Annotated in this window: 207 protein-coding genes, 4 tRNA genes, 3 rRNA genes, 6 pseudogenes and 1 riboswitch (2 of these 221 only partly in view); of the genes and pseudogenes, 107 read left to right on the top strand and 113 right to left on the bottom strand. The window is 62.2% G+C overall.

Features of this window, described 5'->3' with window-relative positions; genetic code table 11:
• From NRG23_RS23955 to dksA, 16 genes are all read right to left on the bottom strand, one after another.
• Nucleotides 1–1,665 carry the 5' portion of a DUF748 domain-containing protein gene (locus NRG23_RS23955; RefSeq protein ID WP_257372460.1) on the bottom strand. The gene continues 1,254 nt to the left of window position 1, outside the view, so 1,665 of the gene's 2,919 nt are visible here — the first part of the coding sequence; its start codon is at nt 1,663–1,665; its stop codon lies beyond the left edge, outside the window.
• A 113-nt stretch (nt 1,666–1,778) separates the two neighbouring features.
• Complete coding sequence (locus tag NRG23_RS23960) at nt 1,779–2,795, bottom strand: class I SAM-dependent rRNA methyltransferase (RefSeq protein WP_016703669.1); 1,017 nt, start codon at nt 2,793–2,795, stop codon at nt 1,779–1,781.
• A gap of 96 nt (nt 2,796–2,891) precedes the next feature.
• Nucleotides 2,892–4,070, bottom strand: coding sequence for an acetyl-CoA C-acetyltransferase (locus NRG23_RS23965; RefSeq protein ID WP_257372461.1), 1,179 nt, complete (start codon nt 4,068–4,070; stop codon nt 2,892–2,894).
• Nucleotides 4,071–4,221: 151 nt separating this feature from the next.
• Complete coding sequence (locus tag NRG23_RS23970) at nt 4,222–5,088, bottom strand: oxygenase MpaB family protein (RefSeq protein WP_257372463.1); 867 nt, start codon at nt 5,086–5,088, stop codon at nt 4,222–4,224.
• Nucleotides 5,089–5,127: 39 nt separating this feature from the next.
• Nucleotides 5,128–7,065: an acetate--CoA ligase gene (gene acs / locus NRG23_RS23975; protein ID WP_124302165.1), complete on the bottom strand. Its 1,938-nt coding sequence runs from the start codon at nt 7,063–7,065 to the stop codon at nt 5,128–5,130.
• A gap of 171 nt (nt 7,066–7,236) precedes the next feature.
• Complete coding sequence (gene pgi, locus NRG23_RS23980; protein WP_009050900.1) at nt 7,237–8,901, bottom strand: glucose-6-phosphate isomerase; 1,665 nt, start codon at nt 8,899–8,901, stop codon at nt 7,237–7,239.
• 239 nt (nt 8,902–9,140) lie between these two features.
• Nucleotides 9,141–9,521, bottom strand: coding sequence for an aspartate 1-decarboxylase (gene panD / locus NRG23_RS23985; protein ID WP_007924662.1), 381 nt, complete (start codon nt 9,519–9,521; stop codon nt 9,141–9,143).
• A gap of 109 nt (nt 9,522–9,630) precedes the next feature.
• Entirely contained in the window at nt 9,631–10,485 is an 855-nt protein-coding gene (panC, locus tag NRG23_RS23990) for a pantoate--beta-alanine ligase (RefSeq protein ID WP_009050899.1), read from the bottom strand.
• Nucleotides 10,482–11,282, bottom strand: coding sequence for a 3-methyl-2-oxobutanoate hydroxymethyltransferase (gene panB / locus NRG23_RS23995; RefSeq protein ID WP_009050898.1), 801 nt, complete (start codon nt 11,280–11,282; stop codon nt 10,482–10,484). Before panB (NRG23_RS23995) ends, panC begins: the two co-directional genes overlap by 4 nt.
• Nucleotides 11,283–11,518: 236 nt before the next feature.
• Complete coding sequence (folK, locus tag NRG23_RS24000) at nt 11,519–11,998, bottom strand: 2-amino-4-hydroxy-6-hydroxymethyldihydropteridine diphosphokinase (RefSeq protein WP_016703665.1); 480 nt, start codon at nt 11,996–11,998, stop codon at nt 11,519–11,521.
• Between the two features lie 4 nt (nt 11,999–12,002).
• Nucleotides 12,003–13,406 carry a polynucleotide adenylyltransferase PcnB gene (locus NRG23_RS24005; RefSeq protein ID WP_009050896.1) on the bottom strand — a complete coding sequence of 468 codons (1,404 nt, stop codon included), beginning with the start codon at nt 13,404–13,406 and terminating at the stop codon, nt 12,003–12,005.
• A gap of 734 nt (nt 13,407–14,140) precedes the next feature.
• Complete coding sequence (locus NRG23_RS24010; protein ID WP_257372466.1) at nt 14,141–15,577, bottom strand: sigma-54 dependent transcriptional regulator; 1,437 nt, start codon at nt 15,575–15,577, stop codon at nt 14,141–14,143.
• Nucleotides 15,578–15,599: 22 nt separating this feature from the next.
• Nucleotides 15,600–18,554, bottom strand: a complete 2,955-nt coding sequence (locus NRG23_RS24015; RefSeq protein ID WP_009050894.1) for a sensor histidine kinase — start codon at nt 18,552–18,554, stop codon at nt 15,600–15,602.
• Nucleotides 18,538–18,714, bottom strand: coding sequence for a hypothetical protein (locus NRG23_RS24020; RefSeq protein ID WP_003176118.1), 177 nt, complete (start codon nt 18,712–18,714; stop codon nt 18,538–18,540). Before NRG23_RS24020 ends, NRG23_RS24015 begins: the two co-directional genes overlap by 17 nt.
• Before the next feature lie 77 nt (nt 18,715–18,791).
• A complete protein-coding gene (gene gluQRS / locus NRG23_RS24025) occupies nt 18,792–19,688 on the bottom strand; it encodes a tRNA glutamyl-Q(34) synthetase GluQRS (protein ID WP_009050893.1) in 897 nt (298 codons plus the stop codon).
• 144 nt (nt 19,689–19,832) lie between these two features.
• Nucleotides 19,833–20,273 (bottom strand): RNA polymerase-binding protein DksA, encoded by a 441-nt coding sequence (gene dksA, locus NRG23_RS24030; RefSeq protein WP_007924645.1) that lies wholly within the window; start codon nt 20,271–20,273, stop codon nt 19,833–19,835.
• Nucleotides 20,274–20,609: 336 nt separating this feature from the next.
• Here dksA and NRG23_RS24035 point away from each other — a divergent pair, with 336 nt between their 5' ends.
• Together NRG23_RS24035 and sfsA are read left to right on the top strand one after the other, a co-directional pair.
• Nucleotides 20,610–21,782 (top strand): pyridoxal phosphate-dependent aminotransferase, encoded by a 1,173-nt coding sequence (locus NRG23_RS24035; protein ID WP_101283581.1) that lies wholly within the window; start codon nt 20,610–20,612, stop codon nt 21,780–21,782.
• On the top strand, nt 21,782–22,495 hold the full coding sequence (gene sfsA, locus NRG23_RS24040) for a DNA/RNA nuclease SfsA (RefSeq protein WP_009050891.1): 714 nt from the start codon (nt 21,782–21,784) through the stop codon (nt 22,493–22,495). The genes NRG23_RS24035 and sfsA overlap by 1 nt, the downstream gene beginning before the upstream one ends.
• Here the strand turns inward: sfsA and NRG23_RS24045 are convergent.
• Nucleotides 22,492–22,809, bottom strand: a complete 318-nt coding sequence (locus NRG23_RS24045; protein ID WP_016703663.1) for a Rieske (2Fe-2S) protein — start codon at nt 22,807–22,809, stop codon at nt 22,492–22,494. The two genes, sfsA and NRG23_RS24045, sit on opposite strands and share 4 nt — an antisense overlap.
• A gap of 213 nt (nt 22,810–23,022) precedes the next feature.
• Between NRG23_RS24045 and NRG23_RS24050 the strand changes: the two genes are divergently transcribed.
• Genes NRG23_RS24050 through NRG23_RS24065 form a run of 4 tightly spaced genes read left to right on the top strand, consistent with a single transcriptional unit; the run spans nt 23,023 to nt 26,596 of the window.
• On the top strand, nt 23,023–23,910 hold the full coding sequence (locus NRG23_RS24050) for a hemin ABC transporter substrate-binding protein (RefSeq protein ID WP_110177031.1): 888 nt from the start codon (nt 23,023–23,025) through the stop codon (nt 23,908–23,910).
• Between the two features lie 50 nt (nt 23,911–23,960).
• A complete protein-coding gene (locus tag NRG23_RS24055) occupies nt 23,961–24,944 on the top strand; it encodes an iron ABC transporter permease (RefSeq protein ID WP_164485215.1) in 984 nt (327 codons plus the stop codon).
• Entirely contained in the window at nt 24,944–25,711 is a 768-nt protein-coding gene (locus tag NRG23_RS24060) for a heme ABC transporter ATP-binding protein (protein WP_016703660.1), read from the top strand. The genes NRG23_RS24055 and NRG23_RS24060 overlap by 1 nt, the downstream gene beginning before the upstream one ends.
• Nucleotides 25,712–25,732: 21 nt before the next feature.
• Entirely contained in the window at nt 25,733–26,596 is an 864-nt protein-coding gene (locus NRG23_RS24065; protein ID WP_257372485.1) for a ChaN family lipoprotein, read from the top strand.
• Between the two features lie 235 nt (nt 26,597–26,831).
• Here the strand turns inward: NRG23_RS24065 and NRG23_RS24070 are convergent, their stop codons facing one another.
• The 4 genes from NRG23_RS24070 to NRG23_RS24085 form a co-directional block, all read right to left on the bottom strand.
• A complete protein-coding gene (locus NRG23_RS24070) occupies nt 26,832–27,632 on the bottom strand; it encodes a Crp/Fnr family transcriptional regulator (RefSeq protein WP_009050885.1) in 801 nt (266 codons plus the stop codon).
• Between the two features lie 15 nt (nt 27,633–27,647).
• On the bottom strand, nt 27,648–27,920 hold the full coding sequence (locus NRG23_RS24075; protein WP_009050884.1) for a TfoX/Sxy family protein: 273 nt from the start codon (nt 27,918–27,920) through the stop codon (nt 27,648–27,650).
• 212 nt (nt 27,921–28,132) lie between these two features.
• Nucleotides 28,133–28,477, bottom strand: coding sequence for a pentapeptide repeat-containing protein (locus NRG23_RS24080; RefSeq protein ID WP_009050883.1), 345 nt, complete (start codon nt 28,475–28,477; stop codon nt 28,133–28,135).
• A gap of 90 nt (nt 28,478–28,567) precedes the next feature.
• Nucleotides 28,568–30,124 carry a bifunctional aminoglycoside phosphotransferase/ATP-binding protein gene (locus NRG23_RS24085; protein ID WP_053269940.1) on the bottom strand — a complete coding sequence of 519 codons (1,557 nt, stop codon included), beginning with the start codon at nt 30,122–30,124 and terminating at the stop codon, nt 28,568–28,570.
• 116 nt (nt 30,125–30,240) lie between these two features.
• Between NRG23_RS24085 and mrcB the strand changes: the two genes are divergently transcribed.
• The 3 genes from mrcB to NRG23_RS24100 are packed head-to-tail and all read left to right on the top strand — an operon-like array spanning nt 30,241 to nt 33,648.
• Nucleotides 30,241–32,565: a penicillin-binding protein 1B gene (gene mrcB / locus NRG23_RS24090; protein WP_009050881.1), complete on the top strand. Its 2,325-nt coding sequence runs from the start codon at nt 30,241–30,243 to the stop codon at nt 32,563–32,565.
• 16 nt (nt 32,566–32,581) lie between these two features.
• Nucleotides 32,582–33,313 carry a M48 family metallopeptidase gene (locus tag NRG23_RS24095; RefSeq protein ID WP_009050880.1) on the top strand — a complete coding sequence of 244 codons (732 nt, stop codon included), beginning with the start codon at nt 32,582–32,584 and terminating at the stop codon, nt 33,311–33,313.
• Nucleotides 33,313–33,648, top strand: coding sequence for a YqcC family protein (locus NRG23_RS24100; RefSeq protein WP_009050879.1), 336 nt, complete (start codon nt 33,313–33,315; stop codon nt 33,646–33,648). Before NRG23_RS24095 ends, NRG23_RS24100 begins: the two co-directional genes overlap by 1 nt.
• 18 nt (nt 33,649–33,666) lie before the next feature.
• Here NRG23_RS24100 and NRG23_RS24105 read toward each other — a convergent pair whose 3' ends face one another.
• A complete protein-coding gene (locus NRG23_RS24105) occupies nt 33,667–34,089 on the bottom strand; it encodes a DUF4124 domain-containing protein (protein ID WP_257372493.1) in 423 nt (140 codons plus the stop codon).
• A 403-nt stretch (nt 34,090–34,492) separates the two neighbouring features.
• Between NRG23_RS24105 and NRG23_RS24110 the strand changes: the two genes are divergently transcribed.
• From NRG23_RS24110 to NRG23_RS24175, 14 genes are all read left to right on the top strand, one after another.
• Entirely contained in the window at nt 34,493–36,217 is a 1,725-nt protein-coding gene (locus tag NRG23_RS24110) for an acetolactate synthase 3 large subunit (RefSeq protein ID WP_007924621.1), read from the top strand.
• Between the two features lie 2 nt (nt 36,218–36,219).
• The gene (gene ilvN, locus NRG23_RS24115; RefSeq protein WP_007924620.1) at nt 36,220–36,711 is read left to right on the top strand and encodes an acetolactate synthase small subunit; all 492 of its coding nucleotides are present in this window, start codon (nt 36,220–36,222) and stop codon (nt 36,709–36,711) included.
• 45 nt (nt 36,712–36,756) lie between these two features.
• A complete protein-coding gene (gene ilvC, locus NRG23_RS24120; RefSeq protein WP_007959661.1) occupies nt 36,757–37,773 on the top strand; it encodes a ketol-acid reductoisomerase in 1,017 nt (338 codons plus the stop codon).
• A gap of 145 nt (nt 37,774–37,918) precedes the next feature.
• Entirely contained in the window at nt 37,919–38,776 is an 858-nt protein-coding gene (gene pssA, locus NRG23_RS24125) for a CDP-diacylglycerol--serine O-phosphatidyltransferase (protein ID WP_009050877.1), read from the top strand.
• A gap of 63 nt (nt 38,777–38,839) precedes the next feature.
• Nucleotides 38,840–39,853: a protein-methionine-sulfoxide reductase catalytic subunit MsrP gene (msrP, locus tag NRG23_RS24130; protein WP_028683401.1), complete on the top strand. Its 1,014-nt coding sequence runs from the start codon at nt 38,840–38,842 to the stop codon at nt 39,851–39,853.
• Nucleotides 39,853–40,473, top strand: coding sequence for a protein-methionine-sulfoxide reductase heme-binding subunit MsrQ (gene msrQ / locus NRG23_RS24135; protein ID WP_009050874.1), 621 nt, complete (start codon nt 39,853–39,855; stop codon nt 40,471–40,473). Before msrP ends, msrQ begins: the two co-directional genes overlap by 1 nt.
• Before the next feature lie 543 nt (nt 40,474–41,016).
• Nucleotides 41,017–42,553: ribosomal RNA gene (locus tag NRG23_RS24140) — 16S ribosomal RNA — on the top strand.
• Nucleotides 42,554–42,618: 65 nt separating this feature from the next.
• Nucleotides 42,619–42,695, top strand: a tRNA-Ile gene (locus NRG23_RS24145).
• Nucleotides 42,696–42,721: 26 nt separating this feature from the next.
• Nucleotides 42,722–42,797, top strand: a tRNA-Ala gene (locus tag NRG23_RS24150).
• A 239-nt stretch (nt 42,798–43,036) separates the two neighbouring features.
• Nucleotides 43,037–45,928, top strand: a 23S ribosomal RNA gene (locus NRG23_RS24155).
• A 147-nt stretch (nt 45,929–46,075) separates the two neighbouring features.
• Nucleotides 46,076–46,191 (top strand): 5S ribosomal RNA (gene rrf / locus NRG23_RS24160).
• Together the 16S, 23S and 5S rRNA genes with 2 tRNA genes alongside form the textbook arrangement of a ribosomal RNA operon.
• Nucleotides 46,192–46,340: 149 nt before the next feature.
• Nucleotides 46,341–47,000, top strand: a complete 660-nt coding sequence (locus NRG23_RS24165; RefSeq protein WP_257372504.1) for a paraquat-inducible protein A — start codon at nt 46,341–46,343, stop codon at nt 46,998–47,000.
• Entirely contained in the window at nt 46,987–47,610 is a 624-nt protein-coding gene (locus NRG23_RS24170; RefSeq protein ID WP_007930128.1) for a paraquat-inducible protein A, read from the top strand. Before NRG23_RS24165 ends, NRG23_RS24170 begins: the two co-directional genes overlap by 14 nt.
• Nucleotides 47,603–49,906, top strand: coding sequence for a PqiB family protein (locus NRG23_RS24175; RefSeq protein ID WP_081359751.1), 2,304 nt, complete (start codon nt 47,603–47,605; stop codon nt 49,904–49,906). Before NRG23_RS24170 ends, NRG23_RS24175 begins: the two co-directional genes overlap by 8 nt.
• 151 nt (nt 49,907–50,057) lie before the next feature.
• Here NRG23_RS24175 and mksF read toward each other — a convergent pair whose 3' ends face one another.
• Genes mksF through mksB form a run of 3 tightly spaced genes read right to left on the bottom strand, consistent with a single transcriptional unit; the run spans nt 50,058 to nt 54,875 of the window.
• Nucleotides 50,058–52,901 (bottom strand): Mks condensin complex protein MksF, encoded by a 2,844-nt coding sequence (mksF, locus tag NRG23_RS24180; protein ID WP_009050871.1) that lies wholly within the window; start codon nt 52,899–52,901, stop codon nt 50,058–50,060.
• The gene (mksE, locus tag NRG23_RS24185) at nt 52,898–53,605 is read right to left on the bottom strand and encodes an Mks condensin complex protein MksE (RefSeq protein WP_016703649.1); all 708 of its coding nucleotides are present in this window, start codon (nt 53,603–53,605) and stop codon (nt 52,898–52,900) included. The genes mksF and mksE overlap by 4 nt, the downstream gene beginning before the upstream one ends.
• Entirely contained in the window at nt 53,595–54,875 is a 1,281-nt protein-coding gene (mksB, locus tag NRG23_RS24190; protein WP_038636868.1) for an Mks condensin complex protein MksB, read from the bottom strand. The genes mksE and mksB overlap by 11 nt, the downstream gene beginning before the upstream one ends.
• 181 nt (nt 54,876–55,056) lie before the next feature.
• Between mksB and NRG23_RS24195 the strand changes: the two genes are divergently transcribed.
• Together NRG23_RS24195 and rimI are read left to right on the top strand one after the other, a co-directional pair.
• Nucleotides 55,057–55,842, top strand: a complete 786-nt coding sequence (locus NRG23_RS24195; protein ID WP_028684162.1) for a hypothetical protein — start codon at nt 55,057–55,059, stop codon at nt 55,840–55,842.
• The gene (gene rimI / locus NRG23_RS24200) at nt 55,835–56,287 is read left to right on the top strand and encodes a ribosomal protein S18-alanine N-acetyltransferase (protein ID WP_007930137.1); all 453 of its coding nucleotides are present in this window, start codon (nt 55,835–55,837) and stop codon (nt 56,285–56,287) included. The genes NRG23_RS24195 and rimI overlap by 8 nt, the downstream gene beginning before the upstream one ends.
• Before the next feature lie 33 nt (nt 56,288–56,320).
• Here rimI and NRG23_RS24205 read toward each other — a convergent pair whose 3' ends face one another.
• Nucleotides 56,321–56,716 carry a hypothetical protein gene (locus NRG23_RS24205; RefSeq protein ID WP_016703647.1) on the bottom strand — a complete coding sequence of 132 codons (396 nt, stop codon included), beginning with the start codon at nt 56,714–56,716 and terminating at the stop codon, nt 56,321–56,323.
• A gap of 150 nt (nt 56,717–56,866) precedes the next feature.
• Here NRG23_RS24205 and can point away from each other — a divergent pair, with 150 nt between their 5' ends.
• Nucleotides 56,867–57,511 carry a carbonate dehydratase gene (gene can / locus NRG23_RS24210; RefSeq protein WP_009050866.1) on the top strand — a complete coding sequence of 215 codons (645 nt, stop codon included), beginning with the start codon at nt 56,867–56,869 and terminating at the stop codon, nt 57,509–57,511.
• 104 nt (nt 57,512–57,615) lie between these two features.
• Here the strand turns inward: can and NRG23_RS24215 are convergent, their stop codons facing one another.
• The 3 genes from NRG23_RS24215 to NRG23_RS24225 all read right to left on the bottom strand — a co-directional run bounded on the left by NRG23_RS24215 (nt 57,616) and on the right by NRG23_RS24225 (nt 62,373).
• Nucleotides 57,616–58,818, bottom strand: coding sequence for a hypothetical protein (locus NRG23_RS24215; protein WP_103331734.1), 1,203 nt, complete (start codon nt 58,816–58,818; stop codon nt 57,616–57,618).
• 141 nt (nt 58,819–58,959) lie between these two features.
• A complete protein-coding gene (locus NRG23_RS24220) occupies nt 58,960–60,660 on the bottom strand; it encodes an acid phosphatase (RefSeq protein ID WP_028684163.1) in 1,701 nt (566 codons plus the stop codon).
• 294 nt (nt 60,661–60,954) lie between these two features.
• A complete protein-coding gene (locus NRG23_RS24225) occupies nt 60,955–62,373 on the bottom strand; it encodes a short-chain fatty acid transporter (protein ID WP_009050863.1) in 1,419 nt (472 codons plus the stop codon).
• 114 nt (nt 62,374–62,487) lie between these two features.
• Between NRG23_RS24225 and NRG23_RS24230 the strand changes: the two genes are divergently transcribed.
• Both NRG23_RS24230 and NRG23_RS24235 read left to right on the top strand, forming a co-directional pair.
• Nucleotides 62,488–62,721 (top strand): hypothetical protein, encoded by a 234-nt coding sequence (locus NRG23_RS24230; protein WP_009050862.1) that lies wholly within the window; start codon nt 62,488–62,490, stop codon nt 62,719–62,721.
• A gap of 4 nt (nt 62,722–62,725) precedes the next feature.
• Nucleotides 62,726–64,108 carry a PLP-dependent aminotransferase family protein gene (locus tag NRG23_RS24235; protein WP_028684165.1) on the top strand — a complete coding sequence of 461 codons (1,383 nt, stop codon included), beginning with the start codon at nt 62,726–62,728 and terminating at the stop codon, nt 64,106–64,108.
• Here the strand turns inward: NRG23_RS24235 and panB (NRG23_RS24240) are convergent.
• On the bottom strand, nt 64,096–64,911 hold the full coding sequence (gene panB / locus NRG23_RS24240) for a 3-methyl-2-oxobutanoate hydroxymethyltransferase (protein WP_009050860.1): 816 nt from the start codon (nt 64,909–64,911) through the stop codon (nt 64,096–64,098). The two genes, NRG23_RS24235 and panB (NRG23_RS24240), sit on opposite strands and share 13 nt — an antisense overlap.
• Nucleotides 64,912–65,081: 170 nt before the next feature.
• Here panB (NRG23_RS24240) and NRG23_RS24245 point away from each other — a divergent pair, with 170 nt between their 5' ends.
• The 4 genes from NRG23_RS24245 (at nt 65,082) to NRG23_RS24260 (ending at nt 68,776) form a co-directional block, all read left to right on the top strand.
• On the top strand, nt 65,082–66,404 hold the full coding sequence (locus NRG23_RS24245; protein WP_257372506.1) for an MFS transporter: 1,323 nt from the start codon (nt 65,082–65,084) through the stop codon (nt 66,402–66,404).
• A 285-nt stretch (nt 66,405–66,689) separates the two neighbouring features.
• Complete coding sequence (locus NRG23_RS24250) at nt 66,690–67,142, top strand: hypothetical protein (protein ID WP_257372508.1); 453 nt, start codon at nt 66,690–66,692, stop codon at nt 67,140–67,142.
• A gap of 62 nt (nt 67,143–67,204) precedes the next feature.
• Complete coding sequence (gene pseH, locus NRG23_RS24255; protein WP_041984141.1) at nt 67,205–67,753, top strand: UDP-4-amino-4,6-dideoxy-N-acetyl-beta-L-altrosamine N-acetyltransferase; 549 nt, start codon at nt 67,205–67,207, stop codon at nt 67,751–67,753.
• Nucleotides 67,754–67,870: 117 nt separating this feature from the next.
• Entirely contained in the window at nt 67,871–68,776 is a 906-nt protein-coding gene (locus tag NRG23_RS24260; RefSeq protein ID WP_028684166.1) for a cation diffusion facilitator family transporter, read from the top strand.
• A 310-nt stretch (nt 68,777–69,086) separates the two neighbouring features.
• Here NRG23_RS24260 and NRG23_RS24265 read toward each other — a convergent pair whose 3' ends face one another.
• Nucleotides 69,087–69,761: a heavy metal response regulator transcription factor gene (locus NRG23_RS24265; protein WP_009050855.1), complete on the bottom strand. Its 675-nt coding sequence runs from the start codon at nt 69,759–69,761 to the stop codon at nt 69,087–69,089.
• Between the two features lie 402 nt (nt 69,762–70,163).
• Here NRG23_RS24265 and NRG23_RS24270 point away from each other — a divergent pair, with 402 nt between their 5' ends.
• The 4 genes from NRG23_RS24270 to NRG23_RS24285 all read left to right on the top strand — a co-directional run bounded on the left by NRG23_RS24270 (nt 70,164) and on the right by NRG23_RS24285 (nt 77,101).
• On the top strand, nt 70,164–71,429 hold the full coding sequence (locus NRG23_RS24270) for a TolC family protein (protein ID WP_257372512.1): 1,266 nt from the start codon (nt 70,164–70,166) through the stop codon (nt 71,427–71,429).
• A gap of 205 nt (nt 71,430–71,634) precedes the next feature.
• Nucleotides 71,635–72,867 (top strand): efflux RND transporter periplasmic adaptor subunit, encoded by a 1,233-nt coding sequence (locus NRG23_RS24275; protein ID WP_257372513.1) that lies wholly within the window; start codon nt 71,635–71,637, stop codon nt 72,865–72,867.
• 38 nt (nt 72,868–72,905) lie between these two features.
• Nucleotides 72,906–76,070: an efflux RND transporter permease subunit gene (locus NRG23_RS24280; protein ID WP_257372515.1), complete on the top strand. Its 3,165-nt coding sequence runs from the start codon at nt 72,906–72,908 to the stop codon at nt 76,068–76,070.
• Between the two features lie 569 nt (nt 76,071–76,639).
• Nucleotides 76,640–77,101 carry a transposase gene (locus NRG23_RS24285; RefSeq protein ID WP_257372516.1) on the top strand — a complete coding sequence of 154 codons (462 nt, stop codon included), beginning with the start codon at nt 76,640–76,642 and terminating at the stop codon, nt 77,099–77,101.
• 850 nt (nt 77,102–77,951) lie between these two features.
• Here the strand turns inward: NRG23_RS24285 and NRG23_RS24290 are convergent.
• Both NRG23_RS24290 and NRG23_RS24295 read right to left on the bottom strand, forming a co-directional pair.
• Complete coding sequence (locus NRG23_RS24290) at nt 77,952–78,182, bottom strand: hypothetical protein (RefSeq protein WP_124309557.1); 231 nt, start codon at nt 78,180–78,182, stop codon at nt 77,952–77,954.
• A gap of 178 nt (nt 78,183–78,360) precedes the next feature.
• Nucleotides 78,361–79,689, bottom strand: coding sequence for an OprD family porin (locus NRG23_RS24295; protein ID WP_257372517.1), 1,329 nt, complete (start codon nt 79,687–79,689; stop codon nt 78,361–78,363).
• Between the two features lie 333 nt (nt 79,690–80,022).
• Here NRG23_RS24295 and NRG23_RS24300 point away from each other — a divergent pair, with 333 nt between their 5' ends.
• Nucleotides 80,023–80,355 carry a DUF2790 domain-containing protein gene (locus NRG23_RS24300; protein ID WP_007928829.1) on the top strand — a complete coding sequence of 111 codons (333 nt, stop codon included), beginning with the start codon at nt 80,023–80,025 and terminating at the stop codon, nt 80,353–80,355.
• Nucleotides 80,356–80,586: 231 nt separating this feature from the next.
• Here NRG23_RS24300 and NRG23_RS24305 read toward each other — a convergent pair whose 3' ends face one another.
• The gene (locus tag NRG23_RS24305; protein ID WP_016703631.1) at nt 80,587–81,096 is read right to left on the bottom strand and encodes a RidA family protein; all 510 of its coding nucleotides are present in this window, start codon (nt 81,094–81,096) and stop codon (nt 80,587–80,589) included.
• Nucleotides 81,097–81,400: 304 nt separating this feature from the next.
• Here NRG23_RS24305 and NRG23_RS32895 point away from each other — a divergent pair.
• The 4 pseudogenes from NRG23_RS32895 to NRG23_RS32910 all read left to right on the top strand — a co-directional run.
• Nucleotides 81,401–82,039, top strand: a pseudogene (locus NRG23_RS32895) (PAS domain-containing protein); the annotation flags it as partial.
• Between the two features lie 156 nt (nt 82,040–82,195).
• A pseudogene (locus NRG23_RS32900) lies at nt 82,196–82,627 on the top strand (methyl-accepting chemotaxis protein); the annotation flags it as partial.
• Between the two features lie 240 nt (nt 82,628–82,867).
• Nucleotides 82,868–83,593 (top strand): annotated as a pseudogene (locus NRG23_RS32905) (PAS domain-containing protein); the annotation flags it as partial.
• 156 nt (nt 83,594–83,749) lie between these two features.
• Nucleotides 83,750–84,184, top strand: a pseudogene (locus tag NRG23_RS32910) (methyl-accepting chemotaxis protein); the annotation flags it as partial.
• A gap of 51 nt (nt 84,185–84,235) precedes the next feature.
• Here the strand turns inward: NRG23_RS32910 and NRG23_RS24325 are convergent.
• Both NRG23_RS24325 and NRG23_RS24330 read right to left on the bottom strand, forming a co-directional pair.
• Entirely contained in the window at nt 84,236–85,153 is a 918-nt protein-coding gene (locus tag NRG23_RS24325; protein ID WP_257372519.1) for a LysR family transcriptional regulator, read from the bottom strand.
• Between the two features lie 214 nt (nt 85,154–85,367).
• Entirely contained in the window at nt 85,368–86,141 is a 774-nt protein-coding gene (locus tag NRG23_RS24330; protein ID WP_257372521.1) for an SDR family oxidoreductase, read from the bottom strand.
• Nucleotides 86,142–86,308: 167 nt separating this feature from the next.
• Between NRG23_RS24330 and NRG23_RS24335 the strand changes: the two genes are divergently transcribed.
• Nucleotides 86,309–86,923: a flavin reductase family protein gene (locus NRG23_RS24335; protein WP_110175659.1), complete on the top strand. Its 615-nt coding sequence runs from the start codon at nt 86,309–86,311 to the stop codon at nt 86,921–86,923.
• A gap of 756 nt (nt 86,924–87,679) precedes the next feature.
• Here the strand turns inward: NRG23_RS24335 and NRG23_RS24340 are convergent.
• On the bottom strand, nt 87,680–88,564 hold the full coding sequence (locus NRG23_RS24340; RefSeq protein WP_016703623.1) for a LysR family transcriptional regulator: 885 nt from the start codon (nt 88,562–88,564) through the stop codon (nt 87,680–87,682).
• A gap of 96 nt (nt 88,565–88,660) precedes the next feature.
• On the opposite strand from NRG23_RS24340, the gene NRG23_RS24345 reads away from it, so the two are divergent.
• Nucleotides 88,661–90,070, top strand: a complete 1,410-nt coding sequence (locus NRG23_RS24345) for an MFS transporter (RefSeq protein ID WP_257372524.1) — start codon at nt 88,661–88,663, stop codon at nt 90,068–90,070.
• 193 nt (nt 90,071–90,263) lie between these two features.
• On the opposite strand, the gene NRG23_RS24350 is transcribed toward NRG23_RS24345, so the two are convergent.
• The 3 genes from NRG23_RS24350 to NRG23_RS24360 form a co-directional block, all read right to left on the bottom strand.
• The gene (locus tag NRG23_RS24350; protein ID WP_009050842.1) at nt 90,264–90,653 is read right to left on the bottom strand and encodes a cupin domain-containing protein; all 390 of its coding nucleotides are present in this window, start codon (nt 90,651–90,653) and stop codon (nt 90,264–90,266) included.
• An 88-nt stretch (nt 90,654–90,741) separates the two neighbouring features.
• Nucleotides 90,742–91,551 carry an AraC family transcriptional regulator gene (locus NRG23_RS24355; protein ID WP_009050841.1) on the bottom strand — a complete coding sequence of 270 codons (810 nt, stop codon included), beginning with the start codon at nt 91,549–91,551 and terminating at the stop codon, nt 90,742–90,744.
• 67 nt (nt 91,552–91,618) lie between these two features.
• Nucleotides 91,619–91,960, bottom strand: a complete 342-nt coding sequence (locus NRG23_RS24360; protein ID WP_009050840.1) for a DUF190 domain-containing protein — start codon at nt 91,958–91,960, stop codon at nt 91,619–91,621.
• Nucleotides 91,961–92,114: 154 nt separating this feature from the next.
• Between NRG23_RS24360 and NRG23_RS24365 the strand changes: the two genes are divergently transcribed.
• The 6 genes from NRG23_RS24365 to NRG23_RS24390 are packed head-to-tail and all read left to right on the top strand — an operon-like array spanning nt 92,115 to nt 95,610.
• Nucleotides 92,115–92,672, top strand: coding sequence for a DUF2975 domain-containing protein (locus NRG23_RS24365; protein WP_009050839.1), 558 nt, complete (start codon nt 92,115–92,117; stop codon nt 92,670–92,672).
• A gap of 7 nt (nt 92,673–92,679) precedes the next feature.
• Nucleotides 92,680–92,892, top strand: coding sequence for a helix-turn-helix transcriptional regulator (locus tag NRG23_RS24370; protein WP_009050838.1), 213 nt, complete (start codon nt 92,680–92,682; stop codon nt 92,890–92,892).
• Between the two features lie 38 nt (nt 92,893–92,930).
• Nucleotides 92,931–93,572, top strand: coding sequence for a LysE family transporter (locus tag NRG23_RS24375; RefSeq protein ID WP_009050837.1), 642 nt, complete (start codon nt 92,931–92,933; stop codon nt 93,570–93,572).
• A 49-nt stretch (nt 93,573–93,621) separates the two neighbouring features.
• Nucleotides 93,622–94,101, top strand: a complete 480-nt coding sequence (locus NRG23_RS24380) for a GNAT family N-acetyltransferase (protein WP_257372527.1) — start codon at nt 93,622–93,624, stop codon at nt 94,099–94,101.
• 45 nt (nt 94,102–94,146) lie between these two features.
• Nucleotides 94,147–95,241 carry a D-alanine--D-alanine ligase gene (ddlA, locus tag NRG23_RS24385; protein ID WP_016703618.1) on the top strand — a complete coding sequence of 365 codons (1,095 nt, stop codon included), beginning with the start codon at nt 94,147–94,149 and terminating at the stop codon, nt 95,239–95,241.
• 15 nt (nt 95,242–95,256) lie between these two features.
• On the top strand, nt 95,257–95,610 hold the full coding sequence (locus NRG23_RS24390) for a gamma-glutamylcyclotransferase family protein (protein WP_038575834.1): 354 nt from the start codon (nt 95,257–95,259) through the stop codon (nt 95,608–95,610).
• Nucleotides 95,611–95,620: 10 nt separating this feature from the next.
• On the opposite strand, the gene NRG23_RS24395 is transcribed toward NRG23_RS24390, so the two are convergent.
• A complete protein-coding gene (locus tag NRG23_RS24395; RefSeq protein WP_306674794.1) occupies nt 95,621–96,337 on the bottom strand; it encodes a polyphenol oxidase family protein in 717 nt (238 codons plus the stop codon).
• Nucleotides 96,338–96,445: 108 nt separating this feature from the next.
• Nucleotides 96,446–97,258, bottom strand: coding sequence for a GyrI-like domain-containing protein (locus NRG23_RS24400; RefSeq protein ID WP_257372529.1), 813 nt, complete (start codon nt 97,256–97,258; stop codon nt 96,446–96,448).
• 213 nt (nt 97,259–97,471) lie between these two features.
• Here NRG23_RS24400 and NRG23_RS24405 point away from each other — a divergent pair, with 213 nt between their 5' ends.
• Nucleotides 97,472–97,954 (top strand): hypothetical protein, encoded by a 483-nt coding sequence (locus NRG23_RS24405; protein ID WP_257372530.1) that lies wholly within the window; start codon nt 97,472–97,474, stop codon nt 97,952–97,954.
• A 6-nt stretch (nt 97,955–97,960) separates the two neighbouring features.
• On the opposite strand, the gene NRG23_RS24410 is transcribed toward NRG23_RS24405, so the two are convergent.
• The 13 genes from NRG23_RS24410 to NRG23_RS24470 form a co-directional block, all read right to left on the bottom strand.
• Nucleotides 97,961–98,332, bottom strand: a complete 372-nt coding sequence (locus NRG23_RS24410) for a type II toxin-antitoxin system HigA family antitoxin (RefSeq protein WP_016703614.1) — start codon at nt 98,330–98,332, stop codon at nt 97,961–97,963.
• A 5-nt stretch (nt 98,333–98,337) separates the two neighbouring features.
• Nucleotides 98,338–98,640 (bottom strand): type II toxin-antitoxin system HigB family toxin, encoded by a 303-nt coding sequence (locus NRG23_RS24415; protein ID WP_041984164.1) that lies wholly within the window; start codon nt 98,638–98,640, stop codon nt 98,338–98,340.
• A 100-nt stretch (nt 98,641–98,740) separates the two neighbouring features.
• Nucleotides 98,741–99,046, bottom strand: coding sequence for a DUF3077 domain-containing protein (locus NRG23_RS24420; RefSeq protein ID WP_373922265.1), 306 nt, complete (start codon nt 99,044–99,046; stop codon nt 98,741–98,743).
• Nucleotides 99,047–99,485: 439 nt separating this feature from the next.
• Nucleotides 99,486–99,983: a GNAT family N-acetyltransferase gene (locus NRG23_RS24425; RefSeq protein WP_009050827.1), complete on the bottom strand. Its 498-nt coding sequence runs from the start codon at nt 99,981–99,983 to the stop codon at nt 99,486–99,488.
• 174 nt (nt 99,984–100,157) lie between these two features.
• A complete protein-coding gene (gene ggt, locus NRG23_RS24430) occupies nt 100,158–101,996 on the bottom strand; it encodes a gamma-glutamyltransferase (RefSeq protein WP_257372532.1) in 1,839 nt (612 codons plus the stop codon).
• Nucleotides 101,997–102,463: 467 nt separating this feature from the next.
• Entirely contained in the window at nt 102,464–103,939 is a 1,476-nt protein-coding gene (locus NRG23_RS24435) for a 4-hydroxyphenylacetate 3-hydroxylase N-terminal domain-containing protein (protein ID WP_009050825.1), read from the bottom strand.
• 280 nt (nt 103,940–104,219) lie between these two features.
• Nucleotides 104,220–104,888: a phenazine biosynthesis FMN-dependent oxidase PhzG gene (gene phzG, locus NRG23_RS24440; RefSeq protein WP_016703607.1), complete on the bottom strand. Its 669-nt coding sequence runs from the start codon at nt 104,886–104,888 to the stop codon at nt 104,220–104,222.
• Nucleotides 104,885–105,721, bottom strand: a complete 837-nt coding sequence (locus NRG23_RS24445) for a PhzF family phenazine biosynthesis protein (RefSeq protein ID WP_016703606.1) — start codon at nt 105,719–105,721, stop codon at nt 104,885–104,887. The genes phzG and NRG23_RS24445 overlap by 4 nt, the downstream gene beginning before the upstream one ends.
• A 2-nt stretch (nt 105,722–105,723) precedes the next feature.
• Nucleotides 105,724–107,634, bottom strand: a complete 1,911-nt coding sequence (locus tag NRG23_RS24450) for a phenazine-specific anthranilate synthase component I (RefSeq protein WP_009050822.1) — start codon at nt 107,632–107,634, stop codon at nt 105,724–105,726.
• Nucleotides 107,631–108,254 (bottom strand): isochorismatase family protein, encoded by a 624-nt coding sequence (locus NRG23_RS24455; RefSeq protein ID WP_009050821.1) that lies wholly within the window; start codon nt 108,252–108,254, stop codon nt 107,631–107,633. The genes NRG23_RS24450 and NRG23_RS24455 overlap by 4 nt, the downstream gene beginning before the upstream one ends.
• 15 nt (nt 108,255–108,269) lie before the next feature.
• Nucleotides 108,270–109,472, bottom strand: coding sequence for a 3-deoxy-7-phosphoheptulonate synthase (locus NRG23_RS24460; protein ID WP_257372537.1), 1,203 nt, complete (start codon nt 109,470–109,472; stop codon nt 108,270–108,272).
• 23 nt (nt 109,473–109,495) lie between these two features.
• A complete protein-coding gene (locus NRG23_RS24465) occupies nt 109,496–109,987 on the bottom strand; it encodes a PhzA/PhzB family protein (protein ID WP_009050819.1) in 492 nt (163 codons plus the stop codon).
• A 29-nt stretch (nt 109,988–110,016) separates the two neighbouring features.
• The gene (locus NRG23_RS24470) at nt 110,017–110,508 is read right to left on the bottom strand and encodes a PhzA/PhzB family protein (RefSeq protein WP_009050818.1); all 492 of its coding nucleotides are present in this window, start codon (nt 110,506–110,508) and stop codon (nt 110,017–110,019) included.
• A 428-nt stretch (nt 110,509–110,936) separates the two neighbouring features.
• Here NRG23_RS24470 and NRG23_RS24475 point away from each other — a divergent pair, with 428 nt between their 5' ends.
• Nucleotides 110,937–111,662 carry an autoinducer binding domain-containing protein gene (locus NRG23_RS24475; RefSeq protein WP_038635113.1) on the top strand — a complete coding sequence of 242 codons (726 nt, stop codon included), beginning with the start codon at nt 110,937–110,939 and terminating at the stop codon, nt 111,660–111,662.
• Nucleotides 111,663–111,693: 31 nt separating this feature from the next.
• Here the strand turns inward: NRG23_RS24475 and NRG23_RS24480 are convergent, their stop codons facing one another.
• From NRG23_RS24480 to NRG23_RS24510, 7 genes are all read right to left on the bottom strand, one after another.
• Nucleotides 111,694–112,284: an acyl-homoserine-lactone synthase gene (locus tag NRG23_RS24480; RefSeq protein WP_257372540.1), complete on the bottom strand. Its 591-nt coding sequence runs from the start codon at nt 112,282–112,284 to the stop codon at nt 111,694–111,696.
• Between the two features lie 317 nt (nt 112,285–112,601).
• Nucleotides 112,602–112,678 (bottom strand) — tRNA-Met (locus tag NRG23_RS24485).
• Nucleotides 112,679–112,756: 78 nt separating this feature from the next.
• A complete protein-coding gene (locus NRG23_RS24490) occupies nt 112,757–114,220 on the bottom strand; it encodes an amidase (protein WP_257372542.1) in 1,464 nt (487 codons plus the stop codon).
• Between the two features lie 61 nt (nt 114,221–114,281).
• The gene (locus NRG23_RS24495; protein ID WP_257372544.1) at nt 114,282–115,316 is read right to left on the bottom strand and encodes an extracellular solute-binding protein; all 1,035 of its coding nucleotides are present in this window, start codon (nt 115,314–115,316) and stop codon (nt 114,282–114,284) included.
• 27 nt (nt 115,317–115,343) lie between these two features.
• Nucleotides 115,344–116,153 (bottom strand): ABC transporter permease, encoded by an 810-nt coding sequence (locus NRG23_RS24500; protein ID WP_162096075.1) that lies wholly within the window; start codon nt 116,151–116,153, stop codon nt 115,344–115,346.
• Nucleotides 116,150–117,070, bottom strand: coding sequence for an ABC transporter permease (locus NRG23_RS24505; protein ID WP_124300489.1), 921 nt, complete (start codon nt 117,068–117,070; stop codon nt 116,150–116,152). Before NRG23_RS24505 ends, NRG23_RS24500 begins: the two co-directional genes overlap by 4 nt.
• Nucleotides 117,071–117,085: 15 nt before the next feature.
• Complete coding sequence (locus NRG23_RS24510) at nt 117,086–118,204, bottom strand: ABC transporter ATP-binding protein (RefSeq protein WP_124309536.1); 1,119 nt, start codon at nt 118,202–118,204, stop codon at nt 117,086–117,088.
• 238 nt (nt 118,205–118,442) lie between these two features.
• On the opposite strand from NRG23_RS24510, the gene NRG23_RS24515 reads away from it, so the two are divergent.
• From NRG23_RS24515 to NRG23_RS24525, 3 genes are all read left to right on the top strand, one after another.
• Nucleotides 118,443–119,348: a LysR substrate-binding domain-containing protein gene (locus NRG23_RS24515; RefSeq protein ID WP_081359803.1), complete on the top strand. Its 906-nt coding sequence runs from the start codon at nt 118,443–118,445 to the stop codon at nt 119,346–119,348.
• A gap of 145 nt (nt 119,349–119,493) precedes the next feature.
• The gene (locus tag NRG23_RS24520; protein WP_257372549.1) at nt 119,494–120,546 is read left to right on the top strand and encodes a hypothetical protein; all 1,053 of its coding nucleotides are present in this window, start codon (nt 119,494–119,496) and stop codon (nt 120,544–120,546) included.
• Nucleotides 120,547–120,669: 123 nt separating this feature from the next.
• On the top strand, nt 120,670–121,887 hold the full coding sequence (locus tag NRG23_RS24525) for an MFS transporter (RefSeq protein ID WP_257372551.1): 1,218 nt from the start codon (nt 120,670–120,672) through the stop codon (nt 121,885–121,887).
• Nucleotides 121,888–121,962: 75 nt separating this feature from the next.
• On the opposite strand, the gene NRG23_RS24530 is transcribed toward NRG23_RS24525, so the two are convergent.
• From NRG23_RS24530 to NRG23_RS24540, 3 genes are all read right to left on the bottom strand, one after another.
• Nucleotides 121,963–122,241: a Rho-binding antiterminator gene (locus NRG23_RS24530; RefSeq protein WP_041984178.1), complete on the bottom strand. Its 279-nt coding sequence runs from the start codon at nt 122,239–122,241 to the stop codon at nt 121,963–121,965.
• Nucleotides 122,238–122,534: a DUF2024 family protein gene (locus NRG23_RS24535; protein ID WP_257372553.1), complete on the bottom strand. Its 297-nt coding sequence runs from the start codon at nt 122,532–122,534 to the stop codon at nt 122,238–122,240. Before NRG23_RS24535 ends, NRG23_RS24530 begins: the two co-directional genes overlap by 4 nt.
• 65 nt (nt 122,535–122,599) lie before the next feature.
• Nucleotides 122,600–122,830 (bottom strand): thioredoxin, encoded by a 231-nt coding sequence (locus tag NRG23_RS24540; protein WP_009050812.1) that lies wholly within the window; start codon nt 122,828–122,830, stop codon nt 122,600–122,602.
• 125 nt (nt 122,831–122,955) lie between these two features.
• Between NRG23_RS24540 and NRG23_RS24545 the strand changes: the two genes are divergently transcribed.
• Nucleotides 122,956–123,516, top strand: a complete 561-nt coding sequence (locus NRG23_RS24545; protein ID WP_016703597.1) for a MarR family winged helix-turn-helix transcriptional regulator — start codon at nt 122,956–122,958, stop codon at nt 123,514–123,516.
• A 3-nt stretch (nt 123,517–123,519) separates the two neighbouring features.
• Entirely contained in the window at nt 123,520–124,236 is a 717-nt protein-coding gene (locus tag NRG23_RS24550; protein WP_257372554.1) for an MOSC domain-containing protein, read from the top strand.
• Between the two features lie 13 nt (nt 124,237–124,249).
• Here NRG23_RS24550 and NRG23_RS24555 read toward each other — a convergent pair whose 3' ends face one another.
• From NRG23_RS24555 to NRG23_RS24665, 23 genes are all read right to left on the bottom strand, one after another.
• On the bottom strand, nt 124,250–124,720 hold the full coding sequence (locus NRG23_RS24555; protein ID WP_257372555.1) for a type II secretion system protein M: 471 nt from the start codon (nt 124,718–124,720) through the stop codon (nt 124,250–124,252).
• Between the two features lie 3 nt (nt 124,721–124,723).
• Nucleotides 124,724–125,806 carry a type II secretion system protein GspL gene (gspL, locus tag NRG23_RS24560; RefSeq protein WP_257372557.1) on the bottom strand — a complete coding sequence of 361 codons (1,083 nt, stop codon included), beginning with the start codon at nt 125,804–125,806 and terminating at the stop codon, nt 124,724–124,726.
• Nucleotides 125,807–125,811: 5 nt separating this feature from the next.
• Entirely contained in the window at nt 125,812–126,684 is an 873-nt protein-coding gene (gene gspK, locus NRG23_RS24565) for a type II secretion system minor pseudopilin GspK (RefSeq protein ID WP_028683393.1), read from the bottom strand.
• Nucleotides 126,677–127,279 carry a type II secretion system minor pseudopilin GspJ gene (gene gspJ, locus NRG23_RS24570; protein ID WP_257372559.1) on the bottom strand — a complete coding sequence of 201 codons (603 nt, stop codon included), beginning with the start codon at nt 127,277–127,279 and terminating at the stop codon, nt 126,677–126,679. Before gspJ ends, gspK begins: the two co-directional genes overlap by 8 nt.
• Nucleotides 127,276–127,650, bottom strand: coding sequence for a type II secretion system minor pseudopilin GspI (gene gspI / locus NRG23_RS24575; RefSeq protein WP_103331107.1), 375 nt, complete (start codon nt 127,648–127,650; stop codon nt 127,276–127,278). Before gspI ends, gspJ begins: the two co-directional genes overlap by 4 nt.
• Nucleotides 127,634–128,098 carry a type II secretion system minor pseudopilin GspH gene (gene gspH / locus NRG23_RS24580; RefSeq protein WP_009050804.1) on the bottom strand — a complete coding sequence of 155 codons (465 nt, stop codon included), beginning with the start codon at nt 128,096–128,098 and terminating at the stop codon, nt 127,634–127,636. Before gspH ends, gspI begins: the two co-directional genes overlap by 17 nt.
• Nucleotide 128,099: 1 nt before the next feature.
• On the bottom strand, nt 128,100–128,534 hold the full coding sequence (gspG, locus tag NRG23_RS24585) for a type II secretion system major pseudopilin GspG (protein ID WP_009050803.1): 435 nt from the start codon (nt 128,532–128,534) through the stop codon (nt 128,100–128,102).
• A gap of 12 nt (nt 128,535–128,546) precedes the next feature.
• The gene (gene gspF / locus NRG23_RS24590) at nt 128,547–129,761 is read right to left on the bottom strand and encodes a type II secretion system inner membrane protein GspF (protein ID WP_016703589.1); all 1,215 of its coding nucleotides are present in this window, start codon (nt 129,759–129,761) and stop codon (nt 128,547–128,549) included.
• A gap of 2 nt (nt 129,762–129,763) precedes the next feature.
• Nucleotides 129,764–131,248, bottom strand: a complete 1,485-nt coding sequence (gene gspE / locus NRG23_RS24595) for a type II secretion system ATPase GspE (protein ID WP_028683389.1) — start codon at nt 131,246–131,248, stop codon at nt 129,764–129,766.
• Entirely contained in the window at nt 131,245–133,146 is a 1,902-nt protein-coding gene (gene gspD, locus NRG23_RS24600) for a type II secretion system secretin GspD (RefSeq protein WP_257372578.1), read from the bottom strand. The genes gspE and gspD overlap by 4 nt, the downstream gene beginning before the upstream one ends.
• Nucleotides 133,143–133,694 (bottom strand): type II secretion system protein N, encoded by a 552-nt coding sequence (locus NRG23_RS24605; RefSeq protein WP_257372580.1) that lies wholly within the window; start codon nt 133,692–133,694, stop codon nt 133,143–133,145. Before NRG23_RS24605 ends, gspD begins: the two co-directional genes overlap by 4 nt.
• Complete coding sequence (locus tag NRG23_RS24610; protein ID WP_257372581.1) at nt 133,691–134,212, bottom strand: cytochrome b; 522 nt, start codon at nt 134,210–134,212, stop codon at nt 133,691–133,693. Before NRG23_RS24610 ends, NRG23_RS24605 begins: the two co-directional genes overlap by 4 nt.
• Nucleotides 134,213–134,275: 63 nt before the next feature.
• Complete coding sequence (gene gbpA / locus NRG23_RS24615; protein WP_257372582.1) at nt 134,276–135,769, bottom strand: N-acetylglucosamine-binding protein GbpA; 1,494 nt, start codon at nt 135,767–135,769, stop codon at nt 134,276–134,278.
• A gap of 256 nt (nt 135,770–136,025) precedes the next feature.
• Entirely contained in the window at nt 136,026–139,619 is a 3,594-nt protein-coding gene (locus NRG23_RS24620; RefSeq protein ID WP_257372583.1) for an ATP-binding protein, read from the bottom strand.
• Between the two features lie 4 nt (nt 139,620–139,623).
• The gene (locus NRG23_RS24625) at nt 139,624–140,250 is read right to left on the bottom strand and encodes a response regulator (protein ID WP_009050795.1); all 627 of its coding nucleotides are present in this window, start codon (nt 140,248–140,250) and stop codon (nt 139,624–139,626) included.
• A 309-nt stretch (nt 140,251–140,559) separates the two neighbouring features.
• Nucleotides 140,560–141,660 carry a redox-regulated ATPase YchF gene (gene ychF, locus NRG23_RS24630; protein ID WP_007928338.1) on the bottom strand — a complete coding sequence of 367 codons (1,101 nt, stop codon included), beginning with the start codon at nt 141,658–141,660 and terminating at the stop codon, nt 140,560–140,562.
• 22 nt (nt 141,661–141,682) lie between these two features.
• On the bottom strand, nt 141,683–142,267 hold the full coding sequence (pth, locus tag NRG23_RS24635; protein ID WP_009050793.1) for an aminoacyl-tRNA hydrolase: 585 nt from the start codon (nt 142,265–142,267) through the stop codon (nt 141,683–141,685).
• Nucleotides 142,268–142,435: 168 nt separating this feature from the next.
• Entirely contained in the window at nt 142,436–143,035 is a 600-nt protein-coding gene (locus NRG23_RS24640) for a 50S ribosomal protein L25/general stress protein Ctc (RefSeq protein WP_009050792.1), read from the bottom strand.
• Nucleotides 143,036–143,175: 140 nt separating this feature from the next.
• The gene (locus NRG23_RS24645) at nt 143,176–144,117 is read right to left on the bottom strand and encodes a ribose-phosphate pyrophosphokinase (RefSeq protein ID WP_003171603.1); all 942 of its coding nucleotides are present in this window, start codon (nt 144,115–144,117) and stop codon (nt 143,176–143,178) included.
• 48 nt (nt 144,118–144,165) lie between these two features.
• Nucleotides 144,166–144,240: transfer RNA gene (locus tag NRG23_RS24650), tRNA-Gln, on the bottom strand.
• A gap of 37 nt (nt 144,241–144,277) precedes the next feature.
• The gene (gene ispE, locus NRG23_RS24655) at nt 144,278–145,129 is read right to left on the bottom strand and encodes a 4-(cytidine 5'-diphospho)-2-C-methyl-D-erythritol kinase (RefSeq protein WP_053269893.1); all 852 of its coding nucleotides are present in this window, start codon (nt 145,127–145,129) and stop codon (nt 144,278–144,280) included.
• Nucleotides 145,130–145,131: 2 nt separating this feature from the next.
• Nucleotides 145,132–145,749 (bottom strand): lipoprotein insertase outer membrane protein LolB, encoded by a 618-nt coding sequence (gene lolB / locus NRG23_RS24660; protein WP_009050790.1) that lies wholly within the window; start codon nt 145,747–145,749, stop codon nt 145,132–145,134.
• Between the two features lie 4 nt (nt 145,750–145,753).
• The gene (locus tag NRG23_RS24665) at nt 145,754–147,478 is read right to left on the bottom strand and encodes a tetratricopeptide repeat protein (protein WP_053269892.1); all 1,725 of its coding nucleotides are present in this window, start codon (nt 147,476–147,478) and stop codon (nt 145,754–145,756) included.
• Nucleotides 147,479–147,659: 181 nt separating this feature from the next.
• On the opposite strand from NRG23_RS24665, the gene hemA reads away from it, so the two are divergent.
• The 6 genes from hemA (at nt 147,660) to NRG23_RS24695 (ending at nt 153,030) form a co-directional block, all read left to right on the top strand.
• Nucleotides 147,660–148,946 carry a glutamyl-tRNA reductase gene (gene hemA / locus NRG23_RS24670; protein ID WP_009050788.1) on the top strand — a complete coding sequence of 429 codons (1,287 nt, stop codon included), beginning with the start codon at nt 147,660–147,662 and terminating at the stop codon, nt 148,944–148,946.
• Nucleotides 148,943–150,025, top strand: coding sequence for a peptide chain release factor 1 (prfA, locus tag NRG23_RS24675; RefSeq protein WP_007928353.1), 1,083 nt, complete (start codon nt 148,943–148,945; stop codon nt 150,023–150,025). Before hemA ends, prfA begins: the two co-directional genes overlap by 4 nt.
• Before the next feature lie 6 nt (nt 150,026–150,031).
• Nucleotides 150,032–150,862: a peptide chain release factor N(5)-glutamine methyltransferase gene (gene prmC / locus NRG23_RS24680; protein ID WP_028683382.1), complete on the top strand. Its 831-nt coding sequence runs from the start codon at nt 150,032–150,034 to the stop codon at nt 150,860–150,862.
• Nucleotides 150,856–151,611, top strand: coding sequence for a molybdopterin-synthase adenylyltransferase MoeB (locus NRG23_RS24685; protein WP_023967387.1), 756 nt, complete (start codon nt 150,856–150,858; stop codon nt 151,609–151,611). The genes prmC and NRG23_RS24685 overlap by 7 nt, the downstream gene beginning before the upstream one ends.
• Complete coding sequence (gene murI, locus NRG23_RS24690; protein ID WP_009050785.1) at nt 151,604–152,395, top strand: glutamate racemase; 792 nt, start codon at nt 151,604–151,606, stop codon at nt 152,393–152,395. Before NRG23_RS24685 ends, murI begins: the two co-directional genes overlap by 8 nt.
• Before the next feature lie 116 nt (nt 152,396–152,511).
• On the top strand, nt 152,512–153,030 hold the full coding sequence (locus tag NRG23_RS24695) for an acyloxyacyl hydrolase (RefSeq protein ID WP_009050784.1): 519 nt from the start codon (nt 152,512–152,514) through the stop codon (nt 153,028–153,030).
• A gap of 8 nt (nt 153,031–153,038) precedes the next feature.
• On the opposite strand, the gene NRG23_RS24700 is transcribed toward NRG23_RS24695, so the two are convergent.
• The 5 genes from NRG23_RS24700 to NRG23_RS24720 form a co-directional block, all read right to left on the bottom strand.
• Nucleotides 153,039–153,344 carry a YkgJ family cysteine cluster protein gene (locus tag NRG23_RS24700; protein ID WP_009050783.1) on the bottom strand — a complete coding sequence of 102 codons (306 nt, stop codon included), beginning with the start codon at nt 153,342–153,344 and terminating at the stop codon, nt 153,039–153,041.
• Nucleotides 153,345–153,409: 65 nt separating this feature from the next.
• Nucleotides 153,410–154,855: a deoxyribodipyrimidine photo-lyase gene (gene phrB, locus NRG23_RS24705; RefSeq protein ID WP_257372594.1), complete on the bottom strand. Its 1,446-nt coding sequence runs from the start codon at nt 154,853–154,855 to the stop codon at nt 153,410–153,412.
• A gap of 14 nt (nt 154,856–154,869) precedes the next feature.
• Nucleotides 154,870–155,808, bottom strand: coding sequence for a MerR family transcriptional regulator (locus NRG23_RS24710; protein WP_009050781.1), 939 nt, complete (start codon nt 155,806–155,808; stop codon nt 154,870–154,872).
• 3 nt (nt 155,809–155,811) lie between these two features.
• A complete protein-coding gene (locus NRG23_RS24715) occupies nt 155,812–156,780 on the bottom strand; it encodes a DUF523 and DUF1722 domain-containing protein (RefSeq protein ID WP_016703575.1) in 969 nt (322 codons plus the stop codon).
• A gap of 312 nt (nt 156,781–157,092) precedes the next feature.
• Nucleotides 157,093–158,076 carry an NAD(P)/FAD-dependent oxidoreductase gene (locus NRG23_RS24720; RefSeq protein ID WP_009050779.1) on the bottom strand — a complete coding sequence of 328 codons (984 nt, stop codon included), beginning with the start codon at nt 158,074–158,076 and terminating at the stop codon, nt 157,093–157,095.
• A 193-nt stretch (nt 158,077–158,269) separates the two neighbouring features.
• Between NRG23_RS24720 and NRG23_RS24725 the strand changes: the two genes are divergently transcribed.
• Both NRG23_RS24725 and hemH read left to right on the top strand, forming a co-directional pair.
• Nucleotides 158,270–159,172, top strand: a complete 903-nt coding sequence (locus NRG23_RS24725; RefSeq protein ID WP_028683377.1) for a TIGR01777 family oxidoreductase — start codon at nt 158,270–158,272, stop codon at nt 159,170–159,172.
• A 13-nt stretch (nt 159,173–159,185) separates the two neighbouring features.
• Nucleotides 159,186–160,202: a ferrochelatase gene (hemH, locus tag NRG23_RS24730; protein ID WP_016703574.1), complete on the top strand. Its 1,017-nt coding sequence runs from the start codon at nt 159,186–159,188 to the stop codon at nt 160,200–160,202.
• An 89-nt stretch (nt 160,203–160,291) separates the two neighbouring features.
• Here hemH and NRG23_RS24735 read toward each other — a convergent pair whose 3' ends face one another.
• Complete coding sequence (locus NRG23_RS24735) at nt 160,292–161,566, bottom strand: uracil-xanthine permease family protein (RefSeq protein WP_041984212.1); 1,275 nt, start codon at nt 161,564–161,566, stop codon at nt 160,292–160,294.
• Between the two features lie 2 nt (nt 161,567–161,568).
• Nucleotides 161,569–162,207 carry a uracil phosphoribosyltransferase gene (gene upp / locus NRG23_RS24740; protein ID WP_007928379.1) on the bottom strand — a complete coding sequence of 213 codons (639 nt, stop codon included), beginning with the start codon at nt 162,205–162,207 and terminating at the stop codon, nt 161,569–161,571.
• A 166-nt stretch (nt 162,208–162,373) separates the two neighbouring features.
• Here upp and NRG23_RS24745 point away from each other — a divergent pair, with 166 nt between their 5' ends.
• The 4 genes from NRG23_RS24745 (at nt 162,374) to NRG23_RS24760 (ending at nt 164,415) form a co-directional block, all read left to right on the top strand.
• Complete coding sequence (locus tag NRG23_RS24745) at nt 162,374–162,931, top strand: hypoxanthine-guanine phosphoribosyltransferase (protein WP_007928381.1); 558 nt, start codon at nt 162,374–162,376, stop codon at nt 162,929–162,931.
• A gap of 3 nt (nt 162,932–162,934) precedes the next feature.
• A complete protein-coding gene (locus NRG23_RS24750; protein WP_009050775.1) occupies nt 162,935–163,408 on the top strand; it encodes a WbuC family cupin fold metalloprotein in 474 nt (157 codons plus the stop codon).
• A 170-nt stretch (nt 163,409–163,578) separates the two neighbouring features.
• Entirely contained in the window at nt 163,579–164,064 is a 486-nt protein-coding gene (locus tag NRG23_RS24755; protein WP_038635049.1) for a hypothetical protein, read from the top strand.
• A 63-nt stretch (nt 164,065–164,127) separates the two neighbouring features.
• Entirely contained in the window at nt 164,128–164,415 is a 288-nt protein-coding gene (locus tag NRG23_RS24760; RefSeq protein WP_007928384.1) for a PA4642 family protein, read from the top strand.
• Nucleotides 164,416–164,505: 90 nt separating this feature from the next.
• On the opposite strand, the gene mqo is transcribed toward NRG23_RS24760, so the two are convergent.
• Together mqo and NRG23_RS24770 are read right to left on the bottom strand one after the other, a co-directional pair.
• On the bottom strand, nt 164,506–166,017 hold the full coding sequence (gene mqo, locus NRG23_RS24765) for a malate dehydrogenase (quinone) (protein ID WP_009050773.1): 1,512 nt from the start codon (nt 166,015–166,017) through the stop codon (nt 164,506–164,508).
• A 732-nt stretch (nt 166,018–166,749) separates the two neighbouring features.
• Entirely contained in the window at nt 166,750–166,983 is a 234-nt protein-coding gene (locus NRG23_RS24770; RefSeq protein ID WP_025806225.1) for a hypothetical protein, read from the bottom strand.
• Between the two features lie 206 nt (nt 166,984–167,189).
• Between NRG23_RS24770 and NRG23_RS24775 the strand changes: the two genes are divergently transcribed.
• Nucleotides 167,190–167,774, top strand: a complete 585-nt coding sequence (locus tag NRG23_RS24775) for a YajG family lipoprotein (RefSeq protein ID WP_009045547.1) — start codon at nt 167,190–167,192, stop codon at nt 167,772–167,774.
• Nucleotides 167,775–167,914: 140 nt separating this feature from the next.
• Here the strand turns inward: NRG23_RS24775 and NRG23_RS24780 are convergent, their stop codons facing one another.
• The gene (locus tag NRG23_RS24780) at nt 167,915–168,121 is read right to left on the bottom strand and encodes a hypothetical protein (RefSeq protein ID WP_009050770.1); all 207 of its coding nucleotides are present in this window, start codon (nt 168,119–168,121) and stop codon (nt 167,915–167,917) included.
• Between the two features lie 187 nt (nt 168,122–168,308).
• Here NRG23_RS24780 and NRG23_RS24785 point away from each other — a divergent pair, with 187 nt between their 5' ends.
• A complete protein-coding gene (locus tag NRG23_RS24785; protein WP_009050769.1) occupies nt 168,309–168,599 on the top strand; it encodes a hypothetical protein in 291 nt (96 codons plus the stop codon).
• Nucleotides 168,600–168,715: 116 nt separating this feature from the next.
• Here NRG23_RS24785 and NRG23_RS24790 read toward each other — a convergent pair whose 3' ends face one another.
• Complete coding sequence (locus tag NRG23_RS24790; RefSeq protein WP_036985434.1) at nt 168,716–169,885, bottom strand: 1-acyl-sn-glycerol-3-phosphate acyltransferase; 1,170 nt, start codon at nt 169,883–169,885, stop codon at nt 168,716–168,718.
• A gap of 139 nt (nt 169,886–170,024) precedes the next feature.
• Here NRG23_RS24790 and NRG23_RS24795 point away from each other — a divergent pair, with 139 nt between their 5' ends.
• The 3 genes from NRG23_RS24795 to NRG23_RS24805 are packed head-to-tail and all read left to right on the top strand — an operon-like array spanning nt 170,025 to nt 171,132.
• Entirely contained in the window at nt 170,025–170,207 is a 183-nt protein-coding gene (locus NRG23_RS24795) for a CPXCG motif-containing cysteine-rich protein (protein WP_009050767.1), read from the top strand.
• A gap of 9 nt (nt 170,208–170,216) precedes the next feature.
• Nucleotides 170,217–170,477, top strand: a complete 261-nt coding sequence (locus tag NRG23_RS24800; protein WP_009050766.1) for a putative signal transducing protein — start codon at nt 170,217–170,219, stop codon at nt 170,475–170,477.
• Between the two features lie 34 nt (nt 170,478–170,511).
• Complete coding sequence (locus tag NRG23_RS24805; protein ID WP_016703569.1) at nt 170,512–171,132, top strand: SOS response-associated peptidase; 621 nt, start codon at nt 170,512–170,514, stop codon at nt 171,130–171,132.
• Between the two features lie 159 nt (nt 171,133–171,291).
• On the opposite strand, the gene NRG23_RS32915 is transcribed toward NRG23_RS24805, so the two are convergent.
• Entirely contained in the window at nt 171,292–172,134 is an 843-nt protein-coding gene (locus NRG23_RS32915) for a methyl-accepting chemotaxis protein (RefSeq protein WP_371356879.1), read from the bottom strand.
• Between the two features lie 60 nt (nt 172,135–172,194).
• Nucleotides 172,195–173,535 (bottom strand): annotated as a pseudogene (locus NRG23_RS32920) (methyl-accepting chemotaxis protein); the annotation flags it as partial.
• Nucleotides 173,536–173,703: 168 nt separating this feature from the next.
• Between NRG23_RS32920 and NRG23_RS24815 the strand changes: the two are divergent.
• Nucleotides 173,704–174,519, top strand: coding sequence for a M48 family metallopeptidase (locus NRG23_RS24815; protein WP_009050763.1), 816 nt, complete (start codon nt 173,704–173,706; stop codon nt 174,517–174,519).
• Between the two features lie 125 nt (nt 174,520–174,644).
• Here the strand turns inward: NRG23_RS24815 and NRG23_RS24820 are convergent, their stop codons facing one another.
• From NRG23_RS24820 to NRG23_RS24830, 3 genes are all read right to left on the bottom strand, one after another.
• Nucleotides 174,645–175,229: a TMEM165/GDT1 family protein gene (locus NRG23_RS24820; RefSeq protein ID WP_009045541.1), complete on the bottom strand. Its 585-nt coding sequence runs from the start codon at nt 175,227–175,229 to the stop codon at nt 174,645–174,647.
• 89 nt (nt 175,230–175,318) lie between these two features.
• Nucleotides 175,319–175,440, bottom strand: a riboswitch (yybP-ykoY riboswitch).
• 52 nt (nt 175,441–175,492) lie between these two features.
• Entirely contained in the window at nt 175,493–176,491 is a 999-nt protein-coding gene (locus NRG23_RS24825; RefSeq protein WP_103331094.1) for a class I SAM-dependent methyltransferase, read from the bottom strand.
• Nucleotides 176,492–176,524: 33 nt separating this feature from the next.
• The gene (locus NRG23_RS24830; protein ID WP_257372618.1) at nt 176,525–177,490 is read right to left on the bottom strand and encodes a 2-hydroxyacid dehydrogenase; all 966 of its coding nucleotides are present in this window, start codon (nt 177,488–177,490) and stop codon (nt 176,525–176,527) included.
• A gap of 82 nt (nt 177,491–177,572) precedes the next feature.
• On the opposite strand from NRG23_RS24830, the gene NRG23_RS24835 reads away from it, so the two are divergent.
• Both NRG23_RS24835 and NRG23_RS24840 read left to right on the top strand, forming a co-directional pair.
• Nucleotides 177,573–178,202 carry a LysE family translocator gene (locus NRG23_RS24835; RefSeq protein WP_257372620.1) on the top strand — a complete coding sequence of 210 codons (630 nt, stop codon included), beginning with the start codon at nt 177,573–177,575 and terminating at the stop codon, nt 178,200–178,202.
• 138 nt (nt 178,203–178,340) lie between these two features.
• Complete coding sequence (locus NRG23_RS24840; RefSeq protein WP_016703565.1) at nt 178,341–179,441, top strand: hypothetical protein; 1,101 nt, start codon at nt 178,341–178,343, stop codon at nt 179,439–179,441.
• On the opposite strand, the gene NRG23_RS24845 is transcribed toward NRG23_RS24840, so the two are convergent.
• Nucleotides 179,434–180,207, bottom strand: coding sequence for a helix-turn-helix domain-containing protein (locus NRG23_RS24845; RefSeq protein ID WP_009050758.1), 774 nt, complete (start codon nt 180,205–180,207; stop codon nt 179,434–179,436). The genes NRG23_RS24840 and NRG23_RS24845 overlap by 8 nt on opposite strands.
• Before the next feature lie 86 nt (nt 180,208–180,293).
• Between NRG23_RS24845 and NRG23_RS24850 the strand changes: the two genes are divergently transcribed.
• The 5 genes from NRG23_RS24850 to NRG23_RS24870 all read left to right on the top strand — a co-directional run bounded on the left by NRG23_RS24850 (nt 180,294) and on the right by NRG23_RS24870 (nt 190,014).
• Complete coding sequence (locus NRG23_RS24850; protein WP_257372625.1) at nt 180,294–181,478, top strand: MFS transporter; 1,185 nt, start codon at nt 180,294–180,296, stop codon at nt 181,476–181,478.
• 169 nt (nt 181,479–181,647) lie between these two features.
• Nucleotides 181,648–183,330 (top strand): fatty acid--CoA ligase, encoded by a 1,683-nt coding sequence (locus NRG23_RS24855; protein WP_257372627.1) that lies wholly within the window; start codon nt 181,648–181,650, stop codon nt 183,328–183,330.
• A 337-nt stretch (nt 183,331–183,667) separates the two neighbouring features.
• Entirely contained in the window at nt 183,668–185,557 is a 1,890-nt protein-coding gene (locus NRG23_RS24860) for a DUF1302 domain-containing protein (protein WP_081359840.1), read from the top strand.
• Between the two features lie 28 nt (nt 185,558–185,585).
• Nucleotides 185,586–186,950, top strand: coding sequence for a DUF1329 domain-containing protein (locus NRG23_RS24865; protein ID WP_009050754.1), 1,365 nt, complete (start codon nt 185,586–185,588; stop codon nt 186,948–186,950).
• A 328-nt stretch (nt 186,951–187,278) separates the two neighbouring features.
• Nucleotides 187,279–190,014, top strand: coding sequence for a LuxR C-terminal-related transcriptional regulator (locus tag NRG23_RS24870; RefSeq protein WP_257372631.1), 2,736 nt, complete (start codon nt 187,279–187,281; stop codon nt 190,012–190,014).
• Nucleotides 190,015–190,022: 8 nt separating this feature from the next.
• Here NRG23_RS24870 and NRG23_RS24875 read toward each other — a convergent pair whose 3' ends face one another.
• Complete coding sequence (locus NRG23_RS24875) at nt 190,023–191,363, bottom strand: HAMP domain-containing sensor histidine kinase (RefSeq protein ID WP_028683365.1); 1,341 nt, start codon at nt 191,361–191,363, stop codon at nt 190,023–190,025.
• Nucleotides 191,348–192,031: a response regulator transcription factor gene (locus NRG23_RS24880; protein WP_009050751.1), complete on the bottom strand. Its 684-nt coding sequence runs from the start codon at nt 192,029–192,031 to the stop codon at nt 191,348–191,350. The genes NRG23_RS24875 and NRG23_RS24880 overlap by 16 nt, the downstream gene beginning before the upstream one ends.
• Before the next feature lie 134 nt (nt 192,032–192,165).
• On the opposite strand from NRG23_RS24880, the gene NRG23_RS24885 reads away from it, so the two are divergent.
• The 4 genes from NRG23_RS24885 (at nt 192,166) to NRG23_RS24900 (ending at nt 194,338) form a co-directional block, all read left to right on the top strand.
• The gene (locus tag NRG23_RS24885; protein ID WP_009050750.1) at nt 192,166–192,351 is read left to right on the top strand and encodes a hypothetical protein; all 186 of its coding nucleotides are present in this window, start codon (nt 192,166–192,168) and stop codon (nt 192,349–192,351) included.
• On the top strand, nt 192,341–192,586 hold the full coding sequence (locus tag NRG23_RS24890; protein WP_009050749.1) for a hypothetical protein: 246 nt from the start codon (nt 192,341–192,343) through the stop codon (nt 192,584–192,586). The genes NRG23_RS24885 and NRG23_RS24890 overlap by 11 nt, the downstream gene beginning before the upstream one ends.
• A gap of 149 nt (nt 192,587–192,735) precedes the next feature.
• On the top strand, nt 192,736–193,236 hold the full coding sequence (locus NRG23_RS24895) for a methylated-DNA--[protein]-cysteine S-methyltransferase (RefSeq protein WP_028683364.1): 501 nt from the start codon (nt 192,736–192,738) through the stop codon (nt 193,234–193,236).
• Nucleotides 193,237–193,609: 373 nt separating this feature from the next.
• Entirely contained in the window at nt 193,610–194,338 is a 729-nt protein-coding gene (locus tag NRG23_RS24900; RefSeq protein ID WP_080684215.1) for a LuxR family transcriptional regulator, read from the top strand.
• Between the two features lies 1 nt (nt 194,339).
• On the opposite strand, the gene NRG23_RS24905 is transcribed toward NRG23_RS24900, so the two are convergent.
• Entirely contained in the window at nt 194,340–195,020 is a 681-nt protein-coding gene (locus NRG23_RS24905) for an acyl-homoserine-lactone synthase (protein WP_009050746.1), read from the bottom strand.
• A 448-nt stretch (nt 195,021–195,468) separates the two neighbouring features.
• Between NRG23_RS24905 and NRG23_RS24910 the strand changes: the two genes are divergently transcribed.
• The 13 genes and pseudogenes from NRG23_RS24910 (at nt 195,469) to NRG23_RS24970 (ending at nt 207,877) form a co-directional block, all read left to right on the top strand.
• A complete protein-coding gene (locus NRG23_RS24910; RefSeq protein ID WP_028683363.1) occupies nt 195,469–196,737 on the top strand; it encodes a beta-ketoacyl-[acyl-carrier-protein] synthase family protein in 1,269 nt (422 codons plus the stop codon).
• A gap of 2 nt (nt 196,738–196,739) precedes the next feature.
• Nucleotides 196,740–197,546, top strand: coding sequence for a MaoC family dehydratase (locus NRG23_RS24915; protein WP_257372637.1), 807 nt, complete (start codon nt 196,740–196,742; stop codon nt 197,544–197,546).
• Entirely contained in the window at nt 197,543–197,809 is a 267-nt protein-coding gene (locus tag NRG23_RS24920; RefSeq protein ID WP_016703554.1) for an acyl carrier protein, read from the top strand. The genes NRG23_RS24915 and NRG23_RS24920 overlap by 4 nt, the downstream gene beginning before the upstream one ends.
• Nucleotides 197,810–197,844: 35 nt before the next feature.
• Nucleotides 197,845–198,744: a diiron oxygenase gene (locus NRG23_RS24925; RefSeq protein WP_009050742.1), complete on the top strand. Its 900-nt coding sequence runs from the start codon at nt 197,845–197,847 to the stop codon at nt 198,742–198,744.
• Entirely contained in the window at nt 198,741–200,264 is a 1,524-nt protein-coding gene (locus tag NRG23_RS24930) for an NAD(P)/FAD-dependent oxidoreductase (RefSeq protein WP_009050741.1), read from the top strand. Before NRG23_RS24925 ends, NRG23_RS24930 begins: the two co-directional genes overlap by 4 nt.
• Nucleotides 200,261–201,100 (top strand): alpha/beta hydrolase, encoded by an 840-nt coding sequence (locus NRG23_RS24935; protein ID WP_016703553.1) that lies wholly within the window; start codon nt 200,261–200,263, stop codon nt 201,098–201,100. Before NRG23_RS24930 ends, NRG23_RS24935 begins: the two co-directional genes overlap by 4 nt.
• Nucleotides 201,101–201,136: 36 nt before the next feature.
• Nucleotides 201,137–201,892: an SDR family NAD(P)-dependent oxidoreductase gene (locus NRG23_RS24940; protein ID WP_053269877.1), complete on the top strand. Its 756-nt coding sequence runs from the start codon at nt 201,137–201,139 to the stop codon at nt 201,890–201,892.
• A gap of 38 nt (nt 201,893–201,930) precedes the next feature.
• Nucleotides 201,931–203,436, top strand: coding sequence for an NAD(P)/FAD-dependent oxidoreductase (locus tag NRG23_RS24945; RefSeq protein WP_009050738.1), 1,506 nt, complete (start codon nt 201,931–201,933; stop codon nt 203,434–203,436).
• Nucleotides 203,437–203,478: 42 nt separating this feature from the next.
• Nucleotides 203,479–203,850 (top strand): ferredoxin FdxA, encoded by a 372-nt coding sequence (gene fdxA / locus NRG23_RS24950; protein WP_009050737.1) that lies wholly within the window; start codon nt 203,479–203,481, stop codon nt 203,848–203,850.
• A gap of 22 nt (nt 203,851–203,872) precedes the next feature.
• Complete coding sequence (locus tag NRG23_RS24955; RefSeq protein WP_135006903.1) at nt 203,873–205,510, top strand: NAD(P)/FAD-dependent oxidoreductase; 1,638 nt, start codon at nt 203,873–203,875, stop codon at nt 205,508–205,510.
• 103 nt (nt 205,511–205,613) lie between these two features.
• Complete coding sequence (locus tag NRG23_RS24960; RefSeq protein WP_009050735.1) at nt 205,614–206,045, top strand: hypothetical protein; 432 nt, start codon at nt 205,614–205,616, stop codon at nt 206,043–206,045.
• A 93-nt stretch (nt 206,046–206,138) separates the two neighbouring features.
• Nucleotides 206,139–206,207: pseudogene (locus NRG23_RS24965) on the top strand (MBL fold metallo-hydrolase); the annotation flags it as partial.
• A gap of 377 nt (nt 206,208–206,584) precedes the next feature.
• Nucleotides 206,585–207,877, top strand: coding sequence for a hypothetical protein (locus NRG23_RS24970; RefSeq protein WP_257372638.1), 1,293 nt, complete (start codon nt 206,585–206,587; stop codon nt 207,875–207,877).
• Nucleotides 207,878–208,127: 250 nt separating this feature from the next.
• Here the strand turns inward: NRG23_RS24970 and NRG23_RS24975 are convergent, their stop codons facing one another.
• The 3 genes from NRG23_RS24975 to NRG23_RS24985 all read right to left on the bottom strand — a co-directional run bounded on the left by NRG23_RS24975 (nt 208,128) and on the right by NRG23_RS24985 (nt 211,847).
• Nucleotides 208,128–209,348, bottom strand: a complete 1,221-nt coding sequence (locus NRG23_RS24975) for a DUF3422 domain-containing protein (protein WP_257372639.1) — start codon at nt 209,346–209,348, stop codon at nt 208,128–208,130.
• 87 nt (nt 209,349–209,435) lie between these two features.
• Complete coding sequence (locus NRG23_RS24980) at nt 209,436–211,079, bottom strand: acetolactate synthase large subunit (protein WP_257372640.1); 1,644 nt, start codon at nt 211,077–211,079, stop codon at nt 209,436–209,438.
• Between the two features lie 174 nt (nt 211,080–211,253).
• Nucleotides 211,254–211,847 carry a TetR/AcrR family transcriptional regulator gene (locus NRG23_RS24985; RefSeq protein WP_257372641.1) on the bottom strand — a complete coding sequence of 198 codons (594 nt, stop codon included), beginning with the start codon at nt 211,845–211,847 and terminating at the stop codon, nt 211,254–211,256.
• 100 nt (nt 211,848–211,947) lie between these two features.
• On the opposite strand from NRG23_RS24985, the gene NRG23_RS24990 reads away from it, so the two are divergent.
• The 9 genes from NRG23_RS24990 (at nt 211,948) to NRG23_RS25030 (ending at nt 223,940) form a co-directional block, all read left to right on the top strand.
• Complete coding sequence (locus tag NRG23_RS24990) at nt 211,948–212,697, top strand: SDR family NAD(P)-dependent oxidoreductase (protein ID WP_257372643.1); 750 nt, start codon at nt 211,948–211,950, stop codon at nt 212,695–212,697.
• Nucleotides 212,690–213,445, top strand: a complete 756-nt coding sequence (locus tag NRG23_RS24995; RefSeq protein WP_257372644.1) for an SDR family oxidoreductase — start codon at nt 212,690–212,692, stop codon at nt 213,443–213,445. The genes NRG23_RS24990 and NRG23_RS24995 overlap by 8 nt, the downstream gene beginning before the upstream one ends.
• 237 nt (nt 213,446–213,682) lie before the next feature.
• Nucleotides 213,683–215,764, top strand: a complete 2,082-nt coding sequence (locus tag NRG23_RS25000; protein WP_257372645.1) for a hydantoinase/oxoprolinase family protein — start codon at nt 213,683–213,685, stop codon at nt 215,762–215,764.
• Between the two features lie 24 nt (nt 215,765–215,788).
• Nucleotides 215,789–217,453, top strand: coding sequence for a hydantoinase B/oxoprolinase family protein (locus tag NRG23_RS25005; protein ID WP_257372646.1), 1,665 nt, complete (start codon nt 215,789–215,791; stop codon nt 217,451–217,453).
• A 3-nt stretch (nt 217,454–217,456) separates the two neighbouring features.
• Nucleotides 217,457–218,659 carry a pyridoxal phosphate-dependent aminotransferase gene (locus NRG23_RS25010; protein ID WP_257372647.1) on the top strand — a complete coding sequence of 401 codons (1,203 nt, stop codon included), beginning with the start codon at nt 217,457–217,459 and terminating at the stop codon, nt 218,657–218,659.
• A gap of 25 nt (nt 218,660–218,684) precedes the next feature.
• Nucleotides 218,685–219,497 carry an NAD(P)-dependent oxidoreductase gene (locus NRG23_RS25015; RefSeq protein WP_257372648.1) on the top strand — a complete coding sequence of 271 codons (813 nt, stop codon included), beginning with the start codon at nt 218,685–218,687 and terminating at the stop codon, nt 219,495–219,497.
• Between the two features lie 26 nt (nt 219,498–219,523).
• Nucleotides 219,524–220,720, top strand: coding sequence for an FAD-binding oxidoreductase (locus tag NRG23_RS25020; RefSeq protein WP_257372650.1), 1,197 nt, complete (start codon nt 219,524–219,526; stop codon nt 220,718–220,720).
• A gap of 25 nt (nt 220,721–220,745) precedes the next feature.
• The gene (locus NRG23_RS25025) at nt 220,746–222,431 is read left to right on the top strand and encodes a thiamine pyrophosphate-binding protein (protein ID WP_257372651.1); all 1,686 of its coding nucleotides are present in this window, start codon (nt 220,746–220,748) and stop codon (nt 222,429–222,431) included.
• A 60-nt stretch (nt 222,432–222,491) separates the two neighbouring features.
• Nucleotides 222,492–223,940, top strand: coding sequence for an NAD-dependent succinate-semialdehyde dehydrogenase (locus NRG23_RS25030; protein ID WP_257372652.1), 1,449 nt, complete (start codon nt 222,492–222,494; stop codon nt 223,938–223,940).
• 100 nt (nt 223,941–224,040) lie between these two features.
• Here the strand turns inward: NRG23_RS25030 and NRG23_RS25035 are convergent, their stop codons facing one another.
• A complete protein-coding gene (locus NRG23_RS25035; protein WP_257372653.1) occupies nt 224,041–224,766 on the bottom strand; it encodes a FadR/GntR family transcriptional regulator in 726 nt (241 codons plus the stop codon).
• A gap of 369 nt (nt 224,767–225,135) precedes the next feature.
• Nucleotides 225,136–225,834 carry the 3' portion of a FadR/GntR family transcriptional regulator gene (locus NRG23_RS25040; protein WP_257372660.1) on the bottom strand. Its footprint extends 27 nt past the window's final position, so only the last 699 of its 726 coding nucleotides appear in the window; the start codon falls outside the window, past its right edge; its stop codon occupies nt 225,136–225,138.

Raw genomic sequence — 225,834 nt, forward strand, 5'->3', positions numbered from 1 at the left:
CGGTTGCGGGATCAGCAAGTCATCGATGTTGGTGGTGCGGTCATCGTTGATCATGAAGCGCGCATAGGGCTGCAGCAGGTTGACCTTGTTGATCGTCAGGCTGTCGCCGTGCTGATAGTTCAGGCCTTCGAGCACCAGTTGCTGCCATTTCACGAAGTCGCGGGTTTTCAGGGTGTCCAGGGTGTGCAACTGGTCGACCTGGGCGCGGCCGGTCACGCTGAATGTCAGGGGATCGATGTTTTTCAGGTCCACCGCCAGGTCGCTGCCGAGCATGCCGCTGCGCAGCTCCAGGCGAATGAACGGGCTGATGTAGGACTGCGCGACCCGCAGGTCGATGTCTTTGGTCTGCACCGCCAGTTTGGCGGTGACCGGTTGCAGGTTGACCACACCGCTGGCGAGGATCTTGCCCTGCTTGCCCACCCCGGTGTCGAGCTTGAGGTTGAAGGGCGACTGGTTGAGGCTGTCGAAGTTCTGCACGTCGACGTTCAGCGGCCCGACCTCCAGCGCCACCGCCGGCTTGGCCTGGCGGTCCGCCAGGTGCACCTGGTAATTGCGCAGTTGCACGTCCTTGAGCAGCACCTGCCAGGGTTTGCCTGGCGCCGGGGGCGCTGGCTGCGGGCTATCGGCGGCGGCCGGAGCGGGCTTGGCCGCCGGTTTGGCCGGCTGGCTGGCGAACAGTTTCTGCCAGTCCAGTTGGCCATCGGCTTCCAGGGCTGCCCAGGTTTCCAGTTTCTGGCTGCGGATCTTGCCGACCACCACTTGCTGCTTGGCCAGGTCGACCGTGGTCTCACTGACGTCCAGGCGCTCCAGGCGGGCCAGTGGTTGACCGTCCGGGGCCTTGATGGCAAAGGGCGCGATGCTTACCGAAGCATCGCTGAGCAGCAATTCGGTTTCCTTGGACAGGTTCAGCTTGTAGCGGGTGTTGAGGTTCAGCACGCCGTCTTCGAGGACCAGGGGCAAGGCATCGCGGACATAGGGCCACCAGGCTTTCATCTGGCCGTCGGTGACTTTCAGGGTGCCTTCGGAGGCGATCGGGGTCAGGCTGAAATTACCGCTCCAATCGATCTGACCGCCCGCGGGGCCCGCGGCGACCAGAGTCATGTCGGCACTGTCATCGGGCAGGGTGCTGAGGTTCTTCAGCTCGAGATCGAGTTTGTCGTAGAGGAAATCGATGGGCTCGCTGGGCCGCGTGTCCTGGAAGTGCACATAACCGCCCGCCAGTTTGATGCGCTCGATACGCAGCGGGAACGGCTTGGCCTCGGGGTCGTCCGGAGTCGGTTCGCTGGCGGGCAGGTTGAACAGGCCCAGCAGGTTGAGCTTGCCGTCTTTGGCGAACAGGATCTCGCTCTTGGGTTTGTCCAGCTCGATATCGGCCAGGTGCAGCGCGCGGGTCCAGAGGCTGTCCAGTTGCAGGTTGGCGTAGAGACGCTCGAAGGCCACCTGCTCCTTGCCCGGCTCACCGATGTTCAGGCCCCAGAGCGTCAGTTCGAGGCTGAACGGGTTGAGTTCGATGCGCTGGATCTTTGCCGGTACCGTCGCGTAGTTGGCCAACTGTTGATTGGCCACCCGCAGGGCGATGCCCGGCAAAATCAGAAAGCCCAGCAGGCTGTACAGGGCGAGAGCGGTCAACAAGGCGCCGATAGCGCGGATCAATCCTTTGGACATGCGAGGCTTCATCTATCTGAATCGGAAGTGCGTTGGAGTATGGCATGCGTTTCCGGTTCCGAAACAATCCCATGACTGTCGCAAACAGGATTGTTCAGATTCCTCGCGGGAGATCAGAGATGCAGGATCAGGGTCTTGAGCGGCGGTTGCTGGTCCATGGAGGGGAAGTCGCGACCGGGTGTCAGCACCTGCCATTCGCGTACCGGGCGCCCGGCTTTTTCGGCGCAGCGCAGCACCTGTTCGCGCCAGTCGTCCAGGGTGACTTTCGCCAGGTTGTTGCAGCAGATCAGCACGCCATTGTCGGCGGTAGCCAGCAGGGCCGGCTTGAGCAGGCTCTGATAGTCACGCAGCAGGTCGACGGTGCCGAATGCACTCTTGGCCCAGGCCGGCGGGTCGAGCAGTACCAGGTCGTACTGGCGCTGTTCCAGGCGTGGGTAGCCGGGCAGCTTTTGCCCACGGCGCTGGGTGATAGGCAGGCCGGCCAGTTGCCGGATCGCCGGGAAGTAATCCGATTGCACGAACTGCATGGCCGGCAATTGCGGATTGAGCTGGCCGTTCTCGCGGCCGACCGCCAGGTTGCCCTCGGCGAAGTCCAGGTTGCACACCTCGCGGGCGCCACCTGCCGCGGCACTCAGGCCGACGCCGCAGGTATAGGCGAACAGGTTCAGCACACTCTTGCCGGCGCTGTGGGCCTTGACCCAGCCACGGGCGTTGCGCAGGTCGAGAAACAGCAGCGGGTCCTGGCCGGCATGGCGACCGCGTACCCGATAGTTCAAACCCCATTCGTGGCCGACCAGGTCTTGCAGCGCCTGTTCTTCGGCGCGGTAAACCGGGTCTTCGCGGTCGATGCGTGAATTGCCCCGGGAGCGGTCGTTGTAGACCAGCAGGGTGTCCAGGCCCAGCTGCTTCTGGACGGTCTCGTGCAATTGCAGCAAGGCCTCGCGTTCCAGCGTCTGGTGAAAACTCTGCACCAGCAGCTGTGGGCCGTAACGGTCGATGGTCAGGCCCCCGGCGCCTTCCTGGCTGCCATGGAACAGCCGATAGCAGTCGGTGCCTTGCTGATGCAGCTCGGCGAGCAGGTCCTGGCGATGATCGAGGGCGGCGCGCAGCGCCTGATTCAAGGAAGACATGCGGGCGCCTTGCGGATGATTGGGCGGGGCAGTCTACCAGCTTCGCCCTTCCCTGTAGGAGCGTCGACCGGCCGCTCCTACAGAAAGGGCGTGGGGTTAGCGTTCGATGGCCAATGCCACGCCCTGGCCGCCACCGATGCACAGGGTCGCCAGGCCTTTCCTGGCATCGCGCTTGAGCATTTCGTGCAGGAGGGTCACCAGCACCCGGCAGCCCGAGGCGCCGATCGGGTGGCCGAGGGCGATGGCGCCGCCGTTGACGTTGACCTTGCTCGCATCCCAACCCAGTTCCTTGCCCACCGACAGCGACTGGGCGGCGAAGGCTTCGTTGGCTTCGATCAGGTCCAGTTGCTCCAGGGACCAGCCGGCCTTGTCCAGGCAGCGACGGGTGGCCGACACCGGGCCGATGCCCATGATCGCCGGGTCGACGCCAGCGTTGGCGTAGGCGGCGATCTTCGCCAGCACCGGCAGGCCCAGGGCCTTGGCCTTGGCGGCGCTCATCAGGATCACCGCGGCGGCGCCGTCGTTCAGCGACGAAGCGTTGCCGGCGGTGACCGTGCCGTCTTTCTTGAAGGCTGGCTTGAGCTTGCCCAGGGATTCGGCGGTGGTGCCGGCGCGCGGCTGCTCGTCGGTGGCGAAGGCCACGGGGTCGCCCTTGCGCTGGGGAATCAGGATCGGGGTGATCTCATCGACAAAACGCCCGCCCTCGATGGCGGCCACGGCCTTCTGCTGCGAGGCGGCGGCAAAGGCGTCCTGGGCTTCGCGGCTGATGCCGTATTTGTCCACCAGGTTCTCGGCGGTGATGCCCATGTGGTAGTCGTTGAAGGCGTCCCACAGGCCGTCGCTGATCATGGTGTCGACGATCTGGCTATGGCCCATGCGCAGGCCGGTGCGGGCGCCGGGCAGCACGTAGTTGGCCAGGCTCATGTTCTCCTGGCCGCCGGCGATGATCACCTCGGCGTCGCCGCAGCGGATCGCCTGGGCGCCCAGGTGCAGGGCCTTGAGGCCGGAGCCGCAGACCTTGTTCAGGGTCAGCGCCGGCACGGCGTGGGGCAGGCCGGCCTTGATCGCGGCCTGGCGCGCGGGGTTCTGCCCGGCGCCGGCGGTGAGCACCTGGCCCATGATCACTTCATCGACCTGGGCGCCGTCCAGGCCGGTCTGGGCCAGCAGCTGGCGGATCACCGCGGCGCCGAGGTCGACCGCGGAAATGTTCGCCAGCGAACCCTGGAAACTGCCAACCGCGGTGCGGGTGGCGGCAACGATTACGACGTCTTGCATGGCGCGAATCCTCATTGCTATGGGCGGCATCGGTCGGTGGCTATGGACAGGGGACCGATGCGCGAGAACTTGGAAAATCATGGTTGCATAGAAGGTCGCGACGCCGCCAATCGCGAACCGATGGGTCGCGTTCTGTTCGCCCGGTCGGGTATTACAGGCCCATGCGCCGGCGTGCGCGATGTATCGAGCCATTGCGCACCGCCCAGCGCAGCATCGGCGCACTGCGGTTGACGCTGGCGCGGATCAGCTGGCGTTGCAGCAGACCCTGGTTGACGCCCAGCATGTCGCTGGCCCAGTCGGGCAGCAGGTCGATGCCGGCCTGCATCATCAACGAGCCGAATGGCTTGGCCAGGCGGCTTGGGGCCGGTGCCGCGAGTAGCAGGCGTAGCACTTCGCGGCTGCGTTCATCGCAAAGCAACTGAGGGCGCATCCCGGCCAGGTACGCCGCCACGGCCCGGTGCGAGCGCGGCACATCGCTGGCGCCAAGACGCTCGGCGATCAGCGCGACTTCCCCGTAGTAACGGTCCTGGTTGGCAGGCGACAGCTGCGGATTGCGATAGCGCAGATGCGCCGCCAGAAAGCTGCTGACTTCGGCCACATGCACCCAGGTCAGCAACTGCGGATCGCTGGCGGCATAGGGCCGGCCGTCTGGCGCGTGGCCGACGATCTGCAGGTGAATGGTGCGCACCTTGTCGATCAGCCATTCGGCATCCTGCCGCGAGCCGAAGGTGGTGCCGGAAATGAACTGCGCGGTACGCCGCAGGCGCCCGATCATGTCTTCCCGGAAATTCGAGTGATCCCAGACCCCGGCCAGGGCCAGCGGGTGCAGGGCCTGCATCAACAAGGCGCTGATGCCGCCGATCAGCATGCTGCTGAAATCGCCATGCACCTGCCAGCAGATAGCGTCCGGGCCGAACAGGCCCGGGTCGCCCTTGGGGTTGTCCAGGTCGAGCTGACCCAGTGACAGGCCACCCAGGCTCATCACCTGGGTTTCGATACGACTGCGAATGAATTCCATACCGCTTGGCTGTTCCTTGGTTGAGGCCCGAGGCCTCGCTCAGAGGTTCAGGCGTTTATCGATCAGGCCCTCGACCACGCTCGGGTCGGCCAGGGTCGAGGTATCGCCCAGGCTGTCGAGTTCGTTGCAGGCGATCTTGCGCAGGATACGCCGCATGATCTTGCCCGAGCGGGTTTTCGGCAAGGCCGGTGCCCACTGGATCAACTCCGGCTTGGCGAAACTGCCGATCTCGCGGCTGACCAGGCTCAACAGCTCCTTCTTCAACTCGTCGCTGGGCTCGACGCCATTCATCGGGGTGACAAAGGCATAGATGCCCTGGCCCTTGAGGTCATGGGGATAACCGACCACCGCGGCCTCGGCGATGCTGTCATGCAGGACCAGGGCGCTCTCGACCTCGGCGGTACCGATGCGATGCCCGGAGACGTTGATCACGTCGTCGATGCGCCCGGTGATCCAGTAATCGCCGTCTTCATCGCGCCGCGCGCCGTCGCCGGTGAAGTAGTAGCCCGGGTAGGGTTTGAAATAGGTCTCGACCATGCGCTGCGGGTCGCCGTAGACACTGCGGATCTGCGCCGGCCAACTGGCCTTGATCGCCAGGATGCCGCTGCCGGCGCCGCTGATTTCCTTGCCGTGCTCGTCCAGCAGCACCGGCTGCACACCGAACATCGGGCGGGTGGCGCAGCCCGGCTTGATGTGGCTGGCGCTGACCAGCGGGCTGAGCATGATGCCGCCGGTTTCGGTCTGCCACCAGGTATCGACAATCGGGCAGCGCTGCTCGCCGACGCTATTGAAATACCACTCCCAGGCTTCCGGGTTGATCGGCTCGCCGACACTGCCCAGCAGGCGCAGGCTGCTGCGCGAGGTGTGCTGCAGCGGCTCGGGGCCTTCGCGCATCAGTGCGCGCAAGGCGGTGGGGGCGGTGTAGAAGATGTTCACCCGGTGCTTGTCGATGACTTCCCAGAAGCGCGAGCTGCTTGGGTAGCTGGGCACGCCCTCGAAGATCAGGCTGGTCGCGCCATTGGCCAGCGGGCCGTAGACGATGTAACTGTGGCCGGTGACCCAGCCGACATCGGCGGTGCACCAGAAGACTTCGCCTTCGCGGTAGTCCAGTACGTATTTGAAGGTCATCGCCGCTTGCAGCAAGTAGCCGCCGGTGGTGTGCAGCACGCCTTTGGGTTTGCCGGTGCTGCCGGAGGTGTAGAGGATGAACAGCGGGTCTTCGGCGTCCATCGGTTGCGGCGGGCAGTCGTCTTCGACACCGCGCAGGGCCTGGTGATACCAGAGGTCGCGGCCTTCGACCCAGTTCACCGGGTTCTGGGTGCGCTCGACCACCACCACCGTGCTGACGTTCGGGCAGCTTTGCAGGGCCTTGTCGACGTTGTTTTTCAAGGGCACGAACTTGCCGCCGCGTACCCCTTCGTCAGCGGTGATCACGGTGCGGCAGTCGGCATCGAGAATGCGGTCGCGCAGCGCGTCCGGAGAGAATCCGCCAAAGACCACCGAGTGCACCGCGCCGATACGGGTGCAGGCGAGCATGGCGTAGGCCGCCTCGGGAATCATCGGCATGTAGATGCAGACCCGGTCGCCTTTTTTCACGCCGCGGCTTTTCAGGACGTTGGCCAGGCGGCAGACGTAGTGATGGAGTTTTTTGTAGGTGATTTGCAGCGACTCGGCGGGGTCGTCGCCTTCCCAGATGATCGCCACCTGATCGCCGCGTTTTTCCAGGTGGCGGTCGATGCAGTTGTAGCTGACGTTCAACTGGCCGCCGGCGAACCAGCTGGCGGCGCCGGTTTTCAGGTCATAGCGCTGCACGGTTTGCCAGGGGGCGCTCCAGTCGAGAAAGCGGGTGGCCTGTTCGGCCCAGAAGGTGCTGGGGTGCTCGATGGATTCGCGGTACAGCCGCTGGTAGTCGTCCTGACTCAATTGCGCAGCCCGGCGGACGGCATCGGCTTGGGGGAACATGCTGATATCGAACATGACGGTTCCTTATTCTTGTTTTAGCGACAAGCGATAAAGATGCGCCTTGATCGGAAGGGGTTCAAGGGGAGGGCGGTCTTGGGCGACCGATCGTGAATCGGCCCGCTGCTGCGCAATGGAAGGGTTTGCGTAGCAGCGGGCCGGTTCGCGAGGGGATGTTCCAGCGGGCTATCAGCCGCGGTGGCGACCGCGGAAGTAGTTGATCAGGCCCTGGGTCGAAGCATCCTCGGCCGGGGTTTCTTCGCTGCCGACCAGGCGGTTGTAGACGCCCTTGCCCAGCTCTTTGCCCAGCTCCACGCCCCATTGGTCGAAGGCGTTGATGCCCCAGATCACGCTCTGCACGAAAACCTTGTGTTCGTACATCGCCACCAGCGCGCCCAGGCGGCGCGGACTGATGCGTTCGACCACCAGGGTGTTGCTCGGACGGTTGCCCGGGATCACCTTGTGCGGTGCCAGCTTCTGGACTTCGGCCTCGCTCATGCCTTTTTCACGCAACTCGGCTTCGGCCTCGGCGCGGGTCTTGCCGAGCATCAGCGCCTGGCTTTGCGACAGGCAGTTGGCGTACAGCCACTGGTGATGGTCGGCGACCGGGTTGAAGCTGACGATAGGCACGATGAAGTCGGCCGGGATCAACTGGGTGCCCTGGTGCAACAGCTGGTGGTACGCGTGCTGACCGTTGCAGCCCACGCCACCCCAGATCACCGGGCCGGTGTCGGTGGAAACCGGCGTGCCGTCCTGGCGCACGCTCTTGCCGTTGGATTCCATGTCCAGCTGCTGCAAGTGCTTGGTGATGTTGCGCAGATAGTGGTCGTACGGCAGGATCGCGTGGCTTTGCGCGCCCCAGAAATTGCCGTACCACACGCCCAGCAGGGCCAGGAGGACCGGCATGTTCTGCTCGAACGGCGCGGTCTGGAAATGCTGGTCCATGGTGTAGGCGCCGGACAGCAGTTCCTTGAAGTTGGACATGCCGATGGCCAGGGCGATCGGCAGGCCGATGGCCGACCACAGCGAGTAACGCCCGCCGACCCAGTCCCACATCGGGAAGATGTTCTCTTCGCGGATGCCGAAGGCCACGGCGGCGGCGTTGTTGCTCGACACCGCGATGAAGTGGCGATACAGCTCGGCCTCGGAACCGCCCTGAGCCAGGTACCAGGCGCGTGCGGCCTGGGCGTTCTTCAGGGTTTCCAGGGTGTTGAAGGATTTCGACGAGACGATGAACAGCGTGGTTTCGGCGCGGATCTTCGACGACAGTTCGTGGAATTCGCTGCCGTCGATATTGGCCAGGTAATGGCAACGCACGCCTTTCTGGGCGTAGGACAACAGGGCTTCGGACACCAGCTCGGGGCCGAGGAACGAACCGCCGATGCCGATGTTGACCACGTCGGTGATCGGCTTCTCGGTGTAGCCGCGCCACAGGCCGTCATGGATGCGCCCGACCAGTTCGGTGATCTGGTTCAGCACCTTGTGCACTTCCGGCATCACGTTGACGCCGTTGACCGACAGCTTGTCGCCCACTGGACGGCGCAGGGCGGTGTGCAGGGCCGGACGGCCTTCGGAAGAGTTGACCAGCTCACCGGCGAACAGCGCCTTGATCGCATCCTGCAGACCGGCTTCATTGGCCAGGCCCACCAGCAGGTTGCGGGTTTCGGGGGTGATCAGGTTCTTCGAGTAATCGAGAAAAAGCCCACAGCCGCTGAGGCTGAATTGATGAAAGCGCTGCGGGTCGGCATTGAAGGCCTCGCGCATGCTGAAATCCTGCATGGCTTGGCGGTGGTCATTCAACGCTTGCCAGGCGGGCAGAGCGGTAACGTCGTGAGGAGTGCGGTAGTACGCCATCGCTGCGGTTTTCCTTTTACTTGAACTGCCTGTTGGACACTGAAAAGCCCGGAACGTCCTGCTTGAAGAATAACGTTCGGTCAAACCTGCGCTGACACGATTAAGCACGCAGGGCGATTACAGTAACTCTCGCGTGCTGATCTGTCTTGGCTTTGTCTGACCTGCGGCCGGTACTTTTTTATACCGGCGCCTCAGAGCCGCGCAACGAGCAGGATTTCAGGGGTGAGAATGACTGGGGCTCAGGCGACCTGAACCGGAATGGCATGGCTGGTGTGGCTCAGCTCGTTGCCCGGCGCCATATAGAGCATGCGCGGCTTGAAGTTGAGCAGTTCGGCTTCGCTGTAGTGAGCGTAAGCGCAGATGATCACCCGGTCGCCAACCTTGGCCTTGTGCGCGGCGGCGCCGTTGACCGAGATCATGCGCGAGCCTTCCTCGCCACGAATGGCGTAGGTGGTGAAGCGTTCGCCATTGTCGACGTTGTAGATCTGGATCTGTTCGTACTCACGGATACCGGACAAGTCCAGCCATTCGCCGTCGATGGCGCAGGAGCCTTCGTAGTCGAGCACAGCGTGGGTGACTTCGGCGCGATGCAGCTTGGCCTTGAGCATGATGGCGTGCATGAGTGGTTCTCTCGGTCGGATCCTCGAACAGGGCCCGCAGCATCGCTGCAGGCCCCGGGCGGCGGCAGTTTGCCCGAAGGTCGGGCTTCGGGCAATCGGCCTTTGGGACCTAGGCGTCGAGGTCCAGATGCAGGTTGTCGATCAGGCGGGTAGCGCCCAGATAGGCCGCCGCCAGAATCACCAGGTCGCGGTCTTGCGCGGTGGCCGGGCGCAGGGTCCGGGCGTGGCGGATTTCCAGGTAATCCGGGCGGAAGCCGGCGGCTTCGAGCACCTGTTTTTGCTCGTCCAGCAGCTTTGGATAGTCCCGCTGACCCTGGCTGATGGCCTGGGCGATCTGGGTCAGGCCACGATAGATCGCCGGGGCGATGGCACGTTGTTCTTCGCTCAGGTAGCCGTTGCGCGACGACAGCGCGAGGCCGTCGGCGGCGCGCACGGTGGGCTCGCCGATGATCTGGATCGGCATGTTCAGGTCATGCACCAGGGCACGGATTACCGCCAGTTGCTGGAAGTCCTTCTGGCCGAAGACCGCAAGGTCCGGCTGCACCATGTTGAACAGCTTGCTGACCACCGTGGCCACCCCTTCGAAATGCCCGGGACGGCTGGCGCCGCACAGGCCTTCGGAGAGTTGCGGCACGCTGACCCGGGTCTGGCCGTCCATGCCGTCGGGGTACATCTCTTCGACGCTAGGGGCGAACAGCAGATGGCAACCGGCTTGCAAGAGCTTTTCCTGGTCGGCGGCCAGGGTTCGCGGGTACTTGTCGAGGTCTTCGCCAGCGCCGAATTGCAGCGGGTTGACGAAGATGCTCGCCACCACGAAATCCACTCGCTGGGCCGCCTTGGTCACCAGGGCGGCATGACCGCTGTGCAGGTTGCCCATGGTCGGCACGAAGCCGATGCGCTTGCCCTCGCTGCGGGCACGGGCCACGGCGGCACGCAGTTCACGTACGGTTTTTACAGTATTCATGCAGAAAACCCGTGTTCGGCGCCTGGGAAGGTCACGGCCTTGACCTCACTGACATAGGCGCTCAGGGCGGCCTGGATGCTTTCCTGGCCGGCCATGAAGTTCTTCACGAACTTCGGTGCGCGACCGCTCAGGGACAGGCCCAGCATGTCGTGCAGAACCAGCACCTGACCGTCGGTGGCGCTGCCGGCACCGATGCCGATTACCGGAATATTCACCGCCTGGGTGATTTCCGCCGCCAGTTCGCTCGGCACGCATTCGAGCAGCAGCATCGCCGCGCCGGCCGCTTCCAGGGCGATGGCGTCGGCACGCATCTGCCGGGCCTGGTTTTCGTTACGTCCCTGAACCTTGTAGCCGCCGAGGATGTTCACCGATTGCGGGGTCAGGCCCATGTGGGCGCAGACCGGGATACCGCGCTCGGCCAGCAGGCGGATGGATTCGGCCAGCCACAACGCGCCTTCGACCTTGATCATGTGCGCACCGGCCTGCATCAACTGGGCGCTGTTGTTCAGGGCCTGTTCGGTGGTGGCGTAGGCCATGAACGGCAGGTCGGCGAGGATCAGGGCGCCACTGTTGCCGCGTTTGACTGCGGCGACGTGGTAGGCCATCTCGGCGGTAGTGACTGGCAGTGTGCTGTCGTGCCCTTGCAAGACCATGCCGAGGGAGTCGCCCACCAGCAGTACTTCAACGCCGGCCTGGCAACAGGTGTGGGCGAAGGTCGCGTCATAGCAGGTCAGCATGGTGATTTTCTCACCTTTCTGCTTGAGGCCTTGCAGGGTGGTCAGGGTGATGTCTGGCATGAAAAAGGGTCCTCATTCAGGCGCTCTGGAAACTGCTGCGAGTAACGCGCGTGATTCTTATCTATACAGGCGCACGGTCTGTTGTCGTGCTTATAAGGCCTGGATTGCGCCCTGTAACGCCGTGTTGGCGGCAACGGGACGCCTATAGTCGTGAGGAGAACTCGGGAAGTCAATTGCATGTGTTACCGCATTGTTACGGCGTGAGTGTTACCGCCGTAACTGATGCGTTTCAGCAGTCAGGCCAGACGTTCCAGGCCGACAAATGGGCAGGCGGCGAGCAGATCGTGCAGGTGACGACCGTCGGCCAGTTGCAGGTCGGCGGGGGCCAGTTCGGCCAGGGGATAGAGGACAAAGGCCCGGGCCTGCATGTGGTAATGCGGGACCTTGAGCCGCGGTTCGTCGATCAGGCGATCGCCGAACAGCAGGATGTCCAGGTCCAGGGTGCGCGGCCCCCAGCGCTCGAGGCGCTCGCGGCCCTGGCCGTTTTCGATGGCTTGCAGCGCGTCCAGCAGTTCGAGAGGCGCGAGGCTGCTGTCCAGGGCGGCCACGGCGTTGGTGTAGCGCGGTTGGCCGGGCAGCAGGGAGTCGCTTTGATAGAAGGCCGAGACGCCTGCCAGTTGGCTGTGTGGCAACTGCGCCAGCGCGTCGATCGCACTGCGCAATTGCTCTGCCGGGGCAGCCAGGTTGCTGCCCATGCCGATGTAGATGCGTTCCATCGGGTTATTCGCCGGAAGCGCTCGGTGCGCCGGCGGTGGCGCGCTTGCGTTTGGCGCCACTGCTGCGACGACGCTTGCGTGGACCTGTGCCGGCTTCGTCCTTGCCGCTCAAGTCGCGAATCATGTCGCGGCGACCGGCATCGTTGGCGTCCTGATAGTCGGTCCACCATTCGCCCAGGCCATCGGTCTGCTCGCCAGCGCTTTCGCGCAGCAGCAGGAAATCATAACCGGCGCGGAACCGCGGGTTGTCCAGCAACTGGTCGGCGCGCTTGCCGCTGCGACGTGGCAGGCGTTCCTGCATGTCCCAGATTTCGCGGATCGGCATGGTGAAGCGTTTTGGAATGGCGATGCGCTGGCACTGTTCGCTGATCAATTCGTGAGCAGCTTCCTGCATCGCCGGAATCGGCGGCATGCCGCGTTCCTGGAGGCGCAGCACGCGAGCCGGCAGGGCAGGCCACAGCAGCGCGGCGAACAGGAAAGCCGGGGTGACCGGCTTGTTCTGCTTGATGCGCAGGTCGGTATTGATCAGGGCTTCGCTGATCAGGGTATGGGTGTAGGTCGGGTTGTACTCCAGTGCCTCGGCGCTGGCCGGGAACAGCGGATCGAACAGCTGCAGGTCGACCAGCATCTCGAAGGTGTCGGCGGCATGGCCGGACAGGAACAGCTTGAGCACTTCCTCGAACAGGCGTGCCGAAGGGATTTCCCGCAGCATGGGCGCCAGGTCGCGGATCGGCGTGGCGGTGTGTTTCTCGATGCCGAAATCCAGCTTGGCGGCGAAGCGCACGGCCCGCAGCATGCGTACCGGATCTTCCTGGTAGCGCTGGCGCGGATCGCCGATCAGGCGGACCAGGTGATTGCGGATGTCGTGTACGCCGTTGGCGTAGTCGAGGATGCGCTCGCTGACCGGATCGTAATACAGGGCATTGATGGTGAAGTCGCGGCGCTGGGCGTCCTCTTCGAGGGTGCCGTACACGTTGTCGCGCAGGATGCGCCCGCTTTCGTTGCGCGAGGACTGGTTGCTGTCTTCCTCTTCATCGTTTTGCGGGTGATTGGCGCGGAAGGTCGCGACCTCGATGATTTCGCGGCCGAAGTGGATATGCACCAGCTTGAACCGACGACCGATGATCCGGGCGTTACGGAATTCGGCCCGCACCTGTTCCGGTGTGGCGCTGGTGGCGACGTCGAAATCCTTGGGGGTGATATTGAGCAGCATGTCGCGCACGCAGCCGCCGACCAGGTAGGCCTGGTAGCCGGCGTTCTGCAGGCGTTCGACGATGTTCACCGCATAACGGCTGAACTGGGCGCGTTGCAGCGAGTGTTGGCTGCTGTTGAGCACTTCAGGCGTGCTGCGTTTGTGTTGCGTACGACGCAAGGGAGAACGGAATGACTGGAACAACTTCTTCAGCATGGGATGCACTGTTTGAAGGAATGTTCGGCCATAACGAAGAATGACCGCATGATGGGCGGGGATTCTAGCATTTAGTCGGGGGATGGTGTAGGAAGCTGCGGCGAGTCGTGCGCGGCGCTTGGGAACGCGGGTTGGCGGGGCTTTGCGTGAGTAAAACCGTAATCGCGGAAACCACAAGGGGAGCCGAAGCTCCCCCAGAAGTGTTTGCGTGCTCTATTTTTATTATTGGTTTCGGGCTTCTTGTTTTTGTTTAACGCCCTTGTCACCTGGTTAACCCAGAGTGACCCTCCCAATCGGGAGCCAAGAGCAAACGGATTGCTTTGGTCGCTGTGTTGCAATGATCAGTGATCCAACCAGTTCAGGCTCTGCCTTAGGGCAGTTTTTGTTGTTCTCGGCCTGGTTGTGGGGCAAGCCCCAATGACAACGCCTCTCCAAAAGAATCAGTTAGCTGCGCCTCCGCCGTGTTGTTTTTATTGTGCGTGAGTCGATTCGTCTTATTTTTATTGTCTTATGCATTGCTTGTTATTGTTCTTGTACCAAACATATAGCAGGTGCCGTGCCAACTTTTGCGAGGCCCAGTAAAACAAGGGGTTAGGCGCGGTTATGAGGTTTCTCCAGGCGAAAAAAAGCCGGGGCTTCGTTACCGTAAGCCCCGGCTTTTGTTACGTGAAATGACTGAGGTAACAGTTTTTTCACAAGATCGCGTGTTACCCGCCACCCGTTACCGCCGGACTTCAGCTTTCGCTGGCGACCCCGGTCTTGCGTCGTGGGATACCCAGGCGCTGGCGACGTTCCCACAGGCATTTACGGCTGACGCCCAGTTTGCGGGCCAGCTCGGTCTCGGTCATGTGGTCCTGGTGCTCGAGAACGAAATGCTGGAAGTAGTCTTCCAGCGACAGGTCTTCGGTCGGCTCATGGCTGCTGTTGTTGGCGTTGGCGGCCTGGGGCGCCAGGCCGATGAATTCGTCGTCTTCCAGGTCGCTCAGTTCGATATCGATCCCCAGCAGCTCCGCAGAGATTTCCGGGCTTTCGCACAGGATGACCGAGCGCTCGACGGCGTTTTCCAGTTCGCGAACGTTACCTGGCCAAGAGTAATGGCGAATGGCTTGCTCGGCGTCCGGGGCGAACTTCAGGTCCGTGCGGCCCACGCGCGCGCTCTGGCGGGCGAGGAAGGCATTGGCGATTTCGTTGACGTCGGCGCCGCGTTCGCGCAGGGCTGGCAGTTTCAGGGCAATCACGTGCAGGCGGTAATACAGGTCTTCACGGAACTGGCCGATCTTGGCCAGGCTCTTGAGGTCGCGGTGGGTCGCGGCGATCAGGCGCACATCGACCTTCTGCGACTGCACCGAGCCGACCCGGCGGATCTCGCCTTCCTGCAGCACGCGCAACAGGCGGGCCTGGGCTTCGAGTGGCAATTCGCCGATTTCGTCGAGGAACAAGGTGCCGCCGTCCGCCGCTTCCACCAGGCCGGCGCGCCCGGCGCTGGCTCCGGTGAAGGCGCCTTTTTCGTGACCGAACAGCTCGGACTCGATCAGGGTTTCCGGAATGGCCGCGCAGTTCACCGAAATCATCGGCGCCTTGGCGCGCTTGGACAGGTTGTGCAGGGCGCGGGCCACCAGTTCCTTGCCGGTCCCGGATTCACCCTGGATCAGTACATTGGAGTCTGTCGGGGCGACCTTGCGGATCTTGCTGTACAGGTCCTGCATCGGTGGGCAGGAGCCGATGATGCCGATTTCGCCGTTGCTGGCGTTGGCACCGGCCTTGTCCGCGCTGTTGCCCGACTTGGCGGCCGGACGCTCGTTGGGGCTGCTCTGCGCGGTCTGGCGGTCGCGCAGGATGCGCGCCACGGCCTGGAGCATTTCGTCGTGATCGAAAGGCTTGGCGATGTAGTCCACCGCGCCCATCTTCATCGAATCGACCGCCGAGCGCAGGCTGGCGTAGCTGGTCATGATCAGCACCGGGGTGCCCTGGCCGAGCTTGATCAGTTCGGTGCCGGGGGCGCCTGGCAGGCGCAGGTCGCTGACGATCAGGTCGAACGTGGGAATGCTGAAACGCTCTTGTGCTTCCTGCACGGAACCGGCTTCGCTGACCTGGTACTGGTTGCGTTCCAGCAGGCGGCGCAAGGCGGAGCGGATAATTGTTTCGTCTTCGACGATCAAAATGTGCGGCATTGATTCGATTCTCTCGACGGTCTCAGTTCACAGCGGACGTCGCTTCGACATGACGCGGTAAGGTCACCCGGATACGGGTGCCGCGTTGGCTTTCGGTGTCAGCCGGGCTGTCGATGGTGATTTGTCCATAATGCTCTTCAACGATGGAATAGACCAGTGCAAGGCCCAGTCCGGTGCCCTCGCCAGGATCCTTGGTGGTGAAGAAGGGTTCGAACAGTCGATCCATGATGCTCGACGGGATACCGCTGCCTTCGTCTTCGACGATCAGGTCGATCGTGTGTTCGCCGGCCTCGCTCTTGACCCGTACCGCGCTGCCCGCCGGTGAGGCGTCGCGGGCATTGGATAGCAGGTTGATCAGTACCTGGGCGAGCCGCTGCGGGTCGCCGTCGACCCAGTGGTCCGGATCGCACAGGTTAAAGAACTGCACCTCGAAATTGCGTCGATTCAGCGCCAGCAGACCAATGGCATCCTGCGCCACCTCGGCCAGGCACACGGCTTCGTCGTTGTGCTGGTGGCTGCCGGCGTGGGCGAAGCTCATCAGCGACTGGACGATGCGTGACACGCGTTTGGTCTGTTCGAGGATCTGGCCGCTGATTTCGGTGAGTTCGCCGTCTTCTTCGCGCTCTTCGCGCAGGTTCTGCGCCAGGCAGGCGATACCGGTGATCGGGTTGCCGATTTCGTGGGCCACGCCGGCGGCCAGGCGGCCGATGCTGGCCAGCCGCTCGGAATGCACCAGCTTGTCTTCGAGCATCTGGGTTTCGGTCAGGTCTTCCACCAGCAGCACCAGGCCGCTGTTGCCCGGGGCCAGGGGTTCGTCGATGGCGGCCTTGTGCAGGTTCAGCCAGCGGGTCTGGCCGTCGAGGGCCAGGTGCTGTTTATGCAGATGTTCATCGGGGACGTTGATGAAACCTTGCAGCAGCTCCCTCCAGGGATCGGCGATGGTGCTCAGGCGCGAACCGACCACATGCTGCGCCGGAATGCTGGTCAGCTCTTCCATGGCCTTGTTCCACATGAGGATTTCCTGGTCCTTGGCCAGGGAGCAGACGCCCATCGGCAGTTCCTGCAAGGTCTGGCGGTGGTAGCGGCGCAAGGCATCGAGCTCGGCGGCCAGGCCGGTCAGGCGCGAGTGGTAGTCCTCGAGCCGGCTTTCGATGAAGTGAATGTCTTCGGTCACGTAGTTTTCGCCGCCGGCCTTGTAGGGCAGGAAGGTTTCCACCATGTCCTGGGCCACGCTGGGGCCCATCAGGCCGGACAGGTTGGCTTCGATGCGGTCGCGCAAGCGGCGCAGGGCATAGGGGCGGCGCTCGTCGAAGGGCAGGTACAGGTCGCGCAGCGCCTGCTCGACTTCCTTCTGCGCGGCTTTGGCGCCCAGGGGCTTGGCCAGTTGGGTGGCGAACTCCTGGGGCGAGGCGGCATGCAGTTCGCGACGTTGCGGCCGGCGCACGTTGTCCACCGCACAGGCTTCGGCGGCGCTGGCTTCTTCGGAACTGGCGTTGGTGAACAGCGAAATCAGGGTGAACATCAGGACGTTGGCGGCCAGCGAGGCGATGGCCGCCATGTGCCAGCTGGTATCGTCCAGCACGTAGATCATGTTCAGCAGCGGTATATAGAAGCCCTGCAGGTTGCCGATCAGCGGCAGCAGCATGGTCACCAGCCACACCAGTGTCCCGGCCATCAGCCCGGCGATGAAGCCGCGCCGGTTGGCGGTCGGCCAGTACAGCACCGAGAGCACGCCGGGGAGGAACTGCAGGGTCGCGACAAAGGCCACGATGCCGAGGTTGGCCAGGTCCTGCTCGGCCCCCAGCAGCAGGTAAAAGGCATAGCCGGCCATGATGATGGCCACGATCAGCGCGCGGCGGGTCCATTTCAGCCAGCGGTAGATGTTGCCTTCGGCTGGTGGCTGATACAGCGGCAGCACCAGATGGTTGAGGGCCATCCCCGACAGCGCCAGGGTGGTGACGATGATCAGGCCGCTGGCGGCGGAAAGCCCACCAATGTAGGCCATCAAGGCCAATGCCGGTTTGTTGGCGGCGATACCAATGCCGAGGGTGAAGTACTCGGGGTTGGTGGTGGCGCCCAGTTTCAGGCCGGCCCAGAGGATCAGCGGCACCGCCAGGCTCATCAGCAACAGGAACAGCGGCAAGCCCCAGCTGGCACTGACCAGCGAGCGCGGGTTGAGGTTCTCGGTGAAGGTCATGTGGTACATGTGCGGCATCACGATCGCCGAGGCGAAGAACACCAGCAGCAGGGTGCGCCACGGCCCTTCCTGCAGCGGTGTATGCAGGGCGGCGAGGGCGGTCTGGTTCTGCAGCAGCCAGAGTTCCAGCTGTTGTGGCCCATCGAACACGCCGTACAGGGCATAGAGGCCGACACCGCCGATGGCGATCAGCTTGATCACCGATTCGAAGGCGATGGCGAACACCAGGCCTTCGTGTTTTTCCCGGGTGGCAATGTGCCGGGAGCCGAAGAAGATGGTGAACAGAGTGATCAGCGCACAGAAGCTCAGGGCAACCCGGTGCTGCACCGGTTCGCGGGTGAGGATGCCGATGGAGTCCGCGACCGCCTGGATCTGCAAGGCCAGCAGGGGCAATACGCCGACCAGCATGATCACCGTGGTCAGCGCACCGGCCCAGGTGCTGCGAAAACGGAAGGCGAACAGGTCGGCCAGCGACGACAGTTGATAGGTGCGGGTGATTTTCAGGATCGGGTAAAGCAGCACCGGCGCCAGCAGGAAGGCGCCGGAAACCCCGAGATAGCTGGAAAGAAAACCGTAGCCGTACTGATAGGCCAGGCCAACCGTGCCGTAAAAGGCCCAGGCGCTGGCGTAGACCCCCAGAGACAGGGTGTAGGTCAGCGGGTGGCGGATGATCGAGCGCGGGATCATGCCGCGTTCGCTGATCCAGGCCACCCCGAACAGCACCAGCAGGTACGCGGCGCTGATCAGGATCATCTGGGTCAGGCTAAAGCTCATCGGCATCTTTTTGGCTCTGCAGGATGAAGGTCACGACGATCAGGATCAGCCAGAGCAGATACGGGCGATACCAGGCGCCCGTAGCATCGATCCACCAATCCATGATGGCGGGGGAGAACAGATAGATCCCCACTACCAGCAGCAGGACCAAGCGATAGATGTACATCTCGGCCTCTCTTTATTGTGTGCGTGCCCGAAAACGTGCGGCGATGGTAACGGATGGGCGCCAACCTGCAAGGGGCGTCAGCGTATTTGCGCTTCGGGCACACTCAGTGTGCGTGGGATCAGTAAAGCATCCCAGTGTTCGATGCCCCAGCTCAGCACTTCCCGAGGGCTGGCATGGACCATTTCGCTGTCGGTTTTCTGCCCCAGGGCGCGCAAGGCGCGCAGCAGCAGTGGTGTGGCCTGGTCCTCGGCCAGCGGCGGGGAGCGGTAGGATTTGCCCAGTTTATGCCCATCCGGCTGGGTGATCAGCGGCACATGCAGGTAACGCGGCTGCGGCAGGCCGAGCAGTTCCTGCAGGTACAGCTGGCGGGGGGTGGAGTCCAGCAGGTCGGCGCCGCGCACGATATCGGTCACCCCTTGCCAGGCGTCGTCGAGCACCACCGCCAGTTGATAGGCGTAGAGGCCGTCGCGGCGGCGGATCACGAAGTCGCCGACATCCCGCCCCAGGTGCTGGCGGAATTCGCCCTGGACCCGGTCGGTGAAGCGATATTCCAGCTCCGGCACGCGCAAACGGATGGCGGCATCTTCCTGGCTGTGTCCGGCATTGCGGCACAGGCCCGGATAAATGCCGTGGTAGGGCTCCAGTTGCTTGCGCGAGCAGGTGCAGGCGTAAGCCAGGCCCTGGTTGAACAGGCGGTCGAGGACTTCGGCGTAGGCCGCGTGCCGCTCGCTCTGGCGGACCATTTCGCCGTCCCACTCGAAGCCGTAGCTTTCCAGGGCCTTGAGAATGGCTGCCTGGGCGCCGGGCTCTTCCCGAGGCGGATCGAGGTCTTCCATGCGCAACAGCCAGCGGCCGCCAGCGGCGCGGGCATCGAGGTAGGAGGCCAGGGCGGCGACCAGCGAGCCGAAATGCAGGTGCCCGCTGGGGGTTGGGGCAAAGCGCCCGATGTAGGAAGAGGCGTGAGAGGCGGTCATGGAGAGGATGTTACTTCGTTCGGTCCCAAGGTGACGATGGCATCTGGAGGATCGCCATCGCGAGCAAGCTCGTTCCTACAGGGGGGAGGCGGCAGAAACAAAAACGGAGCGTTCGCACGCTCCGTTTTTCATTCAAGCTGGCGATTACTTGCCGACTTGTTTTTCCTTGATTTCCGCCAGGGTCTTGCAGTCGACACACATGTCGGCGGTAGGGCGGGCTTCCAGGCGGCGAATACCGATCTCGACGCCGCAGGATTCGCACCAGCCGTATTCTTCGTCTTCGATCAGTTGCAGCGTCTTGTCGATCTTCTTGATCAGCTTGCGCTCACGGTCGCGGGCGCGCAGTTCCAGGCTGAATTCTTCTTCCTGGCTGGCACGGTCGGCCGGATCTGGGAAGTTGGCTGCTTCGTCTTTCATGTGATCAACAGTGCGGTCGACTTCCTGCATCAAGTCCTGTTTCCACTTGTTCAGGATCTTGGTGAAGTGCTCGCGCATGGGCTTGCCCATGTACTCTTCGCCCGCGGTTTCAACATAGGGCTCGAAGCCGCTGATCGATTGATTCTGTTGCTTTGCTTGGGTGGGCATGAAATGGACCGCCTCTACTCATGTAATCCATTGCGCAGGATTGCTCCATCACCGACACATGCCGGCCCTGCGACTGCAAGCGGGCGAACTTACCAGATCAAATCGGACGGCGCTACTCCCGGTTGTCGAGCCCGCGTCCCACGGCGCTTGCAAAGGTCGATGCCGTCTGGCCTGGTCAGTTCGGGGGCCTGGTCAATTAATGATTTTAGCCAAGCCTGGGCCTTGCGTTCGTCTTCTTTATTGGGGGGATGGCGGGTGCTCGAAGGCTTTGGGCTCTCCCTTGTCCCCGGGGTTGGGTAGAATCGTTTTTTTGCTCACTTCAATGAAGGAAGGCTAATGGCTCAGCCCTACAGTGCGCGCAGCCGCGCTATCGAACCTTTCCACGTGATGGCCCTGCTGGCCCGCGCCAATGAGCTGCAAGCGGCCGGGCACGATGTGATTCACCTGGAAATCGGTGAACCGGACTTCACCACGGCTGAGCCGATCATCAAGGCCGGGCAGGCCGCGCTGGAGGCGGGCAAGACTCGCTACACCGCCGCCCGCGGGATTCCCGAGTTGCGCACGGCCATCTCCGGCTTCTATCGGCAGCGCTACGGGCTGGACATCGACCCCGAGCGCATCATGATCACGCCCGGTGGCTCCGGTGCGTTGCTGCTGGCCAGCAGCCTGCTGGTCGACCCCGGCAAGCACTGGCTGCTGGCGGACCCGGGCTACCCCTGCAACCGGCACTTCCTGCGCCTGGTGGAAGGTGCGGCGCAGTTGGTGCCGGTCGGACCGGACGTGCGTTATCAGCTGACGCCGGAACTGCTGGAGCGTTACTGGGATCAGGACAGCGTCGGCGCCCTGGTGGCATCGCCAGCCAACCCGACCGGCACCTTGCTCACCCGTGACGAGCTGGCGGGGCTGTCGGCCGCGGTGAAGGCGCGTAATGGCCATCTGGTGGTGGACGAGATCTACCACGGCCTGACCTACGGCTGCGATGCCGCCAGCGTGCTGGAAGTCGATGACGGCGCCTTTGTCCTGAATAGCTTTTCCAAATATTTCGGCATGACCGGCTGGCGCCTGGGTTGGCTGGTGGCGCCGCAGGCGGCGGTCGGCGAGTTGGAGAAACTGGCGCAGAACCTCTATATCAGTGCCCCGAGTATGGCCCAGTACGCCGCTCTGGCCTGCTTCGAGCCAGGCACCATCAGTATCCTGGAAGAGCGCCGCAACGAGTTTCAGCGGCGTCGCGACTTCCTCCTGCCAGCCTTGCGCGAGCTGGGCTTTGGCATCGCCGTGGAGCCGGAAGGGGCGTTCTACCTGTATGCCGATATCAGCGCCTTCGGCGGCGATGCCTTTGCCTTCTGCCGGCACTTCCTCGAGACCGAGCACATTGCCTTTACCCCGGGGCTGGATTTCGGTCGCCATCAGGCCGGGCACCACGTCCGGTTCGCCTACACCCAGAGCCTGCCGCGCCTGCAGGAAGCGGTGGAGCGGATTGCCCGTGGCCTGCGGAGCTGGCAAGGCTGATGCGTTTTCATCCTCCCCTCGAAGAAGGTCGCCTGGTGCGTCGTTACAAGCGCTTTCTCGCCGATATCGAGACCATTGGCGGCGAGTTGCTGACCATTCACTGCCCCAACACCGGTTCCATGTTCAATTGCATGGTCGAGGGCGGGCAGGTCTGGTTCAGCCGTTCCAATGACCCCAAGCGCAAATTGCCCGGGACCTGGGAAATCAGCGAGACGCCCCAGGGCCGGCTGGCTTGCGTCAACACGGCGCGGGCCAACACGCTGGTGGAAGAAGCCTTGCGCGCCGGGGTGATCACTGAGTTGAACGGTTTTACCGCGCTCAAGCGGGAAGTGTCCTACGGCCAGGAAAACAGCCGTATCGACTTTCGCCTGGACTATTTGGACGTCCCGGCGTTTGTCGAGGTCAAAAGCGTCACCCTGGGCTTCGACGGCTCCGCGGTCGCGGCGTTTCCGGATGCGGTGACCCAGCGTGGCGCCAAGCATTTGCGGGAGTTGGCCTGCCTGGCGCGTGACGGTATCCGGGCGGTGCAGTTGTATTGCGTCAACCTGTCGGGTGTCGAGGCGGTGCGGCCGGCCGAAGAGATCGACCCCGGTTATGCCGCGGCGCTGCGTGAGGCGGTAGCGTCCGGGGTCGAGGTACTGGCCTATGGGGTACGCTTGACTGCCGAGGAAGTGTGTATCGACCGTCGTCTGGACGTATTGCTCAACGGCTAGATCTGAACCCAGATGCCCTGGCTGTCTTCCCGACAGGGGATGGCCGTCAGGGACTGCCCGGCACAAGGGCCGGCCACGCATTCGCCGTTTTCGATCAGAAACAGCGCGCCGTGGGTGGCGCACTGAATCAGGCTGGCGCTGGGATCGAGGAACTGATCGGGCTGCCACTCCAGGGCGACCCCGCGATGGGGGCAGCGGTTGGTGTAGACGTAGACCTGTCGATCGCGGCGCACCGCGAAAAGTGGCTGGCCTTCGAGGTTGAAACCTCGGCTGGAAGCCTCCGGCAGATCGCCGGGGGGGCAAAGAAACTTCATGTCTATCCTCGGTAACCGACGGCTCTGGGCTCAGGCTGTCACAGTTTTCCTGCGGGCGCTTGATGAAACATGTCTGTGCTTGACGGTCAAATGCAAACAATTATCAAATGGCCGCTTCGCCTGTGGGGCGCTTGCTCATTTCGATGCCTGGGTTGCAGGGCATGTCACATGCACGGCGGCTTCCGTGGGCCCACTCTCTGAAGGAATACCTTTATGCGTTCGAGTGCCCGCGCAATCGCGCTCTGTGTCGGACTTCTGGCCAGCCATGCCGCTGTGGCGGCCGAGTTGCCACAACGCTGGGTGAGCGCCGGTGGCGCCTTGTCCGAATGGGTGAGCGCGCTGGGCGCCGAGTCGAAGCTGGTGGGCGTGGACACCACCAGCCAGCATCCCGAATCCCTGAAGAAGCTGCCGAGCATCGGTTATCAGCGCCAGCTGTCGGCGGAAGGCATTCTCAGCCTGCGTCCGCAGATTCTGCTGGGCACCGAAGAGATGGGGCCACCACCGGTGCTCTCGCAGGTGCGCAGCGCCGGGGTGCAGGTCGAGCTGTTCTCGGCCCAGGCCGACCTGCCGACCCTGCAGGGCAATCTGCAGCATCTGGGCAAGTTGCTGGGCAGCGAAGACAAGGCGACGCAACTGTTTGAGCAATATAAGCAGCAACTGGATCAGCAGCAGGCCTGGGTCAGCCAGGCCCGGAAAAAGCAGGCGCCGCCGGGTGTGCTGCTGTTGCTCGGGCATGCGGGTGGCAAACCTCTGATTGCCGGCAAGGACACCGCTGCCGACTGGCTATTGCAGCAGGCGGGTGGACGCAATCTTGCCACCCACATGGGGTACAAACCCTTTTCCACGGAGTCGTTGGCCGAACTCAACCCCGAGGTGCTGGTGTTTGCCGATCGCAGCCTGAGCGGTGAGGCGGCCCGCGCCGCGCTGTTCAAGGAAAACCCGATTCTCGCCTCCAGCGGTGCGGCGAAGGCCGGCCGGGTCTTCGAGATTGATCCGACCTTGCTGGTGGGAGGCCTGGGGCCACGCTTGCCACAGAACCTGAAAAGGCTGTCAGCCGATTTCTACCCAGCCGCGCCGGGCCAGGCCAGCACCGCCCAATGACCCCTTTGCTTAAACCCCGTGCGTTGTTCATTGGCCTGAGCCTGCTGTGCCTGTTGGCGATCTGGTTGTCCCTGGCGCTCGGGCCGGTCAGCCTGCCGCTGTTCGATACCCTGCGTGCCGCCCTGCGTTTGCTGGGCTTGCCCATTGAGGGGCAGGGGCTGGAGCAGGCCGAACTGATCCTCGGGCAGATTCGCTTGCCTCGCACCTTGCTGGGGTTGGCGGTAGGGGGCGTCTTGGCGCTGTCCGGCGTGGCGATGCAAGGGCTGTTTCGCAATCCCTTGGCCGACCCGGGGCTGGTAGGCGTCTCGAGTGGCGCGGCGCTGGGCGCGGCCTTTGCCATCGTCGGTGGCTCGCTGCTGGGCGGCGTGCCGGAAGCGATCGGTCCTTACCTGCTGTCGTTCTGTGCCTTTCTCGGTGGTCTGGTGGTGGCGTGGCTGGTCTACCGCCTGGGACGGCGCAACGGCCAGACCCATGTGGCGACCATGCTGTTGGCCGGGATTGCGTTGACGGCGCTGGCCAGCTCGGCGGTGGGCCTGTTCACCTACCTGGCCGACGATGCGACCTTGCGTACCCTGACGTTCTGGAACCTGGGCAGTCTCAACGGCGCCAGTTATTCGAGATTGTGGCCACTGCTGCTGGTCAGCGCGGCTGTGGCGTTGTGGCTGCCGCGCCGGGCCAAGGCCTTGAATGCCTTGCTGCTGGGCGAGTCCGAGGCCGGTCATCTGGGGATCGATGTCGAACGGCTGAAGCGAGAACTGGTGTTCTGTACTGCGCTGGGGGTCGGTGCGGCTGTCGCCGCTGCCGGGCTGATCGGCTTTGTCGGGCTGGTGGTGCCCCATCTGGTGCGCCTGCTGGCGGGGCCTGACCACCGGACCTTGTTGCCAGCGTCGATACTGGCCGGCGCCAGCCTGCTGTTGCTGGCCGATCTGGTGGCGCGCCTGGCGCTGGCGCCTGCGGAGTTGCCCATCGGCATCGTGACCGCCTTTATCGGTGCGCCCTTCTTTTTGTTTCTGTTGTTGCGAGGGCGTGCCTGATGCTGCGAGCGGAAAATCTGGCGGTGCGCCGTGGCAGGAAAACCGTGCTGGAGGGGATCGACCTTGAACTCAAGCCCGGTGAAGTGCTGGGAGTGCTGGGCCCCAATGGCGCAGGTAAAAGCACCTTGCTGGCGGCCTTGTGTGGCGAGTTGAAACCCGATCATGGCCAGGTCTGGCTGGATCAGTGCGAACTCTGCAGATGGGACGGCGGGCAAAAGGCGCAAAGGCTGGCGGTACTGCCGCAAAGTTCGACACTCGAGTTCGCTTTCCGGGTCGAGGAGGTCGTCGGCCTGGGACGCCTGCCTTATCAAAGCGGCCGGGCACGGGATGACGAGATCGTCATGCAAGCCCTGCAAGCGGCGGATGCCGGGCATCTGCACGGTCGCAGCTATGTGGCCTTGTCGGGCGGCGAACGTCAGCGCGTGCACCTGGCCCGGGTGTTGGCGCAGCTATGGCCGGGCGCGGCCGGCCAGACCCTGTTGCTCGATGAGCCGACCTCGGCCCTCGACCCTTTGCATCAACATGTCACCTTGCAGGCCATCCGCGAGTTTGCCGATCGTGGGGTCGCGGTCCTGGTGATCCTGCATGATCTGAACCTCGCCGCGCGATATTGTGATCGCCTGTTGCTGCTCGAAGGCGGGCGGCCCCACTCGCTGGACAGTCCGGCGCAGGTGCTGCGGCCCGAACCGCTCAAGGCCGTGTTTGGGCTGGAGGTGTTGGTGCAGGCGCATCCCGAGCGCGGCCACCCTTTGATCATCGCCCGCTGAGGCGATTCGCGGAGACGCCAGATGCGTGTGCTATTGATCCTGAGTGTGTTGCTGCTGGGCGCCTGCCAGGGCGTGCCGGTCATGCCTGAACTTCCGGTCCAGGCTGATAGCGCGGCGATTCTGGACCTGCGCAGTGGAAAGGCCCTGACCCCGGAGGAGCTGGTCATTCGTCTGTCCCGGGCATCTTGGGTGATTGTCGGCGAACAGCATGACCACCCCGAACATCACGCCTTGCAGCTATGGCTGTTGCAGGCGATGGCGACCCAGCGCGCGCAAGGCAGCCTGCTATTGGAAATGCTCACGCCGGACCAGCAACCGCGGGTCGATTCACTCCGTCAACACCGGGCGACGCAGGGGCTGCCTGATGACCTGCCTGGCGCGCTGGCCTGGTCGCCGGGTTGGGCCTGGGCATTGTACGGACCTATCGTGCGTTATGCGTTATTCCAGCCTTATCCATTGCTGGCCGCCAATCTGGACAGCTCCGAAGTTCGCACTATCTATCGCCAGGCACCGGCCTTGAGTGGTGAACACTCGAATGCCGCGTCGGTGCGTAACGAGTTGTTGCAGCAAGTCCGAGACTCCCATTGTGGCCTGCTCCCTGAAAGCCAGATGCCGGCAATGCTGGCGGTTCAGCAGCAGCGTGACCGACGCATGGCCGAGCGCTTGCTGGCGGCACCGACGCCGGCGCTGCTTTTTGCCGGGGCCTTTCATGCGCGCAAGGATGTCGGGGTGCCGGTTCACCTGCAGGACCTTGGCGCGGCGAACGGCGCCGTGGTGCTGATGCTGGCGCAGAAGGGCGCGCAGGTATCGCCGCAAAGCGCGGATTATGTGTGGTACAGCGCGCGGCTGCCGGAGAAGGATTACTGCGCCGAGATGCGCCAGTAGGCGGATGGCTTTTTTCAGGCCAAAAAAAGACCCGGCAAGAGCCGGGTCAAATAACCGTGATTAGCCTGATGAGGAGATAATCTGAGAGTCCGAACCACTGGTCTTCCAGGTTATCGACTGATCTCGCGATCAGTTGTGATAATCATAACGATTCTCATTTCCAAGTCAACAAGGTTTTTCCTGTTTCTGCGAATTCCGCCAAACGCTCGTTTGGATTGCCCGTAAGTACGGGGCTTTAAAGGTTGGCGCTCATGCTGTGCAAGCGGCTGACTTCCTTGTTCAACAGGTCGATTCGCCGCGCCATGCTTTCGATCAGGCTATGGGCGATACGTGGATTGCTCTGAGTCAGGCTGAGAAACTGGCTCTTGGGGATCAGCATCAGGGTGCATGGCTCGCTGGCAATCACGCTGGCGTTGCGTTTCTCCCCGGTGAAAATGGCCATCGCACCAAAGATCTCGTCCTTGGGCACGTCTCCGACCTTGTGTCCGTCGACAAAGGCTTCGGCGTGCCCTTCGATAATGACGAACACATGATCGGCGTCATCGCCCTGGCGGATCAGCACCTCGCCCTTGGCCACGCGTTGAAAACCGTTGCTGTTGCGCAACTCGGGTTGCTTGAGGCGGGCAACGGCATCGGACAGCAGGGCGGTTTGTCCGATCAGGTACTGCAGAAACAGTTCGGAACGCTGTTCGTCGGCATACAGATGCTGGAACACCGCGGAACGCTGATAGGGGATCAGGCTCAACGGCTGCTCGCTGCTGAGTTGCCAGCGCGGCAACTCGGCTCCTCGACGTAGCCCGAGCAGATCGCCTTCATGCAGATAAAACAGTGGGCGCTCATCGATACTGGCTTGTACCTGGCCGCTTTCGAGCAGGAACAGCTGGCTGTCGGCAAGGCTGCTGGAGAGGTCCTTGGAAGGGGCCACTTCCATTACGTCGCCGGACGGCAGCAGGCCTTCCAGCAGGCGCGGCGGGATGCTTTGCAGCCGATTGATCAAGGCGTCGGCGTAAGCCGGTTGTTCCCCCAGTAGATACATGAAAAGCCTGCCAGGTCAGTTCTTGTGGCGTGAAGAAATGGCGTCCAGCTGTTTATTGAGTGCTTCCTTGCGTTCTGCCGGAATGTCATTCCAGTGCACATCCATCAGGGCGCCTTCGATGGCGTACAACAGCACCTTCGAGGCTCGAAAACCTCGGGTCCGCACGGCTCGATAGGCGTCCACCGCCCCCAGGCGGCGCAAGTCCGAAGCGCTATGGATGCCCACCGCATGCAGCCATTGTGCCGACGTCTTGCCAAGGTTCTTAAGGTGTTGCAATTCATCATTCATCAAGCCTCCTTGCAACGGCCGAATGGTGCGTGGGCAAGTCTCAAAGGAGTGTAGCGCTCAGTAGGAAAAGCGCTGTTCTTTGGTCGGCTTTGGCGCAAAAGCTTCTAAGGCGACAGAGGAAAGTACGTCAGAAGCAGAGGGAGGGGAGGGAAGGAGGCAGGCCAAGTCCAGCGTAAGGCAGAGAGCGCCGGACCTTGGAGCAAAAACGGCGATTACTTGGTGCGGTAGCGCAGGCGAGTGCCGAAATTGACGGACATCAGGATTTCATCGGCGGTCAGTTCGGGCGGGAAGTAGGCGCCGGAGATTTGCGCATGGGCCAGGCTGGCGCCTTCCATGGCGGAATTGCGCAGGTCGAGGCCGCGCAGGTCGGCAGAGCGGAAGTAGGCGTCGGTGAAGTCGATGCCGTCGGCGTTCAGTTCACGTAGGTCGAGCCCACGAAAATCGCCGCCGCGCATGTCGACAGTCTGGTCTTTCGGGCGCTCCCGGTTAAAGCCGTCGATGTCGTCTTTGTGCAGCAAAGCGTAAAGGGGGGTGTCGAGAAGTTTGGGCTGACTCATGGGGCGTCACCTGCTGGAATTATGACGCCAGTATAGTGCCACTATTTTTCAGCCGTGAAGCCTTTGCGGTTTCACGGCTGAAATAGTTGATTACAAGCCTGGGAGACGCTGGCGAATATTCGCGACCAGGGCGTCGAGGCTCCCGCTTTCATTGGTCTCGACGCGCTTGCTGCGCAGTACTTCTTCGGCGCTCAGGGCTTCGCGATTGGCTTGCTGCTGTTCGATCACGGCCAGGGTTGCGTCCGACGGGTCGTTGCGATCGGCCTGGCGCTGCGCCAGCCAGCTGGCGATGACGGCCTGCGGGGCGTTGCAGTCGATGATCAGGCAAGGGGTGCCGGTCGCTTCAGCAACCTTGGCCGCAGCATCACGCTGGTCGCGCTTGAGGTAGGTGGCGTCGATGACCACCGGGAAACCGGCGCGCAGGACGATACCGGCAAGTTCATGCAGGCGGTCATAGGTCGCGGTGTTGGCCTGGGCATTATAAATGCCGACATTCGGATCGTTCTGTACCTGCTGCTCGCCGAACAGGCGTTTGCGCTCGACATCGGAACGCAGGCGAACGGCGCCCAAAGCTTCCACCAGGCGCATGGCCACATGGCTTTTGCCAACGGCGGAAACGCCAGAAGTAATCGCCAGGAAACGCGATGGAATGGTGCTGTAGCTCTCTGCCAGGTTGGCGTAGTTGCGGTACTGGCGCAGGGCTGTGGCGCGCTGCATCGGACTGGCGTCGGCCGGCATGCTGAACAAGGCGACCTTGGCCCGTACCAGGGCGCGGTAGGCTTTGTAGAAATTCAGCAGCTCCAGGCCCTGATAGTCACCGGTCTGTTCCAGGTACTGGCTGATGAAGCGGCGTGCCAGGCATTTCAGGCCGCGGTCTTCCAGGTCCATGGCGAGGAAGCCGGCGTCGGCATAGACATCAGTGAAGCGGAACGGCTCGTTGAACTCGATGCAATCGAAGATCACCACCTTGCCGTCGATGAGCGTTGCGTTACCCAGATGGATGTCGCCGTGGCATTCGCGGATGAAGCCCTCGGCCTTGCGCTGGGCGAAGAGTGGCTTGAGGCGTTCGAAGCTGCTTTCGGCCCAGGCTTGCAGGGCTTCAAGTTGCTGCAGGTCGGCCTTGTCGCTGAGGAACGGGCGGATCTGCTCGAAGTTCTGACGTACCGGTTCCATTACGCTTTCCGGGGTGCCGGCTACGTGGGCCGCGGGAACTCGCGGGGCGTCGAGGTGGAACCTGGCAATCTGCCGGGCCATTTCGTCGATGTGCGCGGTGGTCAGTTCGCCATTGGCTTGCAGCGTGCTGAGCAGCTGGCTTTGCGGGAACTGGCGCATTTTCAGCGCGTATTCGATGACCGGGCCGTCGCCTGCGATCTGCGGCGCGTCGACAGTGCCGGTGATCGGCAACACTTCAAGATACAAATCATCGGTCAGGCGCTGGTTGAGACGCAGCTCTTCGCCGCAGAAGTGCCCACGCGCTTCAAGGCCGGTGAAATCGAGAAAGCCGAAGTTGACCGGCTTTTTCAGCTTATAGGCATAGGGGCCGGTGAGCAGGACCCAGGAAATATGGGTCTCGATGACCTGGAATCCGTCTACGGGATGCGGGTAGAGGGCCGGGTTTTGCAGGGCGGCGATCAGGGATTGGCTCACAGGCGATCCTTCAGAGTCGGGGAAATTCAAGGGCGTCATTATGGCCGCTGACAGGGCTAACGCAAACCTCGGGCGGCTCCTGTTGACTATGAATAAAGTGCGTATAATCCGCCGCCATGACTCGTACTCGATCCCCCCGTTCCGCTAAAAAACGTCCGTCTAGTGGCCCGCGCCCCTGGCTGGGCTGGGCCTTGAAGCTCGGTCTGGTCGCTCTGGTGGTGCTCGCCGGCTTTGCGGTTTATCTCGATGCCGTGGTCCAGGAGAAATTCTCCGGCAAGCGCTGGACCATTCCGGCCAAGGTCTATGCGCGCCCGCTGGAGCTGTTCGTCGGACAGAAGCTCAGCAAGGACGATTTCCTCACCGAGCTCGACGCACTTGGCTATCGCCGCGAAAGTGTGGTCAACGGCCCTGGTGCTGCGTCGGTCAGTGGTAACACCGTTGAACTCAATACCCGCGGTTTCCAGTTCTATGAAGGCATGGAACAGGCACAACCGGTGCGGGTGCGTTTCTCCGGCGACTACGTGGCCGAGCTGTCGGGCAGCAAAGGCTCGAAACTGGCCGTGGTGCGCCTGGAGCCGCTGCTGATTGGCGGCCTGTATCCGAAGAATCTCGAAGACCGGATCCTGATCAAGATCGATCAGGTGCCTCCTTATCTGCTGGAAACCCTGGTGGCGGTCGAGGACCGGGATTTCTACAGCCACTTTGGCGTGTCGCCGAAGTCGATCGCCCGGGCGGTGTGGGTCAACACTTCGTCCGGTGCCATGCGCCAGGGCGGCAGTACCCTGACCCAGCAGTTGGTCAAGAACTTCTACCTGACCAACGAGCGCAGCCTGAGCCGCAAGCTCACCGAAGCGATGATGGCCCTGCTGCTTGAGCTGCATTACGACAAGCGCGAGATCCTCGAGGCGTACCTCAACGAGGTCTTCATCGGTCAGGACGGCCAGCGTGCGGTGCACGGTTTCGGCCTGGCCAGCCAGTTCTTCTTCAGCCAGCCGCTGGCCGAACTGAAGTTGCATCAGATCGCCTTGCTGGTGGGGATGGTCAAGGGGCCGTCCTATTACAACCCGCGACGTTATCCGGAGCGCGCGCTGGAGCGGCGTAACCTGGTGCTCGATCTGCTGGCGCAGCAGGGTGTGGCGACGCCGGAACAGGTCGAAGCGGCGAAGAAAATGCCGCTGGGCGTGACCAAGCGCGGCAGCCTGGCGGACAGCTCGTTCCCCGGCTTCCTGGATCTGGTGAAGCGTCAGTTGCGTGAGGATTACCGCGACGAAGACTTGACCGAGGAAGGCTTGCGGATTTTCACCAGTTTCGACCCGATTCTGCAGATGAAGGCCGAGGCTTCGGTCAGTGACACCTTCAAGCGTCTGGCCGGGCGCAAGGGGTCGGATGAAGTCGAAGCGGCGATGGTGGTGACCAACCCGGAAACCGGCGAAGTCCAGGCCATGATCGGCAGCCGTCAGGCCGGTTTTGCCGGTTTCAACCGGGCGCTGGATGCGGTGCGGCCGATCGGCTCCCTGATCAAGCCTGCGGTTTACCTGACGGCACTGGAGAAACCCAGCCAGTACACCCTGACCAGTTGGCTCTCCGACGAGGCCTTCTCGGTGAAAGGCGGCGACGGGCAAGTGTGGAAACCCCAGAACTACGACCGTCGTTCCCATGGCACGGTCTTCCTTTATCAGGGGCTGGCCCATTCCTATAACCTGTCGACCGCGCGCCTGGGCCTGGAAGTCGGTGTGCCGAACGTGCTGAAGACCCTGGGACGCCTTGGCGTCACCCGCGAATTCCCGGCGTTCCCTTCGATGCTGCTGGGGGCGGGGGGCTTGAGCCCGATGGAAGTCGCCACCATGTACCAGACCCTGGCCAACGGCGGTTTCAACACCCCGATGCGCGGGATCCGTAGTGTGCTGACCGCCGAAGGCGAGCCGCTGAAGCGTTATCCGTTCCAGATCCAGCAACGTTTCGACCCGGGTTCGATCTACCTGATCCAGAGCGCGATGCAGCGCGTCATGCGCGAAGGTACCGGCAGCTCGGTCTACAACGTGTTGCCGCGTTCCCTGGCGCTGGCGGGCAAGACTGGTACCAGTAACGATTCCCGCGACAGCTGGTTCGCCGGTTTCAGCCAGGATCTGCTGGCGGTGGTCTGGCTGGGGCGTGATGACAACGGCAAGACACCGTTCACCGGCGCCACTGGCGCGTTGCAGGTTTGGACCAGTTTCATGCGCAAGGCCGACCCGCTGCCATTGGATATGCCGCAACCGGATAACGTGGTGCAGGCCTGGGTCGACTCGCGGACCGGGCAAGGCTCGGATGCCAACTGTCCGGGCGCGGTACAGATGCCGTATATTCGCGGCAGTGAACCCCCACCCGGTCCTGCATGCGGCGGCGATGTCCCGGCGCCTGTTGAGTCGGTGATGGATTGGGTCAAGGGCTGGATGAATTAAGCGAAGAGGGTTTGACGTGAACAAGTGGTGGATTCCAGCTATTACAGCTCTGGCTTTGCTCAATGGTTGCGCCAGCGTGCAGCGTGGCTCGATTCCGGTGGTGGACTCCGGTACCTCCGTGTCCAATAGCGAGCGCATTTCGGCCAATGGTGGCTTTCGTCAGACGACCATCAAGCGTCCGGCGCAGGCACAGACTCAAAGTATTCCGCAGGACTCGGGCGTGGTGGTGATGGTGCCGGGCGGGGCTGCGGCCACTGCCGCGCCAATCAGCAGCGCGCCGATTACCCCGGGCCCGATCACGCCTGGACCTATCGATACCTCACCGATCCAGTCCGCGCCGATCAATCAGGGCAGCTACAGCCTGCCGCCGACGCCGAGCGGAGTGCCTTCGGCCAGCTCTGGCGGGCTGTCCGCCGATGAGCAACTGGATGGTCCGGTGCTGGCGCTGTTGACCACGGCCCAGCAGCAACAGGCGAGTGGCGACCTGAACGGCGCTTCCTCCAGCCTCGAGCGCGCCCAGCGTGTAGCACCGCGTGAGCCGCAGGTGCTGTATCGCCTGGCCCAGGTACGCATGGCCCAGGGCGATGCAGCGCAGGCTGAACAGTTTGCCCGTCGCGGCCTGAGCTTCGCCAACGGTCGTCCTGACCTGCAGGCCAGCCTGTGGGCATTGATCGCCCAGGCGCGCGAGAAACAGGGCGATGCCGCCGGTGCCGCTCAGGCCCGACAGAAAGCCAAGGTGTCTCTGTGATGGATGCGCGTTTTCCAAAGATTGCCGAGCAGTTGCTGTTGATCGAGCGTGAGCTGCGGTTGCAGGGGTTGTGGGATGACACCCCGCCGAGCACCGAGGCCCTGGCCAGTGTCGAGCCGTTTGCCGTGGACACACTGGAGTTCGAGCAATGGTTGCAGTGGATCTTCCTGCCGCGGATGAAGGCGATTCTTGAGCAGGACCTGCCGCTGCCCAGCGCCTCGGGCATCCAGGAAATGGCCGAAGTGGTATTCGCCGGTCGCCCGATGCAGGGCCGGGACCTTCAGTTGCAGATCCTGCTCAAAGAGTTCGACCAACTGATCGTCGCCACCCGCTAAACCCTCTGCAACCACTGCCTAGCGGCAGTGGTTGTCTATCGCCTTCTGCGTTTCCACGATGCGCTGCTGACGCTGTTCCTCGGTCAGGCGGCGCGTTCCCTCCTCTGTGTTCTCGCTCAGGCGCGGGTTGTTCTGCAACTGCGCCAGGCTGGCCCGTGCCTGTGTGCAAAAACGCTTGCGCTCGGCTTCCTGTCTGGCGACCTGTTGTTTGGCCTGGTTGTCCATGACCTGTTGCTGGGTGTCCGGCTTGTCGGGTGACGGCGTACGGGACGCACCTTTCGGGTTTTTCGGCAGGGTGATGACGGTGCTGGCCACGCCTTGGGGTGGCTGGGCGTCGAAATGGGTGACTCCCTGGGCGTCGACCCATTTGTAAATCTGCCCGGCCTGGCACGGGAGAGTCATGGCGAGCAGCAGGCCGGCGGTCATGGCGAAGGTTCGCATTTTTGAATTCCTTATCCAGGATTGCGCAATTGAAGCGCAGACACTCGCGGTTTACAGGTTTTTTCTTGCGTTCTCATGCGCTTAGTTCGAATAAAGCACATTGACGTCTTGACTTGCAGAGGGCGAAACAGAAGAATCCAAAGTCCGCTGTAGAGGGACTGCCAGAAGCAGACCCGCTCGGCAGAACATGAGGCGCACATCCGCGCCGACCTGCTACACCCGCAACGCGTTACCTCGCGCTGGGTGGGAAAACCCCGCAACACTTGGGGCACTCCCAATACTTGCTCAGTCAGTGCTGACGTAGTCGGCGACCACCGTCGCTCATGCTCTGCTGAGAAGTAAACCTATTAAGACCCGTCCCCTTTCAAGAGGGCGGTATTCTGGCGTTTTAGAGGTGAACAACGTGGAGCTTTTATCTGGCGGTGAGATGCTCGTCCGCTTTTTGCGTGACGAAGGCGTCAAATATATCTATGGGTACCCGGGTGGTGCTCTCCTTCATGTCTACGATGCCCTGTTCAAAGAACCGGAAGTGACCCACATCCTGGTTCGTCACGAGCAAGCGGCTACCCATATGGCTGACGGCTACGCCCGTGCCACCGGCAAGGCCGGTGTGGTACTGGTGACTTCCGGCCCTGGCGCGACCAATGCCATCACCGGTATCGCCACTGCCTATATGGACTCCATTCCAATGGTGATCATTTCCGGTCAGGTGCCTAGCACCATGGTCGGTACCGACGCGTTCCAGGAAACCGACATGATCGGTATCTCCCGGCCGATCGTGAAGCATAGCTTCATGATCAAGCACGCTTCGGAAATCCCGGAAGTCATGAAGAAGGCGTTCTACCTGGCGCAATCCGGTCGTCCGGGTCCAGTCGTGGTCGATGTCCCTAAGGACATGACCAATCCGGCTGAAAAGTTCGAATACGTTTTCCCTAAAAAAGCGAAGCTGCGCTCCTACAGCCCGGCTGTGCGCGGTCACTCCGGGCAAATCCGCAAGGCGGCAGAAATGCTCCTGGCGGCCAAGCGTCCTGTGCTGTACGCAGGCGGCGGCGTGATCCTCGGTGGCGGCTCCGCGCCTCTGACTGAACTGGCACAAATGCTCAACCTGCCGGTCACCAATACCCTGATGGGCTTGGGTGCCTACCCTGGCACCGACCGTCAGTTCGTTGGCATGCTCGGCATGCACGGCAGCTACACCGCCAACCTGACCATGCACCATGCCGATGTGATCCTGGCAGTCGGCGCGCGTTTCGACGACCGTGTCATCAACGGCCCGGCGAAATTCTGCCCGAACGCCAAGATCATCCATGTCGACATCGACCCGGCGTCCATCTCCAAGACCATCAAGGCAGACGTGCCGATCGTGGGGCCGGTAGAGAGCGTCCTGACCGAAATGGTCGCGGCCCTCAAGGAAATCGGCGAAACCCCGAACAAGGACACAGTCGCCAGTTGGTGGAAGCAGATCGAGGAGTGGCGCGGTGATCGCGGCCTGTTCCCTTACGACAAGGGCGACGGCAGCATCATCAAGCCGCAGACCGTGATCGAGACCCTCTGCGAAGTGACCAAGGGCGACGCCTATGTGACTTCCGACGTGGGTCAGCACCAGATGTTCGCGGCGCAGTACTACCGGTTCAACAAGCCCAATCGCTGGATCAACTCCGGTGGCCTGGGCACGATGGGCTTTGGTTTCCCTGCGGCCATGGGCGTCAAGTTGAGTTTCCCTGATGCTGACGTTGCCTGTGTAACGGGCGAGGGCAGTATCCAGATGAACATTCAGGAACTGTCGACCTGCCTGCAGTACGACCTGCCGGTCAAGATCATCAACCTGAACAACGGTGCGCTGGGTATGGTGCGTCAGTGGCAGGACATGAACTACGGTAGCCGTCACTCGCATTCCTACATGGAATCGCTGCCTGATTTCGTCAAGCTGGCCGAAGCCTATGGGCACGTGGGCATTCGCGTCACGGACCTGAAGGACCTGAAGCCGAAGATGGAAGAAGCATTCGCCATGAAAGATCGTCTGGTGTTCCTCGACATCCAGGTCGATACCAGCGAGCACGTCTACCCGATGCAGATCAAAGACGGCTCCATGCGCGATATGTGGCTGAGCAAGACGGAGCGTACTTAATCATGCGGCACATTATCTCCTTGCTTCTGGAAAACGAACCGGGCGCCTTGTCTCGTGTGGTTGGCCTGTTTTCGCAGCGCAACTACAACATCGAAAGCCTGACCGTGGCGCCGACCGAAGACCCGACCCTGTCGCGTCTGACGCTGACCACCGTGGGGCACGATGAAATCATCGAGCAGATCACCAAGAACCTGAACAAGCTGGTTGAAGTGGTCAAGCTGGTCGACCTGTCGGAAAGCGCTCACATCGAGCGCGAGCTGATGCTGGTCAAGGTCAAGGCCACCGGCGCCCAGCGCGCCGAGGTCAAGCGCACTACCGATATTTACCGTGGGCAGATCGTCGACGTCAGTGCCAGCGTGTATACCGTTCAATTGACCGGTACCAGCGACAAGCTCGACAGTTTCATCCAGTCGATCGGCACCGCCTCGATTCTGGAAACCGTACGCAGTGGCGTCACCGGCATTGCCCGTGGCGATAAAGTACTCAGCATCTAACTCAAATTAGCGAACGGCCTGAACGGCCTGATATAGGGGAAATTCATGAAAGTTTTCTACGATAAAGACTGCGACCTCTCGATCATCCAGGGCAAGAAAGTTGCCATCATCGGTTACGGTTCCCAGGGCCACGCTCAAGCGTGCAACCTGAAAGACTCCGGCGTCGACGTGACCGTTGGCCTGCGTAAAGGCTCGGCTACCGTTGCCAAGGCTGAAGCCCATGGCCTGAAAGTGACCGACGTTGCCGCGGCCGTTGCCGGCGCCGACCTGGTCATGATCCTGACCCCGGACGAGTTCCAGTCCCAGCTGTACAAGAACGAAATCGAGCCGAACATCAAGAAGGGCGCCACCCTGGCCTTCTCCCACGGCTTCGCGATCCACTACAACCAGGTTGTTCCGCGCGCCGACCTCGACGTGATCATGATCGCGCCGAAGGCCCCGGGTCACACCGTGCGTTCCGAGTTCGTCAAGGGCGGCGGTATCCCTGACCTGATCGCTATCTACCAGGACGCTTCCGGCAACGCCAAGAACGTTGCTCTGTCCTACGCCGCTGGCGTGGGCGGCGGCCGTACCGGCATCATCGAAACCACCTTCAAGGACGAGACTGAAACCGACCTGTTCGGCGAGCAGGCTGTTCTGTGTGGCGGTACCGTCGAGCTGGTCAAAGCCGGTTTCGAAACCCTGGTCGAAGCTGGCTACGCGCCAGAAATGGCCTACTTCGAATGCCTGCACGAACTGAAGCTGATCGTTGACCTCATGTACGAAGGCGGTATCGCCAACATGAACTACTCGATCTCCAACAACGCCGAGTACGGCGAGTACGTGACCGGCCCTGAAGTGATCAACGCCGAATCCCGTCAGGCCATGCGCAACGCTCTGAAGCGCATCCAGGACGGCGAATACGCCAAGATGTTCATCAGCGAAGGCGCCACCGGCTACCCATCGATGACCGCCAAGCGTCGTAACAACGCCGCTCACGGTATCGAAATCATCGGTGAACAACTGCGTTCGATGATGCCGTGGATCGGTGCCAACAAAATCGTCGACAAAGCCAAGAACTAAGTTCGAGTCTTGTCAGGGAAAACGCGGCCTAGGCCGCGTTTTTTCGTTTGGATAGACAGGTTCTGGTATAAAGCTGGATCCTTTGTGGTCCAATCATGACCCTGGGTATCGTCGAAACTTTTCACACCGTTGCAAGGTAATGTCCATGAGCGAACGTCCCGAAGAGCCAAACCAGGCCTCTGACGCCGATAGCCTGCTACCCATCGATGAGCATGTCGAAGAGGGGCATGACGCTGAAGGCCGTAAAGTCCGGCATCGTGGTATCTATCTGCTGCCGAACCTCTTCACCACCGCGAACCTGTTCGCCGGTTTCTACTCGATCATCAATTCCATGAGTGCCCAGAGCGCGTTGAGCGCCGGTGACGCGGCAGGAGCGAGCAAGTATTTCGCGTTCGCGGCCATCGCGATCTTTGTCGCCATGGTGCTCGATGGCCTGGACGGGCGCGTAGCCCGCATGACCAATACCCAGAGCGCTTTTGGCGCTGAGTATGACTCGCTGTCCGACATGGTTGCCTTCGGCGTTGCGCCTGCCTTGCTGGCCTTTGGTTGGGCGCTGGGTGACATGGGCAAGGTCGGCTGGATGGTCGCCTTCATCTATGTAGCTGGCGCGGCGTTGCGTCTGGCTCGTTTCAACACCCAGGTGGGGACTGCCGACAAGCGCTACTTCATCGGCCTGGCCAGCCCGGCCGCGGCGGGTGTGGTGGCCGGTATCGTCTGGGCATTCAGCGATTACGGTATCCAGGGTTCGAAGATGTCGTTCCTGGTGGCGCTGATGGTCGCGGCGGCCGGCATGCTGATGGTCAGTAATATCAAGTACAACAGCTTCAAGGAGCTGGATCTGAAGGGGCGCGTACCTTTCGTGGCGATCCTCGCCGTGGTTCTGGTATTCGCCGTGGTCTTCAGTGATCCGCCGCGGATTTTGTTGCTGGTTTTCCTCGCCTACGCAGCCTCTGGCCCGATTCAGTACTTGTTGCATCTTCGTCGGCGCAAAACGTTGCCTTAATGTAATTTCCCCCATACTCCGCAGTCTATTGGTGCATCAGTCCTCCAATGCTGCGGAGTTGCCATGTTGATCAAAGTCCCCAAGTCGTCTGACTGCAAAGAGTCGGATGTCACGCCTGAATCCCTTTATGTCTCTCGTCGTAGCCTGTTGGGCGGGGCCATTGCCGGTCTGGCTGCCTGTGCGCTGCCGCGTTGGGCCAGTGCCGAAGACGCGGGGCGCTATCCGGATGTCGAGCCTGGCAAGGCACCGTCATGGTTTGTGCAAAAACTACCGGAAACAAAATGGCAGGCGGTCAACGTCAAGGATGAGGCGATCACCCCGTTCAAGGACGCCACCCACTACAACAACTTCTATGAGTTCGGTACCGACAAGGGCGACCCGGCTGCCAATGCCGGCGCGCTGAAAACCGAACCCTGGAGCGTGGTGGTGGACGGGGAGGTGGGTAAACCAGGGCGTTATGCGCTGGAAGACTTCATGAAGCCTTATCGGTTGGAAGAGCGGATCTACCGGCTGCGTTGTGTCGAGGCCTGGTCCATGGTGATTCCCTGGATCGGTTTCCCGATTTCCGAGTTGCTCAAGCAGGTCGAGCCAACTTCGAAGGCCAAATACATCCGCTTCGAAACCCTTCAGGACCCTAAAAGCATGCCCGGTCAGCGTTCGGGTTTTGCCCTGATCGACTGGCCTTATGTAGAAGGCCTGCGCCTGGATGAGGCGATGCACCCGCTGGCGATTCTGGCCGTGGGGATGTATGGCCGCGAGCTGCCTAACCAGAACGGCGCGCCATTGCGTTTGGTGGTGCCCTGGAAGTACGGCTTCAAGAGCATCAAGTCCATCGTGCGCATCAGTCTGGTGGAGGAGCAGCCGAAAACCACCTGGCAAAGCATCGCCGCCAATGAGTACGGCTTTTACGCGAACGTGAATCCTACGGTTGATCACCCTCGCTGGACTCAGGCGCGCGAGCGTCGCCTGCCTAGCGGCCTGTTCAGTCCCAATGTGCGTGAGACGCAGATGTTCAACGGCTACGCGGATGAAGTCGCTTCTTTATATACCGGCCTGGATCTGCGGAAGAACTACTGATGCGCTATCCATTCTGGCGCCTTGGCGTCTTTATCGTTGCGGCTATCTGGCCTTTGCTCTGGTTGTACCAGGCTTGGGCCTCTGCTCTCGGACCCGATCCAGGGAAAGTGCTGGTCGATCGTCTGGGGTTGGGGACGCTGATCTTTTTGCTGATCACCCTGAGCATGACCCCTCTACAGAAACTGACGGGGTGGGCGGGCTGGATCGCGGTACGCCGACAGCTCGGTTTGTGGTGCTTTGCTTATGTGGTGCTGCATTTAAGTGCCTACGCCGTATTTATCCTCGGGCTCGATTGGTCACAGCTGGGAGTGGAGTTGCGTAAGCGGCCCTACATTATTGTAGGAAGCCTGGGGTTCCTCGGGTTGTTGGCCTTGGCGGTGACTTCCAATAGATACAGCCAGCGTCGCCTGGGCAGTCGTTGGAAGAAACTGCATCGGTTGGTCTATCTCATTCTTGGGCTGGGTTTACTGCATATGCTCTGGATTGTTCGAGCCGATCTTAAAGAGTGGGCTATCTATGCTTCTATCGGCGCATTGTTATTACTGTTGCGGCTGCCGCCGGTGACACGTCGAATCCCCCGTTTAATGGTGAAAAAACCATCTTCTGCAACAAAAGCGTAATTAGGGGTTGACGGCAGATTCTGGAAGTCTATAATTCGCCCCACTTCCGGCGCAGTCGAAACGGAAAACTACTTGAGATTCAATGAGTTACGCGGTTTTCGACAGCGGTTACGCTTCAGTTCATCGAAGCCCGAAGGAGTCGGTTCGGCAGTGTGTTTTCGCCGGATTGACGGTTCGATCTTCTCGGTCGAAAGCGGAGAAAAAGAGGTGTTGACAGCAGCGTGTAACGCTGTAGAATTCGCCTCCCGCTGACGAGAGATCGGAAGCGCAAGTGGTTGAAGTTGCAAAGGAAACTTTGAAAACTTCTTAAAATAACCGCTTGACAGATACAGAGGCTGCTGTAGAATGCGCGCCTCGGTTGAGACGAAAGACTTAACCAACCGCTCTTTAACAACTGAATCAAGCAATTCGTGTGGGTGCTTGTGGAGTCAGACTGATAGTCAGAAAGATTATCAGCATCACAAGTTACTCCGCGAGAAATCAAAGATGTAACCAACGATTGCTGAGCCAAGTTTAGGGTTTTCTCAAAACCCAAAGATGTTTGAACTGAAGAGTTTGATCATGGCTCAGATTGAACGCTGGCGGCAGGCCTAACACATGCAAGTCGAGCGGTAGAGAGAAGCTTGCTTCTCTTGAGAGCGGCGGACGGGTGAGTAATGCCTAGGAATCTGCCTGGTAGTGGGGGATAACGTTCGGAAACGGACGCTAATACCGCATACGTCCTACGGGAGAAAGCAGGGGACCTTCGGGCCTTGCGCTATCAGATGAGCCTAGGTCGGATTAGCTAGTTGGTGAGGTAATGGCTCACCAAGGCGACGATCCGTAACTGGTCTGAGAGGATGATCAGTCACACTGGAACTGAGACACGGTCCAGACTCCTACGGGAGGCAGCAGTGGGGAATATTGGACAATGGGCGAAAGCCTGATCCAGCCATGCCGCGTGTGTGAAGAAGGTCTTCGGATTGTAAAGCACTTTAAGTTGGGAGGAAGGGTGCTTACCTAATACGTGAGTATTTTGACGTTACCGACAGAATAAGCACCGGCTAACTCTGTGCCAGCAGCCGCGGTAATACAGAGGGTGCAAGCGTTAATCGGAATTACTGGGCGTAAAGCGCGCGTAGGTGGTTCGTTAAGTTGGATGTGAAATCCCCGGGCTCAACCTGGGAACTGCATCCAAAACTGGCGAGCTAGAGTATGGTAGAGGGTGGTGGAATTTCCTGTGTAGCGGTGAAATGCGTAGATATAGGAAGGAACACCAGTGGCGAAGGCGACCACCTGGACTGATACTGACACTGAGGTGCGAAAGCGTGGGGAGCAAACAGGATTAGATACCCTGGTAGTCCACGCCGTAAACGATGTCAACTAGCCGTTGGGAGCCTTGAGCTCTTAGTGGCGCAGCTAACGCATTAAGTTGACCGCCTGGGGAGTACGGCCGCAAGGTTAAAACTCAAATGAATTGACGGGGGCCCGCACAAGCGGTGGAGCATGTGGTTTAATTCGAAGCAACGCGAAGAACCTTACCAGGCCTTGACATCCAATGAACTTTCCAGAGATGGATTGGTGCCTTCGGGAACATTGAGACAGGTGCTGCATGGCTGTCGTCAGCTCGTGTCGTGAGATGTTGGGTTAAGTCCCGTAACGAGCGCAACCCTTGTCCTTAGTTACCAGCACGTAATGGTGGGCACTCTAAGGAGACTGCCGGTGACAAACCGGAGGAAGGTGGGGATGACGTCAAGTCATCATGGCCCTTACGGCCTGGGCTACACACGTGCTACAATGGTCGGTACAGAGGGTTGCCAAGCCGCGAGGTGGAGCTAATCCCATAAAACCGATCGTAGTCCGGATCGCAGTCTGCAACTCGACTGCGTGAAGTCGGAATCGCTAGTAATCGCGAATCAGAATGTCGCGGTGAATACGTTCCCGGGCCTTGTACACACCGCCCGTCACACCATGGGAGTGGGTTGCACCAGAAGTAGCTAGTCTAACCTTCGGGAGGACGGTTACCACGGTGTGATTCATGACTGGGGTGAAGTCGTAACAAGGTAGCCGTAGGGGAACCTGCGGCTGGATCACCTCCTTAATCGACGACATCAGCTGCTTCATAAGCTCCCACACGAATTGCTTGATTCATTGAAGAAGACGATTGGGTCTGTAGCTCAGTTGGTTAGAGCGCACCCCTGATAAGGGTGAGGTCGGCAGTTCGAATCTGCCCAGACCCACCAATTACTGGTGCACCCTGTAGCGATACGGGGCCATAGCTCAGCTGGGAGAGCGCCTGCCTTGCACGCAGGAGGTCAGCGGTTCGATCCCGCTTGGCTCCACCATTACAGATTGGTGTCCATCGTTTAAAGCTTAGAAATGAGCATTCCGCTGATTGGCGATGAATGTTGATTTCTGATCTTTATCAGAATCGTTCTTTAAAAATTTGGGTATGTGATAGAAAGATAGACTGGATAGCACTTTCACTGGTGTTTATTCAGGCTAAGGTAAAATTTGTGAGTTTAATCGCGAATTTTCGGCGAATGTCGTCTTCACAGTATAACCAGATTGCTTGGGGTTATATGGTCAAGTGAAGAAGCGCATACGGTGGATGCCTTGGCAGTCAGAGGCGATGAAAGACGTGGTAGCCTGCGAAAAGCTTCGGGGAGTCGGCAAACAGACTTTGATCCGGAGATGTCTGAATGGGGGAACCCAGCCATCATAAGATGGTTATCTTGTACTGAATACATAGGTGCAAGAGGCGAACCAGGGGAACTGAAACATCTAAGTACCCTGAGGAAAAGAAATCAACCGAGATTCCCTTAGTAGTGGCGAGCGAACGGGGACTAGCCCTTAAGTGGCTTTGAGATTAGCGGAACGCTCTGGAAAGTGCGGCCATAGTGGGTGATAGCCCTGTACGCGAAAGTCTCTTAGTCATGAAATCGAGTAGGACGGAGCACGAGAAACTTTGTCTGAATATGGGGGGACCATCCTCCAAGGCTAAATACTACTGACTGACCGATAGTGAACTAGTACCGTGAGGGAAAGGCGAAAAGAACCCCGGAGAGGGGAGTGAAATAGATCCTGAAACCGTATGCGTACAAGCAGTGGGAGCAGACTTTGTTCTGTGACTGCGTACCTTTTGTATAATGGGTCAGCGACTTATATTCAGTGGCGAGCTTAACCGAATAGGGGAGGCGTAGCGAAAGCGAGTCTTAATAGGGCGTTTAGTCGCTGGGTATAGACCCGAAACCGGGCGATCTATCCATGGGCAGGTTGAAGGTTAGGTAACACTGACTGGAGGACCGAACCGACTACCGTTGAAAAGTTAGCGGATGACCTGTGGATCGGAGTGAAAGGCTAATCAAGCTCGGAGATAGCTGGTTCTCCTCGAAAGCTATTTAGGTAGCGCCTCATGTATCACTGTAGGGGGTAGAGCACTGTTTCGGCTAGGGGGTCATCCCGACTTACCAAACCGATGCAAACTCCGAATACCTACAAGTGCCGAGCATGGGAGACACACGGCGGGTGCTAACGTCCGTCGTGAAAAGGGAAACAACCCAGACCGTCAGCTAAGGTCCCAAAGTTATGGTTAAGTGGGAAACGATGTGGGAAGGCTTAGACAGCTAGGAGGTTGGCTTAGAAGCAGCCACCCTTTAAAGAAAGCGTAATAGCTCACTAGTCGAGTCGGCCTGCGCGGAAGATGTAACGGGGCTCAAACCATACACCGAAGCTACGGGTATCACGTAAGTGATGCGGTAGAGGAGCGTTCTGTAAGCCTGTGAAGGTGAGTTGAGAAGCTTGCTGGAGGTATCAGAAGTGCGAATGCTGACATGAGTAACGACAATGGGTGTGAAAAACACCCACGCCGAAAGACCAAGGTTTCCTGCGCAACGTTAATCGACGCAGGGTTAGTCGGTCCCTAAGGCGAGGCTGAAAAGCGTAGTCGATGGAAAACAGGTTAATATTCCTGTACTTCTAGTTATTGCGATGGAGGGACGGAGAAGGCTAGGCCAGCTTGGCGTTGGTTGTCCAAGTTTAAGGTGGTAGGCTGGAATCTTAGGTAAATCCGGGGTTCTAAGGCCGAGAGCTGATGACGAGTTACCTTTTAGGTGACGAAGTGGTTGATGCCATGCTTCCAAGAAAAGCTTCTAAGCTTCAGATAACTAGGAACCGTACCCCAAACCGACACAGGTGGTTGGGTAGAGAATACCAAGGCGCTTGAGAGAACTCGGGTGAAGGAACTAGGCAAAATGGCACCGTAACTTCGGGAGAAGGTGCGCCGGTGAGGGTGAAGGACTTGCTCCGTAAGCCCATGCCGGTCGAAGATACCAGGCCGCTGCGACTGTTTATTAAAAACACAGCACTCTGCAAACACGAAAGTGGACGTATAGGGTGTGACGCCTGCCCGGTGCCGGAAGGTTAATTGATGGGGTTAGCTAACGCGAAGCTCTTGATCGAAGCCCCGGTAAACGGCGGCCGTAACTATAACGGTCCTAAGGTAGCGAAATTCCTTGTCGGGTAAGTTCCGACCTGCACGAATGGCGTAACGATGGCGGCGCTGTCTCCACCCGAGACTCAGTGAAATTGAAATCGCTGTGAAGATGCAGTGTATCCGCGGCTAGACGGAAAGACCCCGTGAACCTTTACTATAGCTTTGCACTGGACTTTGAATTTGCTTGTGTAGGATAGGTGGGAGGCTTTGAAGCGTGGACGCCAGTTCGCGTGGAGCCATCCTTGAAATACCACCCTGGCAACTTTGAGGTTCTAACTCAGGTCCGTTATCCGGATCGAGGACAGTGTATGGTGGGTAGTTTGACTGGGGCGGTCTCCTCCTAAAGAGTAACGGAGGAGTACGAAGGTGCGCTCAGACCGGTCGGAAATCGGTCGTAGAGTATAAAGGCAAAAGCGCGCTTGACTGCGAGACAGACACGTCGAGCAGGTACGAAAGTAGGTCTTAGTGATCCGGTGGTTCTGTATGGAAGGGCCATCGCTCAACGGATAAAAGGTACTCCGGGGATAACAGGCTGATACCGCCCAAGAGTTCATATCGACGGCGGTGTTTGGCACCTCGATGTCGGCTCATCACATCCTGGGGCTGAAGCCGGTCCCAAGGGTATGGCTGTTCGCCATTTAAAGTGGTACGCGAGCTGGGTTTAGAACGTCGTGAGACAGTTCGGTCCCTATCTGCCGTGGACGTTTGAGATTTGAGAGGGGCTGCTCCTAGTACGAGAGGACCGGAGTGGACGAACCTCTGGTGTTCCGGTTGTCACGCCAGTGGCATTGCCGGGTAGCTATGTTCGGAAAAGATAACCGCTGAAAGCATCTAAGCGGGAAACTTGCCTCAAGATGAGATCTCACTGGAACCTTGAGTTCCCTAAAGGGCCGTCGAAGACTACGACGTTGATAGGTTGGGTGTGTAAGCGCTGTGAGGCGTTGAGCTAACCAATACTAATTGCCCGTGAGGCTTGACCATATAACACCCAAGCAATTTGCTTAAGAGCGAGTTGCGGTGTGTGAAGACGAAACGAACCGAAAGTTTGCACTACTCACAAAAGCACCACAAAGCTATTACATACCCAATTTGCTGAAGCGTCGAAAGACGACTCGGCACACCGAATTTCTTGACGACCATAGAGCATTGGAACCACCTGATCCCATCCCGAACTCAGAAGTGAAACGATGCATCGCCGATGGTAGTGTGGGGTTTCCCCATGTGAGAGTAGGTCATCGTCAAGATTAAATTCCGAAACCCCAATTGCGAAAGCAATTGGGGTTTTGTCTTTGGCGCGCAGAAAAACGGTTCTTATCTCCAAACAATTTTGCACAGTTATTTTCGGGACGGACCTCTAGAATAGCTCCACGCCTTTTCAGAGCCAGAGCCTTGTATGTCAGATACGGTTGACGCCCCCGGGCTGTCGGAGTTGCCGCTGGATGACCTGGTGGCCTGCCACGAATGCGACTTGCTGATGCGCAAGCCAGAGCTGGCCCACGGAGAAAAAGCCCAGTGTCCCCGCTGTGGTTATGAGTTATACGCACACCGTCATAATGTCGTGGATCGCAGCCTGGCATTGGTTATTGCCGCGCTACTGCTCTATGTCCCCGCGAACTTTTTACCCATCATGCAGCTCAATCTACTCGGACAATCCTCGGAGGACACCGTGTGGAGCGGCGTCGTCGGTTTGTTCAATACCGATATGCAAGGCGTGGCAGTGGTGGTGTTTCTCTGCAGCATGGGTATTCCACTGCTCAAGCTGGTCTGCCAGTTGCTCGTACTCCTGAGCATTCGCCTGGACATAGGTCGCAGTTACGGCCTGCTGCTGTACCGCATTTACCACCACTTGCGGGACTGGGGCATGCTCGAGGTCTACCTGATGGGCGTATTGGTCGCCATCGTCAAGCTGGCGGACCTGGCTGCCATGACGGTCGGCCTGGGGCTGGTATGTTTTGTCAGTTTGTTATTGGTTCAGGTGTGGCTGGAGGTGGTCATGTCGCCCCATCAGATATGGGATGCCTTGGCGGGGGAGGATGCGCATGAGAGCAATTGATGCGGGCATTCTGGTCTGTAACGAATGCCATGAGCTGAACAGGCAGGAACCCGATACCGATGAGCAGACCTGCACCCGCTGCGGGGCCCTGGTGCATGCTCGTCGCCCCAACAGCATCATGCGTACCTGGGCGCTGCTGATTACCGCGGCAATCCTGTACATCCCGGCCAATGTGCTGCCGATCATGACGGTCACGTCGCTCGGCCAGGGTGATCCCAGCACCATCATGTCGGGGGTGATCGTACTGGTGCAGCACGGCATGATCCCGATTGCCGCGGTGGTGTTCATCGCCAGTATTTTGGTGCCCACTTTCAAACTGGTGGGGATTGCCCTGTTGCTGTTTTCGGTCCAGCGCCACCAGCCGTTATCGGCGCGGCAACGCATTTGGATGTACCGCTTTATCGAGTTCATCGGCCGTTGGTCGATGCTGGATATCTTTGTGATCGCCATCCTGGTGGCGGTGGTGAATTTCGGTCGACTTGCCAGCATCGAGGCCAACCTCGGTGCGGTGGCCTTTGCCAGCGTGGTGATTCTGACGATGCTCGCCGCAGTAACTTTTGATCCCCGACTGATCTGGGATAACACGGAGTCGGACGACGACAATGAGTGATTTGCCTAAAGCTAAAACCCGTCCGGCTTCGAACTGGTCGGCCATCTGGGTCCTGCCCCTGATCGCGCTGGTGATTGGTGGATGGTTGGGCTGGCGTGCCTATAGCCAGACCGGTATCGAGGTCCAGGTGCGCTTTGAAAGTGGCGAGGGCATCCAGGCCAACAAGACCGAGGTGGTCTACAAAGGGATGTCGGTGGGCAAGGTCAAGGCCCTGGCCCTGGATGACGAAGGCAACACCAGAGGGGTGATTGCCACCGTCGAGATGAACAAGGACGTCCAGCAATACCTGAAGAGCAGTACCCGTTTCTGGCTGGTCAAGCCGAGCGTGACCCTGGCCGGGATCACTGGGCTGGAGACGCTGGTTTCGGGTAACTACATCGCCATCAGCCCGGGTGAGGGCGAGCCTGCGCGCAAGTTCAAGGCGCTGGCCGAAGAACCGCCGCTATCGGATGCCAAGCCGGGCCTGCATTTGACTATCAAGGCGGATCGCCTGGGCTCGCTGAATCGCGGTAGCCCGGTGTTCTACAAACAGATCCAGGTGGGTGAGGTGAAAAGCTACCTGCTCTCCGAAGACCAGAACACGGTCGAGATCAAAGTCTTTATCGAGCCGACCTACGCCAATCTGGTGCGCAAACATACGCGTTTCTGGAACGCCAGCGGCATCAGCATCGACGCCAACCTGTCCGGTGTGAAAGTACGTAGCGAATCCCTGGCCAGCATCGTCGCCGGCGGTATCGCCTTCGCTACCCCAGAGAATCGCCGGGATAGCCCGCCGACCGACCCGAGCCTGCCGTTCCGTCTCTACGAAGACTTCGACGCGGCGCAGGCGGGCATCCGGGTCAAGGTCAAGCTGAGTGACTTCGAAGGGCTCCAGGCAGGCCGCACGCCAGTCATGTACAAGGGGATCCAGGTCGGTAACCTGAAGGCCCTCAAGGTCGACCCCGATCTGTCCAGCGCCACGGCGGAGCTGACCCTGGACCCATTGGCCGAGGATTACCTGGTGCAAGGCACCCAGTTCTGGGTGGTCAAGCCTTCGATTTCCCTGGCGGGTATCACCGGCCTGGAAGCCTTGGTGAAGGGCAACTACATCGCGGTGCGCCCCGGTGACAAGGGCGGCGCTCCGCAACGCGAGTTCGAGGCGCGGCCCAAGGCGCCGCCGCTGGACCTGCGCTCCCCTGGCCTGCACCTGGTGCTGTTTACTGAAAACCTCGGTTCGCTGGAAGTGGGCAGCCCGATTCTGTACAAGCAGGTCAAGGTCGGCTCGGTGCAGAGCTACCAATTCTCGCGGACCCGCAAGCAGTTGGTCATCGGCGTGCACATCGAGAAGGAATACGAAGGGCTGGTAAACGGTTCGACGCGTTTCTGGAACGCCAGCGGCGTCACCTTGACCGGTGGCCTGACCGGCGGCATCCAGGTCAAGAGCGAGTCGCTGCAAAGCCTGATGGCCGGCGGTATCGCCTTCGACACGCCGGAACCCAATGTGCCGCTGAAAAAGCGCATCCCACGTTTCCGCCTGTATGCCGACAAGGAGCAGGCGACGCAGAAGGGCACGCTGATCAGCATCAAGGTCGATCGTGCCGATGGCCTGCGTTCGGGCACGCCTATCCGCTTCAAGGGCCTGGATGTCGGCAAGGTCGAAGACGTCGACCTGAGCGGCGACCTGCAGTCGGTGCTGCTCAAGGCCCGGATCACCGAGGTGCCGGAGCGTATCGCGCGGGTTGGCAGCCAGTTCTGGGTGGTGAAGCCGGAGCTCGGGTTGATCAAGACCGCCAACCTGGAAACCCTGGTGACCGGGCAGTACATCGAAGTGCAGCCGGCGGTGAAGAGTCTCGGTGCGCAAACCAGCTTTGTCGCCTTGCCCCAGCCACCGGAAGCCGCGGTCGCCGAGGCCGGCCTGAGCCTGGTGCTGAGCGCGGCGCGGCGTGGTTCGCTGAAGGTCGGTGTGCCGGTGACCTACCGTGAAGTGACGGTGGGCAAGGTTACCGGCTACGAGCTGGGCCAGACCGCCGACCGGGTCCTGATCCATATCCTGATCGAGCCCAAGTACGCGCCGCTGGTGCGTGGCGGCACGCGCTTCTGGAACAGCAGCGGGTTCGGTATCGACATCGGCCTGTTCAAGGGCGCGACGGTTCGCACCGAGTCGCTGGAAACCCTGATCCAGGGCGGTATCGCCTTTGCCACGCCGGATGGCGAGCGCATGGGCAGCCCGGCGCGGCCGGAGCAGACCTTCCCGTTGTTCGACAAATTCGAGGACGAGTGGCTGACCTGGGCGCCGAAAATTCCATTGGCTAAGTAGCTTTTGTAGGAGCGAGGCTTGCCCGAGATAGCGATGCATCTGTCAGATAGCTATCGCGGGCAAGCCGGATCTCCGTCCGCTCGCTCCTACAGAAGCAAAAAAGGCCGTGATCGAAAGATCACGGCCTTTTTGTTTTACGGCTTCGGGCGGGTTACACCTCGTCCAGCTCCGCTTCGGCTTCCGGCTCGACGTTCCGGGTGGCCTTGACCTGATCGTGACGGCGGATGTACTTCCAGTCCGCCTCGTCGATGTAGATACCGTTCGGGCCGCTGCCGCCTTCCAGGTCGATGGCGACCTGGGCTGACACCTGCGGTTTCACACTGGCCAGGATCGGTACGAAGCCCAGTTGCAGGCTGGTTTCCAGCAGCGCTGCCTGGTTCTTCTCGTCGATGTCCGCGGCCTCGTCGAGGTAGTACGGCAGGCGAATGCGCCCGGCCTGCTCGCGATCCATCAAGTGCAGCAACAGGTACATGTTGGTCAGCGCCTTGATGGTCATGGTGGTGCCGTTGGACGCTGCGCCATCGATATCGGTGTGGATCACCGGCTGGCCATTGACTTTGGTGATCTCGAACGCCAGCTCGAACAGGTCCTTGAGGCCCAACTGGTTGTGGTTGGCCGCTACCAGGCGCGCCAGGTATTCCTTGGCCTCTTCGTTCTTGTTGTCCTGCTCGGCGCTCTGGCTCAGGTCGAACACCGACAGGGTCTCGCCTTCCTCGTACTGGCCGGCGCTGTGGATGATCTGGTCGATGTGCTTGAGGGCTTCCTTGTTCGGCGCGAGGACGATACGGAAGCTCTGCAGGTTGGACACCTGGCGTTTGTTGATCTCGCGGTTGAACAGCGCCAACTGGTGCTCGAGGCTGTCGTAGTCGCTGCGGATGTTGCGCAGGGTCCGGGCGATATCGGTGACGGCCGCGCGACGCGCCTTGCCCAGGGTCAGGGCTTCGTCGGTGCGGTGCGCATAGGCGTTGATCAGCAACTGCAGGCGGCGCTCCATGTCGTCTTCGCTGTCGAACTTGGCCACGCCCTTGAGGCGCACCTGGGCGTACAGCGCCTCGATCTGGCCATCGACCCGTTGCAGGCCCTGCCAGCTGTCCTGGTAGTCGTTGAGCAGGGGCAGCAGGTTGTCCATGGAGTCGTCCACCGGCTCCATGAACGGTGTGCCGAACGGCAGGTCCGCCGGCAACAGCTGGCGACGGCGCAGGGCGTCGTCGAGGGTACGTTGCTTGGCTTCCATGTCGCTGATCTGCCGGCCTACCAGTTGCAGCTTGGCCGACAGTTGCTGGACGCGTTCGGTGAAGGCGTCGCTGGAGCGCTTGAGTTCGTCCTGGGCGGCTTCCATCTGCGCCAGTTGTTCCAGCTTCTCGCCTTCCTCGGCGCTCAGGGTCTGGGCGCGGCGGAAGTCTTCCAGGGCTTTCTGCGCATCCAGCACCTGCTGGTACAGCGCTTCGGTCTGGGTCTTGCTCGCGGCGCGGTCGGCCGCCACCGCGGCCTGGGTTTTCAGCTGCTTGAGTTCTTTGTCCAGGCGCTCTTTCTGGTCGCGCAGCGCTGCGCGGTCCGCCAGGGCCTGCAAGGCCGGCGGTTCGATGTGGGAAATGTCGATGGACAGGCCCGGCACTTCGAAGCGCTCGCCCTTGAAGCCATCGAGGATCAGCTCCACGGATTTGACCCAGTCGCCGTTCTCGTCCAGGGCGATGCCGTGTTCGCCCAGCGGCAGGCTGAACAATTGGCTGTTGAACAGGCGCATCAGGCGCTCGACGTCCTGCTGGGAGAACTCCTCGCGCAGGCGCGCATAGCTGTTGTTGTCGGCGTTATCGAGCTGCTGCTTGACCGACTTCAGGCGTTTTTCCAGGTCGCGCAGGCGCTCTTCCAGGTCCTCGGCGGAGAATTGCCGGGACTGGGCCAGGGCGCCAGCCAGTTCGTCGTGGGCATCCTTGGCCGCCAGCAGTTGCTGCTCCAGGACCTTGACGTCGTCCACCAGGGCGAAACGATGCTTGAGCACCGAGAGTTCGCCGAGCCAGCGCTGGGTGCCGGTGATTTCCCGTTCCAGGCGCATCATTTCCTGGGTGCTGCTGCGCTGGTCGTTCTGCAGCGCGTCCTGTTCGTTGCGGTAGTGCTCGGCCTGGACGGTCAGCTCTTCCTTGCGCGCACTGGCGTAGTCGGACCAGGTGCCCAGCAGCGAATCGAGCAGCGGTGACAGGCGATGCAGTTTGCCGCGCAGGATGTCGCGCTGCTTCACGCCGTTGCCCAGGGCTTCCACCAGGGGGCCTGCGGCCACCAGCGAGTTGTAGTCCTGCTCCATGCGGCGCACATCACGGAAGGCTTCTTCGCAGGCGGCGATGTAGTCGACGCTGCCGGAGCGCAGGCTGTGCTCGAAGGCGTCGAGGAACAGTTGCTTGAGCTTGGCCGCGGTGATTTCGCGCATGTGCAGCAGGTTGATGAACAGCGCGCGGAAGGTTTTCAGGCTCTGTTCGCTGGTGGAGCGCAGCGGGATCAGGGTCAGGTCCAGCGGAATCGAGGTATGCCCGCCCACCAGCAAGCGGCGCAGTTCATCCGGCTTGAGTTCATAAGCCTTCAGGCCCTGGCGCTCAAGGTTGGTGAACAGCTCCTTCAGTCGCAGGCAGGTGTCGTCCTTCTGGTAATGCGCCAGGTCCAGCGAGCCGGCATAGGCGAAGAACTGGTGACCGAAACTGCCGCCCGGACCGCGTCCGGCCACGCCGATCACGTGCGGGCCATGGGGCAGGGACACTTCCACCAGGATGTAGCTGGTATCGGTGGCGAAGTAGAAGCGCCGCGATTGTTCCAGGCTGTACTTGCCGAAGCTCATGTCCGACATGCGCGCCAGGATCGGGAATTGCAGGGCGTTGATCGAAGCCGACTTACCCAGGTTGTTCGCGCCGTAGACCGACAGCGGCTCTTCCAGCGGGAACAGGCCCAGGCTGTAGCCGGCGGTGTTCAAAAGGGCAAAGCGGCGGATGCCGTAGCGTTCCTTGCTCATGCGTCGAGCTCCTGTTCTTCGGCAATGGCGCGGGCCAGTGCGTCTTCTTCACTTTCTTCGGACTCGACGAATTCGCTGAGGTCCAGCGGATCGTCGGTCTGCAGCAGTTTTTCGTCGCTGTCTTCGTCGATCAGCACCGGCGTCGGCAACGGCAGCACGCTGTGCAGGCTGGCGGCCAGGTCACGGTCCTGCTGCACCGACAGGCAGACGTCGAGGAAGCGGTGCATCGGCGGCAGGAAGCGGTAGATGCCCGGCTCCTCGCCGGCAAAACCCAGTTGGGTCATGCGCCGCATGATTTTTTCTTCCAGTTCTTCATGGGTCTGTACTTCGGCCTGGATGAACAGGTCGCGGTACTTCTCCAGCAACGACGGCAGTTCGTCGCGGGCGAGGCTGCCGCCGTCGAGCACGGCGACCGGGTCGCGGCCCTGGTCGGCCAGGTGTTCCACCAGGATGAAGGTGAACAGCGCCAGGCGCTGGGCGGTCTTGTTCACCTGGGCGGCGGCGTTCTCCGGCACGAAGTAGTAGAAGCCGCGGGTGTCGCACACCAGTTCGAAACCCAGGGCCTTGAACAGGGTGCGGTACTGGTCCTGGAAGTTCGACAGCTGGGAATACAGCTCCGGGTCACGGCGGCTGATGTGATAGCCCTTGAACAGCTCGCGAAAGATCGGCGCCAGCTGGGACAGTTCGGAAAGATCAAGATGCATGGGGAGTGCTCGCAGAATTCTCGGTGACGTCATCGCGGGCCGAGAGCAGGGCGAAGGAGCGCAGGCTGACCTGGTGCTCGTGGGTGTGGTAGTCGCGGCGTTCCAGACGCTCGCGCTTGAAGCGTTTTTCCCGCGACAGGCGGGAGAACCAGTACAGCAGCTCGTCGGTGGCGCCGTCCGGTTCCTGCTCCAGCAGCCAGGTCATCAGGTCCGGCATCGGCAGCGCGTCTTCGCAGCGGTCGAGCATCTCGCGCACCGTGCGCGGCGCCCGTGGCGCATCGCCGCCCTTGTGGCTCTTGTGTGCCTTGGGGAAGCGCGTCGGCTTCGGCTCGAAGCTGGCCAGGGCGTAGACATAGGCCTCGACCTGGCCGGAGCTGCCGAGGAAGGTGCTCTGCGGTCGGGTGAACAGCGGCATGGCCGCTTGCGGCACGGCGTCGATGCCCTTGCGGCGGATGGCCGACAGGGCCAGGGCCGCGCCACGGGTCACGGCGTTGTGCCGGCGGGCTTCTTCCCGCAGCGGCAGCAGCAGTTCCCGGGCGTGACGCAAGGTCAGCTGGGCGCTGGTCTGCATTTCCAGGATCCGCGCGTGGGTGCGCAGCAGCATGTCGTCGTCCACCAGCTGGCCCAGGCGCTGCTGTTCGGTGAGCATGCGCAGCAGCACGTTCTCGACCTTGCGCACGCCTTGCTCGAAGGCGCCGTCGGCGTTCACCAGCTGGATCATCGGTTCGACGTATTCGTCCCAGGTGGCCAGTACCTCGGCGTACCGCTGGCGCAGGGGAATCTGCCGGTCGCTGGTCTTGGCCCGCTCGGCGACGGCCACCAGGGCCTGTTCGTCGTTGGCGAGCTTTTTCAGGACATCGCGCACGCGCATGTCCAGCAGGCGCAGCTGGCGGGCCAGGTCGTGGCCGTCGCGGATGTCGAAGGCGTCCTGGATATAACCGGCCAGGCGCTCGAGGTGGCGCAGGTAGGCTTCGATTTCCAGGCACAGGCCCAGGCGGTGCTCGCGCCGCAGGTAGGCGAGGAAGTCGTGGATCTGCGCGTTGAGCTCGAAACGGTTCGGGCTTTTCGCCACCGGAACCAGGATATCCAGGCGGATCCATACATCCAGCAGGCTGGTAATGTCCTGTGGCGTACTGTCAATTTGCTGTGCGGCCAGCTGTGAACGCAGTTCGGCGAGGCTCAGGGTGCCTTGGTCGAAGTGCTCGCACAGTGGCTCCAGAAGTGCCCAGTGTTCGGCGAGGGCGCGCAACACGCGCTTGGGTTCGATCATCGGAATGGCCGGCTGGTTGGCAATGAAAAGCGGCGATTGTACTGCATCGGAAGGCTGACGATTCACCCCTCGGTCTTGTCATGGGCTGGACGGGCGTTTTTTGTGGCGAATCAACTGCGGGCGATCTTCGACGAAGGACGGTAGAATCCCCCCACTTCAGTTATCCACAAGTGGCCGACCTTTGCTTATCGAGTCCCGCCGTCGCGCTTATCTGTCCGCCATGCAGGTGGTCAGCTGGCTGCCGCGCACCGAATTGCCCTTTGCGGCGCCGTCCCGTCCCGAGTTGCTGGTGATTGCCGAGCCCGTGGTCGAGGCCCCGGCAGCCCCTGCACCTGTGGCCAAAACGGTTGCCGAGCCTGTGGCCAAGCCTGCCGAACGACCGAAAATCGAAGTGCCGCGTCCCGGCAGCGCTGCCGTTCGTCCGGTCAGCAAGCCCGTGGAGGAGGCGGAGGAGGCCCCGGCACCGGTCAAGGCCCCGCCCGTGCCGCCACCGCGTTTCGCCTTGCAATTGCTGCGCGCCGGCCGTTGCCTGCTGCTGGTGGAGTTACCCACAGGCGAAGCCTTCCAGAGCCGCGACCCGGCCTACCTGCTGCTCAAGGACATGCTGCGCGCCGCCGGCCTGCCGGACAGCCCGCAGATCCTCGCCGAGCCGGTGCGCTGGCCGATGCTGACCCGCGGCAACCTCGACCAGGGGCCGGACGCAGCGCGGGATTTCGTCCAGGCCTTTGTCGGGGCGCGGGTCGAAGAAGAACCTTGCGTCTGCCTATGGCTGATCGGCCTGCCGGCGGTACGTTTCGCGGGCGAGGCCGATGCGCAAGCCTACAACCGTGAACTCCAGGTCGAAGGCCTGGGCTCGGCCTGGGCGCTGCCCGGGCTGGAATTATTAATGGAAGAGCCACAGCGTAAGGCTGATGTCTGGCAAGCCATGCGTCGGCTGATGGCGCGTTGGAAAAGTAGCAATGAGTGACGCTTTATCGTTCCGCCAGGCCACCGAGGCGGATCTGGATGCCATCCTGAAAATCGAATACGCGGCGTTCAGCCATCCCTGGACCCGCGGCATTTTCACCGACGCCCTGAAGTCCTATGAAGTCTGGCTGATGTTCGAAGGCAGCCAGCAGGTCGGCCACGGGGTGATCCAGGTGATCATCGACGAAGCCCACCTGCTCAATATCACCGTCAAGCCGGAAAACCAGGGCCGCGGCCTGGGCCTGCGCCTGCTGGAAGAGCTGATGAAGCGTGCTTACCAGAAAGACGCGCGTGAGTGCTTCCTCGAGGTGCGCTCCAGCAACCAGACCGCCTATCGGCTGTACGAGCGCTACGGTTTCAACGAGGTCGGCCGTCGCCGGGATTACTATCCGGCGACAGGCGGGCGCGAAGATGCGCTGGTGATGGCCTGCACCCTGGTCGATTGACGAAGTATCAACCCGTTACGTAGGGCAGACGGGTCAGGGTTTGCCGTCCAGCGGGTCGCTATGGGCCAGTTCTGCTTCGTCCAGGCCATTGCCGCCGCCGATATCGTCTTCATCGACAATGCTCAGGTCCCAGTCGGCCGGCTGGTCTTCACCGGCTTCATGGGCGGAGCGGGCGCCGTCTTCGCGGATCAGGTTTTCCGGGGTCAGCTCATCGTCGTTGGGCTCCTCGTCGGCGTTGCCGGTCAGGCTGGAGCCATGGATGTGCCGGTGGGGAGTACGATGCTCCACAGAGCTGGAAGCAGGGTCGCCGACCCTGGCGCCGGGTTCTTCTTCATCGAAGTCCAGCTCTTCCATGGAACCCATGCGGTCTTCGTTGTCGTCGATGGGCTCGGGCTGAGGCGCACCATAGGGACGTCGTGATTCAGTCATGACGGTTGCTCATACTTTCGGGCTTAAAGAGTGGACCCACCAGACCCTGCAAGATTCAAAGGGGTGGATAAGCGGTATCTGCATAGACGCGCGTGACCCCGATAGACGGTCGTCTGTCATAGCAACGCATCAATCCTGAGGTTTCACAGCATGAACGAACTACAAGACCTGATTGATAACAACGAGCGTTGGGCCGAAGCGATCAAGCAGGAAGATCCTGACTTCTTCTCCAAGCTGGCTCGCCAGCAGACGCCGGAATACCTGTGGATCGGCTGTTCGGACGCCCGTGTACCGGCCAACGAGATCGTTGGCATGCTGCCCGGGGATCTGTTCGTACACCGCAACGTGGCCAACGTGGTGCTGCACACCGACCTCAATTGCCTGTCGGTGATCCAGTACGCGGTGGACGTGCTCAAGGTCAAACACATCCTGGTCACCGGCCACTACGGCTGTGGTGGCGTGCGCGCCTCGATGCAGGATCGCCAGCTGGGCCTGATCGATGGCTGGCTGCGCTCGATTCGCGACCTGTACTACGAACATCGCGAAGTGCTGGGGCAACTGGCCACCGAGGAAGAGCGGGTCGACCGCCTCTGTGAGCTGAACGTGATCCAGCAAGTGGCCAACGTCGGCCACACCAGCATCGTGCAAAACGCCTGGCATCGCGGGCAGAGCCTGTCGATCCACGGTTGCATCTATGGCATCAAGGACGGCCGCTGGAAGAGCCTGAACGCCACCATCAGTGGCTTCGAGCAACTGCCGCCGCAGTACCGCCTGCGTCCGGTCGGGGCGCTCTGAGGCGCTGAAACCCCATCGCGAGCAAGCTCGCTCCTACGGGCGATGTGCCGTTCTGTAGGAGCGAGCTTGCTCGCGATGGGGATGTAGCCGTTACCGCTTATCCGTCAGATATGCGGCGGTGCCTCGGTACTCATCGACGGTGCCGGCGCCTTCAACTGTTTCAGCTGGGTCTGTACCGGCTCGCTGGCGCACTTGGCCTGGGCCTGCTCCGGCGTCAGCTTACGGATCGAGGTGTAGAACAGAGCGCAGGTCTGCTCTTTGTTGGCCACCTGCCAGTTCTGTGTGCAGCTTTTGAGTTGTGCCGCCGGATCGCTGCCCGGCTTGCTGCCCATCCCGGCCTGCCAGCAGGCGGCGCTCAGGTCCTGCCCCATCACTTTCAAGCCGGCCGCATCGGCCTTGGCCTCGTCACCGTCGTAGTTCTCCGGGTCCGCCGCGTACCAGATGTAACTCGGGTGGTTGGAACCCAGCACCGGCACCTTCAGGCCCGCGCTCGGGCTGATCTGCGCCAGGCCCAGCACACTCACGGTGGCGCCGTACTGCTGCTTGATCCAGTTACGCACCGGCGCGCCGAAGGCCACCATCGGCAGGGCGCCGCCGCTGGCGTTCTGGCTGACCTGCTTGACCATGGTGGTCTGGTAGTCCTGGAAGTAGCCGTAGACGCCTTCCAGGTCCTTGCCGGCAGTGGCCGGGGCGGCGATCGGCGCGATGTCGATGATGGTCTGGTAGCCCGGGGTCTGCTCGGTGGGAATGCCATTGGTGGTGAGCAGGGTGGCCCAGCGGTCGGTGGTGGCCGATCTCAGGTAGTCCTGGGCTTGAGTCAGCGAGTAGTCCGGCGGGAAGTGCAGCAGCTCGACGCTCTTGCGGTTTTCCAGGGCCATGCCCAGGGGCAGGAACAGGTACCAGCTGTAGGTCCACTTGCCGTCGCTGTTGAGTTTGCTGGCGCCCTTGTAGGCCAGGTCGCCGGCATCCAGCAGGGCGGTCAGCGGCTTGCCATAGTCCTTCGGCACACCGCTGATGTTGGCGTACAGCTGGTTGTTATCGGTCTTCACCTTGACCTTGGCGGTGCTGTAGCCATCGCGCTTCACGCTTTGGGTCAGGTAGTGTTCGACGGTCTGTTCCAGCGTCCAGTTGCGGAAGCAGATCACGTTGCAGTTGTTGGGGTAGGAGAAGAGCTGGGTGACACGCTGGGTGTTGCCCAGCTTCAGATCGACGTTGGCCTGGGCTGCGGTGCTCAGGGTCAGGCTACTTAGGGTCAGGCCGCCCAGGGTCAGGGCGGCGAGGGGAAGGGACAATCCTGTGAGTTTCATGCTTGGCTCCTTGTCAGCGTAGGCCTCGTCTGGGCGAGGTAAGTTCCACCCTGAAACAGTAGCGGGTGACAAGGAAAAAGGTTGAATAAATCTTCATTTCTGCACCCGCAAACGGCCGCCCGGGCGGCCGCTGCCGCCGGTTCAGGCCGGGAAGTGCAGGGCATTGCTCAGGTCGCCCATGGGCGCCTGCCCCCGGGCGGTCATCGCCGCGTCCCGTTGCTTGAGGCCGTCGAGCGGTTCGAGCTGGAACACCCGGGTGATCAGCCGCAGGATCGACGCGGTGTCGTACACCGTATGGTCCACCGTGCCCTTGCGGGCGAACGGCGACACCACCAGCGCCGGGATGCGCGTCCCCGGCCCCCAGCGGTCGCCCTTGGGCGGGGCGACGTGGTCCCACCAGCCGCCGTTTTCATCGACCGTGACGATCACCACCATGTTCTGCCACTGCGGGCTTTCGCGCAGCACCTTCAGGACGCGCACGATATGCCGGTCGCCCGCGGCCACATCGGCATAACCGGCGTGCATGTTGAGGTTGCCCTGGGGCTTGTAGAACGCCACCGGCGGCAACTTGCCGGCCTCGGCATCGGCGAGGAAGCGGTTGCTGCCCGACTCATCGCCCAGGCCCGCATCGCGCAGGTGGTGGTTGCGTTCGTTCGGCTGCTCGGGACCGAACTGCGCGAAGTAGTTGAACGGCTGGTGGTGGTACTGGAAGTTGGGGATCTTCGGAATCCCCGCCGAATCCTTGTAGGCGTCCAGCGTGACCTGCCAGGCGCCGGCGTACCAGGCCCAGTCGATGTCCTTGCGCGAGAGCTTGTCGCCGATGGTGTCGTGGCGTTGCGGCACCAGCACATTGGGCAGGTCGGCCTTGGCATAGGCCGGGCGCTGCGGGTCGCGGATCCAGGTCGGCCAGTACGGCGGGGCCATGGTATTGACCGCGTAGCCATCCGGAGTCAGCAGGCTCGGGCCGAATTGCGGCGGGCCGCTCATGGCGCTGGCCGGGGATTGCTCCAGCGGCTTGAGACGGCTGTCGAGCGGGTCGTCGCTCTGCAGGGTGGCGATCTGCGGCTTGGCCACCGAATTGGCCGCATCCGGATAAAACGGCACGGCGGCGCTGATCAGGTACTGGTGGTTGAGAAACGAGCCGCCGAAGGTGCCCTGGAAGAAGTTGTCGCACAGCACGAACTCCCGGGCCACATCCCACAGGCGCAGCTCATAGCGGCTCTGGGCGTAATGACCCATGGGCAGGCCGCCGGAGTCGGCCCAGGCGACGAAACCATCGTTCTTGCCGCCGTTGATCTGCATCTGGTTCTGGTAGAACACGTGCCACAGGTCGCGGGTGACCAGGCCCAGGGGCAGGTCTTGGCCATCGGGGCCCTTGAGGGCGAAGGGGGCGTTGGGCAGGTGTTCCTGGTATTGGGTGCCGACCGGGTAGGTCACGCCATCCAGGGCCTGGGGCCCGACCTGGGCGACACCGCCCCAGACCGGCGGCAAGGTCTGCAACAGGCTGCCGTCGCGGTCGCGCTGCTGATAGTCGGCGGGCTTGAGGGCCGAGAGCGGTTTTTCCAGGCCCGGGAAGTCGGCGAACAGGTTGTTGAAGCTGCGGTTCTCGGCATAGATCACCACCACGTTCTTCACGTTGTCGCGCAGCGCCCGGTCCAGCTCGGCGGGCGACAGCGGGCGTTCCACCGGTTTGCCCGGCGCCGGGTCGTTATGGCCGCAGGCGCTGAGCGTCGCGCCGACACCCAGCACCGCCACGCCGCCGAGAAAACGCCGGCGGCTGGTGTCGGTGGGGGGCTCAGTGGCCTGGGAATGTTCTGGGTCTTTCGAGTGTTCGTCGCTCATGCCGGGTCCCTGATTACCTTTCGATCAATTCGTAACAAAGTATTTCGGCTGCACGGTAGCAACCGAATATGACGGAAAGACTACAGAAAAGGCTCTGGGACGGGGCTTAGAAGATAGTAGGGGGAGGCTGGAAAGCGTGTAGGGCTGCTTCTGTAGGAGCGAGTCTTGCCCGCGATGGCATCCATCCGGGCAATGATTTTCTCCAGGTAAAGCGCGGTGGCAGCTTTTGCGACCACTGCGCAGTCTGTCGCGAACCAGCTCGCTCCCGCAGAGAAACGAGCCGCCCGCAAAAGATTACGGCGCCACGGGTGGCATATAGCTCAGCGTGGTGCCCAATGCCCACAGCAGCACCAGCACCAGCGGCGCGTGCACCAGCAACTGGACGAAGGAAAAACCGATCAGGTCCCGCGCCTTGAGCCCCAGGACCCCCAGCAGTGGCAGCATGTAGAAGGGGTTGATCAGGTTCGGCAGCGCCTCGGCGGCGTTGTAGATCTGCACCGCCCAGCCCAGGTGGTATTGCAGGTCATTGGCCACCTGCATCACGTAGGGCGCCTCGATGATCCACTTGCCGCCGCCCGAGGGAATGAAGAAGCCCAGTACCGCCGAGTAGATGCCCATCAGCAGCGCATAGGTGTCGTGGGAGGCGATCTGCACGAAGAAGGTCGAGATATGGTGGGCCAGGGTCTGGCCGTCGACACCCTTGACCACGGTCAGCAAGGCCGCGATAGAGCCGTACAGCGGGAACTGGATCAGCACCCCGGTGGTGGTCGGCACGGCCCGGGCCACCGCTTCGAGGAAACTGCGCGGGCGCCAGTGCAGCAGCGCGCCGAGCATCAGGAACAGGAAGTTGTAGGTGTTGAGCCCGGAAATCGCGGTGATCGCCGGCTTGGTGGCGAACTCGTGGTAGAGCCAGCCGGCTGCCAGCAAGGCCAGCAGAATGGTCAGCAGCGGGCTGTATTCCAGCCATTCGCCGGGGCGGGTGCGCGGTTGTGGCTTGGGCATGCTGAAGCTCGGGTCGATGCCGCAGGCCTTGGCGTCGCGCGCCGAGTTCGGGCCGGGCGCGGTGGCGTAGGCGATGACCAGCGAGACCACGACCAAGGCCAGCAGCAACACGCCGGACTGCCAGAGAAAGATGGTCTGGGTGAATGGAATCACCCCGGTGATCGACAGGATCGACGGCGGCAGGCTGCCGGGGTTGGCCTGCAATTGCGCGGCGGACGACGACAGGCCCAGGGCCCATACCGCGCCCAGGCCCAGGTAGGCCGCGGCGCCAGCGGCGCGGTAGTCCATGCGCAGCTCGGTACGCCGGGCCAGGGCGCGCACCAGCAAGCCGCCGAACACCAGGGACAGGCCCCAGTTGAGCAAGGAGGCGACCATGGAGATCAGTGCTACCCAGGCCACGGCGGAACGGCCGTTCTTCGGGATGCGCGCCAGTTTGTCGATCAGCTTCACCGCCGGCGGCGAGCTGGCGACTACATAGCCGCCGATGACCACGAAGGCCATCTGCATGGTGAAGGGGATCAGGCTCCAGAAGCCGTCGCCGAAGGCCATGGCGGTGTCGGTGGGCTTGGCGCCCATGGCCATGGTGGCCAGGGCGACTATGACCACCGCCAGCGCGGCGAACACCCAGGAGTCGGGGAACCAGCGCTCGGCCCAGTTCGAGCAGCGCAGGGCAAAACGGGCGGAACGGCTGTCTTCAATGTCTGTGGACACGTCGATACCTCAAGTCTTTTTATGATTGTCAGGAGGTCGGTCGCCTCAGGCTGGGGCGGCCGAAAACTGTGCAAGAATGCGGCAATTGGTACCCACTGCAAAGGATTGAAGTACATGCCATTTCCGCTCGAAGAACGCCAGGCGCTGCTCAAGGTCAAGGGTGTCGGCGAAACCGTGGTCGCCCGCCTCGAACAACTGGGCATCGATTCCCTCGCCCAGCTGGCCCGGGCCGATGCCCTGGACATCGTCACTCAGGCCTCGGCCCTGGTCGGTTCCAGCTGCTGGAAAAACAGCCCCCAGGCCCGCGCGGCGATCCAGGCGGCGATCGCCCTGGCCAAGGGCGCCTGAAGCGGTGAGCCGCGAAACGCCTTTCGCCTATCAGGCCGTCTACCGCTACCTGGTGGAGTGGCTGGACGGCGCCAGCGCGGCCGAGCAGCGCCTGCCGTCATTGCGCGCCCTGGCCCAGCGCCTCAAGGTCTCGGTCTCCACCACCAAGTACGCCTACGCTTTGCTCGAAGATGAAGGGCGGATCTACGCCCGGCCCAAGCAGGGCTACTTCAGTCGCCCCGTGCCGGCGCCAGGGCTGGCGCCGGATACGCACTTGCTGGACAGGGTCTATGCCTACGCCCGCCAGCCCGGAATGCTGGCGCTGTGCAGCGATGCGCCGGCGATGTTGCTGTCCCTGGACAATCCCCTGTTGATGGCCGAGCGCGAGCTGGTGCGCCAGTACCCGCGCTCCCAGGCGCCGCTGTACCAGCCGTTTGGCGAGGCGGAGCTGCGCACGGTGCTGGCCGAGCGTTACACCCGCTCGACCACGGATTACTGGCAGGCCGAACAGGTGTTCCTTGGCACCGACCTGCGCGCGGTGCTGGCGTTGTCCCTCGATGCCCTGGAGCTGAATGGCAGCGTCGCCCTGGTGGAGTCGCCCTGTTCCTGGGCGATCCTGCGGCAATTGCAGGCGGCGAAGATCCGCGTGATCGAGCTGCCGCTGGATGCCGAAGGGTGTTTCGATCGCCAGCGGCTGCATGAGGTGCTGCAACGCGAGCCGGTGCGCCTGGCGCTGCTGTCCTCGACCTTGAATACACCCCACGGCAGCCTGATGCCCGCGGCGGATAAACAGCAGCTGTGCCGCTGGCTGGGGGAGCGCGGCATCTGGCTGTTGGAAAATGACAGCTATGGCGAGTTCTGCTTCACCCCGGAGCCGGCGCGGTATCGCGATTACGCCGATCCCGAGCGGCTGCTGGTGTTTTCCACCTTCGACAAGCTGATCGGTTCCGAGGCGCCCTTCAGCTACGTGCTGTGCCGCGGCCAGGGCGCGCGCTTGCAGCGGCATTTTCTCGAGCGCGCGTTTCGCCTGTCGCCGATCCGCCAGAAGGCCGTGGCCAAGCTGCTGGGCAGCGGCCGTGTCGATCAGCACCTGACGCAGCTGCGCGGTCTGTTGCGCGAGCGCATGGGCCAGATGCAGGCGCTGCTGGCCGAACACGCCGCCGAGCAGCTGCGCGTGGTCACCCCGGCCGGCGGCGCGACCCTGTGGGCCGAGGCCACGCGCCCGGTGGATATGGCCCAGGTCTATGAACAGCTGCTGGGCCAGGGCATCGTCATCGCCCCGGGGCAGATGTTCAGCCAGCAAGGGCTCTGGCGCCATCACCTGCGCCTGAGCTTCACCCTCGACTGGCGCCAGGACATCGCTGGCGCCGTGCAACGGCTGGCCCGGGCCATCGATCAAACGCCGTAGCAGTGCCGCGCCTCGGGGAAGCGGCCGTCGCGCACCTCGGCGGCGAACTGCTCGCAGGCCTGGCTGATCAGCGCGCCGACATCGGCGTACTGTTTGACGAAGCGCGGCACCTGGGGCCCGCCCAGGCCCAGCAGGTCTTCGGTCACCAGCACCTGGCCGTCACAGGCGGGGGAGGCGCCGATGCCGATGGTCGGCATCGGCGAGAAGTCGCTGATGCGCCGCGCGAGGTTTTCCGCCACCCCTTCCAGCAGCAGGCTGAACGCCCCGGCTTCGAGATGGGCGCGGGCGTCGGCCTCGATGGCCTGGGCGGTGGCGTCGTTCAGGCCCTGGGCCTTGAAGCCGCCCATGACATTCACGTACTGGGGCATCAGGCCGATATGGGCCATCACCGGAATCCCGCGCTGCACCAGGAACTCCACAGTCGGCGCCAGGGCCTGCCCGCCTTCGAGCTTGAGCGCGTCACAGCCGGTGCGCGCCAGCACCTCGGCACAGTTGCGGTAGGCCTGTTGCGGCGATTCCTGGTAACTGCCGAACGGCATGTCGGCGATCACGCAGGCCAGCCGGGTACTGGCGACTACGGCGCGGGTGTGGCCGATGATCTCTTCCAGGCTCATGTCCAGGGTGGAGGTGCGGCCGTAGCCGACCATGGCCGTGGAGTCGCCGATCAGCACGAAATCGACGAACGGGTCCATCAGCCGCGCCATGTGGCTGGTGTAGGCGGTCAGGGAGACGATCTTCTGCTGGCCTTTCATGGCCACCAGTTGCGGCACGGTCAGGCGTTTGCTGCGGGTATGGATGCTCATGGCGGCTTTCCTGTTGCGGGTGGGAAAGTCGCCGATTATTGGCGTCCGCGGCGCCGATTCAATGCACAGGAAAACCCTAAAAACCGACCCAGGAGGGTGTTGCAGTTGTCCCTCGCGGCGTTTGCGTAGACCATGGGCGCCTTGAATTCTGCCCAACACCGAGTGGCTTTATGTCCTTTTCCCCTGACGCGCGGCCGGCGCCGTTTTCCCGGTCCGACTACAAGACCCTGGGCCTGGCGGCACTGGGCGGCGCCCTGGAAATCTACGATTTCATCATCTTCGTATTTTTCGCCCTGACCCTGAGCCAGCTGTTCTTCCCGCCGGAAATGCCCGAGTGGCTGCGACTGTTGCAGAGCTTCGGGATCTTCGTCACCGGTTACCTGGCGCGGCCGCTGGGCGGCATTCTCATGGCGCACTTCGCCGACCGCCTGGGGCGCAAGAAGGTGTTCAGCCTGAGCATCCTGATGATGGCCCTGCCGTGCCTGCTGATCGGCATCATGCCGACCTACGCGCAGATCGGTTATTTCGCGCCGTTGTTGCTGCTGGCGCTGCGGGTGCTGCAAGGCGCGGCGGTGGGCGGTGAGGTGCCGAGCGCCTGGGTGTTCGTCGCCGAGCATGCGCCGGCCGGCCATCGCGGTTATGCCCTGGGCTTTCTGCAGGCCGGGCTGACCTTCGGCTACCTGATCGGCGCGCTGACCGCGACCCTGCTGGCGCAACTCTTCACCCCGGCGGAAATCCTCGATCACGCCTGGCGTTATCCGTTCCTGCTCGGTGGGGTGTTCGGCGTGATCGGCGTCTGGCTGCGCCGCTGGCTCAGCGAAACCCCGGTGTTCATGGCCATGCAGGAGCAGCGCGACAGCGCCGTCGAGCTGCCGCTGCGCACCGTGCTGCGCGAGCATCGCCTGGCGCTGTTGCCGGCGGCGATTCTCACCTGCGTGCTGACCTCCGCGGTGGTGGTGTTCGTGGTCATCACCCCGACCATGATGCAGAAAACCTTCGGCATGAGCGCCAGCCACACCTTCGCCCTGAGCAGCCTGGGCATCGTGTTCCTGAATCTCGGTTGCGTGCTGGCCGGGCTGGTCGTCGACCGCATCGGCGCCTGGCGCACGGTGATGCTCTACAGCCTGCTGCTGCCGCTGGGCATCGGCCTGCTCTACGGCTGCCTGATCAGCGGCGGCGACTGGGTCGGCCTGGCCTACGCCATCGCCGGCCTCGGCTGTGGCGTGGTGGGCGCGGTGCCGTCGGTGATGGTCGGGTTGTTTCCGGCGCGGATCCGCGTGTCCGGCATCTCCTTTACCTACAACATCGCCTACGCGCTGTGGGCGAGCACCACGCCTTTGCTGCTGATCGGCCTGATGCCCTGGAGCCCGTGGATCTGCGTGATGTATTGCGCGGTAATGGGCGCGGTCGGGGTCATCAGCGCCGGGTATTTCGGGGCGCGCATGCCGAGGCTGACGGGGAGTGCGGTGCCTGGGGTTTGCGCGGGGTCCTGAGGCTCTTTCGCGAGCAGGCGAGCGCTCCCACAGGGGAAAAATTTTCACCTCCGGAAATACCTGCAGGCGCCGGCGCGCGCGGGCTAGAGCCTTTGCCGCCAGCCTGCGGTTTAACCCGGGCAATACCGTTGAATGTTGTGCTTAGCCAAGGCCCATTTACCCGCTAATCTCTCGAAAAAAAGCGCGCGGTCCACGCGCCAGTTTTCGGGAGCTGCCTTGATCCGGTCCGTCCTTTGTTCCCTGCGTGATTTCTCCACGCTGCCCCCGTTGCTGCAGGCGGCATGGTTGTCCTTTGCCATTGGCCTGTTCATGACCCTGCTTCAGCTGTGGATCTTCAACTTTGTCGACTATGGGTTGGAGGGTGCCAACATCGAATCCCTCAGCGGCAAGGTGCTGTATGCCGACCGTGGCGGGATGCTGATAGAGGACGCGGACAGTGGCGAATACACCCGGCTCAAGGTGGTTCGTGGCATCACCTATCTGAACGTCGGCCATGACCAGATCCTGGGGCGCACGCTGAGCTTCACCCACCTGCGCGATGCGGTGCTGAGCTGCACCCTCGATGGCGAGGAGCTGTGCATCGCGCAATGCGCCAACGCCATGGAATGCCTGGACAGCCGCCGCGAGCGCGAGACGCCGCAGGGCATATTGATCATGGCGTTCGGCACCAGCCTGGTGTGCCTGGGCCTGCATGCGCTGCGCCGGCGCAAGTCCGCGCCGGGTAGCGGGATCTTTTGAATTGCCGCCGGGCACCGTTGCCCCTAGGCTGTGCGGCATCTGTTTCAGACCAGGAGCCCTGCATGCAGGTCGTGCCGATACTCGAAACTTGCGCACAGGTGCAGGCGCGTGTGCGCGAGCTGCGCAACCAGCCGGACGTGCGCAAGTACATGTACACCTCCCACGAGATTTCCGAGGCCGAACACCGTGCCTGGCTCGACTCGCTGGTGGGCAATCCGCGGCAGTCGGTGTTCGTGGTGCTGCAAGAGGGAGTCGCCTGCGGCGTGGTGTCGCTGAACGCGATCAATACCCTGCACAAGAGCGCCGACTGGGCCTTCTACCTGGACAGCGGCTTGCAGGGCAAGGGCCTGGGCAGCCAGCTGGAATTCTGGTTGCTCGACCATGCCTTTGGCGCGGCCGGCCTGGAAAAGCTCAACTGCGAAGTGCTGGCGCTGAACCAGGCGGTGATCCGCCTGCACCAGAAGTTCGGTTTCACCCTCGAGGGCGTGCGCCGGCAGAACGTCGAGAAGGACGGCCAGCGCATCGATGTGATGCTGCTCGGCATCACCCGCGAGGAATGGGCTGCCCAGCGCCCGGGCATGCTCGCGGTGATGGCGCGCCTGGGGCGCTGAAAGCCGTTACGCATAACGCTCAGATGGCAGCGGCATGACCATTGCGTCATTTTGCCGGGGCAGGCTGCTCAGGCCGGCTATCATCAGCCACGACGATTTTCATAGGCGGGGGCTTTCATGGGCGCAGGGCACAGTCACGGACAGGTTCGGGCCGGACACGAACGCACGTTATGGATGGCCCTGGGGCTGACCGGCAGTTTCATGATCGCCGAGGTGATCGGCGCCTTTATCACCGGCAGCCTGGCGCTGCTGTCCGATGCCGCCCACATGATGACCGACGCGCTGGCGCTGGCGATCTCCCTGGTGGCGATCCAGGTCGGCAAGCGCGCGGCCGATCGCAAGCGCACCTTCGGTTATGCACGTTTCGAGATTCTCGCCGCGGCGTTCAACGCCATCCTGTTGTTCGTGGTCGCCTTCTACATCCTGTTCGAGGCCTGGCAACGCCTGTCCGCGCCGGCGGAAATCCAGTCCACGGGCATGCTGGTAATCGCGGTGCTGGGGTTGATCGTCAACCTGATCTCCATGCGCCTGCTGGCCTCGGCGAGCGCCGAAAGCCTCAACGTCAAGGGCGCCTACCTGGAAGTGTGGAGCGACATGCTCGGCTCCATCGGCGTGATCGTCGCAGCCTTGGTGATCATGTACACCGGCTGGGGCTGGGTCGATTCGCTGGTGGCCGCGGCCATCGGTTTCTGGGTGCTGCCGCGCACCTGGATGCTGCTCAGGGAGAGCATGAACGTGCTGCTGCAAGGCGTGCCGGACGGCATCGATATCGATGAGGTCGAGCAGGGCATCCGCGCCATCGACGGGGTGACCGAGGTGCACGACCTGCACCTGTGGGCCCTGACCAGCGGCAAGAACGTGATGAGCACACACCTGGTGGCCGACCTGGGGCGGCGCAGCGAACAGCAGATCCTCGCCGAGGTCACCGAGCTGATGCACGAGCGCTTCGATATCTCCCATGTGACGGTCCAGGTCGAACAGGCCGGCTTCCACGAACAGGGGCACGAAGAGCACGTTCATTGATTCCCCGGCGTATCGAGCTCCATACCCTGTAGCCGCTGCCGAGCCTGCGAGGCTGCGATCGACTGCGAAGCAGGCGCCGCTCTTGGGTGCGCCGGAGGTCCTGCGACCAGCGTGGCCCGGACCATCGCAGCCTTCGGCAGCGGCTACATCGACTGGTGTGACCGGACTATTGGATTTTTCCCCTGTAGCCGCTGCCGAGCACCGCGAGGCTGCGATCGACCGCGAAGCGGGCGCCGCTCTTGGGTGCGCCGGAGGTCCTGCGACCAGCGTGGCCCGGACCATCGCAGCCTGCGGCAGCGGCTACAGCGCTTCAGTCGCGCTCTTCGAGCACGTAGCCGACGCCGCGCAGGGTGTGGATCAGTTTGCTTTCGAACGGGTCGTCGATCTTGGCCCGCAGGCGGCGGATCGAGACTTCCACCACATTGGTGTCGCAGTCGAAGTTCATGTCCCACACGAACGAGATGATCTGGGTCCGCGACAGCACCACGCCGCTCTGGCGCATCAGCAGGTGCAGCAGGGCGAACTCCTTGGTGGTCAGGTCGATGCGCTGCTTGCCGCGAAACGCCCGGTGGCGGCCCTGGTCCAGTTCCAGGTCGGCCACCCGCAACACATCGGGCGTCGGCGACTGCTCGCTGCGCCGCAACAGGCTGCGCACCCGCGCCAGCAGCTCGGGGAATTCGAACGGCTTGACCAGGTAATCGTCGGCGCCCAGGTCCAGGCCCTTGATCCGGTCCACCAGGCGCCCCTGGGCGGTGAGCATCATGATCCGCGTATTGCTGTTCTGGCGAATGCGCTGCAGCACCCCCCAACCGTCCAGCTCCGGCAGATTGACGTCGAGAATCACCAGGTCGTAGGCGTGCTGGCGGGTCAGGTGCAGGCCGTCGGCGCCGTTGCTGGCGCAATCGACGACGTAGCCGCTTTCGCTCAATCCCTGATGCAAGTAGTCGGCGGTTTTCGGTTCATCCTCGATCACCAGAATGCGCATGCTGAATTAGCCTCGGTGTTTAATGCAGTGGGGAAGTCCAATAACTTCATTGGAAGTAACGGGCTGGATGATTCAACTTTCAAAGTTCTTGATTTAAAACTTTCAAAGTGTCGTGCGGGGAGAAGTTGTTTCTCTATATTTCAAGTTGTGGGTTTATTGCACTTACCCTCGGGTCGATGGCCCGGATGTTAATACACAAGCCCGTGCCAGAGCGTTTGCTAACGGATTTGTAATCTTTGCGCCACCCTGTCGATAAGTACCGACGGCTACATTTGGCCGGCACTAAATACTCACCTGTTAGTTGTTTTATGGGTGGAGTGTGGATGCGTCGTGCCGGTTCAACTTCCTCGCGCCGCTCAGCCTCCGCCGTCACTCTGTACCGGTAAGGGGCCAGAAAGCGTTATGCCAACCACCATTAAAAAACTTGCCTGGATAGTCGGGGCATTGTCTGGCGTCCTGTTGTTGGCCAGTGCCTCGCTGCCGGAAGCCGCGGCGGCCGAGAGCCGGGTGCTGAGCCTCGACAACGCCCTGGCAAGTGCCTTTGCCAACAACCCCGAACTGGCGGCCGCGCGCTGGGAAATCGACATCGCCCAGGGTGGCCGGCAGCAGGCGGGATTGATCCCCAATCCGGTGTTGTCCTGGGACGCCGAGGACACCCGCCGCAGTTCGCGCACCACCACCGTCAAGCTCAGCCAGACCCTGGAACTGGGCGGCAAGCGTGGCGCGCGCATCGATGTCGCCAGCCGTGCCCAGGACGCCGCGGCGCTGGAGCTGGAGCGCCAGCGCAACCAGCTGCGCGCCGATGTGATCGCGGCCTTCTACGGTGCCTTGCGGGCTCAGGAACGCAGCGATCTGGCCGGGCGCTCCCTGGCCCTGGCCGAGCGCGGGCTGACGGTGGCCAAGGGGCGGGTGAGTGCCGGCAAGGCCTCGCCCGTGGAGGCCACCCGCGCCCAGGTTCAGCTCTCGGAAGTACGCCTGGAGCTGAGTCGCGCCGAGATGGATCGGACTAACGCCTATCGGCAGTTGGCGACCGTGACCGGCGCTGCCACCACCGACTTCAGCGCCGTCGCGGAGCCGGCCAGCGGGCTGCCCTCGCTGCCGCCTTCGGCGCAATTGCTGGCGCGCCTGCAACAGACCACCGAACTGCGCCTGGCCGAAATTCAGGTGGTGCAGCGCGAAGCGTCCCTGGGGCTGGAAAAGGCCCAGCGCATTCCCGACCTCGATATCAGCGTGGGCAGCCAGTACGACGCCAGCGTGCGTGAGCGGGTCAACCTGGTCGGGGTGTCGATGCCGATTCCACTGTTCAACCGCAACCAGGGCAATGTGCTGTCGGCGGCGCGCCGTGCCGATCAGGCCCGGGATTTGCGCAACGCCGCGGAGCTGCGCCTGCGCAGCGAAACCAAGTTGGCGCTCGATCAGTGGAGCACCGCCAGCAACGAAGTGCAGTCGTTCAACCAGGTGATCCTGCCGGCCGCGCAAAACGCGGTGGATACCGCGATCCGCGGCTTCGAGATGGGCAAGTTCAACTTTATCGAGGTGCTCGACGCCCAGCGCACGCTGATCAGCGCCCGCACCCAGTACATCGCCGCGGTGGCCCAGTCCACCGACGCCTGGGTGCGCATCGAGCGCATCTACGGCGATCTCGCCGGCCCCGATCGCACGCTGTGAGAACCGCGTTGTTCGTCTTGCTGTGCCTGGGCGCACTGCTGGTCACCGATTGCAGCGGGCCAGTGCCGGGCCGGGTCGAGGAGGGCTCGTCCCACTGGTGCCTGCATGAGCTGCATCGAGCGCTCGGCGATTTCTTTTTTCCACAGACCTCATGACGCGCCGGTTTACCGGATGGCGTGTCGGGTCGATTTTTTCAGGAGCATTCATGGACAAGAAACGAAGCACAGCCCTGGCATTGGCCGTGGCGGTCGCGCTCGGCGTGGCCGGGTTGATGTGGCAGGACCTGTTCCAGGGGGCGCCGGTGGCCGCGCAGGCGAAACCCGCGGCCAAGGCGGACACGCACAAGGACGGCGAGGCGCATCAGGAAGGCGAGGAAGGGCAATCGGAAGGCGAGGGACATGCCGAGGAAGAGGGCAAGGTCGAGCTCAGCGCCGAGCAGATCAAGGCCGCCGACATTCAGCTGGCCGAGGCTGCACCGCGCAATCTCAGCAGCTTGCTGACGCTGCCGGGGGAGATCCGCTTCGACGAGGACCGCACCTCGCACATCGTGCCGCGCGCGGCCGGGGTGGTGGAGTCGGTGGCGGTCAATCTCGGGCAGACGGTGAAGAAGGGCGAGCTGCTGGCGGTGATCGCCAGCCAGCAGATCTCCGACCAGCGCAGCGAGCTGGCCGCCGCCGAGCGTCGGGTCGAGCTGGCGCGCACCACCTTCCAGCGCGAGCGCCAGTTGTGGGTCGACCAGATCTCCGCCGAGCAGGATTACCTGCTGGCGCGCCAGACCTTGCAGGAAGCCGAAATTGCCCTGAACAACGCCCGGCAGAAGATGAATGCCCTGAGCGGCAGCGCGGTGCTGGCGGGCGGCAACCGCTATGAGATGCGCGCGCCGTTCGACGGCGTGGTGGTGGAAAAACACCTGAGCGTCGGCGAGGTGGTGGGCGAGACCAGCGCCGCCTTCACCCTGTCCGACCTGTCCCGGGTCTGGGTCACCTTCGGCGTGTTTCCCAAGGACCTGAACAAGGTCCGGGTGGGCAAGCCGGTCCGGGTGCAATCCACGGAACTGGGCACCCAGGTGCAGGGCACGGTGGCCTATGTCGGCAGCCTGCTGGGCGAGCAGACCCGGACCGCCACGGTGCGGGTCACGGTGCCCAACCCGGACGATGTCTGGCGGCCGGGGCTGTTCGTCTCGGTACAGGTGGCGACCGACACCTACCAGGCCGGTGTCACCGTGCCGCAGAGCGCGATCCAGACCGTGGAGGACAAGCCTTCGGTGTTCGTGCGCATCGCCGACGGTTTCCAGGCCACGCCCGTGGTGCTGGGCGGTAGCGAAGGCGGCTTCGTCGAGATCCGCGAAGGTTTGCCGGCCGGGGCCCAGGTGGCGACCTCCGGCAGCTTCATCCTCAAGTCCGAACTGGGCAAAGGCTCGGCCGAGCACGGCCATTGATCCGCCTCATTGAGTGTTTCCCTGGAGAGTGACTTCCCATGTTTGAACGCATCATTCAATTCGCCATCGAGCAGCGCATCATCGTGCTGCTGGCGGTGCTGCTGATGGCCGCCGTGGGCATCGGCAGCTACCAGAAACTGCCGATCGACGCGGTGCCGGACATCACCAACGTGCAGGTCCAGGTCAACGCCAGCATGCCCGGCTACTCGCCGCTGGAGACCGAGCAGCGCATCACCTATCCGGTGGAGGTGGCCATGGCCGGCCTGCCGGGCCTGGAGCAGACCCGCTCGACCTCGCGCTCGGGCCTGTCCCAGGTGACGGTGATCTTCAAGGAAGGCACCGACCTGTACTTCGCCCGGCAACTGGTCAACGAGCGCCTGCAAGTGGCCCGCGAACAGCTGCCCGAAGGCGTGGAGGCGAGCATGGGGCCGATCTCCACCGGCCTCGGCGAGATCTTCTTCTGGACGGTGGAAGCCGAGCCGGGCGCGCTCAAGGAAGACGGCACGGCCTACACCCCGACCGACCTGCGGGTGATCCAGGACTGGGTCATCGCCCCGCAATTGCGCAACGTGCCGGGGGTGGCCGAGATCAACACCATCGGCGGCTTCGCCAAGCTCTATCAGATCGCCCCGGACCCCAGGCGCCTGGCGGCCTACAACCTGACCCTGAGCGACCTGATGACCGCCCTGGAGCGCAACAACGCCAACGTCGGTGCCGGCTACATCGAGCGCAACGGCCAGCAGTTGCTGATCCGCGCGCCAGGGCAGGTCAAGTCCATCGAGGACATCGCCAACATCGTGATCAACACCGTGGACGGCACGCCGATCCGCATCAGCAACGTGGCCACCGTGGACATCGGCCGTGAACTGCGCACCGGCGCGGCCACCGAGAACGGTCGCGAAGTGGTGCTCGGCACGGTGTTCATGCTGGTGGGGGAAAACAGCCGCACGGTGTCCCGGGTGGTGGCGGAAAAACTCGCCGAGATCAATCGCTCGCTGCCCAAGGGCGTGACCGCAGTCACCGTGTACGACCGCACCAACCTGGTGGACAAGGCCGTGGCCACGGTGAAGAAAAACCTCATCGAAGGCGCGTTGCTGGTCATCGCTATTCTGTTTTTGTTCCTGGGCAATATCCGCGCCGCGCTGATCACTGCCATGGTGATTCCGCTGGCCATGCTGTTCACCTTCACCGGCATGTTCACCAACAAGGTCAGCGCCAACCTGATGAGCCTTGGCGCGCTGGACTTCGGGATCATCGTCGACGGCGCAGTGGTGATCGTCGAGAACGCCATTCGCCGCCTGGCCCATGCCCAGCAGCACCACGGGCGCATGCTCACCCGTTCCGAACGCCTGCACGAAGTCTTCGCTGCGGCCAAGGAAGCGCGACGGGCGCTGATCTACGGGCAACTGATCATCATGGTGGTGTACCTGCCGATCTTTGCCCTGTCCGGGGTGGCCGGGAAGATGTTCCACCCGATGGCCTTCACCGTGGTGATCGCTCTGCTGGGGGCGATGATCCTCTCGGTGACTTTCGTGCCCGCGGCGATTGCGCTGTTCGTCACCGGCAAGGTCAAGGAAGAGGAAAACTTCGTCATGCGCGGTGCCCGCCGTGGCTACGAGCCGGTGCTGCGCTGGGTGATGAGCCATCGTTCCCTGGCCTTTGCCCTGGCCTTCCTCAGCGTGCTGGTTTCGGGCCTGGTGGCCAGCCGCATGGGCAGCGAGTTCATCCCCAGCCTCAGCGAAGGCGACTTCGCCCAGCAGGCGATGCGCGTGCCCGACGCCAGCCTTACTCAGTCGGTGGAAATGCAGAAGACCCTGGAGAAAACCCTGCTGGCGCAGATCCCGGAAATCGAGCGGGTGTTCGCCCGCACCGGTACCGCCGAGATCGCCTCGGACGTGATGCCGCCGAACATCTCCGATGCCTACCTGATGCTCAAGCCCAAGGAGCAATGGCCGGACCCGGGCAAGTCGCGCGAGGCGATCATTGCCGACATCGAACGGGTCAGCAACAGCCTGCCGGGCAACGTCTACGAGCTGTCGCAACCGATCCAGCTGCGTTTCAACGAACTGATTTCCGGGGTGCGCAGCGATGTCGCGGTGAAGGTCTTCGGCGATGACATGGAGGTGCTGAACAAGACCGCCGAAGAGATTTCGCAGACCTTGCAGAAGATCGACGGCGCCGCCGAAGTGAAGGTGCAGCAGACCACCGGCCTGCCGGTGCTGACGGTGAATGTCGACCGCGACAAGGCGGCGCGTTTCGGCCTCAACGTCGGCGATGTGCAGGACGCCGTGGCGATTGCCGTGGGCGGGCGCAAGGCGGGCATCCTGTACGAGGGCGACCAGCGCTTCGACATGCTGGTGCGCATGTCCGATGCCCAGCGCACCGATATCGACGGGCTGTCGCGACTGCTGATTCCGGTGGCGGCGGCCGCGGGCAGCGTCAACGGGCAACTGGGTTTCATCGCCCTCTCGGAGGTGGCCAGCGTCGACCTGGTGCTCGGTCCGGCGCAGGTCAGCCGCGAGAACGGCAAGCGCCTGGTGATCGTCAGCGCCAACGTGCGCGGACGCGACATGGGCTCCTTCGTCGAAGAAGCGACCCGGGCCATCGGCGACCAGGTGCAGATCCCGACCGGCTACTGGATCACCTGGGGCGGCCAGTTCGAACAGTTGCAGGAAGCCTCCAAGCGCCTGGAAATCGTGGTGCCGGTGGCGTTGCTGCTGGTGTTCGGCCTGTTGTTCATGATGTTCAACAACCTCAAGGACGGGCTGCTGGTGTTCACCGGGATTCCCTTCGCCCTGACCGGCGGGATCATGGCCCTGTGGCTGCGCGACATCCCGCTGTCGATCTCGGCGGGGGTGGGCTTCATCGCGCTGTCGGGGGTGGCGGTGCTCAACGGCCTGGTGATGATTGCCTTTATCCGCAACCTGCGCGAAGAAGGGCGGATGCTCGCCGCTGCGGTCAACGAAGGCGCGCTGACTCGCCTGCGCCCGGTGCTGATGACCGCCCTGGTGGCGTCGCTGGGGTTCATCCCCATGGCCCTGGCCACCGGCACCGGCGCCGAAGTGCAACGGCCGCTGGCCACCGTGGTCATCGGCGGCATCATCTCCTCCACCGCCCTGACCCTGCTGGTGCTGCCGGCGTTGTACCACTGGGCGCACCGCAAGGAGGAAGAACAGGAGCTGCAAGACCTGCTGAACGACTGACCCGCGATAGGCCTCACCCAACCCCGCCTGCGTCATGCGCAGGCGGGGTTTTGTTTATGTGGCCCCCGTAGCCGCTGCCGAGCACCGCGAGGCTGCGATCGACCGCGAAGCGGGCGCTGCTCTTGGACGCGCAGGAGGTCCTGCGGACCTATCGCAGCCTTCGGCAGCGGCTACATCGACTGCGTGCACCGAGCTATCGGGTTACCCCCTGTAGCCGCTGCCGAGCACCGCGAGGCTGCGATCGACTGCGAAGCAGGCGCTGCTCTTGAACTCGCAGAAGGTCCTGCGGACCTATCGCAGCCTTCGGCAGCGGCTACACCGACCGCGTGCACCGAACTATCGGGTTGCACCCCTGTAGCCGCTGCCGAGCCTGCGAGGCTGCGATCGACCGCGCAGCGGGCGCCGCTCTTGGGTGCGCAGGAGGTCCTTCGGACCTATCGCAGCCTTCGGCAGCGGCTACAGGGATCTGGAAACATCTGCTGAAAGAGTGCTCCCGCAAGCAAAAGCATGAGCAGCTAGGTTGAGGTAGATGACCTGTATGGAGAGCAAAGGAATGCTGGTCCACTCCAATGGCTACCGTCCACTCCAATGGCTACCGTCTACTCAAAGGACGGGTATCGGAAGCTGGCCGTGTCTACTCGATTACCGTCGTGACTCACCAACGACGCCCCTTGTTTCGCGACTTCCGCGTTGGCCGCCTGGTGGTTGATCAGCTCAAGCAAGTCCACGAAGCCGATCATGTACGTGCATTGGCCTGGGTTGTCATGCCTGACCACATTCACTGGTTATTTGAACTGCGAGACAGATCCCTGGGAGAGGTGATGTGCCGTTTCAAATCCAGAAGCAGCACGCGGATCAATTCACACCTCGGCAGTCAGGGCCGTCTTTGGCAGAAGGGGTATCACGATCGCGCTCTGCGCAAGGAAGAAGACCTGAAGGCCATCGCCCGCTACATCATTCTCAACCCAGTACGAGCAGGGCTTGTTCAACGTCCCGGCGACTATCCCCTCTGGGATGCCATCTGGCTTTGATGTCGCCGCTGCATGACCGGGCCCATTGGGGCTATTCCCCTGTAGCCGCTGCCGAGCCTGCGAGGCTGCGATCGACCGCGCAGCGGGCGCTGCTCTTGGACGCGCAGGAGGTCCTGCGGACCTATCGCAGCCTTCGGCAGCGGCTACACCGACCGCGTGTACCGAATTATCGGGTTACCCCCTGTAGCCGCTGCCGAGCCTGCGAGGCTGCGATCGACCGCGCAGCGGGCGCTGCTCTTGAGTTCGCAGGAGGTCCTGCGGACCTATCGCAGCCTTCGGCAGCGGCTACATCGATTGCGTGCACCGAACTATCGGGTTACCCCCTGTAGCTGCTGTCGAGCACCGCGAGGCTGCGACCGACTGCGAAGCGGGCGCTGCTCTTGGGTGCGCCAGAGGTCCTGCGGACCTATCGCAGCCTGCGGCAGCGGCTACACCGATTGCGTGCACCGAACTATCGGGTTACCCCCTGTAGCCGCTGCCGAGCACCGCGAGGCTGCGATCGACCGCGAAGCGGGCGCTGCTCTTGGGTGCGCCAGAGGTCCTGCGACCAGCGTGGCCCAGACCATCGCAGCCTGCGGCAGCGGCTACACCGATCGCGTGTACCGAACTATCGGGTTACCCCCCTGTAGCCGCTGCCGAGCACCGCGAGGCTGCGATCGACCGCGAAGCGGGCGCTGCTCTTGGACGCGCAGGAGGTCCTGCGACCAGCGTGGCCCGGACCATCGCAGCCTTCGGCAGCGGCTACATCGACTGTGTGACCGGGCTACAGGGGGAGTCGGGGCAAAAAAAAGCGCCCCATGCGGGACGCTAAAAATTCATCTCTTTCCAAAGGAGCATTCGAAAAAACGCTTCAGAGATGAATGTGCTCGGGGTGGGCCGGCGTCAGCGGGAGGCTGTGCATGCCTGGGACCCTGGGGTTCTGTGGGGGGGCGGTGTTGGTTGCGTCGTTGTGGTTCTTTTCGCCGTTGTACTGTTGCTGGCCGAGCCAGAATTGTTCCAGGGCATGCCTGGCGCGTTCGCTGCCGTTATCGCTGGGGAGCGCGCTGGGCTGGCCAGGCGGAGTCAGGTGGGCAGGCTTCAAGACATGATCTCCCGCAAGTGGCTGGCCGCTAGCGAAGCGCTGTCGGCTCGGGCATGGGGGCAAGTATACGAAGGCCAACCTGACGAGAAGGTGAGGGCGATATTACAGTTCTGAAAGATGGGCGTCTGTGAAGAAGTTTTAACGTCGGGCGGGCCTCGCACCCGCCCGGCGCAAAGGTTTAAAGAATGGCCAGCGGATACTCGACGATCAGGCGGAATTCCTCCAGGTCGGACTCGAAGCTGCTGGAGCGTACGGTGGCCTGGCGGATGCGCAGCGACAGGTCCTTGAGGGTGCCGCCCTGCACCACGTACTTGGCTTCGATATCGCGTTCCCAGCGACGCTGGTCGGTCAGCGGATTGCCGTCCGCATCACGGCGCATGTAGACCGCGTTGGCATTGCTGTAGTCGGCGTCGCTGCCTTTGCCGTAGCGGGTCATGAACGACAGGCCGGGAATGCCCAGGGGCTGCATGTCGAGGTCGTAGCGGACCATCCACGAGCGTTCCTTCGGCGAGTTGAAGTCGCTGTACTGGATCGAGTTGTCGAGGAAGATCGAGTCCGACTGACGCAGGTAATCGAAGTCGTCGTCGCCGTTGTTGCGCTGGTGCGACAGCGACAGGGTGTGGGCGCCATAGGTGGCGCCGACCTTGGCGCTCCAGATGTTGTTATTGAACTCGCCGAGCAGCTTCTTGCCCTCGTCCACCGCCTTGTAATAGTTGAACCCGGCAAACAGCGAAAGCTCGTCGGAGATCGGCCAGGTGGCCGCGGTGCCGAAGTAGTACTGGTCCCAGGCATCCTTCAGGCGGCTGCTGTAGAGGCTGACGCTGAGGTGCTGGTTCAGGCTGTAGTCGCCGCCGAAGTAGGCGACCCAGGGCGAGTCGACCTTGCCGGCATAGAAGGTGGCGAAACCGTCGCGCAGGCTGCTGCTGTCGGGCTGGCTCATGCTGTGCAGCCGTCCGCCCTGGACACTCAGGCCGTCGATGCTGGTGTTCTCGAAGGTGGCCCCGCGAAAGCTCTCCGGCAGCAGGCGCGAATCACCGTAGTGCACCACCGGGGTTTTCGGGAAGACGTCGCCGACCTTGATCACCGTATCGAGCAGGCGCATTTTCGCCGCGCCGCCGACCTTGCTGTAGTTGTCGGCCGGGTGGTTGTCGCTGTCCACCGGCAGCATGTTGAAGGATCCGCGTCCGCCGCTGCGGCCGGTGCCGGAGTCGAGCTTGAGGCCATACATGGCAAAGGCATCGAGGCCGAAACCGACGGTGCCCTGGGTGAAGCCGGATTCGAACTTGCCGATCAGCCCCTGGGCCCAGGCTTCGGAATAACCGTTGCCGGTGGGGCTGGACTGGCCCTTGCGATCGTCGCGATTGAAGTAGTAGTTGCGGGCCAGCACGTTGAGGCTGCTGCCTTCGATAAAACCTTCGGGCTGGTCGTCTGCCGCGTTCACGGCCAAGGGGCCGAGCCCCAGTACCGCGGAAAACACGGACAGGGACCAGCGGGTTTGAATGCGCATGTTGTTTGCTCCTGGATATGGGCAGCTATCAGCTGTTATGTCGCCTGGGGCGTTCTTGTTAGTTGTACTCGCGAACCGTCTGGTTAACGGCTGGAGTCAATATCGATAGTTGCAAACAACAGATAACGCGGAGGTGACCCGCTTATTACAATTCTGCAAGGATAAAAGTTGTAAGTTGTTCTTTGTTTTGGCTGGAGGCCTTGTTTTATATGGGGTTTGCTCAAGGGTAAGAAGTGGTCTGGGTTTTATTACATATAAGTAATGTACGCGTGATCTTCCTGACAGGGTCGTCTGGTTATCCTCGTTGCAACTAACCAAAACGAGGAAGCAGTCATGAAGTTATTTAAATTGAGTATCGCCGCGCTGGTACTTTCCATTTCGTCCCTGGCCATGGCCGAGGGCGGTGGCGACCGCACCTTCGACCGCGCCATGCAGGCAAACGAGAAGGCCATGGCGGCCTACGCGGCGAAGCAGGGCAAGGAGGCGCCGGTGGTGGAAAACTATCGCTACGGCATGCCCCTGGACATCCAGAAGGTGGTCAACGTGACGCCGCCGGCCAAGGCCTGCAATCCGGTGCCGTCACGCATGACCTATGAGGATTCGGCCGGACAGCTCAAGACCGTTGAGTATCAGGTGATGGGCCAGTGCCGCACCAATGGCAGCTAGGGCCTGTACGAAAAGTGGCTGCGTGCTGGGCGCCTTCGGCGCTACGCAGGTCATGCTGCGTTAAAAACAGGCTCGGAATGCTCATGTAGGCCCCTACAGTCGAACGCGACCCCGGCCGTTCCTCGCCTGTTTTGATTCGCTGCGCTCACCCTCCGGGCCAGCCTTCGGCTGTTACTCCCGTTGGTCGTTGCGCCTTGCCTGACCTTCGCTCGCCGACTTTTCGTACAGACCCTAATCCTCAACGTCCTCATGGGGCGCGGGAAGCGGTTCGAGGGCGACGATCATGTCGATTTCTACCGCGGCATTCTTCGGCAGCTGATAAACCCCGAGGGACGTGCGGGTGTGCACCCCGGCCTCGGCAAAGATCGAATAGAGCACTTCGGAGGCCGCGTCGGCGACTTCACTCTGCTGGGTGAAGTCGGCGGCGCTTTGCACATAGACGTTGAGCCGCAGGACTTTTTTCACCCGCTGCAGATCACCCAGCAACTGAGCGAGGATCGCCAGGGCGCGCATGGTGCAAATACGTGCGGCATATCGGCCGTCCTCCAGCGACACATCTCCACCGACCCTCCCGGTCACCCTTACGCTGTTGTCGATGCGCGGGATCTGCCCGCTGACGTATACCTCGTCGCCGTTCTGCACCGCGGGCACGTAGTTGCCGCCGATGCGCATTTCACCGTCGAAAGCGTGTCCCAGACGGGCCGCCACCTGGTCGAACAGGGCCTTGCGTGAAGCCTCCATGGATTGCACTCCGTCGATTGCCGTTGATTTTCCAGAGCACGACTATAGCCCCTCTTCCGAACCTTTGAGCATGGGTTAAAGCCCAGCAGGGCCGGGGCCTGAGGCGTTTCAAAGTTTTTTGGTCGGATATGTCTTATAGGGTCTTCAGAAAAATACCCGAGCGCCGATGGCTAGAGACAATGCTGCCCACTATTACTGCCCATCGGTGCATCCCATGTTCAACAAAAGCTTGAAGCAAGAGCTGTCGGCTCTACGCGAAGAACTCTCGAGCCTCCAGCAAGTGAAGGACAGCCTCGACAGCGAGATGCTGGTGCTGATTCTCGATCCCGATGGACGCATTCTGTCGGCCAACGACAACTTCAACCAGGAAATGCTTTACAGGGGCAGCGAACTGGTCGGCCGCCACATCGAGGACATCGTGCCGGCCCACGTCAAGGCCGATGAGTTCCACCACCGTTTCAAGGCGACGCTGACCCGTGGCGAACACTTTGCTGGCGCAGTGCGCCTGCTGCGCGGCAACGGCCAGGAAGCCTGGCTGCGCTCGATCTCCCAGCCGGTCCGCGATTCCCAGGGGCGGATCAAGCATTTTTCGATTTACTCCAGCGACCTGACCCGCACCATCGAAGCGTCGCGCGAGCACGAGAACCTGATCGGCGCGCTGGTCCGTTCCACGGCGGTGATCGAGTTCGACCTCAACGGCAACGTGCTGACGGCCAACGAGCGTTTCCTCAACGCCATGGGCTACAACCTGGCGCAAATCCAGGGCAAGCATCACCGCACCTTCTGCGAACCCGAGGAATACAACAGCGCCGAGTACCTGGCGTTCTGGAAGCGCCTGAACGCCGGCGAGTTCGTCGCCGGGCGGTTCAAGCGCATCGACAGCTACGGTCGCGTGGTCTGGCTCGAGGCCTCCTACAACCCGGTGGTCGATGCCAACAACCGGCTCTACAAGGTGGTGAAGTTCGCCACCGTGATCACCGACCAGGTGAACCAGGAGCAGGCCGTCGCCGAGGCGGCGAACATCGCCTACAGCACCTCGCTGCAAACCGACAACAGCGCCCAGCGCGGCACCACCGTGGTGACCGAGGCGGTGAACGTGATGCGCGACCTGGCCAAGCACATGCAGCAGGCCGGCGAAGGCATCGAGGCGCTGAACGAGCAGTCGCTGGTGATCGGCAGCATCGTCAAGACCATCAGCGGCATCGCCGAGCAGACCAACCTGCTGGCGCTCAACGCGGCCATCGAAGCAGCGCGCGCCGGTGAACAGGGGCGCGGCTTTGCCGTGGTGGCCGACGAGGTCCGGCAACTGGCCTCGCGCACCAGCAAGGCCACCGACGAAATCGTCGGCGTGGTGCGCCAGAACCAGGACATGGCGCGCGAGGCCGTGGCGCTGATGACCGATGGCAAGGCCCAGGCCGAGCAGGGCCTGGCCCTGGCCGCCGAAGCCGGCACGGTGATCGTCGAGATCCAGGACGGCGCGCAGAAGGTGGTGAATGCCGTCGGCCAGTTCGCTAGCCAGCTGTCGAACTGAGTCTTGTCCCTGATCCGGCGTCAGGCCTGTTCCAGGCCGTGACGTTGGGGGGCAAGTGGCCGCCAGGTCGGTGGCCACGATCTGCCCCGATGCCTGTGCTCTTTGCGCCGGTGTGCCGTTAGGAAGTTTCCTGTCTCTATGGGAGACAAATCCTAAAGAGCCTTGAGCGCGTCAAGAATACTTCCCCAACGCCGATGGTGAGGCTCCAGCAGTCTCCAATCACGGGCTATCGGTGTATCCATGTTCAATAAACGTTTGAATCAGAAGCTCCTCGCGTTGGGCGAAGAGTTTCGTGCACTTGAGCAGGTCAAGGAAGGTTTCGAGCGCACCCTGCTCAGCATCGAACTCGATGCGCAGCGCCGGGTCCTGGTGGTGAACCGCAACTTCACCCAGTGCATGCAGTATTCCTCCGAGGCGCTGCTGGGCTCGCCCATCGACAAGCTGTTGCCGGACGATGCCCGGCCCGAAGAAGCACACAGGCGTTTCATGACCGCGCTCGCTTGCAGCGAGCCTTTCGACGACACCCTGCGCCTGCGTCGCGGCGACGGCCATGACGCCTGGCTGAGGGTGATCCTGCAGCCGATCTTCAACACCGAGCGGCAACTCAGGTCCTTTTCCCTGATCGCCAATGACCTGACCGAGACCGTGGAAACCACCTGCGAGCACGGCAACCTGATCGCGGCGCTGCTGCGTTCGACCGCGGTGATCGAGTTCGACCTCAAGGGCCGGGTACTGACCGCCAACGAGCGGTTCCTCAGCTGCATGGGCTACAGCCTCGAACAAATCCTGGGCCAGAACCACAGCCTGTTCTGCGAGTCGCAGGAGTACAACAGTCCGGGTTATCAGACATTCTGGGCGCGGCTGAACGCCGGCGAATACGTCGCCGACCGCTTCAAACGCATCGACAGCCACGGCCGCGTGGTCTGGCTCGATGCCTCGTACAACCCGGTGGTCGATGCCAACGGCAAGCTCTACAAGGTGGTGAAATTCGCCACGGTGATCACCGAGCAGGTCAAGCAGGAGCAGTCCGTCGCCGAGGCCGCGGAAATCGCCTACACCATCTCGCAGCAGACCGACAGCAGCGCCCAGCGCGGTTCCTCGGTGGTGACCGAGGCCGTGGAGGTGATGCGCGACCTGGCCACGCACATGCAGCAGGCCAGTGACGGCATCGAGGCGCTGAACGAGCAGTCGCGGGTGATCGGCAGCATCGTCAAGACCATCAGCGACATTGCCGAGCAGACCAACCTGCTGGCGCTCAACGCGGCCATCGAAGCGGCCCGCGCCGGTGACCAGGGGCGCGGCTTCGCGGTGGTGGCCGACGAGGTCCGGCAACTGGCCTCGCGCACCAGCAAGGCCACCGACGAAATCGTCGGCGTGGTCCGGCGCAACCAGGACATGGCCCGCAACGCGGTGGTGCTGATGGCCGACGGCAAGACCCAGGCCGAGCAGGGCCTGGCCCTGGCCGCCGAAGCCGGTACGGTGATCGTCGAGATCCAGGACGGCGCGCAGAAAGTGGTGAGCGCCGTCGGCCAGTTCGCCAACCAATTGTCCAGCTGATGTCCAGGCTGTCTCGGCCGGCGTGGGCGTCATGACCGGGCGGGGCGGTTGTCAGCCCTGCCGGTCGTTTTCGAGGTGGGGGGCGACCAGGGTTTCGAACCATTCGATAAAGGCGTTCAGCCGGCGCGAGCGATGGTTGCGATTGGGGTAGAGCGCGGAGATCGCCATGGACGCGGGGCGAAAACCGGGCAGGACTTCCACCAGCTCGCCGCTGTCGAGCAGGTACTGCACGTCGAAGCGCGGGATCTGGATCAGCCCCAGCCCGGCCCGGCAGCAGGCGATGTAGTTTTCGGCGTTGTTGACGATCACCCGGCTGGGCAGGTTCAGTTCCAGCTCGTGACCGTCGGCCAGGTATTCCCAGGGCTGTTCACGGCCCGTGCTGGGGGAGCCGTAGCCGACCATCCAGTGACCATCGGCCAGGTCGCCCGGGGTTAGCGGCTGGCCGTGCTCCGCCAGGTAGGCGGGGCTGGCGCAATTGATCAGGGCCAGGTGGCCCAGGCGCCGGACGATCAGGCTGCTGTCGCGCAGGGTACCGACGCGGATCGCGCAATCCACACCCTCCTGCACCAGGTCGATGGAACGGTCGGTGGAGCCCAGCGCCAGTTTCAGGCTGGGGTAGCTGGCGAAAAGCTCGGGCAGGGCGGGGGCGATCAGGCGCCGGGCGATCCGGCTGGGTACGTCGACATTGAGGCGGCCATAAACGTCCAGCTGACGGGTGTGAAACAGCTGCTCGAGTTCCACCGCATCGCTCAGCAACAGGCGCGCGCGCTCCAGCAGGACCGCGCCGTCGGCGGTCAGTTGCACCTGGCGCGTGGTGCGGTGCAACAGGCGCGTGGCGAGGGCGGTTTCCAGTTGCTGCACCGCTGCCGAGACGGTGGCGCGGGGCAGTTCCAGGGCATGCGCGGCCTTGATGAAACTGCCCATGTCGGCGACCTGGATGAACACACGGTATTGCTCGAGCTTATCCATGGATGGGGCGGGGTCCGAAGCGTGCGGTGCGTGTTTTTCGTAGGAGCGAGGCTTGCCCGCGATAGCGTTGTATCAGACAGACCTTGATCGCGGGCAAGCCTCGCTCCTACGGAATCATCTCGCACCTGATGGCGATCTTTTCCAGACGCCAATCTACCTCGCCCCTTGGCGGATTACTCGGGTCGATGACAACCGTCGATCAGAAGGCCGGGCCTCACTTGGTGGTGTAGCCGCCGTTGATCAGCAGGGTCTGGCCGGTGATCCACCAGCCGTCGGTGACCAGATGACGGATGAAGGGCACCACGTCCCCGATGTCGGTCAGGCCGGTCTTGCTGAAGCCGGACAGCGCCGCGGCGGTCTTGTGGTAAGCCACGGCGTCCGCGCCTTCGGCCGGGTAGAAGAACGGTGTGTCCATCGGTCCCGGGCCCACGGCGGTCACCGAGATACCGCGGGCGCCGAACTCCTTGGAGGCGGCGCGGGTGAAGTGTTCCACCGGGGCCTTGGCCCCGCCGTAGGCGGCATAGAACGGCGTGTAGGCGCCGAGCAGCGAGGTCACCAGTGTCACCAGCTTGCCGTGGTCCTCCAGGTGTTTGCCGGCTTCCTTGATAAAGAAGAACGCGCTCTTGGCGTTGACCGCGAACATGTCGTCGTACTCGGCTTCGCTGATCTCGACTATGGGTTTTTTCAGGACCTTGCCCACGGTGTTGATGGCGATGTCGATCTTGCCGAAACGGGCCTTGGCGTCGCTGAAGAGTCGCTCCACGGCCGCGGCGGTGGTCAGGTCGGCCTGCCAGGCATGGGCGTCGACGCCCAGGTTCTTGATCGCCGCCACGGTCTGCTCGGCGTCGGCCTGGCTGGCGCTGCTGTTGTAATGCACGGCGATGGCCTGCACGCCGTGGGCGGCCAGGTCCCGGGCGATCAGGCCGCCCAGGTTCTTCGCGCCACCGGCGATCAATGCGACCTTGTTTTTCAGAGAATGGTCTGCCATGGAAAAGCTCCTTCAGCCTGTGAGGTGAAGGCTCAGTCTAAGCAGCCGCGAGTCAGGGATAAGCCCGGTCAATCTGGATGGATTGTCCAGGAAAAATGCCCAATCCCGGCTGCTGCCCAGCACCGGGATGTCGCTACAATCGACTCTTTTTCCCCGGAGCCTTACCCATGAGCGCATCCCATCGTCGCCCGGTTTCCCTGGCCAAGGCCTATCGCCTGCTCAACCACGGGCCGACCGTGCTGGTCAGCGCCACCCACGGCGGCCAGCGCAACATCATGGCCGCGGCCTGGGCCATGCCGCTGGATTTCGATCCGCCGAAAGTCGCGGTGGTGCTCGACAAGTCCACCTGGACCCGCCAGCTGCTGGAGGCCGCCGGCACCTTTGTGCTCAACGTGCCGTGCGCCGCCCAGGTCGATATCGTGCAGACCGTGGGTTCCACCTCGGGCCTGGAGCTGACCCGTGACCAGGGCCGCGACAAGTTCGAGCGGTATGGCCTGCCGACCTTCGCCGGCGAGCAGGTCGACGCGCCGTTGCTCGATGGCTGCGTGGCCTGGCTCGAATGCCGGCTGCTGTCGGAGCCGGACAACCATGAACGCTACGACCTGTTCCTCGCCGAAGTCATCGCCGCCCAGGCCGATGACCGGGTGTTCAGCGAGGGCCGCTGGCATTTCACCGGGCACGATGCCTTGCGCACCTTGCACCATGTGGCGGGCGGGCATTTCCTGACGATTGGCGACTCGCTGGATGGCAAGACCCTGCCATCCCCTCAAGAAATGTCGTAACCCTGTAGCCCTGTAGCCGCTGCCGAGCGAAGCGAGGCTGCGACAGGTCCGAAGGACCTCTTGCGAACTCAAGGGCGGCGCCTGCTGCGCAGTCGATCGCAGCCTCGCGGTGCTCGGCAGCGGCTACAGGAGCACACGATCGATGTAGCCGCTGCCGCAGGCTGCGACAGGTCCGAAGGACCTCTTGCGGACTCAAGGGTGGCGCCTGCTGTGCAGTCGATCGCAGCCTCGCGGTGCTCGGCAGCGGCTACAGGGGCACACGAACGATGTAGCCGCTGCCGCAGGCTGCGATAGGTCCGAAGGACCTCTTGCGGACTCAAGGGCGGCGCCTGCTGCGCAGTCGTTCGCAGCCTCGCGGTGCTCGGCAGCGGTTACAGGGGCACACGATCGATGTAGCCGCTGCCGCAGGCTGCGATAGTTCCGAAGGACCTCTTGCGAACTCAAGAGCGGCGCCTGCTGCGCAGTCGTTCGCAGCCTCGCGGTGCTCGGCAGCGGCTACAGGGGCACACGATCGATGTAGCCGCTGCCGCAGGCTGCGACAGGTCCGAAGGACCTCTTGCGGACTCAAGGGCGGCGCCTGCTGCGCAGGCGATCGCAGCCTCGCTTCGCTCGGCAGCGGCTACAGGGGCACACGATCAATGTAGCCGCTGCCGCAGGCTGCGATAGGTCCGAAGGACCTCTTGCGGACTCAAGAGCGGCGCCTGCTGCGCAGTCGATCGCAGCCTCACTTCGCTCGGCAGCGGCTACAGACGCGGTTTACCAGCTGACGGTGTTCAGGGCGTCGGCGAAGACCTTGAGTTTGGGCGAGTACTGGCGCGACGGCGGGTAGACCAGCGACAGCGCCCGGCTGCGTCCGGAAAAGGCCTGCAGGATTGGCACCAGGCGGCCATCGGCGAGGGCGTCCTCGACGGCGAAGTTCATCAGTTGGGCGATGCCGAAACCTCCCAGCACACCGTCCACCAGCGCGTCGCCGATATCGAAGATCAGCCGGCTGGGCACGCTGACATCGCGCACCTTGCCGTCGAGCATGAACTGCCAGTCCACCAGGCGCCCGCTGCGCAGGTTACGCACGGTCAGGCAGTTGTGCTGTTGCAACGCCTCCACTGTCTGCGGTGTGCCATGGCGCGCCAGGTAGGCCGGGGACGCCACTGTGACCCAGCGCAGCGGCGCCAGGGGCCGGGCGATCAAGCGCTGGTCCTGGATCTCGCCGGTGCGCAGGATGGCGTCGAAGCCTTCGTCGACGATGTCCACCAGGCGATCGGTCATCACCGCCTCGATGCTCAGGTCCGGGTATTGCTCGGTCAGGCGGCCGATCAGCGGCATCACCACCTTGCGCCCGAACAGCGACGGCGTGCTGATCTTCAGCAGCCCGGTGGGCGAGTCGCGGCGGTCCAGCAGCAGGCGTTCGGTCTGCGCCAGTTCGGTCAGCAGCGGTGTGGCGCGCTCCACCAGCAACTGGCCGTCCGGGGTCAGGCTGACGCTGCGGGTGTTGCGTTGCAGCAGGCGCACGCCCAGTTGCTGCTCCAGGCGAGAAATGGCCCGCGACAGGCCGGACTGGGTCAGCCGCAGATCGCCGGCGGCACGGGTGAAGCTGCGGGTCTCGGCGACCCGGACCAACAAACGAACGGCGTTCAGATCCATGATTAAAGTCATCACTGAAAGAGCAATGACGGTATTTATCATCTAATTGGCATCAAAGAAACTGAGGGCCCTTTATTCACGCAAGGACTCGACACGATGCCCGCCACCTCTTCAGCCAGGCCGTCCGGCTGGATGCTGCTCCTGCTGGCCAGCGCGCAGCTGATCATTGCCCTGGACGCGACCATCGTCTTCGTTGCCTTGCCGGAGATCGGCAGCCACCTGGGTTTTTCCGCACAACAACTGCAATGGGTGGTCAGCGCCTACAGCGTGGCCTTCGGCGGCTTTCTGCTGCTGGGCGGCCGGGCGGCCGACCTGCTGGGCAAGCGCCGTTTCTACATCGTCGGGCAAAGCCTGTATGCCCTGGCTTCGCTGGCCGGCGGCCTGGGTGGCAGCGCGCTGCTGCTGGTGCTGGCGCGGGCGGTGCAGGGTGTCGGCGGGGCGATGCTGTTCCCGGCGACGCTGGCGTTGATCAACAGCCATTACCCCGAAGGGCCGGCGCGCAACCGGGCGTTCGCGGTGTGGAGCGCGGCCTCGGCGGCGGGCCTGGCCCTGGGCGCGTTGCTGGGGGGCGTGCTGACCCAATGGTGGGGCTGGGAGGCGGTGTTTCTGGTCAACGTCCCCCTGGCTGGCGCCTGTGCCCTGTTGGCCCGGCGCTGGATTCCGGCCGATGGCCAGCGCGAGCGTGGCCGGCGTTTCGACCTCAGCGGCGCCTTGACCGTGACGGTGGGCGGCACGCTGTTGGTGTTCGCCATTGTCCAGGGCCCGGAATGGGGCTGGAGCGCACCGGCGACCCTGGGCTGTGGCGCGCTGGCGCTGCTCCTGCTCGGCGTGTTCGCCTGGATCGAACAGCGTGGCCACGACCCGCTGATGCCGTTGCGCCTGCTGGCCCATCGCGAGCTGCGCCTGGCGATGTTCCTTACCGCCTTGTTCATGAGCAGCTTCGGCGTGCAGTACTACTTCCTCGCGTTGTACTTCCAGCAGGTCTACGGCTACAGCGTGCTGCAAAGTGGCGTGGCGTTTTTGCCGGCGACGCTGCTGTGCACCGTGGGCATCTGGCTGGCCGAACGTTCGTTGCTGCGCTTCGGGTTGCGGGCGACCCTGGTCAGCGGTTTGCTCCTGGGGGCGCTGGGCATCGGCGGGGTGTATGTGGCGCTGCCCGACGGGGCGGGGTTCTGGAGCCTGATGCCGGGCATCGTGGTGCTGAGCATCGGCCAGGGCATGACCTGGACCGCCATGTGGGTCTCGGCCGGCCAGGGCATTGCGTCGGGCGAGCAGGGCGTGGCGGCGGGCATGGCCTCCACCAGCCAGCAGATCGGCGGGGCGCTGGGGCTGGCGCTGCTGGTGTCCCTGGCCAATGCCGGGCTGGGTGGCTCGCAGGCGGCCGGCATCGAACAGGCGGTGGGCGCCAGCGCCTTGCTCGCCCTGCTGGGGGCGTTGCTGGCCTTGCGTTTGCGGGTGCCGGCGTCTGGCTCCGAGGGCCTGGCGGCAACTGCCGAGCGCGGCTGAGGGGCAGCCGATGACGCTGCACCTGTAGCCGCTGCCGAGCACCGCGAGGCTGCGAACGAGGACGCAGTCCTCGCCAAACCTGCGCATGCGGTTTGCCTTGAGGAACGTATTGTCCGCCTTTACGGCCGCTGCGCTGCCGATCGCAGCCTCGCTTCGCTCGGCAGCGGCTACAGAGGCTCAACCCCGGGGCAACTCAGATCCACACATCATTGGCCGCTGTGCGTTCGCCGCCTTCTTCGCCGGTGTTGCGCACGCCCTTGGGTTCGATCAGCAGCAACTTGACCTCCTGCTCGGCGTACGGCTTGTGCTTCATGCCCTTGGGCACGACAAACATCTCGCCCTGGTTGATCGTCACCTGGCCGTCGGCAAAGTCGATGCGCAACTGGCCTTCGAGGACGATAAAGGTCTCGTCGGTGTGCGGGTGGTCGTGCCAGATGAAGTCCCCTTGCAGCTTCACCAGCTTGAACTGGTAGTCGTTCATTTCGGCAATGACGCGGGCTTGCCAGTGATCGTCGAACAGGCTGAGTTTGTAGGCGAAGTTCAGGCTCTGGTAGGGGATGGGCGTGGTGCTGGCCGGGTTCATGGTGCGGCTCCGTAAAGAGGTGATCGGGCCTCTACGGTAATCAGCGCGGTGCTGCGGTTCTTGTACGATTGTGCGTGCCGGGCGGCGTTCAGCGGCCGTGCATTTTCAGCCAGCGGGCCGGCGGCAGGCCGTAGGTCTTGCTGAATTGCCGGGTCATGTGGCTCTGGTCGGTGAAGCCGGCGAGCAGCGCCGCGCTGACCAGCGACTGGCCTTGCAGCAGCAGGGCCCTGACCAGGTCCAGGCGGCGCATGGTCAGGTAGCGATAGGGGCTGGTGCCGAACAGCAGGCGAAAGTCCCGCGACAGGCTCCAGCGGTCGCGACCGCTGTGGGTGGCCAGTTCGTCGAGGGTGATGTTCTGGTCCAGGGCGCTGTGCATGTATTCCCGCGCGCGCTCCGCGGCCTGATAGTCAAAGCGCTGCGCCGGCCGGGAAACCCCCGACACGGCATTCAGCGCATGGGCCAGGTCGAACAGCGCGTCTTCCTGTTCCAGCGGGTCCAGCGGGCTTTCCATGCTGCGCAGCAAGGTGTCGGTGGCGGCGAACAAGCGTGGGTCGGTGGACAGGCCGTTCTTGATGAAGGGCAGCGGCTGGCCGCCGAGGATCTGCTGGATCAGCGCCGGCTCGATATAAAGCATGCGGTAATGGAAGCCATCCTGGGTGCCGGCTTCGCCGTCGTGGACTTCATCCGGATGCAGGACCATGGTCCCGCCCGGCAGGTTGTGGCGCCAGCCGCCGCGGTACTGGAAGCTCTGCACCCCCGACAGCGTGCGGCCGATGGCGTAGGTGTCGTGGCGGTGCAGGTCGTAGCCATGACCGGCGAAAAACGCCTCGATACGCTCCAGCCCCCGGGTGGGAGGCGCGCGGTGGACCCAGTCTTTACGGGGGGCGGGCTTGCCCATGGAGCTGTCCTCGACACAACGTCAGGCCCGTACGGTAACCCAGGCGCGTGCGACTGTCTTCAGCGCGTCATCCGCCCGCGTCCGCTTTCTTGGCCTCTTTGCCAAGGGTGCCGAACTCGATCGGCGTCTTGATGTAGAACAGCGCAATGTCCTCGTCCTCCAGGCGTTCGAACAGCCGGGCTGACTCCTCTTCGGTGAGTGCCAGGCGGACCTCGATGGGTTGGTCGGCGAGTTCGAAAAAGTGTGCGGAGTGCAGCCGGCCGGTGTGGCCGAAACCTTCGATGGCGGTGCTCATGGTGGCGCCGCGCAGGCCCAGCTCGTTGGCCAGGTCGACGAGCCAGTCACCGACCATCTTGCCGTGGTAGCGGCGATTTTGCTGGGTGAAGAAAATCACCAGGAAACCGTTCATGAGCGTTCTCCAATGGCCTCCATTACTTTCAGCATAGCCCCGGGGGTATCGCTGGGCTTATGAATTAAATGATCGAAAAGCAGAAATTAATTATTGTTTTACGATAATTAATTCTTTATGGTTTCTCCCACATTCCTTCCACTGGAGCCTTCCCATGACGTCCCAAGGTCTTGCCCGGTTCAGCCAGCGCATGTCGGCTGTCACCCTGTTATTGATCATTGCCATGTTGCTGCTCAACGCGGCGCTGTGGCTGTTTCCGCAGTTGAGCGCGGAAAGTGGCTACGGGTTCGGTTTTGGCCTGAGCAATAGCCTGTCGAGCCATCTGGCTGCCGGTGCGGTCTTTCCCTGGTGGCAAACCCTGGGCGGCATTCTGCTGTCGAGCATCCCCCTGCTGGCGCTGGCCTTTGGCTTGAGCCATCTGCGCCAGTTGTTCCAGAGCTATGCCCGCGGCGAGTACTTTTCCAGCGCGGCGGCGGTGCATTTGGGCAAGGTCGGGCGGGGCGTGGCGTTGTGGGTGTTGCTGGACTTTCTCTGCGAGCCGCTGCTCAGCATCTGGGTCACCCTGAACGCGCCGGTGGGCGAGCGCCTGATCAGTCTCAGCATCACCGCCCCGACCTTTGTCGCGCTGTTTTTGGCTGCGTGTATTTCCATCATCGCGCGTATCCTCTGGCAGGCCAGTGAAGTGGATTCGGAAAACCGCGCCTTCGTGTGAGATCAGTATGTCAATTGTCATTCAACTGGACGTGATGCTGGCCCGACGCAAGGTCAAATCCAAGGACCTCGCGGCGGCGATCGGCATCACCGAGGCCAACCTGTCCCTGCTCAAGCAGGGCAAGGTCAAGGGCCTGCGGCTCGCGACCCTGGACGCGATCTGCCAATACCTGGAGTGTCAGCCGGGCGACCTGTTGATCCATGAGCCCGAGGTGGAGTAGCGTCGGCCTCCCTTAACGCGATAAAGGCGGTCTGTGTCATGGCGCTCGAACATTTGCTGTATGCCGGCCCGCTGCTGTCGCTGGCGCTGCTCTGGACCGTGGCCGTGGTCACGCCGGGGCCGAACTTCTTTACCACGGCGCAATTGGCCGCCAGCTGTTCGCGTCGCCATGGCATGATCGCCGCGCTGGGCGTCGCCACCGGCACGGTGCTCTGGGGGCTGGCCGGCGGCCTGGGGATCAAGTCGCTGTTCAGCGCCGCCCCGGCCCTGTACCTGGCCTTCAAGATCGCCGGTGGCTGCTACCTGATCTACCTGGGCCTGAAGCAGTTCAGGCGCAAGCCGGCGCCGACCGGGGCGGGCAACGGCTTGCCTGGTGAGTCGGGCCGCAGCCTGTTCTCGGCCTATCGCCTGGGCTTTCTCGGCAACATGACCAACCCCAAGTCGGCGCTGTTCGTCGCCACCATCTTCGCCACCTCGATGCCGGCGTCACCGCCGCCGTTGCTGCTGGCCCTGGCCGTGCTCACCATGGCCTCGTTGTCGTTCACCTGGTACTGCTGCGTCGCGCTGTTTTTTGCCAGCAACCGCATGGCTGCCGTCTATAGTCGTTCGCGCAAATGGCTGGACCGCTTTGCCGGCAGTTGCTACCTGCTGTTCGGCGCCCATCTGGTGGCCAATCGCTGAAACCGGGGCCGGGCGCACGCCATGGATTTTCAGGGTCAGGAGACAGGACATGAGCTTCACTTTTCGCCCCGTGCAGGATCGGGATATTCCACGGATCTGCGGTTTTGCCGGTAACCCCGAGGAGTTGTTTTTCTTTTTCCCGGCGGCCAGTTGGCCGCTGACCCATGAGCAACTGCGCGACTCCATTGCCCAACGCTGCGATTCGACAGTGATCGAGCGAGACGGCCAGGTACTGGGTTTCGCCAACTTCTACCGGTGGGAAACCCATGGCACCTGCACCCTCGGCAATCTCATCGTCGATCCCGAGGCCCGCGGCGCGGGTGTCGCCGGGCAGTTGATCGGCGAGATGCTGCGCATCGCCCGGGACAAACACCAGGCCGCGCAGGTGACCTTGTCCTGCTTCAATGACAACGTGGCGGGCCTGCTGCTGTATCCGAAGCTCGGGTTCGTGCCGTTCGCCATCGAAGAGCGCCGGAACAAACAGAATCAGCGGGTGGCTGTGATTCACCTGCGACATCAGCCGGCTTGAGCGGTCCGATACAAGCGCTGAACCACTTTTTAACGGGAACAAACCATGAGCAAGCTGCGGGTCGGGATTATTTTTGGTGGCCGTTCGGCCGAACACGAAGTGTCGCTGCAATCGGCGCGCAACATTGTCGATGCGCTGGATCGCGAGCGCTTCGAACCGGTGCTGATCGGCATCGACAAGAACGGCCATTGGCACCTCAACGACACCTCGAACTTCCTGATCAACCAGGAAAACCCGGCGCTGATCGCCCTCAACCAGTCCAACCGCGAACTGGCGGTGGTGCCGGGCAAGGCCAGCCAGCAACTGCTGGAAACTTCCAACCAGGAACTGCTGGGCCACGTCGATGTGATTTTCCCCATCGTCCACGGCACCCTCGGCGAAGACGGCTGCCTGCAAGGCCTGCTGCGCATGGCCGACCTGCCGTTCGTGGGCTCTGACGTGCTGGGTTCGGCGGTGTGCATGGACAAGGACATCAGCAAGCGCCTGCTGCGCGATGCCGGCCTGGCGGTGACGCCCTTTATCACCCTGAACCGAGCCACCGCGGCGCGCACCGACTTTGCCCAGGCGCAAAGCAAGCTGGGCCTGCCGATGTTCGTCAAACCGGCGAACCAGGGCTCCTCCGTGGGCGTGAGCAAGGTCACCAGCGAGGCGCAATACCACGCCGCCATCGAGCTGGCGCTGGGCTTCGATGAAAAGGTCTTGGTGGAGTCGGCGGTCAGTGGGCGCGAGATCGAATGCGCGGTGCTGGGCAACGACCAGCCGATTGCCAGCGGTTGCGGGGAAATCGTCGTTGGCAGCGGTTTTTATTCCTACGACAGCAAATACATCGACGACCAGGCGGCCCAGGTGGTGGTGCCGGCGGACCTCAGCGAAGAGGTCAGCGAACGCATTCGCGCCCTGGCCGTCGAGGCGTTCCAGGTGCTGGGCTGTTCGGGGCTGGCGCGGGTCGATGTATTCCTGACCCAGGGCGGCGAAGTGCTGATCAACGAGATCAATTCGCTGCCCGGCTTCACCCGCATCAGCATGTATCCGAAGCTGTGGCAGGCCGCGGGCATGACCTACAGCGAACTGGTCAGCCGCCTGATCGAGCTGGCGCTGGAGCGCCATGCGGCGCGCCAGGCGTTGAAAATCAGCCGCTGAATCGAGGAACGAAACATGAGCGTTGCCACTGAAGCGTCGGAGTATCTGTTTTCCTACGGCACCTTGCAGGATAAGGCCGTGCAACTGGCCAATTTCGGTCGCGAACTGCAGGGGAGCGCGGACGCGCTGCCGGGTTATGAACAGGCCTGGGTGGAGATCACCGACCCCGAAGTGCTGGCCACCAGCGGCAAGACCCATCACCCGATCCTGCGCCCGGGCAGCGCGGCCAGCGCGCCTATCCCGGGCACGGTGTTTCGCATCACCGCCCAGGAACTGGCCGCGGCGGACAGCTACGAGGTGGCGGACTACAAGCGCGTGAGCGTGGTGCTGCAGTCCGGGATCGAGGCGTGGGTGTATGTGAGCGTTTGAGGTGCCGGGCTCAGGCACGCCCTATCCAGGAATACTGAAAGGATTTTTCCTCTCCCCGGTGGCCGCGTCGGCGATAGCTGGCCAGGGTCGCGCTGGAACAGTAGGTGCAGTGCTCGCAGTGTTCGATCTGTTCATCGCTGATACCCGCCGCGCGCAACAGGTGCAGCGCATAGCCGCTCAGGTCGAACCACAGCGAGTCCGGCCGGGTCGGTGGTGGCGGGGCAATTTCTGGCGGTAGCTGTGGCGTGGGGCGTTCGTGGCTCCAGGGTGTCTGCTCCTCTGGCCACAGGTGGCCCTGGGTGGCCGACAGGGTGTCGATGAACTCCGGGCTGACTTCGTAGCAGCAAGGCTTGATCGAGGGGCCGAACGCCACGCGCAACTGAGGGGCAGCGATGCCCTTGGCAGCGAAGTGTTGCAGCACGTTGTCGATGATGCCGCCGTGCAGACCTTTCCAGCCGGCATGGACCGCGGCGACCCACGAGGCGTCTTCACTGCTGATCAGCAGCGGCAGGCAGTCGGCTGTCATCACCGCTATAGGCCGGCCGGTGCGGGTGAACACCGCATCGCCGCGGATGATGCCGCTCGGCAGCGTGGTGCTGGCCTCGACCACCTCGCCGGTGTGGGCCTGGGAGCAGAAGAACAGGTTGGCAGGCAGTGGTGCCCCGATCCGAGAAAACTCGTGACGGATGCCTGGTATCTGTTTCAACACTGGCGCCTGGAAACTCATCGGACCTTCGCTCTGTTGCTGTGGATTAGCTACAGAGCATAGCGGGATCATGAGTCCTTTTGCTGACAGAGACCTGTCATCTGGTCGGCTGCTTGTCCGATCGGGGCATCAGCTTTTCAGCGGGATATAGAGTTCGACCACGCTGTCCGGGTGCATCGGCCCGAAAAAACGCTCCCCGGTGTACTCGAATTCCACCCCCTCATCGGCCCGCATCCCTGCGGCCGGCAGCCATTCGCTGTAGGCGGCGCGGAAGGTTTCCGGCAGGGTCTGCACCGTGCCCCGGTGCTCGACCCGGGCGTACTGGCGGGCGGGGATTTCCAGTTCCACCATACCCTCGACCAAGGGCGCCTCGGCGCTGACCGGCAGCCCGGCGACGTAACGCCACTGGCCGTCGCTCAAGGGCTGGCAAATACCGTAAGTGCCGACCGGTTCGGCCAGGCGCTGGATCTCCTGCTCCCGTGGTTCGAAACGCTGCCACAACTCGGCAATCGAGCCCTGGTCATCCTGCTGCCAGGCCATGCCGATGATGCGCTGCGCCGCCAGCGTCACCCGCACCGGCGTTTGCGGCGCCGGCAGGCTGCGCTCGGGCTGCGCCAGATAACGCTGCAACTGGCCGAGCACGTTCTGGCTGCGGGCGATCTGCGTTTCCAGCTCACCGGCATGGGCCTGCAACGCCTGGCGCAAACTCAAGACACTGTGCAGCGCACCGCTGTCCGCCAACCCGAGAATCTCCTCCAGCCCCATGCCCAACTGCCGCAACCAGACAATGCGCCCGAGGATGCCAATCTGCTCCGGCTTGTAATAGCGATAGCCGTTGTCCTGCCCGGTCAGTGCCGGAGTGAACAGACCGATGCTGTCGTAGTGGCGCAAGGTCTTGGTGGTGAGGCCATGGCAGCGAGCCATTTGACCGATGGTGAGCATGCAAACGTCCTTTTTTGTGGTGAGGTCGAGCGGCACTTTAGGGGTTTACCTAGGGGCAAGCTCAAGGCTGTTCCACGGTATTTTTTAAGTGTCCAAGAATCTTTCAGAGAAGTCTGGAGGGTAAATAGGCGCGGGATGACAGCCAGGTTAGATGGGTAAATCTATAAGGCAGAGCTGCCGAGAAGAAGGCTCGGCGCCAAGTAAGGAGCGGTAATGTTTTTTTTCAGGAAGCTGAGCCGGACCCGGATCTGGCAGTTTTGGGGCGGGCTCGATGCGCTCTATTTGTTGTGGTACGTCACGAGCAGTGTACGGCTGGGCAAGACCCCGTTCTGGGATGACCTGACTGTGGCGACTGAAGTGCTCAAGGATCATGGAACCACTGCTGTGGTTATGGTGATGATCAATTGGGGTTTGCAACTATCGATAGTCGTCAGCGCTTTCCTGTTTTTGTTTCAGCGCAAAGAAGCCAAGTGGCTGGCGCTTGCGCAAATCCCTTTGCGTTTGGTGTTTGTCGTGCCGTCTTTTTCCGTGCTTCTGATCGGCGCGTATTTTTTTCCGAACTACAACCCGCTGATGATGCTGGGGATGATTGTGCTCTCTGAAATCATCAAGGGCTGGAGTTTATGCGTGGTCAGGAGCACCCCCGCTAAGGGCGAGGGTGTAAAGCCTGAGTCATTGGAGCCTGATCGAGGATAGAACCGCTCAGACCGATTTCACCGGCTTGATCAGGCTCTCGGCGGGGATGCCGAACAGCTGGTGCAGCTTCCAGATCATTGGCAGGGTCAGGGCGCGTTTGCCGTTGAGCACTTCGTAGACCCGGTTGGTTCGGCCGATGGCCGGGGCCAGGTCGGCGGCCGAGAGGCCCGATTGCTCCATGCGGAACTTGATGGCATCGATCGGGTTGGGCAGGTCGATGGGGAAGTGCTTGGCTTCATAGGCTTCGATCAGGGTGACCATCACGTCGAAGTAGTCGCCTTCGGCGGTGCCGGGTTCGGGCTCGTTATCGAACAGCGCCGACACCTGCTTGAGTGCCGCGCGGTAATCCTGGTCGGTGTGAATGGGGCGAATCTGCATGCTCGTTACTCCATTTCAACGCTGTCGGCGTCGATGGCATCGTACTGCTGGTGAGTGCCAACGAACTTGATGTAGAGGGCGCCAAAGCGGTAAGCCACGGCGACTACCAAGCGGTAGTCATTGCCTTTGATGTTGAACACCACGCGACGGCTTTTAAGAAGGCTCGCGCTGCAAAACTGGTCCTTGATCTGCGCCGGGGTGGACCAGTTGGCATTGCGTGCTTCATCGATCCAGGCCAGAAGCGGTTGTTCGACATCCGGGTGCTTGTCCCAGAACGTCTTCAAATGACTGACGGCGATAATCCTCATGGCTCGAAATCCTAGTCCCGCCCTGGGACTTAAGCAAGGGAGTGAGAGAGGAAGGCGATGGACGGACAGCCATCGAGGCTACCCGTCCCGCAGGTGCGGCTCAGTGTCGATCAGCATCTGCTGTCATCGCGGTGTGCACATCATCCATCACCGCTTTACCCATCTCACCCAGGTAATGTGCCGCCCAAGCATAGCGGTCCGCCTGCGGTTCCATGGCCGCATCCAGGGTCAACTGTTTTGCCAGATGTAGCAGCAGCGAGGCGTGTTCCAGGGCATCGGCCAGGGGCACGTCGGCATTGACCCGCAGCAGCGGGCGCTTGCCTTCGCCACAATTGGCAAAGGTTATTTCGCCGAGGGTATGCAGGGAGGAAGGGACGGATTGAGGGTGTGTTTCATGGTGACGAATCCTTTCGTTTGAGGGGATCACCACCGTCTGCCGCCAAGCAGGTTAGGGTGGCGAATTGCACAAGGTTGGCGGACCGGCACGAAAGGAACCGGCACCCCCGAAGGGGTCCCGGCGCAATTCGCCATGACACAGAAACGCGGGCACAAAAAAAGCGCCTGCATTCGTGTTTTGGCGCTGTTGCGCCTTTCGTGGTTCGGGCCGCCAAGCCCGTTCGCTGATATTGCAGCGACGGGGCGAAGAATAGCGGGCGGGGCAGAGCGTCGCAACGGCATTGCTACGACATTCTGTGACTATGAGAAACATATCAGTCGAAGGCACATCGGTCCCTGTAGCCGCTGCCGAAGGCTGCGATCGACCGGAACGGGCGCGGTGATCTTTCTGGCGCGAAGGCCCTTCGGTCCTTATCGCAGCCTTCGGCAGCGGCTACAGGAGTCCGTGTTCAGTCGCCTTCCAACACCTTCGCCATTTCCGCGGTGGCCGCCCAGCCCAATCCGGCATACACCGGCTTGCCCACTTCGGTGGCATGCAGCACGGCGAAGCTCAGCCCGCGCTGGATGAATTCGGCTTGCGCCAGCTTCATCAGGGCCGAGGCCAGCCCCCGGCGCCGGTAGGCGGGTTCGACGTAGACGTTGAGCACATAACCGCGCTGGTCCTGGGTCGGATGGGACGGGTGGGGCGGCCAGTCGATGCTCATCAAGCCAATGGCCGCCACCGGTTGCTGGCCGTCCAGCAGGGCAAAGCCGTAGTAGCGGCCATCGGGCAAACGCTCGCGCAGCCAGGGGCGAAAGTGCTCGGTCATCCGTTGCAGGGCCGCGGGTTCTCCTCCGGCTTCGAGGAACATCGCCTCGCGGTGGCGGCAGACCAGTTCGAGGTCGTCGGCCTCCAGCCTACGCACGGCCAAACCTGAAAAATCGATACCGCCGGGAATCTCGTTCATCGCCTGCCCCTCGGCCAAAAAAGTGATGCTAGGAGGGATCAAAAGATCGCGTCAGACACAGAGCGCCGTAAAAATCGGCATACAGCCTTGGCCCCGCATGCCGGTGCTTCTTTGGCGTGAACAATAAAAAGGGCCTGCCTCGCGGCAAGCCCTTGTGGTTTTCCGGCGTTGGCCTCAATCCCCCAACGCGGCCCCTTCACGGCGTGGGTCGGCGCCACCGGCCCACGAGGTTTTACCCTGGGCATCGCGCACCCGCACGATCGCCTGGGTGCCGCTGGTCATGTCGATGTCGGTCAGCTCATGCCCCTTGGCTTTCAGCGCCGCTTTCAACCCAGGTGTGAACTGGCCTTGCTCCAGTTCGGTCGGGCCGTTGCGGCTGCCGAAGTTGGGCAGGCTGATGGCGGCTTGCGGGTCGAGGTTCCAGTCGAGCATGCCGATCACCGACTTGGCCACGTACTCGATGATCTGCGAGCCACCCGGCGAGCCGACGGTGGCCAGGAATTCACCGCTGTTGCGGTCGAAAATCAGGGTTGGCGCCATGGACGAGCGTGGGCGCTTGCCCGGCTGCACACGGTTGGCCACTGGCTGGCCGTTCTCCTCGGGGATAAAGGAGAAGTCGGTCATCTGGTTGTTGAGCATGAAGCCCTGGACCATCAGGTGCGAGCCAAAGGCGGCTTCCACGGTGGTGGTCATGGACACGGCGCCGCCCTGGTCATCCACGGCCACCACTTGCGAGGTGGAGATGCGCATCGGCGAGCGATCCGGGGCGTAGGCCACCTGGATGCCCTGGGGCTTGCCGGGCTCGGCCTTGGCCATGCTGCGCTCGCCGATCAAGGCGGCACGCTGCGCCAGGTACTGCGGGGCGACCAGGCCGGCGATCGGCACCGGGGCGAAGTCCGAATCCGCCACGTACAACGCGCGGTCGGCGTAGGCCAGGCGCTCGGCCTCGGCGATCAGGTGCACGGCTTCAGGCGCCGGTTCCAGGCCGGCCGGCAGGCTGGTCTTGACCGGTTTCAGCGGTGGCAGTGCATAACGCGGGTCGCGGGCTTCCAGCGCCTGCAGGGTGCCGAGGATCTGCGCCATGGCGATCCCGCCTGACGAGGGCGGCGGCATACCGCAGACCTGCCAGCGCTTGTAGTCGGTGCACAGCGGTTCGCGCTCCTTGGCGCGGTAGCCTTGCAGGTCGTTGAGCGACAGGCTGCCCGGGTTGGCGTGGCCTTGCACCTTGGCGACGATTTCCCGGGCGACCGGGCCTTGGTACAAGGCGTTCGGGCCCTCTTTGGCGATGCGTTCGAGCACCGCGGCCAGCTGCGGGTTTTTCAGCAGGGTGCCGACGGCTTTCGGCGTGCCATCGGCATTCAGGAAGTAGGCCGCCATGTCCGGCGATTTCGCCAGGTACGGATCGGCGACGATCATGCTGTGCAGGCGCGGGGAGATCGGGAAGCCCTGGTCCGCCAGGCGGATCGCCGGCTCGAACAGTTGCGCCCACGGCAGGCGACCGTGTTTTTTATGGGCCAGTTCCAGGGCCCGCAACACCCCAGGCGTACCCACCGAGCGGCCGCCGATCTGCGCCTGGGGGAACGGCATGGGTTTGCCGTCGGCCTGCAGGAACAACCTCTCGGTAGCCCCGGCCGGCGCGGTTTCGCGACCGTCATAAGTGCGCACCGCCTTGCCGTCCCAGAGCACGATCAAGGCCCCGCCGCCGATACCCGACGACTGCGGCTCCACCAGGGTCAGCACCGCTTGCATGGCAATCGCCGCATCGATGGCCGAACCGCCCTTGCGCAACATCTCGCGCCCGGCTTCGGCCGCCAACGGGTTGGCCGCGGCCGCCATATGCTGGTCGGCGTGCTGCACCTGCAGGTCGGTGCGATAACCCGAAGCGATTTCCGGGGCGGGGGGCAGGGCGGTGTGGGAGGGGGCGGAAGCGTTGCAGGCGGCGAGGCTGAGGGCGACGGCTATCAGCGAGAAACTGGCAAGCCGGCGGTGACGCGGATTGAGGGTCGAGAACACGCGTTGAACTCCGTTCACTGGGTAAATGATGTGTCGTCCGTGGGGAGGAATGTACAGCAGTGAACGGGTCCATGCTGAGCCTTTCGTGGATCGCTACGGCGTCGATATTGTCTGGGCAAGGCCCGGCGCAAGACGCTGGCCTGGAGGTGGCGGGTGGCAAGCCAACCGGCGACAGGCTGACCGCTACAACTGAACGAGCCTGCCAAGTGGCATGGCTCGAACAAAAGGGGGGCCGGTAAACCTGGCTCGTCTCGGACCGAGATCCCGTGCAAGCGTAGCCAGGCATCCAGCGCCAGCGCTGTAACGGGCTCCTGCTGTATTCATTTGGATGCTAATGGGGCGGTGTACTACCGTTGAAGGTTGGAAACTTACGGGATGCCAGGGGCCGGAGGCGGACAACCCTTCATTCGTGCCGAGTTCAGTCGGCACGAATGAAGGGTTGCGCGGCGCCTACACGCCAATCAGGTCTATTTGGCGTTGAGCCCCACCATGCGGCGTATCAGGCTTGTGCTTTTGCGGTAGTCGTAGTCCAGCACCAGGCTATCGCGCAGCAGGGGCTCGCTGAGTGCGTGCTGTTCTTCAAACACCAATGCACGTGTGGAGTGCTCACTGGCAGCCACGTCCCACACCAGATTCATCAGCAGGTTCTTCTCTCTGGCGCCCACGCTTTGCGTGTCAAGAAACCAGGAGAACTTCTGGCCAAAGGCGGCGTCGGTGGCCAAGTCTTTCTCGTTGAACCTGAGGATCAAGCCCTGTCCGCACAGCTCTCTGAGCAAATGCAGCACCCGAGGCAATTTCTCCATGGCAAAAATCCTTCCGGCGGCCAGTGCGTTGGGGCCAGGCAGCAATATGTCGCCTTCGGACATCTCGGCCGTTTCGATGGAGGCGATGCACATGCCTTTGAGTATTTCCGCAAGCTGCACTATTTCGCTGACCCGCTGGCGAACCACCGCAATCCCCTCAAGGCCCAGGACTTCCATGATCACCTTGGCCAGTCCGGCATACAGGTCAGCCTTGGTTTCCAGGCGCACGAGCGTGTACCAATGGCTGTATGAGGTCCACAGGCTGAAGAAGCCGGCGTTGGCCAGTTCCGGCACGTTCGCCGCCATGATTCGCCAGCGTGGAATGAACACGTTATCGAATACCACCATCGCCTCGGCTTCTTCACCTTTGGATATGAGCGGGTGGTCATAGGCGCTGGCGTGAGGCTGGGAGACAATCTCTCGGCAAAAAATCTTCACCCCCGGCGCATCGGCAGGGACGTAAGCCCAGAATGACTCGTTGGGCGCTGCGGGGAACAAGCTGCCAACAAATATTTCATTGGACTGCGGTGCTACCGTGCCCACGCCTTTGACGCCGCTGATCCAGATGCCCTCGGCGTTCTGCTTGTTGATCCTCATCACGGCACGATCGGGCGGCGGCAGGTTGAGGTCGGTGCCGTGGGTACGTGCCCGATAGCCCTGTGGATCAACAATGGCCTCAGACAAATACAGGCTGTTGCGCTCGGCGTAGTCATGGTATTCGGTAATGTTTTCTGCGTACTCAGGGCATTTTTTCCTGAATGTCGGCCGATATCCCATCATGCCGACGGTGAAGCTGGCGATCATGTCCAGGTTGCGGCAGTGGGTGCCCCAGGTTTTTTGCGAGACGTACGTGATTGCGCGGCGTCGCGACGCCAAGTCTTCTTTGTTTCTAGGGGGCATATAGGCAGAAGAGGCCAGGTAACCGTCGGGGCGTACGTAAGTCAGAATGTCGTCGTGTTCACCGCTGAATTGTTCTTCGTAGATTTCTGCAACTTGCGATATGCCTCCAGCCGTAGAGAAGTGTGTAGTCACATCCTCAACAACTTGGCCTTGATAAATAACAGTGCGGTCATCACGCAGTGAAGCTTTGAAGGATTCTGCACTTTTCAGATATTTACGCTTGTTTTGAAGATCTAGCATGGTAGCAGCCTCAGTAATGTCTAACTTTGTTTGTGTCGTCTCTGGCCCGATGTCTATCGCTGGGTCAAGGACAACGTTCTAGAGCAACTATAAGATTCAGATAGGAATTAATGTCGTTACACACTTTGGTGATCCGGACTCTCTGTTTGCTATTTCGAATACGCGTTCTTTCGCATATGGACTCTTCTCATGTTGACCGGATGTCATAAGTGTTGAAGTTCGCGCAATGAGTTCGAAGTTGGAGCAGCCAGGCACTTCAAAGCATATTTATCGCGGTACCCTACGGCTGTAACCGGCGATGTTTCCAGCCTTCAGCGCTGCGGTCATAGCGCAAGCGTTCATGCAGGCGATCCTGGCCGTTACCCCAGAACTCCAGCGATTCAAGGCGCAACTCAAACACGCAATAACCCTCGGGACGCGGCAGCGGACCTGGAACCTCGGCCAGTTCCCTGGCGGCGTTGCGCAGGGCCTCGACATCCGTGAGCTCTTCACTCTGGCGAGACGCCGATGACATCGGATGCGTGGCATAAGGGCGCTTCAACCAGGCCTCGTCAGCCTTGGCATCCGGCATGCGCACGGCCTGGCCATTGAGGATGATCTGCTGGCTGGTTTCGCGCCAATACAGCGTCCCCGAGGCCCAGGGGTTCTCTGTCAGTTCGCGACCTTTCTGGCTTCCGGCATGGGTGCTGAACAGCACCCCGGTGTCATTGATCTCACTGATCACCACGATGCGTGTCGAAGGCCGGCCCTGGCTGTCAGCCGTGGCCAGTGCCAGCGCACGGGGTTCGCGGATGCCCACGCGGCGTGCGCGTTCGAGCCAGTTGTGCAGCACGCTCATGGGATCGGCAGGCGGCTTCTGGTACTCGGGGAACGGCGCATCCAGGGTGCCGGTCAGCGATTCCGACATGCCTTTACCCAACAGCGGCTTGCCTAGTACTGAACTGTTCATAGAACGATGGTCCCCCGTCCGAAGGTGATGCCATTGCCTGATACTTCGACCCGCGTCAGTTGATCGGCGCGGCCCTCGGCCCGGGCGAACATGAGTGAAGGGCGGCCGATTTCCACGCCCTGGAGAATTTCGATCTGCTGGCCGAACTCGATCTGGCCATGCCGCGCCAGATGGATCGCCAAGGGCCCGGCAGCGGAGCCCGTGGCCGCATCCTCGACCACCCCATAGGCCGGCGAGAACATCCGGCTGCGCCAGCGCCGTCCCGCACCGGCAAAACAGTTGATGGCCATGTCGTGGAAGCTGCACAGGGCACGGTGGTCGGGATGCAGGGCCGACAGCGCAGCGATGCTCGGCAGGCCGACAAACACATGGCGCGGGCCGTTGTGATAGATCTCGATGGGAAAGGTCGAGTCGCTGATGCCCAGGGCCTTGAGCAATTCGGCGTCGCGCCCCAGGGCCGTCCAGGTCGGTATCGGCTGGTCCATGCTGGCGGCGATGACGCTGCCGTTCTGGCGTTCCAGCTCAAAGGCGATGGTGCCCATCTGGGTTTCCAGGAACAGCCGGTGATTGTCGGTGCGCGCACCCAGGGCAATGGCCGTGCCCAGCAACGGGTGCCCGGCGAAGGGCAGTTCGTTGACCGGGGTGAAGATCCGGATCAGCGCATCACCACAGTTACGTGGTTTGAGCACGAAGGTGGTTTCCGACAGGTTCATCTCCCGGGCGATGCGTTGCATTTGCTCGGCCGACAAGTCATCGGCGTCAAAGAACACCGCGACCGGATTGCCTTCCAGCGGGACGCTGGCAAAGGCGTCGATGATGACGTAGTTGTGCATGGTTATCTCCCGGCGGCCGAAGCGTTGTTCTCGACAGGTGTGTGGATCAGGGCGTGCCGCAGCAGGTCGGCGATGATGCGCGGACCTTCCTGGGTCAGCAGCGACTCGGCATGAAACTGCATGGAGGCAAACGACGGTCCACGCAGGGCATGCACCTCGCCGGTCTCGCTGTCGCGGCTGATTTCGACGGTGCCGATGCCGTCGATGTCCAGGCGGTCACTCGAGCTCTGGGCGGCGAAGGTGTTGTAGAAACCCACCCGTTCGGTGGTGCCGAACAGGTCGATCTGTTTTTGCACGCCCTGGTTGGGAATGGCTTTGCGCTGCAGTTCCAGGCCCAGGCACAAGCTCAGCACCTGATGGCTCAGGCACACTGCCAGGAACGGCCGCTGCTGGCTGAGCAAGGAGCGGATGGCCACATGCAGGTGGTTGATTTTCGGCTGTTGGACTTCGCTCGGGTTGCCGGGGCCGGGGCCCATGATGACCAGGTCGTAGCCGTCAAAGCTGTATTCGTCGCTGAAGCTGCACACCGTCACCACCAGGCCCAGGGCCCGCAGTTGCTTGGCGATCATCGAGGTGAAGGTGTCTTCGGCGTCGACGATCAGCACCTGGCGGCCACTGAAGTCGGCCTGGATCTGCTCCCGCTGCTGGCTGTCCATCAGCCAGAAGTCCGAGACGTAGGCATTGCGGCTGGCCAATGCGGCGCGCACTTGCAGGTGGTTGCCGAAGCGCGAGGGCGCCTGGTTTTTCAGTGCGCTGATCAGGCCAGTGGCCTTGGCCCGGCTTTCGGCAGCCTCGGTCATCGGGTCGGAATGGCGCACGATGGTCGAGCCCACGCTGATTCGCACCTCGCCGCTGTTATCGATGTCGGCGGTGCGAATCAGGATCGCCGAGTCCAGGGAACGGCCGCCCTTGCCATCGCTGCCGATCAGCGCGGCCATGCCGCTGTAGTACGCGCGGCCTTGCGGCTCATAACGCTGGATGACCCGGCAGGCGCTTTCCAGCGGGCTGCCGGTGACGGTGGGCGCAAACAGGGTTTCGCGCAGGATTTCCCGTACATCGCGATGGGTCTTGCCTTCGATGAAGTACTCGGTGTGGGCCAGGTGCGCCATTTCCTTGAGGTAAGGACCGAGGACGTGGCCGCCGTCCTCACAAATGCGCGCCATCATTTTCAGCTCTTCATCCACCACCATGTAGAGCTCGTCGGCCTCCTTGCGATCCGCCAAAAAGTCCATGACTTCGCTCAGGTTGGGGCCGGCGGGCGGATAGCGGTAAGTGCCACTGATGGGGTTCATCACCGCGAGCCCATCCTTGATGCTGATGTGGCGCTCGGGGGACGCGCCCACGAAGGTACGGCTGCCGGTGTGGATGATGAACGTCCAGTAGGCGCCTTTCTCCCGTTCCAGCAGATGGCGAAAGAACGACAGCGCACTGGCCGGGCCGTACTCGCTGATCTCGGCCAGGAAGGTGCGCTTGATGACGAAGTTGGCGCCTTCCCCAGAGCCGATTTCGTTGGCGATCACCTGGCTGACGATCTCGGCGTAGCTCGCGTCGCTGAGGTCGAAGCGTTCGCTGTTCAACTGGATCGGCACGTTGGGCAACAGTCCCAGCAAGCGCTCGATGCTGATGGATTGCTGCTCGGTGATGTTCATCGCCAGCAGCGGCGACTGGTCGTCCACCGCCTCGAAACCGCGTTCGGCGATCTGGCGGTAGGGGATCAGCGTCAGTACATCCAGGCGAGGCGCGCCGATCGAGGTGGCAGGCAAGTCGATATCGGCCAGGACCTGCGGCTCCGACATTTCGCCGATCAGCACATCCAGCAGGCCGGGGCCGCTGGATTCCGGGCGGTACAACAGGGCAAACGGCTCGGGAGCCGGTTGCAGGATGCGCTCCATGAGACGGGCGGCTTGGCTCATAGCACCACCTCGTCGGTGGTGATGACCATGGCGCAACGGCTGGCGGCGTATTCGATGGCCATCCAGTGGTGCTCCTTGCTGAAGTCGGCGATGGCGTCGGCAACGAGGAAGGGCTGGATGTCGTTGGAGTAGGCATCCACGGTGGAAATCAGTACCCCGACATGGGCGTACACCCCGCACAGGATCAACTGATCGCGATTGTTGGCACGCATGCGTTCCAGCAGGTCGGAGTTGAAGAACGCGCTGTAGCGCCACTTGGTCAGCAGCCAGTCACTGGGCTTGGGGGTCAGGGCGTCGACCACCTCGCGGTCGGTGGGGCTGGCCTTCATGCCCGGGCCCCAGAAGTCCTTGAGCAGCCCGCGTTGCTCCTCGCTCATGCTGCCAGGTTGGGCGGTGTAGGCCACCGGAACGCCGTTGTCGGCGGCCCACTGGCGAATGCGCGCGGCATTGCTCACGACCTGTTCACGCAGGGCGTCGGGCAAGGGCCGCAGGAAGTAGCGCTGCATGTCATGCACCAGCAGCACGGCACGCTCGGGGTCGATGCTCCATTGCGCGAGGTTGACGGGCAGGTCGCGCGAAGTAGGCAAGACGTAGGGGACGATCGATGGAATGCCGGTCATGTCGACAAACTCCAGTCAAAAGGAGGCAAGGGTTGAGGTGGGCTGGTTCTTCCAGGCCATCACCGCGGTAATGGCCTGCCAGGGGTTCAGGCGCGGGTCGCACAGGCTCTTGTAGCGGCTGGCGACCTGATGCAGGCCGGCGGCATCGGAAGCGCACTCGCTGACGTCGTCAGGGGTGGTTTCCAGGTGCAGGCCGGCGGCCACGCCACCGGCTGAGGTCACGGCATGCTTGAAGGCGGTGATTTCCTCGGTGATGGCCTGCACCATGCGGGTCTTGTTGCCGCAGGGCGCGACGATGGTGTTGCCGTGCATCGGGTCGCTCAGCCAGATGATCTTGTGGCCGGCCTGGCGCACCGCTTCAACCAGCGGCGGCAGGCGATCGGCGACCTTTTGCGCGCCCATGCGGGCAATCAGGGTCAGCCGGCCGGGTTCGCGCTTGGAGTCCAGGCGTTCACACAGGCTCAGCAACTGGTCCCGGGTGATGTCCGGGCCAACCTTGCACGCCACCGGATTGAGCACTTCGCTGAGCAGCGTCACGTGAGCGCCCGTTAACTGACGGGTACGCTCGCCGATCCACGGCCAGTGGGTCGAACCGAGAAATACCCGGCCCTGTTCGTCCTGGCGCAGTTGTGGCAGTTCGTAGTCGAGTACCAGCATTTCGTGACTGGTCCAGGCCGGTGAACCGCTGAGTTGTTCCTGGCTTGCCGACGCTTTCCAGCCCAGGTGTTGCATGATGTCCCGCGCGGCGCTATAGCCTCGAACCAGGCGTTGCGCATCGTGCTGGCGATGACCGCAGACGGCCTCGCGGCCGTTGACCATGTCGCCGCGATACACCGGCAATTCGACATCGCCGATGCGTTCGTTGTTGTTGGAGCGCGGCTTGGCAAACTGCCCGGCAATCCGGCCCACCCGTACCACCGGTTGCTGGGTCACCAGCCGGAACGTACCGGCCAGGATGTCCAGCACCGCGGCTTTGCGGACCACATGGTCGGGAGTGCTTTCATCCATGTCCTCGGCGCAGTCACCGGACTGGATGACCATCGCTTCGCCGGCCGCTACACGTGCCAGCGTGGCGCGCAGCACCAGGATGTCTTCCACTCGTATCAATGAGGCGCTGTCCCTGAGGTAGGCCTGCGCGTCGTGCAATTGTGAGGGCTCGCTCCATTGAGGCTGCTGGAACGCTTCACAACTTAAAACCCGTTTCAGTAAGTCTTCCATGATGCGATCACTCTCACGAGGGATTAAGTTGGAATGCCTTCGCGTTTGATTTGCGGTACTGGAATACCCAGGGCGCGCAGTTGCTGAAAGACGTTCATGAATTCGCGATTGCGTTTTACTTTGCCGTCTTCCAGCTCGAAGGAGTGCAGGAAGTGGTTCTCGTAATAGCCTTCCGGATAGCCGGGAAAGAGGATCTTGCCGCGGCCATCGCACTCGACCCAGATATGGTTAGGGTCATCGGTTTCAAATACTTTGACGTTGTACCATTCCCAGTCCGGGAAGCACTTGAGTGACCAAACAGCATGTTCGGCCAACTTGGCTTTGCCACTGATTACAATCGGCGCGCCGGTGTCGGTGGTCCATAAGCCGCCTGTACCATCTTCGGTAAATAGTTCATGGCGGCGCAGGCGGTCCTGGCCTTTGGTCCGCATATATTGCTCGACCGTGGCGCGGTTTTTGCGGCGAAGTTCAGTGGTGTCGTTAGCGGTTAGTTGTTGCGTTGCACTGTTAGGCATGCTCAATCTCCAATGAATTAAGGGGGGGCTTATGAGGCGGGGATACCTTCACGCTTGATTCTTGGAACGGGGATACCCAAGGCGCGAAGTTGTTCGAAGGGGTTCATGAATTCACGGCTCTGCGTGATCTTGCCGTCATCCAGTTCGAAAGAATGGATGTAATGGTTTTCGCAATAACCTTCGGGATAACCGGGAACCAGAGTCTTGCCGCGACCGTCGCTCTCCACCCAGAAGTGGTTGGGGTTATCGGTTTCAAACACCCGGACGTTGTGCCATTGCCAGTCTGGAAAGCACTTCTCCAGCCATGCGCCGAGGGCGGCCAGCTTCGCGTGGCCCTGGAACACGAGGGGTTTGCCGGTTTCGGTGTTCCAGGAACCACCACTGCCATCCTGAGTGAACAGTTCATGCCGGCGCAGGCGATCTTTGCCGTTAGTGCGCATGTACTGTTCGACGGTGGCGCGATTTTTCTGGCGAAGTTCAAGATGATCATTAAAGCCGCTAGGGGAAAGCGAAGCAGGCATGGGCAGCATCCTCCTTAGTTGGGGGTGATAATGTTGAAAGTAAATATTTAGTTAATTGACGTGGGTGAATATTTACAGTGTTTAACTATGTTCCTGCGTGGCGGTGCTGAGCGGGTGTTGTTTATACACCTGCGTTTCTTGGGGGTGGAACTACCAGATCTTGTAGTGATTGGCGTATGAACGGGTTGGCTGCAGCCCACCGAATGAACTGTTGCATTATTGTGAAGAGGCAGGTTCATTCGTCGGCTGAAAGGTGGTAATGGCTTACTAACATCGCCGGGATGCAATGTTCTAAGTAGTTGGTTGGATTAGGCGCAATGAATCTAGTGCTAGCGCAAAGCCTTCTATGACGATGTGATTTTGCTTGTTGACAGAGATTCAGGTTGGTCTAGTCTAACGGCCTGTTTTCAACTTTAGTGGTGCTCAAAATGGAATTAGGGCAGCAGTTGGGATGGGATGCGTACTTTTATAGTATCTTTGCGCGAACCATGGATATGCAGGAGTTTACGGCTGTCGCGTTGAGGGCCTTGCGCGAACTACGGTTTGATTTTTTTGCCTACGGCATGTGCAGCGTGACCCCGTTCATGCGGCCCAGGACTTATATGTACGGCAATTACCCCGAGGACTGGGTGCAGCGATATCAGGCGGCTAACTACGCGGTGATCGATCCCACGGTGAAGCACAGCAAAGTCTCGTCGGCCCCCATTCTATGGAGCAATGAGTTGTTCCGGGGATGCGCGGACCTGTGGTCTGAAGCCAAGGATTCACATTTATGCCACGGCCTGGCACAACCCTCGTTCAACGCCCAGGGGAGGGTCGGGGTGTTAAGCCTGGCGCGCAAGAACAACCCCATCAGCCTTCAGGAATTTGAAGCCTTGAAGCCGGTGACCAGAGCCTTTGCCGCCGCGGCCCACGAGAAAATTTCCGAGCTGGAGAGCGACGTGCGTGTCTTCAATACGGGCGTGGCGTTCAGTGGGAGGGAATGTGATGTGCTGCGCTGGACGGCCGACGGCAAGACCTCGGAGGAAATCGGCGTGATCATGGGGGTGTGCACCGATACCGTGAATTACCATCACCGCAACATCCAGCGCAAAATCGGCGCCAGTAACCGCGTGCAGGCAGTGTCTTACGCAGTCGCGATGGGCTATATCTGAGGGGCATTCAAAAAGGACGACTCGGCCCGTATCAAGCTGTCTCTTTCAATAATGTGCCGGACATGAAGGCTGACGGTGCGACCGCGCTGCGATGGTGCTCGCGGTGGGCCGAGAGTTTGATGGCGAGGATTTTCTCATTCTGGTGCACCGTGACCGGGCCCAGCCGTTCGTAGTGGACGCCGTTGATTTTGTAATAGCGCTCCATGGTGCTGTTGACGATCCCGACGATGGCCTCTGCGCCCGCCAGGGCGGCCGTCTTGAGGCTTCTCCAGAACAACGGCATCGCCAATTGCGGTTCGCAGGTGGTGAAGCGAGTCATTTCCCAGACGGCTGGATGCTTGGGCGGCGCCCCGGCGCAGGCATGGCTGAACACCCCTTCAAGCAGGTTGGGGAGCGTGGTGGGAATCAGCCGGGCGCAGCCAACGATGGCGCGGTCTGCATTGAACGCCAGGAGGTAGCGGGCGTGTTCGGTGTCGTATTGATCCCATTCACAACCTGCCTGGCTCGGATGGGCGGGCAGCCGCCATCCGAGTTTCTCGACGAATTGTTCATGCCGAAAACGGCCGAGCATGAGTTTCAGCTCATCGCTCATTTCGTTCAGTGTGTGCTCTTCCATGTGCATCGCTGGGGTTCCTTAGGGATGGAGTGCAGTTTTATAGAGGACTTGCACAGGCTTGGCACCTGCAAGATCTGGTAGGGGCCTCGGTGGAATCGAGGTGAAGCCATTCGTTGGGGGCTTTGTCGAGGCGAGCGGTGGCGACAGTGACGTTGATCCAACCGTCGGTATTGAAGGCAACAGTCTGGCCCAGGCAGTCGCAGAGAAGGCTTCATGCACTCATGGGGCAAGAGGGCGGAGGGACGGCGAAGGTAGAGGGGGGATACGAGGAGAGATAGCCAGAAACAACAAAGCCCGCACAAGGCGGGCTTTGTTGAGGTACTTGGTGGCTACACAGGGACTTGAACCCCGGACCCCAGCATTATGAATGCTATGCTCTAACCAACTGAGCTATGTAGCCAAGTGGCGCGCATTATTCGCGTAGAACGGTAATGCGTCAAGCGCTTTTTATAAAAAAATTATCTACGCTATCAACCGTTTATCCAATTCCCTCCTGTAGCAGCGGCGATGGGCAGCGCTGGAACCAGCGGCTGGCCTGTTCATAGGCGTGGGCCAGTTGCAGGACGGCGAAGTCGGCCTGGTGCTTGCCGATGATCTGCAGGCCCATGGGCAGGCCGTCTTTATTGAAGCCGGCCTGGACGTTGGCCACCGGGCAGCCGGACAGGGTGCCGGGGATCACCACTTCCATCCAGCGGTGGTAGGTGTCCATGGCCACGCCGTTGATGCTCTGGGGCCAGGCCAGGGTTTTATCGAAGGGGAAGACCTGGGCGCTGGGTAGCAGCAGGTAGTCGAAATCCTCGAACAACCGGGAGATCGACCGGTACCAGTTGCTGCGCTGGACCGAGGCGGCAAACACTTCGCTGGCCGAGAGCGTCAGGCCGTTTTCCACTTCCCAGCGGGCTTCCGGTTTCAATAACGCACGTTGTTGCGGATCGGCATAGGCCGCGCCCAGGGAGCCGGCGACCATCCAGTGGCGCAAGGTGCGCCAGCAGCTCCACAGCTGCGGCATGGCGAAATCGGGTTGCGCCGGTTCGATGCGGCAGCCGAGGCTTTCGAAGTCGGCAAAGGTCGCCTCGCACAGCGCGAGCAGGCCCGGTTCCATCGGCAGGTAGCCGTCGAAATTCCCCAGCCAGCCCAGCCGGGTGCCCTTGAAATCGCGCTCCAGCGGGGCCGTGAAGGCCGCGCCGGATTCGGTAATGGACAGTGGCGCCCGGGCATCGGCGCCGGCCTGCACCGACAGCAGCAATGCGGTATCGCGCACGCTGCGGCCCATGGGGCCTTCGTAGCCCAGCTGGTCGAAGAACAGGTCGCTGCTGTCGTCGAAGGGCACGCGGCCCTGGGAGGGGCGGAAACCGATGACGTTGTTGAACGCCGCCGGGTTGCGCAGCGAGCCCATCATGTCGCTGCCGTCGGCCACCGGCACCAGGTGCATGGCCAGGGCCGCGGCGGCGCCCCCGCTGCTGCCGCCGGCGGTCTTGCCGGCATCGAAGGCGCAGGCGGTGGCGCCGAACAGCGGGTTGTAACTTTGCGAACCGAGGCCGAATTCCGGGGTGTTGCTTTTGCCGATGATGATCGCCCCGGCGGCCTTGATCCGCTCGACCATGATGCCGTCGCGCGGGGGAACAAAATCCTTGTACAGCGGCGAGCCGAGGGTGGTGCGGATGCCCTGGGTCAGGGACAGGTCCTTGATTGCATGGGGCAGGCCGTGCATCCAGCCGCGGTATTGCCCGCGGGCCAGTTCGGCATCGCGGGCGTCGGCCTGGGCCAGCAGTTGCTCGGCCGGTTGCAGGCTGACCAGGGCGTTGACCCTGGGGTTGAACCGCTCGATATGGGCAAGATAAGTCTGCATCACTTCCCGGCACGAAACATGGCGCAGGCGGATGCGTTCGGCGAGTTCGTGGGCCTGCAGCAGGACCAGTTCGCTGATGTTATTGGAAGTCATGGCAGGGCTGCCTTTCAAACGGCTGGAGAGGCGCCCCGCCAGGCTGGCGGGGCGGTACAGGTCAACGCATCAGGTTGGTCCACAGGCGGTCGGCCAGGCGGATCGCGCCTTCGCCGCAGGTCTGGCTGAACACCACCTTGGTGCCTTCGGGAATGTGCAGTTCCGGCGCATCCTTGAGGCCGGCGTCGAGGAAACTTTCCACGCCCTTGACCGGGCTCTGGTGCTTGAGGAAGTTCTGGGTCATCGCGGCGTTTTCAGGCGCGCTGAGGAAGGCGATGAAGGCCTTGGCGTTCGCCGGGTTCTTGCTGCCCTTGGGGATGACCATGTTGTCGACCCAGGCCAGCACGCCCTCCTTGGGGTACAGGTATTTCAGGCTGGGTTTCATCTCCCGGGCGCGCATCGACGAGCCGCCCCAGAACATCGACATGTCGATCTCGCCCGAGGCCAGGTTCTCGCGGATCGAGCCGGCCTTGGAGCTGTAGGTCTTGACGAAGGGTTTCTGCGCCTTGAGCAGGGTCAGCACCTGCTGCATCTGCTTGGGGTCTTCGCTGCACAGCGGGATGTCCAGGTACAGGCTGGCCATGTCGATCACTTCGCTGACCGAGTCGAACATGTTGATCCGCCCCTGCAGCTCGACCGGCGGCTGGTAGAGCACCTTGTAGCTGTCGGCCGGGCCCTTGTAGCGCTCGCCGTCGAGCACCACGCTGGTGGTGCCCCAGATAAAGGGTACGGAGTAGGCGCCCTCGGGGTCCCAGGTGGGCTTTTTCAGGTGGTCGACGAGGCCGGCGTAGTAGGGCTCCTTGACCGGGTCGAAGCGCTCCAGCAGCTGTTCCTTGATCAGGATCGGGATGAACTGGTGCGAAGGGATCGCCACGTCATAGCCGGTGCCGCCCTGTTTCAGCTTGGCCAGCAGGGTTTCGTTGGAGTCGTAGGAGTCCACCGTGACCTCGATGCCGGTCTGCTTCTGGAACTTGGCGAGGATCTCTGGCGAGAAATAGCCGCTCCAGCTCACCACGTTGAGTTTCTCGGCGGCGTGCACACCCAGTGGCAGGCTCAGCAGCAACGAGGTACCGAGGCTTGCGATCAACTTGCTCATGTCTTTTCCCCAAGGTCAGTGGAAGGTTCAAGCGTGTTTTTTGCCCAGCAGATAAGAGAGGCTGACGAACAGCACCGAGACGCCCAGGATCAGGGTCGAGACGGCGTTGACGTCGGGTGTCACGCCCATGCGCAACAGGCCGAAGATGAAGATCGGCAAGGTGGTGGTGCCGGCCTGGGAGACCATCATCGAGATCACGAAGTTATCCAGCGAGACGATGAAGGCCAGCATCAGCCCGGAGACGATCCCCGGCATCAGCAGCGGCAGGGTGACCTTGCGGAAGGTGCGCCACGGGCCGGAGTAGAGGTCGGCCGCGGCCTGCTCCAGGGACAGGTCCATATCGTTGAGCCGCGCGCGGATCGGCAGGTAGGCGAACGGAATGCAGAACACCGTATGGGCGATGATCAGGTTGCCGTAGCCCAGGGACAGGCCGATGGTGGAGAACAGCGCCAGGGTGGCCACGCCGACCACGATTTCCGGCAGCACCAGCGGCAGCATGATGGCGCCCATGGACAGTTGCAGGCCCTTGAACTTCGCCCCGCGGGAGGTCCCCAGCGCCGCCAGGGTGGCGATGGCGGTGGCGATCATGCTGGCGCACACGGCGATCAGCAGGCTGTTGCCGGCCGCCGAACGCAGCGCCTGGTTGGCGAAGGCGGCGCGGTACCAGTCGAGGCTGAAACCGGTCCAGACCGTGGCCGACTGGTTGGCGTTGAAGGAGAACACCACCAGCACCAGGATCGGCGCGTAGAGGTACAGGTAGAACAGAAAGCTGAAGCCGCCGAAGCCAGGAAAGTCCTGTACGCCGAGGCCGTTTCGCTTGAACAGGCGCAGCATCACACACCTCCCTGGGCAACGCGCTGGCGCTGGGCGCGCAGGGCATACAACGTCAGGACCAGCATCACCGCCGCCATCAGCACCAGCGACAGCGCGGCGCCGAACGGCCAGTTACGGGCATCGCTGAACTGCCGGAAGATCAGGTTGCCGAGCATCATCTTGGTCCCGCCGCCCAGCAGTTCCGGGGCGATCATCGCCCCCAGGCAAGGCACGAAGGTGAGGATGGCGCCGGCCAGGATTCCCGGCTTGGCCAGGGGCAGCACCACCTTGCGCAGGGTGCGGATACGCCCGGCATACAGGTCCTGGGCGGCTTCCAGCAGGCGGGTATCCATTTTTTCCAGGGTCGCGTAGATCGGCAGCACCACGAAGGGCGCGTAGGTGTAGACCAGCCCCAGCAGCACCGCGCCGTCGGTGTAGAGCATCTGCAGCGGCTCGTGGATGACTCCCAGGCCCATCAGGCTGTTGTTGATCACACCGCTGCTGCGCAGCAACAGAATCCAGGCGTAGGTGCGGATCAGCAGGTTGGCCCAGAACGGCACGGTGATCAGGAAGATCAGCAGGCCGCGACGCTGTGGCGGTTGCATGGCCAGCCACACCGCCACCGGGAAACCGATCAGCAGGGTGATGACCGTGGTCAGCCCGGCGATGCCGATGGAGCGCAGGGCGATGATCAGGTAGGAGTCGGCGAAGGCCAGGCTGTCATCCAGTTGCCGTTCGAACAGCAGAGCGGTGTAGGCGTCGCTGCTGAAGACCGGGTCGACCCCGCCATAGGGGTTGGCCTGCATCAGCGAGTAGCCGATGACGATCAGGATCGGCACCAGCAGAAACAGAGCGATGGCCAGCAGCGCCGGGCTGACCCCGAGGAAACTGTGCAAGGCCTTGCGCCGTTCCAGGGTGTTGGATAGCGATGATGTGTGCATGACGAACCCTCGTGCTCAATCCAGCAGGACGCTGGCGCTGCCGCGGTCGAACAACAGGCCGGCCTGGCTGCCCACCGGGAAGCGCTGGCTCTGGTCGACGCTGTTGGGTGTGCGCACCGTCAGGCGCGAACCGTCGCTGAGGCTGACCTGGTATTGCAGGTCGGTGCCCAGGTAGATCTGCGCCTCGATCCGGCAGGGCAGGGCGCCTTCGCTGCCTTGTGGCAGCAGGTGCAGGCGCTCGGGGCGGACCGACAGGGCCACGGTCGCGCCGACACTGACGTCGCTGCACGGTTGGGCGGGCAGCGGATGCCCGGCCGGCCCGGCGAACCAGGCGAGGCCGGCTTCGACGCGGGTCACGTTGGCGTCGATAAAGTTGGTTTCACCGATGAAGTCGGCGACGAAGCGGTTGCGCGGCCGTTCGTAGATGTCCTCGGGGCGACCGACCTGCTGCACCTCGCCTTCCGACAGCACGGCGATGCGGTCGGACATGGTCAGGGCTTCTTCCTGGTCGTGGGTGACGAAGATAAAGGTGATGCCGGTCCTGGCCTGGATGCTTTTCAGCTCTTCGCGCATGGCCTGGCGCAGCTTGAGGTCGAGGGCCGAGAGCGGTTCGTCGAGCAGCAGCACCTTGGGATGGGGGGCCAGGGCGCGGGCCAGGGCCACACGCTGTTGCTGGCCGCCGGACAGTTGGGCCGGCTTGCGCGTGGCGAAGCGTTCCATCTGCACCAGGGCGAGCATTTCCCGTACCCGCTCGGCGATCTGCGCCTTGCTCAACACCTTGCCCATGGGCTGGGATTCCAGGCCGAAGGCCAGGTTCTCGGCGATGCTCATATGGGGAAACAGCGCGTAGTGCTGGAACACTGTGTTGACCGGGCGCTGGAAGGGCGGGCGATCGGCGATGTTTTCGCCGTAGAGCAGGATCTCGCCCTGGGTCGGAAATTCGAACCCGGCGATCATCCGCAGCAAGGTGGTCTTGCCGCAGCCGGACGGGCCGAGCAGGGTGAAGAATTCGTTGTCGCGGATGTCCAGGTCGATGCTTTTCAGCGCCACCGGCCCGGTGTGCGGATCGCCGTAGACTTTGCGGACGGCGCGGATAGACACAGCCAGCGTTTGCAGCGAATGCAGGGCATTCATGCGTAACCTCCGATTCCCCCATCGCCCTTGGCAAGCATCTGCAAGACGCCGCGCGGCCAGGCCATGGATATTATTTTTCTGGGCAGGATCGAGATGTGTTCGGGTGTGTGGCGAGCCGGTCTTGCAGGCTCTTTATTGTTCTGCTGGGGGCGATTATCAGTGAGGGGTTGCGGGGGCGAAACTTCAATTTTAACATAGCAGCTGTTAAATAATTTAATAGCTAAAGGCGCCTCCAGCCATGCCTGAGCACCGTTTGCCACCGCTCAACGCGGTGCGTGCCTTTGATGCCGCCGCCCGCCTGGGCAGCTATGTCGAAGCCTCGAAAGCCCTGCACGTGACCCAGCCGGCCATTGGTCGCCATGTGAAGCTGTTGGAGGAATGGCTGGGCACGCCCTTGTTCGAGCGCACCTCGCGCGGCGTCACCCTGACCCCGGCCGGGGAGAAGTACCACCGCAAGATCGCTGCGGCCCTGCAGCTGATCATCGAGGCCGGCAAGGACGTGCAACCCAAGGCCGCCGAACGCTGGTTGCGAATCATGGTGGTGCCGGGTTTCGCCAAGCGCTGGCTGACCCCGCGGCTGGAGGCCATGCGGCATCTGCGCCCGGGCCTGAAGTTCGCCATCGAGCCTAACTCGACCTTCACCGAAGTGGACGCCAAGACCACCGACCTGGGCATCGCCTATGGCCTGGACGGGCAATACGCCGGCTCGCGGGCGACGCTGATCTGCCCGCGGGTATTTCCGATCTGCAGCCCGGAATACCTGGCCAGCATCGAACCCGTCCACAGCCCGAGCGATCTGGTGAAGCACGAGCTGATCCACTTCGACGACGGCGAGTGGTGGAACATGTGGTTCGCCGCCAATGGCCTGGATATCCACCTCACCTCCGACCTGATCTACGTGAACAACGACCATGCGCTGTCGGTGGCCGAAAGCGGCCAGGGCATCGCCCTGGCCAACGAGGTGCTGGTACGCGAGGAGCTCAAGGCGGGCAGGCTGGTGCGGGTGTTGGACGATCAGGTAAAGCTGGAAAGCTATCGGGTACTGACCCCGTCAGCGGAGCTTTCGGCGGATGTGCAGTGGTTTATCCAATGGCTGAAAACCGAACTGGAAGCGGACTTTCCGGAGGCGGTGATTGGTCGGTGACATCACCCTGTAGCCACGACAATTTTCAGACTAGGTGGCACTGTCCCGCATGGAATGACAGGCCGCAGCGAGATCGGTACGGCATTTCGATGCAGGGGTGGGTATGGCAGTATCGCGGCATTTTCAGGGACAGAGGGCGGATGCCATGGCGTTGCATGATTCGATCATTCTCGAGATTTGTAATGGGGGGTTGAGCAGGGAGCTTCGGGTTGCTGATCTGACCAACGAGGCGCGCAAGGTCTTGCGAACCGTGAAAGGGAGCACCCAAGAGTTCTACCGGGTCGGATTCAACTTCTACAAGAAGACCAACCTGGATACCGAGCTGGCTAATTTTGCGGAGGATACCGGCTATTGGGTCAAAGCCGGCCGGGCCGCCAAATACCGAAAGGTGGGACCAGGGCTGTATCGGGTGATTGCCCTGGAGGAAACAGAGGCGTTGAGCGAGGTGGATACGGTTGAGCCCGTGCTTGCACAGTATTCATCCTTGCCCTCGTTCGAGGACCGTTTTGCCTGCTACCTGGAGACCCAGGCGTTTCAGGTTTTCGACAGAAAACGCAAAGTTCTCTATCCATCAACTGGTGTCGTGGGGTTCCCCGCACGGCTCGACAGTTATTTCTGGCCCAAGCCGTCTTTGAACTATGGGGTGAACGCAGCGACGCTCCAGGGCTTTATCGATCGGGCACAGAACATGCTACCAAAGCTGCTGGATGACGCTCGTCAGGTCACGGATATCGTCCCGCTGTTCACCGAAATCTGTAACTGGGGGAAGGTGACTCTGCCGACCACCGATGCCCAGTACATAGTCGACCAGTTGCTGATTGCCCAGCGTGGCCGTCGTACGCAAGCGGCCGCCATGAATAGCGCCTGGACCAAGCTGTACGCGATCTTCTTTCCTGAAGACTTTGTCATCTACGACTCCCGAGTGGCCACGGCGCTGTTGCTTATAGGCGAGACAGTGATGAGCGATAGCGAACTGGAGATCTTCAAGCAGCGCTACCCTGCCTTGGGGCAGATCGCCGGTCGGGGGGGATCGCGTTACTGTGCTCGAACCTACTGGCGTCATGCCTGGGGCAAATGGTCTGCCCAGCTTGATGCAAACACCTTGGTGAAGCGCGTACTCGCAGCCTTGAATCAACGTACACAAAGCCAGTACAGGTTGCGTGAGCTGGAGGCGGTGCTGTTCATGGAGGGCTACTGAAGGCGGGTGCTTGAACCCTGTGGCAGCGTTTTCGGATCCAAAGCCGATGGCGTTGCCACCCTGAAAAATGGCACATTGGCCACCCCTGCAACTGCGCATCCATCTGCTGTACGGAAACTCCTCATGGCTATCAGCAACGTTCAGTCCGCCTCCGTGGCGACTCCCGCGGCCTCTCAAAGCAGCCCTCTGGTGCTGCGTATCATCGGCGCGGTGGCGCTGGCGCATTTGATCAACGACCTGATCCAGGCGGTGCTGCCGGCGATCTACCCGATGCTCAAGGCCAGCTACGGCCTGACCTTCACCCAGGTCGGCCTGATTACCCTGACCTTCCAGCTCACGGCCTCGCTGCTGCAGCCCTGGGTCGGTTATTACACCGACCGCCATCCCAAGCCGTACCTGCTGCCGGTGGGCATGATCTGCACCCTGATCGGCATTCTGATGATGTCCCAGGTCGGCAGCTTTGCCTTGATCCTGCTGGCGGCGGGGCTGATCGGCGTCGGCTCCTCGACCTTCCACCCGGAAGCCTCACGGGTGGCGCGGCTGGCTTCCGGCGGGCGCTACGGCCTGGCGCAATCGAGCTTCCAGGTCGGCGGCAACGCCGGCACCGCCTTCGGCCCGCTGCTGGCGGCGGCGATCATCATTCCTTTCGGCCAGGGCAATGTGGCCTGGATGGGCCTGTTCGCGGTGTTCGCCCTGGGGCTGCTCTACGCCATCAGCCGCTGGTACGCCAGCCACCTCAAGCTGTTCAAGCTCAAGCAGGGCCAGGCGGCGACCCACGGGCTGTCCAAGGGGCGGGTGCTCAGCGCCCTGGTGGTGCTGGGGCTGCTGGTGTTCTCCAAGTATTTCTACATGGCCAGCTTCACCAGCTACTTCACCTTCTACCTGATCGAGAAGTTCGACCTGTCGGTGGCCAGCTCGCAGCTGCACCTGTTCCTCTTCCTCGGCGCGGTGGCGGCCGGGACTTTCTTCGGCGGGCCGATCGGCGACAAGATCGGGCGCAAGGCGGTGATCTGGTTCTCGATCCTCGGCGTGGCGCCGTTCACCTTGCTGCTGCCCCATGTCGACCTGTTCTGGACCAGCGTGCTCAGCGTGGTGATCGGCTTCATCCTGGCGTCGGCGTTCTCGGCCATCGTGGTCTACGCCCAGGAGCTGGTGCCGGGCAATGTCGGCATGATCGCCGGGGTGTTCTTCGGCCTGATGTTCGGTTTCGGCGGGATCGGCGCGGCGCTGCTGGGCCACCTGGCGGACATCCACGGCATCGAGTACGTGTACTTCCTGTGCTCGTTCCTGCCGCTGTTCGGCCTGCTGGCGATCTTCCTGCCGCGGACCCAAAAAGCCTGAGTGCATGCCGTGAACGAAAGGGCGCCGACAGTGATGTCGGCGCTTTTTTTGCCCTTGGCCAAGGCGCTCGTCGAGTCAGATCGAGCAGTGTTGCCCGGCCAGCAGGATGCGGCCGAAGCTGCGCTTGGCATCCAGCGGGGTAATCGCCAGCAGCTGGTCGAGGCGTATTTCGAGCGGACCTTCGGCGTCCTCCAGGCAGAAGAATTCTTCGCCATTGGCGCTGGTGCGGGTGGTCTTGCCGAGCGCTTCGAACTGGCTGCCATCGACCCGTTCCACCAGCAGCCGGTAACCATGCATGCAGGCGATTTCCAGGTAGTCGTGCAGGTCGCAGTCCAGTGGTTTATAGGCGTTCATCCGCTCACCTCCAGGCCGGTCGCCTCGAAGCCCGCTGTCTGGAAACCTTGCAGTGGAATGATGAAATAGCCTTGGCGGGCGATGCCTTGCATCACCTGGGGATCGCCGATCTGGCTGTGGCAGAAGCGGCATTCGTTCTGCGATACGTCGCTTTCCCGCACGCCCAGGCTGTCCAGCCAGGCAAAGGCATATTGCCGGGCCAGGGCGGCGTCGTGGGTTTCGGTCAGCACGTCGAAGTGCAGGTAATGGCCTGCGCGGGTGCGCACATGGGTGTCGAAGACTTTCACGTTCATGGCGGTTTCATCCGTCGAGAAAAGAGAGCGCCAGCGCCTCGTCAGGCGTGCGCTGGCGAGCGGGTCTACTTGAGGTCGGCCAGGGCCGCACCGAAGTTCAGGTGCAGGACCTTGTCCGCGACCACCAGGGCCGGCACCGATTTGACCCCGGCGGCTTCGGCCTCGGCGATCCGCGCGGGTGCCTGGCCGAGGTGGACGATTTCCACTTTGATTTGCGGGTCCAGCAGTTCCAGCAGGGTCTGTTCCGTCTCGACGCAAACCGGGCAGCCAGCGTGGTAGTAACGAGCGTGTGTCATGGGCTGAGCCTCCAATAAAAGTATCGAATCGATACTGTATTTAGATTTTCACTGGCTCAGGTCTTTGTCAATATAGTTTTTATTCGATACTATTTATCGCAGACATTGATCCGGGAAATGCCCCTGTGCTGTTCGATTTGCTTGAAAGGCTTACCAGCCTGACCCGCGTCTGGTTTCGCGAGCACCCGCTGCTGGCGGATATCCAGCCGATCCAGTTGAGCGCGCTGCTGTACCTGGCGCGCTGCAACGGCTATTCCAATACACCGCTGGCGGTGGCCGATTACCTGGGCCTGACCAAAGGCACGGTGTCGCAGTCGCTCAAGGCGCTGGAAGCCAAGGGCCTGATCAGCAAAAGCCAGGACGCCCGGGACAAACGCAGCGTGCACCTGCTGCTGACCGAGCAAGCCAGGACCCTGCTGGCGGAAGTGATGCCGCCGGCGTTCCTCGAGACCGCCGCGCAACGCATGGGCGGGCAGGCCAGGGAACTGGAGCACTTGCTCGGCGAGCTGCTGCGCAACGTGCAGCGCACCCAGGATGTGCCGAGCTTCGGCCTGTGCAAGACCTGCCGCTTTCACCAACAGGTCGCGGGCGGGCCTTTCTGCGGCCTGACCGAAGAGCCGCTGGCGCCTGCCGACATTGAGTTGATCTGCCGGGAACATCAGTTCGCCGATGAAACCATGGAGTAGGTAATGACCCCTGAGCGTATAACCCTCGATGCCCTGTTGACCGGCCGCGCCGTGGCCTACAGCCGCCCGGGATCGATGAGCGCGATCGCCAAGACTGCGCGCACCGGCAGTCTGCAGGTCGGTCCGCTGGGCCTGCTGGACGACGAGCAGGGCGACCTGCGGGTGCATGGCGGCACGGAAAAAACCATTCATCACTACCCCCGCGAGCACTACGCCGCCTGGGCCACCGAGTTGGGGCCGCACGCGTTGCTGGAGCAGCCGGGCGCCTTTGGCGAGAACTTCAGCAGCCACGGCTGGACCGAGCAGAACGTCTGCCTGGGCGACCGTGTCCGGGTCGGCAGCGTGTTGCTGGAGGTGTCCCAGGGACGCATGCCGTGCTGGAAACTCAATGACCGCTTTGCCGTGAAAGACATGTCGCTGCGGGTCCAGCAGAGCGGGCGCACCGGCTGGTATTACCGGGTGCTGGAAGCGGGCAGCGTATGCGCCGGGGACGTGTTGCAGCAGGTCGAGCGCCCCTTCGAACAGTGGCCGCTGTCGCGCTTGAGCGCGGTGCTGTTTTCCCGCGAGGTGGCAGTGGAGGAGATTCGTCTGTGCCTGGAGCTGCCGCTGGTGCCTTCCTGGCGCCGCACCCTGGAGCGCCGGGTCGAGCAGGCGGCGGTCGAGGATTGGGGCCCGCGCCTGCTGGGCACTGAGCGGGTCGATGAGGAGCCCGTCCGCTGAGCGGCGGGCGCGATCAGTTCGCCTGCAGGGTCAGGCGCGCCTGGACCAGGGCCTGAGGGTCGACCTCCAATTGCAGCGACACCAGGTTGACGCCCTGGTTTTCCACCTCGTCCAGCCAGGTCAGCAGGTCTTGCAGCGCACCGCCCAGGTTGAGGTTGAGGCGTCCGGATTCTTCGCTGTCCATGCGTTCGATGCTCAGGTTGGCCGCGGCCGTGCTGGCGGTGATCAGGCCGGCCAGGGTGCGGCTGTTGGCCTGTTGGCCGCGGGCCTGGGTGGACGAAGGGAGCTTGAGCAGATCGGTTTGCAACTGTAGAGCCTCCTGGAACTGCTGTTCAGCCTCGCGCAAGGCCTGGTGCTGCGGATTCCAGAGCAGGGTCCAGAACAGCGTCACGGCCAGAAACAGGCTGAGCAGCTTCAGGGCCAGGCGATCGCGGGCCGGTAGCTGCTGCCAGCGGTTCGAGTAACGATTGAAAAGGGTGGTCATGGTTTAGTCCGTGATTTTCAGGCGGGCGCTGACCCCGTCGGGAGCGAGCACGGCCGAGTCGGCCTGGACGTTCGCGCCCTGCTGCGCGAGGGCTTCGCGCAGGCGTTCGAGGGTGGAGAAATCCGGCGCGTTGACTTGCAGGGTCCAGCCTTGCGCCTGTTGGTAGTCCAGCCGGCGGATCCGCGTATCGCCGCCGTCGCTGCTGGTCCATTGGCTGGCCAGGTTGTCGAGCCGGCGCGCCAGGCTTTGCCGGGGCTGGCCGGCCTGCCGGGCACGGGCCTGGACCTGGCGGGCGAGGTCGATCACCCGCGGCTCGTCGGGGAAGCGCTGGCGCCAGAGCTCCAGACTGGCCTCGGTCACCTCGGCGGTCTGGTGTTGCAGCAGCCAGCGGTGGCCCAGGTCCTGTGCCACTTGAGCGCCGCAGGCGATGGCCAGGATCGCCAGCAACGCCCACCAGGGCGTACGCGATGGGCTGCGCAGGGCGAACGCGCCCTGGCGCAGGTCGATGGCCTGCGCGCTGCCCCGGGCCAACAGCGGCCAGGGTGTTTCCTCGCTGCGTTGCAGGTTGTCGGGCAGCAGCGGGGCCAGCTCTTCGAGGGTCTGGTCGTCGAGCGCCAGGCGTTGCTGGCAGGCCCCGCCAATCAGCCAGCGGTCGTGGCAACGCAGGGCCAGTGCCTGGTTGTCCGGCAGGCAGTCGGCATCGACGTGAATGCGCTCGACCGTCAGGCCATGGCGGGCCAGCCGTTCCAATAGTTGTTCCAGCCACTGCCGTTGCAGGGCGAACAGGCGACAGTGCCGACGCGCCTGCAACGGTCCACGGGCCAGGTGCAACTGCACGGGGTCGTCCAGCAGCCGTTCTTCCAGCACCGAATGGATGGCTTGCTGCAGCCAGCGGCCACTGCGCGGCGGTACGTCGAAGCGGTGATGGCTGGCGATTTCGGCCGGCAGCAACAGGGTCAGGCGCCGGCCGGCCAGCACTGCCGCCTGTTGCAGCGTGCCGTGCACCGGCTCGCCGTCGGTTTGCCACCAGGTGACGGGCGAGTCGTCGTCCGCATTCACAGTGGTGAGGTAAAGCCAGGCTTGCATGGGGTTTACTCCGGAATACGGGAAGGGGCGGCGAGGGTGCGCTGCAGTACGCTGACCTGGCCGTCCGGCTCGATGCGCAGGCGGCTGATCAAACGCAATTGGCGGTCGCCCAGTTCGACATCCAGCACCGCCTGGAAATAGCGGCTGCTGACGTCGAGCCCCTGGCTGTTGATCTCGTGCTGTTTCAACACGGGGGCGTCGAGAAACTCCTGCACCGTCTTGTAGCCATCGGCGGGGCGCGCCTGCACCAGGGCGACGGCCTGGGCCAGGTCGAGCTTGCCGAGGCTGGCCAGTTGTTCGGCCGGGGCGGTGTTGAGGTTCAGGGCCCCCGGCGTGGTCCTGACCCAGGGCCGCAGGCGTTCCATGACCGCTGTGTCGACGCCTTCCAGGCGCATCAATTCGTTGCTGTCGTTCCAGGCCAGCGGCTTGCCGTCGAAACCACGCACCGGCGGCAGGCGCCTGGGGTCGTGGGGTGGCAGGCCGAGCACTTGCAGCAGGCGTTGATAACGCAGGCGGCTGATCCGGTCGTTGGGCGTGCGCAGGGTGCCGAGGTTGAAGCGCGCGCTGAGGTCCTGCAGCTGGATGCGGATACGCCCGCCGTCGATGTCGAACAGCGGTGTGTTTTGCGCCCAGCGCTGGCCCAGGTGCACGCGCTTGGGCTCCGGCTCATCGCGCCAGTCGTCGCGCAGTTGGCCACGCGCCCAGGCTTCGCCACTGAGCGCCAGTTGCCACAGTTGCTGCTGCAACAGTTGGTTGGAACTGCCGATCAGGCTCAGGCGCTGGCGAGCCAGCATGTCACTGACGATCAGGGTCGCCAGGGAGGTGATCAGCAATACGCTGATCAGCGCGATGCCCCGTTGTCTACAGGCCTTAACCATGCTCCAGCCCCTTGAAGCCCGGCAGTAGGATCACCCGCCGCAGGCCGGGATAACCCGGGGCGTCGAGCTCCAGCTCAATGGCCTGGGGCAGGCTCAATGGCGCCTGGCCGGCGGGCCAGTTGGGGTGGGCCTTACCCTGGTCGTCGATGTAGCGCAGGCGTTCGAGCCGGACGCCATCGAGCAGCAGCTGTTGCGCGGCGGTGCCGGACAGGGCGGGACTGTCCACCGGGCTGCGGTATTCGCGCAGCCATTGGTCGTCGTTCCAGTGATAGGTGACCAGCAGCAGGTCGTTGCGCGCCTGCTGCAAGGGGTTGCTCCAGCCGCCGCGTACCAGCTGGATGCGCCCGGGCTCGCCGATCAGTGCCTGGCGCGCCGAGCTGCCGTTGACCGGGTAGGCGATAGCCTGGGTCAGGTCGCGTTCGAAGATGCCCACGGCGCGTTGCAGGCGCCGCAGTTGCAGTTCGTGCTGATGAATCCGCTGGTCGGTGTGGATCATGCGCTCGAGCAACTGATAACAGGCCAGGCCGAGCAGGCTGAACAGGGCCATGGCGATCAGCACTTCGAGCAGGGTGAAGCCCTGCTGCCGGCGTTTCATGGGCGGGCCTCCAGGTAGCCCGCCAGGCGCGCGCGTTGCCGCGGCATGGGCGCGTCGGTGGAGACTTCGAGCACGATCTTCAGCAGGCGCGGGTCGGGCGCCGCGGTGGTTTCGCTGGTCAGCAGCCAGTCGCGCCCGGCGAAGCGGATCGGTTCCTGGCGCTGGCTCTGGGCCTGGCGCATGCCGGCGCGCAGCTCGTTCAGGCGGTTGTCCGCCAGCCATTGCGCGAGAGTGCGTTCGCTGAGGCCGCCGTTGTTGCCGATCAGGTGTTCGGTGGCGCTGTAGAGCGCCAGCGACAGCACGGCGAAAATGGCCAGGGCCACCATCACTTCCAGCAGGGTGAAGCCCGCCTGTTCATTGCACCGGGGCAAGACGCACCTCCTCGACTCCGTCGCTGGACAGCGACAGCAGCGGCTGCTGGCGGTATTCCAGCAGCAGGTTGAAAGGCGAGATCTGGTCGTTGGCCAGCACCCAGAGTTGCGGCTCCTTGCCCTGCGGTCGTGGCTCCTGCAGGTTCAGGCGCAGCTCGCCGGGCAGCCGGTGTTCCTTGAAGCGCTGGTCCGCCTGCCACTGGCCGCCGCGGTCGAGGCTCAGCACTGTGTAGTGGTCCGGCGCCAGGCGCAGGCCGTGATTGATGTTGTTCAGTACCGCGTCTTCGCGCAGCAGGCCAATGAGGTTTTGCAGGCGCTCGGCCTCGCGCCGGGCCTTCTGCCCGCCCGAGTCGCTCTGGACCAGCCCGACCATGCCGGCCAGCAAGCCGATGATCACCATGACCACCAGCAGCTCCAGCAGGGTGAAACCCGCCATTGGCTTGCGCACTTCAAGGCTCCCAGTTGCCGATGTCGGCGTTGGTCCCGTCGCCGCCGTTGCGGCCGTCGGCACCGAAGGAATACAGGTCGTAGGCCGAGCCCTCGCGACCCGGGGCGAGGAACTGGTAAGGGTTGCCCCACGGATCCTTGGGCAGGCGCTTGAGGTAGCCGTCGGGGTTCCAGTTGAGGGCCGCCGGCAGGCCGGCCGGTTTTTTCACCAGGGCTTCCAGGCCCTGCTGGGTCGAGGGGTAGTGGTGGTTGTCGAGCTTGTAGATTTCCAGGGCCGTGGCCACGGCCTTGATGTCGCTGCGGGCGGCGGTGACCTTGGCCTGGTCCGGGCGGCTCATGATCTGCGGGACCACCAGGGCGGCCAGGACACCGAGAATCACCACGACCACCATGATCTCGATCAGGGTGAAGCCGCGTTGGCGGGAAGGGTTGCGCATGTTGTGGGCTCTTCAGGTGATGAGTTGGTTGAGGTTGAGAATGGGCATCAGGATGGCCAGGACGATGACCAGCACGCTGGCGCCCATGAACACCAGCATCGCCGGCTCGAACAGCCCGACCAGCATGGCGATGCCGTTGGACAGCTGGGTCTGCTGCTGGTGGGCGGCGCGTTCGAGCATGCTGTCCAGTTCCCCCGAGCGTTCGCCGCTGGCGATCATGTACAGCATCATCGGCGGGAAATCGCCGCTCTGTTCCAGGGCCCGGGTCAGCCCGCTACCTTCGCGCACGGCACGCGCCACGTCTTTCATACGAGTACGAATCTGCTGGTTGGCGACCACTTCGGCGGAGATTTCCAGGGCATCAACCAGCGGCACGCCGCTGCGTCCGAGAATCGCCAGGGTGCTGACAAAACGGGTGCTGTTGCTGGCCTGGATGACCCGCCCGATCACCGGCAGGCGCAGCTGGAGCTGGTGCCAGCGCATGGCCAGGGCAGGCTTGCGCAGGGCCACGCGCAGGCCGGCGGCGAGGCTGCCGAGTATCAGCAGCAGGAGCAGGCCGTAGTCCCGGGCGAAGTCGCTGGTGGCGATCAGGCCACGGGTCAGCACCGGCAGTTGCTGGCCACTGTCGATGAACACCTTGACCACATCCGGCACCACGAAACTGAGGAGGAAACCGACGATGCCGAAGGCCGCCAGCAGCAGGATGCTCGGGTACAGCATGGCCAGTTGCAGCTGCTGACGGGCGGCATGCCGGGCCTCGGTGTAGTCGGCCAGCTGCATCAGGACCTGGGCCAGGTGGCCAGCGCGTTCGCCGGCGGCCACCGTGGCCCGGTACATCGAGCCGAAGGCGCGCGGGTATTCGCCCATGGCCCGCGCCAGGTCATGGCCTTCCAGCACCCGCGCGCGGATCGCCAGCATCATGCTTTGCTGCGCGCGTTTGCTGCATTGCGCGGCGACGGCGGCCAGCACTTCTTCCAGTGGCAGTGAGGCCTGGACCAGGGTTGCCAATTGGCGGGTGAGCAAGGCCAGTTGCGCCGGGCTGAGGCGTTGGTTGCTGGTCAGTGCGGCGCCGGAATGGTCCTTTTGCCCGCGGGCCGGTTTGACCTGCAGGGCGATCAGATTGCGTTCACGCAGCAGCTGGCGGACCTGCCGCGCGCTGTCGGCTTCCTGTACGCCGCGGGTCTTGCGTCCGGCGTTGCACATCGCGAGGTATTCGTAGGCGGCCACGGTCAGTGCTCCCGGGTTACACGTAGCAGTTCTTCGACGCTGGTGACGCCTTGCAGCACCTTGTCCCGGCCGTCGGCGAACAGGCTGTGGGCATGCTGGCGCGCGTAGTGGGTCAAGGCGGCCTCGCCAGCCCCTTCGTGGATCAGCTGGCGCAGCGGTTCGTCGAACAGCACCAGTTCGTAGATGCCCTGGCGACCGCGATAGCCGCTGTGTTGGCAGGCCGGGCAACCGACCGGGTGGTAGAGCAGCGGCGCCTGTTGCGGGTCGAGGTTCAGCCGGTGGCAGGCCGCGGCGTCGGCGGGCGCGGCGCTTTTGCAATCGATGCAGAGCACGCGCACCAGGCGCTGGGCGACCACGCCGAGCAGCGAGGTACAGAGCAGGAAGGGCTCGATGCCCATGTCCAGCAGGCGGGTGACGGCGCCGATGGCGCTGTTGGTGTGCAGGGTGGACAGCACCAGGTGGCCGGTGAGGGAGGCCTGCACGGCGATGTCGGCGGTCTCCCGGTCGCGGATCTCGCCGACCATGACCACGTCCGGGTCCTGGCGCAGGATGGCGCGCAGGCCTCGGGCGAAGGTCATGTCGACCTTGGTGTTGACCTGGGTCTGGCCGATGCCGGCCAGGTGGTATTCCACCGGATCTTCGATGGTCAGGATGTTGCGGGTCTGGTTGTTCAGGCTGCTGAGCCCGGCATACAGCGTGGTGGTCTTGCCGGAACCGGTGGGGCCGGTGACCAGCAGGATGCCGTGGGGGCGCAGCAGGGCGTCTTCGAGTTTGCCGCGGATCGCCTCGGCCATGCCCAGCCGGCCCAGGTCCAGGCGCCCGGCCTGTTTGTCGAGCAGGCGCATCACCACCCGCTCGCCGTAGGCCGAAGGCAGGGTGGAGACCCGCACATCCACTTCATGGCCGCCGATGCGCAGGGCGATGCGGCCGTCCTGGGGGATGCGCTTTTCGGCGATGTCGAGCTTGGACATGACCTTGATCCGCGACACCAGCAGGCCCGCCAGTTCCCGGCGCGGGCGCAGCACTTCGCGCAGCAGGCCGTCGACCCGCAGGCGCACGGACAGGTGTTGCTCGAAGGTTTCCAGGTGGATGTCCGAAGCCTTGACCTTGACCGCCTCGCCGAGGATCGCGTTGATCAGGCGAATGATCGGCGCGTCGTCTTCCTGCTCCAGCAGGTCGGTGATCTGCGGCAGCTGTTCGGCCAGGCTGGCCAGGTCGTCCTGGCCGGCGATCTGGTCGCCCAGGCCCTCGGCCATTTGCATGGCGTCGTCGCGGCCGTCGCGATACTGCCCGGCCAGCCGCTCGGCGAAAGCCTCGGTGTCGAGTATCCGGTGGCCCCGCAGCGGGCCGTGGCAGCGGCGGATCTCGGCAAGGATTTCCACCGGCGTGTCGGCCCGGCAATAAAGCCGCAGGCCGCTCTCCATGGGCTCCAGCAGGACCCCATGGCGCTTGGCGAAACCGAAGGGCAGGCGCGCGACCGGGTTCATCGGCGTGGCTCTCTGGCGCGCATGTCGATGGTCCCATCCTGCGGGGCGGCATCGAACAATTGACGCGAGTCGGCCGGCAGGGCCAGGCCGCTGCGGCTGTCACCGTTGGCGCGCAGCTTGCGCAGGTCGTTGTACTTGCGCTGGCTGACGTTGATGGCATCGGCGCTGCCCCGTACCAGGGTCGGCCGCAGGAAGACCATCAGGTTGGTCTTTTCGGTGACGTCCTTGGTGCTGGTGAACAGCCGGCCGAGCAGGGGAATGCTGCCCAGCACCGGTACCTTGCTGACCTGGGTCTTGACGTTGTCCTTGATCAGGCCGCCGAGCACGATGATCTGGCCGTCGTCGGCGAGGATGGTGCTTTTCACCGAACGCTTGTTGGTGATCACGTCGCTGGTGGTGATGCCGGGCGGGGCGCTGGCCAGCTCCGAGCTTTCCTGCTCGACCTTCAGGCGCAGGGTGTTGCCCTCGTTGATGTGCGGCGTCACCTTGAGGGTCACGCCGACGTCCTGGCGCTCCACGGTGGTGAAGGGGTTGCTGGCGCCGGCGGTGTCGGTGGTGTACGAGCCAGTCTGGAACGGCACGTTCTGGCCGACGAGGATTTCCGCCGCTTCGTTGTCCAGGGTCAGCAGGCTCGGGGTGGACAGCAGGTTGTTCTTGGAGTCGCTGGACAGGGCGGTGACCAGCGCGCCGAAATTGCTGGTGCCGATGCCGATGATGGCGCCGTCCGGCAGGGTGATGTTCTTGTCCTTGCCGTTCCCCAGCAGGGTACCGATCGACAGCCCGGTGCCGCTGAAATTGGTGCCGCCGGCGACGTTGCCGGCGCGCGCCGCCCATTGCACGCCGAGGGCTTCGTTGATGTCGCCGCTGACTTCGACGATGGCCGCTTCCACCAGCACCTGGGCCCGTGGCTGGTCCAGCTGGGTGATGACTTTGTCGAGCATGCTCAGTTGCGCCGGGTCGGCCATCAGCACCAGGGCGTTCTGGCTTTCATCGGCGCTCACCAGTATCGAATTGCCGCCGCCCTTGCCTTCGCCGCCACCGCGATTGCCGTCGTCCAGGCGCTTGCCGATGCCGTTGAGCAGCTTCGACAGCTGCTTGGCATCGCTGTGGTGCAGGCGCACCACCCGCGCGCTGTCGTTGGCATTGCTCGGCACGTCGATGGCCCTGACCAGCTCGGCCATGCGCTGGCGGGCCTGGGCGTTGCCTGCGAGGATCACCCGGTTGCTGCGGGCGTCGCCCACGGCCTTGGCATCGCTGGGGCCGTTGCCCGTCTGGCTGATGCTTTCGTTCAGGGTGCGGGCCACGTCGCTGGCCCAGGCGTGCTTGAGGGCCACGGTGCTGAACGAGCGGTTGCCGGCCTGGTCCAGCTCGCTGACCACCTGGCGGATGCGCTCGACGTTGCTGGCGCTGTCGGAAACCACCAGGGCGTTGGAGCTGGCCGAGGGCGCGACATAGGCGTCATCGCTCACCAGCGGGCGCACCACCCCGGAGATTTCCGCGGCGTTGGCGTTGCGCAGGTCCAGGACCCGGGTCACGAACTCATCGCCCGATTGCTCGCTGGATTTGGTCTTGGCTTCCACCGCCGGCACGATCAGCACCCGGTCGCCCTGGTCCAGGGCGACGAAACCCTGGCTGCGCAGCACGCTGAGAAACAGCGAGTAGATACCCTCCTTGTCCAGTGCATTGGACGATTGCACGCTGACCTTGCCTTGCAGCCGGGCATCGACCACCAGGGTCTTGCCGGTGATTTCCCCGACCTCGCTGGCCAGGTCGCGCAGTTCGGCGTCCTTCATGTTCAGCGTCCACAGGCGCTGGGTGGTGAGGGCCGCGCTGCTGGGCAAGGCATTCAGCAGGAGGCCGAGGCTGAGCACGGCGCCGGCAATCTTGGACAGTTTCATGGTGTGTTCTCTATCGCTTGCAGAAGGGCCGTGGCTTTTCGGTCGGCGACCTCCGGAGGGGGTGTCTGGGGGCTGAGCAGGTGCATCTGGCGCCCGGGTAGCAGCAGGTTCTGTTCACGGTCGTTACGCAGCACCACGACCTGGTCGGCGCTGACGCTCTTGAGCAGCGTGCCGTCGGGCAGGCGTTCGCCCGGGGAGTAGAAGGCCCGGCTGTCGGCATGCTGGATCAGTGCCCTGGATTGCTCGGGCTGGTTGCCCAGCAGGCTGGCGAGCAGGACCAGCGGCAGGCTGGCCTGCGCGCTGTCGAATTCGACCGGCACGGCGCCGAAGACCCTGGCGATGTTGTGATCGTCCAGGGGCGCGGGCAGGAGCTTTTCGGCGCTGGCACTCGGTACCGCGGCCGGCACCGGCTGGCCCGCCAGCACTTGCCGGTAGGTCCAGCTGTCGAGGCCGAGCCAGGCCAGCCACAGGCCCAGGGCGACCAGGCTGGCGGGAAGCAGGCAGCGTTGCCCGAGCCAACGCGGGCGCCATGAGAGCAGCGTCTTCATGGGCGTTTCGGCAGCATGCGTCTGAGCACGCCATGGCCGCGCAGTTGGTGGAGGATCACCGCGGCGATATGGCCGGCCACCAGCAGGGCCAGGGCCATGCAGCTGTAGTGGTGAAGCTCCTCGAAAAAGGTGATGGCCGCCGGGTCCTGCAAGGGTTGCGGGAGTTGCAGGCCGAACAGGTCGATCGGACGCGACATCATCAGCACGCCGCTGAACAGCACGGTGCCGAGGGTGACCAGCAGGGCGGCGTGCCCGGCGTGCACCAGCGTGCGTTCAGCCGCGCTCTGATGGGCAGGGGCCGGCGGAGCGGGGTGGCGCACGAGGTAGAACAGCCGCAGGACGAACAGCGGCACCAGCAGGGTGGTCAGCGAGACGTTGATAAAGGCGATCGCCTGCCGGACCGAGGGCGCAGGCTGCAACAGGGCGCTGGTGTAGCCGCTGATGGTTGCCCACAGGACAACGGCGGCGAACAACCAGTGCAGCAGCCTGCGCGGTCTTGAGTAGTGAGGGTGGTTCATGTCGATTCCCAAGGTCCGCAACGCGGTGCCGAGGCACCACGCTGCGGTTGGTCAGGTTATGGATTACTTGCGAATCCAGGCGTCCTTCCAGTTGCTGCCAACGCCAGGCTCGAACTGAGTGGCGCCGGCGTTCCACTGGATGCAGTAGCCGCTGTAAGGGAACGGCTTGCACTCATAGACGTTGCCGTCCTTGGCCAGGACCTTGGTGCCGGCCTTGTAGCCGGTCAGGCCTTTGGGGAAGACGAAGTCGTAATCACCGCCGCCGCCCACTTCCTCGGCTTTCAGGGTGATGCGCTGGCTTTGTTGCAGCTGCTCGCCTTTTTCCGGCTTGGCCACGACCACCACGTCGTATTCGCCTTCGCTGACGTTACGCAGCGGGATGGAGAAGTGCGGGGTGTTGTTGCCAGGCTCGGCTTGCACGTGAGCGATGCTTTCATTCTTGCCGTTGAAGACCGTCGAACTGATGGTGTACTTGCCGCCCTGGGCAATGGCGTTGAAGTGCAGGTCGGTGGCGTTGTCCTTCAGGGTGTACTCGGCCTGCAGACCGGACAGCTTCAGCTCGCCAGGAATGCTCGGCTGCTCTTTCTGGATTTCCACGCGCACCACGTCGCTGTTGTTCTTGGCGTAAATGGTGTTCTTGCCATAGTTGGGCACGACTTCGTTATTGGCGTTGAGTTCGCCCATTACGTAGCCGGCATTGGCCTTGTTGACCTGCTGCGCCAACAGGAACGGCCAGGTGTTGGCCTGGGCCTGCTCCGCGGTCTCGATGCTCAGGCGGGTCTGGCGGTTCTGTTGCTCGCCGGCATTGGTGAACACGCGGGTGCTGACTTTGTCGCCGACACGCAGTTGTTCAGGCTGCACCGCGCCGAGGATCTTCCAGTCAGGAATCGGCGCGCCATCGTTGTCGATGTTGACGTCGATGGCCTGGTAGAAGGTGGCGGCGGTGTCGGCGATTTTCCAGGTCGCCAGGATCACGTGGTAACCGCTGCGATCGGCCGGGATGTTGACCTTGTGCTTGGTCCTGCCACCCGCTGGCGGACGCGCGCCGCCGGCGCTTTCATTGAGCAGCGGGGTCATCTCGAAGGAGTCGCGGGTCAGCGGCTGGTTCGGGTTCCAGTCCTTCTTGGTGATGTAGAACTGGTAGTAGGCGCTGGCGTGACCGGCGGAGTAGTACCAGGTGAATTCATTCATGCCCGGCTTGATCGTGGTTTTCTGCCAGCGGGTCGCCGTCTGCTCGTTGAGTTGGGAGAAGCTGGTGATGCCGCCCGCCGGGATGGTGCCGTTCGCCGGACCGCATTTAGTGAAGTCGCCCGAGCAGTAATCCTTGGGATAGTGATGCTGGACCGATGGCGAGTACTCGACACTTTGCGGCTCGTAAGTGACGGGGCCGCAATCGCGGTTGAGGTTGCCGCCGGTGGCGGAGCACATGAAGGCACGGGATTTTGGGCTCTCGACATACCCGTGGGCGAAGGCTTGTTGAGTGGCCAACGAAACCAGACCGAGGGTGATGGCCAACGGCAGCTTGCGCATGGCGTTGACGCGGTTGTTATGAGGCATCGAATCACCTTGATTTATGTATATGAAATGGTTTTTTTTTTGAGGTCTTCGATGCCGGCCGCTGCAAGACGCGGCCAGGGTTGCCCATGGCTGGCAGTGCCCGGTAACGAAGGGCGCCTAGGATGCCGAGCAGGCGTGCGGGCTTGTATGAGACGAGTACGAAAGGCGCGGGGAGGGAATGGAACAAGATGTTTCAGGGCGCCGGCCCGGGCGTCGCCCAGGGCGGGATGCGTTGCGCAGGGCTGCCCGGAGCGGGTCAGCCGTGGCGTTCGATGTCGCGCAGCATGCGTTCAATGACGGACAGCACGGCTTCGCGTTGGCCATCCATATTCTGCGCACCCTGGCGGGCTGCGAGTTGCAGGTCGAGGCAGGCCCGCATCAAGGCTGGCGAATCGACGGTGCAGGCCAGCCCGCTGACCCGGTGGACCCACTGTTCGAGGAAGTCCGGCGTGTCGGGCAGCGGGGTGCTCAACAGCTCATGCTCCTGTTCCAGGTTACGGCGCAGCTCCTGGAGCAAGCGTTCCTTGAGCTGTGGATCATTCTGGAAAACCCCCAGCTGGGACAGGTCGAAGGTCGCGGGAGCCGCCTGGTCGGAGGCTGGCTCGGGTGGGGCGAGGGGTAAAGCGGCTGTGGTTTGGGGAAGGACGCCGAGCGCTTTCAGCCCACCGAGCATTTCCCGCAGGCGTTCGAGGACGATGGGCTTGATCATCAGGTCGTCCATGCCGGCCGCCTGGCAACGCTGCCTTTCATCCGCCAGGGCCCGGGCGGTGTAGCCGATGATCGGCAGCCTTGGCAGGCCGCGCGCCTGTTCTGCGGCCCGAACGCTGCGGGTGAGGGCGTAGCCGTCCATGTCCGGCATGTTGCAGTCGGTGATCAGCACATCGAAGTCACCCTTTTCCCAGGCCTGCAGGGCCGCCTTGCCGCTGCTGACATAAGTTCCCCGATGGCCGAGCCTGAGCAGTTGTTGCTCGAGCACCAGGCCGTTGGTGGAGACGTCGTCGACGATCAGCACATTCAGCGCGGCGACCGCCGCAGCGTCATGAGCGGCCTGCTGCGCCTCGTCCTCGGCAAGCTGCCAGGGCAGGATCAGTTCGAAGCTGACCCGGCAACCCTGGTCGGGGGCGCTGTCGAGTCGGATGGTGCCACCCATGAGTTCGACCAACTGTTTGCAGATGCTCAGGCCCAGGCCGGAGCCGCCGTGCAGGTGGGCGATCTGCGCATGGGCTTGCTGGTAGGGCGCGAAGATCTGTGGCTGGAGCTCCTCGGCGATGCCAATGCCGCTGTCGTTGACCTGGAATGTCAACCGGCTCTGGCGCGGGGCCACGTCCAGTTCCCGGACCTGCAGTTCGACCCATCCGTGATCAGTGAACTTCAGGGCGTTGGACAGCAGGTTATGGAGGATTTGTGTCAGGCGCATGGCGTCCACCTGATAGCGCCGCTGCGGGTCCAGGTGGTGTTCCAGTTTCAGCTCCAGGTGCTTTTTCCGGGCCTGGACAGCGAACAGCTCAAGGCAGTTTTCCAGCAACGGGGCGAGCGCGGTGGGGCTGGACGCCAGTTCCATCTGGCCTGTTTCGACCTTGTCCAGATCGAGAATATTACCGATCAGGTCGATCATCGATTGCGCCGACTGCTGGGCAATGCTGAGGTTTTGCGAAGGCTTGGACGAGCCGCTGGTTTCCAGCTCCAGCAGGCCGACCATGGCATTCAGCGGGGTGCGCAGCTCATGGCTCATGGTCGCGAGGAACTGGCTTTTCGCCGCGCTGGCGTCGAGCGCCTGTTGCTGGGCTTCGAGCAGTTTGTTTTCCAGGTGCTTGCGCACGCTGATGTCGATCCAGCCGCCCAGCAGCCCCTGCTGTTTGCCGAGCGCGGTGTAGAAGGGCACCAGCCATTGGTAGATATGATGGGTCTTGCCGCCGACCTCGATCACGCTGTCGAGGAACTGCGACTGGCGGTTATCCAGCAGCCGTTGGTGCTGTTCTTCCAGCTCCCGGGCCAGCGCGGGTGGGCTTATGCCTTGCTCCTGGGGCGTGGTGCCGCGGATCTCGTCCAGGGATTGGCCGAAGAACTGCTCATAGGCGTGGTTGCAGGTGCTCAGGCGCCCCTGCAGGTCGCGTACGTAAAGGGGAATGGGCAAGCCGTTGAGCAAGGCGAACTGGAAGGCCAGTTGGTCCTTGAGCTGGTTCTGCGCGGCGCGCCGCTTGCGAATCTGAATCCGCAGGCGCCAGTTCCAGTGCAAGGACAGCAACACCAGCACCAGGACCAGTGCAGCGGTCTGCCACAGCCATTTCGGCAGATAGTCCCAGAGCGAACCCTTGGTCGCGGGTCGTGCCAGAACGCTGATACGGTCCTGGTTGCCATCCGAGTTCTTCAACGAGTACAGGAGCTTGTTGAGGATGCTCAGGAGTTCGGGGTGCTCGGCCGATACGGCGAACACCAGCGGCTCGGGCTGGGCCTGGAACTGCTTGCCGGCGCGCAGCCCCGGGTTGGTCATGTGCCGGGCATCGGCGGCGCTGTTCAGCATGGCGTCGACCATGCCCTGTTCCACCAATTGCACGGCCTGATCGTAATTGTCGGTGAGCACCAGTTCGATGCCCGGGTAGCGGCTCTGGAGCAGGTGCTGCAGGGGATGCCCGGCCTGGAGTGCCAGGCGCCTGCCGCCCAGGGCCGCCAGTGAGCTGGGGGAGCTGGCGCCCTGGCGGGTAACGAAGGCCCAGTATTCGGTGCCGAAGCCATCGCTGAACAGCAGGCTCTTTTGTCGGACCGGGGTCGGTACCAATGACAGGGCGATTTGCGCCTCGTCGCGCTCCAGGCGCTGCCGATCGATTTCCGGCGACTGGCTGTCGATGATGTTCAGTTGCAGCTGATAGTCGTCGGCCAGGCTGCGCAGCACATTGAATGCCAGCCCGGCCCATTGGCCGTCGGCATTGCGATACAGGTAATTGGGGATTTGGCGGGCGATCAGGTTCAGCGACGCAAGGCGCTTGAGCCAGCTGTCTTCCGCACTGTTGAGGGCGAAGGAGTCGGTCGGCGCGAACAGCCAGGGCGAGCGTTCCCAGTGCTGCAAGATCTCTTGCTTGCGCTCCCGGGTCACCGTCTTCAGCGAGGCGTTGATCAGGGTGACCAGATTCTCTTCATGCCCCTGTGCGGCGAAGCTGAAGCCCATGGCCGGCAGGTCGGCGACGTATTTGTTCTGTAGCTTGAGGTTGGCCAGGCTGCGCATGTAGAAGTTGCTGCGCAGCTGATCGCCGATCAGCGCGTCGGCCTCGCCGTCGGCCAGGCGTTGCAGGCCTTCGACAATGCTTTTGATCACAATCAGTTCGGCCTTGGGGTAGGCCTTGGCGACCGTTTCGGCCTGTACATAGTAGGCCGGGACCAGCACGCGCTTGCCCGCCAGGTCCGGGGGCAGGTCCTTGTCGGCGATGCGGCCGACGATGATCGGCTCGTTGTCCAGGTAGGGCAGGCTGTAGATGAACCCGGGTTGCTTCCTTTCGTATTCGGTGGCGCGGGGCATCAGGTCGATGTCCCCGCTGGTCAGGGCGGCGATGGCGGTGTCCACCGTAGGGTAGGGCACGCGCTGGATCGGCAGTTCGAGAAACTGGCTGATGTGTTCCAGGTAGTCGTTGGTGATCTGGTTGAGGACAACGTTGCCGCGCGGCTCGGGTCGCTCGTTGGAGGCGCTCACTTCGGCGACCCGTAGCGGGCGCGGGGGCAGTGTCTGACGCAGGGCCATCAGCGTGGCCAGGGACAGCGGCGCAGGCTCAGGCTCGGTGGCGCCCAGGGAAGCAACGCTGGTCAGCAAGAGCGTGATCCAGAGGGTCAGACGCGACAGGCCCGCTAGAGGGGTAGGCATAGTCTCAGGTCAGCCCGACTTCCTGGATGTACAGGTACAGGCTGGCGTTGTTATCCAGGCCCAGTTTGCGCATGGCGCTGCTTTTCTGGCTGCTGATGGTCTGCTTGGAGCGGTTGAGGTGCAGGGCTATTTCATTGACCGACAGCCCGGCGCCGTACAGGCGCAAGACCTCGACTTCACGAGGGGACAGTTGTTCGATCTCGCTCAGGGGCTGACCGGGGTTGAGCAGATGCTTGATGGACGGGGAGATGAAGGGTTTGGCCTGGCTGGCGCGAACCGCCATCTGCAGGTCGCCCTGTACCCCGCGCTTGCTGATCAGCCCCTGGACGCCCAGCTTGAGGATCGAGGCCAGCAGCGCCGGGTTGTTGAGCATGGTCACCACGATGACCGCAATGGCCGGATAACGCCGGCGCAATTGCTCGATCAGGCGGATGCCATCGGCCTGTTGGCTGTGGGGCATCATCAGGTCGGTGATGACCAGGTCGCAGGGCTGTTCGGCCAACAGCTGGAAAAGCCCTTCGACATCCTGGGCCTCGCCGACGATCTGCAGCGTGCTGTCATCGCTGAGCGACGCTCGAATGCCGATCAGTGTCAGCAGGTGATCGTCGACGACGATAACTTTCTTTTGCATCTGTGGCGGGGCCCTGTCCGTGCGTAGCGTGAGCGAGTGCATAGAGTTAAGCAGAACGCATGCAAGTATCTGCCTGTGTCAGAGGGATGCAGGGTACTCCTGTCGCGTGGCGCGATGAAGTGTCCGTGGCGCTCAGGCAAAACAAGCGTTGGCCAGACGGCGGGCATGGGGCTTCGGCGGAGAGGGGATGTCCGGAGAACATTGGTAATTAGGGGGGAGTAAGGAGGGTGTAGCAGCCAGCAGGGCAGGAGTCCTATCGGCGAGCCCGTGGCTTGAGCTTCAAGCCACGGGGCATTTCGCAAAGTCAGGTCAGACGTTGAAACGGAAGTGCATCACGTCGCCGTCCTTGACGATGTAGTCCTTGCCTTCCAGGCGCCATTTGCCGGCTTCCTTGGCACCGGCTTCACCCTTGAACTGGATGAAGTCGTTGTAGGCGATCACTTCGGCGCGGATGAAGCCTTTCTCGAAGTCGGTGTGGATCACCGCGGCGGCCTGCGGAGCGGTAGCGCCGACGCGGACGGTCCAGGCGCGAACTTCCTTGACGCCGGCGGTGAAGTAGGTCTGCAGGTGCAGCATTTCGTAGCCGGCGCGGATCACGCGGTTCAGGCCAGGTTCTTCGAGGCCCAGGGCTTCGAGGAACATGTCTTTCTCTTCGCCGTCTTCAAGTTCGGCGATTTCCGCTTCGATCTTGTTGCAGACCGGCACCACCACGGCGCCTTCTTCTTCGGCGATGGCCTTGACCACATCAAGGTGCGGGTTGTTTTCGAAACCGTCTTCAGCAACGTTGGCGATGTACATGACCGGCTTGGTGGTCAGCAGGTGGAAGCCTTTGATCACCGCTTTTTCGTCGGCGCTCATGTTCTTCATCAGGCTACGCGCTGGCTTGCCTTCGGTGAAGTGCGCGATCAGTTGCTCGAGCAGGGCTTTCTGCGCCACGGCGTCCTTGTCACCGCCCTTGGCGTTGCGCGCGACTTTCTGCAGTTGCTTTTCGCAGCTGTCGAGGTCGGCGAAGATCAGTTCCAGGTCGATGATCTCGATGTCGCGTTTCGGGTCGACGCTGTTGGACACGTGGATCACGTTGTCGTCTTCGAAGCAGCGGACCACGTGGGCGATGGCATCGGTTTCGCGGATGTTGGCCAGGAACTTGTTACCCAGGCCTTCACCTTTCGAGGCGCCCGCCACCAGGCCGGCGATGTCGACGAACTCCATGGTGGTCGGCAGCACGCGCTCGGGCACCACGATGGCGGCCAGGGCATCCAGGCGCGGATCCGGCATCGGCACGATGCCGCTGTTCGGCTCGATGGTGCAGAAGGGGAAGTTCTCGGCCGCGATACCGGATTTGGTCAGGGCGTTGAACAGGGTGGACTTGCCGACGTTAGGCAGGCCGACGATGCCGCAGTTGAATCCCATGGTGTTTCCCCTCGGATAAGAGTCAGGCCTTCTGGCTGTGCAGGTTTTTCATCGCCCGGTTCCATTCACCGGCGAAGATATCCGGCAGCACGCCGAGGGCAAAATCGATGCTGGCATCGAGCTTTTCCTGTTCGGCGCGCGGCGCGCGACCCAGGACAAAGTTCGAGACCATGCTGGCGACGCCTGGGTGGCCGATGCCAAGCCGCAAGCGGTGAAAGGTATTCTGGTTGCCCAGTTGCGCGATGATGTCGCGCAACCCGTTGTGCCCGCCATGCCCGCCGCCCTGTTTGAGCTTGGCGACGCCGGGTGGCAGGTCGAGTTCGTCATGCGCCACCAGGATTTCTTCGGGCTTGATGCGGAAGAAACCGGCCAATGCCGCCACGGCCTGGCCGCTGCGGTTCATGTAGGTGGTGGGTATCAGCAGACGAATGTCCTGACCCTGGTGCGAAAAACGCCCGGTCAGGCCGAAATATTTGCGATCGGCCACAAGGTTGACGCCTTGTTTCTCGGCGATGCGCTCAACAAAAAGGGCCCCTGCGTTATGCCGGGTCTGTTCGTATTCGGCGCCTGGATTACCCAGGCCAACGATCAGTTTGATGGCAGTCACGATAGGGGCCCTTCCTTGGAGTTGTGGATAACATCGCCGCGACGGGAGTGTGCGGCGAAAGTGGACGACAAGTGCTCATTTACCATTATGTAAACTCCGCGTTCCCGCCCGCTTTCTCGCTACGTTCCAGTCCGCGATGTTTCCGGTAACTCCGGCAAGCAGAGTGAATTACTCTGCAGCGCCTTCTGCAGCTTCTGGAGCAACACGTGGAGCGTGAACGTTGGCAACAGCCAGGTCGTTACCGTGAGCCAGAGCAACGAACTCAACGCCTTTAGGGGCCTTGAGGTTCGACAGGTGAACGATGGTGCCGATTTCAGCGTCGCCCAGGTCGACTTCGATGAACTCAGGCAGGTCTTTCGGCAGGCAGGACACTTCGATTTCAGCGATAACGTGCGAAATCTCGCCGCCTTTCTTGACCGGAGCAGCTTCGTTGATGAAGTGCACTGGAACGATAGCGGTCAGTTTCTGACCAGCAACAACGCGTACGAAGTCAGCGTGCATCACGTGGCCTTTGGCCGGGTGACGTTGCAGCGCCTTGATCACGACGTTTTGCTTGGTGCCGCCAACGTTCAGTTCGATAACGTGGCTGAAAGCCGCTTCGTTTTCGAGCAGTTTGGCAACTTCTTTGGCCAGCATGCTGATGGATTCAGGGGCTTTGTCGCCACCGTAAACTACAGCTGGAACCAGGCTTGCGAGACGACGCAGGCGGCGGCTCGCACCTTTCCCCAGGTCGGAACGCACTTCAGCATTCAGAGTAAAATCGTTCATGTTGTATCTCCAAAATAACCACACTCGCCCCAGCGTTTGCGACCAGCGCTAAAGGCGATATGGGCAAAAAAGCCCCGCCCCAACAGGAATGCTGGGGCGGGGCGCTTTTCGTCATCGAGATGTCAGGCTAGGGCAGGGCCCTAGCGGAACATCGCGCTGATCGATTCTTCGTTGCTGATACGGCGAACCGCTTCGGCAACAACCGGTGCGATATCCAGTTGACGGATACGCGCACAGGCTTGTGCTGCAGCGGACAGCGGGATGGTGTTGGTCACCACCAGCTCGTCCAGCACGGAATTTTCAATGTTCTCGATTGCTCGACCCGACAGCACAGGGTGTGTGCAGTAGGCAAAGACCTTGGCAGCGCCATGCTCTTTCAGGGCCTTGGCCGCGTGGCACAGGGTGCCGGCGGTATCGACCATGTCGTCAACCAGGATGCAGGTACGGCCTTCAACGTCACCGATGATATGCATCACTTCAGAGTGATTGGCTTTCTCACGGCGCTTGTCGATGATCCCGAGATCCACGCCCAGGGATTTGGCAACGGCACGTGCACGCACGACGCCACCAATGTCCGGGGAGACGATCATCAGGTTTTCGAAACGTTGGTCTTCGATGTCATCCACCAGAACCGGGGAGCCGTAGATGTTATCTACCGGAATATCGAAGAAGCCCTGAATCTGGTCAGCATGCAGATCAACCGTGAGAACACGGTCGATGCCGACTACGGTAAGCATGTCAGCCACGACTTTCGCGCTGATAGCCACACGTGCGGAACGCGGACGGCGATCCTGACGGGCATAACCAAAGTAAGGAATTACAGCAGTGATTCGAGTCGCTGAGGAGCGGCGGAAGGCATCAGCCATCACGACGAGTTCCATCAGGTTATCGTTGGTCGGAGCGCAAGTCGGCTGAATAATGAAGACGTCCTTACCGCGGACATTTTCATTGATCTCAGCGGTAATTTCGCCGTCGGAAAACTTACCGACAGAGATGTCACCGAGAGGGATATGCAGCTGACGTACGACACGCCGAGCCAGATCGGGGTTAGCGTTCCCCGTAAAGACCATCATCTTGGACACGCGCAGTACCTGAAGGCTGAGGGTATACCTGGATGAGTATAAGGAAAATGGCAGGGGCGGCTGGATTCGAACCAACGCATGGCAGGATCAAAACCTGCTGCCTTACCGCTTGGCGACGCCCCTGTATCTATTGCATCAAGTGCCTGGCACTTGGTTCCTTTTAGAGCAGACTTTGCAGCTTGCGATGCAACATCGAAACGTTGCTTCCTTTTGCTACAAAACCTGTAAGGGTCTCTGTAAGAAGGGCCGAGACTTTATCAGCTTCAGCTTTGCTTGGGAAGCCCCCAAACACACAACTTCCAGTCCCGGTCAGTTTTGCTTCGGTAAATTTACCTAACAAATTCAATGCGTTACGTACATCTGGATAACGCCTTGCAACCACCGGCAAGCAGTCATTTCTGCTGTTTCCCTTGGGAACGGGGCGCACTTTAATGGGCGGAGTGTCACGTGTCAACAGCGGATCTGAAAAAATTTCTGCTGTACTTACAGAGACTTGCGGCACCAGCACGAGATACCAGGGCTCCTCGGGGTCTACCGGGGTGAGTTTCTCTCCCACGCCCTCGGCGAAAGCCGCATGCCCGCGCACGAAAACCGGCACATCGGCGCCCAGGGAAAGGCCCAGTGTGGCCAGGCGATCTTCGTCCCAGCCCAGTTGCCAGAGGTGATTCAGGCCCAGCAGGGTGGTCGCCGCATTGGAGCTGCCGCCACCGATGCCGCCGCCCATGGGCAGGACTTTCTCGATCCAGATGTCGATACCCAGCGGGCACCCGGACTGTTCCTGAAGCTGCTTGGCCGCCCGCACGATCAGGTTGCTGTCGTGGGGGACGCCGGCGAACTCCGTATGCAGGCGAATGACGCCGTCATCGCGCACGGCGAAGGTGATTTCATCGCCGTAATCGAGAAACTGAAAGATCGTCTGCAATTCGTGATAGCCGTCTTCCCGGCGACCGAGGATGTGCAGCATCAGATTGAGTTTTGCCGGGGAGGGCAGGGTCAGTCGTGGTGCGTTCATGCTTACTGCCCCAGCTTGCGTGGTTGCCATTCCTTGATCACCAGCGTGACGTCAAGGTCGCGGCCATGCAGCTTGATCCGCTCGGGCAGCCAGTAACCGCTCTGTTGTGCATAACTCAGGTACTCGACCTGCCAGTTGTCCTGTTCGAGATTGGACAGGCGGCTGTCGCCATCCAGGGTCAGGCGGCTCTTGCTGTCGGGGGCGGGCAGCCCGCGAACCCACCAGGCCAGATGCGAGACCGGCAGGTTCCAGCCCAGCTGTTCTTCGAGCAGGGCTTCCGGGGTTGGCGCTTCATAGCGTCCCTGGTTGGCGACTTCCAGCGCGACCTGGCCGGGACGACCGGTCAGGCGGGCGGCGCCACGACCCAGCGGGCCGGACAGGCGGATATCGTAGTAATCCTGGCGCTGCAACCAGAACAAGGTGCCGCTGCCCGAATCCTTGGGTGCACGAATGCCGATCTTGCCGTTGATCTGCCAGCCGTCGAGACCAGTCAACTGCTGCTTGTGTTCGCGCCATAGCGCAGGGCTGCCGTGGCCCTCGACGGATTCGCGGGTACCGAAACCCGAGCAGCCGGCGAGCAGAGCGATAAAGCTGAAAACGATAAGGTGGCGCAAAAACATAGTCTTAAAGGGTCTCTGATCCGGTCAGGCGCTTGATGGTACTGCGCAGGATAGGGCTGTCGGGCTGGTCCTTGAGGAACTTGCTCCAGATCTGCTTGGCTTCGCGTTGCTTGCCGTTGGCCCAGAGCACTTCGCCCAGGTGCGCGGCGACTTCCTGGTCGGGGAAGCGTTCCAGCGCCTGGCGCAGCAGGCGTTCGGCTTCCGCGAGGTTGCCCAGGCGATAGTTCACCCAGCCCAGGCTGTCGAGCACCGCCGGATCGTCCGGGGTCAGCTGATGGGCCTGTTCGATCAGGGCCTTGGCTTCGGCGTAGCGGGTCGTGCGATCCGACAGGGTGTAGCCGAGGGCGTTCAATGCCATGGCGTTGTCCGGCTCGCGCTTGATGATCAGGCGCAGGTCTTTTTCCATCTGCGCCAGGTCATTGCGCTTCTCGGCCTGCATCGCCCGGGTGTAGAGCAGGTTCACATCGTCCGGGTATTGCTGCAGGGCTTGCTGGAGAATCTTCCAGGCCTTGTCGCCCTGCTTGTTGGCGGACAGGGTTTCGGCTTCGATCAGGTACAGCTGGATGGCGTAGTCCGGCTGGGTGTCGCGGGCGGCGGCCAGGCGTTTTTCGGCTTCGGCGGTACGGCCGTTGTTCATCAGGATGTCAGCCTGGCGCAATTGTGCCGGCAGGTAGTCGTTACCTGGGCCGACCTGGCCGTATTCCGCCAGTGCGCCTTGCGGGTCGTTGAGTTCTTCGGCGATGCGGCCCAGGTTCAGGTGCGCCGAATCGACATGGCTTTCCCGGGCGATCAGGTCTTCCAGGTAACCCTTGGCTTCTTCCCAGTCCTTGGCTTCCAGGCAGACCAGCGCCAGGGAGTAACGCAGCTCGTCGTCTTCCGGATACTGCTGGACCAGGCTGGAGAACTGGGCCTTGGCGTCGTCCATGCGATCCTGCTCGACCAGCATGCGCGCGTAAGTCAGGCGCAGGCGCTTGTCGTCCGGGTACTTGCGAATGCTTTTTTCCAGCAGCGGCAGGGCTTCGTCGGCGCGGCTGAGGCTTTGCAGCAGGCGGGCGCGCAGGAGTATCGGCGCGATTTCGCCTTCTTCCGGCGGGTTCTGCTCCAGCAGTTTCAGGGCTTCGCGGGTGTCGCCGTCCTGTTGCAGCAGCAGCGCCTTGCCGAAGACCAACTGGCCGTTGTTCGGGTGTTTTTGCAGCAAGCGGTCGAAGCTTTTCATCAGACCGTTGCGGGTGTCCTGGTCGGTGTCGGCGGCCGACAGCGCGAGGAAATCGAAATGGGTATCGCCCTTGCCCTGCAGGACTTTCTCCATATAGACCATGGATTCGTCGTAACGCCCGGTGCGGGCCAGCTGGATGGCGGCGGCGCGCTGGGCTTCCAGGTCGTCCGGGGCGTTTTTCGCCCAGATCAGCGCGGTGTCCAGCGCAGCCTGGTCGGCGCCCAGGTATTCGGCGATGCGAAACGCCCGCTCGGAGATGCCCGGGTCCTGGGTGTTGATGGCCTGGGTGACATAGTTGTCCAGGGCAATGTCGAAACGATTGCGTTGGCCAGCCAGTTCCGCGCTCAGCAGGCTGAAGATCGTGTCTTCGCTGAACGAGGAGTAAACCTTGGGCTTTTCAGGAGCCGGTGTGCTGTCTTCGACCGGCGGTGTAGCGTCCGGTGAAACGGGTGCCAAGGCCTGGCAGCCGCTGAGGAAGACAAAAGCGAGGAGCAACGCGGAAGATCTATTCATATAGGAAGAGGACGACTAACCTGCGGTCGGATCATCATGACACAAGCCTTCGGCCAAACATAACCGAGACTCAGCGGATGCCTTACAGAGGCAGTCTATTGGGACAATAGTCGGCAGTGGTTGTTCTGAATCTTTCGAAGTAGGACAATTGTCGGCTTCTCGACATCATCAGCGACCTTGAATGGCCTTCCTCGCACTCGGTATTAACCACAAGACTGCTTCAGTAGACGTCCGCGAGCGCGTGGCCTTTACCCCTGAGCAGTTGGTTGAGGCCTTGCAGCAGCTCTGCCGCCTCACCGACAGCCGCGAAGCTGCGATCCTCTCCACCTGCAATCGCAGTGAACTCTATATAGAACAGGATCACCTTTCGGCGGATGTCGTGCTGCGCTGGCTGGCCGAGTACCACCATCTGAGCCTCGAAGACCTGCGCGCCAGTGCCTATGTGCACGAAGATGATGCGGCCGTTCGTCACATGATGCGTGTCGCCTCGGGGCTGGACTCGCTGGTGCTGGGCGAACCGCAGATCCTCGGGCAGATGAAATCCGCCTACGCCGTGGCGCGTGAGGCCGGAACCATTGGCCCGCTGCTGGGGCGGTTGTTCCAGGCCACCTTCAGCGCCGCCAAGCAGGTGCGCACCGACACCGCCATCGGCGAAAACCCGGTTTCCGTGGCCTTTGCCGCGGTGAGCCTGGCGAAACAGATTTTCAGCGATCTGCAGCGCAGCCAGGCACTGCTGATCGGCGCCGGCGAGACCATTACCCTGGTCGCCCGCCACCTGCATGACCTGGGGGTCAAGCGCATCGTGGTCGCCAACCGCACCCTGGAGCGCGCCAGTACCCTGGCCGAACAGTTTGGAGCCCATGCCGTGCTGCTGTCGGATATCCCTCAGGAGCTGGTGCACAGCGACATCGTCATCAGTTCCACCGCCAGCCAGCTGCCGATCCTGGGCAAGGGCGCGGTGGAAAGTGCGCTGAAGCTGCGCAAGCACAAGCCGATCTTCATGGTGGATATCGCCGTTCCCCGGGATATCGAGCCGGAAGTCGGCGAGTTGGACGACGTTTACCTCTATACCGTCGACGATCTCCACGAAGTGGTCGCCGAAAACCTCAAGAGCCGCCAAGGCGCGGCACAGGCAGCGGAAGAGTTGGTGAACATCGGCGCCGAGGACTTCATGGTGCGCCTGCGCGAGCTGGCTGCGGTGGATGTGCTCAAGGCGTATCGTCAGCAGAGCGAGCGCCTGCGCGACGAAGAGTTGCAAAAGGCCCAGCGCATGCTGGCCAACGGCAGCAGCGCCGAAGACGTCCTGATGCAACTGGCTCGCGGCCTGACCAACAAATTGCTGCATGCGCCCAGCGTCCAGTTGAAAAAGCTGACCGCTGAAGGCCGCCTGGATGCGCTGGCCATGGCCCAGGAACTCTTTGCCCTCGGTGAGGGCGCTTCGGACTCTTCGGATAAAAAACCGCAATGAAAGCGTCACTGCTCAATAAGCTGGATGTCCTCCAGGACCGTTTCGAGGAACTGACCGCGTTGCTTGGCGACGGCGAAGTCATTTCCGATCAGGCCAAGTTCCGCGCCTATTCCAAGGAGTACGCCGAAGTCGAGCCGATCGTCGAGACCTATAAACAGGTGCTCAAGGTCCAGGCCGACCTCGAGGGCGCCCAGGCGCTGCTCAAGGACAGCGATCCGGACATGCGCGAAATGGCGGTGGAAGAAGTCCGCGAGGCCAAGGAACAACTGGTCGAGCTGGAAAGCACCCTGCAACGCATGCTGCTGCCCAAGGACCCCAACGACGGGCGCAACGTGTTCCTGGAAATCCGCGCCGGCACCGGCGGCGACGAGGCGGCGATTTTCTCCGGCGACCTGTTCCGCATGTATTCGCGTTATGCCGAGCGGCGTGGCTGGCGGCTGGAGATCCTCTCGGAAAACGAGGGCGAGCACGGCGGCTATAAAGAAGTCATCGCCCGGGTCGAAGGCGAGAACGTCTACGGCAAGCTGAAATTCGAATCCGGCGCCCATCGTGTACAGCGGGTGCCGGCCACCGAATCCCAGGGCCGCATCCATACTTCGGCGTGCACCGTGGCGGTGCTGCCCGAGCCGGACGAACAGGAAGCCATCGAGATCAACCCGGCGGACCTGCGGATCGACACCTACCGCTCCTCCGGCGCCGGCGGCCAGCACGTCAACAAGACCGACTCGGCGATCCGTATTACCCACATCCCGTCGGGCATCGTGGTCGAGTGCCAGGAAGAACGTTCCCAGCACAAGAACCGGGCGCGCGCCATGTCCTGGCTGTCGGCCAAGCTCAACGACCAGCAAACCAGCGCCGCGGCCAATGCGATCGCCAGCGAACGCAAGCTGCTGGTGGGCTCGGGCGACCGCTCCGAGCGCATCCGCACCTACAACTTTCCCCAGGGTCGGGTGACCGATCACCGGGTCAACCTGACCCTCTACTCCCTCGATGAAATCCTTGCCGGTGGCGTCGAAGCGGTGATTGAGCCACTTCTGGCCGAGTACCAGGCCGATCAACTTGCGGCGCTGGGCGAGTAAACATAAATGACCATCATCGCCAGCCTGTTACGCGCCGCCCAATTGCCCGATTCGCCCACGGCCCGCCTGGATGCCGAGTTGCTGCTGGCCGCTGCCCTGGGCAAGCCGCGCAGCTTCCTGCACACCTGGCCCGAGCGGATCGTGCCCAGCGAAGCGGCATTGACCTTCGCCAGTTACTTGCAGCGGCGCCGTTCCGGCGAGCCGGTGGCCTATATCCTTGGCCAGCAGGGCTTCTGGAAGCTCGATCTGGAAGTGGCGCCCCACACCCTGATCCCGCGTCCCGACACCGAATTGCTGGTGGAGGCGGCGCTGGAATTGCTGCCCGCCACGCCGGCCAAGGTGCTCGACCTGGGCACCGGCAGCGGCGCCATTGCCCTGGCCCTGGCCAGCGAGCGCCCGGCGTGGCGGGTCACCGCGGTCGACCGGGTGCTGGAGGCCGTGGCCCTGGCCGAACGCAATCGCCAGCGCCTGCAACTGGACAATGTCACGGTGCTGAACAGCCATTGGTTCAGCGCTTTGCAAGGCGAGCGTTATCAACTGATCATCAGTAACCCGCCCTATATCGCCGACACCGACCCGCATCTTGCAGCCGGCGATGTGCGTTTCGAGCCGGAGAGCGCGCTGGTCGCGGGCAAGGACGGGCTGGACGATCTGCGCCTGATCATCGCCCAGGCGCCAGGGCACCTCGAAGCCGGCGGCTGGCTGATGCTGGAGCATGGCTACGACCAGGCGCCGGCCGTACGCGACCTGTTACTCAGCCAAGGGTTCGCCGAGGTGCACAGCCGTGTCGACCTGGGCGGTCATGAACGCATCAGCTTAGGAAGCCTGCCGTGCTGAACGATCAGGAGTTGCTGCGCTACAGCCGGCAGATTCTGTTGCAGCACGTCGACATCGACGGCCAGTTGCGACTCAAGGCCAGCCGCGTATTGATCGTCGGCCTGGGCGGCCTGGGTGCTCCGGTGGCCTTGTACCTGGCCGCCGCAGGTGTCGGCGAGCTGCACCTGGCCGACTTCGATACGGTCGACCTGACCAACCTGCAACGCCAGATCATCCATGACACCGACAGCGTCGGCCTGAGCAAGGTCGATTCGGCGATGCGTCGCCTGTCCGCGATCAATCCCGAAATCCAGCTGGTGCCCCATCGTGCCGCGCTGGATGCCGACTCCCTGGCGGCCGCGGTCACGGCGGTGGACCTGGTGCTCGATTGCACCGACAACTTCTCCACCCGCGAGGCGGTGAACGCCGCCTGCGTCGCCGCCGGCAAGCCGCTGGTCAGCGGCGCGGCGATTCGCCTGGAAGGGCAGCTGTCGGTGTTCGATCCACGGCGTCCCGAGAGCCCGTGCTACCACTGTTTATATGGGCACGGCAGCGAAGCCGAACTGACCTGCAGCGAAGCCGGCGTGGTCGGGCCGTTGGTGGGCCTGGTGGGCAGCCTGCAGGCGCTCGAGGCGTTGAAGCTGCTGGTGGGGTTCGGCGAGCCGCTGGTGGGCCGCCTGTTGTTGATCGATGCCCTGGGCACACGCTTTCGTGAACTGCGGGTCAAGCGTGACCCGGGCTGCAGCGTCTGTGGAGGCCGGCATGCGTGAAGCGCCAATCGGCGTCTTCGACTCCGGCGTCGGCGGCCTGTCGGTGCTGGCGGAGATCCAGCAGCGCCTGCCCCATGAGTCGCTGCTATATGTAGCCGATTGCGGCAACATTCCCTACGGCGAGAAAACCCCCGAATTCATCCGTCAGCGTTGCAGCCTGGTCGCCGGGTTTTTCCGCGAGCAGGGTGCCAAGGCACTGGTCCTGGCCTGCAACACCGCGACCGTGGCCGCTGTCGCCGACCTGCGTCGGGATTATCCGGACTGGCCTATCATCGGCATGGAGCCCGCGGTCAAGCCGGCTGCCGCCGCGACCCGCAGTGGCGTGGTCGGCGTGCTGGCCACCACCGGCACCTTGCAGAGTGCCAAGTTCGCCGCCTTGCTCGATCGTTTCGCCACCGACATCAAGGTCATCACCCGGCCATGCCCGGGCCTGGTGGAGCGGATCGAAGCCGGTGACCTGCACAGCCCCGCGTTGCGCCAACTGCTGCAGGGTTATGTCGAGCCGCTGCTGGCGGCCGGCTGCGACACCATCATCCTTGGCTGCACCCACTATCCGTTTCTCAAGCCGTTGCTCAAGTCGATGATCCCCGAGGACATCAGCCTGATCGATACCGGGGCCGCGGTGGCCCGCCAGTTGGAGCGCCTGCTCGGTGAGCGCGAGCTGTTGGCCGCGGGGCCTGCACGCCAGGCTCAGTTCTGGACCAGCGGCGATCCGTGTCACTTCAGACATATCCTGCCGTTGCTCTGGAAAGAGGCGGGAGCGGTGCAAAGCTTCGCTTTATAAATAAATCCTGCAGAAGCGCTGATTTGCGCTGAACTTCTGTTCAAGCGCTGATTTCTATTAACGTGTCTGCGGAATCTGTACAACACCATACAAATCGTTTGAAAAGGATGTTCCTGATGAGACGAGTGTTTTGTTTGGCTGCACTTGCAGCCACGCTATTGGGGCAAAGTTTTTCGGCACAGGCGGCCGGCGTCGAGTTTTCGGTGGGGCAGACCGGCGATTCGACCCAGACCTATCGCCTGGGCATGCAATTCGATTGGGACAAAAGCTGGCTGCAAAGCGATGTCGGTCGCCTGACCGGCTACTGGAGCGGCGCCTATACCTTCTGGGATGGCGACGAGAAGTCCAGCAACCACAGCCTGTCGTTCTCGCCAGTGCTGGTGTACGAATTTGCCGGGCAGAACATCAAGCCTTACATCGAGGCGGGGATCGGCGTGGCGGTGTTCGCCAACACCGAGGTGGAGGACAACAAGCTCGGTTCGGCGTTCCAGTTCGAGGACCGCTTCGGTTTCGGCCTGCGGTTCAACGGCGGGCATGAAGTCGGTCTCCGTGCCACGCACTATTCCAACGCCGGTATCGCGACGCCCAACGACGGTGTAGAGAGCTACTCGCTGCATTACACCATGCCGTTGTAAGACCCTTTTCAGCGATACGCCGTGGCGATGCCGCGGCGTTCGTTGAGGCAGTCCACTTCCCCCATCTCGAACTCCCGGCAGATCAACGGCCGTTGTTCGTAGATGCTGCACAGCATGCTGTTGCGATCCAGCGCGGCACACCAGCCATCATCCAGCCGCAGCATGACTTCGCCACCCCAATCGTCGGTGTCGATAAAACGCTCGGGCACCCCGGTTTCGGTGATCAGCATCACTTCCAGTTGGCAGCAGCAGGCCGCGCAGCTCGAGCAGGTGACCGCCGCTTCGGCGATCTGGGTGACAGGAATAGTGGTCATAGGCGCGCAGTGTAAGGCAGTGGCCGCAGGCTGTGTGAAACCACTGACGGACGCCTGCCGTCACCTTATTCCTGATACCCCTCGGCAACGCCCCGTGACGGCAGGTTCTTGAAGGCCGCCAGGGCGCGTTCGCGGGACATCGACAGATCGACCATCGGCGGCGGGTAATCGGCCACGCCGAACAGACCGCCGATGGCGGCCGGGTTGTGGATATCTTTTTCATTCAGCTCCGCCAGCTCTGGCAGCCAGTGCCTGATGAAAGTCCCTTGGCTGTCGAACCTCTGCGACTGGCTCAACGGGTTGAAGATCCGGAAGTAGGGCGCCGAGTCGGTGCCGGTGGATGAGCTCCATTGCCAGCCACCGTTATTTGCCGCCAGGTCGCCGTCGATCAGGTGGCGCATGAAAAAGCGCTCGCCCTGGCGCCAGTCGATCAGCAGGTTTTTGGTCAGGAACATCGCCACGATCATCCGCAGGCGGTTGTGCATCCAGCCGGTTTCCAGCAACTGGCGCATGGCTGCGTCGATGATCGGCAGGCCGGTGCGGGCCTGCTGCCAGGCCGCCAGCTCATCGGGGGCATCGCGCCAGGCCACGGCTTCGGTTTCCGGGCGGAAGGCCCGGTGCCGGGACACCCGTGGATAGCCCACCAGGATGTGTTTGTAGAACTCGCGCCAGAGCAGTTCGTTGATCCAGGTGACGGCGCCGGGGCTGCCGCTGGCGAACTCGCCCCGGTTGTTTTGCAGCGCCGCGTGCAGGCATTGGCGTGGCGACAGCACACCGGCGGCGAGGTAGGCCGAAAGCTGACTGGTGCCAGGCTTGGCCGGGAGGTCGCGCTCGGCCTGGTAGTGGACGAGCTGGGCCTCGGCAAAATGCGCCAGGCGTTGTTGCGCCGCGGTTTCACCGGCTGGCCAGAGCGCCTGCAGGTGCGGGCCGGGTGTCGGGAACCCTTCGACCTGCCTGGGCAGCGCATCGGCTTTTATCCTCAGCGCGGCTTGCGCCCTGGGAGCCGCCAGCTGTGGCGGCAGGGCGCTGTGCAGCCGGTTGTAGCAGACCTTGCGAAACTGGCTGAAGACCTGGAAGTAACCGCCGCTTTTGGTCAGCACACTGCCGGGCCGGAACAGCAACTGGTCGAGGTAACTGTGGAAGCTCACGCCCTGGCTCTTCAGCAGGCTGGCTACCGCCGCATCGCGGCGACTCTCGTGAATGCCGTATTCCTCGTTGACGTGCAGCGCCTCGACGGCCAGTTCCCGGCACAGTTGCAGCAGCACCTGGGGTGCCTGCTCCCAACTCGGCGCTTGGCGAATCAGCAGCGGGATGTTCAGCCGGGTCAGGTCGCTGCTCAGCTGCTCCAGGTTGCGCAGCCAGAAGTCGACCTTGCACGGTGCATCGTCATGCGCCTGCCATTGCCGCGGGCTCAGCAGGTACAGGGCCACGGTCGGCCCGCGCTGGGTGGCGGCGCTCAGCGCGGTGTTGTCATGCAGGCGCAGGTCGCTGCGTAGCCAGATCAGTTGCATGGGAGTTCCTGCATTTAGAGAAGTCCTAGCCCGGTCAGGGCCTGGTGCGCCGAGAGTGGGTCTGCGGCGAGGTGCAGATTGGCGATCTGGTTGGTGCAGATGGCCAGTTCGGCGGGGTGGATGCTCACCGCGGGGCCGACGATGAGTGCCGGGCAGTCGAGGCCGCCGAGCAGACGTGGCAATTGCCGCAGGTTGATCGACTGGCTCGCGTACAGCAGCACGCCCCGCGCTTTCAGGCGCTCGACGGCCAGGGCCAGCTCACCGGGGGGCAGCGGCCAGTCGAAGACTGCCACCGGGCAGTCGCTATTGCTGATCAGCCAGGCGCAGAGCCACAGGTGCGGCTCCAGCGGCAGGTCCGAGTGATTGATCAGCAGCAGAGGGGCGCCTTGCAGTTGGCGGTTGTTGTGATAGACCCGCACTGCGAATTTGCTGCGCAGCCAGGAATGGAAAAACACCCGCTCCATCTGCATGCCGAAGCGGCCCTGCCAGCGCTGTTCGAGTTCGTCCAGCAGCGGTAGCAGCAGGTGTTCGCATAAGGTGCGCGGCGGGTAGAGCGCCATGGCCTGGTTGACGCTTTCGTCGACCTGGCGCTCGGTCAATTGGCTGATGGCCTGGATCAGGCTCTGGCGTTGCAGGTGCCAGTCGTTGTGGGCCGCTTCGCCGAGTGCAGGCTCGGCGTCCAACAGGTGTTTGACCTGGCTGACCGCCACGCCGCGATTGAGCCAGGTCAGGATTTTCAGAATGCGTTGCACGTGTTCGTTCGAAAACAGCCGGTGACCCTTGGCGGTACGCTGCGGCACGATCAGCCCGTAACGACGTTCCCAGGCCCGCAGGGTGACGGCGTTGACCCCGGTCTGGCGGGTCACCTCGCGAATCGGCAGCCAGCCTTGCCCATGGGCGCGATCGGATTCGCTGGCGGATGCATCCGGGTCGTCGAACGTCGAATCGTTCATGGTTCAGAGCGCATTGCGCAGGCTGAGACTTTCCGGATGCGGCTGCAGGTACACCTGTTGCGCGATGTAGGGATCGGGGTGCCGGCGCAGGTGATGCTTGAGCAGGGTCAGCGGCACCACCAGCGGCACGATGCCGTGTCGGTACTGGCCGATGAGGTGCTGCATTTCCTGTTTGTCTTCGCGGCTGATGGCTTGCTTGAGATAGCCGCTGATGTGTTGCAGTACGTTGCTGTGGGTACGGCGGGTGGCGCACTTTTTCAGGGCCGCCATCAGCTGGCTGAAATAACGGGGGCCGATCTGCGCCGGATCGCTTTGGCCCATGTTGCCCAGCAGGGTGCCGAGGGCCTTGTATTGCTCCGGGTTGTGGGCCATCAGCAGGTATTTGTAGCGCGCGTGAAAGTCGGTCAGGCGGCGACGGCTCAGGCCTTGCCTGAGCACATCCTGCCAGGCGCTGTAGGCGAACACCCGGGTCAGGAAGTTTTCCCGCAGCACCGGATCATTGAGTCGGCCGTCTTCTTCCACCGGCAGGTCCGGATGGCGGCTGCAGAACGCCTGGGCATGGATTCCGCGCCCGCTGAGCTCGGCGGGACGGCCCTGGTCCTGGTAGACCTTGACCCGCTCCAGGCCGCAGGACGGAGATTTTTGCATGAAGATATAGCCGCAAAGGCTGCCCAGTTCATCGGCCATGCGCTGGCCGTAATCCGTGAGCGCCTGGGTGACATCCATGGCTGGATTGATGCTGCCAACGGCCCGCGGTTGCCGCGGATCGCCCACCAGGCGGATCGGTTCGCGGGGTGTGCCCAGGCCGATGGCGACTTCCGGGCACAGCGGGACAAACTCGAAAAACTCAGCGAGGTCCTGGCTGCACAGGCGCGATTCCTTGTGCCCGCCGTTGTAGCGCACAGGCGCACCCAGCAGGCAGGCGCTGATGGCGATTCTCGGTTTGTCGGCCTGGGTCGGATTGCTGGGCATGTGCAGGGCTCCGGTTTTTCATGTACAAAAAATATGATCTTGTACAACTTTGCCTCATCATAGGATCAAAGGTGTGCAAGTCAAATATTTTGTACAGGTTTGTTGCGCAGCCCTTCGGGTTACGTCCTGCTCATCTGTCGGTCGTTGGGCTTTAGTCGTTCGATTGCTGGCTGGCTAACGCAGGAGATTTTGGCGCGCGTTTTTCTTCATCTCGGAACAGTCCGATCAGCAGAAGTATGTTTCGGGTTTTGGTGCGGGGGAGACAGGCTGCTGTCCATGGCGACAGCAGCAAGGTTACGCGGGGTGATGCGCTTACAGGTTTTCGTGCAACCGGCGGGCGGCCTCCTGCCCGCTGAGCCAGGCCCCTTCGACGCGACCGGACAGACACCAGTCGCCGCACACATAGAGCCCCAGGTCGACATCCGCCAGGGCTCCCCATTCATGGCTGCTGGCCGGGCGGGCGTAGAGCCAGCGGTGGGCGAGGCTGAAGCTGGGGGCGGGCATGGCGCTGTGCAGCAGTTCGGCGAATGCGCCGTGCAATTGCTCGATCACCGCTTCTTTCGGCAGGTCGATGTGCTGGCGGCTCCAGGTGCTGCTGGCGTGCAGGACCCAAGTGTCGAGGCTGTTGTCGCGCCCTGGTTTGCTGCGGTTGCGGGCCAGCCAGTCCAGCGGGCTGTCCTGTACGAAGCAGCCTTCCACCGGGGTTTCCAGCGCGGTCTCGAATGCCAGGGCGACGGCCCAGGTCGGGTCCATCTTCACCCCGGCGGCGGCACTCGCCAGTTTTGGCGCGGCAGCCAGCAAAGCGGTGGCCTGAGGGGCCGGCGTGGCGATGATCACGTGGCTGAACGGGCCGTGGGTGAAACCTTCGGCATCCTGCAGGTGCCAATGCTGTTCGCCGCGGTAGACCTCGGTGATTCGGCAGGCGAAATGCACCTCCGTTTCGCCCAGCAAGCCACGGGTAATGGCGCTCATGCGCGGGGTGCCGACCCAGCGGGTCTGTTCGTCCGGCGACGGAGTGAGCTGGCCGCCATGGAAGTTGTACAGCTGCGGCGCCCATTCGGCGGCCCAGCCATTGGCTTGCCAGCGCTGGACTTCGGTGACGAAGCGCCGGTCGCGAGCGGTGAAATATTGAGCGCCCATGTCCAGGGCGCCGGCGTCGCTGCGCTTGCTGGACATACGCCCGCCGCTGCCGCGGCTTTTATCAAAGAGTTGCACGACATGCCCGGCGTCTCTCAGCGCCTGGGTGGCCGAGAGTCCGGCGATGCCGGTACCGATGATTGCGATGGGTACGGTCATAGGGGCCTCGTTTACCTTTCTGTGCAGACGCCGTCGTTAAAAACTGTACAATTTTGTTTTTTGGTATAGCTTTCGGCGTTATCGGTTTTACAGGGTGTCCTATTGTTAAACACAGAGCCTGCCCGATTGAAAAGATCCCTGCTTATAAAAATAGACTAGTGATCCGGGTAAAACGCCACGCGAGGAAGATGTCATGCACATATTGCTGACCGGCGGTACTGGTTTGATAGGACGTCAACTCTGCCGTCACTGGCTGACCCAGGGCCATCAGTTGACCGTATGGAGTCGTCGGCCTGCCGAGGTGCCCAAACTGTGTGGCACCCAGGTCCGCGGCATCGCCCGCCTGGACGAACTTGCGGAGGAGCCGGTCGACGCCATCATCAATCTGGCGGGAGCGCCGATCGCCGATCGGCCCTGGACCCACAAGCGCAAGGCGCTGCTCTGGAGCAGCCGAATTACCCTGACCGAAAAGCTCCTGGCCTGGCTGGAAAGCCGCGGGCAGAAACCCGGGTTGTTGATCTCCGGGTCGGCGGTGGGCTGGTATGGCGATGGCGGGGAGCGCGAGCTGAACGAAGACTCGCCTCCGGTCAGTGAGGATTTCGCCAGCCAGTTATGCATCGCCTGGGAGGAGACCGCGCAACGTGCCGAGGCCATGGGCGTGCGTGTGGTGCTGATTCGCACGGGCCTGGTGCTGGCGGCCGAGGGCGGCTTTTTGTCGCGCTTGCTGCTGCCCTTCAAACTGGCCCTGGGCGGGCCGATCGGCAACGGTCGGCAGTGGATGCCGTGGATTCATATCAAGGATCAAATCGCCCTGATTGATTTTCTTCTGCACCGCAGTGATGCCAGCGGTCCTTATAATGCCTGCGCGCCCAAGCCGGTGCGCAATCGCGAATTCGCCAAGACCCTGGGCAGCGTCTTGCACCGGCCGGCGGTAGTGCCGGTGCCGGCCTTTGTCTTGCGCGTCGGCCTGGGGGAATTGTCGTTGTTGTTGCTGGGTGGTCAACGCGCGGTCCCTGCGCGGTTGTTGGCCGCCGGATTCACTTTCCAGTTCACTGATTTGCGCGCGGCCCTGGATGACCTGTCCAGCCGCCTCTGAAATAGGACGTTGCATGACCGATCACGCGTTGCTCCTGGTCAACCTGGGTTCGCCGGCCTCCACCTCGGTGGCGGATGTGCGCAGCTACCTCAATCAATTCCTGATGGACCCTTACGTGATCGATCTGCCGTGGCCGGTCCGGCGGCTGCTGGTGTCGCTGATCCTGATCAAGCGTCCGGAGCAATCGGCCCATGCCTACGCCTCGATCTGGTGGGAGCAGGGTTCGCCGCTGGTGGTGCTCAGCCGCCGTCTGCAGGAAACCATGACGAGTGAGTGGAAGCACGGCCCGGTGGAGCTGGCGATGCGTTATGGCGAGCCGTCCATCGAGTCGGCGTTGTTGCGTCTGGTGGCCCAGGGGCAGAAGAAAATCACCCTGGCGCCACTCTATCCACAGTTCGCCGACAGCACCGTGACCACGGTGGTGGAAGAAGCCCGGCGGGTGATTCGCGACAAGAAGCTGGATGTACAGCTTTCGGTGCTGCAGCCGTTTTACGATCAGCCGGAGTACCTCGACGCGCTGGTGGCCAGTGCCAGGCCGCACCTGCAACAGGACTTCGATCATTTGCTGTTGAGCTTCCATGGCTTGCCCGAACGGCACCTGAAAAAACTCAATCCCGGCCACAGCCTGGACGGCGATTGCTGCCGCGACGCAACCCCCGAGGTGGCCGCCACCTGTTACCGCGGCCAGTGCCTGAACACGGCTCGGGCATTCGCCGAGCGCATGGGGCTGCCGGACGGCAAGTGGTCGGTGTCGTTCCAGTCTCGTCTGGGGCGTGCCAAATGGATCGAGCCCTACACCGAGGCGCGTCTGGATGAGCTGGCCCGGCAGGGGGTGAAGAAGATCCTGGTGATGTGCCCGGCGTTCGTCGCCGACTGCATCGAGACCCTGGAAGAGATCGGCGATCGCGGTCGCGAGCAGTTCCGCGAAGCGGGAGGGGAGGAGTTGGTGCTGGTGCCGTGCCTGAACGACGACCCGCAATGGGCCAAGGCATTGAACGCCTTGTGCGAGCGCGCGCCTTTGGCGTTGTAAAAGCATCGCGGGCAAGCCTCGCTCCTACGACCGACATCGTCTGTAGGAGCGAGGCTTGCCCGCGATAGGTTTCCGGCTGACGCAGATCCTCAGATCAGCGGCTCGTCAGCCTTCTTGTTCTTCCAGCCATCGTTGCCCGGCAGGATCAGGTTCAGCGCAATCGCGACGATGGCGCACAGGGCGATCCCTTTCAGGCCGAAGTCGTCCGGACCGGTACCGGTACCGATCAACACCCCGCCAATCCCGAACACCAGGGTCACCGAAACTATCACCAGGTTGCGGGCTTCGCCCAGGTCGATCTTGTGACGGATCAGGGTGTTCATGCCCACCGCCGCGATCGAACCGAACAACAGGCAGAGAATCCCGCCCATCACCGGAACCGGAATGCTTTGCAGCAGCGCACCGAACTTGCCGATGAACGCCAGGCTGATGGCGAAGATCGCCGCCCAGGTCATGATTTTCGGGTTGTAGTTCTTGGTCAGCATTACCGCGCCGGTCACTTCGGCGTAGGTGGTATTGGGCGGACCGCCGAACAGGCCGGCGGCGGTGGTGGCGATGCCGTCACCGAACAGGGTGCGATGCAGGCCAGGCTTCTTCAGGTAGTCGCGACCGGTCACGCTGCCGACCGCGATCACCCCGCCGATGTGCTCGATGGCGGGTGCCAGGGCCACAGGGACGATGAACAGGATCGCCTGCCAGTTGAACTCCGGCGCGGTGAAGTGCGGCAGGGCCAGCCAGGGCGCCGCAGCGATCTTCGCGGTATCGACCACACCGAAGTAGAACGACAGGGCAAAGCCCACCAGCACGCCGGAGATGATCGGCACCAGACGGAAGATGCCTTTGCCGAACACCGCGACGATCAGGGTGGTGAGCAGCGCCGGCATCGAGATCATCATCGCCGTCTGGTAATGAATCAGCTCGCTGCCGTCACCGGCCTTGCCCATCGCCATGTTGGCGGCGATCGGGGCCATGGCCAGTCCGATGGAAATGATCACCGGACCGATCACCACCGGCGGCAGCAGCCGGTCGATGAAACCGGTGCCCTTGATCTTCACCGCCAGGCCCAGGAAGGTATAAACGAAACCGGCCGCCATCACGCCGCCCATGGTCGCGGCCAGGCCGAACTGGCCCTTGGCGAGAATGATCGGGGTGATGAAGGCAAAGCTGGAGGCCAGGAATACCGGTACCTGGCGCCCGGTCACGAGCTGGAACAACAGAGTCCCGAGACCCGCCGTGAACAGCGCCACGTTGGGGTCGAGACCGGTAATCAGCGGCATCAACACCAACGCGCCAAAGGCCACGAAGAGCATCTGCGCGCCAGACAGCACCTGGCGCCAGAGCGGATCGTTGAACTCATCCTGCATGCTCAGGCGTCCTTCTGCTTGGTGCCGAAGATCTTGTCGCCGGCATCGCCCAGGCCCGGGATGATGTAGCCGTGCTCGTTGAGTTTCTGATCGATGGAAGCGGTGTAGATGGTCACGTCCGGGTGAGCTTTCTCGACGGCTTCGATGCCTTCGGGGGCGGCGACCAGCACCATGGCGCGGATGTCCTTGCAGCCAGCCTTTTTCAACAGGTCGATGGTCGCGACCATGGAGCTGCCGGTGGCGAGCATCGGGTCGATGATCATGGCCAGGCGCTCGTCGATTTCCGGAACCAGTTTTTCCAGGTAAGTGTGCGCCTGCAGGGTTTCCTCGTTGCGGGCTACGCCCACGGCGCTGACCTTGGCGCCCGGGATCAGGCTGAGCACGCCTTCGAGCATGCCGATACCGGCGCGCAGGATAGGTACCACGGTAATCTTCTTGCCGGCGATCTTCTCGACCTGGACAGGGCCGCACCAACCCGGAATTTCATAGGATTCGAGTGGCAGGTCCTTGGTGGCTTCGTACGTCAGCAGGGCACCGACTTCCTGAGCGAGCTCGCGGAAGTTCTTCGTGCTAATGTCGGCGCGGCGCATAAGGCCAAGTTTGTGTCGGATCAGCGGATGGCGGATCTCACGGATGGGCATAGGGAAAGGCTCCGGCGGCGGGCAAAAAAACCGGCCTAGATTAATCTATCCGAGGGTGTTGTCCTATAGACATCTAAGTACGTTAGTCCAGAAACGCTTGATCTGACCGGGCCGGATGCGTACCTTTGCTCGCTTTTCCGAAACTGCCACCCCCCTGGAGAGCGCCATGTCCGCTGATCTCGAGCATATCCGTCAAATCATGCGCGAGGCTGACTGCCTGTACACCGAAGCTGAGGTCGAGGCGGCCATCGCCCGAGTCGGTGCACAAATCAATGAACAACTGGCGGAACGCAATCCGGTGGTTTTCTGCGTGATGAACGGTGGCCTGATCTTCTCCGGCAAGCTGCTGACCCACCTCAAATTCCCGCTGGAAGCTTCCTACCTGCACGCCACCCGCTATCGCAACGAAACCAGCGGCGGCGAGCTGTTCTGGAAATCCAAGCCAGAAGTGTCCTTCATCGACCGTGACGTGCTGATCATCGACGACATCCTCGACGAAGGTCATACCCTGGGCGCGATCATCGACTTCTGCAAACACGCCGGCGCCCGCGCAGTGCACACCGCCGTGCTGATCGACAAGGATCACGACCGCAAGGCCCGTCCCGACCTGAAAGCCGACTACGTTGGCCTGCCATGCGTGGATCGCTACATCTTCGGTTACGGCATGGACTACAAGGGTTACTGGCGTAACGCTGCCGGCATCTTTGCCGTCAAGGGCATGTGAATCATGAGCGAGCCGAGCTTTCTGGATCAGTCGCTGTTTGCCGAACTGGCCGAAAAAGCCTCGGCCAGCCCCCGTCGTCGCCACCACCACAACTTCCATCAGATGCAAGAGCCTTGTCACCGCATGGCGGTGGGGCTACAGCCCTCCACCTACATCCCGCCCCATCGCCACCTGAGCGACGACAAGGCCGAGACCCTGCTGGTGCTCAAGGGGCGCCTGGGCCTGCTGATTTTCGACGACGCCGGTCAAGTGCTGGGCAAGCGGGTGCTGCAAGCGGGTGGGGATTGCATGGGCGTCGACCTGCCGGTCGGCGTCTACCACGGCCTGGTGGTGCTTGAGCCCGATAGCCTGATGTTCGAATGCAAGGCCGGGCCTTATCGTCCGGTCGGCGAAGGCGAACTGGCCGCTTGGGCGCCCCGCGAGGGTGAGCCGGGTGTGGCCGAATACCAGGCCTGGATGCGCGCCCAGTTCGACTGAGCACCGTCCTCGCTCCTGTAGCCGCTGCCGCAGGCTGCGATCGAGCGGCACGCTCGTAGCGATCTCAAGGATGTCAGAGGTCCTGCGGACCTATCGCAGCCTGCGGCAGCGGCTACAGGGTGGAAAGGACAACCCATGCTAGAGTGCATCACTCTTGCCTGGAGTCCCTCATGAGCCTTTTGATTCGCAGTTGCGCGGCCTTTTTTCTGATCCTGAGCCTGCCCCTGGCCGCCGCCCCTGCGCCCATGCACGCGCAGTTCCTGCCTCCCGATGACCTGACCCTGCGTGATGCCGCCCCCGAGCAGCAACAGTTGTTGCAGGTCACCGAGTACTCGGTGGTCATCGGCAGCCAGCGCCAATCCAACCAGCAACCGATCCCGGTCACCTCGCCGCTGCTGGTCCGCCTCAAGGGCAAGCCGCTGAACAAGGGCGCGACCATCAGCCAGGTGCTGGTGAACTTCGACGGCGAGAGCAAAAGCCTGAAAAAGCCGCAGTTCGACGACAAGACCAAGACCCTCACCCTGTTCTACCCGCTGGCCCAGTATCGGGTGGTGATGGACCTGCTGCGCAACGACACGGTGTATTGCCAGTTCCTCAGCTACGCCAACGGCCACATCTGGGCCGATCTGCACACCGGCGCGGTACGCTCGCGTTGAGGCCCGACGCGGCCTGGGGGTAAACTGCCTGCCCCGTGAAATGTCTGCGAGCTGGAGTCGGCAATGCGTAAAGATAAGAAACAAGTGATTGGTGACGAGATCGGCGATGCGCAGATCAAACTGTTCCTCGATTTCGAGCCGGCCGACGCCACTTCGCCGTCCCTGCACAAGCTGATCAAGGCCTATCGTGGCCTGCGTATCGACGATTTCGAACGTTTTCTGGTGTTCTTCGTCGAGGCCGGCTACGACCTGGATGGCAAGGACGAACATGGCAAGGACTTCGTGGCCCTGATCCAGGACCAGCGTAACGCCGCCGATTACATCGAACTGATCGAAAAAGCCCGCGGCTGAAAACGCGCTGCGCCGGCTGTGGTTGTCTTTAAGCGGCCATAAAAAACGCCCCGTTCTCCAAGAGAGCGGGGCGTTTTTCATGAGCGCGGCTTAAGCGTAGCTTTCGGCTTCGCTGCTCTGCTCGACCAGCTCCAGGCTGACGTTGTTCTCGCTGTTGATCTTGCGATACAGCGTAGCGTCGGTTTCCAGGGCCTTTTCACGGGCCGGGAAGATTTCCTTGAGCTTGCTGGCCCACTCACCGGTCGCCTTGGCCGGGAAGCAGCGCTCGATCAGTTCGAGCATGATCGAGACAGTCACCGAAGCGCCTGGCGAAGCGCCAAGCAGCGCGGCGAGAGAGCCGTCCTTGGCTGCGACCAGCTCGGTGCCGAACTGCAGCACGCCGCCTTTCTTCGGATCTTTCTTGATGATCTGCACCCGCTGGCCGGCCACTTCCAGGCGCCAGTCTTCGGCTTTGGCTTCAGGGTAGAAGCGACGCAGGGATTCCAGGCGCTGCTCCATGGACTGCATCACTTCGCTGACCAGGTACTTGGTCAGGTCCATGTTGTCGCGAGCCACCGCCAGCATCGGGCCGATGTTGCCGGCGCGAACCGACATCGGCAGGTCCATGAAAGAACCGTGCTTGAGGAACTTGGTGGTGAAGCCGGCGTAAGGTCCGAACAGCAGGGATTTCTTGCCATCGACCACACGGGTGTCCAGGTGCGGCACGGACATGGGTGGCGAACCCACGGCCGCCTGGCTGTAGACCTTGGCCTGGTGCCGCTTGACCACTTCCGGGTTGTCGCAACGCAGCCACTGGCCGCTGACCGGGAAGCCGCCGAAGCCTTTGCTCTCCTCGATGCCCGAAGCCTGCAGCAGCGGCAGCGCCGCGCCGCCAGCGCCGAGGAACACGAACTTGGCATCGACGTCGCGGCTGTTGCCGCTGTTGACGTCCTTGATGCTCACGGTCCAGCCGTTGTCCTTGTTGCGTTTCAGGCCGGTCACGCGCTTGCAGTACTTGACCTGGGCATCGGGTGCGCTGGTCAGGTGCTTGAGCAACTGGTTGGTCAGGGCGCCGAAGTTGACGTCGGTGCCATTGATCACGCGGGTGGCGGCGATGACTTCGTCAGCCGGGCGGCCAGGCATCATCAGCGGCATCCACTCGGCCATCTTGGCCTTGTCCTCGGTGTATTCCATGTCCGCGAAAGCGTGGTGCTTGCTCAGCACTTCATAGCGCTTCTTCAGGAAGGACACGCCGTTCTCGCCCTGGACGAAGCTCAGGTGCGGCACCGGGCTGATAAAGGACTTGGACGAGCCGAAGGTGCCTTTCTTGGTCAGGTAGGACCAGAACTGCTTCGACACCTCGAACTGGGTGTTGATGTGCACGGCTTTCTTGATATCGATGGAACCGTCGGCGGCCTGTGGCGTGTAGTTCAGCTCACAAAGGCCGGCATGGCCGGTACCGGCGTTGTTCCACGGGTTGGAACTTTCCGCGGCACCCGAATCCATCAGCTCGACGACTTCCAGCTTGATCGCGGGGTCGAGTTCTTTGAGCAGTACAGCGAGGGTGGCACTCATGATGCCGGCCCCAACCAATACGACGTCTACTGCTTCGTTATGCGCCATTAACGCGTCTCCAAAATCTGCAGCACCAAATTGACGGCATAGCTGCCAGGAGTAGGGGGCGGTTCACGTTATGCCCCAGGTCACTCATGGCCAGGATCGCCATGTCCGAATCTTCGCAATTTTTCGCAACTTCGACGGACGCTACCAACCAGGCCTGATCCGCGTATGAACGCATTTCAGGGCAGGGCGGGCAATTCGACTTATGGTCAAGAGTCCGTTTGTGCAACCAAATCCGTAGCGGACAGGCTTCAAGCGCAAGTATCTGAGGCGTGCTCGGTCCTGTGTAATCGGGCTGTTGTAGACGCTAATGGTGCCAGTACAGACGCAAAACTATTCATTTGCTCGCCACACTCTTGTGAAGTTGTGAAAACCCGTTTTTTCACGCTCTTTTGAAGACGTGAACCTCAAAAAAGGGCTGTCCAAGCCTGGCACCGGCCCGAGGGGTGAATGCCGACATGGAACACGTGGCATTAACGGGCGAACAGCTCAGTGGCCGAGCAATGGCAGCTCTGCAGATGCGCGAAAAGCGGTGGTTTGCAAGATGAACAGCAAGCACGCCGGCTTCACTCGATCTGTGTGGGCGGCTCTCTGTGGGCAATGCGGGGGAGCTGATGCTGATGCGTCAGCGATGCTGCGAGGCCCGATCAGGAGACGTCCTTATAATCGGGGGGAGATTGTAACGAAGAAACGCGCAGAAATGATCCTGTTTAATGACTTTTATTAGGCTTTTGGTCAGGTAGCCATCATCGGTTGTACCCGGGCGCGGGCAATGCGTGGGCTGACACGGGCGCTGGCGGGGAGCGGCTGGTGCAACCAGTTGAGACGGATTTCCTCGATTTCCACCCAGCCGTCGCCCATTGGCGGCACTTTGCAGTGCTTGAACGCCTGGCAACGGCCCTGTGGGTCGAGCTTGGCGAAGCTGCGGTATTTCTGGCGCGGAGCGAACAAGGACCAGAGGAAATGCATGGCGATGTACCTGTTGGGCAGTTGCGATGAAGAATGCCGCCTGGGCGTTACATGGCCATGTAACGCTCGTGACGGGGAGGTTACAGCAAGCGCCTGGCACCGAACCTGTATGAGAGCTGACTGACTCGCGCCGGGCCGCTGGTTAGCGGCCGCCGACCCCCGCTATACTGCGCGCCTGTCTGTGCCTGATTTCTGGAGAAATGAGCATGTTGCAACGCCTGTTGTTCGGTTTGATCACTGTGACCAGTTTGACGCTGGCTGGTTGCGCCCATAGCCCGCAACAACTCAGCCCGGAACCGAAGCTCACCACTCAGCTCGCGCCGGTCGGCCATGGCCAGCCGGTGGTCGTGAAAGTGGTCGACGGCCGTCCGTCGCCGACCCTGGGTACCCGTGGCGGGCTTTACCCTGAAACCAGCGCGATTACCGTCCAGGGCGCGCAGATCCTGCCGAAGCTGCAGGCCCAGGCCGAAGCTGCGGTACGCCTGCTGGGCTTTACCCCGACCGCCAACGCGCTGAATGCCCCACAGCTGACTGTGACCCTGGCCGAGCTGAAGTATCAGTCGCCCAAGGAAGGCCTGTACGTGACCGAGGCCACCATCGGTGCGACCTTCCGTTCCGATGTGCAGAACGCCAACCGCCGCTACAGCGGTCGTTACGGCGCCTCCCTGGACCAGCGTTTCGGCATGGCGCCGAACCAGGAAACCAATACCAAGCTGGTCAGCGACGTACTCAGCGATGCCCTGACCCGCCTGTTCAAGGACCCGAGCATCGGCCAGATCCTCGGTGAATGATGTGAACCTGTAGCCGCTGTCGCAGGTTGCGATAAGGCCCGAAGGGCCTTGCTTGACGGCTTCGGCGCGGTACACAAAAAAGCCCGGCTTCCACAGAAGCCGGGCTTTTTATTGGCTGTCGATTTGTTTCGAGCCTGGCCTCACGCCGCCTCGACGTAAAAATCCAGCACGCTGACCCCTGTCAGCAGATCGGTTTCCGGAAGGTCCGCATGCTGGTGCCCGCCGAGGGCGCAATACACCAGCCAGTGGCGGTCCTGGACGTTGAAGGCCAGGCCACCGACCAAGGCTTCCTGTTCGTCGCTGGGGGCGATCAGGTAGAGGCGATCCTGGTTTTCTGCGTGCAGCATGACAAGCTCCGTGTCGGTTTCGAGGGGCGCCAGACTGGCCTGTTTGTATGACGAACGTATGACAGGGCGAATTAACCGGCCAACGGGTTGTTATCTGTCGGAAAGCCCAGGCAGAAAGTGGGCCTTTGGGTAAAATCCGCGCCGCGAGCCGCCAGGGCTCGTTATCCGGTTTCATTCGAGGTTCGTGATGTCGCTGCAACTGATCTGGTCGCTGTTCAGCGCCCACCCCGCCAAGCTGATCAATATTCTTGCCTTGCTGTTCGCCTTTCCCGGCAGCTGGTTGTTGCACGCCACCCGACGTCGCGAGCAGCGCGCACTGGCCAATCTGGCCGCCCAGGGCCAATCCCGTTCCCAAGAACCGCTACCGGCGCAGACGTTGGATGATGCGACCTTGCGCATGAACCGGTTCTTCTACCGTTTCGGTTTTGCCTGCCTGGGGCTGGCCTTGCTGGTGTCGTGGATCAGCACCCGGTTCTGATGTGGCCCGCAGATCGCTATCGCGAGCAAGCTCGCTCCTACAAGGGGCGTTACTCGCAATCAACGTACAGAAACGACAACGGCGCCCGAAGGCGCCGTTGTTGTGTGCGGTGAGCGTTATGGCAAGGCCAGTCCCGCCTTGACCCGATACTGATTGCGCACCGGCGTCGCATATTGCAGCACCAGGTACGGGCGATGCTCCTCCGGGCAGGCGTCCAGGCGCCGTTGCCACTCTTCCTGGGCCTTGGCCAGTTCGTCCGCCGGGAACACCTGGGCCGCGCTCGGAACCTGCAGCTCCGGATCGGCATCGCTCCACTGGGCGTAGGCCAGGTAATGCACCGGGAACAGGCGATAGCCGCCGAGGATCTGCCGGTCCATCTCCACCGCCAATTGCTTGGTGTCCTCGAACAACTCGCTGATCGGCGCGGCGAAGTTCACGTGGACCCGGCCTTTATAGCCGGTGATGCCCTTGGCGATGCTGATATCGTCCTCGCCCGGAGCCTTGGTATAGCTGCCGGTGGTGGCGCGGATATACAGCTCGCGGGCCTTGGCCTGATCGCAAGGGTCGTATTCGTAGCTGATCGACACCGGGGTCAGGTTCAGCGACTGGATGACCTCGCCGAACGGCTCATCCTTGCGGCTCATGTGGAACATCTTGAGGATCGCCGACTCGGTACGGTCGTCGCCGTCCTTGGCCCGGCCTTCGGCCTGGGCGATCCAGATCGACGCGCAATCGTTGCGGATCGAGTGGTTGATGTAGGCCGACAGCAGTTGGTAGGCGGCCATTTTTTCCCGGCGTCCGGTGATCGAACGGTGCACGATGAAGCTCTTGTTCAGACGCATCAGGTCGCTGACGAAAGGCTTCTGCAGCAGGTTGTCGCCGATGGCGATGCGCGGGGTCGGCAATCCGGCGTGGTACACCGCGTAATTGACGAAGGCCGGGTCCATCACGATGTCGCGGTGGTTGGCGATGAACAGGTAGGCGCTGCCGGACTTGAATTGCTCGACCCCGGTGTAGGTCACGCCGTCGGTGGCCCGCTCGATGGTGTGGTCGACGTAGAACTCGACCTTGTCCTGCAGGGTCGCCACCGAAGTGACCGCGGCGAACTCACGACGCAGCCGATGAGCTATAAGGGGTTTGAGCAGCCAGCCGAAAGCGCCGGCAAAGCGCGGGAAGCGGAAGTGGGTGAGGATATCTAGAAACGCCTTGTCGCCGAGCAGTCGAGCCAGCACCGCTGGTACTTCACTGTCGTCGTAAGGTCGGATGGCATCGAATTCGCCCATCATGCTCTCTTGTTGGAAACGGCTAGGTAAGAAAAGGTTTGGATCGAAAAATAGCCGGGCGCGGTCTGAAAAGTAAGCTCAGATCTCAATAGCCCTGCAAATAGACCGGCGATTATACGCACAAGTCACTCCGGAGGCCGCGATGCTGGAAACCGAACGCTATCAATGTCCCTACTGCGGTGAAGAGGCCGAGGCCGTGCTGGACCTGTCCGGCGGCGATCAGCAGTACATCGAGGATTGTCCGGTCTGTTGCCGGCCCATTGTGTTCACGTTGCAGACCGACGGTGAGGAATGGATGCTCGAGGTGCACAGCGAAAACGAGTGAGGGGGTTATATGCAGCGAGTCTACGAACCGGAAAACCTGCTGGAAGGGGAATTGCTCCAGGGCATGCTGGCCAGCGAGGGGATCGAGGCACACCTGGTGGGGCGGGATTTGCTCGGCGGCACCGGTGAGTTGCCGGCGTTCGGCCTGCTTGGGCTGGCGGTGGATAACGACCAGGCGCAATACGCCCGGGAACTGATCGCCGCGTACAATGCCGCGCTGCCGATGCCCGGCGACGAGCCGGCCAATCATGCTGGCGTGCTGATCTGTTAGGCTGGCCGCCGATTTTCCGAGAGTTGTTTGCCCCATGTGTGGACGTTATGCCCTGTTTCGCTGGAACCAAGCGTTTGCCGCCTTGCCCGGATTTCCGGCGGATCAGCAGGCGCAGTGGAATATCTCGCCCAACGATTCGGTGCTGATCCTGCGCAGCAGCGATGGCCAGCGCAACCTCGCCCGCGCCCGCTGGGGCCTGACGCCGCCCTGGCTGACCGATCTGTCGCGCACCCCGGCCCATGCCCGTGCCGAAACCCTGGCCGAACAGCCGATGTTTCGCGAAGCCTTTCGCCAGCGCCGCTGCCTGTTGCCGGCCAACGGTTTTTACGAATGGCGCGGCGGCACCCGTAAACGCCCGTACTGGCTGACGCCAGGGGAGGGCTCGTCGCTGTTCTTCGCGGCGATCTGGGAAGCCTATCCGGTGCAGGAACAGGTCTGGCTGAGCACCGCGGTGGTCACCCAGCCAGCGGCCAGCCAGCGTCGGCCATTGATCCTCGATGCCCAGGGCCAGGAAGCCTGGCTCGACCCACAGACGCCATTGCCGGTGTTGCAAGCCTTGCTGGCCAGCCCACCGGCCGCCTTGCGCGAGCGGGTGCTGGCCAACCTGGTGAACGATCCGAAGCTCAATGCCCCGGAATGCCTGACCCCGGGTTGATGCTGTCCTGTGGCTCCAACCCGGAATCGTGTGGCCTGAATCAGCGAGCGCTTCGCACGGAGTGCCGCCCAGCTCGATCGCTGCCGAAGGCTGCGCAAGGTCCGCAGGACCTTGAGCGTTAGTACGGGCCACGCCTGCTTTGCGGCCGGTCGCAGCGGCTTACACCTTGAACTGATTGATCAGGCGCCGCTGCTGCTCGGCCAGCTTGGTCAGGCCGGCGCTGGCCGCGCTGGACTCGTCGGCGCCGCCCGCCACTTCGTTGGCCACCTGGCCGATATTGATCACGTTGCGGTTGATGTCCTCGGCGACGGCGCTCTGCTCTTCGGCGGCGCTGGCGATCTGGGTGTTCATGTCGTTGATCACCGACACCGCCTGAGTGATGGTTTCCAGGGCCTCGGCCGCTTTCGCCGCGTGCTGCACGCTTTCGTCGGTGCGGTTCTGGCTGTCTTCCATGACCCGTACCACATCGCGGGTGCCTTGCTGCAACTGCTGGATCATCGACTGGATTTCTTCGGTCGCCTGCTGGGTCTTCTGCGCCAGGTTGCGCACTTCGTCGGCCACCACGGCAAAGCCGCGGCCCTGTTCGCCGGCGCGGGCGGCTTCGATGGCGGCGTTGAGGGCCAGCAGGTTGGTCTGCTCGGCGATGCCGCGAATGGCGATCAGGATCGCGTTGATGTTCTCGCTGTCCTTGGCCAGGGTCTGCACGACGCCCACCGCCCTGCCGATTTCCACGGCGAGGGCGCCAATCGCGGTCGAGGTGTCGCGCACGATCCGCATGCCCTGGCTGGCGGCCTGGTCGGCATGGTTGGCGGCTTGCGCGGCCTGGGTCGCATTGCGGGCCACGTCCTGGGCGGTGGCAGTCATTTCATGCACCGCGGTGGCCACCTGGTCGATCTCGGCCATCTGCTTGTGCACGCCCTGGTTGGTGCGAATGGCGATATCGGCGGTGTGTTCGGAGGAGTCGCTGACACTCTGCACCGAGGTCACCACCTGGCTGATCATCGCCTGCAGCTTGGCCAGGAAGGTATTGAAGCCCTTGGCGATCGAGCCCAGTTCGTCGGCGCGGTCGCTGCTCAGGCGGCGGGTCAGGTCGCCTTCGCCCTGGGCGATATCGTCGAGCATGGCCACCATCTGCTTGAGCGGACGGGCGATGCCGTGGCCCACCAACCAGATCACCAGCAGGCCGAGGCCGGCGATGATCAGGCCGACCATGGCCATGCCGAAGGTGTCGGCCTGGCGTTGTTCGGCCAGGTCGTTTTGCAGTTTCTGCAGGTCGGCCATGACGGCGTCCAGCGGCAGTTGCAGCATCAGGGTCCAGCGGGCGTCGGTCTGGCCAATGCCGAACGGCAGGTACAGCTCGATCCGCCCGTGGGCCTGGTCGACGTTGTAGTTCACTTCGCCGCGCTTGAGGTTGCCGAGCTTGGCGACTTCTTCGCTGTCGAGAATGTCGCTGACCTTTTCGCCGAACTTGCTCGGGTCCTTGGTGTAGGCCACCAGCCGGCCATTACCACCGATCAGGGCCATCTCGCCCACACCGTTGTAGAGCTTCTGGTTGGCGCCCAGGAGCATGTCCTGGATGAAGTTCACCGACAGGTCGGCGCCGACGATGCCCTGGAAGGCCCCGTCGAGCAGGATGGGTTCAATAAAGGAGGCAAGCATGACGATCTTGTCGCCGACCTTGTACGGCGCCGGATCGATCACGCAGGATTTCCTGCTTTCCTTGGAGCACAGGTAGTACTCGCTGGCGCGTACGCCGGTGGACAGGACTTTCTGGTCGTCCACGTCCACCAGTTTGTCCAGGCCCAGGCTGCCATCTTCGTTGCGGAACCACCATGGCAGGAAGCGCCCGTTGCTGGCATCGATACCCACTACCTTGGTGTCGACATAGGCGCTGTCGTTATGGTCGATGGCGTTCTTTTCCCAGCCTATATAGGCACCGAGAATCTTCGGGTTCTGTGCGACGTTTTCCTTGATCAGGCTGATCAGCTGTTCGCGGCTGAGATTGAGCTGTGGATTGCCGTCCGCGCCCTTGCTGCCGATCAGCGCGTTGACCCGCACCAGCCCGCCGGCGATCAGCAGGGGCGCCTCGAGTTCACGCTGGATCTGGCTGACCTGGGTCTGTGCCAGTCCGACCAGCCGCTGTTCGATGACTTGCTCGAATTGAGCCTGGGTTCGCTGTTGCACCATCTCCTGGGTCCGGGCACCGGCGAACAGGGCGTACAGCACCAGGGCAACGACCACGCTGAGGACGATGGCACCGGCCAGGGCGGCCACGGAAAACTGGATCGACTTGAATTTCATAAGGGCTCCGGACGCAGGAATGACGTCTGCCCCGCTGTATCGGCAAGGCCCTCGCCGACCATGAGCGAGGATCGGAAAAATGACTGTTTTGTAGGCTGACATGTCGCAAATGGACAGCTGCCGGGCGTTGTCGGGCGCGGCGGGGAGGGTTCTGTGAATTTTTTCCTACGCTGCCCTGTAGCTGAAAACAGCGTGCTACACGTCCGTTGTATCTGGCGTCGATACACAACTGCGCCTAGGATACGCGCCATGTTTTCAGGGAGCGTTTTCATGAGTAAGAAGCAGGTTTTGGGTGCACTCACCGCTGCGTTGCTGCTGTCGGGTTGCCAGTCGGTCAACACCACCAGCGGCGGCGCTGTCGGCGTCGATCGCAAGCAGTACATGTTCAGCATGCTGTCGAGCGATGAGGTCAACCAGTCCTACGCGCAGTCCTATCAGCAGAAGATCGGCGAAGCGAACAGCAAGAACGTGCTGGACAAGTCCAGCGCCAATGCCAAGCGCATCCAGGCGATCGCCAACCGGCTGATTGCCCAGGCCCCGGTTTTCCGTCCGGATTCCGCGCAGTGGAACTGGGAAGTCAACCTGATCAAGAGCGATGAACTCAACGCCAACTGCGGCCCTGGCGGCAAGATCATTTTCTACAGCGGCCTGATCGACAAGCTGCAACTGACCGACGATGAAATCGCCGCGGTCATGGGCCATGAAATCGCCCACGCCTTGCGCGAGCACGGTCGTGAAGCGATGTCCAAGGCCTACGGGGTCAGTGCGCTGAAGCAGATCGCCCTGATCGCCGGCGCGCCGCAGGAAGCGGTCGCCGTGGGCGACAACGGGGTCAACCTGTTGATGACCCTGCCCAACAGCCGCGGCAATGAAAACGAAGCCGACCTGATCGGCCTGGAACTGGCGGCCCGCGCCGGCTACAACCCGAACGCGGCCATCACCCTGTGGAACAAGATGAGCAAGGCCTCGGAAGGCGCGCCACCTGAATTCCTCAGTACTCACCCGGCGTCCGGCAGTCGTATTTCCTCGTTGGAAGCGGCGATTCCGAAGGTGATGCCGTTGTACCAGCAGGCCAAGAGGCCCTGATCATCAGGCGTCGTTGTTGACGACAGTGTCGTGAACAAGCCGGCCTCTGCAAAAAAAGCCCCGACTGGTTCGGGGCTTTTTTGTGCTCGCAGGTTTGCCTGGAGGCGTGCCTGCTGATGGGGCGCTTACAACCAGCCGCTGCTCTGCATGGCCTTGTACACCGCGACAATGGCCAGGATGAAGAACGCCGAGGCCGCGAGGCGACGGATCAGGGTCAGGGGCAGTTTCTCCGCCGCGAAATTGCCGGCCAGTACCACCGGGACGTTGGCGATCAGCATGCCGGCGGTGGTGCCGATGATCACCAGCCACAGTTCCGGGTATTGCGCCGCGAGCATGACGGTGGCGATCTGGGTCTTGTCGCCGATTTCAGCGAGGAAGAATGCGATCAGCGTGGTCAGGAAGGGGCCGAACTTGCGGGCGGTGCTGGCTTCGTCGTCGTCCATCTTGTCTGGCACCAGGGTCCAGAGCGCGGTCGCGGTAAAGCTCGCGGCGAGGATCCAGTGCAAGGTCGCATCCGAGAAGAAGCTGCCGAACCAGGCGCCTACCGCACCGGCTGCCGCATGGTTGGCCAGGGTCGCGGCGACGATGCCGGCAATGATCGGCCAGGGTTTGCGAAAGCGCGCGGCGAGAATGAGGGCAAGCAGTTGCGTCTTGTCGCCGATTTCGGCCAAGGCAACGATCGCTGTGGGAACCAGTAGAGAATCCAGCATCAGGGCATTCCTAAGGGGCGGGTCGACACGGCTATGACACGTACAGCCTTCCCGCCCCGGGTAAGGTGTGCGTGTCATAGGTCTTGTCAAACCCTGCGGTCCGTCTGTGCGGACTCTTGGGTCGCATGCGCCATGATCTGAGGATCAAGTATGTTGACGCATGCCGGGCGAGCGTGGCGCTCGCGGGAGACTACTCCCCTAGGACGGAGCGGATTCTGCCTAGGCAAAATCCATTCGGCAAGCGTTCTTTTGCAAAAAGGTTTTCAGCCGCGCTTGGCGCTGTAGATGCGAAAACCCTGGCCTTCGGCCTTGATCGAACAGGGGCCGAGATGCTCTTCGATCAGCGGTTGGTAACGCAGGAAACTGTTGGCTACCAGCCGGAGTTCGCCACCGGTTTTCAGATGTTTGGCTGCTTTTCGCAGCAGGTTCTCTGTGGCCTGGTAGTCCGTGTGGACCCCGACGTGGAACGGTGGATTGGTCAGGATGGTGTTCAAACCCATGGGCGCGGCATCGATACCGTCACCGGTCAGGACCTCGGCTTCCAGGCCATTGGCGGCCAGGGTCAGGCGACTGCTGGCAGCGGCGAAGGCGTCGACGTCGAGCAGGGTCACGCTGTTATGCGGGTAGCGCCGTTTGATCGCCGCGCCCAGGACCCCGGCGCCGCAACCGAAATCCAGCAGGTGGCCGCTGGGCAGTTTGTCCAGGTGTTCCAGCAACAGGGCGCTGCCGCGATCCAGGCGACCATGGCTGAACACCCCCGGCAGGCTGACCACTTTCAGCGGTCCTTCGACCAGCGGCAGTTCATATTCCTGGGCCAGGCTTTCCAGGCTGACGGCTTGCGGCGCGTTGTCGACCGTCACTTGCCACAGCTGGCAGTGCCGCGCGCTGTCGAGCTTGCGCGGTTTGCCGAAGGGGTTGAGCTGCTTGGCCGCGCGTTCGATGCCGCTGCGTTTTTCCCCGACCAGGTACAGCTCGCGCCCGGCCAGGCGCGAGGCGAGGGCGTTGAGCAGGTAGTCGGTCAGTTCCTTGGACTTGGGCAGGAACAGCACGGCGTTGGCAAAGGCTTGCTCGGGGGCGGTCACGCCGAAGTGGCTGCGTCCGCTGAAGCGCGCATCCAGCGCGGCCTGGTCGCCAGCATGCCAGCACCAGCCATGGGCGGCTGGCAGGCGGCCGAGCAGGTCATCGGCGGGCAGGCCGGCCAGCAGCAGCGAGCCTTGAAACAAGTCAGCCTGACGAAGCAGTACTTCACTGCGCGGATCCATAATCTGCTCCTGGGAAAAAAGTGGCGCAGTTTATCAACTGACGACCCGCAGCGCTGTACCGCTGAAAAACGCCTGGGCGTTTTCCGCCAGCTGGCCGACGATGCGCTGCCGGGCTTCACGGCTGCCCCAGGCGTTGTGTGGGGTCACGATCAACCGTGGGATGTCATGGGCCAGCAGCGGGTTGCCCGTGGTCGGCGGCTCGACGCTCAACACGTCGGTGGCCGCGCCACCCAGGTGACCGCTGCGCAGGGCGTCGGCCAGGGCCTGCTCGTCGATCAGGCCGCCACGGGCGGTGTTGACCACGAAGGCCTGGGGCTTGAGCAGGGCCAGCTCCCGGGCGCCGATAAAGTGCCGGGTGTGTTCGTTGAGCGGGCAGTGCAAGGTCAGCGCATCGACCTGCGGCAGCAGTTCATCCAGCGGCAGACGATCAGGACGGGCCGGACGACCGGGAATCTGCCCCAGCAACACGCGCATGCCGAAGGCTTCGGCCAGGCGAGCGACTGCGCCACCCAGCTCGCCATGGCCCAGCAGGCCCAGGGTCTTGCCTTGCAGCTCGACGATCGGGAAGTCCAGCAGGCAGAACTGCCGCGCCTGCTGCCAGCGGCCGTCACTGACCGCCTGGCGGTAATCGTCGAAGCGGGTGGCGAGGTTGAGCAGCAGCATGAGGGTGTGCTGGGCCACCGATGGCGTGCCGTAGCCCTGGCAGTTGGCGACTGTGATGCCTTGGGCGCGGGCGGCGGCCAGATCGACATTGTTGGTGCCGGTGGCGGCCACCAGGATCAGTTTCAGTTCGGGGCAGGCGGCCAGGATTTCGGCGTTGAGCAGTACTTTGTTGCTGATCGCCACCTGGGCTCCCCGCAGGCGCTCGACCACTTGTTCGGGGTTGGTCCGGTCATGCAATTGCAGTTCGCCGAAGCTGTGGCGCAGCGCGCCGAGGTCGAGGTCGCCGAGGTCCAGGGAGCTGTGGTCGAGGAAGACGGCGCGGCGATTGTTAGTCATCAACTGTACCTTTTGCACGAGGGTCTGAAGGCGTAATCTGCCGAGCCTAACAGATGAAATAATTAGATACACAGGAGTGTCCATGTACCTCGCCGAGTTCTTGACTGTCGCCCTTATTCACCTGCTTGCCGTGGCCAGCCCGGGCCCGGATTTCGCCGTCGTGGTGCGCGAAAGCGTGACCCACGGTCGCCGCGCCGGCACCTGGACGGCATTGGGCGTCGGCACCGCGATCTTCCTGCACGTGGGCTATTCGCTGCTGGGCATCGGCCTGATCGTGTCGCAATCGATCGTGCTGTTCAACGTGCTGAAATGGGCCGCCGCCGCTTACCTGCTGTACATCGGCTACAAGGCCCTGCGGGCGCAGCCGGCCAAGCCGGCTACCGAGAACCTGCACCTGGAAGCCGGCGAGCGCACCGCGCGCGGCGCCTTCACTTCCGGTTTCGTGACCAATGGCCTGAACCCGAAAGCGACGCTGTTTTTCCTCTCGCTGTTCACCGTGGTCATCAATCCGCACACGCCCCTGGCCATCCAGGCCGGTTACGGCGTGTACCTGGCGGCGGCGACGGCTACCTGGTTCTGCCTGGTGGCGCTGTTGTTCAGCCAGCAGAAAGTCCGTGCCGGTTTTGCCCGCATGGGCCACTGGTTCGACCGCACCATGGGCGCGGTGCTGATTGCCATCGGGGTGAAGCTGGCCTTTACCGAGATGCATTGAGTCGGTCTTTCCCGCTTAGGCTCTTATCGGATATTTCTGATCATTAATTGGGATTAATCGTACAATCGTCCGCTTTTATGCCACTCCGGCCGGTCGAGCCCCTTGACCGCCCGGAGGGCGCGCGAGACCGGACGCTTGATGACGATACAAAAAGTACCGCAGCAGTTGCTCTATCTGGTTTATGGCGGCAAAGAGGTTTATCGCCATGAAGCGAAATTCAGCATTCTGACGGCCCTCGACCAGAGCAAGAGTGCCGAGCCGCTGGTGATTCGGGTCATGACCGACCGTCCCGAGGATTTCCACGGCTGGCCGGTGCACGTAGTGCCGTTGAGTACGCAAACGCTGGTCGAGTGGCAGGGCGACCAGGGCTACTACCATCGGCGCAAGGCCTGTGCCTTTGCCGCGGGCCTCGAGCTGGCGGACAAGACCCTGTTTGTCGATACCGACACCTTGTTCGAGGCCGACCCGCAGCGGCTGTTCGATCGTATTGCGCCCGGCCAGTACCTGATCGATGAAGACGAGTTTCTCTGGTCCGAAGTCCGTGCCCGCCCCGAGTTCGTCAAGCTCGACCGCTACCTGCAGGCCAGCGGTCAGTCGGTGCCCGACGACCAGCGCCTGTTCAACAGCGGGGTCTGTGGCCTGACGGCTGGCGACGGTCCGTTGATGCAGGCCTCGATTGCCTTGATCGATGAGTGGAGCGCGCACATCAAGGACCTGCACACCCTGGAACAGATCGCCCTGTCATTTGCCTTGCGCGGTCAATCCGTGGGCGAGAGCAAGAGTTGCATCTATCACTACTTCTCCGACAAGGACTTCTTCCACGCCATGCAGGCGCTGTTCTTCCAGCGTCACGGCGAAGCTTTCCGGCCGGAATTGTTGCGCATGCAGCGCGAGGTGCCACGGCGCAAAACCTTGCCGTCGCTGTTTCAGCGCTCGCGGATCAAGTTCTACTTGAGGCGACAGAACAAGGACATGCAAAAGGTCGGGCGCGACCTGCTGTATGGCAGCTGCGGCCCGATCTCGCCTTATGTCGAGGCTTGCCGCCATGTCTGGTGGGATCAGGGGCTGCGCCAGATCCAGCGCCGCGGCATGAGCCAGCAGGCGCCGATTCGCGCGCTGGCGCGTGGCGAATGGCCGGCCGGGCTGCCCCGGCCGCAAAACCGTGACGTGGAAAAACGCCTGCGCCACTACCTGCAACAGCATTTGCAGCCGCACGGGCCTGCACACGGGGTTAAGTGATGGGGCCTAGCGCCTTGAACTGATTCAGGGCACCGAGGTATTCCCGCGGGTGGTGGCCGAGCAAGCGGCAGAACATCGCGCTGAAGGCCCGGGCGCTGCCATAACCCAAGGCCGTCGCCACTTGCTGCACGCTCTCGCCGGCGATCAAGCGTGGCAGGGCTTCCATCAGGCGCAGTTGCTGGCGCCAGGCATTGAAGCTCATTTGCAATTCCTGCTGAAACAGCCGCGCCAGGGTTCGTGAACTGGCGCCGACCTGCTGCGCCCAGTCTTCCAGGGTATTGGCATGATCCGGCGTCTGCAGCAGCGCCTGGCAAATGGCTTGCAGGCGCCGGTCGCGGGGCATGGGGATATGCAGTGGCAGGTTCTCCAGGCGGGCGACTTCTTCCAGCATCAGTTGCTGGATCAGTGGGTTTTCCGCGTGTTCGCGACCCTGCACGGCCCGCAGGATCAGCTCGCGCAGCAGCGGTGTGACCGCCAGCACGCAACATTGCTGCAGCGAAGGCGGCGACAGCTCGGGGGCGATGAACAGCGAACGCATGTGCACATCGCCGGCCATGAAGATTTCATGTTCCACCAGGGGCGGAATCCACACCGCGCGGGTCGGTGGCAGGACCCATGCGCCCTGGGCCGTTACCACGCGCATGGTCCCGCGCACCGCGTACAGCAGTTGTGCCTCGCGATGCCGGTGCAGCTCCTGGTGGGCACCGTCGAGATAATCGCGTGGGTAGGCGCTGACCGGGCCGTGCTGAAAGTGGCTGATTAACATGTCCGATCCAATGACTTTATTGTCAGGAGTGCGTTTTATAGCCAACCTAGCATAACGGCATACCTACAACGAAACAGCGTGCCGTCATGAATCAGTCTCGAAACGTAATCCGCTACATCAACGCCGCCCATGTGATCGATCACATGTTCATGCTGATCTTCCCCGCCGCCGTGCTCGGGATGACCAGGGCCTTCGACCTGGACTATGCCGCGCTGATCGGTCTTTCCCTGGGCGGCTTCATTGCCTTCGGCGCCTGTTCGCTACCGGCCGGCTGGCTGGGCGACCACTGGAGCCGGCGGCAGATGATGCTGCTGTTTTTCTTCGGTATCGGCGCCTCGGCGATTTTCACCGGCCTGAGCAGCAGCCCGACGATGCTGGTGGTCGGCCTGACGCTGATGGGGGTGTTTGCCGCGATCTACCATCCGGTGGGCACGGCGATGCTGGTGGCCTATGCGCAGAACCGCGGGCGGGAGATCGGCATCAATGGCATGTGGGGCAATCTCGGCGTGGCCTTTTCGGCATTGATCAGCGGGCTGCTGGTGGCGCATTTCGGCTGGCGTTCGGCGTTCATCCTGCCGGGCGTGGTGGCGATTGCCCTGGGCCTGGGGTTTGCCTGGCAGGTGCGTGAAGAACCCATCCCGGCACGGCCCCATGTGCGGCTCAAGGGCGCGGACGGCCAGCGCATTTCCATGGTCATGGTGTTTGGCGTCCTGGCCCTGGCAACCGCGACCGGTGGGGTGGTGTTCAACGCCACCACCATGACCTACCCGAAGCTGTTCCAGGAGCGCCTGCAGGACCTGTTCGCTTCGCCGCAGACCCTGGGCCTGGTGGTCAGCCTGGCGTATGCCTTTGGCGCCGTGGCGCAACTGAGCATTGGCCGGGTGCTGCATCGCTTCAGTCTGAAATGGCCCTTTATCTTCTTGACCCTGTGCCAGGCGCCGCTGCTGTTCGGCCTGGCCGAGGTCGAGGGCTGGGCGGTCATCGTCCTGGGAGCGGCCTTTATGTTCGTGGTGTTCGGGCAGGTCACGGTGAACGATGCGATGGTCGCCAACTTCGTTGCCCCGCAGTGGCAGTCCCGGGTGTTTGCCTTGCGCTACTGCCTGTCGTTCGGCGCCAGTGCCACGGCGATTCCGTTGATTGCCTTTGTCGAGCCGCGCCAGGGGCTGGCCGGGCTGTACCTGATCCTGAGTGGTTTCGCCGCGCTGACCTTCGCCGCCGCGTTGATCTTCCCGCGTACCCCGGCGGAGGCCGCGGCGGGGCAGGCCGCTTGAGGGGGCATAGGAGTGTCTTCGCGTGAATCCCCGGTCGCACGAATGCTGGCTTGGAGCTAGCATTCGTACGGCTCTGCAAATCATTCCTTTGGCTGATTTGGCAGAGCCAACGGCGCTCTAGAGTGAGCGTTCTCAAGCCACGACCGTGCAGTCACGAAAAGGGATGCTTATGTTGCAGACTCGCGTTATTCCGCCAGCCGAAGGCGCTTACCAATACCCGTTATTGATCAAGCGGCTGCTGATGTCCGGCACCCGTTACGAGAAGACCCGTGAAATCGTTTACCGGGACAAACTGCGTTACAGCTACCCAACCCTGATCGAGCGCGTGGCCAGGCTGGCGAACGTGTTGACGGCTGCCGGGGTCAAGGCCGGGGATACCGTGGCGGTGATGGACTGGGACAGCCATCGCTACCTGGAGTGCATGTTCGCCATCCCGATGATCGGTGCGGTGATCCACACCATCAACGTGCGCCTGTCGCCGGAACAGATCCTGTACACCATGAACCACGCCGAGGACCGCTTCGTGCTGGTCAACAGCGAGTTCGTCGGGCTCTACCAGGCGATCGCCGGGCAACTGACCACGGTGGAGAAAACCCTGCTGCTGACCGACGGCCCGGAAAAGAGCGCCGACCTGCCGAACCTGGTGGGCGAATACGAGCAGCTTCTGGCCGCGGCCAGCACCCAGTACGCCTTCGAGGATTTCGACGAAAACTCGGTGGCCACCACCTTCTACACCACCGGCACCACCGGCAACCCGAAGGGCGTGTACTTCACCCACCGCCAGCTGGTGCTGCACACCATGGGCGTGGCGGTGATCATGGGCAGCATCGACAGCGTGCGCCTGCTGGGCACCAGCGATGTGTACATGCCGATTACCCCGATGTTCCACGTGCATGCCTGGGGCCTGCCTTATGTGGCGACCATGCTCGGCCTCAAGCAGGTCTATCCCGGTCGTTACGACCCGGAGCTGCTGGTGGAGCTGTGGCGCAATGAAAAGGTCACCTTCTCCCACTGCGTGCCGACCATCCTGCAGATGCTGCTCAATGCCAAGGCGGCCCAGGGCACGGATTTCGGCGGCTGGAAAATCGTCATCGGCGGCAGCGCGCTCAACCGTGCGCTGTACGAGGCCTCCAAGGCCAAGGGCATTCAGCTGACGGCGGCCTACGGCATGTCGGAAACCGGGCCGCTGGTGTCCTGTGCCCACCTCAACGAAGAGCTGCTGGCGGGCACCGAGGATGAACGCACCTCCTACCGGATCAAGGCCGGCGTGCCCGGGCCTCTGGTGGAGGCGGCGATTGTCGATGGCGACGGCAACTTCCTGCCGGCCGATGGCGAGACCCAGGGTGAGCTGGTGCTGCGCGCACCCTGGCTGACCGAAGGCTATTTCAACGAACCGCAGAAGGGCGCGGAGCTGTGGGAAGGCGGCTGGCTGCACACCGGCGACGTGGCGACCCTCGACGGCATGGGTGTGATCGACATTCGCGACCGGATCAAGGATGTGATCAAGACCGGAGGCGAGTGGGTATCGTCCCTGGCCCTGGAAGACCTGATCAGCCGGCACCCGGCGGTACGCGAAGTAGCAGTGGTGGGTATTCCCGATCCGCAGTGGGGCGAGCGCCCGTTTGCCTTGCTGGTGGTCCGCGAAGGGCATGCAATCGAGGCCAAGGAGCTCAAGGAGCATCTCAAGCCGTTTGTCGAACAGGGGCACTTGAGCAAGTGGGCGATTCCCAGTCAGATCGCCCTTGTTACTGAAATTCCCAAGACCAGTGTCGGCAAGCTCGACAAGAAGCGCATCCGCCTCGACATCACCGAATGGCAGGCCAACAACAGCACCTTTCTTTCGACCCTGTAAGCACCTCCTACCGTGCCCGAAAGGGCACGGTAGAGCCCACCAAGCAAGCGCTTGCCTTGTCAAATCCGAATTTTCAGCCATCCTTGCCGTGCCGGCATTTGCCGGACTGGCGAAAGGACTGTTCCAGAGTGGTTGGAGGCTGCAAATCACACTTTAGAGGGATCAAGCCGTACCACCTGCTGGCTATAGTCCGCCCAAGGATTTTTAAGAACGGGGCAACCGCACAACACGGGGCGATGCAACTTTGAACGACTTCGGGGCTGACTGGGTTCCGCCCGTTCAGAGCGTTTTTAAAAGTGCTCACTGCCATAACAATAAAGCACATGGAGTAGCGTCGATGACATCAGTAAACCAGCTCTGGCGCCGGGCGAAACTGCCTCTGGCCGTCAGTCTCGCCTCTACGCTCGCCGGACCTGCCTTCGGCGTCAGTTTCAACATCGGTGAAATCGAAGGTCAGTTCGACTCCTCTCTATCGCTGGGGGCGAGCTGGTCTACCCAGAGCCCCAACAAGAACCTGATTGGTGTCAACAACGGCGGTCATGGCCTGTCCCAGACCTCCGACGATGGCCACGCTAACTTCAAAAGTGGCGAAACCTTTTCCAAGATCTTCAAGGGCATCCATGACCTTGAATTGAAATACGGCGACACCGGCGTCTTCGTCCGTGGCAAATACTGGTATGACTTCGAACTCAAGGACGAAAGCCGTGAGTTCAAGGACATCAGCGACAGCAACCGCAAGGAAGGCGCCAAGTCTTCCGGCGGGCAGATCCTCGACGCCTTTGTCTACCACAACTACTCGATCGCCGAGCAGCCGGGTTCCGTGCGTCTGGGCAAGCAAGTGGTGAGCTGGGGTGAAAGTACCTTCATCGGCGGCGGCATCAACTCGATCAACCCGATCGACGTATCGGCTTTCCGCCGTCCTGGCGCGGAGATCAAGGAAGGCCTGATCCCGGTCAACATGTTCTACGTCTCCCAGAGCCTGACCGACAACCTCTCGGCCGAAGCCTTCTATCAGCTGGAATGGGACCAGACCGTCGTCGACAACTGCGGCACCTTCTTCTCCCAGCCGGACATCATCGCCGACGGTTGCAGCGACAACCTGCGCGTGCTGAACAAACGCTCGACCATTCCATCGATTGCCCTGGGGCCATTGGCCGCCGCGGGCGTCGACGTCAACCAGGAAGGCGTGCTGGTACGTCGTGGCCCGGACCGCGATGCACGGGACAGCGGGCAGTGGGGCGTGTCCTTCAAGTACATGTACGAACCGCTCGACACCGAGTTCGGCGCGTACTTCATGAACTACCACAGCCGTGCGCCGATCTTCAGCGCCACCGGTGCCCCGCAGTCGGTCTTCAATCGCGTGGCGGCCTTGCCTCCAGCGTTCCGCGCCTTGGGCCCACTGGTGGTTGCCGGTAGCTCCGAGTACTTCGTCGAGTACCCTGAGGACATCCGCCTCTACGGCCTGAGCTTCTCCACCACCTTGCCTACCGGTACCGCGTGGAGCGGTGAGATCAGCTATCGTCCGAACGCTCCGGTGCAGCTGAACTCCACCGATATCCTGTTCGCCGGTGTTCGCCCACTGGGCGGCACCCTGGCCAATGCCTCGCTGCTCGACGGCTCGCCGGGCCAGGACCTGCACGGCTATCGCCGTAAAGAGATCACCCAACTGCAGACCACCTTCACCCACTTCTTCGATCAGGTCATGGGCGCCAGCCGCCTGACCCTGGTCGGTGAAGTCGGCCTGACTTATGTCGGTGGCCTGGAAAGCACTTCCAAGGTTCGTTACGGTCGCGATCCGGTTTACGGCCCGGGCGAGCTGCCTGCCACCGGTAACCTGGACACCTGCTCGCAGATCCTCAACACCAGCACCATCAACGGTGCGGGTCCAGGCGCGGCGACCAACAATCGCAGCCGCAACTGTAACGACGACGGCTTCACCACCTCGACTTCCTGGGGTTATCGCGGTCGTGCCATCTGGGAATACAACGACGTGTTCGCCGGTGTGAACCTCAAGCCGAACGTGGCCTGGTCCCATGACGTCAGTGGTTACTCGCCTGGCCCTGGCGGCAACTTCGAGGAAGGTCGCAAGGCCATCAGCCTCGGCGTGGATGCCGAGTACCAGAACACCTACACCGCGAGCCTGGCGTACACCAACTTCTTCGACGGCAAGTACACCACCGTGGATGACCGTGACTTCGTGGCCCTCAGTTTCGGCGTGAACTTCTAAGCACTGCATTTTCAGGAAGAACAAGAATATGAAAGTAACCAAGAGTCTGTTGCAGGTCGGTGTCCTCGGGCTGTCGCTGCTGGCGACCGGGGTCATGGCCGCGGTCTCGGCCGATGAAGCGGCCAAGCTGGGTACCTCCCTGACGCCGATGGGCGCGGAAATGGCCGGTAACTCCGCCGGTACCATTCCCGCCTGGAAAGCCTTGCCGACCAACGCCGGCAATGTGGACGGCAAGGGCTTCCTGTCCAACCCGTACGCCAGCGAGCAGCCGCAGTTCACCATCACCGCGCAGAACGTCGAGCAGTACAAGGACAAGCTGGCGCCGGGGCAGTACGCGATGTTCAAGCGCTATCCTGAAACCTACAAGATGCCGGTCTATCCTTCCCACCGCGGTGCCACGGTGCCCGCCGACGTGTTCGCCGCGATCAAGGAAAACGCCACCAAGACCAACCTGGTCAGCGGCGGCAACGGCCTGGAAAACTTCAAGACCGCCATTCCTTTCCCGATTCCGAAAAGCGGCGTGGAAGTCATCTGGAACCACATCACCCGCTATCGCGGCGGCAGCGTGACCCGTCTGGTGACCCAGGCGACGCCACAGGCCAACGGCTCGTTCAGCCTGGTGTACTTCCAGGACCAGTTCGTGTTCCGCGACAAAATGAAGGACTACGATCCGGCGAACCCGGGCAACATCCTGTTCTACTTCAAACAGAAAGTGACCGCGCCGGCGCGCCTGGCCGGTGGTGTGCTGCTGGTGCACGAAACCCTCGACCAGGTGAAGGAACCGCGCTCGGCCTGGGTCTACAACGCTGGCCAGCGTCGTGTGCGTCGCGCCCCGCAAGTGTCGTATGACGGTCCGGGTACCGCGGCCGACGGCCTGCGTACTTCCGACAACCTCGACATGTACAACGGCGCGCCGGACCGCTACGACTGGAAGCTGGAAGGCAAGAAGGAGATGTACATCGCCTCCAACAGCTACAAGCTCGACTCGCCGCAACTGAAGTACGCCGAGATCATCAAGGCCGGCCACATCAACCAGGACCTGGCACGCTACGAGCTGCGCCGTGTCTGGCACGTGGTCGCGACCCTGAAGGAAGGTCAGCGTCATATCTACGCCAAGCGTGACTTCTACATCGATGAAGACACCTGGCAGGCCGCGGTGATCGACCACTACGACGGTCGTGGCCAGCTGTGGCGCGTGGCCGAGGCGCATGCCGAGAACTACTACGACAAGCAAGTGCCGTGGTACGCCCTGGAAACCCTCTACGACCTGCAGTCCGGCCGTTACCTGGCTCTGGGCATGAAGAACGAAGAGAAATCGGCCTATGACTTCGGCTTCACTGCCACCACCAGCGACTTCACCCCGGCGGCCCTGCGCCAGGATGGCGTTCGTTAACCCGCGGTAAATCGAGGCGCATCCTCGATCGACGCCCCGACTGGTTCGGGGCGTTTTTTATTGTCTGGGTTTTTCTACAAAACACGGGGTGGCCCCTGTAGGAGCGAGCTTGCTCGCGAAAAATACTCCAGACAATGCCACCTCCCGGTAAAACCGCGCTGAGCTGATCGCGAGCAAGCTCACTCCTACAAGTACGCGGGGAGCGCTGACAAACCCGGTTGTATTCTTTTTCTATCCATCTGTAGCAAAAATCTTCAACAGGGGGCTTTTTACCGCTAGTCTGCCGACATCTGTATTGCCGACAACAGCACTTCAATAAGAGTTGGCCATGACTGATCTGTCCCGTATCCAGGGGCCTGCCGGTGCGGCCATCCCCGCGCCGGAAGGGCGCTTCTACCGACCTCCCTTGCCCGACGGCTACGTTCTGCGGCCGCGTCTGTGCGAGCGCTTGAGCGCGGGCCTCAATGGCCGGTTGCTGTTGGTCAGTGCGCCGGCCGGTTTTGGCAAGAGTTCGCTGGCGGTGGAGTTCTGCCAAAGCCTGCCGCCGCACTGGCGCAGCCTGTGGCTGGGGCTCAGTCGCCGGGACAACGATCCGGGACGTTTTCTCGAACGCCTGCTCGAGGGGCTGCAACAGTATTTCGCCCAACTGGGCAGCCAATCCCTCGGGCTGCTGAAGATGCGCCAGCGCCACCAGCCCTTCGCCTTCGAAGAATGGCTGGACGGCCTGCTCGACGAGTTGGCGGCCCATCTTTCCAGTGCGTCTCCCTTGTTGCTGGTGCTGGACGATTACCACCTGGCCCAGGGGCCGGTGCTCGATCGTTGCCTGCAGTTCTTCCTTAATCATCTACCCGACGGCCTGTTGGTGCTGGTGACCAGCCGCCAGCGCCCGGACTGGCACCTGGCGCGTTTGCGCCTGTCGCGGCAGTTGCTGGAACTGCACGAGCAGGACCTGCGCCTGACCTACGACGAATCCCTGACCCTGCTCGACCGGCACAGCAGTTCGTTGCGCGGCGAGGCGCTGGAAAGCCTGATCCTGCGCAGCGAAGGCTGGGTAGCGGGGCTGCGTTTCTGGTTGCTGGCGGCCTCGGAGGCGGGCAGCGGTGGAGCCTTGCCGCAGTCACTGAATGGCGGCGAAGGCCTGATTCGCGATTATCTGCTGGAAGAAGTCATCGATTGCCTGCCTGCCGAAGTGCAGTCGTTCCTCTACGACACGGCGCCCCAGGAGCGCTTCTGCAGCGAACTGTGCGATGCGCTGCGCGAGTCCCACGACAGTGCCGAGATCCTGCGTTACCTGCTGGCCCACCAGGTATTCCTGGTGCCGCTGGACGAGCAGGGGCATTGGTACCGTTATCACCACCTGTTCTCCGACCTGCTGCGCACCCGGCCCACCGCCAATGCGGTATTGCCGCCGGCCAGCCTGCACCTGCGGGCCTGTCGCTGGTTCAACGCCCAGGGGCTGCTGGACGAAGCGGTGGAGCAGGCGTTGCGCGCCGGGCACCTGGATGTGGCGGCGAACCTGGTACAGAACTTGTCCGAGGAACAACTGCTGGCCGAGCAGAACGTCGGCATGTTGCTGCGCTGGAAAATGGACTTGCCCGACAGCCTGCTGATCAGCACCCCGCGGCTGATCGTGCTGTACAGCTGGGCGCTGGGGCTGGCGTGCCAGCTGGATGCCGCCGAGGAGCTGGCCAGCCATTTGAGTCGCTTCCTGCCGGCCCCTTCGGCCACTGCGCAGAAATCCATGCTGGCGCAATGGCTGGCCTTGAGCGGGATCGTCGCCCGCGGGCGGGGGAATCGCGAGCTGACCCTGCTGTATTGCACCGAAGCCCTGGAAACCTTGCCGCAGAAACGTTACGGGCAGCGGCTGGTATGCCTGTCGACCCTGTCCAACCTGGCGATCGCCGATGGCGACCTGTGGCGTGCCCGGGGGCTCAACCGCGAATCCCTGGAGCTGGCGCAGCGGGTCGGCAACCCCTTGTTCGAGGCCCTGGCCCATTACGACCGGGCCCGGGTGCTGCAAGCCCGCGGCGAGATCCTGCGGGCGCTGGATGAAGTGCGCCAGGGCTTGCAGCGCTTGTATGGCCTGTCCGCGCAACGCCTGTACGCGGTACGTGCGCGGCTGACGCTGTATGAGGGGTATCTGCTGACGTTGCGCTGCCAGCCCGAGACCGGGCTGGCGCGCTTGCGGGCGGGCCTGGTCGAGGCCCGGGCCTGTCGCGATATCAGCGTGCTGATCGGCCATTGCGTGATCGCCAACCTGGAAGGCCACAACGGTGAATTTGCCAAGGCCTTTGCCGAGCTGGCCGAGGCCGAACGCCTGATGCACATCTGGGACGTCCCGCCGATCTACTACCTGGCGATGATTACCCTGGTCAAGTGCGAACTCTGGCTGGCCCAGGGCCGCACCGACCTGGCGCAGGCCTGGCTGGCTCGCCTGGGGCAGACCTACACCGGCGACCAGGCCGCCGCGGCGCCGGAATTTCATCCACAGCTGCCGCTGCATATCGAGTTGCAGCAAGCCTTGCTCGACAGCATCCAGGGCGAGCTGGCCCTGGCCGAACAGCGCCTGGACAAACTGGTGGAGCATGGCCGCGAGACCGGGCGGCAGATGCTCAATGTGATGGCCTTGAATCAGAAGGTCGCGCTGTTGCTGGCCCAGGGGCGCGACCCCGAGGCCCGGCAGGCCTTTGCCCTGGCGCTGGAGGCGGCCGTGGGCGGGGCATTGCAACCGTTCGAATGGGCGGTGCGGGCGCATCCGGCCTGGGTCCGCGAGCAGCTGCAGCAGGGGCCGGCGACGCCATTGCGCCAGACCTTGCTCGAACGCCTACCGGCCGCCGTGGCGCGCGAACCTGTGGAGCAGCATCACGGCGAAGCCCTCAGCTCCCGCGAACTGGCGGTGCTGCAACTGATCGCCCAGGGCTGTTCCAACCAGGAAATCAGCGATCAGTTGTTTATCTCGCTGCACACCGTGAAGACCCACGCCAGCCATATCAACAGCAAGCTGGGGGTGGAGCGTCGCACCCAGGCCGTGGCCCGGGCCCAGGAGCTGGGCTTGCTGGGTTGATCGGGCTGTCAGTCGATCTCGCGGGCATTGCCTTCGGCGCGCTCTTGGGGCGCAGCTGGAGGCTCGGTGGGGGTGAAGTCCAGGGTCACCGTGAAGCGCTGTTGTTCGGTCACGACCTGGATTGTCCAGCCCAGCCTGGCGCACAGCTGGCGCATCAGCTCCAGGCCCAGGCCATAGCCGAAATCGCTGGATTCTTCCGGCTCGCGGGTGTCACGGACGCGGTTGACGATGCGCAGTCGCAGCTGCTCGAAGGTGATTTCGATGCTGCCTTCGTCGGCATATTGCAGGGCATTGCGTAGAAAGTTACCGACCACGATCCGGCAGGCAGTCGGGGGCAGGCGACAGGGTTCGTTGCTGATGTCGAGGATCAGTTCGATATCCCGCTTGCCGATCAGGTAGCGATGCTCCTGGATCAGTTCGTTGAACAGCTCGGCCATGTCGATGGCTTCTTCCTGCAAGGGTTCAAGGCGCTCGCGGCTCATCCACAGCAGCGTCTCGGCAATGCGCTGCATGTTCAGCACCGAGCGTTCGATACGTTGCAGAGGTGGGGGCAGGGTGCCGCCGGACTGCAGGGTCAGCAGTTCCAGGTTGGCCTTGAGCACCGCCAGCGGCGTGCGCAACTCATGGCTGGTATAACGCAGCAGGCGTCCCTCGCGCAGGCTGGCGGCCTGCACCTGCTGCACGCTCTGGGCCAGGGAGTCGGCCAGTACATTGAATTCCTTGAAGCGGAAATTCGGCCGTTGGCTGGACACCGCGTTCGGATCCTTCAGGGTGGTGGACCACTGGGCCAACCGGCCGAGAGGACGTACCAGCCACCAGACCAGCAGGACGATGATGATCAGTGCCGGGATGAATACACCCAGGCTGATGAAGTTGACGCTGTTCAGTTCGTGATCGAGATAGGCATCGGACAACGGAGTCTCGACCTCGCCACCTTCTTCATGGTCGTGGTCGACATCGAACATGTACAGGGTTTTGCCGTCACCCAGGGGCTGGGCCAGGATCGCTTTGACTTCATCCTGTCCATCGGCGTCCAGTTCGCCGAACACCTGTACGGCGCCGAAGGACAGGGTTGGCGGCGTATCCAGCAACTGGCGAATTTTCGGCGGCAACGCCTCCTTGCCGATAACGCTGCTGAAGAAATAGTTCTGTGGCGGGGGCAGGCTTGGGTCTTTCTTGTAATGCCTGACGAAGTACAGGGCTTGCTCTTCCATCATGGCGCTGGCGGTATAGAGCAGGCCACGGACGCTGTAGCTCGAGAGCAGTTGGCTGTAGATCAGCAGCACCACGGCGATCAACAGCAGGAAACTGCCGCTGATCACCCATTTCAGACTCAGCCCCTTGCGCATGGAGCCCTCAGCTGTACGCCAATGCCGGAAAGAGTGTGGATCAGCGGTTGGCTGAAATCCTTGTCCACGGTCTTGCGCAAGCGGTGCATATGCACCTTGAGGGTATTGCTGTCCGGTGGCTCGTCGCCCCAGACCGTGGCCTCGAGACGTTCGCGACCCACCGGCTCGGGACTGGCACGCATCAGGCACTCCAGCAAGGTCCAGCAGATGGGCGACAGGTGCAGTTCCTGTCCGGCGCGGCTGACCTTGCGGGTGGACAGATCCATGGTCAGGTCGGCCACCTGCAGGCGGCTGGCCTGGCCGCTGCGCCGCAGGCTCAGGGCGCGGATCCTGGCCACCAGTTCGGCCAGCTCGAAGGGCTTGACCAGATAATCGTCGGCGCCCATGGCAAAGCTGGCGAGCTTGTCCGGCAGGGCATCCAGCGAGGTGAGCATCAGGATCGGTGTCTGTTTGCCCTGTTCGCGCAGCTGTTTGCACAGCTGTTGGCCATCCAGGCGCGGCAGCATGATGTCCAGCAGGATCACATCATAGTGCTGGTCCAGCGCCAGGCTCAGGCCGGTCCGGCCATTGCTGGCGTGATCGCAGACGATCCCGTTGATCTCCAGGTATTCGATGACGGTGTTGGCCAGGTCGAGGTTGTCCTCGACCAGCAGCAGGTGGATATGCACGGGAACGTCCCCTTGGACCCTTGTCGCTCAGTGGCCCAGAGGATAACGGAGTCGGGCGTTTTTTTAGCGATGTTTACCTGGCGTTAACCTGTCGGACTCTAGGGTGGCGGCTTTTACACCAAGAGGGCGCCACCATGAACCTGTCTCCTTTGATCAAAGACATTCTGCTGGTCTTGATTGTCATCGGCCTGCTGGCCTATGGCTCGCTGTCCAGAACGCCCGCAGTGCGCCTGGGCGAGGGTGGGCCGCGAGGAGGATTCTTGATCGGGCATGGCAGGGAACTGACAGCAGGATCGGACGCCGTTGCCTATGCATCCTGAAAAGGCCGGTGCGGGCTACACCGATCAGTTGGTGTTTTGCTTGTTGCTGATTCTTTGCGTGTCGCTTGCGCTGGGCATCTATATCGTCCGGCTCAATGCGCGCATCGATCAGCAGCGTGAACTGTCGCCGGTGCATCTGCTCGAGTGCGGCAATGGGCGCGGCGCCTTTATCGTCTATCCCCATGGGCGGCGCAGCAGCAGTGACAATTGTTATCTGATCGAAGAGGATGAGTAGCCAGCGTAGCGCCATCCAGGAAGATCCGGCCCTGAATTCAAGCACAAGAAACGTAGTTCTTGCGCTTGAATGTCGATCTACAGTGCAGGCGTACCGGGATGAAGGCCGGGTTCGGGCCTGATCTCCCTGGAAGATAAAGGAGGCTTAGCATGTCCTGCGTATTCAAATTGATGAACTCGCCCGTCGGTCAACTGACCCTGGTTGCCAGAGGCACGAAGCTTGCTGCGATTCTCTGGGAGAGCGAGCGCGAAAACCGCGTGCGTCTCGGCCCGTTGCAGCCAGCCGACGATCATCCGGTCCTGCTGGAAACCGAACGCCAGCTCAACGAGTACTTTGCCGGCAGCCGCGATTGCTTCGAGCTGGAGCTGGACTTTGTCGGCACCGAGTTCCAGCGCAAGGTCTGGCAGGCGCTGCTGACCATTCCCTTCGGTGAAACCCGCAGCTACAGCCAGATTGCCGCCCAGGTCGGCAGCCCCAAGGCCGTGCGCGCAGTCGGCGCGGCGAATGGCCGGAACCCGATCTCGATCATCGCCCCCTGCCACCGGGTGATCGGCGCCTCGGGCAGCCTCACCGGTTTTGCCGGCGGCCTGCAGGCCAAGCAGTTCCTGCTGGCGCTGGAGGGCGAGCAGACCTTGCCGCTGGACTTCTAGCCCTGCCGCCCAGGGCTTTGTCGGGCTGCTGGCGACAAGAACTTCCTGTCTCCAGCAGCGGTTGTAGAGCGGTTGCCGCGATATCGTTCGGTATTAACCGAACGGGTAATAAGAGTTTTGTATTCTGTCGTCAAAAAAACATCACAAACCGCTCGCTATAATTTCCTCGAAATACAACTAAAGCCGTATAGCTCGCCTGCTTGATTTCTATCAAGGCATAACTGAATATAGCCCGCCAGCGTATCGGGATTTACCAACTTGGTAGGTCAGCAGCTATGCATTCACGTGCTTAGGCATAATAAGAAAAATCTTGCACCGTCTTCACCCTCTCCCGAGAGACTGAAGTAATCCTGAAATATGACGAGCTCATGACATGGATAGTCGACTCAAATACTCTGGCTTTATTCCGGCCGACGAAAGTAATTCAAATGTCTGTTTAAATTTAGAGCTTGAAAAGCTGTTGGGCGATCTGCAAGGGGCAAGTTATGCCTACTTTGCCGCCCCTCGAAATCGCGAAGTAGCCCCTCTTATTATTTCGAACTACCCATCGCGCTGGCTGAAAGCCTATAAGAATGCCAACTATCATTTGATCGACCCGATCATTCATCACGGTCTTAAAAGTTGCGCGCCGTTTTCCTGGAGCGACGCTCTCCAGGCCGCCTCCTGTGACAAGAGTCGGGAGTTGTTTCGACGTTCCAGCCAATACCGCATCTGCTCCGGCGCGACGTTTACCCTGCATGACGCCTGCGGCATGTTCAGTTCGCTGAGCCTTTGCAATAGCGGGTCGCAAGCCGAATTTGAGCGGCGCATGGCCGACCAGCAGGGGCAGCTGCAGATGGCGCTGATCCGCTTTCATAGCCGGCTGCTGAGCCTGCGGGCGATGGACGAGCTGTTCCCCGAGCCTCAGACCGGGCCGCTTTCGGCCAGGGAGCTGGGGGTGCTCAAGTGGGTGATGATGGGCAAGGCCTACCGGGAAATCGCGCTGATCTGCGCGATTTCCGAGCGGACGGTCAAATTTCACATGTCGAACATTTCCGGAAAGCTGCAGGTCTGCAACGCCAAGCAGGCGGTCTACGAGGCTCAGCGCCAGGGCATCCTCTGATTCAGGCGCTGATCCGCTGAGGCTCGTAGAACGCGGTGTGGAGCGGGTTCAGGCGCTGCGGCCAGCAGCTGAGCTGCGTGGATGACAAGGGGCATTTGCGAGCGATGCTGGACAGCAGGCGCTGACGATTGGCGTCGCTGATCGGCATGTTCAGCAGCAGCACCTTTTCTCCCGGCGCGGCCTCGCCGGTGTCCATTACTTCGTAGTGCCAGCCGGCGTTGCGGACGATCCGTCCCATGGCGTTGCTGACCACCGTGATGATCGATTCCAGGCCGCTGCGCGCGGCATGGTTGTGCATACACAACAGGAGCATTTCGGTCAGCGGCAGATGGGCCAGGCCGAGCTGGCGCGAGCGGGTCTTGTCGACGAAAAAGCGGCTGGATTCAGCCATCAACGCCTGCTTGGGCGGCGCGCAGCGGAAAAAGTCGCGGAACGGCCCTTCGACCATGTAGGGATCCAGGGTGTTGATCAGGCGCAGGCCGGCCAGGGGCACGCCTTTCCAGGTACCGATCAGGTAGGTGGTGCGCTCGTTGTCGTACTCATCGAACTCGATGTCATTCTTTATATTAACCTTCCAGTTCAAACGATCGGCGAATACTTCCTTGCGCAGGCCATACAAATCGGCGACCCAGGCGTGGGGCGTCGCACTATAGTCGAGCGCGTGAAATTCGATGGATTCCATATTGTTGAAGTTCTTCCATGGGATATGGTCAGTACTAAGGGTTGAGCTCGCACCGTTCACGGAGAGTCAACTTGCGATTAAGGCAAATCAATTGTGCGGCGTTTGTTAGTTTAACAATGTCTGCCCGGAGACAACCTGTACTTAGGTGCAGTTGCAGGTTGCCTGAGTTGATTTTCATTACGCACTTGGCCATCTGTACCTAGATACAGTTGTCCTCCCCGGGCAATTACGACAACTTATGCCGGGCAGTGGTTAAGCCCCCAATAACGCCGTAGAGCTGAGCTTTGCAATGTTGGACGATTGTTCCAACTAGTGCGTACATGGTTTGTACTTGCGAGTACTCCACTTGCCTTAATCGTCGAATATGCCAATGGCAGTCTGAGTGTCTGGATCAGGCTTCTTCACGCTGCGTGGCATCTCCAGCCAAGACATCGAAACAGGGAAGATCATGGAAAAGTCCGCCTCTTCAGAACCGCGCCGGGTGGTTGTAACCGGTTATGGCGCCATCTGCTCGCTCGGCGAGAATGTCGAAGCCATCTGGGACGCAATGATGGATTACCAGGTCGGTTACCGTCAGCACAGCTTCGACGATCCGAGCATCCATGCGCGTTACTTTGGCTTTATCGATGACTTCGGTCGTGAAGCGATGCGTCCGTTCTCGAAGAAAATCTCCAAGATGTTGCCGCTGTTCGCCAAATACAGCCTGGTGGCCACCCACGAGGCGATCCGCGTGGCGTATGGCGACACGCCCCTGGATGAGGTCGTCTCGCCCTTCGATCGCGGCGTGATCCTGGGCACCGGCTGGGGCGGGCTCGATACCGCCAACAGCAACAACAACGAATACCGCGAGCAGGGCATCTCCACGTCCTTCGCCACCGTCATGTCGATGTGCAATGCCGCGACTGCCGGTATCACCATGAACTGGAACATGCGCGGTATCCAGAACAGCCCGGTGGCGGCCTGCGCCACGGGCACCATCGCCATTGGCGAAGCCTACGAGGCGATTCGCAGCGGCCGCGCCAAGGTGATGATCGCCGGTGGCAGCGAATCCCTGAAAGAGCAGTTCAACGTCTGGTCGGTGGATGTCATCCAGGCCTTGAGCAAGGAACAGGAAAACCCACGCCTGGCCTGCTGCCCGTTCAGCAAGGGACGCAGCGGCTTCGTGCTCTCCGAGGGCGCGGCGGTGTTGTGCCTGGAAGACTATGAACTGGCCCGGGCCCGGGGCGCGAAGATCCTCGGCGAGATCACCGGCTACGCCAACTATTCGGACGCCTACGACATGACGGCCCCGGCCGAAGACATGCAGGCCCGGGTACGGGTGATCAATGACGTGTGCCAGCAGGCAGGCGTAGAGGCCTCGCAGATCGACTACGTCAACCTGCACGGCACCTCGACCCCGCTCAACGATGTCAACGAGACCCGCTCGATCAAGCTGGCCCTGGGGGATGCGGCATACGGCATTCCGATGTCCAGCACCAAGTCCTACACCGGGCACTTGATCGGCGCCGCCGGCTCGATGGAGGCGGTCTTCTGTCTCAAGGCCATGGCCCGGGGCACGATTCCGGCGACCATCCATATGGATGAGGCCGACCCTGAGTGCGACCTCAACTACGTGCCCAACGAACACCTGCATGGGCAGACCCTGAACAACGTGCTGAACCTGAGCTTCGGCTTCGGTGGCGCCAACGCCGGCATCATGCTGCGCAAGGTGGTCTGATCATGCAGCTGCAATTCGGAGCCGAGCAGATCGAGGCCTGGGCCGGTCTCTCCGGCGATCGCAACCCGATCCACTTCGACCGCGAGGCGGCGCGCCGCATGGACGCGGCCGATGTGGTGGTGCATGGCATGCTCGCGCTGCTGCCGGTCAAGCACCGCATGGGGCGGGTCAACCCGGTGCTGGCCCAGGACTGGATGCAGTTCAAGGCGCTGCTCAAGACCCCGGTGCTGCGTGACAGCACGGTAGCCCTGTCGACCCGCGAACGCAGCGACAGCACCGGGTTCAAGTTGCACTCGAGTGCTGACAACAGCGAACACGTGATCGGCCATGTACGCATCGTCGAGGCACCGGAATGGTCATCCACAACCCCGGGTTTCCTGCTGGCACACGAGGAGGTCGCGGCCTGGCTCGCGCGCTTTCGTGATGACCTGGGCCGGGAGCTCGATGACTGGGTCGCGCTCGATGCGCTGATCTTTTCCCACTTCATCCGCAACCATCTGGGCGTGATCTTCGATTGCCTGTCCCCGCAGTTCCGTCAGCGGCAGCGGCCGAACCGGCTCGAGGATCTGTCCGATCACCTGGTGGTGCAGACCAGCCACCAGATCACCTTCTGCACATCGCTGCGCTCGCTGGGCGAGTTGCAGACCGATATCCGCTGCGAGATCGACAACATCCACCTGATCGAAAGCCCCGGCAAGGCCGTGGGCACCCTCGATCTCGGGGTGCATGTCAGCGATCGCCACGTAATGACCATCACCCTCGGCCTGATGATAAAGGCCCTTCCAACCTCCCAAGGAGCTATGCAATGACCACCGTAGAGAAAGTATTTGCCGTTGTTCGCGACCTCATCCTGGAACTCAAGGATGTCGACGAAAACGATGTGACCCTCGATACCCACATCGAAGCGATGGAGTTCGACAGCCTGGACTTCGTCGAGATGCAGGTCGTGGTGCAGAAGAAGATCGGCGTAGCGCTGGATCCCGACTCGTTCGTCAGCCGCAAGATCGCCACGCTGCGCCAGCTGTGCGAGTTCGTGGTCGAGCTCAAGGAATCGGCCGCTGTCCCTGCCTGACTGGCAGGTCCACCGTTACGGATAGGAGCAAGGGAATGTCCACGCTGACCAATAGTGTGCTCGCCATTTCAGAAGCAAGAGAGTCCAAGGTCCGCAAGCTGAGCGAAGTCTCGCACCACAAGACCATGGACCACGCGACCGTGCTGCCCTGGGACCAGGAGGTCGATCGCAGCCTGTACCCGAAGGACCCCGATCACCTGTGGATCAATGGCACGCGTTTCTGCGAAGGCCTGAGCGAGGCGCAGAAGCTGGAACTGGCCTGGCTGGAAACCGGCCGTGACATCTCCATGTTCATCTGGCTGGAGCAGACCATTCCACCGTTGTACATGGGCTATGTCACTCAGTTCCACGACCGCATCTCCCAGGACCTGCAGGAGTACCTGATGATCTTCTCCAAGGAGGAGATCGTTCACACCCTGACCTTCAAGCGTTTCATGGGCAAGGCCGGCCTGCAGTTGTGGAACCCGCCGGTGGGCCTCTATGAGTTGCTCACCGAGACGCTGCCGAAGATGGAGCCCGCGGTGGGCGTGCTGTTCACGCTGCTGATCGAGTGGGTCGCGGAAATGGGCGCGATGCACACGTCCCAGGGGCCAGGCGTCGAGCCTATGACCCGGACCATGTTCCGCGAGCACCATCATGACGAGGCCCGGCATATCGCCTTCGGTCGCTGGATCAGCGAGTCGTTCTTTGAAACGGCGAGCCCCGAGTCCATCGCCCAGGTGAAGGCCATGAGCCGCCGGATCATTCCGGCATTGATCGACATGTTCACCTACAACCCGGAAATCGCCCGGCACACCTCGTTCGAGTTCCCGATCGCGGTGGATGACAAGGCGAAGATCGAGGAAGTCTGGCGCTCGGCCCATAACGCCCGGCTCAACGACGCACGTTTTGCCGAGATCTATGCCTGGGTCGACAAGCTGGGGTTGCGGCAATGAACCAGCCGTCCTGGGACGCGATCTTCGTCGGTGCCGGGATCACCAGCCTGGCCTGTGCGGCGATGCTGGTCAAACGTGACCCCGGGGTGCGCCTGTTGATGGTCGACAAGCATATTGTCGTCGGCGGCTATGCCTCCACCTTCAGCCGGCCAAAGCAGGGTGCGGTGTTCGACTGCAGCCTGCACAAGCTCAGTGGCATGGCCGAGGGCGGCAACCTCATCCGCATCCTGCGTGACCTGGGGCTGGACGAGACGCTGGACCTGGTTTATCCCCAGGACTACTTCTGCGCCTACCGGGACGGCACGGAGCTGCCGCTGGCCAACGATGCGGACGGTGCGGAGCGGCAGCTGGTCGAGCGCTTTCCCCATCAGGCCGAGGCCATCGCGACCTTCTTCGAGCACGTCCGGACCTACGGACGCAACGGCTACTACCAGTTCCAGATGCTCGACGGCAGTTTCGAGCCGGACATGGCCCAGTTGCGTTTCGCCCATCGCAACCTGAAGCACAAGACCGTGCGCCAGGCGCTGCACGAACTGTTCGACGACCCGTACCTGATCGAGATCCTGGCGGCGCCGGGCATCTACGTCGGCGGCTACTCGGAAGACCTGGGCTATCTGTACTACCTGCATGTGGTGTACGCCACGCTCAACCGTGGCAACGCCTATGTCGCCGGCTCCTCCCAGCACCTGTCCAACCTGCTGGCGCAGCAGATCGAACAGGCGGGTGGGCAGATCCTGCTCAGCACCCGTGTCGATGGCGTGCTCACCGACGGCCAGGGCAATGCCACGGGCATCAACACCAATCGCGGGGTGTTCCATTCTTCGCGGGTGTACATCAACGCTTCACCGCATTACGCGGTGCAGCACCTGTTCGCGGCGGATGTGGAGCTGGCGGCCACCCGGGAGAAGCTCACCGGGCTGAAGCCGGCACGCTCGACCACCACGGTGTATCTGGTGACCGACCTGCCACCGGAGCAACTGGGCTTGCAGCACAGCGAATCGATGCTGTTCGCCGATGATCCGGCGGCTGGCGCCGAGTTGCGCATGGCGGCCGCCCTCAGTGGTTATGAGGCGCAGCTCAGCGAGCGGGCCTTCTGGGAGATGTCGCCGATCGAGGTCACCAACTATCACGCCCTGGACCCGGCTGCGGGCCAGGTGGTGTGCATCAACGTGCTCGACTCGATCGCCCATTGGCCGCAGCGCCGTACCGCGCAATACCGGGCCAAGAAGCAGCGGGCCAGCGACATCCTGGTGGAGCGTCTGTTGCGCCAGGTGCCGGGGCTGCGCGGGCATGTGCTGCATACCGAGGTCGCCACGCCCCATACCTATGTACGTTTCACCAACAACACCGACGGTTCGGGTTATGGGGCGATGGTCGGCACCGATCTCAAGGGCCATGTGTTCCATCACGGCTTCCCGGTGCAGGGCGTGCAGTTCCTCAGCGCCTGGGTGGCAGGTCCCAGTTACGAAGCCGCCTTCGGCTATGCCGAAATGAAGGCCAGGCAATGGAGGCGAGCATGAGCAAGAACGAGCAATCGACCGGTTGGCTGGGGATCGCCATTTCCAAGCTGTTCATCCGCGTCATGTTCCGTCAGGTACAGGGCTGGAAGCGTGACGTGCCCAAGCGTGCGGCAGGCTTTGTGGAGATCGCGCGCGACGGCAGCCGGCTGGAAGGGGCGTCCCTGCGCACCAGCGCCATGCACCCTCGGGGCGTGGTGCTGTTGTGTCATCCGTTCCTCAAGTACGGCATGCATTACTTTTTCGAGAACAACCTGGACCAGGCGTTTCTCGAACAGGGCTATCACGTGGTCGCCTTCAACTTCAAAGGCTTCGGCCGCAGCACCATCGGCGGCCATGCGTTCGCCGACGATGTGCTGGCGATTGCCCGGCGCGTGTCGCGGGACAACCCAGGCCTGCCGATCCACCTGGTGGGCTGTTCGTTCGGTGGCTATCACCTGTCCCATGCCCTGGCGCGGGATGCCACGCCCTTTACCTCGGCCGTGCTGGACAGCGTGCCGATTTCGGTGCGCAGCTACTTCACCCGCGGGCCGTTGCGACTGGCCATGCGCTGGATCAGCGGCAGCCGCCTGGCGGTCCCCACGGGCACCTGTGCCATCGATCACTCGCTGCGCGGCGTGCGTCACCTGCCGATCGCCTACTTCTACGGGCGCAACGACCACTTCATCCCGGATGCCAGCGTGACCGGGCTCAGCCAGGAGTGCGAGGCGCTGCACGTGGTCGGTTTCGAGGGCTGTCGCCACCTGGAAAACCACAAGAAACACCGGGACCGCTACTTCGAGGAAATCTTCGATTTCTTCGCCCGTGCGGAAGCTCGAAAAACCGCCGTGCCGGCATGACGGCGGCAGGGATCATCAGATCAAAGGATGTAGATCATGGAAGTTCAGCAGTCTTCAAACGGCAAATGGGTACTGGTCAGCGGCGGCAGTCGCGGCATTGGCCGCGCACTGGTCCTGGCCCTGGCCCGGGAAGGGTATCGGGTCGCGTTCACCTACCAGTCCTCGGCCGACGCGGCCTTGCAACTGGAGCAGGAAGTGGCCGCCAGTGGCGGCCTGGCCAGCGGGCATGCCTGTGACGGCAGGGACCACGACTCGGTCGAGGCGGTGTGCGCCCAGCTGGTGGAAACCCACGGCGAGCCCTACGGCTTGATCAACAACATGGGCGTGACCGGCGACCAGCTGTTGTTCAAGTTCGACATCGAGCGCTACCGCGACGTGGTCGCGACCAATCTCGATTCGGCGGTGTATTTCAGTAAATGCCTGGCTCCGGCGATGGCCGCCGAGCGCCGCGGCAAGATCCTGCACATGTCCTCCGTCAGCGGGCTCAAGGGCAACAAGGGACAGATGGGGTACTCGGCGACCAAGGCGGCGATGATCGGCATCACCAAGACCATGGCCCTGGAAATGGCGCGCTTCAAGATCACCGTCAACGCCATCGCCCCAGGCTTCATTGCCACGGAGATGGTCGGGCAGATCGCCGACCCGATACGCAAGTCGATCACCGACACCATCCCCCTCAAGCGCTTCGGTGAAGTCCGCGAAGTGGCGGCCCTGGCCAGCTTCCTGCTGTCGCCCCAGGCCGACTACATCACTGGCCAGACATTCGTGATCGATGGCGGTCTGACGGCCTGATTAGCAGTTCTGATCTGGCCGCAGAGCCAGGAGAAATCATGAGTCAAGAATACGATACCGTTTTCGTCGGCGCGGGCCTTGGCGCGTTGGCGGGTGCCAGCCTTATGGCGCAGCGAGGCCAGAAAGTCCTGGTGGTGGAAAAGCACAACGTAGCCGGTGGTTACGCGAGCAATTTCCGCCGCAAGGATTTCAACTTCGATGTTTCGCTGCATTCGTTCGACGGCGTGGTGCGGGGCGCCGAGTCGTTCAATGTGATCCAGGCCTGTGGCGTGGCGGACAAGGTCGAGTTTCTCCATCACCCGACCTTGTATCGCTATCGCTCGCAGGACATCGACCTCACGGTCGGGCACCGCGACCTGGAAGGTTACAAGCGCGAGTTGTTCCGCTTCTTTCCCGAGGAGGTCGATAACATCAACCGGCTGTTCGCCGAGTCGCAGCGCAACTACAAGGACCTGTGCGGCTTCCTGTATTCGCGCAAGCCGTTCTGGATGAGGCTGGTGGCCACGCCGATGATCTATCCCCGGGTGCTCAAGTATGGGCATGAAACGGTGGATCACTACTTCTCGCGCTTCACCTCCAATGAGCGCCTCAAGGAAGTGCTGTCGGCGCAATGGAGCTACTACGGCCTGCCGGCCAAGGACCTGGCGTTCGGCTACTTTTCCTATCCCTTCATCGATTATCTGGAGAACGGCGGTTATTCGATCAAGGGCGGCTCACAGGCCTTGTCCAACGCCTTGGTCGAGGTCATCGAGCAGCATGGCGGCCGGGTCGAGCTGGAGTCGGCGGTCAACCAGATCGTGGTCGAGCGCGGCCGGGTCAGTGGCGTGGTGACGCGCAAGTCGGGCAAGGTCAAGGCGCGCAACGTCGTGGCCAATATCTCGCCCCATGCGGTGCTGGCATTGGCGGGCGAGCAGCACTTCGGTGCCAAGTACCGCTCGCGTCTGCGCCGGCTCAAGCTGTCGGTGTCGGGGTTCCAGGTCTACCTGGGGCTCGATTGCCCGCTGAGCGAACTGGGCGTGGGCGCCGAGGAGTACATCCACTTCTTCGCCCCGCCGAAAACCCAGCGCCAACAGTTCGAGCATATCCAGGCCGGAGAGCTGCATGGCGACAACACCAGCTGGTCGATCAACTACTTCTCCAACGTCGATCCCTCGATGGTCCCGGCCGGAAAGTCCAGCCTGGGCCTGTTCACCCTGACGGGCGCCGGCGAATGGCACTCCCTGGACAAGCTCGCCTACCGGCGCAAGAAGATCGAACTCACCGAGCTGCTGATCGCCAACGCCGAACGGGTCATCCCCGGCCTGCGTCGGCACATCGAGGTCTGCGAGGCAGGTTCGCCGCGCACCATGAGCAAGTTCACCCATAACCCGGCGGGCGCGATCTACGGCTTCGAGCAGAACACCCGACAGTCCGGCCTGTTCAACCGTTTCCCGCAGAAATACCCGGTCAAGGGGCTGTACCAGGTCGGGGCCTGGACATTCCCGGGCGCAGGCTTCATCGGAACGATGTTGTCGGCGCGCTTGTTGGTCGACCGCTATTTCTGAGCGGCGACTTCCCAGTCCAACCAGACGTTTACGAGACTCACCATGACCTACGTAGTGACCGACAACTGCATCCAGTGCCGCCACACCAACTGCGTCGATATCTGCCCCGCGGATGCCTTCCACCTGGGGCCGAACTTCATCGTCATCAATCCCCAGGAGTGCGTCGACTGCGGCCTGTGCCTGCCCGAATGCCCGGAGGAAGCCATCCAGCCGGAGAACCAGCTCGATGACAGCAACCGGCATTTCCTCAAGCTCAACGCCGAGCTGGCCGAGCACTGGCCGGTGATCCTGCAGCGGATTCCGCCCCTGGCGGAGCATGAGCACTGGAGCCGCAAGCCGAACAAGCTGCCCCACCTGATACATGAGGCCGAGGCGGTCGATCCGACCCGCGACCACCACCTAGCCCACGCCTGATGCGCGACTGGAACCGTAACCCATGCAAAGCTTTGATCGATTCAAGACCCTCGAGAGCGACACCTTCGACGTGATAGTGGTCGGCGCCGGCATCGGTGGCCTGACGGCTGCCGCAACCCTGTCCAACCGCGGCAAGCAGGTGCTGGTGCTCGACATGCACTATGAAATGGGCGGCTGTGCCACGGTGTTCCACCGCAAGGGTAAGGACTACGAGTTCGATGTCGGCCTGCACTACATCGGCGACTGCGGCAAGGACGGCCTGATTCCGCGGATCCTGCGCGGGGCCGGCATCGATGACGGTGAAATCCGCTTTATCGAGCAGGATCCGGAAGGTTTCGAGACCCTGTGTTTCCCCGACTTCCAGTTCGCGGTTCCCCGCGGTTATGAACGCTTTCGCGAAAAGCTGCTGGAGGCGTTCCCTAAGGAGCGGGCGGGGATCAACCGCTATTTCAAGATGCTGCAGCAGGTCTGGGATTTCATGGGTATCCACTCGCGCCCGCTGACGGCGCTGTGGGTACTGCCGCGCTCGTGGATGCTGATGCGTCACGCCAAATCGACGGTGGCGCAATTCCTCGACACCTGTACCCAGGACCAGCGCCTGCGGGCCATCCTGACCGGGCAGCTGGGGGTCTATCACCAGCCGCCGAGCCGCGCGACCATGGCCGGCCACGCGGCGGTGGTCAATCACTTCCTGCAGGGTTCCTACTACCCCTCGGGCGGCGGTCAGATGTTCTCCGACAAGCTGGGCGAGGTGGTCGAGCGCAAGGGCGGCAAGATCCTCCTGCGGTCCAAGGTCGAACGTATCCTGATCGAGAACGGGCGTGCCGTGGGCGTCGAGTTCAGCAACAAGCACCTGGGCAAACGGGTGGTCAAGGCCGGTGCGGTGATCTGCAACGCCGATATCAAGCAGGCCCTGCTCGGCCTGATCGGCCGTGAACACCTCAAGCCCAAGACCGTGCGCCGTGCCGAGCAGTTCGAGATGTCACCGGCCATGGGCGTGGTCTATCTGGGTATCGACATGGACCTCAAGGCCATGGGCCTGAAGAACACCAACTATCGCATCTACCCAGGCTGCGATTACGAGAAGGCCTACCGCGAGGTGTTCGCCGGGGCGTTTCCCGAGGAGCCCCATCTGTTCATCGGCAACGCCACCATGAAAGACCCGGATAACCCGGCCATCGCGCCACCGGGCATCTATAACCTGCAATTGATGTCGGCAGTGCCTTCCACCCCGCAAAGCTGGGGCGTGACCCAGGCCGAGCTGACGGATGGCAGCTATCGGACCAACCCGGCCTACCTGGCGAAAAAAGAGTGGTACGCCCGCCAGCTGATTGCCTTGGCCGAACGGGTGATTCCGGGCATGTCGAAGCACATCGTCTATCAGGAAGTCTCGACGCCTTTTTCGGTCACGCGCTTTATCGGCTCCGAAGGCGGGACCTCCTACGGCCTGGCCTTTACCCCGGAGTACTTCCTGCACAACCGGCCGGGAGCCAAGACGGAGATCCGCAACCTGTACCTGTGCGGCGCTTCCACCCGTACCGGGCACGGCATCTTTGGCGCCATGACCGGTGGCGTGGAAGCGGCCGCGGCGGTCAGTGGTCGTCACGTGCGTTACCAGGTCATGGACATCGGCACCCGCGCCGAAGCGGCGGTCCGTTGACGGCGACGTCATGGCGCACCCCGTCGGTGCGCCATGACGTCTATGCTGCAGCGCGTGAATCATTGGATTCACCGAGAATGGACTGGCATCAAGGAGCGATGGAATGACGAATGGATACAACATGGCGCTGGTGATCGGCGCCGGGCTCAGCCTGTTGGCGGCGCTGATGCATGTCGGGGTGATCATGGTCGGGCCTTCCTGGTATCGCCTGTTTGGCGCAGGCGAGCGCTTTGTGCGGGCAGCCCAGGCCGGGCGCTGGTTTCCCGCGGTGGTCACGGCCGGGATTGCCCTGGTGCTTGCCGCCTGGGCGGCGTATGCGCTGTCCGCGGCCGGGGTGATCGCGCCCTTGCCCTTGCTGCGCCCGGCGTTGATCGCGATCACCCTGGTCTACCTGTTGCGTGGCCTGTTGGGGCCGGTCGCCCTGGCGGGCACCGGGCGCAGCCGGCGCTTCATCTTTGTCAGCTCGACGATCTGCCTGGTCTATGGCCTGGTGCATCTGTTCGGCCTGGTGCAAGTGTGGGGTTCCCTGGCCTAGGGGATATCGGTAAAGGGCTGTGGAGTTGAAAGTCAGGGGCCATTGCGGTCACCCTTGGCGTCATCAGCCTGGCCTCAGCCCTTTAGGACCCCCATGGACATCGCAAAACCTGCCCTTATCCGCGAAACCTTCCCCGTCGGCCCGTTGCAGTGCAACTGCACGAGCATGGTAGTCTTTATGTAGCTGCATACGGACGCGGAGGCAACAAGCCTGCGGCAAGGGCTCTGGCTTTTTCCTGCCTTGTCCATATGGACATTTGTATGTGTGGACAGATTTCGGAATTTTGTCCATACGTGAACTCGTATAAACCGTGTCTCAGGGATTGTCATCCTCTGGGTCCTTGAGCCCCATTCACTACGGGTCCTACGAAAATAGGAGTCTGTAGCAGTGTTGCAGTGTAAACGCTTCAGCTCCTCAAATCGCCTACCAGGTCGCGTTCCCTTTCGGTCCTTTCCTGGATCTGCCGCAGACAATAGATTTCGGCATTGCGCTAGGGCATATTGCCATCAACCGGCCTTGTGACTACGAAGGGACTTGAGATGACGGCTGAGATTGCAATTATGAGTCGCACAGCGGTGGTTCTGGCAGCAGACAGTGCCACCACGGTTACGACCTGGAAGAGTGGTGAGCTTGAAAAGCGCTATTTCAAGGGCGCGAACAAGCTCTACGAGCTGTCTCGGTGTGGCCCTGTTGGGTTAATGATCTTTGGGTCTGCAGGGCTGCAAACGGTTCCCTGGGAGCTCTACATCAAGTCGTTCCGTGATCATTTGGGTGTTGAGCAGTTTGACAAGCTTCAGACCTACTCTGAGAAGTTTTTTGATTTCGTCCAGCACAACGACAAACTGTTTTCGAAAGAGAGCAAGAAAGAAGCGCTTCTTCGGTTACTCGGAGGGGCGTCGTATCGGTTGCAGCACATCATCGCTGTGCACGCTGGGCAGAGTGAAGTCGGTGAGTTAGCGTCAATGACGCCTCAGGAAATTGAGGCAGCGCTTGCGTTGGCGGAAATCGATGTCGAGAACCTTCCACTCCCAGAGCTCCTAACTGAGGCCGATATTGCTAACGCCGTATCTGACACTGCTGCAGAGCTGGAGGGGGTGTCGGCGCAAAGCATACCGGTATTCATTCAGGATCCAGACAGCAGGGGGTACCTCGTCCCTCGATTTGTTGCCGCTCTGATCAAGCTCGCTGTGAAGCAGTTCCTCAGTTATGCCCCGCTTACCGGCGTTGTCATCGCGGGCTATGGAAAGGAGGAGTACTTCCCAGTGCTTGAGGTGTATGACTGCTACGGGTTTTTGGGGGATCGTCTGATCGTTCAGAAAAACGAGAACGATTCCAAAACTATGGACGCATCGACACCTGCGGTCATACAGCCTTTCGCTACCACCCACATGATCGATACTTTCCGAATGGGTGTATCCCCCGATGTGTTTGATGCTGTGTACGCGTCTACAAGGATGGCATTGGGAGAAATGGGATCGCGGGTGATGGCTGAGTGCGGTGCCCAAAATCCCCTTTCGCAGCAGCGGATAACGGAGATCATCGAGGAAACGAAGATCTCTCATGCCGACCGATGGTATGAGCAGATCAGAAACCAGCATGTCTTTCCGCTATCAAATATTATAAATTCTCTTCCCCTGCCGGACATGGCAGGCTTGGCAAGAAGCTTGATTGAGCTAGAGTCACTGAAGGAACGCGTAACCCGCCCCAGTGAGTCGGTCTCAGGCCCCATCGACGTAGCTGTGATTAGCAAGCATGATGGGTTCGTCTGGATTGATAGAAAACACTATTTCAAGCCTGAGCTAAACCCTAGGTTTTTTAAACGAGCAGAATGATGGAGTCAGATATGAGCTTCTCAGCCTCCCGCCCAGCGGAGCCCAGTGCGTCGGTAACGGCAAGAGATGCGCTGCGCTTTGAGAACCAGCAGATTAGCCCAGCTCGTCAGGAAAAGGACGCCACCCAGTACGACTTGATGATTCGTCGGCTGGACAAAAAGCCAAGCACTCGAGAGACCCTATTGTCATTCTCCAGCTGCTGAAAAAAACCCGCGCCTGGCGCGGGTTTTTTTTATGGGTGAATGCCCCATCAACAGTGCTGTTTGGCTTTCCGTAACCGCAACAGGATTACGGCCAGCACTAACAACACGGGTGGTGACATCCCTAGTAATGCGTCACGAGCTGTGAGCTCCGCTCCCAGCACGTTCAGCCCGCCGTAGAGCAGCTTGAATAGGTTCAGAAGGTAGTAGGTGATCGCAATGATCGAAAGGCCTTCCACGGCGCGTTGAATCTTCACCTGGGCATCGGCCCGAGCGTTCAGGCCTCGAAGTATTTCTGCGTTCTGTTCCTCCATTTCCACTTGCACGCGTGCCTGGAGCAAGTCTCCGAGGTTCGCAACGTTTTCTGCCAACTGCTCAAGTCTTTGCTCCGTAGCAGCGCAGTACCGCACTGTCGGCTTGAACCGCCGTTCGATGAACACACCGACGCGCTGGCAGTCGCCAACATGGCTTTCTCGAAGCTCGCCGAGCCGCTCAAACACCAATTGGGCATAGGCCTGTGTGGCTCCAAAGCGATGGCGTGTGGTCACAGTTCGGCTCACCACTTGGCGTGACAGGCGGGCAATTGCTTCAAGCAACCCTTTTGAGTCCAGGCCATCACTTCGTGCGCTTCGTTCTGAGAGGTTGACCAAGGTCTTGTCAAACGCATCCAGATCTTGGCTCAGTTCCTTCGCCGTTCCGAGAGTCAAGGAGGCCATCATTCGATACGTTTCAATCTCCAGCAGACGCCTAATCATGCGGCCCTGGCGGTAAGCGTTGAGGCGGCGGTTGATGAACAAAAAACGATTTGTACCATCGGGTGTGAGATGAAAATCACTCCACACCACAGCATCACCACCCCCCACACAAGAGCCACATGGATCTCTGAAGCCGTACTTAGCTAGGTCTAGTTGCTGCTCATCGCGCACCAATACCTGTACTGCGTTGATGATCTTTGCCGTGTATGGCTCGATTGCCTCGGCTAATGCCGGTGGGATCGCTTTCCAATCTGATTCCCCGATCGTGCACGGCACTGCCAGGGTCAGGGTAAAAAATTCAGTGTGTTGTTCCCACTTGAAGGAGTGGCCATCTAAGCAGGTAATACCTTGAGGCATGTCCGAGTTCAAGGCTTCAAGTTGGCATCTCCGTAGGACCGTTGCACAGTCAGCCTTGTCTCCGAGGATCGCCAAATGAAAGACATGGGCCGGCCCGCTGAAATAGAGAGATGGGCGGGCATGGAGTTCGTTGTGTAAGGCGGATCGCAGAGGGTGCATTTGAAGCCCAACCTGAATTGTGGGAGTGAAACTTCAATCAGGGCCGTCTCCGCTGAAGTCCTCGACTACAGCGGAGACGGATACCAATCAGATTGCCAACGCTCGCTCACGAAGCTCCATGTTCAGGATGCGGTCGTTCTCGCTGTAGTCCACCGGGCAGTCGATGACATGCACTCCAGGATTGGAAATGCAGTGGTCGAGTAGGGGGAGCAAGGCATCCGCGCTCTCCACACGGTGGCCGTAGGCACCATAGGACTCGGCATATTTGACGAAGTCCGGGTTGCCATAGTCCAGGCCGAAATCGGTGAAGCCCATGTTCGCCTGCTTCCAGCGGATCATGCCGTAGCCGTCGTCACGCAGGATCACCACGGTGACGTGCATGTTCAGGCGCACCGCCGTTTCCAGCTCCTGGCTGTTCATCATGAAGCCACCGTCACCGCACACTGCGATTACCGGGCGGTCCGGGTACACCAGGTGCGAGGCCATGGCCGACGGCAGGCCTGCGCCCATGGTCGCCAGGGCGTTGTCCAGCAGCACAGTGTTGGGCTTGTGCGCCTTGTAGTTACGGGCGAACCAGATCTTGTAGATGCCGTTATCCAGGGCCAAGATGCCTTCGGACGGCAGAACGCGGCGGATGTCGGCGACCAGGCGCTGCGGATAGACCGGGTAACGGTCGTCGTCGGCGCCTTCGGCAATCTGTTCCTCGTTGGCTTCGCGGATCGTCAGCAGGCGGGAAAAGTCCCAGTGTGTGGTGTCGCCCAGACCTTCAGCGATCTGCCAAACGGCATTGGCGATGTCGCCGATCACTTCGATCTGCGGGAAGTACACGGCATCGACTTCAGCGGAACGGAAGTTGATGTGGATGACCTCGGTACCACCACGCACCATGAAGAACGGCGGCTTCTCGATCACGTCGTGGCCAATGTTGACGATCAGGTCGGCCGCCTCAATAGCACGGTGGACGAAGTCGCCGGAGGACAGCGCGGCGTTGCCCAGGAAGCGCGGGTGGCGCTCGTCGACCACGCCCTTGCCCAGCTGGGTGGTGACGAACGGGATGCCGGTCTTGTCGATCAGTTGCTTGAGGACCTTGGCGGTCATCTTGCGGTTGGCGCCGGCGCCGATCACCAGGATCGGGCTGCGGGCGTTCTTCAGCTTCTCGACCGCGGCGTCGATGGCCACGTACTCGGCCAGCGGGCGACGGTGCAGGCTTGGCGGGATCGGCATGGCGTCGGTCTGCTCGGCGGCGATGTCTTCCGGCAGCTCCAGGTGCACGGCGCCCGGCTTTTCCTCTTCCGCCAGGCGGAAGGCTTCACGCATACGCGAAGGAATGTTGTCGGCTGAGGCGAACTGGTGGGTGTACTTGGTGATGGGGTCCATCATGCCGCACACGTCGATGATCTGGAACCGGCCCTGCTTGGACTTCTTGATCGGCTTTTGCCCTGTGATCATCAGCATCGGCATGCCGCCTAGGTACGCGTAGGCACCGGCGGTGACCAGGTTGGTCGCGCCCGGGCCAAGGGTGGACAGGCTGACGCCGGTCTTGCCGGTGAGGCGGCCATAAGTGGCGGCCATGAAGCCGGCGGACTGCTCATGACGGGTCAGGACCAGCTTGATCTGCGATTTGCGCAGGGATTCCAGCAGGTCGAGGTTCTCCTCGCCGGGAATGCCGAACACATACTCGACACCTTCGTTTTCCAGGCATTGCACAACGACATCGGCGGCCTTGGCCATTTGAGCTTTTACCTTCGTTATTTCCATTGGGTGCAGGCGACGGATGCCTGCGGTTTTCACGGCTTGCGTGTAGGTCGGGCAAATCAATCCACTAGTTCGTCGCGCCGTTTGGCCTTTCTAGCAATGGTCATGGCGATAGCTCGCGGGTGGCACACGAAATGGAAAGCTCTGCGCTTAGGCGGCCTCGATGTTCATCGTCGCAATAATCCCGTAGGCAAAGCGTTTCAACACCGGGCTCTGTTGGCTGCCGTTGACCTCGGCGTTCAGCCACTGTGCCTGGTTGAAAAGCATGCCTATGACCGCGTCTGCCGCCATGGAGAGTGTGAGCGGCGGTAAGCGATTGGTCCTGATCAGATCTTTGATGATGTCCGAGAGAATCTGGATGTATTCGTTCTTAAGGCCGTTGAATTCGTTTGCTTGCTCGCTGGTCAAATTGATCTGTTCGCGAGACAGCAGGTTGGCCCGGCTTGCCGAGCTGTGTTTAAAGCTCAGGAACGTATCGATAAAGCAGTTCAGCCGATCGTGAGCTTGCGCTTTGCGACGCAGGTTCAGGCGAGTGCAATAGAGCAGCTCGCTGATTGCGTCCTCCATAAGCTCGAACAATAGAGACTGCTTGCTATCAATGTGGTGATAAAGGGAGCCAGGCTTAATTCCGACGTGATCCGCTAGATCTCGCAATCCGATTGCCTGGTAGCCGTAAAGTGCAAAGAGTTCGCATGCGCCTTCCAGGATGCGATCGCGGGCGTTTTTCACGTCGGGAGCAGTCATGACCGAGGCCCTTCGATTCAGTGGTTCAGTGTGAGCGGTTGGTTGACTAAATGTAAGACAACAGGCATCTTACAGTAAAGCTTTATCGGAGGAGCTTGGCATGAACGATCAAACCGTAGTGATAGTTGGTGGTGCATCCGGTCTGGGCCTGGAAACGGCTCGATTGATGGTGAAGCGTGGAGCGAGCAAAATCGGTCTTATCGATCGAAATGAGCAGCTTTTGGTGCAGGCAGCGGAAGAGCTGCGTGGGCTAGGAGCAGAGGTGGCTACTGCAGTTGGCGACATCGCTCGTCAGCAGACCGCGCATGCTGCGTTCCAGCAGATTGTCGATGCCCTGGGCCGAGTTCACTGTCTGGTCAACAGTGCGGCGATCTACCCGCGCAAAGACATTCTCGATATCACTGACGATGAGTGGGATCTGGAGAATGCCGTGAACATCAAGGGCACGTATCACATGATGGTCGCCGCCGTGCGCCACATGCAGCAGTACGTTGCTGCTCCTGCAGTAACTGGCCGTATCGTCAATGTCACTTCGGTTGACGCATTCAAAGCTCACCCTCAAAACGCGCACTACGCTGCAACGAAAGCTGCGGTGGTGAGCCTGACCAAGTCGTTCGCCCAGGCCTGTGCCAAGGACCAAATTCTGGTCAACTCGGTAGCCCCGGCTGGCTTCGCTACTGAGCGTGCCAAGCAGCTTGGTTTCCTTGGTGAACTGGCTGCGGCCAACCCGCTGGGTCGCGCTGCCGAGCCGGCAGAGATTGCTGAGTGGATCGTCATGATGGGTAGCAGCCGAAACAGCTACGCCACCGGCGAAAACGTCATCGTCAGCGGAGGCTACATTTATGCCTGAAGCATCCTTCCCCGCAGGCTACCAGCGCGCGCTCGTCACCGGTGCAACCAGTGGCATTGGCAAAGCGATCGTGTTGGCGCTGCGTGATGCAGGCCTGGAGGTCATTGCGGTGGGTCGTAGTCGCGACGCACTGGCAGAGTTGGCCAGCGAACCTGGTGTAACGACGCTGGAAGCTGACGTGCGTGACACCAAAGCATTTAGCGCCGCTTTGGAAGGGCAATCGGTCGACGTACTGGTCAACAACGCTGGCGTTCTCTCCACTCGTGCATCGTTCCAGGAGGTGGATGAGGCTGAGATCGACAATATGATCGACATCAACCTCAAGGCGCCTCTGCATCTGGCTCGCCAAGTGCTGCCTGGCATGGTTGAACGTGCGCGTGGTCACGTGTTCTTCATCGGTTCCAGTGCTGGGCGCGCGCCTCATCCAGGGGCGGCCATCTACGGTGCTTCTAAGGCAGGCGTTAGCCTTTTCTGCGATGCGTTGCGTTGTGATCTGCTGGGTTCTGGTGTCCGTGTGACCGAAATTGCTCCTGGTCGAGTGCAAACGCAGTTATATCGCACCGCTATGGGAATGCAGGCCGCCGGCACTGAACTCTATGACGGTTACGAGTCCATCCAGCCTCAAGACATTGCCCAGTTGCTGCTCGCGGCGCTGCGTATGCCGGCTGCGGTCGATGTGTCGCGACTCGAGGTATTCCCCACTGCACAAGCAGTAGGTGGTTCGCGGATGGTCAAAACTCTCGGCTGAGGGTGTGGGTTGTTAAACCCGGGGTAAAGCGAAGGCCGCTCCCACACGGACGTATTTCAGGGCTTGAGCCAGACTGAACGCTCCTGTGGGGCGGCCTTTATCACAAGGTCATATCACTTTTTCTATCCAATTGACCTTGTTTCATAGCGCACAACCTCTTGACCACATGTAAGACAACATATAACTTACAGATCAGCCGGCCATTTTGTGGGCGGAGACAACTACAAAGCAGGGGATATGACGATGACTGCGACATCATGCCGGGTCGGCGTGGACATTGGCGGGACCTTCACTGATATCGCGCTGGACGTGGACGGCGTGCTTCATTCCACCAAGATCCTTACCGACTATGAGCTTCCTGAGCGGGCAATTCTCACCGGTGTCAAGCAGGTTGTTGAAGCCGCTGGCCTGGCCCTCTCGGACATCCACCAGCTGATCCACGGCACCACGCTTGCCACTAACGCACTGATTGAGCGCCGTGGCGCCCGCACCGCCTTCATCACCACTGAAGGTTTCCGGGATACCCTGGAAATGCGCACCGAAAACCGTTTCGAGCAGTACGACATCAACATCGTTCTGCCACCGCCACTGATCGCTCGCGAAGACCGTTTCACCCTTCGCGAACGTCTGGACGTAAAGGGTAAGGTTCTGATCGCGCCTGATAAGGCTGAGATCGACGCCCTGATCGAGCATATTGCCCAGGGCAACTACGAGAGCGTGGCGATCGGCTTCCTGCACAGCTACGTGAATGGCGCACACGAGCGCCAACTGCGTGATGCTCTGCAGGCGCGTCTGCCAAAGCTGTCGATCTCTATCTCCAGCGAAGTTTCGCCGCAGATGCGCGAGTTCGAACGCTTCAACACCGTTTGTGCTAACGCTTACGTCAAGCCGCTGATCAAGTCCTACCTGGATCGTCTGGTGGTCACCCTTAAGGAGCACGGTGCTGACTGCCCGGTGTTCATGATCCACTCCGGCGGCGGCATCATCTCGGTAGAGAGCGCTGCTGAGTTCCCAGTGCGCCTGGTGGAGTCTGGCCCTGCTGGTGGGGCAATCTTCGCGGCCGATATTGCACGCCGCTACCAGCTGGACTCGGTCGTGTCCTTCGATATGGGTGGTACCACTGCCAAGATCTGTTTGATCGAGCATCAGGTACCGAAAACTGCCAAAACCTTCGAAGTAGCGCGTACCTACCGCTTCAAGAAAGGCAGCGGTATGCCTATCTCTATCCCCGTGGTGGAAATGGTCGAAATTGGTGCCGGCGGTGGTTCGATTGCCAGTATCGACAGCATGCGCCAAATCCGCGTCGGTCCGCACAGTGCTGCTTCCGAGCCTGGTCCAGCTTGCTACAACCGTGGTGGTTTGGAGCCGACCATTACCGACGCCAACCTCCTGCTGGGCCGTCTCGACGCCGACAACTTCGCTGGTGGCGCGCTGCGCCTTTCCACCGATAAAGCTGCTGATGCAATGGGTCGTGTAATCGGCAACCCGCTAGGCATGGATCCCAACACCGCAGCCTTCGGTGTCTGCGAGGTGGTCGATGAAAACATGGCGAACGCTGGTCGTGTGCACGCAGTAGAGAGCGGTAAAGATATTGCCGATTACACCATGATCACCTTCGGTGGTGGCGGTCCGCTGCACGCCGCACGCCTGTGCGAGAAGATGGGTGTTTCGCGTTTCGTCGTGCCTGCCGGTGCTGGTGTGGGTTCGGCCATTGGCTTCCTGCGCGCTCCATTCGGTTACGAGGCAGTCCGCAGCTCCTTCGTTCGACTGTCCGAGTTCGATGAGAAAGCTATCAATGGCCTGATCGAAGAGATGAAGGCCGAGTCCATGGGCTTCCTACGTCAGGGTATGCCTGAGGGCGAGCCAGAGATGGATTGCACCGCCTTCATGCGCTACGTCGGTCAAGGTTGGGAGATCCCTGTCGCCCTGCCGTTCAAGGCGTTCACCGCCGCAGACACCGTTCAGTTCAAGGCTCTGTTCGAAGAAGCCTACACCCGCTTCTTCGGCCGCCCGATCGAAGGTCCGGATATCGAGATCGTTAGCTGGTCGGTCAAGGCAAGCTCCCCGCTGCCGCCTGTGGCTCATATCGCCGAAGTTGGCGCTGCTTATCTCGCCCATGAAGTATCGCGCCGCAAAGTCTTTGACGTTGCCGCCGGCGGCTTCGTGGAGGCTGGCATCTATCCGCGTGAGGAACTGCAGGTCGGTGCACGGGTTGATGGCCCCGCCATCATTGTCGAGCGTGAGACCTCGACCTTCGTCACTTCGAACTTCACCGCCACGGTCCAGCCCGACGGCTGCCTGCTGGTTGTCCGTCGCTAACGCCCTACATCGGAAGCAAGAACCATGAGCGAAACAATGATCGACATTCATATGCAGGTGATGTGGAACCGGCTGGTCTCGGTGGTCGAAGAACAAGCCCTGACCCTGATTCGCACTGCCTTCTCCACCAGTGTGCGCGAGGCCGGCGACTTGTCGGCCGGTGTATTCGATCGCGCTGGCAACATGCTTGCCCAGGCGGTTACCGGTACTCCCGGCCACGTCAATACCATGGCTGAGGCGGTGGTGCATTTCATCAACGACATCGGCGAAGACAACATCTTCGAAGGTGATGTGTACGTGACCAATGACCCGTGGAAGGGTACAGGCCACCTGCACGACATCACCATCGTTTCGCCATCGTTCTACAAGGGCAAACTGATCGGCTACTTCGCCAGTACCGCCCACGTCGTAGATATCGGTGGCCGCGGCTTTGGCCCGGATGCTCGTGAGGTTTACGAGGAAGGTTTGTTCATTCCTGTGCTGAAGCTGTTCGAGCGTGGCCAGGTGAACCGCGACTTCATCAACATCCTGCGCAACAACGTGCGTGAGAATGACCGCGTTGTCGGTGACTTCTACGCGCTGTCGGCATGTAACGAGACCGGCCACAAGCGCCTCCTCGACATGCTTGAAGAGTTCAAGCTGGACGACCTGGAGCACATTGGTGGCTTCATTCTGGAGCACAGCCGTCGCGCTACCCTGGAATGCTTCAAGTCGCTGCCACATGGCACCTACAGCAACAGCATGACCCTGGACGGCTATGACGTGCCGGTTACCCTGGCCGTGACCCTGACTGTCGGCCCGGATGGCATCAAGAGCGACTTCACCGGTACTTCTGGAATGAGTCAGTTCGGCATCAACGTGCCGCTGGGCTACGCCAAGGCTTACGCCTGCTACGGCCTCAAATGCATCGTCGCCCCAGAGATCCCGAACAACTCGGCCTCCCTGCTGCCGTTCGAAGTAACCGCACCAGAGGGCTGCATCCTGAATGCAAAGCACCCTGCGCCGGTCTCGGTACGTCACGTGCTTGGTCACTTCGTTCCAGACCTGGTTCTGGGGGCGCTTCACAAGTGTCTGCCAGGCAAAGTGCCGGCAGAGGGCGCCAGTGCCCTGTGGAACCTGCACCTGAGCGTGCGCCCACTGGAAAGCAACCCGAGCGGTCGCAACGCCGAGATGCTGATGTTCAACAGCGGTGGTATGGGTGCTCGTTCCGCCATGGACGGTTTGAGCGCTACCGCTTTCCCAAGCGGCGTCCACACCATGCCGGTAGAAGCCACCGAGCACGCCGGTCCAGTTGTGGTTTGGCGCAAAGAGCTGCGTGAAGGCTCCGGTGGTGCCGGCGAACTGCGCGGCGGTCTGGGCCAGGAGATCGAGGTTTCTGCAGCCGAAGGCTACAGCTTCCGCTTCAGCGCTATGTTCGACCGCATCCAGTATGCCGCTCGTGGCCTGGACGGTGGTAAGCAAGGCGCCCAAGGTTTCGTCGGCTTGGATGACGGTACCGTACTGCGCGGTAAAGGCCAGCAGTTTGTGCCGGCGGACCGTCGCCTGGTACTGAGCCTGCCGGGTGGTGGCGGTTATGGCGACCCACGTAAGCGTGACCGTGACCAAGTCGCGCGTGACCTGCGCTTCGGTTACATCAGCGCTGAGCAGGCGCGTGAAGACTACGGCTTCGAAGCCGCCCAGGAGCGCTGAGCGATGGAAATCCAAAGCAGCCGTGTTCGCGCGGTAAAGAGCTCACCGAGTATGGCCGTTTCGGTGCTGGCCAAACAAATGCTCGCCAAGGGTGAGTCGGTGATCAACCTCAGTCTGGGGGAGCCGGACTTCAACGTTCCGGCTCACGTGATCGAGGCTGCCCACCAGGCGATGTTGGCGGGCAACAATCACTACACCGCTCCCAATGGCCTTGAGGAGTTGCGTCAGGCCATCGTAGATAAGTTTGAGCGGGAAAATGGTCTGAAATACGGGCTGGACGAGATTTGTGTTGGCAACGGCGCCAAGCAGCTGCTGTTCAATGCATTCCTCGCCACCTTGGAGCCTGGTGATGAGGTAATCACTCCAGCGCCGTATTGGGTGTCGTACACCGACATGGCCATGCTTAATGGTGGTGTGCCGAAGGTCATTCCGTGCGGGGCCGAGTACGGCTTCAAGCTGGATCCGGATCGCCTGGAGGCAGCCATCACACCGCGTACCCGCTGGTTGATGCTTAACTCCCCGAACAACCCGTGTGGTGCGATTTACACCCGCGAAGAGTTTGCGGCTCTGGGGGCCGTGTTGGATCGCCATCCGCACGTGTTGGTGATCTCGGATGAGATCTACGAGCACATCGTGCTCGGTGACCAGCCGTTTGTCTCGTTTGTCACCGCCTGCCCGCAGCTGCGGGACCGCACCTTGCTGATCAACGGTGTGTCCAAGGCCTATGCGATGACGGGCTACCGCCTCGGCTACGCGGCCGGGTCAAAAGACCTGATCGTGGCAATGAACAAGACCCAATCGCAGACCACTACCTGCCCTTCAGTGATCTCGCAGCTGGCCGCTGCAGCTGCACTGAACGGTCCGCAGGACTTCGTTCGGGACGCTAATCGCGAGTACCAAGCTCGTGGTGCGCTGGTAGTGCGTGGCCTTGCTGAGATCGAGGGGTTGTCCCTGCAGATGCCAGAAGGTGCGTTCTACGCTTTCCCGAATGTTGCGGCCTTCATCGGTAAGCGCACGCCAGATGGTCAAGTCATCGCGAACGATGCAGACCTTTCGTCCTACCTGCTTCGCGTGGGCAAGGTCGCCACGGTACCGGGTTCGGCGTTCGGCCTGGAACCCTACGTTCGCCTGTCTTTCGCGACTTCGCGGCAGGAACTCGAACAGGCCCTGGGTCAGCTGCGCGAAGCCTTCGCGGCGCTGGTCTGAACAACTGATTGATTTGAGGTAAACCATGAGCAAGCCGTTCAAACGTCTGCTGATCACCGGCGCCGCCGGGCGCCTGGGCAGCGTGCTGCGCAAACATCTGGCGGCCTTCGCCGACGAGCTGCGCCTGACCGACATCGCCGACATGGGCCAGGCGGCCCCACATGAACAGTTGATCCGCTGCGACCTGGGCAATTTCAACGACGTGTTGCCGCTGACCGAAGGTGTTGATGTCATCGTTCACGCCGGTGGGGTGCCAGTGGAAGATACCTTCCAGAACATCCTCAACGGCAACATCGTCGGTACTTACAACATTTACGAGGCGGCTCGGCGCAATGGCGTTAAGCGCGTGGTGTACACCAGCTCCAACCACGCGATTGGTTTCTACGACCGCACCGAAACAATTGATGCCAATGCGGCTCACCGCCCAGACAGCCTCTACGGTGTGAGCAAATGCTTTGCCGAAGATCTGGGTCGCTACTACTGGGACAAGTTCGGCATTGAGTCGGTGAACCTGCGCATCGGCTCCTCGTTCCCTGAGCCATTGGATCGTCGCATGCTCGCCACGTGGCTGTCGTTCAACGACTTCGCTCAGTTGACCGAACGCTCGCTGCTGGCTCCGCGTGTCGGGCACATGGTTGTCTACGGAATGTCCAACAATCGCGAAAATCTGTGGGACAACCGCTTGGCCTCTTCCATCGGCTACGCGCCCCAAGACAGCGCTGACGACTACCGCGAGAAGGTTCTGGCCGAGCATCCGCCTCTGGATCCGAATGAGCCGGCGGCGCGCTACCACGGTGGCAATTTCGCCGGTGCCGGGCACTTCGAAGACCCGAAATGACCTCCACATCACAAGAGCGCTAAATCATGGCTTCCACTGCAAAACAACAGAATTACGATGTGGTGATCGTTGGCGGCGCTGTCAACGGTAGCTCCACCGCCTATTTCCTGGCCAACAACCCGGACTTCAAGGGTTCGGTACTGGTCATCGAACGTGACTGGACCTACAACAAATCCGCCACTGCATTGTCGAGTAGCTCGATTCGTCAGCAGTTCTCGAATCCGATCAACATCGAGATCTCGAAGTTCGGCGCTGAGTTCGTGCGCAACTTCCCGGACCTGATGGAAGTCGAGGGCGATCGTCCAGACCTGGCCTTCCACGAGAACGGCTACCTGTTCCTGGGGGACGACAAGGGCTTCGAGGTACTGCGCCGCCTGCACGATACTCAGGTCTCTCATGGCGCCGACGTTCATCTGCTCGACCCTGAGCAACTGGCGCGCAAATTCCCTTGGGTCAACACCGACAGCCTGGCAGGCGCGAGCTATGGCCAGACTGGTGAGGGGTGGTTCGACAGTGTCGGCATGCTCAACGGCTTCCGCCGCAAAGCACGTTCGATGGGTATCGAGTATATCGAGAACGAAGTAGTTGGCATCCAGCGTGAGGGTGATCGTATTACCGGCGTGCAGCTGGCCAGTGGCGAGCGCATTGGTTGCGGTCTGCTGGTCAACTGCGCGGGCACTCGTGGTACCAAGGTTGCGCGTTTGGCCGGTCTGGACATCCCGGTCGAGCCGCGCCGCCGCTCGCTGTTTGTTTTCGATTGCCGTACGCCGCTGGAAGGCACCGTGCCGCTGACCATCGATCCAACAGGTGTGTTCTTCCGCCCGGAAGGCAAGTTCTACCTGGGTGGTACCTATCCGAAACACGATCCGGAAGTGGACTTCGAAGACTTCGACGTGATGCACGACGAGTTCGACGAAGAGGTCTGGCCGATCCTTGCCGAACGCGTACCGGCATTCGAAGGCATCAAGGTGGTGAACTTCTGGGCTGGGCATTACGACTTCTGTGTGCTGGACCACAACGCCATCGTTGGCCCGCACAACGAAGTGAGCAACTTCCTGTTCTGCAACGGCTTCAGCGGCCACGGGTTGCAGCAAGCACCGGCGATTGGTCGTGGCCTTTCCGAACTGATTACCTACGGCGGCTACCGGTCGCTGGACCTGAGCGCGCTGTCGTACCAGCGAGTGATCGATAACAAGCCATTCCTGGAAGATTCGGTCATTTGACCCCAGGCCTGAGGAGAACACCACAATGAATAATCCATCCAAAGGCAAGCGCAGCGGTGGCGAAGTACTGGTCGACGCGCTGCGGGTCAATGGCGTTGATCGCGCCTTCTGCGTACCTGGCGAAAGCTACCTGGCGGTGCTCGATGCCCTGCACGACGTTAAAGACGAGATCGAGCTGGTCGTCTGCCGTCAGGAAGGTGGCGCAGCCTATATGGCTGAAGCCTACGGCAAACTGACCGGCAAACCAGGGATCTGCATGGTCACTCGTGGGCCTGGTGCAACCAACGCCTCGGTGGGCGTACACACCGCGTTCCAGGACTCCACGCCGATGATCCTGTTCATCGGTCAAGTGGCCCGTGATCAGATCGAGCGTGAGGCCTTCCAGGAAGTCGACTACCGCCGCATGTTTGGCCAAATGGCCAAATGGGTTGTCCAGATTGATGACGCCGAGCGCATTCCTGAGCTGGTCAACCAAGCGTTCCAGCGGGCGATCAGCGGTCGTCCAGGTCCTGTTGTCGTGGCGCTGCCAGAGGACATGCTGACCGATATCGTCCATGTCCCGAACGCTCGTCCAGCACAACGTGTTGAAGCAGCTCCTTCCCCTGCCGCGCTTGAGGAGCTGAAGGCGCTGATTGCCAAGGCCAACAAGCCACTGGTGATTGCTGGCGGTGGTGGTTGGAATGCTGACGCGGTCGCAGACCTCAAGAAGTTCGTCCAGGTGCAGAACCTGCCGGTAGCCGCTTCCTTCCGCTGCCAGGACCTGTTCGACAATACGGACCCACACTACGCTGGCGACATGGGCCTTGCGGCAGGTCCGGTGTTAGTCGAAGCAGTGAAACAATCCGACCTGCTGATCGTGGTCGGTGCTCGCCTCGGCGAAATGACCACTGGCGGCTACGCTCTGGTCGACATCCCGACGCCGAAGCAGACGTTGGTGCATGTTCATGCCAGCGCAGAAGAAATTGGTCGGGTCTACCAGCCAACGCTGGGGATCAATGCTGGCCCAGCGAGCTTCCTGCGTCAGGCCGCCTCGTTGCCGGCGGTACTGCCGACTGCCTTCGAGGACTGGGTCGCTACTCTTAATCGCGGCTACCGTGGCAACTTCGAAACTCCGCGTTCGCCTGGCGATGTGCAGATGAGCGAAGTAATTGCCTGGCTGAACAAGACGCTGCCAGAAGACAGCATCCTCACCTGCGGCGCTGGTAACTACACCGGCTGGGTACACCGTGGTTATCAACACCGCACCTTCCGCACCCTGCTCGGGCCAACCAACGGCTCCATGGGTTATGGCGTGCCAGCAGCTGTGGCGGCGAAGTTGACCTACCCGCAACGCACCGTGGTTGCATTCGCTGGTGACGGTTGCTTCCTGATGAATGGGCAGGAACTGGCTACCGCCGCGCATTACGACGCTCGCCTGATCGTCGTGGTGGTGAACAACGGTATGTACGGCACCATCCGTATGCACCAGGAGCGTAGCTACCCTGGCCGTGTGTCCGGTACCGAACTGCACAACCCGGACTTCGCAGCTCTGGCTCGTGCCTTTGGTCTGCACGGTGAAACTGTGACCCGCACGGAAGACTTCGCTGGTGCATTTGAGCGTTGCCAAGCTTCTGGCAAGCCTTCGCTTATTGAAGTGCAAGTGGACCCAGAAGCTTTGACCCCGCGCATGACCCTCAGCCAGATCCGAGACAAGGCTTTGGCCTCTCAGTGAGGTTCCCTCAGTGGGGCGCAGTCTGGCCCCACTTTTTTTTCTTCGAACGAGCTAATCGACATGAAACTTGCCGATTCTAATCTGCTGCGTGAAGTTTGCTACATCGACGGAAAATGGGTGCCGGCAGATGGTGGCCAACATATCAATGTCACCAATCCGGCTACTGGCGAACTGCTGGGCACGGTTCCGCGTATGGGCGCGGCAGAAACCCGCCGTGCCATCGAGGCTGCTGAACGGGCTCTGCCTGCATGGCGGGCTTTGACCGCAAAAGAACGTGCGGCACGCTTGCAAGCCTGGTTCCGCGAGATACATGCTCACCAGGAAGACCTGGCGCAAATCATGACCGCCGAACAGGGCAAGCCGCTGGCTGAGTCCCGTGGCGAGATCGCTTTCGCTGCGGCTTATGTGGAGTTCTACGCTGAGGAAGGGAAGCGCATTTATGGCGATGTTATCCCGTCGCCTGCAGCCGACCGCAGGCTGATTGTCACCAAGGAACCAATCGGCGTTTGTGCCGCGATCACCCCGTGGAACTTCCCGGCGGCAATGATCACGCGGAAAGCGGCTCCCGCCCTGGCCGCAGGCTGCACGCTGGTACTCAAGCCTGCCTCGCAGACACCGTACAGCGCTCTCGCGCTCTGTGTACTGGCTGAGCGAGCCGGTATCCCGGCGGGTGTGCTCAGCGTGGTCACCGGGGATTCAGCGGCTATCGGCGGTGAGCTGACCGCTAGCCCAATCGTGCGCAAGTTGTCGTTCACGGGCTCCACTCCAATCGGTATTCAGCTGTTGCAGCAGTCAGCTGCGACGGTCAAGAAAGTCACCATGGAGCTCGGCGGGAATGCGCCCTTCATCGTGTTTGATGATGCAGACCTGGAGAAGGCGGTCGAAGGTGCGCTTATCGCCAAGTTCCGGAACAGCGGACAAACTTGTGTTTGCGCCAACCGGTTCTATATCCAGGCAGGCATTTACGATCGCTTTGTCGAACGCTTTGCTGAGCGTGTGCGCGAGTTGGTTGTTGGGCGAGGTGATGAGCCTGGCACTCAGGTAGGGCCGATGATTGACGGTCGTGCTGCCACCGGAGTGGAGCGGATGGTGGGCGAGGCTGTGGAGGCTGGTGCTCGGGTAGTTGCAGGGGGGCGTCGCCATATTCTCGGTGAGGCATTCTTCGAGCCCACCCTGTTGGCTGATGTAACACCTGAGATGCGTGTCGCCCGGGAAGAGATTTTTGGGCCTGTAGCGCCATTGTTTCGCTTCACCAGTGAAGAGGAAGTCATTGCCGAAGCCAACAACACCGAGTTCGGCTTGGCATGCTACCTCTATGCTCGTGACGTTGGGCGCATCTGGCGGGTTTCGGAAGCGCTGGAGTACGGCATGGTTGGTGTAAACGTCGGAGTGGTCGCAACCGAAGTCGCACCATTTGGTGGCGTTAAAGCATCAGGGCTGGGTCGCGAAGGTTCGCGCTACGGGATCGAGGATTACCTCGAAATCAAGTACGTCTGCTTGGGGCTTTGATCCACACCCTTACTCGCTTCAGGTTCAAACCGATCGCATCGCCAGTATTGGGTGTGCATCGGTTTGTGCTGAAGCATTTCAATTTGGCGAAGGCCGCTATTCAGTTGCTCTCTGTAAGCAGTCGCTGATAGCGTGAAAGGCTTTCCTCCAAGTGCTTGCGCAGTGCGCTGCGAGCACCTGACACATCTCCCATCGTGATTGCAGAGAGAATTGCACCGTGCTCTCGACCGATCTTCTTGATGTGGGTCAGACGGTTCTTCCCGCTGACCTGGCTGTGCTTCAGGTTCAGGTCAAGGATGATGTCTGGGCCAAGCGCTTCCAATAACTGGGCAAAGTGCGGATTGTTCGTGGCTCGCGCAATGGCAAGATGGAACTCAAAGTCGGCTTTGGCTTCTTCTTCGAGATTGGAGCCGTCCAGGGCATTGAAGCGATCAAAGGCTTCGGTGATCATGGCTAGGCTGGCAGGCGTTCGGCGTTCCGCAGCTCGTGCCACGGACTCAATTTCGATTCCAAGGCGCAACTCCAGAACATGGGCCGCCGCTCGGACATCGTCGACAATGCTGCCAATGGCGAAGCCGATGCGCTTGACGTCCTGTTCCACGACAAAAACGCCTACACCTTGGCGCGCGATCAAGCGACCACCCAGGCGAAGGGATGCTACGGCTTCACGGATGACAGGTCGGCTTACGTTGAATTCTTTGCACAGGGCTTGTTCAGACGGCAGCTTTTCGCCTGGACCGTAAATGCCTGAGTCGATGCGGTTGGACAACTCGCGAATTACAGTTTCTGCGAGGTTAGCCCTCCGCGTGTTGAGTGCTGCTTCCATCGTCAAACTCCCAAGTTACTAGATCATCCCGGCTATAAGGCCGACAGATAATTTTGCTTGTATGTTATCAAATAACTTACCTATCTGCTTGGATTTTGGGATATTCGTGCTACATCTCCGGAGGCAGTCTACGGCGCACCATACGCTCGGATTGTAGGGTGAAGCGGAGCATGCGCGCTGCTCGCAGGCGATTTCGCATGGGTGAGCGCTCAAGGGTTTTGGAGCATTTGAACAAACGATTTAGCTGTTTCAGTAGCGGGCGGTCGGGATTTTTGGAAAGCGTTAGATCGCTCAGCGGACTGGCAGAGGGCTGTTTTGCAGCCCAGCCAAGTCATCACGCGCAAGCAGCGTTCTGTGATGGAAAGTGCACTATGCCTTGCTGTCTAACAGTCTCTGATAGCGCGAAAGGCTTTCCTCCAAGTGTTTTCGTAATGCTGTTCGCGCACCTGTTACGTCACCCATTGTGATGGCTGACAAAATCGCACCATGCTCGCGGGCAATTTTTTTGATGTGGGCCTGCCGATTTTTTCCATGAACCTGGCTGTGCTTAAGGTTCAGGTCGAGAATGATATCTGGTCCTAAGGCTTCAAGAAGCTGCGTAAAGTGAGGGTTGTTGGTCGCGCGCGCAATCGCCAAATGGAACTCAAAGTCGGCCCTGGCTTCCTCCTCAAGTGAGGCGTCACTCAAGGCGCTAAATCGATCAAGCGCCTCCGTGATTTGCGCCATGCTGGTAGGGCTGCGACGTTCAGCGGCGCGAGCAACAGACTCAACTTCGACGCCCAACCGCAGCTCCAGAATCTGAGCTGCGGCACGAACATCGTCGACAACAGTGTCGATGGCAAAACCGATTCGTTTGACGTCCTGCTCCACTACGAACACGCCTACGCCCTGGCGTGCCACCAAGCGCCCTCCTAGACGCAAGGATGCTACGGCCTCTCGAACGACGGGGCGGCTGACACCGAACTCCTTACACAGCTCCTGCTCGGATGGCAGCTTTTGACCGGGTCCCCAAATGCCATTGTCGATCCGTGCTGATAGCTCCTGAATTACGGTTTCAGCCAAATTGGC

The sequence above is a fragment of the Pseudomonas sp. T8 genome (genome assembly GCF_024610635.1).
Lineage (GTDB): Bacteria > Pseudomonadota > Gammaproteobacteria > Pseudomonadales > Pseudomonadaceae > Aquipseudomonas > Aquipseudomonas chlororaphis_I.

Bases quoted from the DNA above. Each gene is read 5' to 3' on its own strand.
- NRG23_RS24695 (WP_009050784.1), top strand. From the start codon at position 152,512: ATGAGACGAGTGTTTTGTTTGGCTGCACTTGCAGCCACGCTATTGGGG.
- NRG23_RS24735 (WP_041984212.1), bottom strand. From the start codon at position 161,566: ATGCAGGATGAGTTCAACGATCCGCTCTGGCGCCAGGTGCTGTCTGGC.
- NRG23_RS25020 (WP_257372650.1), top strand. From the start codon at position 219,524: ATGGCTTCCACTGCAAAACAACAGAATTACGATGTGGTGATCGTTGGC.
- fdxA (WP_009050737.1), top strand. From the start codon at position 203,479: ATGACCTACGTAGTGACCGACAACTGCATCCAGTGCCGCCACACCAAC.
- NRG23_RS24820 (WP_009045541.1), bottom strand. From the start codon at position 175,229: ATGCTGGATTCTCTACTGGTTCCCACAGCGATCGTTGCCTTGGCCGAA.
- NRG23_RS24790 (WP_036985434.1), bottom strand. From the start codon at position 169,885: ATGATGGGCGAATTCGATGCCATCCGACCTTACGACGACAGTGAAGTA.
- gspL (WP_257372557.1), bottom strand. From the start codon at position 125,806: ATGCAAGCCTGGCTTTACCTCACCACTGTGAATGCGGACGACGACTCG.
- NRG23_RS24665 (WP_053269892.1), bottom strand. From the start codon at position 147,478: ATGAATAGATCTTCCGCGTTGCTCCTCGCTTTTGTCTTCCTCAGCGGC.
- NRG23_RS24480 (WP_257372540.1), bottom strand. From the start codon at position 112,284: ATGCACATGGAAGAGCACACACTGAACGAAATGAGCGATGAGCTGAAA.
- NRG23_RS24400 (WP_257372529.1), bottom strand. From the start codon at position 97,258: ATGCTCACCATCGGTCAAATGGCTCGCTGCCATGGCCTCACCACCAAG.
- NRG23_RS24550 (WP_257372554.1), top strand. From the start codon at position 123,520: ATGACCCCTGAGCGTATAACCCTCGATGCCCTGTTGACCGGCCGCGCC.
- NRG23_RS24230 (WP_009050862.1), top strand. From the start codon at position 62,488: ATGCCATTTCCGCTCGAAGAACGCCAGGCGCTGCTCAAGGTCAAGGGT.
- NRG23_RS24370 (WP_009050838.1), top strand. From the start codon at position 92,680: ATGTCAATTGTCATTCAACTGGACGTGATGCTGGCCCGACGCAAGGTC.
- NRG23_RS24540 (WP_009050812.1), bottom strand. From the start codon at position 122,830: ATGACACACGCTCGTTACTACCACGCTGGCTGCCCGGTTTGCGTCGAG.
- NRG23_RS24335 (WP_110175659.1), top strand. From the start codon at position 86,309: ATGAGCGCATCCCATCGTCGCCCGGTTTCCCTGGCCAAGGCCTATCGC.
- NRG23_RS24940 (WP_053269877.1), top strand. From the start codon at position 201,137: ATGGAAGTTCAGCAGTCTTCAAACGGCAAATGGGTACTGGTCAGCGGC.
- murI (WP_009050785.1), top strand. From the start codon at position 151,604: ATGCGTGAAGCGCCAATCGGCGTCTTCGACTCCGGCGTCGGCGGCCTG.
- gspK (WP_028683393.1), bottom strand. From the start codon at position 126,684: ATGGTTAAGGCCTGTAGACAACGGGGCATCGCGCTGATCAGCGTATTG.
- ilvN (WP_007924620.1), top strand. From the start codon at position 36,220: ATGCGGCACATTATCTCCTTGCTTCTGGAAAACGAACCGGGCGCCTTG.
- NRG23_RS24470 (WP_009050818.1), bottom strand. From the start codon at position 110,508: ATGCCTGCTTCGCTTTCCCCTAGCGGCTTTAATGATCATCTTGAACTT.
- NRG23_RS24505 (WP_124300489.1), bottom strand. From the start codon at position 117,070: ATGCACACATCATCGCTATCCAACACCCTGGAACGGCGCAAGGCCTTG.
- NRG23_RS24285 (WP_257372516.1), top strand. From the start codon at position 76,640: ATGGCTACCGTCCACTCCAATGGCTACCGTCTACTCAAAGGACGGGTA.
- NRG23_RS24970 (WP_257372638.1), top strand. From the start codon at position 206,585: ATGACGGCTGAGATTGCAATTATGAGTCGCACAGCGGTGGTTCTGGCA.
- NRG23_RS24070 (WP_009050885.1), bottom strand. From the start codon at position 27,632: ATGTATCTACTGGGGGAACAACCGGCTTACGCCGACGCCTTGATCAAT.
- NRG23_RS24915 (WP_257372637.1), top strand. From the start codon at position 196,740: ATGCAGCTGCAATTCGGAGCCGAGCAGATCGAGGCCTGGGCCGGTCTC.
- NRG23_RS24855 (WP_257372627.1), top strand. From the start codon at position 181,648: ATGTTGCAGACTCGCGTTATTCCGCCAGCCGAAGGCGCTTACCAATAC.
- NRG23_RS24050 (WP_110177031.1), top strand. From the start codon at position 23,023: ATGCGTTCGAGTGCCCGCGCAATCGCGCTCTGTGTCGGACTTCTGGCC.
- mrcB (WP_009050881.1), top strand. From the start codon at position 30,241: ATGACTCGTACTCGATCCCCCCGTTCCGCTAAAAAACGTCCGTCTAGT.
- NRG23_RS24920 (WP_016703554.1), top strand. From the start codon at position 197,543: ATGACCACCGTAGAGAAAGTATTTGCCGTTGTTCGCGACCTCATCCTG.
- NRG23_RS24905 (WP_009050746.1), bottom strand. From the start codon at position 195,020: ATGGAATCCATCGAATTTCACGCGCTCGACTATAGTGCGACGCCCCAC.
- NRG23_RS24640 (WP_009050792.1), bottom strand. From the start codon at position 143,035: ATGAACGATTTTACTCTGAATGCTGAAGTGCGTTCCGACCTGGGGAAA.
- NRG23_RS24875 (WP_028683365.1), bottom strand. From the start codon at position 191,363: ATGCGCAAGGGGCTGAGTCTGAAATGGGTGATCAGCGGCAGTTTCCTG.
- NRG23_RS23965 (WP_257372461.1), bottom strand. From the start codon at position 4,070: ATGCAAGACGTCGTAATCGTTGCCGCCACCCGCACCGCGGTTGGCAGT.
- folK (WP_016703665.1), bottom strand. From the start codon at position 11,998: ATGGAACGCATCTACATCGGCATGGGCAGCAACCTGGCTGCCCCGGCA.
- NRG23_RS24490 (WP_257372542.1), bottom strand. From the start codon at position 114,220: ATGACTTCCAATAACATCAGCGAACTGGTCCTGCTGCAGGCCCACGAA.
- NRG23_RS24995 (WP_257372644.1), top strand. From the start codon at position 212,690: ATGCCTGAAGCATCCTTCCCCGCAGGCTACCAGCGCGCGCTCGTCACC.
- pseH (WP_041984141.1), top strand. From the start codon at position 67,205: ATGCAGGTCGTGCCGATACTCGAAACTTGCGCACAGGTGCAGGCGCGT.
- NRG23_RS24330 (WP_257372521.1), bottom strand. From the start codon at position 86,141: ATGGCAGACCATTCTCTGAAAAACAAGGTCGCATTGATCGCCGGTGGC.
- NRG23_RS24165 (WP_257372504.1), top strand. From the start codon at position 46,341: ATGTCAGATACGGTTGACGCCCCCGGGCTGTCGGAGTTGCCGCTGGAT.
- gspE (WP_028683389.1), bottom strand. From the start codon at position 131,248: ATGAACCCGGTCGCGCGCCTGCCCTTCGGTTTCGCCAAGCGCCATGGG.
- NRG23_RS24955 (WP_135006903.1), top strand. From the start codon at position 203,873: ATGCAAAGCTTTGATCGATTCAAGACCCTCGAGAGCGACACCTTCGAC.
- NRG23_RS24990 (WP_257372643.1), top strand. From the start codon at position 211,948: ATGAACGATCAAACCGTAGTGATAGTTGGTGGTGCATCCGGTCTGGGC.
- pssA (WP_009050877.1), top strand. From the start codon at position 37,919: ATGAGCGAACGTCCCGAAGAGCCAAACCAGGCCTCTGACGCCGATAGC.
- NRG23_RS24065 (WP_257372485.1), top strand. From the start codon at position 25,733: ATGCGTGTGCTATTGATCCTGAGTGTGTTGCTGCTGGGCGCCTGCCAG.
- NRG23_RS24035 (WP_101283581.1), top strand. From the start codon at position 20,610: ATGGCTCAGCCCTACAGTGCGCGCAGCCGCGCTATCGAACCTTTCCAC.
- mksF (WP_009050871.1), bottom strand. From the start codon at position 52,901: ATGAGCAAGGAACGCTACGGCATCCGCCGCTTTGCCCTTTTGAACACC.
- NRG23_RS24555 (WP_257372555.1), bottom strand. From the start codon at position 124,720: ATGACCACCCTTTTCAATCGTTACTCGAACCGCTGGCAGCAGCTACCG.
- sfsA (WP_009050891.1), top strand. From the start codon at position 21,782: ATGCGTTTTCATCCTCCCCTCGAAGAAGGTCGCCTGGTGCGTCGTTAC.
- NRG23_RS24100 (WP_009050879.1), top strand. From the start codon at position 33,313: ATGGATGCGCGTTTTCCAAAGATTGCCGAGCAGTTGCTGTTGATCGAG.
- mksE (WP_016703649.1), bottom strand. From the start codon at position 53,605: ATGCATCTTGATCTTTCCGAACTGTCCCAGCTGGCGCCGATCTTTCGC.
- NRG23_RS24785 (WP_009050769.1), top strand. From the start codon at position 168,309: ATGTCGCTGCAACTGATCTGGTCGCTGTTCAGCGCCCACCCCGCCAAG.
- NRG23_RS24800 (WP_009050766.1), top strand. From the start codon at position 170,217: ATGCAGCGAGTCTACGAACCGGAAAACCTGCTGGAAGGGGAATTGCTC.
- NRG23_RS24715 (WP_016703575.1), bottom strand. From the start codon at position 156,780: ATGCCCAGCAATCCGACCCAGGCCGACAAACCGAGAATCGCCATCAGC.
- NRG23_RS24475 (WP_038635113.1), top strand. From the start codon at position 110,937: ATGGAATTAGGGCAGCAGTTGGGATGGGATGCGTACTTTTATAGTATC.
- NRG23_RS24960 (WP_009050735.1), top strand. From the start codon at position 205,614: ATGACGAATGGATACAACATGGCGCTGGTGATCGGCGCCGGGCTCAGC.
- NRG23_RS24870 (WP_257372631.1), top strand. From the start codon at position 187,279: ATGACTGATCTGTCCCGTATCCAGGGGCCTGCCGGTGCGGCCATCCCC.
- NRG23_RS24380 (WP_257372527.1), top strand. From the start codon at position 93,622: ATGAGCTTCACTTTTCGCCCCGTGCAGGATCGGGATATTCCACGGATC.
- NRG23_RS25025 (WP_257372651.1), top strand. From the start codon at position 220,746: ATGAATAATCCATCCAAAGGCAAGCGCAGCGGTGGCGAAGTACTGGTC.
- NRG23_RS24020 (WP_003176118.1), bottom strand. From the start codon at position 18,714: ATGTACATCTATCGCTTGGTCCTGCTGCTGGTAGTGGGGATCTATCTG.
- NRG23_RS24275 (WP_257372513.1), top strand. From the start codon at position 71,635: ATGGACAAGAAACGAAGCACAGCCCTGGCATTGGCCGTGGCGGTCGCG.
- phrB (WP_257372594.1), bottom strand. From the start codon at position 154,855: ATGCAACTGATCTGGCTACGCAGCGACCTGCGCCTGCATGACAACACC.
- NRG23_RS24455 (WP_009050821.1), bottom strand. From the start codon at position 108,254: ATGACCGGCATTCCATCGATCGTCCCCTACGTCTTGCCTACTTCGCGC.
- NRG23_RS24010 (WP_257372466.1), bottom strand. From the start codon at position 15,577: ATGCCGCACATTTTGATCGTCGAAGACGAAACAATTATCCGCTCCGCC.
- dksA (WP_007924645.1), bottom strand. From the start codon at position 20,273: ATGCCCACCCAAGCAAAGCAACAGAATCAATCGATCAGCGGCTTCGAG.
- NRG23_RS24770 (WP_025806225.1), bottom strand. From the start codon at position 166,983: ATGCATTTCCTCTGGTCCTTGTTCGCTCCGCGCCAGAAATACCGCAGC.
- NRG23_RS24700 (WP_009050783.1), bottom strand. From the start codon at position 153,344: ATGACCACTATTCCTGTCACCCAGATCGCCGAAGCGGCGGTCACCTGC.
- NRG23_RS24495 (WP_257372544.1), bottom strand. From the start codon at position 115,316: ATGAGCAAGTTGATCGCAAGCCTCGGTACCTCGTTGCTGCTGAGCCTG.
- NRG23_RS24215 (WP_103331734.1), bottom strand. From the start codon at position 58,818: ATGAAACTCACAGGATTGTCCCTTCCCCTCGCCGCCCTGACCCTGGGC.
- NRG23_RS24350 (WP_009050842.1), bottom strand. From the start codon at position 90,653: ATGAACCCGGCCAGCACCACGCCCATCCCCTACCAGAGCCTGAACTTC.
- NRG23_RS24105 (WP_257372493.1), bottom strand. From the start codon at position 34,089: ATGCGAACCTTCGCCATGACCGCCGGCCTGCTGCTCGCCATGACTCTC.
- NRG23_RS24850 (WP_257372625.1), top strand. From the start codon at position 180,294: ATGAATCAGTCTCGAAACGTAATCCGCTACATCAACGCCGCCCATGTG.
- NRG23_RS24795 (WP_009050767.1), top strand. From the start codon at position 170,025: ATGCTGGAAACCGAACGCTATCAATGTCCCTACTGCGGTGAAGAGGCC.
- NRG23_RS24780 (WP_009050770.1), bottom strand. From the start codon at position 168,121: ATGCTGCACGCAGAAAACCAGGATCGCCTCTACCTGATCGCCCCCAGC.
- NRG23_RS25015 (WP_257372648.1), top strand. From the start codon at position 218,685: ATGAGCAAGCCGTTCAAACGTCTGCTGATCACCGGCGCCGCCGGGCGC.
- NRG23_RS32915 (WP_371356879.1), bottom strand. From the start codon at position 172,134: ATGATCAGCCAGGTGGTGACCTCGGTGCAGAGTGTCAGCGACTCCTCC.
- NRG23_RS24410 (WP_016703614.1), bottom strand. From the start codon at position 98,332: ATGCAGATTCGCCCCATTCACACCGACCAGGATTACCGCGCGGCACTC.
- NRG23_RS24205 (WP_016703647.1), bottom strand. From the start codon at position 56,716: ATGACTGAATCACGACGTCCCTATGGTGCGCCTCAGCCCGAGCCCATC.
- NRG23_RS24805 (WP_016703569.1), top strand. From the start codon at position 170,512: ATGTGTGGACGTTATGCCCTGTTTCGCTGGAACCAAGCGTTTGCCGCC.
- NRG23_RS24305 (WP_016703631.1), bottom strand. From the start codon at position 81,096: ATGGAGGCTTCACGCAAGGCCCTGTTCGACCAGGTGGCGGCCCGTCTG.
- NRG23_RS24360 (WP_009050840.1), bottom strand. From the start codon at position 91,960: ATGAACGGTTTCCTGGTGATTTTCTTCACCCAGCAAAATCGCCGCTAC.
- rimI (WP_007930137.1), top strand. From the start codon at position 55,835: ATGAGTGACGCTTTATCGTTCCGCCAGGCCACCGAGGCGGATCTGGAT.
- NRG23_RS25005 (WP_257372646.1), top strand. From the start codon at position 215,789: ATGAGCGAAACAATGATCGACATTCATATGCAGGTGATGTGGAACCGG.
- NRG23_RS24355 (WP_009050841.1), bottom strand. From the start codon at position 91,551: ATGGGCAAGCCCGCCCCCCGTAAAGACTGGGTCCACCGCGCGCCTCCC.
- gspD (WP_257372578.1), bottom strand. From the start codon at position 133,146: ATGAAACTGTCCAAGATTGCCGGCGCCGTGCTCAGCCTCGGCCTCCTG.
- NRG23_RS24725 (WP_028683377.1), top strand. From the start codon at position 158,270: ATGCACATATTGCTGACCGGCGGTACTGGTTTGATAGGACGTCAACTC.
- NRG23_RS24340 (WP_016703623.1), bottom strand. From the start codon at position 88,564: ATGGATCTGAACGCCGTTCGTTTGTTGGTCCGGGTCGCCGAGACCCGC.
- NRG23_RS24815 (WP_009050763.1), top strand. From the start codon at position 173,704: ATGAGTAAGAAGCAGGTTTTGGGTGCACTCACCGCTGCGTTGCTGCTG.
- NRG23_RS24450 (WP_009050822.1), bottom strand. From the start codon at position 107,634: ATGAGCCAAGCCGCCCGTCTCATGGAGCGCATCCTGCAACCGGCTCCC.
- NRG23_RS24775 (WP_009045547.1), top strand. From the start codon at position 167,190: ATGTTGCAACGCCTGTTGTTCGGTTTGATCACTGTGACCAGTTTGACG.
- NRG23_RS24510 (WP_124309536.1), bottom strand. From the start codon at position 118,204: ATGAATGCCCTGCATTCGCTGCAAACGCTGGCTGTGTCTATCCGCGCC.
- NRG23_RS24345 (WP_257372524.1), top strand. From the start codon at position 88,661: ATGCCCGCCACCTCTTCAGCCAGGCCGTCCGGCTGGATGCTGCTCCTG.
- NRG23_RS24460 (WP_257372537.1), bottom strand. From the start codon at position 109,472: ATGGAAGACTTACTGAAACGGGTTTTAAGTTGTGAAGCGTTCCAGCAG.
- NRG23_RS24390 (WP_038575834.1), top strand. From the start codon at position 95,257: ATGAGCGTTGCCACTGAAGCGTCGGAGTATCTGTTTTCCTACGGCACC.
- NRG23_RS24220 (WP_028684163.1), bottom strand. From the start codon at position 60,660: ATGAGCGACGAACACTCGAAAGACCCAGAACATTCCCAGGCCACTGAG.
- gspJ (WP_257372559.1), bottom strand. From the start codon at position 127,279: ATGAAACGCCGGCAGCAGGGCTTCACCCTGCTCGAAGTGCTGATCGCC.
- NRG23_RS24295 (WP_257372517.1), bottom strand. From the start codon at position 79,689: ATGCGCATTCAAACCCGCTGGTCCCTGTCCGTGTTTTCCGCGGTACTG.
- NRG23_RS24895 (WP_028683364.1), top strand. From the start codon at position 192,736: ATGTCCTGCGTATTCAAATTGATGAACTCGCCCGTCGGTCAACTGACC.
- NRG23_RS24865 (WP_009050754.1), top strand. From the start codon at position 185,586: ATGAAAGTAACCAAGAGTCTGTTGCAGGTCGGTGTCCTCGGGCTGTCG.
- NRG23_RS23970 (WP_257372463.1), bottom strand. From the start codon at position 5,088: ATGGAATTCATTCGCAGTCGTATCGAAACCCAGGTGATGAGCCTGGGT.
- NRG23_RS24930 (WP_009050741.1), top strand. From the start codon at position 198,741: ATGAACCAGCCGTCCTGGGACGCGATCTTCGTCGGTGCCGGGATCACC.
- NRG23_RS24985 (WP_257372641.1), bottom strand. From the start codon at position 211,847: ATGACTGCTCCCGACGTGAAAAACGCCCGCGATCGCATCCTGGAAGGC.
- NRG23_RS24325 (WP_257372519.1), bottom strand. From the start codon at position 85,153: ATGGATAAGCTCGAGCAATACCGTGTGTTCATCCAGGTCGCCGACATG.
- panB (WP_009050898.1), bottom strand. From the start codon at position 11,282: ATGCCAGACATCACCCTGACCACCCTGCAAGGCCTCAAGCAGAAAGGT.
- NRG23_RS24530 (WP_041984178.1), bottom strand. From the start codon at position 122,241: ATGAACGCCTATAAACCACTGGACTGCGACCTGCACGACTACCTGGAA.
- panB (WP_009050860.1), bottom strand. From the start codon at position 64,911: ATGAGCATCCATACCCGCAGCAAACGCCTGACCGTGCCGCAACTGGTG.
- NRG23_RS24535 (WP_257372553.1), bottom strand. From the start codon at position 122,534: ATGAACGTGAAAGTCTTCGACACCCATGTGCGCACCCGCGCAGGCCAT.
- NRG23_RS24750 (WP_009050775.1), top strand. From the start codon at position 162,935: ATGAGCGAGCCGAGCTTTCTGGATCAGTCGCTGTTTGCCGAACTGGCC.
- NRG23_RS24015 (WP_009050894.1), bottom strand. From the start codon at position 18,554: ATGCCGATGAGCTTTAGCCTGACCCAGATGATCCTGATCAGCGCCGCG.
- NRG23_RS24900 (WP_080684215.1), top strand. From the start codon at position 193,610: ATGGATAGTCGACTCAAATACTCTGGCTTTATTCCGGCCGACGAAAGT.
- NRG23_RS24415 (WP_041984164.1), bottom strand. From the start codon at position 98,640: ATGAGGATTATCGCCGTCAGTCATTTGAAGACGTTCTGGGACAAGCAC.
- NRG23_RS23960 (WP_016703669.1), bottom strand. From the start codon at position 2,795: ATGTCTTCCTTGAATCAGGCGCTGCGCGCCGCCCTCGATCATCGCCAG.
- NRG23_RS24395 (WP_306674794.1), bottom strand. From the start codon at position 96,337: ATGAGTTTCCAGGCGCCAGTGTTGAAACAGATACCAGGCATCCGTCAC.
- NRG23_RS24375 (WP_009050837.1), top strand. From the start codon at position 92,931: ATGGCGCTCGAACATTTGCTGTATGCCGGCCCGCTGCTGTCGCTGGCG.
- NRG23_RS24620 (WP_257372583.1), bottom strand. From the start codon at position 139,619: ATGCCTACCCCTCTAGCGGGCCTGTCGCGTCTGACCCTCTGGATCACG.
- hemH (WP_016703574.1), top strand. From the start codon at position 159,186: ATGACCGATCACGCGTTGCTCCTGGTCAACCTGGGTTCGCCGGCCTCC.
- lolB (WP_009050790.1), bottom strand. From the start codon at position 145,749: ATGTTTTTGCGCCACCTTATCGTTTTCAGCTTTATCGCTCTGCTCGCC.
- NRG23_RS24045 (WP_016703663.1), bottom strand. From the start codon at position 22,809: ATGAAGTTTCTTTGCCCCCCCGGCGATCTGCCGGAGGCTTCCAGCCGA.
- NRG23_RS24835 (WP_257372620.1), top strand. From the start codon at position 177,573: ATGTACCTCGCCGAGTTCTTGACTGTCGCCCTTATTCACCTGCTTGCC.
- mksB (WP_038636868.1), bottom strand. From the start codon at position 54,875: ATGATCGAACCCAAGCGCGTGTTGCGCGCCCTCGCCGAACACTGGGCA.
- acs (WP_124302165.1), bottom strand. From the start codon at position 7,065: ATGTTCGATATCAGCATGTTCCCCCAAGCCGATGCCGTCCGCCGGGCT.
- NRG23_RS24425 (WP_009050827.1), bottom strand. From the start codon at position 99,983: ATGAACGAGATTCCCGGCGGTATCGATTTTTCAGGTTTGGCCGTGCGT.
- NRG23_RS24260 (WP_028684166.1), top strand. From the start codon at position 67,871: ATGGGCGCAGGGCACAGTCACGGACAGGTTCGGGCCGGACACGAACGC.
- gluQRS (WP_009050893.1), bottom strand. From the start codon at position 19,688: ATGACCGCCTCTCACGCCTCTTCCTACATCGGGCGCTTTGCCCCAACC.
- hemA (WP_009050788.1), top strand. From the start codon at position 147,660: ATGGCCTTCCTCGCACTCGGTATTAACCACAAGACTGCTTCAGTAGAC.
- NRG23_RS24760 (WP_007928384.1), top strand. From the start codon at position 164,128: ATGCGTAAAGATAAGAAACAAGTGATTGGTGACGAGATCGGCGATGCG.
- NRG23_RS24610 (WP_257372581.1), bottom strand. From the start codon at position 134,212: ATGAACCACCCTCACTACTCAAGACCGCGCAGGCTGCTGCACTGGTTG.
- NRG23_RS24860 (WP_081359840.1), top strand. From the start codon at position 183,668: ATGACATCAGTAAACCAGCTCTGGCGCCGGGCGAAACTGCCTCTGGCC.
- NRG23_RS24405 (WP_257372530.1), top strand. From the start codon at position 97,472: ATGTTTTTTTTCAGGAAGCTGAGCCGGACCCGGATCTGGCAGTTTTGG.
- panD (WP_007924662.1), bottom strand. From the start codon at position 9,521: ATGCACGCCATCATGCTCAAGGCCAAGCTGCATCGCGCCGAAGTCACC.
- NRG23_RS24720 (WP_009050779.1), bottom strand. From the start codon at position 158,076: ATGACCGTACCCATCGCAATCATCGGTACCGGCATCGCCGGACTCTCG.
- NRG23_RS24840 (WP_016703565.1), top strand. From the start codon at position 178,341: ATGACGATACAAAAAGTACCGCAGCAGTTGCTCTATCTGGTTTATGGC.
- NRG23_RS25030 (WP_257372652.1), top strand. From the start codon at position 222,492: ATGAAACTTGCCGATTCTAATCTGCTGCGTGAAGTTTGCTACATCGAC.
- NRG23_RS24005 (WP_009050896.1), bottom strand. From the start codon at position 13,406: ATGCTGAAGAAGTTGTTCCAGTCATTCCGTTCTCCCTTGCGTCGTACG.
- ddlA (WP_016703618.1), top strand. From the start codon at position 94,147: ATGAGCAAGCTGCGGGTCGGGATTATTTTTGGTGGCCGTTCGGCCGAA.
- NRG23_RS24755 (WP_038635049.1), top strand. From the start codon at position 163,579: ATGAGCCTTTTGATTCGCAGTTGCGCGGCCTTTTTTCTGATCCTGAGC.
- NRG23_RS24890 (WP_009050749.1), top strand. From the start codon at position 192,341: ATGCATCCTGAAAAGGCCGGTGCGGGCTACACCGATCAGTTGGTGTTT.
- NRG23_RS24280 (WP_257372515.1), top strand. From the start codon at position 72,906: ATGTTTGAACGCATCATTCAATTCGCCATCGAGCAGCGCATCATCGTG.
- NRG23_RS24075 (WP_009050884.1), bottom strand. From the start codon at position 27,920: ATGAATGATGAATTGCAACACCTTAAGAACCTTGGCAAGACGTCGGCA.
- NRG23_RS24935 (WP_016703553.1), top strand. From the start codon at position 200,261: ATGAGCAAGAACGAGCAATCGACCGGTTGGCTGGGGATCGCCATTTCC.
- NRG23_RS24245 (WP_257372506.1), top strand. From the start codon at position 65,082: ATGTCCTTTTCCCCTGACGCGCGGCCGGCGCCGTTTTCCCGGTCCGAC.
- NRG23_RS25000 (WP_257372645.1), top strand. From the start codon at position 213,683: ATGACGATGACTGCGACATCATGCCGGGTCGGCGTGGACATTGGCGGG.
- NRG23_RS24170 (WP_007930128.1), top strand. From the start codon at position 46,987: ATGAGAGCAATTGATGCGGGCATTCTGGTCTGTAACGAATGCCATGAG.
- gspG (WP_009050803.1), bottom strand. From the start codon at position 128,534: ATGCGCAACCCTTCCCGCCAACGCGGCTTCACCCTGATCGAGATCATG.
- NRG23_RS24465 (WP_009050819.1), bottom strand. From the start codon at position 109,987: ATGCCTAACAGTGCAACGCAACAACTAACCGCTAACGACACCACTGAA.
- pgi (WP_009050900.1), bottom strand. From the start codon at position 8,901: ATGGCGTACTACCGCACTCCTCACGACGTTACCGCTCTGCCCGCCTGG.
- NRG23_RS24080 (WP_009050883.1), bottom strand. From the start codon at position 28,477: ATGAGTCAGCCCAAACTTCTCGACACCCCCCTTTACGCTTTGCTGCAC.
- NRG23_RS24925 (WP_009050742.1), top strand. From the start codon at position 197,845: ATGTCCACGCTGACCAATAGTGTGCTCGCCATTTCAGAAGCAAGAGAG.
- NRG23_RS24445 (WP_016703606.1), bottom strand. From the start codon at position 105,721: ATGCACAACTACGTCATCATCGACGCCTTTGCCAGCGTCCCGCTGGAA.
- upp (WP_007928379.1), bottom strand. From the start codon at position 162,207: ATGCCCATCCGTGAGATCCGCCATCCGCTGATCCGACACAAACTTGGC.
- NRG23_RS24270 (WP_257372512.1), top strand. From the start codon at position 70,164: ATGCCAACCACCATTAAAAAACTTGCCTGGATAGTCGGGGCATTGTCT.
- NRG23_RS24520 (WP_257372549.1), top strand. From the start codon at position 119,494: ATGGCGTTGCATGATTCGATCATTCTCGAGATTTGTAATGGGGGGTTG.
- can (WP_009050866.1), top strand. From the start codon at position 56,867: ATGAACGAACTACAAGACCTGATTGATAACAACGAGCGTTGGGCCGAA.
- NRG23_RS24845 (WP_009050758.1), bottom strand. From the start codon at position 180,207: ATGTTAATCAGCCACTTTCAGCACGGCCCGGTCAGCGCCTACCCACGC.
- NRG23_RS24885 (WP_009050750.1), top strand. From the start codon at position 192,166: ATGAACCTGTCTCCTTTGATCAAAGACATTCTGCTGGTCTTGATTGTC.
- gbpA (WP_257372582.1), bottom strand. From the start codon at position 135,769: ATGCCTCATAACAACCGCGTCAACGCCATGCGCAAGCTGCCGTTGGCC.
- msrQ (WP_009050874.1), top strand. From the start codon at position 39,853: ATGCGCTATCCATTCTGGCGCCTTGGCGTCTTTATCGTTGCGGCTATC.
- NRG23_RS24525 (WP_257372551.1), top strand. From the start codon at position 120,670: ATGGCTATCAGCAACGTTCAGTCCGCCTCCGTGGCGACTCCCGCGGCC.
- NRG23_RS24625 (WP_009050795.1), bottom strand. From the start codon at position 140,250: ATGCAAAAGAAAGTTATCGTCGTCGACGATCACCTGCTGACACTGATC.
- NRG23_RS25010 (WP_257372647.1), top strand. From the start codon at position 217,457: ATGGAAATCCAAAGCAGCCGTGTTCGCGCGGTAAAGAGCTCACCGAGT.
- NRG23_RS24060 (WP_016703660.1), top strand. From the start codon at position 24,944: ATGCTGCGAGCGGAAAATCTGGCGGTGCGCCGTGGCAGGAAAACCGTG.
- NRG23_RS24830 (WP_257372618.1), bottom strand. From the start codon at position 177,490: ATGACTAACAATCGCCGCGCCGTCTTCCTCGACCACAGCTCCCTGGAC.
- prmC (WP_028683382.1), top strand. From the start codon at position 150,032: ATGACCATCATCGCCAGCCTGTTACGCGCCGCCCAATTGCCCGATTCG.
- NRG23_RS24710 (WP_009050781.1), bottom strand. From the start codon at position 155,808: ATGAACGATTCGACGTTCGACGACCCGGATGCATCCGCCAGCGAATCC.
- ychF (WP_007928338.1), bottom strand. From the start codon at position 141,660: ATGGGATTCAACTGCGGCATCGTCGGCCTGCCTAACGTCGGCAAGTCC.
- prfA (WP_007928353.1), top strand. From the start codon at position 148,943: ATGAAAGCGTCACTGCTCAATAAGCTGGATGTCCTCCAGGACCGTTTC.
- NRG23_RS25035 (WP_257372653.1), bottom strand. From the start codon at position 224,766: ATGGAAGCAGCACTCAACACGCGGAGGGCTAACCTCGCAGAAACTGTA.
- NRG23_RS24825 (WP_103331094.1), bottom strand. From the start codon at position 176,491: ATGGATCCGCGCAGTGAAGTACTGCTTCGTCAGGCTGACTTGTTTCAA.
- NRG23_RS24975 (WP_257372639.1), bottom strand. From the start codon at position 209,348: ATGCACCCTCTGCGATCCGCCTTACACAACGAACTCCATGCCCGCCCA.
- panC (WP_009050899.1), bottom strand. From the start codon at position 10,485: ATGAATACTGTAAAAACCGTACGTGAACTGCGTGCCGCCGTGGCCCGT.
- mqo (WP_009050773.1), bottom strand. From the start codon at position 166,017: ATGGCGCATAACGAAGCAGTAGACGTCGTATTGGTTGGGGCCGGCATC.
- NRG23_RS24945 (WP_009050738.1), top strand. From the start codon at position 201,931: ATGAGTCAAGAATACGATACCGTTTTCGTCGGCGCGGGCCTTGGCGCG.
- NRG23_RS24365 (WP_009050839.1), top strand. From the start codon at position 92,115: ATGACGTCCCAAGGTCTTGCCCGGTTCAGCCAGCGCATGTCGGCTGTC.
- NRG23_RS24605 (WP_257372580.1), bottom strand. From the start codon at position 133,694: ATGAAGACGCTGCTCTCATGGCGCCCGCGTTGGCTCGGGCAACGCTGC.
- ispE (WP_053269893.1), bottom strand. From the start codon at position 145,129: ATGAACGCACCACGACTGACCCTGCCCTCCCCGGCAAAACTCAATCTG.
- phzG (WP_016703607.1), bottom strand. From the start codon at position 104,888: ATGAACAGTTCAGTACTAGGCAAGCCGCTGTTGGGTAAAGGCATGTCG.
- NRG23_RS24300 (WP_007928829.1), top strand. From the start codon at position 80,023: ATGAAGTTATTTAAATTGAGTATCGCCGCGCTGGTACTTTCCATTTCG.
- NRG23_RS24435 (WP_009050825.1), bottom strand. From the start codon at position 103,939: ATGCTAGATCTTCAAAACAAGCGTAAATATCTGAAAAGTGCAGAATCC.
- msrP (WP_028683401.1), top strand. From the start codon at position 38,840: ATGTTGATCAAAGTCCCCAAGTCGTCTGACTGCAAAGAGTCGGATGTC.
- ilvC (WP_007959661.1), top strand. From the start codon at position 36,757: ATGAAAGTTTTCTACGATAAAGACTGCGACCTCTCGATCATCCAGGGC.
- NRG23_RS24175 (WP_081359751.1), top strand. From the start codon at position 47,603: ATGAGTGATTTGCCTAAAGCTAAAACCCGTCCGGCTTCGAACTGGTCG.
- NRG23_RS24910 (WP_028683363.1), top strand. From the start codon at position 195,469: ATGGAAAAGTCCGCCTCTTCAGAACCGCGCCGGGTGGTTGTAACCGGT.
- NRG23_RS24745 (WP_007928381.1), top strand. From the start codon at position 162,374: ATGTCCGCTGATCTCGAGCATATCCGTCAAATCATGCGCGAGGCTGAC.
- NRG23_RS24980 (WP_257372640.1), bottom strand. From the start codon at position 211,079: ATGGCCAAGGCCGCCGATGTCGTTGTGCAATGCCTGGAAAACGAAGGT.
- NRG23_RS24265 (WP_009050855.1), bottom strand. From the start codon at position 69,761: ATGCGCATTCTGGTGATCGAGGATGAACCGAAAACCGCCGACTACTTG.
- NRG23_RS24515 (WP_081359803.1), top strand. From the start codon at position 118,443: ATGCCTGAGCACCGTTTGCCACCGCTCAACGCGGTGCGTGCCTTTGAT.